The organism is Algoriphagus sp. A40 (genome assembly GCF_002002735.1).
Classification (GTDB): domain Bacteria; phylum Bacteroidota; class Bacteroidia; order Cytophagales; family Cyclobacteriaceae; genus Algoriphagus.
On sequence record NZ_MUNY01000053.1, the window covers coordinates 57672 to 231685 of the forward strand.

Below are 174014 nucleotides of genomic sequence, written 5' to 3' on the forward strand. Positions count from 1 at the left end.
CTCGCTAAGTGAATTACTAAAGTTGGCCATTCCGTTTGGTGATAGGATTCCTTTCAATAGAATATCATTAAAAACCGTATGCTTTGCCAAAGTCAATTTTGCAAGGTCAGGGTGCTGGGAAGCATGAAGATCACCAAACTCTCCATGACAGGTCGTGCAATAGAATTTGTAAAGCGAAGCTCCTTTGGGGATGAGTTCCTCCTTGATTTCCATCACAGGCGGTTCCGGAGTTTCAATCCTCTTTTGCTTTGGAGGCAGTGGAGTTTCTCCTCCACCTAGTTTAAAGGCGATGATCCTGCCTTTATTTTCATATTGAAAGAAAGCCGCATCTGGTAAATAGCCATAGGTTTCTGCCCCGCCATAGCCTGCCATCACTGCTACGTATTGCTCTCCATCGATGCTATACGTGGTTGCAGCAGCCATAATTCCCGTGCCTGTGAATATGGATTTCAATTTCTCGCCCGTTTTGGCATCATGCACATTGAAGTATCCGGTGCGTGTTCCCTGAAATACCAAGTCAGGTGTTGCCATCACTCCACCATCAGGTCCCCCATCTGGGAATTTCCAAACTACTTTTTGTGCCACCGGATCATAAGCCAATAAACTTTCGGATCGAATGGTATCTTCTGCTGACTTTACCTGGTCCAGTACATGCTCGCGGAACTTGTACATGTTGGCATAATCAAGATTGGTGTTGTCCACATCAGGCAGCCAGGTGTAGGTTTCAAAACTTTTAAACACCTGTGGCACGGCTCGCTCAGGGATATACACCAATCCTGTGGTTGGATTGAAGGCCATCGGTTGCCACACATGCCCGCCACCGAGATACGGAATTACGAGTCTGGGTTTGTCTTTGTACCATTGTCCATTTTCTGTCAATACCGGTCGCCCGGTTTCCATATCAATATGACTGGCCCAATTGACTTTGGTATATTTTTCTGCTGAGATGAGTTCACCCGTTGCTCTGTCCATCACATAAAAAAATCCATTCTTAGGCGCCATCATTAAAACCTTTCTGGGCTTGTTTTCGATGTCAACATCCGCTAAAACAATATTTTGCGTGGCAGTGTAATCCCAAATCTCAGCCGGTGTGGTTTGATAGTGCCACACTAATTTTCCATTGTCAGGATTGATCGCGAGAATGGAAGAGAGAAATAAATTGTCACCACCGGCAGGGCTACGAAACCAAATCGGATAAGGCGTTGAGTTTCCGGTTCCTACATACAATAAGTTCAATTCAGGATCGTAAGCCGATTCGCCCCAAGCTGTTCCGCCCATGCCGGATTCCCAATGGGAATTGGGATCCCAAGTTTTAGCGGCCATTTCCATTTCCTCACTTTCATGGCCTTTGGCCGGGTCACCGGGAACAATCCAGAAGCGCCACTTCTCCTCTCCCGTTTTTAAATCGTAGGCTGTGATATATCCCCGCACGCCATATTCGCCACCGGAATTTCCAATCATCACAATGCTTCCGGCCACTTGGGGCGGACTCGTGATCGTATAGGCTTTGCTGCGATCGGTAAACGTATCTTTACTCCAGAGCACCGAACCATTTTCGCCATCAAGGCAAACCAAATAGCCATCGAGGGTTCCTACATAAACTTTTCCCTCCCACACAGCTAAGCCACGGTTCACAACATCGCAACAAGCTCTCCGTCCGTAGGAAGCGTCCACTTCTGGCTTGTATATCCACAATTGCTTTCCTGTTTTTGCATCAATCGCGTAGACAGCTCCCCATGCGCCGGACGTGTACATGATTCCATCTACCACTATTGGAGTTGCTTCCAAACCTCTGGGCACATTGCCAATAATTGTGCTGGCATCATATTCCCAAGAGTAGCCCAGTTCGTCCACATTCTCCTTGTTGATTTGATTGAGTGGAGAATAATGCTGCATCATGTGATCCCCTCCCAGCGTCAACCAGTCTTTTGCTTCGCGGTTAGCTAATCGCTCATAATCAATCCAGCCGACAGGCTTTTTTTCTTCACAGCTGATGATGGAAATGAAAAGTACACCAGCATAAAATTTCTTAAGCATAAAATTTGATTTTAAAGGTTGGGGCTTTAATGCGGGATAAAATGTTCAAAACAATATAAACATAACTAACCAAAAGGCGTGAATCCGTCCTCCCCTTTCCTAGTTGGGCTTTTGGTTCAATTTAATGGTTTTGAATTGACTGTCAGGTACGGATTTTATGCCCATAAGAAGAGTAAAAAGAAATTACCAGATAACAGGGCAAAATCATGAAATAGGCACCTTGTGTTGAATAGTTCTCTGCAAAATAGCCATACAATAAGGGTAAGATGGCCCCACCGCCGATTGCCATAATTAACAAGGAAGATCCTGTTTTTGTAAATCTGCCTAATCCGTCAATTGCCAATGGCCAAATGGAAGGCCAGATTAAAGAATTGGCCAAGCCCAACATTGAGATAAACACGACCGACACCATTCCGGAAGTCATCAGCGCCAAACCTACAAAGAGAATTCCAGCCAGTGCAGATAACTTCAAGGCTGTGTCCTGTTTGATAAAACGCGGAATGCAGACAATGCCTATCACATATCCTATCAGCATATTCAGAATAGTGAAACTCGCAAAAAAGGATGCCTTTGAAGCAGCCACACCTTGTGAAGTAGCGTATCCATAAACAGTATCCACGGCAATGACCTCTACTCCTACATACAGGAACAAAGTAAGTACACCAAGCAACAAATGCGGAAACTGGAAAATGCTTTTCTTATTGACATTGGCTATTCCGGTGGCCTCATCTTCTTCGTCTGTATCAACTTCCGGAAGTGCAGAATAATAAATAACTACAGACAGAATCATTAAAACAGCCATCATCAAGATGTAAGGAATGATTACCCGGCTAGACAGCAAGTCAAGTTCCGCGATTTTGGCCGCAGAAGAAAGGGAGTCTATTTTTTGCTGGATTGAATCGGCATCGCTTAGGATGATAGCACCTAAAATCAACGGAGCAAGCACCCCTGCCACACCATTACAAATACCCATTATACTGATTCTTTTAGCAGCACTTTCTGGTGGGCCTAATTTCGTGATGTAGGGATTTGAAGCTGATTGAAGAATGGTGAGACCAGCGCCCTGGATAAATAGGCCTGTAAGAAACAAGGGATACAAACGTGTGAGCGCTGCCGGCACAAATAGAATTGCCCCGATTCCCATGATCAGAAGTCCCAAGGACATTCCTTTTTTTGAACCTGTTATTCGTAATACCCAAGCTGAAGGAATGGCCATGAAGGTATAGGAAATATAAAATGCAAAGGCTACCAGGTAAGAATCGAAGGTAGAAAGCTGACAAACAATTTTGAAATAGGGTATTAATACAGAACCCAGCCAGGTAACAAAGCCAAAAACGAAAAAAAGCGCACCGATAATTAATATGTTATAATTCAAGTTGCCGATTTTATTACTCTGCATAATTCATTGGTATATAGTATTTTACTTTATTTCTTCCCCATTTCTATTTACCTGCCAGATCAGCTGTGTTCAATCGAAATGATGTTGGCTTTTTCCAGACTCATTTGATTAAGCTCCTAGATCGTCTAGCGTGATTGCTCGATTAGAGCGGCTTCACGATAGGTTTGTATTTGCCTAGGATTTCATTGTTAATCGCATCCCCTTCATCCAGATTGCTCGAGGAAAAGACCTCAGGCAGATGGCCTATTTCAATCATTTGTTCCACTGCAGATATTACCACAGCATGCAAAAGCATCGCGCCAATTGAGGTAGACGTTGCCGCAATACTTCGGTTGATTTCAGGAATTGGTATGGAAGCATCACCGAGGCAGCCTTGGTTGTCAATGACCACATCGGCCAGCTCATACAACTTCTTTCCGGAAATGTGGCGAGACGGCTGGGCTTTGGAATGGGTCAGATTGGTCAAGGCAATTACTTTCATGCCTTTTTTATGGGCTGCATGGACCATTTCAATGTTCACAGCATTCCGCCCGGAATTGGAAGCGATGATCAGGCAATCCTTGTCCGTACATTCAAACCTATCCAGGATAAGTTCAGCATATCCGCCAAGTCTTTCCATTTCGGTGCTTTTGATGGCGCCATTGTGAAGCATAAGGGCATCTTCGAGGATGGGATAAATTCTGGCCAAACCACCTGCCCGATAAAATAATTCTTCGGCCATCATATGCGAATGCCCTGTGCCAAAGGTGTAAACAAATCCCTTGTTCATCACTGTGTCTGCCACTATGGTACCGGCTTGATCCACCTGATCCATTTGTGTATCCAGCGCATTTTGAATCAGCTTCTGAATGTTAGCTATGTATTGGAATGTTTTTCTCATCCTGATTTTCAATTTTATAGTTCAATAAATTATCTATGACTGTTTGGATAACCGGAATTCCTGCCTCGCCAAATGCTGCGATAAGCGCACCAATCTCGGGGTCCAATACGGGAGGCTGAAGTGTAATGCCTTCAGCCTGTAAGTGCGTTTTGAGCTGTGACAGGATTATTTCATTTCGATTTAGCACACTCCCAAAATAGCCAAGGTTTTTCGTGGCACATCGGTCTGCAATAGTTCGGGCCAGTTTAAAAAGCCAAACAGCTTCTTGTTCAAGTATGTCAATCGCAACCGCATCCCCTACTCTAGCGGCTTGCTCCACCTCGGTAGCAAATGCGGCAATGGCACTTTTTTCGATCGGTGGATAGTATATTTTATTTATTATCTCAGGGATTTCTTTCAGGTTAAAAAAGCTCAGTAACCTGTTTGTCAATTGTGTGGGCTTTGACATGCCATCATACGTGTGTAAGGCGGCTTTCATCCCCTCAAGCGCAATGTGATAGCCGCTGCCCTCATCCCCTAATACCTGACCCCAGCCACCGGCCGTATGGTAATTTCCATTGGCATCGATGCCGCAGGCCATGGAGCCTGTACCGGCGATCAGCATCGCTCCCGGTTTGCCAAGTGTATGGCCAAGCAAGGCGATATACACATCAGAATGAAAATGTACAATCGAAGCTCCAAATGCACCTGCAGTAAGATCCTGAATAATTTCTTGGCTCACCTTATGGCTTAAAGCTGAATTGCCTGTAAAGATTGTTTCAGGAAGGCATCCAAAATAAGCGGTCAGGGCTGAGGCAATTCCTTGAAAGTTCTCTCTCACGGTCTCAATTCCTGCCCCATAGTGATTGATGGTACCTGTGAGATACGAATAAACAATTTCTCCCTCACGGTTGCACACCACCACTTTGGTGGTGGTGCCGCCACCATCTATGCCGCAAAGCAAATCTGATGAGCTGTATTTGAGCCTGGCTTTTTCCATTTTCCTATCGATCAGAAATCAAACCTGCTTATAGTTTGATAAATATCTTTCGCCTAAAGAGGATCAATGCCGGGATAAAATTGATGCCGACAAAAAGCAAAGCATACAGCATACTGGCAATTTTAGGCGCTAGGCCAATTGAAGTAAGTGCATTAAAGAAATGCATGTTAAGGGATTCGCCTCCCAAGGAAATGTTATAAAATAGGATAGCGAACACATCTGCCAAAACGTACACGGTGATGGCATTCATACCATAGATTACCCCAAACTGAGCCCACTTTTGATGCTTGTTCATGTCAATTACATAGATGCAGGAGGCTAGGGTTAAACTTGCCATGCCTGAAGTAAACAGGACAAATGAAGGCGTCCAGAGGTTTTCATTTAAACCAAAGCTCCAGTTCCATAGAATTCCAAGCACAAAGGAGACAAATCCCCAGAAGAAAAGCTGGTTCACTTTGGTTTCAATAGGGCTCTTGGTAAGCAAAAGCCTTCCTACCAGCATGCCGCTAATACCGGTAACAAAAGAAGGGAATGTGCTAAGAATGCCTTCCGGATCCCAGGTCCCCTGCCACATTTTTCCGGGAAGCAATTGCTGATCAACCCATGCAGCAAGATTAACACCGGGTTCAAGCATGGCTTGGTCATATCCAGGCGTTGGAATAAGCATCATGGCCAGCCAATACAGTACCAAGGTAACCGCGCCAATAACGGCCTGCATTCTCCAACTTGTATGCAAAAACAGCAGGCCGCAAACGAGAAATACAATGGAAATGCGGTGCAAGGTGCCCGTCCAGCGTAATTCTTCCCAACTGAAATCGCCGATAATCCCCAATAAATTGAGGAACATGCCCACAGCAAATATTTTGACGGCTCGGATAAACAGTTTGCTATACATTTCCTGTGGCTTACTGCCCGCTTCCAATCTCCTGGTATAAGCCAAGGCTATGGAAACACCCACGGTGAAAAGGAAAAATGGAGCAATAAGATCTGTAAATGTGATTCCCCACCATTTGCTATGCTGCAAAGGAGCAAAAACGTGATCCCTTTTTCCGGGAAAGTTTACCAGAATCATTGCGGCAATGGTAAAGCCTCTGAAGGCATCAAGAGATACCAGTCTTTTAATCTCCATTTTTTGTATACTTAACTTTAAGGGGAAAATGCAGGATGTATTGTTTTATTACTTTGTTGATTAAAGCAAGCAGCAGTACCAATGATTTTTTCAATTTAAATTCACCTAGATAATCAGGATTATTTTAAAAGAATCTGGTCAGACTGCTTTACGTCAAGCACTTTACTGCCCTTTCCATTTTGGCTAAATGCTCTGACCTTTACCGTGCCCGTGACCTGAACAGGCCCGGCGTAAACAGGTGATTCAATACTTGGTTCGGTACCATCGGTAGTGTAGCGGATCACCAATCCTGGAAAAGCCACATTGGCTTTCAGTGTGCCTGCTTCAATGATGGCTCCCGGAGGAGCAATTCTATAATTGTACTCCCCAAACCAGGCATCAATTTTTGAGAATTCATTTTGCCCAATGCTGTTGGCCAGCGCACTCCAACCAGACATGATAGATTTGTTGCGTTGCTTGATGTCGGCTTCTTCCTCCCAAGCCGGTGCCTGCGCCCAAGCTTTTTCGGCATAGGCGAACAGTTTGGAGGCCGTGTAGTACTCCATCATTTTGGCACCCTTTATTGTCTCACTCCACAATTGAGCCTGGATACCCACGACATTTTTGCGGTTTGCGACTGGCAGCGTTTGCTTGCCTGGATAGCTTGATTCGGTGGGCAGTAACCTGCTGTAGGTATCGAAATTGGCTGTTTTATAAACATCATAAGGCGCCATCACATACGGGTCGATTGCATCTTGAAAACCTCCCCAGTACAAACCGGTTTCTTTTGGATCCAGATCATAAGCCAAATCGAAATAGAGGTTTGTGACATTACACAAGATCACTGGATACCCTGCATTTGCGATTCGATAACCCAGGTCAATGTTGTCTCCGGTATTATCCCAAACTAGAGGTAGGATGTTTTTCCCAACAAACTTTGGATTGACCGTGGCATTGTTTGCGCTGTCTTTGTTCAATACGATCTCTTCCCAGCCGGTCACCTGCAGGTCATACTTTTCAAAAATCGCCATCGCCTTTTCCAGGAAATACCCCTGTAACTGTCTGGCGTCCTTGATTTCGGGTAAGGATTTCATCAATTCGATGCTCAAGGGCGACTTGGCCCAGGCACCGTTGGGAACTTCGTCACCCCCAGTATTGAAGACAGTCATTTTCAATCCGGCTTCCTTGTACATGGCCATGAAATCTTTGACCACTGTTTCATAAAAATGATAGACCGAGGGAAGCGCCACGTTGACGATGTTGTCCTTGTACATCTGGGCAGAGAGGTATTCTGACTTATCATCGGGATCGATCAGCCGGAATTCATTGGCCTTTTCGGGGTCATTCTTAGCCATGTAGAAATCATACCTTGCTTCCATGGCCATGATGGCAGCTCTCGCATGGCTAGGGAGACAAACTTCCGGAATTACCTGGACATGGCGTTTTTGGGCATATTTGAGTATTTCCTTAAAATCTTCGCGGGTGTAATACCCTTTTCCATAATTGTTTTCAGAGTCGGGATTCGGACCTGAACCAAAAGATGGAGTAAGCCAGTTTTTGGAATCGCGCGTGTGACCCCGTTTGCTCCCGACTTGGGTGAGCTCAGGCAAGCCATTGATTTCAATGCGCCAGCCTTCATCCTCTGTAATTCTGATGTTCAGTTTGTTGATTTTGTAGGCGGAAAGCAAATCGATCAGTCGCAATACATCCTCCTTCTGCTGAAAATTGCGCGATACGTCGAGGAGGAAACCACGATAGGCAAACCGTGGCGCATCTTTAATTTCAACACCCGATGCAAATACACCACTGGAATCTTTGTCAGCCCACAACAGGGAAATAAGGCTTTGTACACCATAAAATACACCGGCAGCATCGGTGCCCGAAATCTGGATCGCATGATTTTGTTTTACTGAAAGCTGATAGGCTTCAGCAGAAACTCCGGCAACTGTCACTGGCGCGAGACTCAGTTCAATGGCGTTAGGTACGGTTGCTTTACCTTCTACTAAATTCAGGCTAAATCCGAAAAGCTTTTTTACAGATTCCTTCAGGATCTGTGCTTCGTTTTCGAGTCCTTTTTGGTAGGCGATAACGGTGGCCTCATTGACTTGTACCTTCCCGGCGGATTGCACCATGTTCGCCGGAGTTGGAATAATTTTCCCTGTTTTCTCCTTCGGAATTACAGTGATTTCCTGATTCTTGAAGTACTGGTTAGCAGCCGTTGGAACAATCGATTGGATATCAGGATTAGGGAAAAGTGCCTGCAGGTTATCCAAAGGGGCGGTCGTAAATGTTCCAGGCAAAACCACCTGCTCGTTTTCCTCTCCAAGATTACTAACAAAGTACGCTCCTACTGGCAAGTCACCATTTTTGATCATAAAGCCCACATAGGAGTAGTTGATATTGATAGAATCACCCGGGCTAAGTTTGAATTCCTTACCAGGTAAAAAACGATACAAATCACCATTGACGTGCTCCACAACCCCATTTAGCGAATCAGGCAATTGTCCTATCCGCAAGGTGGCTTGGTTGAAATACAAGGCCCAATTACCGGAGTTGACATCAGATTGGCCATTATTGATAAAAGTGAATTCAGCCCGGCAGGTATCTTGAAGAGTATTCTCTACAATGCGCCATTTTACGGCAAGATCCGAAAGGGAATCAAAATTGACCTCAGAATTACGGGAACAGGAAAGCAATGAAATTGAGGCAAATAAACAGAGACACAGACGACTGAGGAAGAAGGTATAGTTCATATGTTGATCTTTTTTTCTTTTTGGTCACATTCCGCGAAAATCTTTGTTTTGCAAAAAAACAATAGATTCTTAAGTTGCGTTAACGTTAACGCGAATATATGGAAGCGCCTACCACTTTTCAAACACATTCCTGATGAGTATCAAAAAAATAGCAGAATTGGCAGGTGTATCCATTGGTACAGTCGATAGGGTGTTGCATGGGCGTGGCCGGGTTTCGGAGGAAACCAAAGAGAAAATTGAAAAAATAGCGCTTGAGATCAACTACAAACCCAACCTGATGGCAAGCTCCTTGTCTAAAAAGCGGAAAGCTACCGTCGCTATCCTAATACCTGACCCTGCTGAGGATGAGTATTGGCAACAGGCCTGGACGGGAATAGAGAGTCTATTGACCAAAGCAGAAAAACAGGGCCTGGAAATCAAGAACTACTTTTATTCCCTTGACAACCAGAATCTGTTTAACCACTTTGCAAAACAGATCATACTTGAGAAGCCTGATGGACTGATTCTGGCGCCAAATCATCCAGAAAGCTGTTCCAATCTTCTCAACGAATGCGCAAAAGTGTCCATACCGGCAATTCTGTTTGACAACCAATTGCCGGGCTTCAACCAGTTGGCCTTTATAGGTACTGACCTGCGTCAAAGCGGTATCCTATGCGCACAGCTCCTGGAAATGATTACCCATCGGCCAGGAAGTTTTGCCCTGTTTCACATCGACTCCCCTAGTTCCAAAACACATGACATGATCGAGAAAGAACTTGGGTTTAAAGAGTTTTTGGAATCCAACCAGTCAAATCGATTGGTCCAAAATTTTGCAATTGATACGCAACAGGATTTGGAGATCCAATTGGATGCTGCTTTCCAACATGACATTGCGGCTTGCCTGGTCAGTACCTCCAAGACCTGGCTTGTGGCTGAATACCTTCAGAAAAGGAATCGCAGGGACGTTAAACTTATTGGATTTGACCTGATTTCAAAAAATATCGAATTGTTAAGAGGGGGCTGGATTGATTTTTTGATCAATCAAAATCCCGAGCGGCAGGCCCGAAAAAGCCTGAACCGCTTCATCAATTATTTTGCTTTTGGGGAGACGATCCAGGAAAAGGAATATCTGCCTATAGAAATCATTACGAAAGGCAACCTTATCTCAGTTTAAACCCTGCAACATAGTAATCTGGATCAATTATTACATCCGTTTTTTGCTCAACCTCAAGGACTTTCCATTGGGTAGAGGAATTCAGTCGAATGACCTTTTCACCCAACAACACATCCACCGGCATGGTAAATCCCACGATACAATTGCCCCAGCGGTAATTCAAGGTCTTTTCATCAGAATAATAATACTCCAAAACCGGAAGTCTTTCGTCTCTCAGGTATTGATCGAAAATCGGCTTCAAATCCATTCCAAATGCCTGAGAAATATAGCTTTCCACCTGCTGCGTAGTCACCGTCTGATGGTAAAACTCCTGATTGAGTCCTCTTAAGATTTGTCTCCATTTTTTGTCATCCTGTAGAATCTCCCGAAGCATATTGAGCAGATTGCCGCCTTTGTAGTACATATCTCCCGAACCCCTCTGATTTACCCCATAGGTGCCGATTATCGGAATGTCGTTGGCGATGTTCATCCGGGTGCCCCGAACGTACTCTTGTCCAGCCTCCTTGCCATAATGGTATTCCAAAAACAAGCTTTCCGAGTAATTGGTAAAGCTTTCGTGAATCCACATATCCGCCACATCCTTGTAGGTAATGTTGTTGGCAAACCACTCGTGTCCAGCCTCGTGGATGATGATAAAGTCAAACTTCAGGCCCCAGCCAGTGCCACTGAGATCACGTCCACGATAGCCCATTTGGTATCCGTTGCCATAAGTGACAGAGCTTTGGTGCTCCATTCCTAAATATGGAGCATCGACGAGTTTAAACCCGTCTTCATAAAATGGATAAGGCCCAAACCAATGCTCAAAGGCCTTGATCATGCGTCCAGCGTCCTGAAAATGGACTTTGGCCTTTTCCAGATTTTCTTTCAGGACAAAATAATCCATGTCCAGCGTGCCTTTTTCACCGGCATATTTCTCTCCAAAATGTGCGTAATCTCCGATATTGATATTCACCCCATAATCATTGATCGGATTAAGGACTGACCAGTGAAAAGTGTCTGTGATTTGCCCCATTTCGATGTTGACCAAGCGCCCATTGGAAATATCCATCAGGCCTTTGGGTACGGTGACGCTGATCATCAGGCTGTCCACTTCATCAGCTGGGTGATCTTTGGATGGCCACCAGATGCTGGAACCGATTCCCTGATTGGATGAAGCAATGAAATGATTTCCATTGGAATCTTTGGACCAGGTGATTCCTCCATCCCAAGGCGGGCGAATGGCCTCTTTGGGTTGGCCTTCATAACTCACGATCAGTTCCTCGAAGCTGCCGGGAACCTGCTTTTTCTTCAGGGTCACCCAATGAACTGCCCCTTCCCTTTTGAAATCCAGTAGCTCTCTATCCTGAACTATTGAGGTGATTTTCAAGGGTTCCTGAAGGTCAAGCTGTAAAAGCTGGTATTCAGAAACAACTTTATATCTAATTGTATTCGAGCCTTTTATGGATTTGTTTTCGGGAAAGATTTTTACAGCTAATTGGTAGTGATTCAAATCCCACCATTCCCTTTCCGGCGTGATGCTACCGCGGAGCGAGTCTGCATGGGAATATTTCTTCTGGGAAAAAGTAACAAATGATATCAGCGAGAAGACTAATGTGAAGGGAATCCGAAGAGAAAATTTCATTGATTTTTGCGGTAGTTCTAGTTCTGGGTTGCCAAATTTTCCAAAAAAGTTGAGCAATGCAAACGTTAGAACATCAATGGAACCCAGCGAAGAAAAAAAGCCACCTGATCTAGGTAGCTTCTTTTCGGTTAAATTCGAATCTGATCTGGTTTAAGAGCTCTTATCTCCATCGTGAAAAACTCGGGAGTTACCTTTTTTCATAAGCGTGGGACCTCCTTTTGAATCATCAATTACAATGATAGCTCTCTTGAGATTTTTGACTTTTTCGTCTTCAATTGTGCCAGAATACATCACGCCGAGTACTACAGAGTTTGATCCCACCGTCGTGGTACTTCGCCCATACACTGTAAAATTATTTCCTGATCCTGAAATGACAGCGGATTCGCTTTCATCACGTTCTCCGGAAGCAAGTCCCACAAATCTGATACTGAAATCCTCTTCGTTAAAGTAAGAGAAAGTAACGTTATAAGTAACAAACGCCGTGTTTGAAGGGACGTCACCGGTGATGTTGGAGCGGAGCATCAGATTAGGGATCATGAAGTAAGTGCCTGTCACATCCGGCGGCGTGTTCCCTGGGAAGACGTCCATTCCGAGATCTTTCACCGTTTGGACAAATTCTGGTGGAATTACGTTGTTAATTTTGGCTTGGTTATCAGGCCCTTCTTCTACTTCGGCGCATGAAGCTAATCCGAGAACTAAACAGAGGAATACGAAAACTGGATATTTGGTGTGCATAGCGTGAAAAGGTTTAAGTTTTTTTATTCATCGCTACAAATTCAAATAGTCATCAATCCAATTGACAAAAGTTGAATGACAGGAACTTACAAGTTGGCCATTCTCGGAATTCGGTCGGGATGTTTCCCTGTTTCGCTTTAGCTCCCAGAAATGAGTTCTGCCAAATTCACGTTGACCCCTCCCCGTCTTTTGCTTTCATCTGCCGCTTCCATAAAGGCATAGATTTCCAGAGTTTCTCTCGGATCGATGGGCACTTTTTTTGTCCGGAAAAAGTCGGCGATTTGGATTGCCAAAGGCTCATATCCTTCAAAAGGACCGAAAAACAGATTTCCTTCAGTGCCAAAAGCAGTTCCTCCGTAGTCATGCTTTCCGTTTCTCATTCCCCGGAATGTCCCGATTCTGCCGTCTTTCCAGATTCCCACTACTACTTCCTCATCTGGAGTTGAAAATCGGGTCACCGATTCACAGCCTGTTCCCATGGCTGTAAACAGAATTTCCACTCCGTGAATGCCGTACCAAAACAAATCCGGATGGCTGGGTTCCAAAGTCGCCGGACTGAATGCATCACAGGAAAGGACTTTCCCGATTTTGTTTTCGTGGCGGACAGCATGAACATTCTTTTGATAGCGAAGGGAAGAGGACGAAAACATCGGAACACCTGCAGTTTCCGCCTCCTGATAGATTTTCAATGCATCAGCAAAAGACCCTGCAACCGGCTTGTCAATGAATACAGGCTTTTTGGCTTTGAATACCGCTCTGGCTTGCTCTAAATGGGGTTTCCCGTCATTGGTTTCGAGAAGGACCACATCTACTTTTTGTAGCAAAGCTTCAATCGAATCCACGATTTCTACTCCAAATTCTTTTACCTGATCGATGTAACCGGGTATCCTGTCCATGCTGGATTTGATATCCCTGCTACCGTATGGATAGGCTGCCACTACCCGAAAACCAGCCAATTCAGGCTTTGGATTTTCTGCGTTGAAAAGCTTGGTAAAAGCGGGGGCATGGGAAGTGTCCAGTCCGATGATTCCGATTTTGATTGGATCTGCTTGAGTTGTTGCCAGCAATGAAAATGGCAAAGAACTCAAGCTAGCAGCTGCTCCGATTGCTGTGGTTTTCTTTATAAATGATCGACGGGATGATTTCATAAGTAGTTGATAATAAAATATTTGTTGCTAATTATTGGATCTTTGAATTTAATACGACGATTGTTTTTTCCTCTAAATGCTGTGGACTGCTGACAGTGGACCGTTGACAAAAAAACTACACCTTAAAGAAAATCTTCTTTCGATACAGAAAATACAAGAACAGCCAAACCAAAGCCAAAGCCCCCAAACTTTCCATCACCGGCATCCAATTTTCACCCAAGGGTTTGTAAAGCCCCTCAAACAAAAGCCTGGAGGTATGCCTGAAGTTGACAAAACGGTAGATCATGTAAATCGTCAAACTGTTCATTCCTACCACGACAAAGAAGAAAGCCCATTTCTGGAACTTGAGGATGTCAATGACCAGATAAAACATGGCAAGGGAAAGAAAGGCCAATCCGGAAGTCAGCATAATGAAGGAACTCGTCCACATCCGCTTGAAAATCGGGAAATGCATGTTCCAGACCAGGGCGATGGCGACGCAGACTAGGCCCACTACTACCAGTTGTTTCAGCTTCTGGCTTTCGGATAAAGTGGATTTTTTCAGGATTTCTCCGGCGAAACAGCCCAAAATGGTCAGGCAGATCGCTGGAAATGTGGTCAGAATGCCAAGTTCATCAAATTGGCCCTGAAGGAGCCTCCCTGGCAGGAAAGTCCGGTCAAACCAACCGACCAAATTTCCTTCAAAACTCAAATCACCGGCTCCAAATCCGGGAACAGGAACAAGGAAAACAGCTGCATAATAGAGCAAAAGAATACCTCCGACAATCATCAGCCGCTTAACTGAATCGAAATTGAGGTACAGTACTACCGTGACAAATCCGGCGATTCCAATCCTACCCAACACACTTCCCAGTCGGATCTGCTCCCAGTCGAAGAAAGGAAAAGGTGCATTTTTATCCAGCATACCCAAGCCGATCAAAATCAGCATCCTGACGAATGCCTTTCTGTAGATTTCCTTTTTGGAAGCCTTTCCCTCCATTGCTTTTGCCAGGGAAAATGGAATGGAAACTCCTGCTACAAAAAGGAATAAAGGGAAAATGAAATCGTAGAAAGCAAATCCCACCCATTCAGGATGCTCAAATTGTTGGGCAAGTCCATCAACCCATCCCAGATTAGTTTTTCCCTCCAGGCTTTTGAAAAAAGCATCCGCACCGCAAATCATCAACATATCGAATCCACGAAGGGCATCGATTGAAATTAAACGCTTGGATGTTTTTAACTCTCCAAGGGTTTTGGAATCCGTGGAGAGTTGGATCAGGGGTTCAGATTCCATGGCTATTTAGAGTTTGGGTTCCCAGCCTTTTTGATATTCTCTACCCCAAAGTTTCATGGCATCCTTGTCTTTAAGTATCCTTCCTGAATTTTGGTCAATTTCCAGAGCTCTTCCAGTTCGGTAGGAAATATTGCCTAAATGACATAGCAACACACTCTTTTGAATTTCAGGATAAGGTGAAATCTGGCTTTCTCCCTTGTCTATCGCATTGATGAAATTGGTGAAGTGGGCGATATCCATGTCAAAGCCTGCGCCTTGTTGGTTCACGACGGTACTGCTGGTCGGATCGGCTGACTTGACCAGTTGGTTTTTGTTGTCGTAGATTTTGTAGGAATTGTTGAGGAGTTCCAAAGTGCCGTTTTCCCCATGGAAAGACACACCAGAACCCATGGCGTTGATGTCGCGTGCGTTGCAGCTTCGGCCTTCCCAAAGGATGGATTTGCCATCGGCAAAGTCAAAACTTGCGATTTGAGTGTCGGGAGTTTCCCAGTCATCCTGGTATTGGTATCGTCCCCCGCTGGAATAGGCCTTGATCGGGTAATTTTCCTGCAAGCCCCATCTTGCCAGATCCAGAAAGTGAACGCCGTTGTTGACGATTTCACCTGTGCCCCAATGCCAGAACCAGTGCCAGTTATAGTGAATCAAGTTGTCTTTGAATTCGGCCCGAGGTGCAGGGCCCTGCCAGAGTTCGAAATCCAGCCAATCCGGAATAGCAACCGGCTTCCCTTTGCCGATCGTTTGGCGAGTGTTGGTGTACCAAGCTCTTGCGTAATAGGCGCGGCCGATAGCCCCGGAATGAAGCTCTTTCATCGCCTCTTGTACTCTTGGCCAAGACCTACGTTGATTGCCCATTTGGACGATTTTTCCATATTTCTTGGTTGCTTCTACCAAAAGCTCTGATTCTGCGGGATTATGCGATCCTGGCTTTTCGAGATAGACATGCTTGCCTGCCTGAAGGGCCATGATGGATGCTGGAGTATGCCAGAAATCAGGCATGGCAATCGATACGGCATCAAGAGTTTTGTCATCCAATGCTTTTCTGAAATCTACCAAACCAGTCGGCAAAGTTTGCACACCCGATGTTTTGGCCAGTTCAATTCCTTTTTCCCTCGCTCTTGAATCCACATCACAGATGTATGCGATTTCCACATTTGGAATTTTTGCAAAAGCCTGGATATGCTGTGATCCCCGGCTGTTTACTCCGATTACGGCAACCCGGTATTTGTCTTTAAGCGGATATTGGGAAAGGATATTGAAAGAAAAAGCCGAAGAAACCGCCCCTAGACCCAGAGCTCCGGTAGCGGCTGTTTTGATGAAATTGCGTCGGTTGAGGTTATTTTTCATAGGACTAAGGTTTTTGACTTTGAGTTAATTCGGAGTGATTTCCAATCCGTCTTTAATGACTTTGTGCAGTTCAAGGCTTTGGTTAGGCAGTTGTTTGGCTAAAATCAAATCCGCTTTTTCTCCAATCTGAAATGGGTTAAAAGCGGTATCAAAAAGCCTTTGAGGGCGATTTGAAGCCATTTCCCAAGCTTCCGAAAGGGTTGCCAGGTTATTTTTAAGGAGGAAATTCACCCCCTGCATGATGTTCATCGCTGAACCGGCCAAGGTGTTGGAATTTCCATAGAGATGCAATTTTCTTTCCGGAGTCAGGGTGACTTTTCCGCCCACTGCAGCTTCGTAGTCTCCGGGAGGCATTCCGGCCAAAGCCACCGAATCGCTAACCAGCATTAGATTTGAGCCTTTGACTTTTTTGAAGACTTGGATCACTTCAGAGGGAAGATGAAATCCATCTGCGATGATGGTTGCAGCCAGATTTTCATCCGCAAGTTGAGACCAGAGATAATTCGGATGGCGTGCAATCATGCCGTGCATTCCATTTCCCAAGTGGATAGAAAGCTTTGCTCCAGCCTTGACAGCATCGACTATTTGGGAATGACTGGCATTCGTATGGCCAATGGAAACAAGAATACCTGCTTCCCTGCAATTCTCAATAAAGGAAACGCTTCCTTCCCATTCCGGGGAAAGGGTGATCATTCGGATTAATCCTTCGCTTTGGTCTATCCATTTTTGAAACAAATCCCAATCAGGAGCCTGCACAAATTCCCGGAAATGTGCCCCTCTTGGACCGTCCTCCGGAGAAATAAATGGCCCTTCGATATGGATTCCCGGAATACAGGATTGGGCCAGGCGGTCTTCTTTTCGAAGTCGCACAACCTGTTTGATCAAAGCTGAAACCTGTTCTGGTGAATTGGTAATGATGGTCGGAAAATGCGTGGTTACGCCGACCTCCAGTAGTTTTCGGGAGATTTGACCCAGGGCCAAAACATCTGTTTGGACAAGATTGTAATCTAGTCCGGCGTATCCATTGACCTGAATATCCAAAAAACCGGGTCCGATAAACACATCTTGTGGTAAGTCTTTTTCGGTTGGCAAAACAGAAACTATTCTTCCCTCGGAAATTTGAATTTCAACCTTATTCCCATCCAAATAAGATCGTCCCGATAGCATTAGGCTGCTTTCCATGTTCTGATTTTATGACCATAAACCGCATAGAAAACCAAATACATATAGCATGGGAACAAGATCCAATAAGCCATCCTAACATCGTACAAATCAGCTAGATATCCGTAAATCAAAGGCATAATGGCATTCCCACAAAGGCCCATGATCATCACCGATGCGCCCAGCTTGGTAAACCTCCCCAAACCGTCTAAAGCCAAAGGCCAGATTCCAGCCCAAACCAACGAATTGGCTAATCCCAACAAGACCACAAACCAAATCGAAACATCCGAAGTGATGCCAAGGAGGGTGACTTGACCTGAAGTGAAGATGATCAACAAGGTAAATACCGAACCTAAAAGCGTACAGATTCTTAGAATATTCACTTGCGAGATAACCTTTGGGATCAGAGAAATCCCGATCAGATAGCCCAAAATCGTAGATGCGAGCGTGTATGAAGGAAAAACCTTGGCTTCCATCAATCCAATCCCGAAAGAATTGGCATAGGCAATGACTGTATCGATCGCAATGACTTGGGTTCCTACATGAAGAAAGATTCCCACAGCACCTAAAATCAGGTGCGGAAACTGTAAAATCGAAGTTTTACCGGAATTTGCCTCGGCCAATTCGATGCTTTCGTGCTCTGTATCAATCTCCGGCAAAGGTGAAAACCGAACCAAGATTCCCAACGCTAGTAATACAGTTCCCACGACTGCATAAGGCACAATCACTCTACGGATTAACTCATCCAAGGCAGCATTTTTTTCTGCTTCCGCCATCGTTTCTAGTTGCTGGAAAAGCTCGGTATCCCCTACTCTCAGGATCACTGCTGCAAAGATGATCGGGGCCAATATCCCGGCTCCTTTGTTGAAAATCCCCATGACGGAGATCCTTTGTGCTGCCCGCTCCTTGGGACCCAAGACTGTTACGTAGGGATTGGCGGCAGTTTGAAGGACAGCAAGTCCTGTTCCGAGGGTGAAAAGTCCAAGCAAAAAAACCTCGTATGTTCTACCCATTGCGGCAGGGATAAAAATGAAAGCTCCCAAAGCCATGGCAAAAAATCCGAACATCATCCCCTTTTTGAACCCAACAGCTTTGAGCAGATAAGAGGAAGGAACCGACATCACCAAATAGGAAATGTAAAAGGCAAATGCGACCAGATAGGAATCGAAGTTGCTGAGGGTAAATGCAATTTTGAAATATGGAATCAGGATCGCATTGACCCATGAAACAAAGCCGAAAATAAAGAACAGAGTACCGATGATCCCGATCGAGATCCAGGTATCGCGTTGACTCAGGGATTCAACTTTGACTGCAATGGTTTTTGACATGGGTATTTTGGGTGATAAATCTTAGGCATTCATCCAGCAAATGAATACGAGGTCAAGATTTTGGGCTTTTTCTTCCAGAATTTAATTTCAAAAGGAATCAAAACTTTACCCAAAATCTTGACTAATCAGAATAAGTAAATACCAAATTATTCCCCATCAATCCAAAGAAATTCAGATCAATGGTTTGAAAGAAGGCTGGCAGAGGGTTGATCCAGAAACACCTGACAATTGGGGTGTGTTTGCAGAATTGATGCTGGATGAATGTTGGTGACCTCTCCTTTCATGCAGGCTTTCACAGCCTGAGCTTTTCTCAAATCAGGAACAGAGCAGATGATCGCTTTGGATTTCATGATCTGCCGGATAGACATACTTATGGCTTGAGTCGGTACAGCTTCAAGGTTTGGAAACCAACCTTCACCCAATTGCTGCATTCGGCAGGCATGATCAAGATTGACGACGAGGTAGGGTTTTTCTGTTTCAAAATCAGCAGGAGGATCGTTGAATGCCAGGTGCCCATTTTCCCCGATTCCCACAAAGGCCACATCAATGGGATGGGCTTGGATCTGGCTAGAAAGTCGCTCGCATTCCTTTTCGGGGTCTTTTTCCCCATCGATCAAATGGTAACTTTTGAGCTGCGGCACTTGATTGAAAAAGCGTTCCACCAGGTATTTTCGGAAACTGGCAGGATGGGTGATTGGTAATCCAATGTATTCGTCCAAATGAAATACGGTGACTTTGGACCAATCAATAGTTTTTTCTTCCAGAAGCTGATTCAGTGTTTCAAATTGGCTGGTTCCCGTTGCCAGGATGACATTGGCGGAGCCTTGGGCTTGGACGGCATGTCGGATGAGCTCTATTCCGGCTTTTCCTGCGTGCTGACCCATTTCGGCTGGATTTGGTGAAATATGGATATTCATTAGTTTGGATTAAGATAATTCTTCAATTCTAAAGGAAAAGTCACTTTGTAGGTCTTCATGGAGGGTTGCGATCAGTTTTTGGGCTTTGCCGAGTTGTACCTGAAAAAGGTTCTCAATCACAGGATGCCGATGATTCACATATCCGTACTCTTTCATTTGCTCACAGAAATATAGAATCAATTCGGCCTGATCCGCTTTGTTTTTGCTCAACTTAAGAGATTTGTTCAGTTTTCTCCGGATGGTTTGGGATGCTTTTTTAGCCAAATGATAATTCCTTGTATTGGCCGTTTGAAACGCTTCGTCCAATTCTGCTTTTACTGAATCCACAAACAAAAAAGGTCGATCCTTTTCATTGAGTTTGAAATATAGGAATGCCTTATTGTCCCTGCTGAATTTCGAAAGATCGATGATCAGTCCGATCAACTCTTTCTCGGAAAGGTAGCCAAGGTCTTTTTTGAGTTCGGCGAGTGAGGGGATTTCCATTGGATTCATGTTAGATTTCAAAGATATCGCTTGAGTTCAGAATCCTACAAGAAAAGAAATAGGTCCTTGACCTAAATCAAATTACTTCCAAAAAAGCTTTTAAACTCCTCGCCTGGCAATATTCTATTGAATAGAATCGGGTTAATAGCTAAGTTTAGAATCAGAACGATAAACCCGATGGAAGCTTACGGTCAAATCCTATTAATTGCCATGCCGGCCTTTTTTGGGCTGGTTTTGTTCGAGAAATTTTGGGGTATCTGGAAGGGATTAGATACAGTCCCGCTGAATGACATGATTTCCAGTTTGAGTTCTGGTATTACCAATGCCACCAAGGACGTCTTGGGTCTGAGTATCGCAGTCATTTCCTATAGCTGGCTTCATTCAAAGCTCGGTTTTTTCGAAATCCAGGCGACTTGGTTGGTGTATGTGATTGCTTTTTTCGCGTTGGATTTTGCGGGGTATTGGACACACCGGATTGCACATAAAAACAATTTTTTTTGGAACAACCATATCATTCACCACAGCAGTGAGGAATTCAATCTGGCCTGTGCACTTCGACAAAGCATTTCTCAGATTGTTAAGATTTTCGCGGTATTTCTGATTCCTGCGGCGATTTTTGGAGTTCCTCCAGAAGTAATAGCTATCGTGGCACCACTCCACCTTTTTGCCCAGTTTTGGTATCATACGCAGCATATTGGCAGAATGGGCTTTTTGGAAAAAATCATCGTCACCCCCTCCCACCATCGCGTCCATCACGCCATCAATCCCGAATACCTGGACAAAAACTACGGGCAGATCTTCATCTTTTGGGACAAATGGTTTGGAACCTACCAGGAGGAAATGAAGGAGGTGCCTGCGGTTTATGGCGTGACGCGGCCTGTACAAACCTGGAACCCCATAAAAATCAATTTCATGCATCTCTGGCTACTGATCAAGGACGCCTGGAGAGCTCAAAAGTGGTCAGATAAGTTCAAAATCTGGTTTATGCCCTTGGGCTGGAGACCGGAAGATGTTGCCAAAAAATACCCTGTGAACAAAATTCAGGACGTGTATCATTTTGAAAAATACAATCCACACCTGACCAAAGGAATGTTGATTTGGAGTTTTGGTCAGTTGATAGCGCTTCTTTTGATCTTAAGTTATTTGTTTGGAAATATAGCCACAATAGGTGCTCCGGGGATTTTCTACTATGGAGGCTTTGTCTTTTTGACGGTATTCGCCTACACCGAACTCATGGACCGGAATCCTCAAGCCTGGGCTTGGGAATTGCTCAAGATGTCGTATGGGATGTATTTTGTGGTTACTACAGGTGATTGGTTTGAAATGAATAAGTTTTTGCCTGGCTCGGTTTATATTTTTGTAGGGTATCTGGTGATTTCGGTTTTCTTTTCAGTTTGGTTTTCTTTTCGAAAAGAAAAGCTCCAACTCGCCAGCTAATTCACCCAACCCAATGAAAGAACTTCAGCAAATCATCCAAGCTTACGAAGTCTGTAAATATGAAAATCAAAAAGTGGCCTTGGCCACCGTGGTTAAGGTGGATGGATCGGCCTATCGCCGCCCAGGTGCCAGAATGTTGGTGACCGAAGAGGGAAATCTAACCGGTGCGATTAGCGGTGGATGCCTCGAAGGAGATGCGCTTCGCAAAGCTCAGGCAGTGATTTTTCAGCAAAAATCTATGCTAGTGACCTACGATACCACCGATGAGGATGATCAGAAATTCGGTGTAGGTTTGGGTTGTAATGGAATCATTCACGTACTGATTGAGCCCATTGATTTTTCAGATTCTCAAAATCCCATCGAATTGGCGAAGACTGCCCTATCAGACCGGCAAACTTCTCTCTTGCTCACCCTTTTTTCGATCAAGCATTCCAAATCTGAACAGATCGGGACAGTCCTGTTGGAAAAAGGGGATTTGAAAATGGGAAATTGGGAAATGAAGATCGAAAAGTCTGAACTGCTCGAATTGATCAAGGCAGAAACCGAGCAGTTTGAAGGAGCTTCGAATGAAATACGAACCTATCAGGCTCAGGATGACATTTCTATATTTTTTGAGGTTATCCGGCCAACTCCGCGGATTTTACTTTTTGGAGCAGGAAACGACACTATTCCATTGGCTAAAATCGCCGAAATCCTGGGTTTTGAGTTGGTTTTGATTGACGGAAGAAAAAATTTGGCAACTCCTGCCCGATTCCCTTCGGCAAAGCATATCATCCAAGGTGCCGCAGAGGATGTGGTTGAAAAGCTTGAAACTGACCTGAACACGGTTGCTTTGCTGATGACCCATAATTTTGAATATGAAGCCATTGTTTTGGAAAAATTGTTGAATTGCATGATTCCCTACATCGGTATTTTGGGACCCAAACGCAAAACTGAAAAGCTGATTCAAAGACTGGAAATAAAAGGCCTAAAAGTATGGACCGATAATATCTATGCACCGATAGGAATTGAAATCGGTGCAGAAACATCCGAAGAAATTGCACTTTCGATTTTATCCGAGATCAAGGCGGTTTTGAATAAAAAACAGCCTATTTTCCTTAGGGAAAAAGTAGGCCCCATACATGCAAAAAACTAATGACAACAGGAATAATCATACTTGCAGCAGGTGAATCAAGCAGACTTGGCTACCCAAAGCAAATTGCTAAATACAAGGATAAGACCTTGCTTCAGTTGGCAATAGATGCAGCAAATGGCTGCGAGGCACACAAACGTGTAGTAGTGCTCGGGGCCAACCGGGATGAAATCAAGAAGACTTTCCCGGGAGCCAGCATCCCCAATATTCCCAATCCCCACTATGAAAAAGGGATGTCTTCCAGCCTCAAAATCGGCATGGAATACATGCTCAAATTTGACCAACCGGATCAGGTGATTATCATGCTTTGTGATCAGCCTTTTGTAGATGCCAAGATTTTGAAAAAGTTAATCGCAACTCAAGAGAAAGAAAGAAATGGTATTGTGGCCTGTGCTTATTCTAAGACTATTGGAGTGCCGATTCTCTTTGGAAAAGCCTATTTTAAGGAATTGATGGAGCTGAAAGGTGATGAAGGAGCAAAGAAAATAGCTCAGGCTCACGAGGAGGATTTGGTGACCATCTCTTTTCCTAAAGGCAAGATAGATATTGATACAGAGGAGGATTTGAATGAATTGGTAAAATCTTAAGGCTGAATTCTTATTCTATATCCTTAAAAAACTCCTCCAAATCCAGCTTAAAACCTTCGACGGCAACTGATTCCACCACATCTCCTGAAGTCAGCAATGGAGACGGGACATATTTTCCGTTAGTAAGCGTATAAATTAGTATATCTTGATTTTCGGGATGAATGATCCAATACTCCCTGACACCATTGGACTCGTAGAGCTCATATTTGTGCTTAAGCTCAGTTTTACTATTTCCAGGGGACAAGATTTCTACAATCAGATCCGGGGCACCGATACAACCTCTATCATCCAACTTTTCCGGATCGCAAATCACACAGATATCCGGCTGTACTACATCGTGAATTTTATGATCTTCTTTTGAAACTTTTGGAAATCGAACGTCAAAAGGGGCTACATAAACTTGGCATTTTTGGCCTTCCAGAAACTGATAAAGTTTGGAAGCTAATTTCAAAGCAACCCGTTGATGAATTCGTTTTGGTGCAGCAGCAGCTTTTTTAAAAATTTTTCCTTTAATCAACTCAACCACCTCATCAAATTGCCAGGTCAAATAGTCCGCATACGAATAGTAGCCATATTCGATATCGGGCTCTTTTACAATATGTTGATTTTCAGATTCCATAATTAAATATACTAAATGAAGTAGTATAGGTTTACTTGATTTAAATCATTATGCGTTTTTCCGCAATTCTCCGATCACCTTTTTAACCCACTCAATAGTGAATTCAATATCAGCTTCAGTCGTATTTTTTCCCAAGCTAAACCGGATCGATGCCCTTCCCAAATCCGAGTCCAATCCCATCGAATGAAGCACATGGCTTGGCTTTGGTGAAATGGAAGTGCAGGCCGAGCCCGAACTTACCGCCACTTTTTGATTGACCTTTTTGAGCAGTTCCTCCCCTTCTACTCCACCGAATGCAATGTTGGTGACATGAGACAAGCGGTTTTCCTGACTTCCGTTCAGAAAGGTATCTGGAATTTCCAAAATCGACCCTTCCAGTTTGTTTCGAAGGGTTTCCAGCCGCTTTTCCTCCTGATTCATAACAGTAAGCCGGAGTTCTGCCGCCTTTCCAAAACCCACAATCCCCGGAACATTCAACGTTCCACTTCTCATGCCTTTCTCATGCCCTCCCCCGTGGATTTGTGCCAAAGGTTTGGGAAGATTATTGTTGTGTCGGACATAAAGTGCCCCTACTCCCTTTGGGCCATAAAGTTTATGAGCAGAAATCGCCATCAAGTGAATGCCCCGGGTGATAACCGGAATTTTTCCCGCTGCCTGTACCGCATCTGTGAAGAAGATAATATTCCTTGATCCCGCCAATTCCGCGATTTTTTGAATTGGGTGAATAATCCCTGTTTCATTATTTGCCCACATCAGGCAGATCATTTTGGTGTGGGGAAGAATGGCGTTTTCCAATTCATTAAAACCGATATTTCCTTTAGAATCAACTGGCAAAAAAGTAATCTCAGCTCCTTTTTTTTTAATTTCTGCAAAAGTATCGAGTACCGCCTTATGCTCTGTTTGACAAGTAATGTAATGCTGCTTTTCACCCAAATAGGCTTCAAAAGTTCCTTTGATTCCCAGATTTATAGACTCGGTAGCTCCTGAGGTGAATATGATTTCCTTGGCTTTTGCTCCGATCAACTGGGCAACTTTCTCCCTAGCTTCATCCACGGCATTTTCGGCAACCCAGCCGTAAGGGTGACTTTTGCTTGCCGCATTCCCGAAATGGGTGCCAAAATAAGGAATCATGGCCTCTATGACTTCTGGATCACAGGGAGTGGTGGCGTTGTAGTCAAGATAAATCGAATAGTTCATAGGCTTGAAAATAGTGTTTTCCTATTTCGGTTCACTTATAGAATTCAAGTAACTTGGTCGATTGACCCTTGAAGCTATGCAAGAAACCTGGACTTTTGAATTTCCATCTAACCAGAATTACGAAGAAGATTTAGTTTCTCTTCTGTCCGAAAAGGAATTGGAACTCGGAATTTTCCTTTCCTACTATTACAAAAAAGAAGGTGCTGTCGCCGAAAAAGTCAAACTCAAATCAGGGCCTAAATTCGATTCAAAAACTTCAGGCTCAATGGTTTTGGATTTTGATTTGGTGCACTTCAATGCTTGTCTCGCCATCCATGAGCAAGCCAGGGAAGAGATGAAAATCACGTTTGAAATTGATCCCAAAGATCAAAAAATTAAGCTGATCGGTGCATATTGGCCGAGTCGGGAGATGGATGAAATTTAGATTTTAGACTCAAGAAGCAGGATATAAGATTTGCAATAAAGGGTTAGTAGCTCCTTGCTTTTGGTTGCAAATCCTCTCAATTGAAGTATTTTTGGCCATCTATTTTACCTATGAAAGAATCTGCAGAATCACTGAATTTTATTGAACATATCATCGAAGAAGACTTGGCCAATGGCTTTTCGCAGGATAAGCTCCGTTTTCGTTTTCCTCCCGAGCCTAACGGATATCTGCATATTGGGCATGCTGCTTCCATTTGCCTGAATTTTGGTTTGGGGGAGAGATACAACGCACCTGTCAACCTCCGGTTTGACGATACCAATCCTTCCAAAGAGGAACAAGAATTCGTGGATGCCATTAAGCAGGACATTTCCTGGTTAGGTTTCCGATGGGCTAATGAATGCTATGCTTCCGATTATTTCCAGCAACTCCATGACTGGGCCGTTAAGCTGATTAAGGAAGATAAGGCTTATGTCGATCAGCAGACTTCTGAGCAGATTGCTTCGCAAAAGGGTACACCTACTTCTCCCGGAACTGACAGCCCTTTCAGAAATCGTCCGATAGCTGAAAGTTTGGACCTTTTCGATCGAATGAAAAATGGGGAGTTTCCGGCAGGAAGCTATGTGCTACGTGCCAAAATCGACATGGCTTCGACCAACATGCATATGCGTGACCCGATCTTGTATCGGATCATCAATTCGCACCACCACAGAACAGGGAATAAATGGTGCATCTATCCCATGTATGACTGGGCGCATGGTGAGTCGGATTACCTTGAGCAGGTCTCTCATTCTCTTTGTACGCTGGAATTTAAAGCTCACAGAGAACTCTATGATTGGTACATAGATCAGATTTATAATCCCAAACTTCTCAGACCGAAACAGCGAGAGTTTGCCCGTCGCAATTTGAGTTACACTGTGATGAGCAAGCGAAAGCTTCTCGAATTGGTCCAAAAGAATATAGTAACGGGATGGAATGACCCACGGATGCCGACAATTTCCGGTCTGAGACGGAGAGGCTACACTCCTACTTCCATCCGCAAATTCAGCGATTTGGCGGGTATTGCCAAGCGCGACAACGTGACTGACGTTTCTCTGCTCGAATTCTGTATCCGTGAGGATTTGAACAAATCCGCTACCCGGGTGATGGCCGTTCTTAATCCTGTGAAACTGGTGATCACTAACTATCCGGAAGGGCAAACTGAAACCCTCCATTTGGAAAACAATCCGGAAGAGGCCAACTCAGGGACGCATGAGGTTCCTTTTTCCAGAGAGTTGTACATCGAGCGGGAGGACTTTAAAGAAGACGGTGGCAAAAACTTCTTCCGACTTTCCCTTGGAAATGAAGTCCGTCTGAAAAGTGCCTATATCATCAAAGGTGAATCTGTGGTGAAAGACTACGCAGGGAATATTCTTGAAATTCACTGCACCTATGATCCTGATACGCGTTCAGGAAGTGGAACAGAAGCCAGCGAGCGAAAAGTAAAAGGAACCTTGCATTGGGTTTCGATTGGTCATGCGATCAAGGCTGAAGTCAGAGAGTACGATCGATTGTTTTTGGACGAAGCACCGGATGCACACGAGGAAAAAGGTTTCTTGGAATTCATCAATCCCAATTCTCTAAATGTGATCAAGGAAGCTTATTTGGAGCCTTTCTTGGCAAATGCCACCCTGAACGATAAGTATCAGTTTCAGAGATTGGGATACTTTACCTTAGATCCGGATTCCAAAGACGGTAAGTTGGTATTCAACAAAACTGTCGGATTGAAGGATACTTGGGCGAAGCAAAATACCCAAGCCCCGACTCAGAATCAGCCAAAACCTCAAGTTCAGACTCAATCACAAGGTCAAAAATCGGCTTTGAATGAAATTCAACAGATCGGAAAAAAACTCACCAACCTTTCAGGGGAAAAGCTGGAAACGGCGATGAATTCCATCCGTGAATTTGCGGCAGAAGTGACTTATGAAGAATTGGAACCGCTTTTTGACACGGCTGCCAAAAAAGTCGGAACGCGTATCGCGGCAATGTTGGCTTTGGGAGTATTGTTGAAAAAAGGCCAAACCAAGAATCAAGCGATTTTGGATTTTATTGATTCATGTAAAAATGATGAAAATGAGATTCTCCGGGCGGAAGCTGAGAAATTGGTGTAATTTAACTTACCACTATCTCTTTAGACCTGTCAGGTTTCAAAAACCTGACAGGTCTTTTTTTGAAACATTAAGGAAGTTGAGGAAATTAAGCGATCATCAAGTGAAAATGTTGCTTCCGGAGAAGCAGCATAACTCTTATATCGAATTACTCGCTGTCTAGCGTCTCCAGATGCTGGACTTTTTGTAAATACTATCCATGCTGCTTTCAGAAAAGGAGCATAGCACTAGCATCAAAATGCTCTTAATTTCTAAATGGTAAAAAATAAAAAATGCTGCTTCCGGAGAAGCAGCATAACTCATGACTCGAATTTCAAATATCAAATCTCAAATATCTAGGCTCTTCGAATCTCCAGTTTGATATCTGAAAATTCTTTCTGCTCAATAAATGGCTGACTCCTGAGCCTTCTTCCCGTTGCTGCAAAGATCGCATTGGCAATGGCACCGCCGGTTGGTGGTAGTGCGGGTTCGCCCAATCCAGTCGGATCAAATCCTGAATCCAGAAAATAGGTGTCGATTTCCGGAACTTCCTTCAGCCTGATTAAACGATAGGAATCGAAGTTTTTCTGTTTTGGAACTCCATTTTCAAAAGTCAGATTGGTAAACATCGCATGTCCCATCCCATCCACGATTCCGCCCCGCACTTGGTGATTTGCCCCAATAGGATTGACAACCATACCGCAATCGGTCACCGCTGTGATTTTTTTCAAAACAGGTGTTCCGCCTTGCATTTCGATGTTAGCAACTTGAGCCACGTAGGATCGATGTGAAAAATATACGCTTATTCCCTGCTTGACATCCGGATTTTTACCCCAATTGGACTTTTCAGCCACCTCTTTGGTGACGGCGATCATACGGTTAACATTATAATCTGTATTGCCGATCGGGTTGCTTTTTGCCTTTTCGTACAATTCGAGGCGCATCTGAACAGGATCCTTTCCGGCTTCTAAAGCCACTTCATCAAGAAAGCTTTGCTCAGCGTAGGCCAAGAAGTTCGTCACTGGAGCTCTCCAAGCATTTATGGTGATCGGGCTTGTGTGGACGACGTTCTCAATCAGGACGTTTTCGACAGCTCCGCAGGGGAAGTTATTCGGACGCGTTGAGTTCGCTTCATTCATTCCTACTCCTCTTAGCTTATATCCTATCATGTTTCCTTCGACATCCAAAGCTGCCTCAAAACGATAGCGAACAGCTGGTCGGTAGGCCCCACCGGTAAGTTCGTCTTCTCTGCTCCAACTAACCTTCACCGGACCATTGATTGCTTTTGACACATGAACAGCTTCTTCCACGTAATCAGCTCGCAATCTTCTGCCAAATCCACCTCCCAATCGGGTAAGCTCCACGGTGATGTTTTCCTTGGGAATTCCTGTGATTTCTGCAGCAGCAAGCCTTGCGCGATCCGGAGTCTGGGTTGGGCCGATGAGCTCAACCTTGTCAGCTTGTACATGGGCGAAGAAATTCTCCGGCTCCATTGGTGAATGCGCCAAAAAAGGACATTGATATTCTGCAACCACGACTTTGGCGGCACTTTTAAATGCCTGATTTACATCGCCATCGCTTCGTTTGACTTCAGCTTTTCCATTAGCCATCAGGTCCGTGAAAATCCGATCATGATCCGTAGTGCTTTCAACCGTTCCATCCGGCTCGTATTCTATCCGAAGCAGCTTTTTGGCTTTCATCAAAGGCCAGGTAGAGGTGCCGACTACAGCCACACTGGTACCAAAAGTGACCACATCCGTCACTCCTGCAACTGCTCTGGCGGCTGACTCGTCCACAGTTTTGATCTTCATCCCAAACGGTGCCCGCTGGATCATCGCGTGCTTCATTCCTTCACGATAAAAATCCAATCCAAAAAGTGGCTTTCCGGTGTACATTTCCTTTGTATCCACATTTTTGACCGGAGTTCCGATGATCTTGAAGTCCTTTTTATCCTTCAAAGTAACTTCCTCAGGTGCGGTCATCGCGGATGCTTCAGCCACAAATTCTCCAAAATGCCCGCTTTTTCCGGAGCCTTTGTGAGAAATGATCCCTTTCTCCAGGGTGATTTCTTCAGCAGGGACATTCCAGGTTTTGGCAGCTGCTGCCACCAATACAAATTTGGCTGTGGCCCCTGCTTTTCGGAGTATTTCCCAGCTGTGAGGCATGGCACCAGATCCGCCGGTAAGTTGTCGATCGTACTTTTCGGTATCCAAATTAGCCTGAACGACCCGTACTTTTTCCCAATCTGCCTCAAGTTCCTCAGCAACTACCATAGGGAAAGAGGTCTTGATATTTTGACCCAGTTCGGGGTTAGGCGAATAGATTACCACATCTCCTGAAGGAGAAATGGACAAATAGCTGTTAAATGACTTGGCTTGTGCAAGGATTTCTTCAGTGCTGATCACCTCAACTTTCGGGGAATCACAACTGAACCAATTAAATCCGATGACCAATCCTCCGACTGATGTTCCTGCAATTTTGAGGAAATCTCTTCTGCTTGCTTTCGTTAGAGTTGCCATGATTAGTTGGTTTTAGCAGCTAAAGCGACTGCCTCTCGAATCTTATGATAGGTGCCACAGCGACAGATGTTTCTGTTCATCGCATTGTCGATCTCCTCCATGCTCGGCTTTGGATTTTCTTCCAAAAATGCCGCCGCTGTCATGATTTGGCCCGCTTGGCAATACCCGCATTGGGCCACATCTACCTCTGCCCAGGCCTTTTGTACCGGATGATCACCATCTTCGGAAAGTCCCTCGATGGTGACAACTTCTCCGTTCCCTACGCTGGAAACCGGAGTAACACAGGAAAATGTTGCGTTTCCATTCAAATGAACTGTGCAGGCACCGCACTGCGCGATCCCGCAACTAAATTTGGTGCCAACCAGTCCCAAGTGATCCCGGAGCACCCACAAAAGCGGGGTGTCGTCCTCGACATCGACGGTATGGGACTTGCCGTTGATTTTAAGGTTAAAGTTTGCCATGAGTTTTGAGTTTATTCAGGATAATAATTTAGGGAATAATTCCTGTTTTTATGTCTGCAAATCAGGCTATTTGCCAAAGAATGTTATGAATAGCTGTATTTGTCCACAAGCGAAAATCAGGTATGCCGGTTACCATTTATAGGGAGATTTGTTTTTGATTTTTTTGAGAAAAATCGAATCTATCCCGGGTTTTCCGCATCCGGTGAGGATTAAAATAAGACTAAAAAGAAAGTAATTAAATGGCAATTCGGCATCGGAATAGATTTTTCCAGAGTGAGCAAAAAGCACCGCTATTCCCAAAGCAAAAGCCATCATCCAGGCACCAAATCGGATTCCAAAAAGAATCAAAATTGCAGCTACAAATTCTGCGATTTGGGAGGCATAGGCCAAAACCAGTGGATATGGCCAATTCAAACTTTCGAGAAAAGCTGCCAATTCCGGGACTTTTCCCTGAAAAAGATAGGTTCCGCTATGCTTTAACATTACTGTTCCCAACCAAAGTCTGATCAGCAGTATGGCCGGATTTAAGAGCCTGATTTGGTAGAGTTTAGAAATACTTTTCATAAAAAAGCTGAGTATTTAGAATCAATTTCAAGCTTTTTTAACCAGAAACTCGCTTTTTCAGCCCTGTTTCTTGAAAATTATTTATTTATCTTCGATCCTTCTGTTTTTTAACAAAACCCTAAACCTATGTCCCAAACTATCAGAGCTGCCATCGTGGGTACCGGATTTATCGGACCTGCACATCTCGAGGCACTTCGAAGATTGCCCAATGTCGAAGTTGTTGCCCTTTGCGAAGTCACTCAGGAACTTGCCAATGAAAAGGCAAAAACTTTGGGTATTCCCAGAGCCTATACGTTCGACGAAATGCTCAAGCAGGATGACATCGACGTAGTCCATATCTGTACCCCTAACTTCCTGCATTTTGCTCAGGCAAAAGCTGTGCTTGAGGCCGAAAAACATGTGATCTGCGAAAAACCTCTGGCAGTTAAAATCCATGAAGCAGAGGAACTGGTAAAAATTGCTTCTGCAACTGGCCTCGTCAATGCAGTTCACTTCAACCTCCGCTATTATCCGATGGTTCGTCAGATGAAAACCATGCGTGAAAAGGGCGAATTGGGAGAAGTATTTTCTGTGATGGGTTCCTATTTGCAGGATTGGTTGTATCTGAATACAGATTACAACTGGAGATTGGAGCCGGACAAATCCGGAGATTCCAGAGCGATCGCTGATATCGGTTCACATTTGTTGGATATTACTGAATACGTGACCGGTTTGAAGATCACCGAAGTTATGGCTGATTTCTCTACGGTTCACAAGACTCGATTGAAGCCACTGAAAGCTATCGAAACCTATTCCGGCAAGATGCTTTCGGCATCAGATTACGCAGAGGTTCCAATCAATACCGAAGATCATGCGTCCGTATTGCTTCGATTTGACAACGGTTCTAAAGGCTCTGTGACGGTATCTCAAGTAAGTGCTGGTCGCAAAAACCGTCTGAACATCGAAATCTCAGGTTCCAAGTCCAACTTTGAATTTAATTCAGAACGACCAAATGAACTTTGGATCGGGAAGCGTGAAAAAGCCAACGAGCAATTGATGAAGGATCCTTCTCTATTTCATCCTGAAGCTTCAGCTTTGATCAGTTTCCCTGGCGGTCACAACGAAGGATTTCCTGACACTTCAAAGCAGATGTTTAAGGAAGTTTATGCAGCTGTGGCGGCAGGAAAGCAACCTGAAAATCCGTCTTATCCAACTTTTGCCAGCGGCTTGAGAGAACTGATTATCGGTGAAAGAATTGTGGAAAGTAACCATAAACAAGCCTGGGTTAAAATCTAAAGCGTAATTAAAAAGCCTTTCTGAGTAAATTGGAAAGGCTTTTTAATAGGCTGGTAACCTTTCAATCCCAAAAGCAGTTTTGAGTTTTGAATCCATTCCAATTATAATTATCTAACCTTTAACAAACCCTTAAAAACAATGAACTTTAAAAAATCAATCTTTTCACTTGCGTTGACAGCATTTGTAGTAATGGCTGGATTTGCACAGGAAAAAGCCAGTCCGGCTAAAGTAGCTGAAGGCACTGTAGGTGGATCTAAAATCACCATCAATTATTCTTCTCCTGCTGTCAAAGGTCGCGTAATCTGGGGAGAGCTTGTTCCACTTGGCGAAGTTTGGAGAGCCGGAGCAAATGAAGCTACCACTTTCACTACTTCTAAAGACATCACCGTTCAGGGACAAAAACTGGCAGCCGGTACTTACAGTTTCTTCATCATCCCGGGTGAAGGCCAGTCTACCTTTGTCTTCAACAAAGTAGCCAAGCAGTGGGGAGCTTTCAATTACGATTCTAAGGAAGATGTCTTGAGAGTGAATGTGCCTTCAGGACAATCACAGACTATGGAAGAAAGACTGGTTTATGAAGTGAAACCAGACGGCTTCGAAGTAAGATGGGAATACGGAATGGCAGCTGCTAAAATCGGATCCTAATTAAATTGAAAAATCAAATGATGGCCACCGAGTACAAACTCGGTGGTCTTTTGTTTTCCGGGAATTTGGATAGTCCTACTCCTATTACCGATTTGGTCCTTTAAGCTGCAGATGCTCAAGTGACATTCCCAAAAGATTTTTCTCCCCAACTGACTCAAAGCCCAATTTCAGGTAAAGCCTTTTTGCTTCGGGATTAGTCTTATCGACCAGCAAGCCCAAGGTTCGGCTATTTTCAACTCCTTGTTTTTGGATGACATATTGGAGCAATTTAGATCCGATCCCCTTTCCCTGCTGATTTAGCCTTACACCAATGGAATCAAAGTAATACTCACCGGCCTGAGTTTCGTCCTCTACCACGAGATTTGGATTGAAATGCTCTTGGATGTATTCCAGAACAGGCTTTCTCAATTCTTGCAATTTTGACCCATCATAAGCCAACAAAGCTCCCAGGATTTTGTCCTTGTCCACAGCGACATGGCAATTCTGAAACGAATACTGGTTGTTTTGACTTTTGACAAAATGAAGCAAAAAGTCCACGGCCTTTGGAAAATTTTTCTCCCCGATAAATCGGTAAATCACCTCTCCGGAAGCTAGCATCAAGAGCTCAGTTATTGCTTCTGAATCTTCGACTAACGCTTTTCGGATGATCATGCTTTGAAAATTTTGCAAAAAGTTAAAGAGTAAAACTCTTTGTCCCTAGTCTTTTGTAGACTGGAAAATTGCGTTCCGAAGACTTCCCTTCTCAAGGTTTAATTTGGCGATTTCCGGATCACAATTCCTCACACAATTCCCTTCCTACTTTAGAATACATATTTTTGCAGCCCATGCTTAAAAATTTTGACCCCAATTCTTTTGACCTTCCGGTAGCGGAGATTATCCCTCAGGTCGTCAGCCACCTTTCTAAAGAAAATTCCCTGATCATTCAAGCGCCTCCAGGAGCTGGGAAAAGTACCCTTTTGCCATTGACACTTTTAAATGAACCTTGGCTTAAGGGCAAAAAGATTATCATGCTTGAACCGCGTCGCTTGGCAACCAAAACCATTGCTCAGCGAATGGCAGGTATGCTTGGGGAAGATCTTGGGAAAACGGTTGGTTATCGAATTCGCTTCGAATCAGCTATTTCAGCAGAAACTAGATTGGAAGTAATCACCGAGGGGATTCTCACCCGGATGATGCATTCTGACAATGCACTTGAGGACGTCGGCCTGGTGATTTTTGACGAATTTCACGAGCGAAATCTTCATTCAGAAATTGCCTTAGCCCTTTGTCGCGAAGTCCAGCAAGTTCTCAGACCTGATTTGCGAATTCTTCTGATGTCGGCAACTATTGATGCAAAGCAACTTTCTGGACTTTTGGAAGCCAAGGTCATCCAAAGCGAAGGACGACAATATCCGGTTGAGATTAACTACCTGACTGAAGTCGATGAATTTACAATTGGTGAGGATGCTGCGCGACAAATCATTCCTTTGGCCAAAAAGCATTCCGGAGATTTTCTGGTGTTCCTACCCGGTCAGGGAGAAATCAAAAAGGCGGAAGAAATCCTTCGCAGAGCACTTTCTAATGATCTTGTTGTTCCACTTTATGGTCAACTTTCCCCTTCAGAGCAAAACAGTGCAATCTTACCCCACCCAACCGGAAAGCGGAAAATCGTTCTTTCCACTGACATAGCTGAGACTTCTCTGACTATCGAAGGTGTCAAAGTTGTGGTTGATTCAGGCTTTGCCAAATCCAATCGATTTGATCCCAGGTCCGGACTTTCCCGGTTGGTTTTGCACCGGATCAGCAAAGATTCTGCAGACCAAAGAAGTGGCCGTGCAGGAAGATTGACTGCCGGTCATTCTTATCGGCTTTGGACCAAAGCAACTCAGGCTCAACTTGCTGAATATCGGATTCCTGAGCTTTTGGAAGCAGATTTGACTGCTTTGGTTTTGGATATGAAAGCTTGGGGTAAACAGGAAATCCGATCCATGACCTGGCTTACCCCGCCTCCAGCCGGAACTTTGGCTTTGGCAGAAAAAACTTTGGAAGTCATAGATGCAATCGTAGATGGAAACCTGACTGATCACGGAAAAGAAATCCATCAAGTGCCTTGCCATCCCCGAATAGCGCACATGCTGATTTTTGCAAAGAGGATGAACCAACTCGGATTGGCCACTGATATTGCTGCGGTTTTGGAAGAAAGAGATCCGCTACCGGCAGATTCTGGAGCAGACCTGAACCTGAGAATTGAAGCCTTGCGAAGGTTTAGAAGTAATGGGGTCAACATGGCCAGAATCAAAAAAATAGATAAAGTTGCTGCTCAATACCGCAGAATGTTTTCGATTCAACCGGAAAATGAACCTGTCGATCCTTGGCAGACAGGCCTGCTTTTGGCCTATGCCTACCCAGAGCGAATCGCTGCAGCCCGGCCTGGAAACAATGCCCAATTCCAGCTTTCCAACGGTAAAATCGCCCAAATCGGACACAGGGATGACCTCGCTCATGAATCCTGGCTGGCTGTTGCACATTTGGATGCAAGAGAAGGAATGGGAAAAATCTGGCTGGCAGCACCTTTAAATCCGAAAGAATTGGCTCCAATGCTCAAAACCCGTGAAGTATTGGAATGGGACCGAAAAAAAGGTGGCTTGATTGCTCACTCTGAGATCCGGATTGGAGCTATAATTTTGGGCACCAGACCCTTGCAGAAATTTGATAAAACGCTGGCCAAGGAGGCAATTTTGGAAGCCATTGCAGAAGACGGAGAACTCTTACTTGATTTCAATGAAGAAGTGGAGCAATTGATTTTAAGAATACAATCACTTAGTATCTGGAATCCTGAGCAGGATTGGCCGGAATGGACAGTCGTTTCATTATGCGAAAATGCCAAGGATTGGTTGGATCCCTACCTGAATAACATCTCAAAAAATGAGGATCTCAAAAAGCTGGACTTGATTCAAATTTTGCTTCATAGTCTTTCATTTGAGAAGCAGCAGCTTTTGAATGAATTGGCTCCGAGTAAGATATCCGTTCCGTCAGGCAGTCAGATTCCAATTGAATACAAATCAGAAGGTGAAACTCCCCTACTTTCGGTGCGGTTGCAGGAGCTTTTTGGCTTGCTGGAAACCCCAAAAGTAAACCGGGGAAAAGTGCCAGTTTTGATAGAAATGCTTTCGCCCGGATACAAACCTGTCCAGTTGACCCAGGATCTGAAAAGTTTTTGGGCAAACGGATATTTCGAAGTAAAAAAGGACCTGAAAAGACGCTATCCAAAACATGAATGGCCAGAAGATCCGATCAGTGCTGAAGCAGTAAGAGGAGTGAAAAGGCGATTTTGATCAAACCTCCAAATTATCCAGGTAATTGAGAAGGTGAAGAAATGAGGCTATAGTAAATGGAGTCATTTCACGCTTCTGGATTTGCTCCAGATACATTTTTCTTAAAATCGGATAATCTTCTTGCTTGTAAAGTTTGGCCAGCGTAACTCCTCGAAAAGAGGTGTAAACAAAGTTTTGAGTCCTAAATTCTTTATCTATTCGATTTGCGAACTCATTCTCCAGGTTTAGAGGTTGGATCATCTCATCCAACCATGAAAATCCATGTAGGACAAAAAACTTTTCGGCAGCCATAATTGCTTCCGCCAATTGACTGTCATTTTCTATGTCAAACCTCTGAGGTATCATTTTCCCGATCTTTTCGGGTGATTGGAGTAGAGTAATCGATCGCTCTGAATAATCACTCAGCGTAGGCAAAAACTTGTGAATTATTTCCTCAACAGCATTAATTCGGATTCCAAGCCTGTATTCCAGACTGGTCTTATCTGGATTTTCAGTATAATGAATGAATATGACTTGCTGGCCATGAGGAAAATTTTTATGGTACAGCAAATGAGTTGAGTGAAAATTAAACTCAAAATCGTTAAAAAACTCATGATGAAACTCAATAACTTCCATCTTCCTCATGCTTTTTTAAACTCAGAAAGATGCAAATTGTTGTGTAACCTCAGGAAAATAATTCCCTCATTTCCTGTAACATAGGTTCAACTTCGGATTTTTTCAGATTCAAACTTCCCTCATCTTCAGGATTGTGAAGGTAGTGGTTCCAATGCTTTTCAGCCTTTCTGATGGTTCGCGGAGTTATGTCAAACTCCACCTCATCTAAATAATCCTTTGCAAGAGTGGAGGCCTTAAAGTTTCCAAAAAGATAAATCCGAAAAACGTCCACAAAGCGACTGCTTAGATCGAACTCTTCCAGAATCTGTACAAAAGCTCCCTGAACTGACTTGTTTTTTTTGTCAAAAATGGTTTCAACTATCACATCCAATGCTTCCTCTTGAAATGGTGTTTTTGACAGGGATCTGCAGGCCAGGTAAGCAACTTCCCAATGATCGCCTTTCACCAACTCAAGTAACTTGTCTTTGGCTTCCTCATCTGCTAAACCTCCAAGTTTATCCGCAAAATAAAATGCTTCGGATTCTTTGGGGTCGCACATTCTGTCAAAAAGTTTCTGGATTTCTTCCTGCATGATTTTTTAATTTCTTTGTACAAAGATAGAGAATTGTTTTTCCGTAAAAATGAATATTCCCCAAGCCCAAATCATCAGTAAGACGTCTGCTGAAAAGCTGATAGCAGCAAGTGAAGGGCAAAAAATGTCCATTTTTTACCGAAAAGAAAAACACCAGTTGGTCCTGGAATTGGGTCAAGAGTGGATAGCAAAAATTTACCTTCCCTGGACTTTGGACTGGGTAGAAAACCAAGAGTTAAAGGAAAAATCAGATTCTCATTTTTCCTTGGTTTTGATTCGGGCCGGCCAGGCTGTCACCGGCTATTTTCACCGAGGAGAATTGATCGATCACAGGGTTTTTAGGGCATATATGGTCAGACAAAAACAAGGGGTTTCTCAGATTAAATATTTGAAAACCAAAGGAAAATCAAGAGCAGGCTCACGAATCAGATTAGCTGAATCTGAACATTTTTTTGAAGAAATCAATGAGCGGTTACAAACCTATTCGGGTAAGTTTCCCATTGATTTTTGGGGGATCAGCTGCGCAAAAACGATGTGGCCTTTTTACTTCTCTTCTTCAATTCCTGCCCCTTTTTCTTCCAAGGATGAAAACCTAATCGAGTTGCCTATTCATATTCCACAGGCCTCATTGGAGGTGTTGAAATTAGTTGGCAATCTGATTCAAAAATTCCATTTGATCCTATCAGACAACGGGGAGGAAATTTTTAGAAAGATCCAGGATACCTTGGAGGATTCCGACGAAAATTGGTAAATGGAGGTTTTAATAAAAAAAAAAAAGCCCGGTTTCCCGGGCCAAGATGTGTTAAGCAAATTTAAATCAAACATTGGTGTTTCCCATATTCGGGAAATGATTGGAAATCATGGCAAGCGTTTCGTGAGCCATTCTCACATTATATTCGTAGGCAAGGCTTTTGTAATTTACCAAGTCAACTATCGTACCGATAAAACACAATCCCAGGGTCAAAATATACAGAATACCCAATCCGATTTGTCCCAGGATAAATCGATGCAAACCTGCAAATCCAAAGAACCCAATCAAGGTAAGGATTAATATCATTTGCGCGTCTTTTCTTCTTGCCCGGTAAACTTGGGCAAACAGCGACGCTTGGTCCTCATCCATATTTTTCATTAAACCCTGGATGTAACCCAGTTCCATTCCTTCCAATTCAGGAAGGTGTCTCAATACATTGGCCATAATTGTGTGTTGTTTTTAGGTTTTTAAGTAGAATCCAAATTCGGTGGAAGATCACCGCATAGGCCAGCATAGCGAGCGGATGCAGAGACCAGGATGCCTGGAAATCTCCATGCGCCAGGAGATTCATCGACCGTCCCAATCCGCAACCCGGACACCAGTCGAAACCAAGCTGATTGAGAGGGCAAAGACTCAAGTGGCTTCCGGAGTGGGGATCAAGCATCAGAATAGCAACTAAGCTTCCAATCCAAAAGACCAACTCCAGCGGTATCCGATTCAGGTATGCGGTGAATTGCTTCATGGCACTCAAAGTACGAAAAAGGTGCCAGCTGGCAAATGTGGCTTAAATGGCCGGTTTTCTGCGTTTGTGTAAAAAGCGTGATTGAATAACGAACAAAAATGTGTCCACTATTGGACGTGTATTCATTGACTTCGCATATTAAAAAGCACAAATCTGGATAAGGACATGCCTTAGATTAAGCATTTGCAACCAAAAATATCCTTTGCTGCTTGCAAAAATTAGTGACACTCAGCTTCATTTTGACTAGAACGAAGTCTAAAGAATCTCTGCTTTCCAAGCAAAGAATTGTGGTATAATTGTAATTTCCCCAATTCATTCTAACCTTCATTTTGTACTTTGGTTGGATTAGGACTTAATCCCATGGTAAAATTTCTCTCAATCCTTGCTATTATATTTCTTTTCCAAATTCAAATCGCTCAGGCTCAGGGAAGTTTTGATCTTTGGGTATTGGATACAGAGGGTAAGGGAAAAAAACTGAAAATCCTGCCTGAGACTGCCAAGCCGCTTACCAACAGACCGGAATACGACAATCAGCCCAATTTCATCAACGAATATCAAATGGTTTTTTCGGCTGCGGATGAGAAAGGAAACCATGACATCATTGTCTATAATTTCAATTCAGACAAATTCACTAATCTGAGCAAAACAGCTGACCGAAGCGAGTTTTCCCCTACCCTCACTGATTGTGGACTATATGTTTCAGCGGTGGTAATGGAGCCCGACAGTACTCAGCGGCTTTGGCTTTATCCAACCAATTTTGGGGAACCTGAACTGCTTTACGATGACATTGCTCCTGTCGGATATTACGATTGGTATGACAACAAAGCTGCTATGTTCATCCTTGGTGAACCAAATAAACTTGTCTATGCCAAAGGAAAAGGTGAACTATTGGAGATTGATGATCAAATCGGAAGGTCCATAAAGCGAAGACCAAAAACTTCTCAAATCAGCTATTTATCCATGAAATCTCCGAAAGAAACCTTGGCCGGATTAGAGCTTCCAATCCGCACCTTTGACATCGAAAGCGGTACTCCACAGGTTTTGGGATTTGGACTGGCCGGTTCCTTGGATTTTATTTGGCTGGACACCAATTACTTGTTGATGGCTCAGGGAAATGGCATTTACCGCAAAAAATCAACTGATTCAGAATGGGAATTTCTTGGAAAAATAGAATCCGATACCCATCAAAATATTACCAGAATGGCTTACAGCCCTGATTTGAATAAGCTCGTTGTCGTGATGCAGCGCAAATAACCCCAAATACCTATGAATAAAAATTTTAAAAATGCTCTTGCCTTTTCAGCCCTAATTCTGGCTTCTCTGACTTTGGAAGCACAAATCGATGACAAACGAGGAATTGTAGCCAAAGGCTCAGAACTGGTGAAAGTCCAGGACGGATTCAGCTTCACGGAAGGACCTGCGGTCAACCGGATGGGTGATATCTTTTTTACGGATCAGCCCAATGACAAAATCTACAAATGGTCAGCCGGAAGCAACTTAGTGACACTTTACAAGGAAGGTGCAGGTCGCTCAAACGGCTTGTATTTTCAGCTGGATGGAACATTGATTGCTGCTGCAGATTTGAAAAATGAGCTTTGGGCGATTGATCAGAACTCCGGTAAGGAAAGTGTTATTGTCCCTTCTTTCAGGGGAAAAAAGCTCAATGGCCCAAATGATGTCTGGGTTAGACCAAAAGGTGGTTTGTATTTCACAGATCCGCTATATCCAAGACCTTATTGGGAAGGAATCCGGGGAAAGGAAATGGAACAGGATGGGCAGCATGTTTACTTTCTTTCAGCAGATCGGACGGAACTTTTCCGAGTAGCAGAAGATCTGACCCAACCCAACGGGATTATCGGTACGCCTGATGGAAAATACCTTTATGTGGCCGATATTGGGGCAAAAAAGACCTGGAAGTATGAAATCCTGGAAGATGGATATTTGACCAATAAAACTCTTTTCTGTGAAATGGGATCTGACGGCATGACCATTGATGACCGTGGAAATGTCTATCTCACAGGAAAAGGAGTTACGGTTTTTGATAAAAACGGGGAGCAAATCGCCCATATTCCAGTTCCGGAAAACTGGACAGCCAATGTAACTTTCGGCGCTTTGGACAGAAAAACCCTGTTTATCACTGCTATGGGGGCTGTCTATACTTTGCAGATGAAGGCGAGAGGGGTTTGGTGAAAATATTTTAGCTCACAGATGGCCCAGATCGCCACAGATTGAATAAAAAATCTGTGGAAATCCGTGAAATCTGTGAGCCATTTATTTAAAAGCAATTTTTTTCATCTGCATCACAACTCTCCCCGTCCGCCTTTCCTGCCATATCCAGAACAATGTTGTTTTTGGAAAATTCAGTCCAAGCTTTCTCCAAAGTCTGATCAAAAACTTCATCAGCTTGGGCCCCGGAAATCCCGAATTTTCTATCCAAAACAAAGAAAGGAACTCCCCTAACTCCGATTTGTCTGGATTCATAAATATCCTGATCTACAGCATCTTCAAACTGGTTGGATTCAAGCATTGCTTTGACTTTTTCCTCATCCAGTCCGATTTCTTTTCCAATTGAAATCAAGGTTGGGAAATCATCCACATTTTTTCCTTTAGAGAAATAAGCACTTAATAAGAGTTCCTTCATTGCGCCTCCTTTTCCAGACTCTTTGGCCAAGTGGATTAATCGGTGGGCATTTTTGGTATTGGCTACAACTGCTTTATCAAAGGCAAACTCAAGACCCTGTGCGGCAGCCATATTCACCACGTTTGAAGTGATTTCACGGGTTTGGGCCATGGACCAGCCTTTTGACTCCGAAAGATGCTCCAAAGTGCTGATGTTCGGATTGGTTTTTTGATCAGGATTGAGTTGAAAACTCTTCCATTCGATCTCAACTTTCTCTTTATACGGAAACTTATCCAGTGCTTTTTCGATCTTTCTTTTTCCTATGTAGCAAAAAGGACAAACAACGTCAGACCAAATTTCGATTTTCATTGCAATTTTTATTTACTTAAATGACAAATCAGATTTTGCCCTAAAGAGTTCAAGCCCCAACCGTGAAAACTAAAGAATGCCCATCCTGCGCCATGGAAATCGATGCCAAAGAATCAATTTGCCCCATTTGCAAATTTGAATTCCCCAAACGATCCCCTTGGATTACATGGGTGGCTATTTTTTTGGTCATCGTCTGGCTACTTTCCTACCTGCTTTAACTACCACCTTACATGAACAAACGATCATTTCTGAAATCTCTGGCTGTTGCCGGACTCGGAACGTCCCTCATTCCCCAAGAAGCAAAGGCATTTTCTCTCGACAATCTAGATTTTTCGGCAGAAGATATCTGGGATCAGCTCCGTAAAGTATATCGACTAAACCCGGATTACATCAATTTGGAAAATGGCAATTATTGCTTTTTGCCGGAGGAGACGCTCGAAAAGTACATGGCACATATCAGGGATATCAATTACCAGGCTGCCTACTATATGCGGACGGTTCAGTTTGACAACAAAGCCAAGTCAGCGGCCGCAGTCGCAGCACTTTTGGGAGCTTCGGCAGAGGAAGTAGTACTGACCCGAAATACGACCGAATCTCTGGATCTGATTATTTCAGGCTATCCCTGGAGTCCCGGTGATGAGGCCATCTATGCCAATCAGGACTATGGGACCATGCAGACGATGTTTGAGCTGGCAGCCAAAAGGTGGGGTGTCAAGACCGTGAAGATTGATATCCCAACTCATCCCAAAAACGACGAAGAGGTCATTGAGGTCTATCGAAAAGCCATCACACCGAAGACTAAGCTGATGATGGTGCCGCATATTGTTAATATAACCGGGCATATTCTTCCTGTCCGGAAAATCGCTGATATGGCCCATGAGCATGGCGTAGAAATCATGCTTGATGGGGCTCATGCTGTCGGTCAATTTACTTTTGACCTGCATGAGTTGGACTGTGACTACTATGGAAGCAGCCTGCACAAGTGGCTGAGTGTGCCGCTGGGCTGTGGGATGCTCTTTGTGAAAAAAGAGAAAATCGCCAAGATCGAGCCCCTACTCGCTCCCGGCAATTTGGAATTGAAGACAATCCTGTATCTCAATCAGATCGGCACTCATCCGGTGGCGACAGACCTGACCGTCTTGGATGCCATCGAGTTCCACAACCGGATTGGTGGAAAGAAGAAAGAGGAACGGCTTAGATTTCTTCAAAAATACTGGTCAGATCAAGTGCGGGAGTATCCGGGAATTGCAGTGAACACACCAAAAGAATCCGAACGCTGCTGCGGGATAGGCAATGTCTGGGTGGAGAAAATGACCCCTGCGGACATGGGAAAGGTACTTTTTGAGAAATATAAGATCTACACCGCACCTATTGACGGAGCTGGAATTAAAGGTGTCCGCGTCTGTCCCAACGTCTTTACGTCTACCTCCGAATTGGATCACTTGGTAAAGGCTTTGAAAGAGATGGCAGGTTAACTATTTTACCAAATTAAATTTTGGTTAAAACCTTTTACAGGAATTTAAGCAAGTTTAAAGTCTGGCTACAGGATAAAAACCTGAGAACCTTAAATTTTTGAACAATTTTCTTGCAATTTATTTTTTGAGGTATAACATTTGCACCCTCATTCGCATGATAAAGAATAACACCATAGCGCCAATTTCCTCTGCTTCTTTCGAGAAAGCTCTTCTGAGCGTAGCTATGCCATTTTTTGCTCCCGTGAGGAGGAATAGGTTTACCTATAGGGTTTGACCCTGTAATATTTTCTGTCCGCCTATTGGCGGACGCACCTCGCCTAATCGCTTAATTCAAGAAATCCTGTTCACCTCTTCAGCCAAAACTGAAGTAAACTCATGCAATATTCATGGAAGAAATCTCTTTCAAAATCATTGTAGCCGATCCTTCTCACAAGGTATACTCTTCACAGATTACCGATGAGATGGAAAATTCCGCCAAAGCCCGCGGAACCGGCATTGCAAAGCGAAGCCCTGCCTACATCGAAACCAAGATGGAAGAAGGTAAGGCTGTGATCGCCTTGACCACAAGTGGAGAATGGGCAGGTTTCTGCTACATCGAAGCTTGGGGACACGGTAAGTTTGTTGCCAATTCAGGATTGATCGTTTCACCCCAGTTTCGTAAATACGGTCTGGCAAGAAAAATCAAGCAGGAAGTCTTCAAGCTCAGTCGTAAAAAATATCCGGAATCAAAGATTTTCGGATTGACTACCGGTGCAGCTGTGATGAAAATCAATTCTGAGTTGGGCTATATTCCTGTATCTTATGGAGATCTTACCGATGACGAAGATTTCTGGAAAGGATGCCAAAGCTGTGTGAATTATGAGATTTTGATGTCCAAAAACCGTCAGAACTGTCTATGTACAGCGATGCTTTATGACCCAAATTCCAAAAAGAACCATACGGAAGACTTGGCGTTGAGAGATGATTTCAAAAAAGAACTCAAGTTGTTTGACCGATGGGTTCGGCTGAAAAAATATGTGATGCTCAAATTGACCAAATCCAAGGATTCAATAATGAGCATATTCCTTTAATCAATTTCCCTCGGAAGCAAAACCTTATAGAAAGATGAAAAAAGTTGTTTTAGCCTATAGTGGAGGCTTGGATACCACATTTTGCGCACTTCACTTGACCAAAGACCTTGGCTATGAAGTTCATGCTGTGATTGTGAATACCGGTGGATTTTCCAAAGAAGAATTGGCCACCATTGAATCCCGCGCCAACACCTTGGGTGTGGCATCTTTTACTATCCTGGAAGTTCTCGACACTTATTACCAGGAGGTCATCAAATTTTTGGTTTTTGGAAATGTCCTGAAAAACGCCACTTATCCCCTTTCGGTGTCTGCAGAAAGAATCCTTCAGGCAAAATCCTTGGCTGAGTATGCCAAATCAATCGGTGCCAAAGCTGTTGCCCACGGTTCTACCGGTGCAGGCAATGACCAGGTGAGATTTGACATGATCTTCCAGACCATAGTGCCTGATATCGAAATTATCACCCCTATCCGTGACCTGAAACTTTCCCGGCAGGAAGAAATCGAATACCTCAAAAAGCATGGCGTTTCGATGAATTTTGAGAAGGCGGCTTATTCTATCAACAAAGGCATTTGGGGCACTTCTGTAGGAGGAAAAGAAACTTTGACCTCTTCTGGATACCTTCCAGAAGAAGCCTGGCCTACTCAGGTCACTGAAACTGAGCCTAAGGAAATCAAATTGATTTTTGTTCAAGGAGAACTGAAGGGCGTAAACGGAGAAACTTTTGATAATCCTGTGAACGCAATTCAAAAAGTTCAGGCTTTGGCAGCACCTTATGGAATAGGTCGGGACATTCACGTTGGAGATACAATCATCGGTATAAAAGGCCGGGTTGGTTTCGAAGCAGCAGCGCCTATTATCATCATCAAAGGTCATCAGCTTCTCGAAAAACATACTTTGACCAAATGGCAAATGTTCTGGAAAAATCAGTTGGCCGAATTCTACGGAAATCACCTTCATGAAGGACATTACCTGGATCCTGTGATGAGAAACTTTGAGGCTTTCCTCGCCGACACTCAAAAATATGTTTCAGGAGATGTCCGGGTATTGTTGCAACCATACCGCTTCACCCTCCTTGGAATCGAATCGGAACATGATCTGATGTCTGCCAAGTTTGGTAGCTACGGAGAAATGAACAAAGGCTACACAGGAGAAGATGTGAAAGGATTTACCCGAATTCTGGGCAACCAAACTGCCATTTTCCATAAAGTAAACAGCCATGACTAAGATCCGAACCGCAGTCATTGGTGCCGCTGGATATACCGGAGGAGAATTACTTCGGATTTTGGTCCACCACCCCGCCTGCGAACTCGTCTGTGTGCACTCCAATAGCCAAAAAGGCAAAAAAGTAAGTGATGTTCACCCTGATCTGATCGGAGATTGTGATTTGATTTTTACGGATGAAGTTACTTCAGAAGGTGTGGATGCCGTTTTTCTAGGCTTGCCTCATGGTGAAACCAAAGGTTTTTTGGAAGCTCATCCGTTTCCAACCGAAACCGTGATCATCGACCTTTCAACGGATTTCCGAGACGAATCCAATGGCTTTATTTACGGACTTCCGGAAGTAAATGCGGATAAAATCAAAACAGCAAAGCGAATTGCTAATCCAGGTTGCTTTGCCACAGGAATTCAGTTGGCTTTGGCTCCTGCTATCGCAAAAGGCTGGGTGAAAGACGCTGTTCAAATTTCCGGAATAACAGGAAGTACTGGTGCAGGGAAAAAGCTGGCCGAGACTTCTCACTTCAGCTATCGGACTGGAAATATGTCAGTTTACAAGCTGTTTACCCATCAGCATCTGAAAGAAATCAAACAGACTTTCAAGCAATTGAATCCTGACTTCAGTTCAGATTTGCTCTTTGTTCCTTATCGCGGGAACTTCTCCCGAGGGATTTGGGTAACAGCTCATTTTCCTTTTGAAGGTTCTGAGGAAGATGCTGTAAAAGCCTATCAGGATTTTTATAAAGAAGCAGCTTTTACGCACGTTTCCACTCAGGACATCGATTTGAAGCAGGTTGTAAATACCAACAAATGCATTCTTTTTGTTCAAAAAGAAGCAGGTCAGTTGGTCATCTACTCTGCCATCGACAACCTTCTAAAAGGTGCTTCTGGACAGGCTGTGCAAAACCTCAATTTGGCTTTTGGACTAGACCAGAGGATGGGCTTGAATCTAAAAAGTATAGCATTCTGAGATATTAGAGGCTAGACACAAGAATCAAGACATTAGATTAAAGTTGCAAGACGCTTTTGTCTTTTCACTCAATCCTTCATTATTTCCAAATTTGAAATACCGGCCGAGGTTCAAATTGATCTCGTAAATCGTATTTCGTAAATCGTACTTCAACATGAATTTATTCGACGTATATCCTCTCATTCCAGTCACTTTAGTAAAAGCTGAAGGTTGTAAACTTTGGGATGAAAACGGAACAGAATACCTAGACCTTTACGGAGGCCATGCCGTAATTTCCATCGGCCATACTCATCCTCACTATGTGAAGAGAATCAAAGATCAATTGGATCAGATCGCTTTTTATTCTAATTCAGTTCAGATTCCTATCCAAAAGGAATTTGCAGACAAATTGGGCAAAGCCTCTGGACTCGAAGAATACGACCTTTTCCTTTGCAATTCCGGTGCAGAAGCCAATGAGAATGCCATCAAAATGGCTTCATTCGCCACAGGAAAGCCAGGATTTATCGCCTTTTCAGGAGCCTTTCACGGCAGAACATCTGGCGCGGTAGCATTGACCGACAATCCAAAAATCGTTGCTCCCTGCAATGCCCGAGAGGATTTCCATATTCTTCCCTGGGGAGATTTGGAAGCCGTAGAGGAAGAATTGAAAAGCAATACTATTGCTGGAATCATCATCGAAGGCATTCAGGGTGTAGGCGGAATTCAGGTTCCTTCCTCCGAATTCCTTCAGGGAATTTCTTCCCTGGCAAAAAAGTATGAAGCCAAATTGATTTTGGATGAGGTTCAGTCCGGCTATTGCCGAACAGGTCGATTCTTTGCGTATCAGTGGGTAAAAGGCATTAATCCCGACTTGATCAGCATGGCAAAAGGAATGGGAAATGGTTTCCCAATTGGAGGTCTTTTGATTTCTCCTGAATTCAAGGCAAGCCATGGCTTGCTCGGAACAACATTCGGAGGGAATCACCTGGCCTGTGCTGCTGGATTGGCTGTTTTGGAGGTTTTGGAAGCTGAAAATCTTCAGGCCAAAGCTTTGGAACTGGGAAATGAACTGATTGCTGAACTGAAAAAAATCCCGGGGATTCTTGAAGTTCGTGGGAAAGGTCTGATGATCGGTTTTGACCTTGACCGGGATGCCGGACCAGTCCGTGCAGAACTTGTGAAGAAATACAAGATGTTTTGCGGGTCAGCTGCCAAAAAGCAAACGATCCGGCTTCTTCCACCATTGTCCATCGAGTGGAATCAGTTAAATTCGTTTTTGGTCGCCCTTAAAGAAATCCTAACTAATTGAGCTTTTTGTTCTATTTGAATCCCAATGAAGCATTTTACCCAATTTGAATCCAAGGAACTTGGACAGGAATTAATTGACCTCGCACTAGCTTATAAAGCCAATTCCCGCCTCGATTTAGCCAAAGGTCAGGGAAAGAGGATCGGTTGTATTTTTCTGAATCCATCTCTCAGAACTCGTGTCAGCACTCAAATCGCTGCTCAGAATTTGGGAATGGAAGCCATTGTCCTTAATATGGACAAAGAAGGCTGGGCCTTAGAAATGAATGAAGGTGCAGTCATGAACAAAGGAACGGTAGAGCATATCAAAGATGCGGCTGGCGTTTTGGGTTCCTATTTCGATATTCTTGCCATCCGTGCTTTTCCTTCCCTAACCAATCGGGACGAGGATGTCAATGATTTTGTCTTTGGTCAGTTTGTCAAATATTGCGGTATTCCCGTGGTAAGTCTGGAATCGGCCATCAGGCATCCGCTTCAAAGTCTGGCAGATCAGATTACGATCCAGGAGTTTTCCAAAGAAAAAAAAAGAAAGCCCAAAGTCGTCCTCACCTGGGGACCTCATATCAAGGCTATTCCTCATGCTGTGGCCAATAGTTTTGCCGAGTGGACACTTGGAATGGGCCATGATCTGACGATCACACATCCTGAGGGCTACGAATTGGATGAAGTTTTCACCAAAGGTGCAACCATTGAATTTAATCAAAGTAAAGCCTTGGAAGGCGCTGATTTTGTGTATGTTAAAAACTGGTCTTCTTTCAATGATTATGGGAAAATACTTTCAACGGACTCCAACTGGATGCTGACCGAAAAGCACTTGAAGCATGCCGAAAATGCCAAAGTAATGCATTGCCTTCCGGTGAGGAGAAATCTGGAGCTTTCCGACGAAATTCTCGATGGATCACGCTCCTTGGTACAAAAGCAAGCAGAAAACAGAATATATGCCGCCCAGGCCGTGATTAGCACAATCCTGGGTTAATACCTTTTTAAGCGACCAAACCTATGAAGATTTCAATCATTAAAATCGGCGGTAACGTCATCGACTTTCCGGAGAAGTTGGACGAATTTCTGGCGCTATTTTCCAAATTTCCCGGAAACAAAATCCTGGTGCATGGCGGTGGCGTGATGGCTTCGCGCTTTGGAGAGTCGATGGGAGTCATGCCCGAAATGGTCGATGGCCGGCGTATTACCGATAAGGACACCTTGGATATTGTGACCATGGTATATGCTGGATTGATTAACAAAAACCTCGTTGCCAAGCTCCAAGCCCTAAAAGTCAATGCTATTGGGATGACCGGTGCTGACGGCAATCTCATCCGATCCATCAAGCGCCCAGTGAAAGGAATAGATTATGGTTTTGTGGGTGATATTCAGGAGGTAAATACAACCCTGATCGATGCCTTGCTCAATGCCGGGCTTCAGCCGGTGGTGAATGCTATCACCCATGACAAAAAAGGCCAATTACTGAATACCAATGCCGATTCCATTGCCTCTGCCCTTGCGACCAGCTTGGCAGCCGAGCACCAGGTGAATTTGTATTTCTGCTTCAATAAAAGCGGTGTTTTAGTCGACGAAAAAAATGACAATTCCATCATTCCTCTGATAAACGAGGACATTTATGCGGAACTTAAAAAGGAAAATGTGATCCATTCAGGCATGATACCCAAACTGGACAATGCTTTTTCGGCTTTGGAAAAAGGAGTGAACCACGTGTGGATCGGAAAAGCCGAAAACCTGCTTTTAGCCGCCAAAGGAAAACTATCAGGCACCACTATTGAACGAAATCGTTACGATTTATATTGATGGAAAACCTTGCCCCCCTTTTTGAAGAAGCAGTACACTTGTTAAAGGAATTGATTAAAATCCCTTCTTTTTCAAAGGAAGAAAATATAACTGCCGACCTGATTGGAGATTATTTTAAAGACAAAGGTGTAATTGCTAATCGATCTGGCAATAACGTTTGGGCTTTTGCCGGAGAGTACAATCCTGTTTTACCAACTGTTTGGCTCAATTCCCATCATGATACCGTCAAGCCAAACAACGGTTATACCAAAGATCCATTTTCACCGATTGAAGAAGACGGAAAACTTTTTGGCTTGGGAAGTAACGATGCTGGTGGTCCACTGGTAAGTTTGATCGCTACATTTTGTCATTTTATAGGAAAGCCCCTCCCCTTCAATTTATTGATGATTGCCTCGGCCGAGGAGGAAATTTCCGGTGCAAATGGGATTTCTTCCTTGATTTCCCAGCTCCCGGAAGCAGAATTAGCAATTGTAGGTGAACCTACTCAAATGCGGCTTGCAGTGGCAGAAAAAGGCCTTTTAGTCATAGACGCAAAGGTTCATGGCAAAGCTGGCCATGCTGCAAGAGAGGAAGGAGTTAACGCAATCTACCTGGCCATGGATGATATGGATGAAATCAGGAATTTTGAGTTTTTCAAGACCTCGCCTTTTCTTGGCAGAACCAAAGTAACCTGTACGATTATTAAATCCGGAAATCAACACAATGTTGTTCCGGACCTTTGCGAATACACCCTTGATGTGAGAGTGACCGATGCCTATACTTTGGAGGAAGCTTTTCAGGAATTGAAATCCAACCTAAAAGCCGAACTTACTCCCCGGTCCATGCGGTTGCAGTCGTCTCATTTACCTGATGGACATTTGATGTACCGTGTAGCTTCCAAGCTCGAACTTGAAAAATTCGGCAGTCCTACCCTATCCGATCAGGCATTGATCCCATGGCCTTCGGTCAAAATCGGTCCGGGTGACTCTGCCCGTTCCCATACCGCCGACGAATTCATTTTCCTCCAGGAAATCAAAAAAGGAATTCAAGGATATATTTCAATTATCAACAAATACGCTGAACTCAGCTAAAGAAGTCAACTATGAAACTCTGGCAAAAAGCCACCGGCAGCAAAAAGGAAGTGGAGCAATTCACCATCGGGAGAGATCCGGAATTTGATATTATTCTGGCCCCTTTTGATGTCCTTGGATCCATGGCACATGCTCATATGCTGGCAAAAATTGGCCTTTTGACAGAGAAGGATAATTTGGTTTTGCAAAAAGGCCTGAAGGAAATCTACCTTGAAATTGAGGAGGGAAAATTCAGTATCGCACCAGGTGTGGAAGATGTTCATTCCCAAGTGGAATTTTTGCTCACAGAGCGCTATGGAGAAGTGGGAAAAAAGCTTCACAGCGGCAGAAGCCGGAATGACCAGGTTTTGGTGGACCTCAAATTGTATTATCGCACCGCAATCCGTGAGATTGTCGAAGAAACACAAGAACTTTTTAACTTTCTGATTGAACTTTCGGGAAAGCATAAAAATGACCTGATGCCGGGATATACCCATACCCAGCTTGCAATGCCTTCTTCTTTCGGGCTTTGGTTTGGGTCTTTTGCTGAAGGGTTGACTGAAGATCTGGGATTGTTAAAAGCAGCATTTGATCTGAGCAACAAAAATCCGCTTGGGTCAGCTGCTGGATACGGTTCCAGTTTTCCTTTGGATCGGACTTTGACCACAACACTTTTGGGGTTTGCTGATATGCACCACAACGTCATCAATGCCCAGAACAGCCGGGGTAAAACTGAGCGGACTTTGGCTTTTGCCATGGCGGGAATCGCAGGAACTTTGAATAAACTCGCTACTGATGTCTGTCTGTTTATGAATCAGCATTTTGCATTCATTTCTTTTCCTGATGACCTCACAACAGGCAGCAGCATCATGCCACACAAGAAAAATCCGGATGTCTTTGAGCTTATTCGGGCCAAAACCAACCAGATTCAGGGTGTTCCGACGACTGTAGGCTATCTGTTGACGAACATGAGCACGGGCTATCACCGGGATATGCAATTGCTAAAGGAGGAGATTTTTCCGGGAATAGAAAAGTTGAAGTCTTGTCTAAGCATGAGCACTTTTATGCTTAAATCAATTAAAGTGCGCCAAAATATCCTTCAGGATTCCTTTTTCAAGCATTTATTTTCCGTGGAGGTTGTCAATGATTTGGTGTTGAAAGGTGTTCCCTTCCGCGATGCTTACAAGCAAGTTGGGCTTGAAATTGAAGCAGATCAATTTGCTCCTGATCAAAACCAGCTAAAGCACACACACGAAGGCAGCATTGGAAATTTGGCTTTGCCCGAAATTCAGACAAAAATGAATTCGATTTTGCAATCCTTTGATTTTCAGAAAATTGATTCCGCTTACCAAAAGCTGGTTGGATAATATTTTTTTTGATCCACCCATCCAAAAATTAAAAAACATTCAAAGCAAAAAATTACTTTTAAGAATATTGTTTTATCAAAAAACGCTATCCTTATAAGTAGACTATGAATACTCTTTTTGGAACGAACTTGAAATACGATCTAAAATCAAGTTTGGTGGTTTTTTTAGTAGCCCTTCCCCTTTGTTTAGGGATTGCGATTGCCAGCGGAGCGCCCCCAATGGCAGGGTTGATTGCGGGGATAGTTGGTGGAATCGTTGTGGGATCGTTTTCCGGTTCCAATGTAAGTGTGAGTGGCCCAGCGGCCGGTTTGACGGTTATTGTTTTAGATTCCATTTCCTCTCTGGGCAATTTTGAGTTGTTTCTTGGAGCAGTAGTGGCTGCCGGCTTGATTCAGTTGGGCTTTGGATTGCTAAAAGCAGGCGTATTGGGATATTATTTCCCTCATTCTGTCATCAAAGGAATGCTGAGTGCTATTGGACTGATTTTGATCCTGAAGCAAATTCCCCATGCCCTTGGATATGATAAAGACACCATGGGCGATGAGACCTTTCTTCAGGCTGACCAGCACAACACATTTTCCGAAATTTGGTATGCCTTTCAATATTTCAGCCCGGGAGCAATTCCTATTGTTTTGGTTGCCCTGTTTATTCTGATCACTTTTGAGCGTCCAAAAATCAAGAATAACAAATACTTCGGCATCATCCCAGGAGCACTTTGGGCCGTGATTTCAGGCATTTTGATCAATAAATTATACGGCCTTATTCGCCCGGAATGGAAACTTGAAGGAGAACATTTGGTGAATATTCCGGTATTAAATTCAGTTTCAGAATTTGGCACTTTGATAACGTTTCCCAATTTTGGCCTTGTTACTACTCCTGAATTTTGGGTGGTTGCTTTTACCATTGCCGCTATCGGAAGCATTGAAACCTTGCTGAGTATCGATGCAGCTGACAAAATGGATCCTTTTAAAAGAATCACCCCAGCTAGCAAGGAATTGGTTGCCCAGGGAATTGGAAACACGCTCTCCGGGTTAGTCGGAGGACTTCCGATTACGGCAGTTATTGTGCGTAGCTCCGCAAATATCGCCTCCGGAGCCAGGACCAAGCTTTCCGCTATTTTTCATGGGATCTTGTTAGCTATTCTTGTTTTGGCAATTCCAGGTTTGCTGAATCAAATTCCGCTGAGTTGTTTGGCTGCAGTACTTTTTCTTGTGGGATATAAGCTAGCCAAACCTTCAATTTTCATTTCTACTTATGAAAAGGGTTGGAATCAATTCATTCCTTTCCTGGTGACAATTGCGGCAATATTGCTTACTGACTTGCTGATAGGTATTGGTATCGGAATGGTATTCGGATTATTTTTTGTGATGAAAACCAATTTCCAACGGGCAATTACTGTTACGGAACTCCATGGAAATTATCTTTTGAAACTCCAGAAAGATGTTTCCTTTTTGAATAAAGCGATATTATTGAAGCAATTGGCAGAAATACCGGAAGGAAGTAATGTAATCCTGAATGCCCAAAAAGCCTATTTTATAGACCAGGATATTGAGGAAGTTCTTTTAGATTTCATTTCCACCTCCGCTTCCAAAAGGATTAATGTAACCGTTGAAGGATTTTCCAAAAGTTTAAAAGAAATTGTATGAGCCCCTATGAAAAGCTTTTATTGCAAAACAAAGCCTGGTCTGAGGAAAAAATAAGGACAGACAAGGATTTTTTTAACCGCTTGGCCTACCAACAAAAGCCGAAATTTCTTTGGATCGGTTGTTCGGACAGCCGGGTTCCAGCCAATGAAATTACCGGTACGGACCCTGGGGAAATTTTCGTACACAGAAACATCGCCAATATGGTGGTACATACCGACCTGAATTTGCTAAGTGTTTTGCAATATGCCGTAGATGTATTGAAAGTCGAACACATCATAGTATGCGGACATTATGGCTGCGGAGGTATAGAAGCCGCATTGGGTCATAATCACTATGGCCTGATCAACAAATGGCTTCGGAATATTAAGGAAGTGTACAAAATGTACCAAACAGAAATAGATGCAATCGAAGACCATACCACAAAGGTAAATCGCCTGGTGGAGCTCAATGTGATGGAACAATGCCAGGATTTGATGAAAACTTCCATTATTCAAAAAGCCTGGCTTATCCGCAAAGCTCCCCATATTTATGGCTGGGCCTATGGACTCAACAACGGGTTGGTAAATGAACTAATCAAACTGGAACCCAATCTAGACAATGTCCATCCGATTTTCAGATTGGACCATGACCAGTTATTGGCAGATCCCATTTAAAAATTAATTCCGGAATCGAATTAATGTTTTGATTTCTCAGATTCCGGATATTTCTTTGCACATCCTTTCACTTTTTCAGTGTGGGGATTTATACAGAAGAGGCGAGAGACAGGCTCGATGACCCTCTGGCAACCTTCCGCTTCGGTGGAAAGGTGCCAATTCCTGCCGGTTGAGATGGTCTCAATTGGAACTATAAATTCCTTGCAAAATGCACAAGCGATTTATCCTCTTCTTTTCCTCAGGCCTTCGGCCAAATTTTCAATTGATGCCTATTGCATTTTGTAAATGCATTAGGCTATTTCCAGCCTGATCAAGGCTAATATGTCTTCTTTTCCAGGGAATTTCCCCGTTTTTATCTAACCCTTTAACCTCAATTTTATGTCTGCAAACTATCGCTTCGAAACCCTCCAGCTACACGCCGGACAAACTCCCGATTCATCAACCAATGCTCGGGCAGTTCCCATCTACCAAACCACATCCTATGTTTTCAACAGTGCTGAGCATGGAGCAAATCTCTTTGGATTAAGAGAATTCGGAAACATCTATACGAGGATTATGAATCCAACTACCGATGTTTTTGAAAAGAGGATTGCAGCTCTGGAGGGTGGTGTTGCTGCAGTGGCTACAAGTTCTGGTCAGGCTGCACAATTTTTGGCGTTGAACAACATCATGGAAGCAGGAGACAATTTTGTTTCCACCACTTTCCTTTATGGAGGAACATACAACCAGTTTAAAGTTGCATTTAAACGATTGGGAATTGAGGCCCGCTTCGCAAAAGGTGATTCACCAGAAGCCTTCGAAAAGCTAATTGACACAAAAACAAAAGCGATTTACCTGGAAACAATCGGAAATCCAGAATTCAATATCCCCGACTTTGACGCGATCGCAGCACTGGCCAAAAAACACGACATTCCATTGGTGGTGGACAATACTTTTGGGGCCGGAGGGTATTTATTTCGACCAATTGCCCATGGAGCCAACATTGTAGTGTCATCTGCCACCAAGTGGATCGGTGGTCATGGGACTTCTATCGGCGGGATCATCCTGGATGCTGGCAATTACAATTGGGGAAATGGGAAATTCCCGCAATTTTCGGAGCCATCCGAAGGCTACCACGGACTTAATTTCTGGCAGGTTTTCGGTGAAAATAACCCACTGGGACTTCCTAACATCGCTTTTGCAATCCGTACAAGAGTAGAAGGTCTCAGGGACTTTGGCCCAGCCATCAGCCCATTCAATTCCTTCCTCTTATTGCAGGGAATAGAAACTCTTTCACTCAGAGTCCAAAGAACTGTGGACAATGCGCTGGAAATAGCCAAATGGTTAGAAGCTCATCCCCAGGTTTCCAAGGTGAATTATCCGGGTCTGCCCTCCTCCCCTTACCATGCTTTGGGCAAAAAGTACCTGAAAAACGGTTTTGGCGGGGTATTGAGTTTTGAGATAAAAGGAAGCAAAGAACAGACGTCTGAATTTATCAATCAGCTCCAACTCATCTCCCATTTGGCAAATGTCGGTGATGCCAAAACTTTGATCATCCAGCCATCGGCGACTACTCACCAGCAGCTCTCTGACGCGGAGCAACTTGCCGCTGGTGTCACTCCGACGATGCTTCGGATTTCACTTGGCATTGAACACATCGACGACATCAAAGCTGACTTGCAGCAAGCATTCGAAAAAATCTGATTACCTAATGAATTTGAAAAGCCAATACGCTGATTTGACTATGACCCAAGAAGTTTTCCATTCTACTGAATCCTTAACTCTGGAATCCGGTGAGGTTCTGAAAAATTTCGACCTCGCCTACACCACTTATGGACAGTTGAATCCGGAAAAATCCAACGTAATCTGGGTAATCCATGCACTAACTGGAGACTCCAAAGCCGCAGAATGGTGGAATGGACTGATCGGAGAAGACAAATTCTTCGATCCGGCCAACCACTTCATCATCTGCGCCAACCTCCTGGGAAGCTGCTATGGATCCACCAATCCTTTCAGCGAAAACACGGAAACCGGTGAGCCTTATTTTTACGATTTTCCGCAGGTGACTACCCGTGACTTGGCAACGAGCCTTGAAAGGCTTAGAATTCATCTCGGAATTGACCAAATCCATACTTTGATCGGAGGTTCTTTGGGTGGTCAGGTTGGCTTGGAATGGGCTGTGACTTTGGGTCAAAAGTTAAAGAATGCCGTCATTTTGGCTTCAACTCCGAAAACATCCCCTTGGGTGATAGGCTTCAACGAAACTCAGCGCATGGCTATCGAATCGGATTGTACATGGGGGGAATGTCACGAACTTGCCGGAATCAAAGGACTGGAAACCGCACGGGCAATCGCCATGCTTAGCTACCGACATCCGGACGATTTGAAAATCAAACAAAGTGATCGGGAGGATAAATTGGACGGGTTTCGGTCTGCATCTTATCTGCGGTATCAGGGACAAAAACTAGCCAAACGATTCAACGCCCTCTCCTATTGGACACTTTCCAAAGCCATGGATAGCCATGATCTGGGAAGAAACAGAGGGGGAATTGATGCGGCTCTTAATTCCATTGAAGCAAAAGTATTGGCAATCGGAGTCAATTCAGATCTGCTGTTTTTGCCAAGTGAGGCACAGTATATCAGCCAAAAAGTAAAAAGAGGAACTTACAAGGAAATCCATTCAACTGCTGGGCATGATGCCTTTTTGATCGAATTTGAGCAATTGGCATATTTTCTCAAATCTTACTACTTGGAGCAAAAATGAAAATGGCGGGGTCAACCCGCTTTTTTTATTTTATCCTGGTCCATTCCACTGCTTTCCCTACAAAAGAAAAACCCAAATATCCTTTGACTTCGAGGACTTTTTCGGATTTGAGCTTTAGCTCACAGGAATAGGTTTTTCCGGAATTGGGATCATAGATATCTCCGCCTTTCCATATTCCTCCCACATATTTCAGCCCATCCAAAATCGCCAAACCCATCAAGGGTCGGTTCCTCAATTTGTGATCCGAATTATTTTTATCCGTAGCCGGTTTTCCTTCGGGATTGGGATTGTTGAGCCAAATGATTTTTCCGATAAATTCCGATCCGTTTTTCAGGATTTCAATCTGAGCCGTTTTTTCTGTGTTGTACCACAGACCAATTATTGCATTTTCAGATTGGGCTTTTAAACCCAAAACCAATCCCAGATAGATCAAAATAAATAATGAAGAAAACTGTCTTATTTTCATAAAAATTAAGTTTTGATATCCTTAAATACGGATAGATTTGAATTAAATATGCCTGAAATCGAAAATTTAATCAAGCCTCGAAATGACGTTTCTTCAGAATTTGAAGGAGTTTTATTGAGTTTGTTGAAAGAAAAAGCAGTCTGGATCAAAAGCTTAAACACACTTCTGATTGCAGATTTGCATTTTGGCAAAGCCGCTCATTTCCGAAAATCAGGAATTCCCATCCCGGAACCGGTCCACGATTTTGATTTGCTCCGTCTGCAAAGGCTTCATGAGGAATTCCGTCCGGTTCATACTTACTTTCTTGGAGACCTTTTTCATTCGGATTGGAATGATCAGTGGGAAATTCTAAATCAGTTTTTAGGCCAGTTTATCGGAACTGAGTTTCATTTGGTTAAAGGAAACCACGATGTGCTTTCATTTAGCGCTTACCAGCAGTCCGTGTTGAGAATCCATGAAAAGCCTCTGACGATTGGCCGATTTGTTTTGTCTCATGAACCCATGGAATCTGTTCCTGATGGGATGCTGAATATTTGCGGTCACATTCATCCTGGAGTCAGGCTGGTTGGCAAAGCAAAACAATCGCTTCGCCTCCCATGCTTCTTTCAGTCCAAATCCCAATTGCTTCTTCCGGCTTTTGGGAATTTTACAGGATTGGCCTTGGTCAGACCAAAAGATCAAGACAAAGTCTGGGCAATCACCGAAGAAAAAATCATCCCGGTCCTTTCTGGCACATCGATTGGTTAAATCCGCTTGGCTTTCCTATTTTTGACCTGAATTAACCAACTATGGCTAACCCATCCCGCAAGAAAAAAACACTCGGACATTTCAAATTTGGCAGCGTTCTGTTCAGCACTACCCTTTCACTTTTCATTGTTGGACTTTTTGGAGTGATTTTGATTCAGGCCAGGACCCTGACAAAAATGATCCGGGAAAACATTGAAATCCAGATTTTCCTGGACAAAGGCCTTCCGGAGGAGCAATTGAGTGAGATTCAAAAGAACATTTCCGGTCGACCGTTTATCCTGACCAAATCGGATACAGTCGGATTGCGATTTATTTCGGATGAGGAAGCTGCAGCTACTTTCATCGAAAGCACCGGGGAAGATTTTACGAAGTTTCTGGAAGACAATCCTTTACGTGACAGCTATGTAATTGCAGTCGCTGAGGAATTTCAAACTTCCGAGCAACTTGAAACTATTGCCAAAGATTTGGAGGCTATTCCGGGAGTTTTCGAAGTGTCTTATATGACAGATTTGGTGGATTCGATCAACAAAAACTTGCTGAAAGTGAGTTTGGTCTTGGGTGGTTTTATTTTGATCCTGATCATTACCGTGGTCATGTTGATTAATAATACCATTCGTTTGGCCTTGTTTTCCCAACGGTTTTTGATCCGATCCATGCAATTGGTTGGGGCCACAAGGGGATTTATCAGGAAACCATTTTTGATGCGAGCGCTTCTTTTTGGGATGATTGCCGGAGCAGTCGCTTCAGCCATTCTTTTTGCATTGGTCCAATACACCAAATCAAATATTGAGGGATTTGCTATGCTTCAAAACACGGAGATGCTTTTCATTCTTTTTGGGGCGCTGACTCTGATCGGAGGAATTCTCTCGGTTTTTAGTACACTCCGTGCTGTAAACAAATATTTAAATATGTCCCTGGACGAACTATATTAATCATGAGCAATTCACCCTTTCCATTTTCGAAAAAGAACTACCGCTTGATGCTGATTGGGCTAGGCCTGATTGTCCTTGGATTTGTCCTCATTGGACTGGACGGTGAGCCACACGGCAATGGAGTTCTTGGCCTTACAATTGGTCCGATTGTAACCTTGGCAGGCTTTATTTTTGAGTTTTATGCGATTTTTGCGAAAGCAGAGAAAAGCTGAAATTACTTTCCTTCAGTTCCCTTTCAGGTGAACTGATTACTAAAATACCATGCAGCAAGACCCTTACGGAGAAGTATTTCTGATCGATAAACCACTGGAATGGACTTCATTTGATGTAGTCAAAAAAGTGAGAAATGCCCTTCGTATCAAAAAAGTCGGTCATGCCGGCACGCTTGACCCCTTGGCCACCGGCCTGTTGATCGTCTGTGCAGGAAAGCAGACCAAACAGATCGAAACCTACATGGGCCAGGAAAAGGAATATACCGGGACATTTGTGATCGGAGCCACCACCGAATCTTTTGACCTGGAAAAACCCGTGATACCAGTAGCAGATCCTTCAAACATTATTTTGGATCAAGTCAAAGCGGCTGCTGCCAAACTTACCGGAGATATTCTTCAGGTTCCCCCCATGCATTCCGCGATCAAAGTGGACGGAAAGCGGGTTTATGAATCGGCCAGAAAAGGACTTGAAGTAAAAATGGAAGCCCGACCTGTACAAGTCCGTGAATTTGAAATCACACGCTTTGAAGGAAATGAAGTGGATTTTCGGATTTCCTGTTCCAAAGGAACCTACATCAGGAGTCTTGCCCGGGATCTTGGGGAGATTTTGCAAACCGGAGCTTACCTGAAATCACTCTGCCGAACCAGAATCGGAAATTTCCTGGTTTCGGATGCCCATCATTTGCCAGAATTGATCGAAGAAATCAAAGCCCGGCCCCATGAAAATCTATGAAGGTCTGGCCGGTTTTACTCCGGTAAAGAATGCGGTGGTAACATCCGGAACCTTCGACGGGGTCCATCTTGGGCATCAAAAGATTCTAAACCGGATCCGGGAAATTGCCAGATCTATCCAGGGCGAAACCGTTTTGATTACTTTTTGGCCTCATCCGAGATTGGTGCTTTATCCTGATGAGCACAACCTGAGATTGCTGAGTACTTTCGAAGAAAAGACAAAAATGCTGCGCCAGTTTGGGATTGATCATTTGATCACCATTCCATTTACCCAGGAATTTTCCCAAATGAGTTCTCAGGTATTTATCCAGAAAGTCCTTATTGACGCAATTCAGACCAAAAAGCTGGTAATCGGCTATGACCACCGGTTCGGGAAAAATCGAGAAGGAGGTTTTGAATATTTGAAAGCCAACAGCTCCACTTTTGGATTTGAGCTGGAGGAAATTTCCCGGCAGGATGTGGAAGAAATCGCTGTTTCGAGCACAAAAATCAGGAAAGCACTGGAATCCGGTGACGTCAAAACTGCCGAAAGTTGCCTAGGCAGGCCTTATGAACTGAACGGCTTGGTGATCAAAGGACAACAAATAGGTCGCTCGATCGGATTTCCCACCGCAAATATTCACATTCCAAATGATTACAAACTAATCCCAAAGGACGGCGTTTACGCGGTAGAAGCCTCCGTTGACGGTACTTTGTACAAGGCCATGCTGAATATTGGAAACAGACCGACTGTGGATGGGACGAAGAAAACCGTAGAGGCCAATTTGTTTGATTTCCAGGGGGATCTTTATGATAAGCAGATAACTGTCTATTTTCATGAATTCTTGAGAGAAGAGCGGAAATTTGAAAGTCTAGAGGCGCTGAAAAACCAACTTTTCCAGGATCAAAAGACGGCAAGGTCATTACTTTAAACCCAAATACTTTATGATTAACAAGACTGTGAAAAACGCACAGGAAGCTGTGGCCGACATTCCCAGCAATAGCATGCTGATGATGGGAGGATTCGGGCTGTGTGGAATTCCTGAAAACTGCATCAAAGCCCTATTGGAAAAAGAAATCTCAGGGCTCACCATAGTTTCCAATAACGCCGGTGTGGATGATTTTGGAATCGGACTTCTTCTTCAAAAGCGGATGGTGAAAAAGATGATTTCCAGCTATGTCGGTGAAAACGCAGAATTTGAAAGACAACTACTGAGTGGTGAACTCGAAGTAGATTTGATCCCACAGGGAACCCTTGCCGAGCGTGTCAGAGCAGGTGGAGCCGGAATTCCCGCATTTTTCACTCCAGCAGGCGTGGGAACAGAAGTGGCAGAAGGAAAAGAAGTCCGTGAATTTGAAGGAAAACTTTATCTGATGGAGCAATGGCTAAGAGCTGATTTCTCTATCGTAAAAGCCTGGAAAGGTGATACGGCCGGAAATTTGATTTTCCGTGGTACGGCAAGAAATTTTAACCCAATCATGGCTACTGCAGGGAAGATCTGCATTGCCGAAGTTGAGGAATTGGTGCAGGAAGGCGAACTGGATCCAAACCAAGTTCATACCCCAGGAATCTTTGTGCAGCGGATTTTCCAAGGTGATAATTACGAGAAAAGAATCGAACACCGAACTGTTACCAAATAGACCCATGCTGACCAAAGAACAAATCGCCCAGCGGATCGCTAAAGAAGTAAAAACTGGGCAGTATATCAATCTTGGAATTGGGATCCCTACATTGGTTGCCAACTATATCCCAAAAGATCTGGACGTTGTTTTGCAATCTGAAAACGGCCTTTTGGGAATCGGCCCCTTCCCTACTGAGGATAAGGTTGACCCGGATTTAATCAATGCAGGCAAACAAACTATTTCGATGGTGCCGGGGTCTGCCCTATTCAACTCTGCTGAATCATTTGCCATGATTCGCGGTGGTCATGTCCATCTGACAATTTTGGGTGCTATGGAAGTCTCTGAAAACGGCGATATAGCCAATTGGAAAATTCCAGGTAAAATGGTCAAAGGAATGGGCGGCGCTATGGACCTAGTAGCCTCTGCCGAAAATATCATCGTGGCCATGCAGCACTGCTCGAAAGATGGTCAATCCAAACTTTTGACTGAATGCTCCCTTCCTATCACCGGAATCAAGTGTGTGAAAAAAATAGTCTCAGACTTGGCTGTGGTGGAGATCTCTCCTGAAGGCGGATTCATACTTAAAGAAAGAGCTCCAGGCGTTTCTGTAGAAGAAATCAAATCCAAAACTGAAGGCAAACTCATCATTGAAGGGGAAATTCCCGAAATGACATTCGAATAATCCAAAACCGGGAACTTGAAAACTGAATCGCTGGTTTCCCGATAAATTTCAAAACAATGAAAAAATCAGACATCAAATTCCAGATCGAGCTGGATGAAAATAATCTTCCAAAGAATATCCAATGGGATGCCTCAGACAAGGAATCCGAGGGATTGGAATCTACCAAAAGTATAAGTGTAAATGTCTGGGACAACTTGAACCATGCCACACTACGCATAGACCTTTGGACAGAAGAAATGTCTGTGGTGGAAATGAAAAGATTCTACATCGATATCTTGGGTGGAATGGCCCAGACAGTTTTGAACAGTACAGGAGATGAGTATTTTTCTGAAGAAATGAAGGAATTGTGTGACAGACTGGTCAAGCATGTCAATGAGGAAAACAAGAGAAATTCTTGATCTGGTAATCAAAAACCAAGAAAGGCCTGATTTTCATCAGGCCTTTTTGTTTGGTAAATAACTGATAAACAAAAAACTGTTTTTTGGAATTTTTAATAAAATGAACAATTGGGATATGTATTTCTAATATTATATCCCAAAAATTTTTGATTTTCTCCAAAAGGGCCTCAGTTTCCATTTTTAGGCAATTTTTAAAGTAAGAAAGAGTTAATTTTTTTTAAATCACGAAGGTTGATAATTCGGTTTTTACTATAAATTTCGAGCAAATGAATAAAGAATCACCTCTTTTAGCATTATCCAAAATACCTACACAAAATAGCCTATGAGAAATTTTACAAGAAAAATCTGGGGGGCGGTGTTTTCACTCGCACTGCTGGTTTCCTTGGGAGCCAGTGCAGCTTTTGCACAGACAACCATCTCTGGAATCGTGACCGATGCGGACACGAAAGAGACTTTGGTTGGGGTAAACATCATTGTAAAAGGAAAAGTAATCGGTACGATTACTGACCTTGAAGGTGAGTTTACACTCAACGTAGCACAGCAACCACCTTTTTCATTGGTATTTTCTATGGTAGGGTATACTCCGATAGAAATAGAAATTACCAATGCGAACACCTCTAATTTGAAGGTTGAACTGAGTGAGCAAACCATGCTTGGGCAGGAAGTGGTTGTTTCTGCATCGCGTGTAGAGGAAAGCATTTTGCAGTCGCCTGTCTCGATTGAAAAAATGGATATTCTGGCAATCCGGGATACTCCATCCGATACCTATTACAAGGCCATCGCCAATCTGAAAGGTGTTGACGTAACCTCTTCCTCCATCAATTTCCAAATTATTAATGCCAGAGGATTTAATTCTACAGGAAATACCCGATTCGTTCAGCTCACAGACGGTATGGATACTCAAGCTCCGGCACTGAATTTTCCAATCGGAAACCTTAATGGACCCTCTGAATTGGATGTAGAAAGTGTGGAATTCATTCCCGGATCCGCGTCGGCACTTTATGGACCCAATGCCTTCAATGGAATCCTTCTCGTTAACAGCAAGAGTCCATTTGAATACCAGGGCTTGAGCGGTTTTTATAAGCAGGGATTCAATCATTTTGGGGGAACAGCCGGTGAACCAACTAGCGTACAGCCGATGTTTGAAGGGTCAATCCGCTATGCAAAGGCATTCAACAACAAATGGGCCTTCAAGATCAATGGCTCGTTTATGCAAGCGGAAGATTGGTACGGTACTGACCAAACCGATCTTGCTGCTGCCACACAGGGAGATTTGCCTTTCAATCCCGGAGCAAACAAAGTCCATGTCTTTGGAGACGAAGTTTCTAACAATATCGGTTTGCTTCGAAATGTCGGAGCTGTCCAACAAATCGCTCAATCAATGGGACTTGGTGGTTATCTGACCAGCATTCCAGATCAAATCGTTTCGAGAACCGGGTACGACGAAAAGTATTTGGTGGATTATGGGGCCAAAAACTATAAAGTAAACGGAGCACTCCATTACAGAATTAGTGACCGATCTGAGCTTTCGTATACTTTGAATTATGGAGCTGGAACTTCAGTCTACACTGGTGCTCAGCGGTACTCACTGAAAAACTTCGAAATCACCCAACATAAGGTGGAATTGAGAGGCTCCAATTACTTCCTCCGAGGCTACACCACCAGAGAAAACTCCGGAGAATCCTATATCGCAGATTTGACTGGTGTCAATATCAATTCCATGTGGAAAGACAACTCAACCTGGTTTGTACAATACGCACTAGGCTATATGGGAGCTTTGGCACAGCAGGGAGTTGCACCTGGAGCTCCTGGAACTACGGATCAACAAGCAGGAGCACATAATGCGGCTAGAGGAATTGCTGAGCAGGGTCGCTATGAACCGGGTTCTCCTGAATTTGAAAATGCTTCAAAAGACGTCAGAAGTAAGTTTATCCCTGAAGGTTCACTATTCAATGATAAATCAAGGATGTACATGGGCGAAGGTCAGTATGATTTCCGAGAAGAAATCGACTTTATGGATCTTCAGGTCGGTGGCCAATACCGCGTTTATGAATTGAGATCCAACGGAACAATTTTCGCAGATGTCGAAGGAAATGACATTACTATATCAGAATATGGGGCCTTTGTTCAGGCAGCTAAAACAGTTTGGAATGACAAGTTGAAAATTTCCGGAAGCTTGAGATATGACAAAAATGAAAATTTTGACGGTCAGATCAGTCCAAGAGTTTCAGCGGTTTTGACCCAAAATAACCACAATTTCAGACTTTCTTATCAGACTGGTTTCCGTATGCCAACCACTCAGGGACAGCATATTGACCTCAATGTGGTTTCAGCCCGGCTGATTGGAGGCTTGCCCTATTACCGAGAGAAATATGACATTTTCACCAATGCCTTTACAATGGCTTCAGTGGAACAATATGTTGCCAAAGTTGGATCTGGCACAAGCCCAGTTTCTCCGGAAGCAACTTCCTTATTGCAGCCGGCCACTGAAGCGGATTTTCCGGAATTGGGCCCAGAGCAAGTTAAGTCAATTGAAGTTGGATATAAGAGCTTGTTGAACGATAGCAAAATAATGATCGACTTTGCTTATTACTACAACACCTACAACAATTTCATTACCCAGAATGCGGTTAGGAAAGCTCCAGGGCCAGTATATCCAAATCCTGCAAATGGTGACCAATTGGCTATAAACGCTGTCAATGCTCCTACCCTTTTGACTCCAATCACAACTCCCGGAAGTGAAAACACCTTCCAGACCTATACCAATTTCACCGGTGGATCTGTAAAAGCACATGGAGCGGCTTTTGGAATTACTTTCAACTTGGTGAAGAGTTACACCTTATCAGGAAATTACAATTACAACAAGTTGCTTTCCTCGCCTTCTGAAGGATTTCTCAATGACTTCAACACTCCTGAGCATAAGGGAAACATAGTTTTTGGTAACAGAAGACTTACCAAAAACATGGGCTTCAATGTTACCTGGAGATATCAGTCTGAATTCAGATGGGAGTCTTCATTTGCCAGAGGAGATGTTCCGGCTGTTTCCAATTTTGATGCCCAGCTAAGCTATAAAGTCAGCTCCATCAAGTCAATCCTCAAATTGGGTGGTTCCAATATCCTCAACAACAGATACATCTATAATTTTGGAGGTCCGACTATCGGTGCGATTTATTATATCTCTATCACCTTTGATGAATTGCTAAATTAATTCACCCATGAAAAATATTCTAAAATATATAGTTATACCAGTCTTGGGATTCACTGCCTCTTGTACCTATGATTTTCCGGTAGAAGATATCCAGGAGCCTACCTCCGGTGAGGCTGATTTCACCAAAATGGTCGTAATCGGAGACGGAATTGCTGCCGGGGTTATGGACGGGGCCCTTTATACCAGAGGACAGGGAAATTCATTCGCAGTTCATTTGTCCGAGCAAATGAAACTGGTTAACGGAGGTAATTTTAATCAGCCTTCTATCAATTCGGTAAATGGCTTTTATGCCATGGGGCCAAATAATACCATCCTTGGAAGGTTAATCCTCAAAACTGCAAATGGATCTACCGCTCCAGCACCAATCGGACCCGGTGAATTACCAACAGCCTTTGCAGGAAACAAAGCTGATCTGAACAATTTTTCAGTTCCGAATATGACACTTGGCTTGGCTTTGATTCCACAAACAGGTGGTCCAAATGTTCCGCAAAACCCTGCATTTAATCCCTATTATGCGAGATTTGCTTCAAATCCAGGAGTTTCCTCTCCGATTGGAGATGCGGCACAAGCCTTGGGAACCAGCGGAACTTTCTTCTCATTCTGGTTGGGAAACAGTGATGTCCTTGGATATGCAATCAGTGGTGCATCCAATCCGGCAATCTTGACTTCGGATGCGGATTTTGGACAAAGATTCTCCTTGGCTCTTGGGGCAATGCTTCAGGCAAATCCTAATGCCAAGGGTGCAGTTGCCAATATTCCAAATCTTAATGTGCTTCCATATTTTAACCTCGTTCCCTGGAATGCACTTCCCTTAAATGCTGCAACAGCTTCAGCGGTAAATCAAGGTTTTGCTGCATACAATGGTGGATTGGCACAATTGCAAGCAATGGGAGCAATTACTGAAGCTGAAAAAACTTTGCGTACAATCAATTTCGTTGCGGGCCAAAATGGATTTCTGATGTCTGATGAAAGCCTGACTGATTTGACTCAGTTTGGACTTCCATCAATCCGGCAAAGTAAATCCACCGATAAGGCCACACTGACTTTGTCTCAGGCGCTTGGTCAGCCCGTGGGAGGAAACCCTCAACAAATAAGAGGAGTAAGCTACCCAGTAGAGGATTCTTTTGTCCTCACTTCTGCCGAGCAAACTGCAATTCAGACCAAAATAACTACGTTCAACGGCGTGATTTCAACAGCTGTACAGACAAATGCCCAACGGCTGGTTTTGGTGGATATTAATGCATTTTTGAGCCGTGTCCTTCAAGGTGGCGTTAATTATGGTGGGGCCTTCCTTACAGCTAGCATAGTTCCACCAAATGGAGGATTTTCGGTAGATGGGGTTCATCCCAACGGAAGGGCTCATGGATTCATTACCAATGAATTTATCAATGCCATCAATGCCAAATGGGGAGCCAATATCCCATTGATCAATCCCAATGCAATTCCGGGAAATGATCTCCCTATTCAATAAAAATCTTAAAGCAAGAACCCGAAATAAGCCAAGCCGCCTGGAATTCCAGACGGCTTTTTTGATGGTTTACTTGGAAGGATTTAAGCTCATTACCAGTTCATTGTTCCATCCAATTCAGGAAGCCAAATTGCACTTAGGCTTGAAATCAGAGTCCCTAGATCGCCTTTCCAATTAGGTTAGATGTGTTTTCTTTATTGTGAAGCTCCAGCTGCCGAATGGACTAAAATGAAAAAACCTGCCGGTAAGACAGGTTTTTTCAAAGGTAGAAGAAATACCATTAATGGACTTTTCCCATCAATTTCCTTAGAATGGGTGTCAAAAGTAGAAGTACCAATGCTGATCCGATCACCGTATAAACGATCATCATAAACTGATCCGGCATGGCTGCCAAGCCTTCTTCTGTTCCACCGCTTGCCTCTCCGGCAATAATTCCTGCAAAAAGATTGCCCAGTGCAACTGAAAGGAACCAAATCCCCATCATTTGGCCTGCATAGCCTTGTGGAGCCAGTTTGGTAACCAATGAAAGTCCTACCGGCGACAAACTCAACTCTCCGAAAGTATGCAACATATAAGTAATGATCAGCCAACTCGGCGCTGCCAGTTCACCTGATGCAGCGATTTTAGTAGCGAAATACATCACAAAAAAGCCAAGTCCAAGCAAGAGCAAACCAAAGGTGAATTTCAAAGGAGAACTTGGCTCGAGATGAATTCTCCCCAACCAAATCCACAAAGCCGCAAAAAACGGCGCGAAAATGATGATAAAAAGGGAATTGATAGACTGGAAATATCCTGTTGGAATGTCCCAATCCAAAATAGTCCTGTCAGTAAATCGCTCTGCAAAGAGATTCAAAGTGGATCCTGCCTGTTCGAAGCCCGACCAGAACATGGCGGAGAACACAAAGAGGATGGCAATGGCCCCAACCTTGTTTTTGTCTGATTTTACCAATCCACCAAAAAGGATAACATACCCAAGGTAGCCGAAAGCCACTATTGCGATTACAGTTCCCGATGCACTGGCAATCGCAGAAGCATCAATCGGAATCACTCCTGTAAACAAAATCACGATCAATGAGGCTCCAACCAGGCCAATAATCGAGGTGATTGATCTGAGTTTCTTTTTTGCAGTAATTTCCTTTTCGGTACTTGCTATTGGGGCATCACCATATCCATCCAGAGATCCACCGGTTAATTTGTATTGAATCAGGCCAAAGACCATTCCCAATCCTGCAAGTCCAAAACCCATGTGCATGTCATATTCAGCCACAGTACTGCAGGCAATCGGAGCGATAAATCCGCCGAGGTTGATACCCATGTAGAAGATCGAAAAACCGGCGTCCCTTTTTGAACTTCCGGCCGGATAGAGTTGACCCACAATGGAACTGATATTTGGCTTTAGCAATCCTGTACCCAGTACAATCAAGATCAAACCCAAAAAGAAGGAGGTTGTGTCCAAGGAACTCAGGGAGTCTTTTGGTCCTGAGGCTCCATTTATCCAGGACTCTACGCCTGGAAGCGCCATCATAAAATGGCCCAAGGCTATGATAATTCCACCATACCAAACGGACTTTTTCAGTCCAAAAAGTCGATCCGCCAACCAGCCACCGGGTAAAGCCAACAAATAAACACCCATGGTATAAAGCCCATAAACAGCACCGGCAGTTTTGTCGTCAAACCCCAAACCTCCATCCACAATGGCTTTGGTCATAAATATGATCAGCAACGCCCGCATCCCATAATAGCTGAACCGTTCCCACATTTCAGTGAAAAACAAAGTCATGAGTCCTTTTGGATGTCCAAATGCAGTTGGACCGGCAAATTCAGAAGTAAGTTGTTTTTCCAAGAATCAATTTTTTAGATGGGTAATAGAACTGCAATGATAAACTTTTTTGGTTCTAGTTTCCAAAGTTTTACCTGTTTGGCTAGCACGAGTCCTACTTTTCTGCCAAGGAAAAACAAGAAAGATTATTGCAGTTTTTAAGAAAACTGATTAAAGTCAAATATCCTTCTGATTTTTCTCCGTAATCGATTGAAAAGCGAAATTTTGAGGTTTTTTTGGTTTTGAATTTGAATTTCTTCCCTAATTTTGGGGAGACAATTTTCAGTTTGTAAACCCAAATCTTTATGCAGGACCTAGTTCTGACTCCTTCAATTTCCTCCTATCCACTTCCAGATGTGGACACGAGTGGAAAAGTTTTCTCCAACCTCACTCCAGCCGAATTAGTCGAACATTCACTTAGCCGAAAGGAAGCATTTTTGTCTTCCACAGGTGCCCTGATGGCTGATACCGGAAAGTTTACCGGAAGATCTCCTCAGGATCGGTTTATTGTGTTGGATGAAAAAACAAAAAATGCAGTGTGGTGGGGAGATACCAACATCCCTTTTGATGAGGAAAAATTTGACAGCTTGTTAGCCAAAATGAAACATCATCTGGCTGACAAAGACCTTTTTGTCCGATATGCCTATGCAGGTGCTGATCCAGAATATCAGCTAAAGTTGAAGGTAATCAACACGTTGGCTTGGCATAATCTGTTTTGCTTCAATATGTTTCTCAGGCCAAAAAAAGAGGATCTAAAGACTTTCAAGTCAGATTTTACCATTATCTGTGCTCCTGATTTTCAGGCTGATCCGGAAGTGGATGGAACCAAAAATCCGAATTTTGCGATTCTGGATATTTCTAGAAGAATGATTCTGATCGGAGGAACGGCTTATGCAGGTGAAATCAAAAAAGGGATTTTTTCGGTTTTGAATTTTATACTTCCGCATGAAAAAGGAGTTCTGTCCATGCACTGTTCGGCCAATATGGGAAAGGATGGAGATACAGCGATTTTCTTTGGACTTTCGGGAACAGGGAAAACCACCCTTTCCGCCGACCCTAACAGGCATTTGATCGGAGATGATGAACATGGCTGGACTGAAGACTCTGTATTCAATTTTGAAGGAGGCTGCTATGCCAAAGTGGTTGATCTTACCCGGGAAAAAGAGCCTGAAATTTTTGATGCAATTAAGTTTGGAACAATTGTAGAAAATACCCGATTCAAGACCGGAACCCGAGAAATCGATTATTCCAATAAGTCTGTCACCGAAAATACCCGAACAGCTTATCCGATTCATTACATTCCAAATGCACTTCAACCATCCATTGCAGGAATACCAAAAAATATTTTCTTTCTGACAGCGGATGCGTTTGGGGTAATACCTCCCATCTCAAAATTGAACAAGAGCCAGGCCATGTATCATTTCATTTCGGGATATACGGCAAAAGTTGCTGGTACTGAAATGGGTGTTACCGAACCCAAATTAACTTTCTCAGCCTGCTTTGGAGCAGCATTTCTGCCTTTGCATCCCACCGAATACGCTAAATTATTTGGCGAAAAGATGGAAAAACATGAAGTGAATGTTTGGCTGATCAATACAGGATGGACCGGAGGACCCTATGGAATTGGCTCCAGAATGAAACTTGCCCATACCAGATCCATGATAACCGCGGCCTTGAATGGAAAACTTGAATTTGCTCCTTTCAAAAAGGATCCTGTATTTGGATTTATGGTGCCGGAAATTTGTCCCGATGTACCTTATGAAGTTTTGAATCCAAAAAACACCTGGGAAAACCCCGATGATTATGACAGAACCGCACATAATCTAGCTCAGGCCTTTATCAGCAACTTCGAGAAATTCAAGGATTTTGCCGACGAGGATATTATGAAAGGCGCGCCGGTGATGTAATAAGTTAAGAGAAAGGAGAAAGAGTAATTCTCCTTTCTCTTTTTATAGCCAAAGTACCAAGTCTAACCCCTATTTTTGCGATTCCTAAATCTTTTGGCCGAATGGTCGGATAAATCTGAAATTTTAAACTGATGAAGACAGCAGAAATCATTACTGAAAAAGGAACAATGAAAGTGGACTTTTATGAAAAAGATGCTCCACTCGCAGTTCAAAACTTTGTGGATCTTTCAAAAAAAGGCTTTTACGACGGACTTACTTTCCATCGTGTGATTCCAAATTTTGTGATCCAAGGTGGATGTCCGGTAGGAAATGGATCCGGCGGACCTGGATACAAAATCAAATGTGAATTGGATGGAGAAAACCAATACCACGACCGCGGTGTCCTTTCAATGGCTCATGCCGGAAGAAATACAGGCGGTTCACAGTTTTTTATCTGTCATAGCCGAACTAACACTGCTCACCTGGACAGAAACCATACTTGTTTCGGAAAAGTGGTCGAAGGATTGGACGTGATCGATGCGATCAGAGCAGGTGATAAAATCGAAAAAATCGTCATTCACGAATAATAAACATTAAAATCCCTCAAATGAGGGATTTTTTTTGTGTTCAATTTACACGTTGTATTTAGGGTATTGGCTTGGTAATTGAGTAAGGACAAATCCTTCTTCTCCACTATGTTCAAAGCTACTTCTGCTCTTATTCTGCTCCTACTTTTTCAACTTCCCAATTTGGCGATTGCCCAACGCTATGGTACAGCATTGGGCTTACGGTTTGGAAACTCAGAATTTAATAGAACTGTAGGATTGACTTTGCAACAGCGCTTGGTTGAGCGGGTGACTTTGGAAGGCATTCTGCAATCAGATTTTAGTCGGAACACTACATTTTCACTTTTGGCTAAAAGCCACAGCCCAATCATCTCCAAGCGCTTTAACTATTACTATGGAGCCGGAGTTGCTTTTGGAAATGAAGAAAGCTTTGTCAAAAATCCCGGTACCAAAGAAATTATCCATACTTATGGAAACTCCACTTTTGGAGTGGATATGATTGCAGGAGTTGAGTTGACTGTGGCTAATGCTGTGATTTCCCTGGATTACAAACCAAACATCAATATATCGGGAAGAGAAGAGTTTTACAGAGGTCAAGTCGGAATCTCTGCACGGACTGTATTGGTGAAAAGCAAAGAACAAAAGCAACGGCAAAAGCAGCGTCAAAAGGCCAAAAACTCGAATAAAATCCAACCTAAAAAGCCTTTTTCTGAGCTCTTCAAAAAACAGTAATCATTCTTTATTGGCCAGGTTTTTCCGATAAACCTTTTCATGGATTTCTGAATTCTTGACGACTGATCTGTACCATTTCATCCGGAGTTGATTTTTTTCGGCTTCTGAAAGATGAAAGTTGTCCATTCCTCCGCTTTCTGCCTTTTTTACCAAGTCGTATAGAAAAATAGAGGCTGAGACGGAAATGTTAAAACTGTCGGTAAATCCAAGCATGGGAATATGAACCAAGCCATCTGCTTTGGATTTGACTTCATCCGAGATTCCTTCATGCTCGTTGCCAAATACCAAAGCCAGTTTTTCATTCGGGTCTAAGTCATAAATTGAAATGGAACTTGGGTCAGGACTGGTGCCGTAGATTTTGTAGCCTTTTTCCCGAAGGGTTTCAAAGCAGGCCTCAACTGCACTTCCGTCCTCGCGGAAGTATTTATGCAAATCCACCCACTGAGAAGCTCCTCGGGTGACATAGGGATTGACTTTATATTGGTTGGTCTTTTCGATCACATGGATGTCCTGAAGCCCAAAACAATCACAAGTCCGAATGACTGCGCTGGCATTGTGAGGTTTGAAAATATCCTCCAAAACAACTGTGAAATACCTGGTTCGCTTGGCAAGAACCCGTTCAATCACAGACTTTTTATGGGTTGTGATGAATTGCCCAAGGTATTCGAGTAAGCCTTGGTCAAATGGTATTTCTTCGATTTCTTCACTCATGGCAAATAAGTGGGGCTATCAGAAAAGCCCCAGTTGTTCGTCTTCGTCTTTTTTGGGAGTCAGGTCAATCGTACTTCCGATTTCAAGTTCCTGATCTGTATCAGCTGCTTCAGCTTCCTCTGATTTTTCATCCACAGGTTCGCTTTCTGTTACTTTTTCAGATTGAATCAGAGATACTTCCTTGACAGGATAAGTACTTAACTTATTCCCGATTGCCTTCCAGCCTTTCACATCGATCAGCATGTCCAGGTCATAATCCATCACTTCCTCCTCTTTTCCTTTGATCAAAGTGACTGAAACCTGCGGTTGACTCACAGTCGAAACAATTTTCAGATAGGACTGCTTGTGGTCAGAGATGAAATTGAAGCGCTTATTGACCGTGGTGGTCTCGATTCCAAATCGCTTCACAAAGAAGGTCTTTGTCCCTCCGTCATAATAAATGGCAGAAATGATTTTCTTAAGATCAAACTTTTCGATCAAAACCACATCACCTGGCTCGTATCGGTTGGTCAGTTCAAAAGTGGTCAATTCGTAATCTCCATTTTTATAGCAAACCAAAATTTTGTCGTCTCCGAGAAAGTTACCGATGAGTTTTCCTCTTTGATCCGTATTCAATCTCCCGACTACCACATCGTAGTAAATATTCAGTCCGCCAAGAGTAGACTTTCCTTCCATTTTGAACTGGATTTTCCGTACAGGATACTTGGTGAGAATATTTCCTCCGGCTCCTCTCCCTTTGATTTCAATTTCCGAAAAGTCGAAATCGAATACCTTGACTCTCGCTTTCGCCCCTTGGGTAAGATAAACCGTCACAGTTTCGGCTTCAGCGTTTGGATTGGCTGTCAGATACATGACTTTGGTACCTTTGGTACCTTTGGTCAAGTCGTATTCCTTGTCGCGGGTGATCCCTCCTACCTGAAAGCGCTTTACCATCGATCTTCCTGAGGAACCTTCGAGGTAAATCAGGTTATAAGTCATTCGGTCGTCATTCTTGCGGAAAATGCCCACGTACAAAATATCCTTGCCCATGAAGCCCTTTTCCTGAATTCTGGAAACCATAAACTTCCCATCCCGACGAATGACAATCACATCGTCCAAGTCAGAACAATCACAGATGAATTCGTCCTTTTTCAAGCCCGAGCCTACAAATCCATCCACGCGGTTGACATAGAGTTTGGCATTGTTGGCAGCAACAACTGTCGCTTCGATCGTATCCAAAGCCCGGATTTCAGTCTTTCTCTCCCTGCCTTTTCCAAACTTATCCAGCAGGTTTTGGTAATATTTGATCGAGTATTCGGTCAGATGCTTCAGGTTGTAATTGACTTCCTTCAATTCTTCCTGAAGTCGCTTCATCAATTCATCTGCCTTGAAAGCATCAAACTTCGAAATTCTTTTGATCTTGATTTCAGTTAGACGAAGTAGATCTTCCTGAGTAATTTCTCTATAAAAATCCGGTTTGAATGGATCTAAACCTTTATCTATTGCCTCCAAAACTGCATCCCAAGTGGTACATTCTTCGATGTCCCGGTAAATGCGGTTTTCGATGAATATTTTTTCAAGAGAAGAGAAAAGTAATTTCTCCATCAACTCTGCCTTTCGGATTTCTAATTCCCTGCGAAGGAGGTCTTTGGTTTGCTTGGTATTGTATTCGAGGATTTGGTTTACGGTGAGAAAAACCGGTTTATCCTCAATGATTACACAGGCATTGGGAGAAATGGAAATCTCGCAATCGGTGAAAGCATAAAGTGCATCTATCGTCACATCAGGAGAAACTCCCGGAGCGAGCTGGATTTGGATTTCGACATCTTTTGCTGTGTTATCGACGACTTTTTTGATCTTGATCTTGCCTTTGTCGGTAGCTTTCAGGATTGAATCAATCAAAGAATCTGTGGTCGTTCCGTATGGAATCTCTTTGATTAACAATGTTTTGCTGTCTTCCTCCTCAATCCTTGCACGAACTTTAACTTTTCCTCCCCGGTGACCTTCATTGTATTCACTGAAGTCCGCCAATCCGCCGGTGATAAAGTCAGGAAGGACATTGGATCTATTTCCTTTCAGAATTTCGATAGAGGCTTCGATCAGTTCGATGAAGTTGTGAGGGAGGATTTTGGTGGACAAACCCACAGCGATTCCTTCAACTCCCTGTGCCAAAAGAAGCGGGAATTTGACCGGAAGTGTGACTGGTTCACGCTTACGGCCATCATAGGAAAGTTGCCATTCTGTAGTTTGTGGATTGAAAACCACTTCCAAAGCAAACTTGGACAGGCGAGCTTCGATGTATCGCGCTGCAGCAGCTCCGTCACCAGTCCGGACATCTCCCCAGTTACCTTGGGTTTCGATCAGGAGTTCCTTTTGGCCGAGATTGACGATTGCATCCCCGATGGATTGATCTCCATGAGGGTGATACTGCATGGATTGGCCGATGATGTTAGCGACCTTGTTGAAGCGGCCATCATCCATCTCCTTCATGGCATGCATTATCCTCCGCTGCACAGGTTTGAGGCCATCTTCGATAGCCGGAACTGCCCGCTCCAGAATCACATAAGAGGCATAATCCAAAAACCAATCCTTGTACATGCCAGTCACCGGCACGGAAGTGTGCAGACTTTCGTCTGCTCCATCAGCTAACTTATTTTCGTCACTCATTTACACAATCCAATTTTGATAAATGTAAGTGGTCAATCAGACCAGACTTACTGAAAACCTATTTCCAAGCAGGAAATAATCATTTGAAACTTTGATTTTCAACTATTTAGGAAACTGCGATTTTGCCCCAAAATCAAGCTGCTTCACTTTCTGCCTCTTTTTCGACTTCCTCAGCTTTTCTTGGATCTTCCAAGGCCAGATCTTTTTCGATCTTGAGATTGTCGATGATAAAATTCTGCCGATCCGGTGTATTCTTACCCATGTAGAATGTTAACAGATCAGAAATCTTGGTTTCCTTGTTCAGAATGATCGGTTCGAGGCGGATATCTTCTCCGATGAAGGTTCCGAATTCCTCAGGCGAAATTTCTCCCAAACCCTTAAATCGGGTGATTTCTGGCTTACTTCCAAGTTTATGAATTGCCCGCTGCCGCTCCTCGTCCGTGTAGCAATAGATGGTTTCCTTCTTGTTTCTCACCCGAAAAAGTGGAGTATCCAAAATGAACAAATGCCCATTTTTCACCAAATCAGGGAAAAACTGAAGAAAATACGTCATGATCAACAAGCGGATGTGCATCCCATCCACATCGGCATCCGTGGCGATCACAATTTTGCGATAGCGGAGATTTTCGATTCCGTCTTCAATATTAAGGGCATGCTGAAGCAGGTTGAATTCCTCGTTTTCATACACCACTTTTTTGGTCATCCCAAAGCAGTTGAGCGGCTTACCCCGAAGTGAAAATACTGCCTGAGTCTGCACATCACGCGATTTGGTGATGGAGCCTGACGCTGAATCACCTTCGGTAATGAAGAGCATGGAATTGTTTTTGGCATCTTCATTAGCCTTGGGATCGTCGTAATGTACCCGACAATCTCTCAACTTTTTGTTATGGAGGTTGGCTTTTTTGGCCCGCTCGTTTGCCAGTTTTTTAATGCCGGAGATTTCTTTTCTTTCCCGCTCCGATTGCAAAATCCGCTTCAAAAGCGCATCTGCAACTGCTGGATTTTTGTGCAGGTAATTGTCCAGCTCAGTTTTGATGAAGTCATTGACAAAAGTTCGGAGAGTGGGCCCATCCGGTCCAACACTCTGGGAACCCAACTTGGTCTTGGTTTGGGATTCAAAAACGGGTTCCTGGACACGCACTGCAATTGCTGCTACGACAGATTGCCGCACATCGGATGCGTCAAAGTCTTTCTTATAAAACTCCCGGATGGTCTTGACAATGGCCTCACGGAAAGCCGCCAAGTGAGTTCCGCCCTGAGTAGTATATTGCCCATTTACGAAGGAATAATACTCTTCACCGTACGAACCTGAGTGGGTGATCGCCACTTCGATATCATTGCCCTTGATATGAATGATCGGGTATCGGATGCTTTCCTCGTCGACTTTGTTGGAAAGGAGGTCATATAGACCACGGTCAGAGAAAAATTTCTTTCCGTTGAAATTGATTGTTAGGCCGGCATTCAGGTAGGCATAGTTCCATATCTGATTTTCGAGATATTCCGGAATGAAATGGTAATTTTTGAAAATCGACACATCAGGTGAGAAAATGATCTTGGTGCCATTTCTGTCAGAAGATGTTCCAATTGCAGGATCATTGACCAAAATTCCTTTTTCGAATTCAGCCATTTTGGTTTGTCCATCCCTAAAAGACTGAACCCGGAAAAAATCCGAAAGCGCGTTTACAGCCTTAGTACCGACTCCATTCAGACCAACTGATTTTTGAAAAGCTCCAGAGTCGTATTTGCCTCCGGTATTGATTTTGGATACGCAGTCAATGACTTTGCCCAAAGGAATCCCGCGGCCATAATCACGGACTTCAACTTTATGTTCGGAGATTTTCACATCAATATTTCGTCCATAGCCCATCATGTGCTCATCGATGGAATTGTCCAGAATTTCTTTGACAAGCACATAAATACCGTCATCCTGGGCGCTTCCGTCTCCCAACTTTCCAATATACATCCCGGGTCGGAGACGGATATGCTCTCTCCAATCCAGGGACTTGATGCTGTCTTCTGTATATTTAACTGGTTCTGCCATAATGCACGATTAAACTCCTTTTTGAACTTGTTTGAATTTTCCCACCAACAGGACAAATAACCCAATGACCCACACTGCCAACAAGGCTGGCATCAGGTAAAAGAAAAAGTTGAACTGGCTAGAGGCTATGACCTCCTGGTTGTTGATAGAATGGACAAAAAACACCAATAATGCCAAACTCATATTAATTATCCCTCCGAAAGAATAAAACCAAGTAAGGAAGTAATCCCGGAAAGGATCACCGATTGGGAAAATTCGGTGTAGTTTCTTGTTGGTTTTGGTCTCAAGCGACTTGGGAGGGTAAAGTGTGACAGCATTCAAAATCAGAAATGCAGCTATCATCCCATAAAAAAATGTCCCTTTTTCCCATATCCGGTTGACTGAACCGCTGTCGTCGATACTGAGACCAACTGTCTCAGAGAGTGCAGAATAGAAGTATAATAGAAAGAAAACGAAAAGCAGAATACTCAAAAAGTAGAATGCTTTTCCAAACCTGTAATACATGTGAGTGATTGATTGAACGTGCTAATATAACCGATTTGGATAAACCAAAGGAGATTCCGAAGTGTTCCAAGATGGGATAAATCTGACAGTTTCATTCGGAGATTTTCCAATCTCATGAAATTCAGTATTCTGCCAAAAATCCTGGGTCAGAAAATTTAATCCCTTTCATGATTTTGCAATAGCATCAATTTTTGAGCCCATCTTTGCAGCCTAATTTGAAAGATCATGCGAATATTCAGTTTCCTTTTTTCCTTTTTTGCTTTAGGCTTGATTGTATCCTGCAGCGGTCCAGTTGATGCCGGAAAAGTCAATCTGGAAAACTGGAAATCTGACCGGGATGGCTGCAAAGGCCTAAGAATGCAGGAAATCGAAGAATTCAAAGCCATTAAAAACAACTTTTTGGGAGCGGACAATCAGGCTTTGATCAAGACATTTGGCCGACCTGATCGGGTAGATTTGATTGACAAAAGCCAAAGTTTTTTCTTCTATTTCCTTGAACCCAGTGGGGATTGTCCTGGGGTAGAAAGCGAAAAAGAACCCCTGAGAGTTCTTTTTCGGATGAATGCAGTAAGTAAAGTGTCTGAGGTAACTATTACAACCCTGAACCCATAAAGCACAGCGCGGCTGCGCCTAATGTGCCTGCATTGTTTTCCAAGGTGGCTTTTTTCAAGCGGAGGTCTTTGACATAATACGGACTCAAATACTTTCTGGTATTATGATCAATGGTGGGCATCATAAATTCCAAGCCAGCTGAAATCCCGCCCCCAAAATAGACATCAGTAACATCAAGGATTCGGACTGTAGAAACGATCGCTTCGCTCAAAATCTCTCCAACTTCTTTGAATACCATCAGGGAAACTTCGTTTCCGGTTTTGGCGGTATCGACCAAAAGGTGTGTTCCAAGTTCTTTTCCGATCAATTCCCCTGCTTTTTCAGGATAAGCAGCAATCAGGTTGTCCATGATTTTAAGGATGCCATTTCTGCCGATCAAATTTTCCAAACCCGCATTTCCTCTGGAAAGCATATGACCCATTTCCAGGGCATTTCCGCGGGATCCTTTGAAAACCTGTCCATCCAAAACCAATGCGCTCCCGATTCCGGTGCCCATTGTAATGAAAAGGAAGTTTTCTGCCACCTCACCTTTGCCATAATAAAACTCACCAATGGCGGCTGCAGCAGCATCATTTTCCATGTAAAACTCATGGTTTGGATAATTCTCCAAAAGTCCGGCTTTAAGGGCAAAGCCGTTCAAATCAGGAATAGCAGGGATTTCAAGTGGTGTAGTTCGATCTTTTGTGATCATTCCGGGAAGACCTATTCCTACTTTTCCAACTTCAGGATACTTTTTAAGGTATTTTCCAAGGCCATCGATAAAACACTTTCCGAAACCGTCAGGATGATCTCTGTAGGGTGTAGTGTCTTCTTTTTGGAAGTCCAAAATTTTGCCTTCCTTATCTACCAGTCCAATCTTCAGGTGAGTACCTCCGACATCCACTCCCAGAAATTGAGAATCCTGCTTGCTCATAGTGTTATTTATAGGTTTGATTGTTAAAAAAGCAAAAGAAAGGGATTACTTCCTATATTCTTTGCCGATCTCATAAAAAATTTTGAGAACAGCAGGACAGACCAGGGTATTTTTCAAAGAGAGGTCCAATATCCCAAGCATATTTTTCCGATTGGTGTGAGGATATTCCCGGCAAGCTTTAGGTCGATCCTCGTACACAAGGCACTTATTGTCAGCACCTAAAAATGAGCAGGGAGCGGATTTAAGAACGTAATCCCCATCAGAATCCCGGTACAGGTATTCATCGATAAATTCACTGCTTTTCATCCGAAAAGTTTTGGAGAGGCGATCGATATCGGTTTGAATAAAAATCGGACTTGTCGTTTTACAGCAATTGGCGCAATCCAAGCAGTCAATTTCTAGAAAAGCCTCCTCTTGAAGTTGATGAAAAGTTGAATCCAGATCCCTGGGCTTGGTCTTTTTGAGTTTTTCCTTCAGTTTTTTATTTGCCGGAAAATCTGACTTGCAATCTCTGGAAAATTTTTCTAGGTCGATTTTCAATTTTACAAACGGTTGAATTTCAAATATTTATAATTTTTCCCTATCTTATTATAAACTAAACCCAAATCCCATGAGAGTCCATCCATCTGAACTATATTTCTATCATAGTTCCGCCCAGTCAAATGATAAACAAACCAAGGCTTATGCCAAGTCACTGACAAAATTCGTCAATGAAATAGACGTCATCAATGAGCCCATCACAGCAACAAAGTGGAATGAAATTTTGGGCATGCTTGAGCTGAGGCCGAAAGATTTACTCAACCGATCCCATCCAGACTATCAAAACCAGATAGCAGGGAAAGACTGGGATGATGAAGGTTGGATAAATATCCTGGTGAAATTTCCGCATTTGATTTCGAGTCCTATTGCTATCTATAAAAATAAGGCGGTTTTCTGCAAAACTCCCACTGATATCCTCAAGCTCGATTAATCTCTGCTTACAGAAATTCCGTCAGGACCGATTATTATTTGCCTGGCTTTGAACAACTGTCCAATGCACTGCTTGAAATGCTTCTTGGACATTCCCAAAGTGGCCTGAATTTCAGCCGGGTCTGATTTGTCATGGAGCGGCAAAAATCCCTTTTCTTCCAAAATAGCCAGGATTTTTTCTGAACCTTCGTCGTATTTGACTCTGCCGGCAGGCAAAATCTGAAGGTCAATCTTGCCATCATCACGTCTCTTTTTCACCCAAAGTTTCCGCACAGACCCTATTTCCAGAGGCTGAAAAACCTCATTGGCAAAAATCAAACCCTCGTATCGATCCTCCAGCAAAACCTTGTAGCCAAGGTCAGTTTTCTCAAAAATCAATCCTTCTACTTCAATTCCGGGCTCGTAGTCCATTGGTGCCGGATCGATAAAATCTCGGTATTTAGTAACTCCTATGAGTCGGCTGGATCGAAAATCCACACAAACTTTCACTAGGTATTTCTGACCCTGAGTCATTGGTTTGGCCATTTCTCCATTCGGAACAAAGAGATCCTTGGGCAAGTCCCAATCCATAAAAGCACCAAATTTGGTTACTTCCTTGGCTTCCATTACAGCAAAATCGTCCAACATTGCATTTGGCTTTTGCGTCACTGCAACCGGTCTGTCTTCGCTGTCGGTGTAGACGAATACTTCCACCTCATCCCCTTCTTTTTCTTCTCCTTTGAGGTAGCCTTTAGGCAAAAGCACTTCTCCCCCATCGCTCAAAGCTAGATAAGCTCCAAAATCAGTGAATCGATTTATTGACAGTTTGCTGATCAGACCAAGTTCTTTCATATGATATTATATATTTTCAAAGGCCATATGGAATCTCGGAAAGATGAAATTCATTTTGATGTGTCCCTTGCATGACCCTCGATTTCATAGTTCAAAGGTATGGATTAATCGATAGGCGTCATCGCCTTTTTTCTGACAACCAAAGTCGGGAAAGCAAGGTTTGAATTGGAATTGGATGCACTTAGACTTAGTTTTGACTGAATCAAAAATGGCGGATTCGCCAAACAAAACCCAAATCATAACGCTTTTCACTCGTAATCAAAGATTTATGAAATCAATCTCAGTCATAGGTTCAGGTACAATGGGAAATGGCATCGCCCATGTCTTTTCCCAACATGGCTATGATGTAGCACTTGTCGATATCAAGGGTGAATTTTTGGAGAAAGCTTTGACAACGATTTCTAAAAACATGGACAGACAAGTGTCCAAAGGAACAATTTCCCAAGAGGAAAAAGATGTTTCCATGTCCCGGATTTCCACTTTTACCAGTCTGGAAGAAGGAGTGAAAAAAGCAGATCTGGTAGTGGAGGCTGCTACTGAAAACCTGAATTTGAAACTGGATATTTTTCGTCAGCTGGATCAATTTTCTCCAGAAAAAGCCATCCTCGCTTCCAACACTTCCTCCATTTCCATCACCAAAATCGCCGCAGTTACCAAGCGTCCGACTCAGGTGATCGGGATGCACTTCATGAATCCGGTGCCAGTAATGAAACTGGTCGAAGTCATCCGAGGTTATTCAACCTCAAATGAGGTGACCAGATTGGTCATGGATCTATCCCGGAATCTTTCCAAAGATCCCGTAGAAGTAAATGATTATCCGGGCTTCGTGGCAAACCGAATCCTGATGCCGATGATCAATGAGGCCATTTACAGCCTATATGAAGGTGTGGCTGGGGTTGATGAAATCGATACCGTCATGAAGCTGGGAATGGCTCATCCGATGGGACCTCTTCAACTTGCGGATTTTATTGGCTTGGATGTGTGTTTATCGATTTTGAGAGTGCTTCAGGAAGGCTTCGGAAATCCGAAATACGCCCCTTGCCCGCTTTTGGTCAATGTGGTGGAAGCAGGTTTCAAAGGTGTCAAAACCGGTGAAGGATTCTACAAATACACTCCTGGCAGCAAGGATTTGGTTGTAGCACCAAGGTTCTCAAAATCAATAGGGTAAGCTCATGCATTTAGCAGTATCAGGAAATATCGGGAGCGGGAAAACCACCCTCACCGAAAAACTTGCCAAGCACTATGGCTGGAAAGCGGAATTTGAATCTGTGGATCAAAATCCATATTTGCCCGATTTCTATGAGGACATGAAGCGCTGGGCATTTCATCTGCAGGTTTACTTTTTGAATTCCAGGTACAATCAGATCCGAAAAATCCAGGAAAGTCCAATCTCTACCATCCAGGATCGTACGATCTATGAAGATGCCTACATTTTTGCGGCAAACCTGTACAAAAGCAAACTCATGACTGAGCGGGATTATTGGAATTACAGAAGCCTTTTTGATTCCATGATTACCCATGTTAAGGCTCCTGATTTGCTTATTTATTTAAAAGCTGACATTCCAAAACTGGTCGGTCAAATCGAGAAACGAGGTCGCTCTTACGAAACGGCTATGCGGATCGACTACCTCAAAAACCTGAATTCCCATTACGAAGAATGGATCGGAGGATACCAGGAAGGTAAACTCCTGATTGTGGATGTCAACAATCTGGACTTTGTGGAAAGACCGGAAGATTTCTCTTTTATTGTTGAAAAAATCGAGCGGGAGATGTTTGGGCTATTTGCCTGATTTGAAATTTCAGATTTTGGAAAAATCCAAAATCCGAAATCCCCAATCCGAAATTTTATCCAATCTTTCTCATCAACCAATTATAAAGCACAACTCGCATTTCTTCCTTAGGATTGACCAAAAGCTGATCGAGTCTCTTCAGAGATCCTCCAGTCATCAAAGTTTCATAAGGTGAAAGCCGAATTAATTTGTAACCATGCAGCCGCGTTTGGAGGTCATATTGAGCATCGTTATAGCCTAATAGCTTCCAGCCAATTGCGCCGTTTCCACTGAAATCACCAGATTCTGATGCTTCACCAAAAACGTTTTTTGCCACAGGTGGCCCATTCCAAATCCGCTGTTGCATCCCTGCTTTGAGGCATTCCTTCTCGAAAGTTCGGCAGAGTCTTTTGTGACCCTCCGAAAATGGAAAAGTCCATTCGGAATACATTTCAGAGCGAAAAGTCGCCAACCGATAACGGTTGAAGTGTAACTCCTCATCCCAGATGATCAGGTGTCTTCCGATTTTGAAATCAAACTTGAGTTTTTCAAGCAATGGAAAACTCCCTTTTCCACCCAAATCTTCAAAGATTTCTTTCATCCAAGCTTTGCCTTTTGAATCAAGGAATTTTGGGTTCACTTCAATTTCAATTTGCCAATCGTAATCCGCTCCACCTTCTTTTAAAATCTGGTCGAGTTGGCGAGTCATCAGATGTTCCATGGCTTAATTGGTTTCTCGGAGAATTTCCCAAGTATGATCGGCAAGCAGTTTCACTTCTGCCACGAAAATCGCCCAGTCCTTTTTCCTACCCCATTCTTCCGGAGCAATCATGCTCATGAAATCTGACCCGTTCGATTTCTGATACAAAAAATAAACATGATTGATCAGCGGTTCAAAGGCAATTGAGGCCTGGTAGATTCTCTGGGAAACTTCTACTCTTGACTGAATTTTCTTGGCCTGCTCTGCCAGCAACCGCATTTGCTCATAAATCTGAGCCATTTGCATATCGGTCTGACTGTGCATTGCCGCCACTGCCCGACCTGTGATTTTCCCTTTGTCTTCGGGTTTGATGATGGCACTGCCAGAATGATGGGCATAAGGTAGAATTCCCGGAGTCTCGGTGGTTTTTTCTTTCATCCGCTCCAGGTCAATCCTGTCTACATCTATCTTTTTACCCGTCATTTTTTTTCAGTTTCAGCCTCTGTTGAGATCCTTTCTTTTAAGTTGCCTTTGGATCCGGGAAAAGTCGTCCTCCTCGAGATATCATAGCCAATCCAAAGCATGACCAGCATGAAAATGATAAATAGGGCAAGGAAAATTTTCTTATTCTTACTCATGATTTCATTTTACTCACAAACCGAAGACAAAAATACGGGTAGAGATGTTTTGACCTGCCCAAAATTAAAACACATGGTAAAGAAATAAGTCTTTTTGAAAAATGTTTTTTAAATTAACCTCTTAGCAGTAAAACCGGATTTCCATCAGTTTACACCCTTTTTTTTCCGAATATGTACCAACTCATCAGTGAGCAGTCCATTTATCAGTACTTTGGAGACGATGATCCGGGAATGATCCGGGAAATGATCCAGATAATCCTTGATACAAACATCAAGGATTTGAAAGAGTTGGGCTTATTTTACAAAGGTGGGGATTTTGCAACGATCAAAAGGCGCTGCCACAAAGCCAAGCCAAGTATGAGTTATATCGGAGCCATAAAAACCAGAAAAACCCTCGAAGAAATCGAGGCTAACCTGGAAAATTCAGCTTCGCTCAACGATTCACTTCAGGAGCAAATCCGGCTCATCGAAACCGAATTGACCGAATTCGTCTCGGCAATCAACTGAAAACTTTAAATTATCTACCCTTTCCCATGCAGAGAAAACTACTTCTCCTGCCTGTATTGCTTTTCCTACTTGGCGAGGCTACGGCACAATCCACCCTTACAGTCGATTACATCATGCGGGATCCCAAGTGGTTGGGAACCTTTCCATCAGCTCCTTATTGGAGTGAAGACAGCAAACAGGTTTTTTTCAAATACAATCTGGAAAAAGACCCGGTTGATTCCCTTTACAAAATTCAACTGGACAATCCGGCTCAGGTTTCCAAAGTTCATTGGACTGAAGAAAAATCCTTGTCCAAACCCCAATCTACTTTCAACTCAGACCAAAGTCTAAGAATTTACAGGAAAGACAATGCTGTTATCTTAGAAGAACAAAAGAAGAAAACCACCTCGACACTTTTTGAATGGCATGAACCTGTGACTAATCTTAGGTTTTTAGCCAATGAAAACAGGATAGCATTCAACTCAGGCGGAAACATTTATGTTTTCGACCGCGGTTCGAAAAGTGTTTCCAAGGCTACAAACATTTCCAATGGCTCCAAACCTGCCAATGGAAGTTCTTCCGCCGAGTCAAAAGCCGGGTTTGTGGAAGCAGAAAACCTTGCCTTGCTTGGTGTAGTGCGCGAGCGAAAAGAAGCTCAGGCAAAATCCAAAGCGTATCGTGAGGCGATCCAGGAAAAATCGGAAGAGTTCGTCTATTATACTCAGGGTAAAAACCTGTCGAACCTTCAGCTTTCACCGGATGAAAAATTTGCCACATTTTCAATTTTTACCCCTGCAACAAATAAAAATACCGCTGTACCCAACTATGTGGATGCCTCCGGATACACTGAGGATCTAAACTCCAGACCAAAAGTCGGTTCCAGTCCTTCAAAGGTGGAAATTGGGATTTATGATCTCACTCGGGATACGGTTTATTTCGTGACCACTGCAAATTTGCCTGGAATCAAAGATTTACCGGATTATGTGAAGGATTACCCTGACAAAACCTGGGAAGAAAAAGATCGGGTCGTGACCCTTTCAAGTCCGGTATATTCTCCGGACGGCAAGCGGGCAATCATCCAAGTCCGTGCATTTGACAACAAAGACCGATGGATTACCGAACTAAATCTTCAAACCGGCGAACTCAAAACCCTGGACCGTCAGCGGGATGAAGCTTGGGTAGGTGGACCGGGTGTGGGAGGTGGTTTTGGTGGTGGAGTTTTGGGTTGGTTGCCGGACAATCAGCACATTTATTTCCAATCTGAGGAAACGGGTTATTCCCATTTGTATTTGTTCAATGTGACTTCAGGCGAGAAAAAATCCCTCACTTCAGGCAAATACGAGGTTTTCGATCCTTTTCTCTCCAAAGACAAAAAGTCCTGGTACATGACTACCTCGGAAGTCGATCCTGGAGAAAGACATTTCTACAAGATGCCGGTAATGGGCGGAACCATGGAAAAGTTGACTTCCATGACAGGAAGCAACGAGGTGGTTCTTTCCCCTGACGAGAAAAAACTTGCCATCATTTACTCCTACAGCAATATTCCGGCGGAGCTATATGTTCAGGACAACAAAGTCGGGGCCACAGCCCAAAAACTAACCGCCGGTCAAAGTGAGGAATTTAAAGCCTACAATTGGAGAGATCCACAGATCGTTAGATTCCCTGCCCAAGATGGTGCACAGGTTCCTGCCAGGCTCTACTTGCCGGAAGCATCCAAGAAAAACGGTGCCGCGGTCATTTTCGTCCATGGTGCCGGCTACCTACAAAACGTCCACAAATGGTGGAGCAGCTATTTCCGCGAATACATGTTTCACAACCTGTTGACCGATTTGGGTTACACGGTTTTGGACATTGACTATCGTGCTTCGGCTGGTTATGGACGGGATTGGAGAACGGGAATCTACCGTCACATGGGTGGAAAAGACCTTTCAGACCAAGTGGATGGGGCCAAATTCCTTTTGGCTGAACATGGCATAGAGCCGGGAAAAATCGGTATTTATGGTGGTAGCTATGGAGGATTCATCACTTTGATGGCATTGTTTAACCACGCAGATATCTTCACATCCGGCGCTGCTCTTCGCTCAGTGACCGATTGGGCGCACTACAATCATGGCTACACTGCCAATATTCTGAATACTCCTGAGGAAGATCCAATTGCCTACAAACGCTCCTCCCCGATTTATTTTGCCGAAGGCCTAAAAGGAAATCTTTTGATTGCCCACGGAATGGTGGATGTCAATGTCCATTTCCAGGACGTGGTAAGACTTTCTCAACGCCTGATCGAACTGGGCAAAGACAATTGGGAAATGGCAGTATATCCAGTTGAGGACCATGGTTTTGTCGAACCGAGCTCTTGGGCTGATGAATACAAGCGGATATTGAAACTGTTCAATACAACTCTTGTTGCCAAAAAACCATGAGATTCCTATCTCCTCTGATTCTAGTCATTGTTTTACTTTTTTCCTGCGGAAAAAATGAAACGACCAGTCAGATCAAACGCGGATTAATTGCAGATAAGGCCATGGTGGTTTCCGCCCGGGAAGAAGCTTCCAAAATCGGGATTGAAATCCTCCAAAAAGGCGGAAACGCATTTGATGCGATGATGGCAACCGAAATGGCCTTGGCGGTAACTTTTCCTTTTGCCGGCAATCTGGGAGGTGGAGGATTTATGGTTTACCGCATGGCAGATGGGTCAGTGGGTTCCATAGACTATAGAGAAAAAGCCCCTCTCGCTGCTTCCAAGGACATGTATTTGGATGAAAACGGCGAGTTTCTTTCAGACCTGAGTACCAAAGGAGCTTTGGCTTCCGGTGTCCCTGGGACAATTGCTGGAATCTTTGAAGCTCAGGCCAAATTCGGAAAACTCAATCCAGCTGAAATCCTCCAACCGGTGATCGCTCTGGCCAAAAATGGTTTTGTGGTCACTTCCAGCCAAGCGGAACGATTGCAGCGTGCCCGAGACCAATTTGTAGAAGTGAACGGCTCCGAAACCTTCTTCAACCAGGAATTCAATGCTGGAGATACGCTTAAAATCCCTGTCTTGGCAGCAACTTTGGAACGAATCGCAAAAAATGGCCGGGATGAGTTCTATAAAGGGGAAATTGCCAAAATCCTTGCAAAACACATGCAGGAAAAAGGCGGAATCATCACTGAAGAAGATTTAGCCTCTTATGAAGCGAAATGGAGAGATCCTTTGGTTTTCAACTATCGGGATTTGAAGGTGATTTCCATGGCTCCCCCCAGTTCCGGTGGGATGACCTTGGCCCAGATTTTTGGGATGATCGAACCCTATGATCTTGAGAAAATGGGTCATCATTCTCCTGAATACATTCAGATTTTGGTCGAAGCTGAGCGCAGAGCCTATGCAGACCGCAACTATTACCTGGGCGATCCTGACTTTGTAAAAATACCTGTTGATCAATTACTTGACAGAAACTATCTCAAGTCAAGAATGGAGTCATTTAGTTTAGAAAAGGCCACCAAATCCGAGGATATTGCCCGGGGAACCTTGGCTTTTTCAGAAAGTATGGAAACCACCCACTACTCCATCGTCGATGCAGAAGGAAATGCTGTTTCGGTGACAACAACGCTCAATGGTGGCTATGGCTCGAAGGTTTACATCGATGAACTCGGGTTTTTCATGAACAATGAAATGGACGACTTCAGTGCCAAACCCGGAACTCCAAATATGTTTGGACTGATTGGTGCAGAAGCCAACAGCATTGCTCCTGGAAAGCGAATGCTAAGTTCGATGACTCCAACAATCGTCGAAAAAGGCGGAAAACTATGGATAGTCGTAGGAACTCCCGGAGGATCGACAATCATCACTTCTGTGCTTCAAACAATATTAAATGTTGCGGAATTTGGAATGGGAATGCAGGAAGCGGTAGAATCGCCTAGATTTCATCATCAATGGATGCCTGATCTGGTCAACTTCGAACCAGGTTCCTTTGGAGATTCATTGATTCAAATCCTGAAATCCCGAGGTTACCTGATCAATGAAGGCAACAGTCCAGTAATCGGAAAAGTAGATGCCATTCTGGTGTTACCGGATGGCAAACTGGAAGGCGGCGCTGATCCGCGTGGGGATGATAAGGCGGTTGGATATTGAAAAGCCTTTTGTAATTGTTTTAGTGGTAAATGTTGAGTTAAAGAGCATTTTAAAGGTTGAAAAACAAACAAAATAAGACAATCGAAAATGACGAAATATTCGCTTGGTGACATAAAGAAAATTGTTGACGAATTGGCTTTAAAAATCAACGCACCTACAAATTTATTACCGAGTTACGGACAGCAAACTTGGGACGCTCATCCCTACATTGAAGTTGACAACTTGGGATTTATGTTTTACATAATTTCAGAACGTGGACAAGAACTTGAAAGGAAAATGACGGACAAAATAGACGATTTGCTTTATTGGATTTTTACTAATGTGGCTTTTTCTATGGCTTCTGACTATGAACTGAAAAACAGAATTGAAGACAAGGATTGCAGGCGAATTATGTTTGACAAGCAAGAAGAATTACTTGGACAGCTTAACTACAATTGGAGACAAAAAGAAAATGCCAAGCACCAAAGGATTTTAAAAGATCATCCGTTTGACGACTTAGCAGGACTTAGAGCAACCTACTTCAGACAGCTTAGACAGCAAGGACTTTCAGAAACTGAAATCAGCAAACTGGCTTATGAAAAATATCCTAACAACTGAAAGAAAAACGCCATTTAACAGTCGTTTGGCAAAAAATCGGGATCGGTGCTTAAAAGAAGCCTTGTTTTGTATCAAATTCAGTGCTGGCAAACAGTTTAGTGCTTCGAAATCTGCTGCTTCGCCAAGCTCCAAAACGATGTAAGTGGTTAAAGTATTGAACAACTTACTGCTGACAGCTTACTCTTACAAAAATCACACACCGGTGATCTCCCGAAACTTAGCACTTTGCCGTTGACTTAGATCGATTTTATGACCTGATTTTAAAACAATAAGCAGCGTACTGTTGAAATAAGGCTCGATCTGATCGATAAAATCCAGGTTGAACATATACTGCCGATTGGCTCTGAAAAAGAGATCAGTCGGCAGTTTTTGTTCCAGATAAGTCAGGGATTTATGCAAAAGTGGCTGCTGGTTTTCGTAAAAAACCCGTACATAATTTCCGACACTTTCAAGAAGGTAAATCTTTGAAATTGGCACAAAATGGCACTTTTCTCCATCCTTGATGAAGATCTTTTTATCAGCACTTAGCCTTTCTTCATGAGTAGTTCCACTCGGTTGGGATTTACTTCTTACCCGTTGTATAGCTTCTGCCAATCGCTTTGGATTGAGCGGTTTGAGTAAATAATCCAGTGCATTTACCTCGAAAGCCTTCAGCGCAAACTGGTCATAGGCTGTTACAAAAATCACGTCCCTGACTTCTTCCAAGCTTTCCAAAAACTCAAAACCGTCCTTGCCCGGCATATTGATATCCAAAAAAATCAAGTCTGGTTTCAGCTCATTGCACTCCTGAATCGCATGCTCAACCCTGTCGCAAGCACCAACGATTTCCAAATCATCAAATGGTGAAAGCAGCACTTTCAATTCCTCCAAAGCGAGTAGTTCATCATCCAACAAATACACACGTTTTTTCATAATCAATTGACAGGGTATGAGATTTTTGCAATGACTTTATTTCCTGGCGAAGTATCCAAAATAAATGAGGCTTTGTCAGAAAAGAGGTTTTGAAGCCTTTTTTGAAGGTTATTCAAGCCGATCCCCAAATTGAAAGAATCCTTCAAATACCCGGAATTTCGAACTTCAATCAAAAGCAGGTTGCCTCTGATTTTACTTTCGATCCAGATTCCACCTCCGTCCGGCAGCTGGGTGATTCCGTGTTTGATGGCATTTTCCGCCAAGGTCAAAATCATCGCTGGCGGCACTTTGACATCGAGAGTCTCTTCTTGCAAGGTGATCTGGACATCCAATCGCTTTCCAAAGCGGATCTGTTCAAGTTCGAGGTATTTAGCCACCTCATTGATTTCATCATTGAGTGCGATCAGAGGTGCCTTTTCGTAATTCAGTGTAAATCTGAGCAACTCGGAAAGTTTGATGATCGCATCCCGGGCTTTTTCCTGATCGATCAACACCAGCGCTTTGATACTGTTGAGAGCATTGAACAGAAAGTGCGGATTGAGTTGGGTTTTGAGCAGTTCGAGCTCGGCGGATTTAGCGAGATTTTGAAGGAGCAGCGTTTGCTCGGTGATTTCTGAATTCCGCTTCAGGATGTGATAGAGGTAATAAATAATGATCCAAACTATCACGTATCGGCCCAAATTCATGATTTGACCGAAAAAGCCTATCCAAAATTCCGTATCCCGAAGAATTTCCGGTTCGGTGACCGTATAAGGAAGAAAAAGCAAAATCACCATCAGCAATGCGATCATCAAAACATCAAAAAATGCCCGAAACCAGATTCTGGAAAGCGATTTGGAAAAGACCTCCGGCCGGATAAATATCAATTTGTACGCATGGGATACCAACAAACCAACCAAAGAATACGAGCAAAATTGCTGAAAATGCTCCCAACGAAACTCTCCGGCTATGAAATAGGTGTAATTGATCGTCTCGATAAAGACAATGGAACTCCAACCTACAACCTGCAGGATCCAATAGTATTGGGATTTGCTCAAGGTCCTTTTGATGCTCATTTGCCAGATTCGATGATTATTTATTGATTGGTTCGACCTGATATCCAGCTTTCCGAAGAAGTGAAATCAGTCCGTTTTCTCCTCCCAAATGGCCTCCTCCCACAGCTACAAACAGGACATTGGAATTCATTTCCTCCTCAAGTATCGAAATCCAGGCTTTGTTTCTGTTGTCCAAAACCAGCTCTCTATAATCCGCAACCATACCGTCCGAGTTCATCACATCGTAAAGTCCTTCAATATCTTCGGACAGGTAGGTATCAGTCATTTGCCTAAAATCTGCCTCACCGGAGTCCTCCCTCAGCATCTTCATCAATTCGCTGATCTGGATTTCAAAAGGTATTTGATCAAAAATACTTACCTGAAATTCAGGAGTTTCAAGTCCTTGGATTGGTTTTTTACTTTCAACAGATTTATCGGTGAAAAATCCCTCATAGCTTTCCACTTCTTCACATGGGATGGTTTTCATCAAAGCCATCGTGCTCAATACGAAGGGCTTTAAAACCCCCAACTGGGCCAATCCTGCTCCATAGTTTTGGGTTAGAAATCCGTCTAAAATCTCCACATCAGCCGGATCGAGTTCAGATTGAATATTTTTCATTCCCGGATTCATGGAAATCAGCTGCATTTTGGATTGAAGCTGGGGATCGCTCATGTCCAGTTCCATCACGAGTTTTTCACTTTTATCAAAAGACTCCAAAATCCGCTCATCCATCAGAAAATCTTCTTTGCAGATCAGGTGAATGGTCCCAAAGAGGTAGGATTCTTTTTCCAGGCCATTTCCGCTTACCTTCCAGAGCAAGGAACTTTCTTGAGCCTCCAAATTTCCAATTCCCCAAATCATCAGGAGGATTGGGAGGCTGATTTTTCTAAAAATGCTACTTACCATAATCTCAGAATTTAATTACTTGACCAAAGATTAGTTAAAAACTGAAAGGATTTTCACCCAAATCCATCAATGCAGGAAATTGTCGATAAATGAGGAAAGGTTCTTGCTTAAGTTCCACTTTCTTATTCAAAGCTATATTCTACCAAATAAACCTCCGAAGACCGACTTATTTCAAAATCAGATAGATTCCCGATTAAAAATCATAATTTGAATCGACACTCTTTCAAACCCAATTAACCATGAAAAACAGAAGAGAATTTCTACAAAAATCAGCACTCGGCATAGCAGGACTGGCGATGGCACCATCCTGGCTCCAAGGTGCCCCTGCTTTGATCAAATCCTGGAATAAACCAGATTCTGAAATCAATGGAGTCAAAATCGGCTGCATCACCTACTCCTTCAGATCCATGCCGGATCAGAGTGCAGAAGCAACGCTGAAATATGTGGTGGACAGTGGCTTGAGTTCTATTGAGTTGATGGGAGATCCTGCAGAAAGCTTTGCCGGTATGCCTGCACCGACTTTCAACCGAATAAAAGCTTTCCAACTTGGAGGAAAGCAGCGAAGGGGCGAAACTCTGACTGAAGATGAAAAAAAGGAATTGGCTGATCTTCAGGCACAATCCCAAGCTTATACCAAAGTGGTAGCCGACTGGAGAGCCACTGCAGACATGAAGAAATTCGAGCAAGTCCGAAAAATGTACAAAGACGCAGGCGTTAGTATTTATGCGTTCAAACCCAATGCTTTTGGCCAGAATAATACTGATGCAGACATAGCTTATGGAATGAATGCCGCAAAAGCCTTGGGTGCTTCACATGTCACTTTAGAACATCCCTCTGATGATGCCCATACGCTTAGACTGGGGAAACTCGGAGAAAAATATAAAATGGGCGTTGGCTACCACGGCCACGAACAGGAGACTTTCACCTTCTGGGATACAGCTCTTGCCCAAAGCTCAGCAAACGGATTGAATTTGGATGCCGGACATTACATTGCCGCAGGCCATCCCGATGTACTCCAATTGATCGAAAAGCAGCATGCCCGTATCTTTAGCATGCATACCAAAGACCGTCAAACGCCTGCCAATGGCAAAGGAAATTTGGCTTGGGGAACCGGTGATACTCCGATCGGAGATATTCTGAAACTGATGCAAAAAAACAAATACAAATTCCCTGCTACCATCGAACTTGAATATCAAGTCCCTGAAGGATCTGATGCGGTGAAGGAAGTCCAAAAATGCGTGGAATTCTGTAGAAAGGCACTTGCCTAAAACAAAAGACCGAGTCAGGAATGGCTCGGTCTTTTCTTTACTTCTCTTTTATCTCTGAAGCAAGGGTCGTAATCGGTCTTTCCAAAATCGGAACCATTTCCGCTCTTACCTCAGCAAAGAGCTTCCGGATTCGGCAGGTTTTTTCATCTTCACATTCGGCGCATGCCTCATAAAACCGCTCAGAAATACAGGGGATCAAGGCAATCGGACCATCGACTACGCGCATGATCTGGGCGATACTTATCTCGGCGGGGTCTTTGGCCAAGGTATAGCCTCCCTCCGCTCCCCTTACACTTTTTACAAGTTGATGGGTTTTCAAATCCCGAAGGATATTTTCAAGAAATTTATAGGGAATATGCTCCCGCTCTGAGATTAATTTAGCTGATACAGGCATCAGCTCCGGATGATCTTGAAGGAAAAGTATGGTTTTGATCGCGTATTTGGCTCTTTTGGATAGCATGGGTACTTTTTATAACACAGCCAAAGTACAAAAAAAACTCAATTTGCACTGCTGGAGTCAGCCATCTAAAAAATGAAAGTTCGGTAGTAAAATGAATAAAAACCCTTTTGAACCTAATTCATGAAAACAAGAAATAAGCAATCCCCAAAGTAATCAACACATTAAATCCCTGAGCAATCAGAAAGGCGAAAAGCGGTTTCTGATTGCTTTCCTGGATCAAGTCCTTGAAATTCGTTTCCAAACCAATGGAAGTGAAAGCCAAAGCGAACCACAGGTTTTGGAAACTTTTTAAGCTTCCCTTCACTTCATTGTACACTTCGGTTTCAATAAAAAAAGAAAACAGGATAGATGCCCCCAAAAATCCCAGAACAAATTTTGGAAATCGCTCCCAAATCACGCCTAAAGTTGGCTTTTCATAATGTTGTCCCTCCGGAGTTTGGGTATAAGTCCAATAGACAGAAATCGCAAATGCAGCAACTCCAAGGAGCACATTTTGGGAGAATTTCACAATGGTGCTGATCTGAAGGGCTTTCTCACCAACCAGAGATCCACTTGCTACCACCGCTCCTGAAGTATCAATACTCCCTCCCAGCCATGCACCGGTCACTTCTTCGGACAGTCCCATCCACTCCGCTGCCAAAGGCATCAAAAGCATCATCGGAATGGCCGTGATCAGGACCATCGAAATTACATAGGACAGCTTTTTGGAATCCCCGTGAATTGCTCCTGATGTCGCAATCGCTGCCGAAACTCCGCAAATGGACACCGCAGAGGAAATCATCATCCGAAGCTCCTCGTCGACCTTGAGTTTTTTGCAAACCCAAAAGGCAAAATACCAAACCGAAATTACCACCAATAAAGCCTGAATGAGACCCAATCCACCTGCTTTCAGAATATCTCCAAAAATGACACTTGCCCCAAGCAGCACAAGGCCGATCTTGACAAAAAGTTCGGTCGTAAGATTTTTCTTAAACCACTCCGGTAGCTTGACCAAATTCCCAATCAACAAGCCAAAAGCTAAACTGAAAATCACTGCCTCCAAATTGAACTGCCTGGCTAATCCACTGCCGGCCACCAATAAGGCTACCTGGGTCAATGCAAAAACTCCAAGAAAAGACCCCGCCAAGGGAAGAATCTTTTTCCCAATCAAAACAGCCGCAACTGCAGAAAAAACAAAAACCAAGACCAATTGGGCAAAAAGACTGGAAAGGTTTTCGGCACTGGAAAAAATACCAACCAAATCAGCCCCTGATTTCCAATTGTAAGATGGATTGGAAAATTTGAAAAGGAACAAAACTGTTAAAATCACTCCTGCTCCAGCCAAGACGGAAGCCCAGTCTTCGTTGATACTCCAATTTTTACCGGTTTTTTCGGGTGACGGGATTTCAGGCTTGTTCATAATTCGGTAGGGCAAATAAATTCAGGTGGAAAGAAAGTGGAATTTCAGTTTAGGGCAACAAGATTTTTCATTTAATGCCCTTCAGGCACCTTCTCACCCGCTTCAACTTTGAAATTCAGCCTGTTTTCCTTTGGAGGTATGGGACAAGTGGCAAAAGCGGTAAATGCGCACGGTGGGTTATAAGAGAAATTAAAATCAATCGTGGTATTTCCGCTCCGATCGGGATAATTCACATGGAGGTACCTTCCGGTTGGATAGGTTTCTTTTCCGCTCGTCACATCAGCAAAGATTACAAAAAGCTTTCCTCCATCTTCGAAAGCAATCACTTCCTGCTTTACTCCATCGACTTCAAACTTGAGAATCCCCATTACTTTCCATTCAACGATTTGACCCAAGACATTGGGAATATCAATAGTCTGATTGAACTTAGGTTCGAAAAAGGCGGGAATACTCCAGTTTTGAGCAAAGTCATAAACCGGAATTTCCTTGAAATCTTCCAAAGCTGGATGTTCTAAATCCCTTAATCTAACTGCAAAATTTTCCCCTCGTTTGATCACCGACCATTTCCAGCGGTGGAAGTAAACTCCTCCTTGGCTATAATTTTCGACAGGAAATTGGAGTGTTTTTGGCAGAAGTTCAGGCTTAGACTTTTTGACCACTTTTGGATTGAAATGAAACCAAACTGAATCGCCCACCAAATGAAAACTCCCAATATTCTTTTTCCCGGCTTTATTCGAAATCGAAAGACTGTCTTCAGAAACCTGATTTAAGAAGTTATTCTCTTGATCAATCCAAAGCAATCCTATCAGGTTTACCCATCCGTTTTCTCCAAGCAATTCTGCTTTTCGGTCTGCCTTCCATTGCTCATGGGCCGGATTCTGGCCAAATACCAAAAGGGATTGGCTGGCCAAAACCAAAACCAAGAAGATCTGTATAGTTTGTTTCATCTTTTATATTTCCACGCAAAGTAAAAGAAAGACAAGAGAGTCCGATACGAACTCTCTTGTACCCATTAACATTAAACCCTGTAATTGTTGATTAGCCGCTATTGATTGATTTTTTCAAATAAGTATCCAAACTTTTCCAGTCCCCAGGCTTGTTCATCCTGATCCTTCCATCCTCTGTCCCAGGAAATCAAAAAGTCGGAGGTCAGGTAGCTTTCATTTGTAAAAAATTGTGCTCCAAACAAATTTGTTGGACAGCCTTCTTCCGGAGTTTTACCTACAAAATTGCCCGAGGAATCTTTTTCGAAGATGATGTCACAATACCTGCTTTCCAATGCAACGGGTGACAATTGCTCTATCGGAAAGGGTCTTTCATCGATATCCAAAAAGATATCTTTGTTGAAGAAACTGAAGTTTCTGGAAATGATTTTTCCGTCCTTTTCAAAAACATTCAAAACCAAAGACCGGTGTGGCAAATCTTTTCTGAAGTGTTCTGCCTGTTCCAAAAAGAACCAGTGACCGTCTATCCTATCCTGCCATATCGGTTTGACTGTCAGGATCAGATGGGCAAGGGACGGATCTTCGCTGGCCATTCTTGCGGTAGAAAACTCACCGATGATCCGTTTGTTAAATTCTTCCAGAAGCTGAGGCTGGGTTTGGGCCTTGAGTTTCCCACTTTGAGAAAACAGCAGTAGGAAAAACCCGAATAGGATGAAATTCTTCATAGTCATGATTCAGCAATCAATTGATCCACAATTGCATTAAACTCTTCCTTGAACACTTCATAATGAATGCCGGTGGCAGGTCCAGTGAAACCTGTATGAATTTTTCGCACCTTTCCCTCCCTGTCAATGAAAATGGTGGTGGGAAAAGACAAGACCTCACTCAGGGCCGGTAATTTTTCGGAGGCAGATTTCTTGTTGGCTTTGCCTGCAAAAAGAACGTCATATGTAACCCCAAAACGTTTGGAAAACTTTTCAAAACGTGCTTTGGCAAATTCCAGATCGTCTTCCTGTTCAAAACTCAAGGCGATCACTTCTACCCCACGGTCTTTGTTTTGTTCATACCACGGGCCAAGAAAAGCCGACTCATCCATGCAATTGGGACACCATGTACCCATGATGGTGACGATTTTCACTTTGTCCTGATACTTTTTATCCTTAAGAGTGACGGGTTTTCCATCCAGGTCCGGAAAAGAAAAGTCAAGTGTTTCATATCCTTCTTTGAGGTAAGTCAAAGCATACGCATCCGGAAGCTTTGCATTTTCATTTCTTTTAGCATAAAACTTTCTGGAATTATAGACTCCTCCAAAGGTTCCTACCAAAGAATCCTCAGCCACAAACTGTAAATCCAACAAAGAAGCTGCACCACCTGAAAATGAAGAAAGCTTTAGATTTTCCCCAGAAATCTGACCTTCCAGAAAACGATAATCTCCTGTGGTGGTCAGAATTGTTCCAAAGATTCGATCTGATTCATTATGAAACTCAGCTACTGCCTGAGTCTTTGAACTGTCTGAATTTACCAGAATCACATCCCATTTATCTGAAGGATCATAGCTCCCGGAAGAAATTTGGTCAGGAATCCAAAAACGATAATTCTCATCAGGATGGGCTTCAAACTTGAGTTTTCGCTCAGAATCTGAATTCCGAGACCAGTAGCCAACCAATTTATTGCCGGATTTAATGGTGATCAATCTGGCATCGTAAACATCTACTGGAAAAACCACTGTATCTCCCGAAGACGTAGCCAAGTCAGTGACAAATTGGTCATTGGCATTTCGATAAGTTAAAATGGGAGTTGATCCGGAATAACTAATCGAAAAGTTGAAAGGGATTTCTCTGCCATTCTCAGAAAACACTCCCCTCCAATTCCCTTCAGCCACCTTTGACTGCGGTGCGGAACACGATGCTAAAAGTGCTAAAAGACCAAATAGTATGGCGTGCCAATGCGATTTGAAAACCTGAGTGATCATGTTAAAATTCAGGTTAAATAGCATTACGTTCGAGCTTGACTTAATCAGACTGTTCATCGGAAATTAGAAACTAAGGTTCTTGAAATAGAATTTGGGAAATGAAAAACCGAGAGCCAGTAGATCGAATTCCAGATCGTCATTCAGTTCTGAGATATCATCACTTGGTGGTCTCCTATATTTTCCAGTTGAAAAAGCATTCGCTTCTAAAACATTGGGTTTTCGTTTCTTTTGGATGGTCTGAGGAGCAAACGAGCCTGATTTCCTGGTCGCTTTTAGGTAGTTTTTGACTGCGTTTCTCATGCCGATTTAGAGGTAAACGGTTTGTAGGATTTGCTCTGAAGAAACTCCTTCGCGATAGCGCTGAAATACCAGGGGTTGTCTTTCATACTGAAGTGTCCCGAGAAGCGAATGACTTCCAGATTGAGGTTTGCTTCGGTGAGGTTTGACCAATTGGCAAACTTTTCCTTGGAGAAAAACCGATCAGTTTCACCAACGATCATCAAAAATGGCGTTCGCTTGAGCACTTCTTTTACCTCATTGAGGAAACTCAGCTGGCAAAAAACCTGGTCAAACCAAAATGAAGATTGGTCTATCGAAGCAGGACGTCTTTTTCCGGCGAGTACTTGATGCAATTGCTGAAAAGAGAACCTGTCCTCGATCGCTGAAGGGAGATTGGCTAGAATGAGTTTGGTAACACGTTCAGGGTGGATTGCCGCCAGTCTCAGACCTATCCATGCACTGACCGAATGTGCAAGGATGGAAAATCTGTCAATGGACAATTCCTCCAGAAGGTTTTCCAAATAGAAAATAGGATCCGGGCTTCCGGGCTGCCTATCCAGAATTGCCTTTGAAAAGGAAGGAATAATCACCGTAAAATTGGAGGACAACAATTCAAGTGCATTTTCCCAATCCCCCGAAGAGCCTCCCAAAATCAGAAGATTTGGTCCTTTCCCCATGATTCGAAACCGGTAATGCTTACTGCTGTCTGATTTGGGTCGTATATTCTCAAAATTTGTTTTCATATTATTTATACCATTTTAGTATGAATATATTTTTAAAAATTACCTCTAATGAAAGAGGTGTAATTATCCTAGTTGATGTAAAGTGCAATCTGCTCTTCCACCTGATTAAAAGCCTGCTGGAAATCTGCACGGATATCATCAATGTGCTCGATCCCTACCGAAACTCTCACTAAGCCTGGCTTTACCCCTGCTGCGGTTTGCTCTGCCTCAGAAAGTTGCTGATGAGTAGTGGCAGCCGGCTGGATGATCAAAGTTTTTGAATCCCCGACATTGGCCAGATGGCTGACCAGTTTTAAACTGTCGATAAGTTTGTTTCCTGCCTCTGCGCCACCGACGATCTGAAAACTTAAAACACCTCCAGCACCATTCCTAAGATATTTTTTACCCAATTCGTAATAAGGACTGCTCTTCAAGCCGGGATAGTTGACGGATTCCACCAGCGGGTGATTTTCCAGCCATTTCGCCAGATTAAACGCATTGTCAGAAATTCGCTGCACCCGAAGCGAGAGTGTTTCCAAGCCTTGAAGCAAAAGAAATGAATTGAAAGGGCTCAATGAAGGGCCAAAATCCCGCAAACCTTCTACTCTCGCTCGGATCGCAAATGCGATATTTGGAAGACCCAAAAGATTACCTTCACCAAAAACATCCCAAAATTTCAGTCCGTGATAGCCCTCAGACGGCTCAGTAAACTGTCTGAATTTCCCGTTGCCCCAATTGAAATTTCCTGCATCTACGATCACTCCTCCGATAGAAGTGCCATGACCTCCAATCCATTTGGTGGCAGATTCAACGACGATATTTGCTCCATGATCTATGGGCCTGAAAAGGTATCCGCCGGCACCAAAGGTATTGTCAACCACCAATGGAATATCGTGAAACTTTGCAATGGTGGAGATCTTCTCAAAGTCCGGAATATTAAAACCGGGATTACCAATTGTTTCCAGATAGATCGCTTTGGTCTGTCCATCAATCAAAGATGAGATGGAAGCCGGGTTGTCTCCCTCTGCAAACCTAGCCTCAATTCCCAGTCGCTTAAAGGCCACCTTGAATTGATTGTAAGTTCCACCGTATAGAAAAGAGGTAGTGACAAAATTGTCTCCTGCCTCCAGGATATTATTCAGTGCAATAAATTGTGCAGCTTGTCCTGAGGCTACCGCCAAAGCTGCCACTCCTCCTTCCAAGGCTGCAATCCGCTTTTCAAAAACATCCGTGGTCGGATTCATGATTCGGGTATAGATATTACCGAATTCCTTTAGAGCAAAAAGATTGGCACCATGTTCGGCATTGTTAAAAACATAGCTGGTCGTCTGATAAATAGGAACTGCCCTGGAATTGGTGGCTTTGTCCGGCTCCTGTCCAGCATGCAGCTGGAGGGTTTCAAATCGATAATCTTGAGTTGGCATAGTTTTCAGTGGTTAAAAGATAGAACAAGATTAATAATTGAATTTTACATACACAACAATTCCTATCGATTTTATATGAATTATTTTTTTCCTAAAATTATTTCTCTGTAAACGTCCTTTACCGGCAGTGACAATACGATCAGCAAAGCCAAAATCCCGACAAAAAATATACTCAGATCCACATAGTCCAATTCAATCGCTAGCAATCCAAGTACAAAAAGCCGAAAATGCTCCAAGTAATACACCCATCGTTTTTGTTCCAGGATAGCACAGACATTGATTAAGGAAACAAAAATGATGGTACCCAAGAGCCAAATAATCCCGGCCGATAAACCAGAATAGAATTTGGTAACCGATACAAGCCCTCCCAGAAGAAGAACCAATTGAATCACCACATACACCTTACTTGCCCAAGTATGCGGATCAGAAGACTTGATGATGCCAAAGGTGTTTCTGGATTCTTCTCCAAAATCTGCATCTAAGGTTTCAGGCTTGGAAAACAGAAGCTGCAACTTTTTCAAATAGCTAGGTTCTCTTTTGAGTGCCAACCAAAGATCAATTGAAAAATGAAAATGCCCCCAAAGGAAGGAATAACTGTCTAGAGGTTTGACTAGTCCATAGGTTACTGGAAGGGTCTCTACTTTGAATGTGCCAAACATTTTGTCCCAAAAAACAAAAATGTCACCATAGTTTTTATCCAGGTATTCGGGATTGGAGGCATGATGTACCCGGTGATGAGAGGGAGTAATGAAAATGTATTCAAGCCAACCAAGTTTACCGATCATTTGGGTATGGGTGAAAAAAGAATAGCCCCCATGGATCAACAAAATAGAAACTACCATATCTGGAGAATAGCCCAAAACAGGTAAGGCACACCAAAAGACAGTTCGGACGAGAGATTGTAATAAGGTAATTCTAGCTGCCGCAGTCAGATTGAATTCCTCACTTTGATGGTGAACCACATGCGCGGCCCAAAACAAATTGACCTCATGCCCCAGCCGGTGATACCAGTACCAGACAAAATCTGTTGCCATTAATAGAATTACCCAACTTAGCCAGTGGGATGGAATGGAAAACAAAGCCAAATTTTCATGAGTCCAGACAAAAATCTCATAAAAAAGAGCGGATGAAAACAAATAGCAAAAACGCTCCCAAATCCCCACACTAAGATTTGAGACACTGCTTTCAAATTTGAAAACTCCCTTCTTTTTAAACTTCAGTGCAAAGAGATACTCTACTCCCATAAAGAATAGAATGAGTGGAATCAACAGGTAGGTGTAACTGATCATGAAACAAAAATAATTTTATTTCATATTTATTATACCTATTTAGTATGATTTATTAATTTTAGCGAATCAAATGGCCGAGAGGATAGGCAATGGTCTGCAAAACCATGTACGGGGGTTCGAATCCCCCTTTGATTTTTTTTGAATTAGCCCAAAAGCTTGGAAGTTTTCTTGAGGAAGTCTTTACGGGTCATAACAGTAGTTTTAGTGTGATCCCGATAAGGGCAGCCGCTGCGATAATGAGCGGCTCTTGAAGTTTTTTGAACTTGAACAATATCGCGATGGTGGTCAAGGCAATAAGTATAGTCGGTAAATCGGTTAAAGTTCTTTTACCCAACACCAAAACAGCCCCAGCAATTGCACCGATGGCAGCGGCAGTTACGCCGTCGACAAAAGCTTTGATCGCAGGATTTTTTCCATATTTCTTAAAATAAGGTGCCGGAATGACGGTAAAAAGGTAACAGGGAAGAAAAGTGGCCAAGGCAGCGACACAGGCTCCAGGAACACCTGCCACCAGATAACCGATAAATCCGACCGTAATCACAACCGGGCCTGGTGTAATCATCGCAACTGCCACGGCATCCAAAAACTGCTGTTCATTCAGCCATTCATATTCCTTCACTACCCCACCGTATAGAAATGGAACGATGGCAAGCCCACTACCAAACACAAAGGCTCCGGCTTTTGTAAAAAACCACGCGATCTCCCAAAGTTTGGATTCTGTCGCGATCGGCTGAAGTTGGACAAGCATTATGGGAAACATTACGTTTGCCCCTGAACTCAACCATTTTGGCGGAGCTTTGGCAAACCATACAGCCACTCCTGCCAACAGGATTACCCACAAAATTTCTTCTTCAGTTATAAATGTGGTTACGGCCAATACGATAAATATCACCCACAAAAGTCTGTCATTGCCAATGCTCTTAAGGGTCAGTTTGTAGCTACTGATTGAGATGATACCGATTACCGCAGCACCAACTCCGTAAAACACAGCCTGCATCCAGGGCAATCCTTCATAGCCTACATAGGCATACCCGATGCCCAACACCATGGCGAAGGAAGGAAGCACAAATGCGAGTCCCACAAGTGTTGCGCCCAATAGACGGTAATGAACGAACCCCAGATAAATGGAAAGCTGTGCCGCAAGTGGCCCGGGCGCAAGTTGAGAAAGCGCGAGTCCCTCTTTATAGTCATCTTCACTGATCCACTTTTTTGTTACAACCAAGTCTCGGTGCATGTATCCGACTAAGGCCACTGGCCCACCGAACCCCCACGTGCCCAGTTTTAAAAAGTAAATGATTAAATCTTTTAATGAGTAAGCAGGCATGCGTTTCAGATTTTAGGTGACCAGGTGTGTTTTTCATTGTGAACATATTTTGCCCAACTATAGAGGGCATCGTAGATTTTCATCCCGATGGAAAGTTGTAAATGATCGTCTTTTATGTTGTAGGAAAGACCTGCGGAAATCGCCCAAAGTCCTGCTGCCTGTGGCGAAAGTTCAAAGCGGTCCGTATCAGCACCGCGAACGATCAATGCAATCTGACCGATGGCAGGATCGGTCAGATTATGTCGTTTAATGATGTAATCAAAGGTGCAGAAATCGCCTTCGTGGGAATATTCGGCTCCAAGAATGTCATAGGGAATGGCATTCAGCTCCTCGGCTTTTTCAAAGACCTGATCTTTGGGAACATAGATGAATTCAGCTTCTGTGTCTACAAAATTCTTGATCAGCCAGGGACAAGCGATGCGATCAATTTTGGGGCGTTCTCGAGTTATCCATTTCATAGTCTGCAAGATTTAACCGTACAAGGCTACAAATAGAAATAATGAAGAAATAGAACAGAATTTACCGGCTTGTATCCATTTTACTTTTTGGATAATCTTTTTCTAAATTCCGAAGGATTCATACCTGTATTTTTTTTGAAAATCCGGTTGAAGTGGCTCTGATCTGAGAATCCAGTGAGGTATGCGATTTCTGAAAGTGTATGTTTTGGATCATCCAGCAGGACGATCGCTTTTTCTATCCGAAGTTTGCGGATGTAGTCACCAAAAGATAAATCATCAAAGTACTTGGAAAACTCCCGCGACAAATAACTGGGATGGACATTTAAACTTTCTGAAAGTTCCTTTAAACTCAAGGAGAGATTGGTGTCAATCTGGTCCTGAATAATTTCCTTCAGCTCTTTCGCCCATTCGGGAACTTTGCCGGATTTGTGTTTAAGAAATTTCTTGTACACATCCAGCAATAGATTTTCAATGTGGTTTTGGGTGTGTTTCACATGCTGCAGGTGCTTGGCCCAGCTGTACAGCGCATCATAGATGACCATCCCTTTTTCAAGAAGTGCTTGATCATCTATCACATTGTGTGACAAACCTGCGGAAATGGCCCAAAGTCCCGAAGACTGACTGGCAAGATCATGACGATCGGTATCTGCACCGCGTACAATGACTGCCATCACTTTCAATGCAGGATCGTTCATCTTATGTTTTTTGATAATGTAGTCGAAAGTGCATTCATCGCCATAGTGCGTGTACTCCACTTCAGGCAGGTCAAAAGGAATGGCTTCAAGCTCCTTTGATTTTGGAATCACCTCCTCAAATGGAACATAGATGAATTCTGCTTCCGGGTCTACAAATCGTTTGATCAGCCAAGGGCAAGCTACTCGGTCAATTTTTGGTTTTTCTCGGGTAATCCACTTCATTATCCTTCCTAGAATCTCATTACTTAAGAGTTAATCAACTTCAATCTTAAAATTCTAAAAAAAATAATTCAAAAAATCTTTGTGGTAAATAAAACAAATATATATTTGCCGATAATTCCTATCAGTCTGATAGGGTTTATGGATTTAATACGGTATTCCAATTCAAACCTATTTCTGAACTTATGAAAAAAACATTACTCCTTGTTTTAGCCAGTTTCACCCTGTGGAACTTCGCAGAAGCACAGACTGACATTAAAGGGAAGGTCAATGATGCTACTGGACAACCACTGATCGGTTCAACTGTTGTAATCAAAGGCACCAATACTTTTGCATTAACCGATGAGAATGGCGAATTCTCACTTCAATCTCCTTCTGCCTATCCGGTAAGGCTTCAAGTCAATTTTGTAGGTTTCAAAGAATACCTGATTGATCTCAATTCCAGTCCTTCGGAAGTCCTTATTGTTCAACTGGAAGAAGACCTTGAACTCGCGGAGGTACTAATAACAGCACGCAGAAGAACCGAAGAAGTCCAAAAAGTACCTATTCCCATCTCCGTGGTCGGTGGACCAAAAATCGAAGAATCGGGTTCATTCAACGTCAATCGGGTAAAAGAGCTTGTACCGACCGTCCAGCTATATTCCTCCAACCCTAGAAACACTACGCTAAACATCCGGGGTCTTGGGTCAACTTTTGGTCTGACTAATGATGGGATCGATCCCGGGGTCGGCTTCTATGTGGATGGGGTTTATTTCGCAAGACCAGCAGCAACTGCTTTGGACTTTATCGATATCGAACAGATTGAGGTTTTACGAGGCCCTCAGGGGACGCTATTTGGAAAAAACACAACTGCCGGAGCATTCAACATTTCCACCCGACTTCCAAGCTTTACTCCCGGAGGTTCGGTCGAACTGAGTTATGGCAATTATGGATTTATTCAGGCAAAAACTTCCATTACGGGACCACTTACCAAAAACTTGGCAGCAAGAGTTTCATTTTCGGGTACACAACGCAATGGTTTGATTGAAAACATTGTCACAGGAAAACAAATCAATGATATCAACAACTTGGGATTTCGAGGACAATTGCTCTTCAACCCTTCCAGCAAGGTGGAAATCATTCTTGCCGGGGATGCAAGTTCGCAACGTCCGGATGGATATGCCCAGGTAGTGGCAGGGGTAGTCGAGACCAAACGTGCTCCCTACCGTCGTTTTGAGCAAATCATAGCCGACTTAAACTACGACTTGCCTAGCAGAAACGCCTTTGATAGAATTGTAGACCACGATACACCGTGGAAATCAAACAATGATTTGGGAGGAATTTCATTAAATGCTGATATCCAGCTGGGAGAAGGAACATTGACCGCAACCACAGCTTGGAGATATTGGAACTGGGGCCCTTCTAATGATCGGGATTTCACGGGCTTGCCGGTCCTATCACTTTCTCAGGCAACTTCCAAGCATGAGCAGTTTTCTCAGGAAATCCGATATGCAGGAGATTTTTCCAAGAAACTGAGCGGAGTATTTGGGGTATTTTACCTCAGTCAAAATCTGAATACCGATCCTGTTCATATTGAAGAATCAGGAGCTGCACAGTGGAGATTTTCCCAAAGTACCACTAGCCCGCTATGGGCAACGCCAGGCCTACTTGACGGGTATGGGATCAAAACAACCTCTACTTTGGAATCGGTCGGTGCTGCTGTTTTTGGACAATTGGATTGGGCAATCACGGAAAAACTCCATTTTCTTCCAGGAATCAGATTCAATTACGACAAAAAGGATGTCGATTATGATCGGGTAACTTATGGAGGTCTCCAAACCACTGATCCTGCGCTTTTGGCTATCAAGCGTTCTGTTTATTCTGACCAGAGCTTTGTTGCCAATGTGGAAGATCAAAACTGGTCTGGTCAGGCTACCCTCGCTTATCAGTTTAATGACAAAATCAATGCATTTGGCACTTTTTCGACAAGCTATAAGCCGGTCGGGATCAACCTTGGAGGACTTCCGGCAGTAGCCGGACAGCCCCTTCTGGAATTGGCAGAGGTGAAACCCGAATATGTCAAACATTATGAATTGGGAATCAAGACTTCCCCAACCAAAGGGTCTTCTCTGAACCTAGTTTTCCACAACACCAATATTGAAGATTATCAAACCCTCGTTCAAACGGCAGAAGTCGGAGTTAATCGTGGATACTTGGCCAATGCTGAGGAAGTCCGAGTGATCGGATTGGAAATAGATGGAAATATCCGGATTAGTCCTTCATTCGCCTTGAATGGCGCCTTAGCTTATACCGATGCCATTTATGTTTCCTTCACCAACGCACCGGTACCGTTGGAAGAAACCGGTGGTGAATCAGCTTTCAAGGACATTTCGGGCGGAAGACTTCCGGGTGTATCCAAATGGGCGGGATCTTTTGGCGGAGAATATTCCAAATCGGCTAAGTTTTTTGGAAAGTCCGGCAGCTTCTTCATTGGATCGGATGTTTTCTTTCGTTCAGAATTTTCCTCCAGCCCCTCTCCTTCCCAATTCCTGAATGTGGATGGCTATGCCTTGGTGAATGCCCGGGCAGGATACCGGGTCAGCAAAGGATTTTCAGCCTTCATCTGGGCCAGAAATTTATTGAATAAAGATTATTACGAGCAACTTCTACCAGCGGCAGGAAATGCCGGACATTATGCTGCGGTGTTGGGTGATCCGGCTACCTATGGAGCCACCTTTAAGTATTCGTTCTAAATTCGAGTTTGGGTTTATTGTTAAAGGGAAAGACCGGGCGAATTGTCCGGTTTTTTTTTATAATCCCAGTTTGGAATAAAGATATTTATCAAAAAATGCTTTTCCCTGAAAGGATTGAAGGCCTATAGGAAACCATCAGGTAGCTCCAAATCGGCGTTTCTTGCGTATTTTCAATTTTATTGAGCAACACCATTGACTCAGTTGGAATCAAAATACTTAACCCAAAATTGACTTCCCACTTTGCCGCAGGACGATAATTTAAAGAAAGGTCAAACTCATTGCCAAGGTATTTTTCTACGGTGTTTTTGGAATCATTCAGCATCGGATATTGATTGTAAAAAATATTCCAATCTGCCCTAATTCCCAACTTGGAATTGATTCTATGAAGGACAAAAATGTATGGATTGACCAATCCACTCGAATTTACATCTCCAGGAAATCTGGTAAAGAAATTCATATTTCCCATGAATTTCCACGCCACACCATATAGCGGCACAAAGGATTTGAACGTGTTCTCCGATTTAGCCAAGTCATTTCCACTGAGAATTTCAGATCCAAGCCGTAAAGTGGTGTTTTGGACTTGCACTCTCAACTCAGGTTGCAGATAATAGGCATGGATTGGTTGTCCCGAAACCGTTTTGCCTGCCTGATAAAATCCATTTAGGGTCAGGTAAAATTTTCCTTTCAGGTATTCAATTCTACCCCCGGTAGTGTATCTCCCATTTTGACCCTTTTCAGAGTTCTCAAAAGTATCCAGCGCAAGTACAGTAGTGAGAGTTACCTGATTACTTAATTTGGCTTTCAAATGGTGCAAAACAAGGTTGACATACCGATGTGAGGCCACCGGAGAATACATCGGATCATAGCGACTGGAGTAAGTCCTGGTAAACATCCAGGAAAAATCTGTTACAACATTTTTAGTGGAATAAAACAATCTGATCCCCTCATGTGATCTGCTTTGCTGGGCCCATGGTGCATCCGAAAAGATCCTTCCATTGTCCAAAAGCAATCTTTGCCTTCCTAAGCGTACCGAGAACTTTCCAAACTTAGGTTGGAGGTAAAGTTCAAAAAAATTCACATTGGCTACAGAGGAAGGCTCCCCGGATTTATTCCAAAGATGGATCTCCTGAAAAGCAGCGACCAAATCAAAAACCTTTGAGCGATAGCCTAATGTAAGGCGGTTTCGCTGACTTATAAAAAATTCCGGAGTTATGGAATCAGCGGCTGTAAGTTGGAAATGGTTGCGAAACTCACCTCTGGGCCGGATTTCAAAATCCAGATTAAGCTGGTTTTTCACCGAATCTGCCTGCTGGGAAAATGAGTCTCCAAAAGAAGCCAAAAAAATTGCAACGGCTCCAATTCCCCCTTTAGTTACCTTTCCACATCGAAACATTCCAAGGGGTGAAATTTTTGAAGGTGTTTGGAATTCAGTTAAATCCTAAAATTAGATCGATAAATAAAAAGTCCTTATACTCAGAAAAATGATCAGGACTCCTACTGCCACCATCAGGTATTTGGGTTTAATCAACTTGCAGATGTAAGCTGCAAATGGTGCTGCGACAATACCCCCCAAAATCAAACCCAACACAGGCGCAAGGCTTAATTCCTTGACAAAAAACAAGAAAGTTGATGCACTGGCCAAGGAAACGAAGAATTCTACAAAATTCCCTGTGCCGATGGCATAACGGGCGATTTTCCCTTTGCTAAGCAAGGTGCTGTTTACGATGGGGCCCCAGCCGCCGCCGCCCACAGCATCTGCAAATCCGCCGGAGGTCGCCAATATGGGAAGACTTCTGCTTTCCCGGTTGAATTTTACAGGATGATGGCTCTTTCGTGATTTCCTTAGGATGACAACTCCCATGATAAGCAGGTATAGTGCGATGATTGGTTTGATCATGTTTCCATCCACATTAGACAGGAAAAAGGCACCAATTATGGATCCAAGCACTCCTGGGATCAACAGTTTTTTGGCAAGCTTCCAGTCCACATTTCCAAGTTTCCAGTGGGAAATCCCTGATGCCAAGCTGGTGAACACTTGTGCAAAATGAACCCACGCAGATGCAGATGCAGGCGGGATGCCTATACCCAAAAGAATAGAATTGCTACTCACTCCATAAGCCATTCCCAATGCCCCATCGATACTCTGTGCAATGAATCCCACCAACAAAAACCAAAGAAACATCTCCATGTCCAACTCCCAACTTTTGACGGATTCGGTCAATGTCTGAGTGATCAATAAGGCAAAGATCACAGCGGAAAACGCAAAAAACATGGACCAAAATGGCTCGGTTCTAAGTCGTAGGATAAGTTTTTCCATGAAAAGCTTCAAGGTTTGATAGGTTAAGAATCTCAAAATTAATAACAAAAATTATCATTCCTATCATTTTTATAGGATTTATAGGTTTAAAAATTGAAAATCGGTGGTGGGAGAAAAGTTGAATTGGACAAAAAAAAGCTGCAGAAAATCTACAGCTCTTAAAAAAAATTATCACCCTTTACCTTAATACTTTGAAAACATGGTAAAAATCAAATGCCTAATTTCTAATTCACCAAGAGTATTTCTAAACGGATCTCCATTAAAAAAGGATTTCTCTTTTGTCCTTTTCAACGCAATATTTTGATTGAATTAGCCCCCACTGTCGCAATCATTGAGATTCATTCTGAAGCCTTTTGAGAGATCTGCAAATCGGAAAAATTTCCTTTCAACCCAAAATAATCCGACTCCGCAAAATTCAGCCTGATCAAGTTCACTTTTGGTAAAATTCAATGGTCACTTCTGCCAATTGAACCAGATCCAAGTCCTCCATATCTGGTTTAGACTTCTGCATCTGGCAGGCATGCTCGCCCATTAAGCCTGGGCTTCGATCATTTTTGAAGAATTTATATTGGGAAGTTTCCAATTCCCATACCAGTCAAAAAAATTGAATTTTAAAAATCTATTTATCAAAAAGCTGGGATTCTATTGAACTGAGGGGTGTTTTATATTTTCTAAAAGTTTGTATAGAAATTTGAAATTTCACTTTCGGGAAAAAATGTCCCATTTGGGGAAAAACGTATTCCATTCGAACTTTGACCTTATTTATTAGAGATCATATTGTTTCATTTTGTTAAATAGAGTTTTTCGATCAATACCCAATTCCTGGGCTGCTTTAGTCCGGTTGTATTTGACATCTTCCAACACCTTGCGAAGGATGGTTGCCTCAGCCCCGGCTGCTGCATTTTTCAATTTGGAAAATGATTCTGCTTTGCCGACTTCGTGCTTTTGTCCCTCTTCATCTAATTCCAAAAAATTGAACTTTCTGGAATAGACCAACTCGGGAGGCAATCCGGACAATTTTACGGTAAGTCCATCGGACAAAAGAATTGCCCGCCGAATGACATTGCGCATTTCCCTGAGATTTCCAGGCCAGGAATAAGCAAGTAAAACCTGAAGGACATCCTCATCAAATCCAGTCAAATCCCTGTTCAATTCTTCATTCGAAAGTTTCAAGAAGTACTTGGCAAATTGCTCGATATCCTCTTTTCGGTCCCGCAGCGCAGGTACGGTAATGCTGAATTCGTTAAAGCGAAAATATAAATCTTCCCTGAATTTGCCTTCCTGCACTGATTTGCGAAGATCTTCATTAGAAGCCACAAGTATTCTCACATCAATGGATCGGTCCTTGGCGGCACCAATTCTTCTTAATTTTCTCTCCTGCACCAGCCTGAGCAATCCAACCTGGATTTCATAGGTCAGATTTGAAATTTCATCCAAAAAAATAGTTCCACCATCGGCAAGTTCAAATTGGCCGGGTTTATCGAATTGAGCCCCAGTAAAGGATCCTTTTTCGTGTCCCCAAAGCTCACTTCCAGCCAATTCCCTTGTCAGTGCCCCACAGTCTATCGCTATAAAAGGTTTTCCGGCCCGGTCACTTTGCTCGTGGATGATTTTGGCAATATTTTCCTTTCCGGCTCCGCTTTCTCCATAAATAATCACGCTCAGATTAGTGGGAGCCACCAATTGGATTTCTTTATACAGTTTCTGGGATTCTTTGCTGACACCCTTAATAAAGCCGGAATTGGAACCCGAATTACTTTTGGAAGGTGCCAAATCTGTACCTCGAATAAAATTGACCGAATAGCTTTTGTCCTCTTTTTTGAGTTGTAAAGCACGCTCGATCAACAACAGGATTTCGTCTGGTATCAATGGCTTGGTTAAGTAGTCAAAAGCCCCGTTTTTAATCACTTCAACTGCAATCTTAACATCAGCATAGCCGGTGATGATTACTACCTGGGTACTTGGGGATAATTCCTTCGCTTTTTTAAGCACATCTCTTCCGTCCATTTCCCGCAGCTTGAAATCGCAAAAAATCAGATCAAAGCTGTTTCTTTTGACCATCTCCAGCCCATTTTTTCCAGAAATGGCCGTTTGCACTTCATGCCCTTTTTTGGTCAGGAATCGGTCTAAAAGCTGGCAAATATCCAGACTGTCATCAATTACCAAAATTTTTGCCATTGTCTTTTTTTTGTTTGGTTATACTTGAAAATCGGGATTCTATCACCTGATTCAGCCTGGACAGACTAAATGGCTTACTCAGAAAATCCAAAGCACCGGAACCGAAGGCGTTTTTTCTTTCTTCCAAATCATCAAATGCACTCATTATGATGACCTTGCAGGTTTCAATCAAAGGCTGAAGTCTCCGCAATTCCTTAAGCCCATTTCCATCCGGAAGATTGATATCCAAAAAAATCAAGTCAGGAGTTTCAGTTTCCAATACTTTTCTTTCCTCTCCTATCGACCCCGCCAAATGAACTTTAAATCCTTTTTTTCCTAAGTAGCGAAAGAACATATTTCTAATTTCATCTTCATCATCTACTACCAGGATCACATGCTTTTTCATGGTTGAAATTTCAAGATCTGCTGATCCTGAGATCAACACTTTCTGTGTCTGAATATGCTCCCAGCTTGAGAACATAATTTCTATGAAAAAGGTGTAATCATAGACTACACCTTCTATTATTTGTTAATTCCTAAATTCATTATTTAATATTGAATATTGTAACTAACCAAAAATCTGCCTTCAGTCAACCGCAAAACATTAAAAATGATATTTCTATTTTTTAATTTGAAAAATAACAATCAAAGATTATCGATTTCTTTCAAAATTTCCTCCTTGGCATTTCTAATTTGTGGCTTTTCAGTAGTATCATGATCAGGTTTATTTCCATTTGCCGTGGATTCTTTTTTAATAAATAAACGGGCAATTGATTTCCCTGATTTTAGAACTAATAACCTCAACCAACCACTTTTGTGCTTCTTTTTCATAGTCTTTGGAAGTAAATTATTGATACTGAAATTTCATTTCGAGAAAGTCAAAGGGACCGTCCGCCGATGACTTTAAACAAAACAGCAATAATGGCAATGACAAGAAGGACATGGATAATTCCGGTAGCACTGTAGGCAAATACTCCGATCAGCCATCCAATGACCAATATTACAGCGACAATATACAAGAGTGAGTTCATTTGTTTGGAGTTTAGATGTTAGGGTTTATTTATTATCCAAAGTCCAATGTTTATGCCCTATTTAAATACATTCATTAAAACAGCCCTTTCCACCCAATTGAGCTTGTTTTTAGAATCATTTCGGATATATGAAATCATTATGTTGGAAAAATTGTGGATTATATTCCCCAACCTGGGGAAATTGTAAATCCGGTATATTAAGCCGACCTTACATACCCTCACCTGTTTATATTTTTTGCAGCATCAAAAACTGATCAATTATCGGGGTACTTCAATTTCAATCAAATGCCTAAAAGCAAAGTTTACCAAGAAACAATGTTAGAAAAAGAAACCATACGGATCCTGTATGTTGATGAGGACCAGGAAGAGCAGACCCTGATTGCTTCTATTCTAAAAACCGCAAAAAAGAACAAGTATGTGGTCGAAAGCGCAAAATCGATAGAAGAAGCGCTTGAAAAGTTAAAAGACACCTACACGGTATTCTTGGTTGGCTATAAGCCTGGCAAAGAAGAGCAGCTCAATTTGATCAAGGAAATAAAGGCCCTGAAAAAATACGCTCCATTGATCATGCTCTCAGGGATCAATTCTGATAATATCGATGAGCAAGCCCTCAGTTTAGGAGTTACGGATTATTTGGTCAAAGGGCAATTTGACGGAAGCACTCTTGAAAGGAAACTCCAGTTTGCCATTCGGGATGCCCGATTGATGGAATCCCTGGAGAAAACCGGCAGAAAGTTTCAATCCATATTTGAGCGGGCAGCTGATCCATTTATCCTGATGGATGAAAAAAGTAAAGTCATGGAAGTCAATCCCATGTTTGTTTCAAAGTTCGGATTTAACCCACATGATGCAAAACCGGGGCAAGAGTATCATTTCCACAATATGCTTTTGGAGGCTGGTGCCAAGAATAAACTCATTCAAAACTTGGATACCATGTTGGAATCATTCGATCTGGAGGCCAGTATGATTACAACAGAAGGCAATACGATCAATACTTTGGTGAGTATTGTCAAGCAGGAAGAAAAGCAGTACCAGGTTTTGATCAAAGATCTCAGTTCAATTAAAGCCAGAGAAGAGGAGGAACTGAACCAGAAAAAATTCACTTCCACCGGCAGGATGGCCCGGATTCTGGCACACGAAGTAAAAAATCCTCTTACCACTATCGTGCTCTCCGCGGATCAGATGAGGCTGGAACTTCCCAAAGAGGTTATGCTTGAAAGCGGCGATTTGATCGAAGTGATTCTCAGGAATTGCGACCGGATCAATCACTTGGTTTCCCAACTTCTGGACAGCACCCGATTTATCGAATTGAACATTAAAAAACACTCACTGGCAACTCTTTTGGAAGAGGCTTTAGCCCAGGTGATTGATCGGATAGATTTACAGGGGATTAAGGTCTTGAAACACTTTCAGCCAGAAATGACTGACCTGAATTTGGACGGTGAAAAAATAAAAATCGCTTTGATAAATCTTATTGTCAATGCGATTGAAGCAATGGAAGTGAACAAAGGAGAGCTTGTACTTAAGACTTTTCAGCGTGGCAACCAATTCAGAATCGAGATCTGTGACAATGGCTCGGGCATCCCAAAAGAGAACCTGGAACGGATCTTTGAACCGTTTTTCACAAACAAAACCAAAGGTTCGGGATTGGGTCTTACCAATACCCAAAACATCATCTTTAGCCACGGAGGATCTATTCGTGCAAAATCTGAAGTAGGAAAAGGAACTTGTTTTCTGATCAATTTAAGCGGGCCTGAATCTGAAGTTTAGGTCAAAGAATTTCCGAAAGTTTCTTGATTCGTTCCAATCCTTCCAGGAGTTCCGAGTCATTTTTGGCAAAGCAAAACCGGATAATCTTATCATCCCGCCTGTCGGAATAAAAGACTGAAATGGGGATGCAAGCGACTTTGAGTTTTCGGGTCATCCGCTCGGCAAGTTCCCTGTCTCCGATTTGGGACAAATGTCCATAAGAGGCCAATTGGAAAAAACTTCCATTACTTGGAATGAACTTCAGCGCTGTCTCCGCCAGTCCTTTTGCAAAAAGGTCCCGCTTTTTCTGGTAAAAATTCGGAATGGAAAGGTATCGTTCTGGGACCTCCAGATACTCAGCCAAGGCATATTGAATGGGTGTCACTGTGGTGAACGTGAGGTATTGGTGAATTTTCCTAAACTCAAGTGTTAAATTCGGTGGAGCTAGGCAATAGCCTATTTTCCAGCCAGTAACATGGAATGTTTTTCCAAATGAGCCACAAACGAATGTCTTTTCTCTTAATTCAGAATGTGCACCGATCGAATGATGCTTTTTGCCATCGAAAGTAATATGCTCATACACTTCATCACTGACTACAAAAATATCCCTGTCCCGAATCAACTCAGCAAGTCGATCCACATCGTCTTTTGACCATACATAGCCACTTGGGTTGTGGGGTGAATTGACCATGATCATCCTCGTCTTGAGTGTAATGGCAGCTTTTACCTTTTCCCAATCCACTGAAAAATCTCCGGAATTCAAAGCCACATAGATCGGAACCCCGCCATTTAGGGTGATTGCAGGTTCGTAGCTGTCATAGGCAGGTTCCAGAACTATGACCTCGTCTCCCAATCGGATCACTGCCGAAACAGCAGCATAAATCGCCTCCGTCGCACCGGAAACGATAGTCACTTCTGTCTCATAATCCGGGAAATAACCTTGGGTCAACTGAGTCTTTTCGGCAAGTTTTTGCCTTAGACCGACTATTCCGGCCATTGGCGGATATTGATTGTACCCTTCCTTGATGTATTTGGACGCCATCTCCAATAAGACCGGGTCCGCACCAAATCCCGGAAATCCCTGGGAAAGATTGATGGCACCTTCCTCGGTGGCCATCCGCGACATAACTGTAAAAATGGTCGTTCCGATATGGGGAAGTTTGGATGAAAGCATGGAATGGAAAATGAAAAGAGAATTTCCTGCAAGAAAAGGATTTTTTGAAATCCTGTGAAATGAAAAAGCCGCAGGGGCTACCTGCGGCTTTCAACCTGGATAATTACCCGGTCAATTTACCTGATCCGTAATGGATTTGGTAAGAGCTTTCCCTCGCTCTACTCTTTCTAGTCCTGCCTGCTTGATTTTTTGACCGATTTCCTCACCGGTTTTTTGCAGTTCTGCCAAAAGCTTCGACAATTTTTCTTTTTGTGGTCCGAGTTTTTCTCTGTTTTGATAGATTACAGCTCCTGCTGCTATTCCAGCGGCCAGGCCTCCCAGCCAGATCGCCCATGATTTTTTTGAATTGCTCATAGTGGTTCAGTATGTTTTTTTAGAATATATAAAATTAGTCTCACCGGCTAAGCCGTACCATCAAGGTGAAATTCCTTGAATCTACTTGCATAAAAGAAATTAGTTTGCCAAAATTTAGATTCTTCAATTTAAAAATAAAAATCTGGCTTTTCTCCCTCATTTTCAGCGTTTTTTATAGAAATACTGAATCAAAGTTTTAAAATAAACGCAGAAGTTCCCTTTCCGGTTTTTGGGAGATTTTACCCAACTTGGGGAACTATGGAAACGCTTTGCTTTAAGTCCAAATTGGGAGTTTTTGAATACAATCACTGGAGCTATCACATTCCTTTGACGGAGGATATCGCCTCTCAAATGATGGATAAAAATCACCGAAGAGTCTTGGTTTGGATTAGAGACCAGGGGCCTTTTCATATGGCCCTGATGAAATCGAAAAACTATTGGTACTTGATTCTCAATCAGGAAATGGTCAACAGGCTGGAATTGGATCATCAAAAGACTTTCGATGTTCGGATGGCAAGGGATCACAGTGAGTTTGGGCATGAGGTGCCCGAAGAATTTCAGGTACTCCTGGATCAGGACGAAGAGGGAAATGGTTACTTCCGCAGCCTAACTCTTGGCAAACAGCGTAGCTTGATCTACCTGGTCACCAAGGTTAAAAACTCCGAATCCAGAATGAAAAAATCTCTGGCCATTCTTCATCACCTCAAATCTGCCAAGGGAAAGCTGGACTTCAAGCAACTGAACGAATGGATCAAACATTACAATAACCTGTGATTTTTTGATTAACCGCATTGCTGCCAATTTTTGGCTGTGGAAGATTTTTTAAATCCAAAAGTTTTCCCGAAGATCAAAATCTCATATGTTGTAGATCCTCTTTGAGATCAACCGCCACCCAAAAATTCAAATGAACCCCAATTGCAACCAAACTAATAATCCTGACACCCAATTTGAAACTATGCGGGTAGCATCTAAGTATATAATTTCGTCCCCTAAACAAACCAAAATAACCATGAAAAGAATCTATTCACTTCTAATCCTGATCGGTATGCTTTCATTTGCATTTGCCTGTAATACTGAAGGAGATGAGGATCCACTTGATGTTTTTCGGGAGATCGCTTACAACGCATTGAGTTCAGATGTCAAAGCAACCGTGATCGGGGATTGGAAAGATGCGGAAGTCAGTGCTTGGGTGGATGGGTATTATCTGGTAACCTTCCAAACGAACGATTTGGTATTGGGTCCAGTTCAAGTGGTTGTTGATCCTGTGACAGGAAGATGGGTGGAAATTCTCCCGAGATTCTAAAAAGTAAAGAGGACCAAAATTTGGTCCTCGCTTTATTTTTCAGGCTTTTTCCAGTTTCAACTTCAGTTTTCTTGCCAACTTATTCTGTTTTCTTCTTGGTCGGTTGGCTCCAAAAGTTCCTCTGTGGACTTTGCCTTTTCTTGACTTAATGTCTCCTTTTCCCATTTTTTTTCAGATTTAAATGAACATTACCCGAAAATAAAAAACACCCAAAATCAGGTCAACTCCGAATAGGGAAATTTGAATTGGGCCAGCTATTTTTAACTTCATTTAAAAGTTTTCTTTCTTTTAAAAGTCATCTTTCTCACAAAATGTCCTTACCCTCCTTTACGATCAATTGCGACTTGGGCGAAGGAATGCCAAATGAAGCTCAGATCATTCCATTGATTGACCTGGCAAGTGTGGCCTGTGGAGGACATTTTGGAGACCGGAATACGATCAAAACCACATTGGATTTGGTCAGAAAATCCGGGAAAAAAGCAGGTGCTCACCCCTCCTATCCGGATTTGCAGAACTTCGGAAGGAAATCTTTGGACATCAAACCGAACGAACTCCTCCAAAGTCTCCACGATCAAATCGGACTTTTCTTAGATGTGGCAAAAGCTGAAAACGTTCCGGCCGACCACATCAAGTTTCATGGGGCTTTGTATAATGATGCCGCGGAAAACCCGATGCTTGCAGAAATTCTGATCGATTTCCTCAAAAGAAATTTTGCGGATATTCCACTATTTGTACCACCCCATTCTGAGATTGAAAAAGCTGCCATGGAATCCAATTTACCCATCCGGCTGGAAATTTTTGGAGATCGGGCATATCAGGACAATTATAATCTGGTCAGTCGAAATGCCGAAAACTCACTTTTTACACAGACCCATCAGGTAATTTCTCATCTGGATTCCATCATCACACTGGGCCAAATCCGGACTTCTTCAGGGGGGATGATCCCAGTCAAAGCCGATACTATTTGTTTTCATGGAGACAATCCTGGAATCATGGAATTTTTACCAATTGTTCGAGATCGATTTTGGAAGTAAAACCCCACTATACTGCCATAAGCCCTGTTTTAGGGGAACTCAAATGGATAGAAGCACCATCTGACTCTTTGCTTTCCAAACAATTGGGTTGGATAGACTTCTTGAAAAAGGAGTGGATGGACAAGTTTATTGATATCCGGCAGGGATTCACCGCTGTCAGCATACTTTGGAATACACCGGATGACCAGCAGGCTTTTCAAAATCAGATCAGAAAATTCAAAGTCAGGCCATTTGACTTGCCATCAAGAACCTGGAAAATTCCAGTCTGTTACGATCCTGACTATGGTAAAGATTTGGGAGCCTTGGCAATCAGTCATCGAATGACAGTCAACGTTTTGATCCAGCTTCATTCCTCCGTGACCTATCGCTTGCATTTTTTCGGCTTCCTTCCGGGATTTATGTACCTCAACGGTCTTCCGAATCAACTCCACACTCCCCGAAAATCGGTTCCAGATCGCATGGTGGAAGCGGGATCAGTGGCCATTGGAGGATCTCAGACGGGAATTTACCCCAAGGAAAGTCCGGGAGGCTGGCACATAATCGGCAGAAGTCCGATTACCCTATTTGATCCTGAGCGAAACCCGCCGGTTTGGGGTGTTCCCGGTGATCAGATCAAATTTGAGCCGATTGATATCGAAGAAATGGAAAAACTGCTTGAAAAACCCCCATTTCCCCAATATTGATGAATAGAGAAATAACCACTGCTACTGTATTGAAAACAGGTCCGGGATCCTCTGTTCAGGATTTGGGACGCTGGGGACATGCATCTTTTGGTGTACCGGTATCAGGTATCCTTGACCTGAGGTCTTTTCATTGGATCAACCATTTACTCCAAAATCAAAAAAATGATGCGGTTTTGGAAATCTCCCAACCCGGGTTTACTATCCAATTTGACTCCCCGACTTCCATTGCTTTGGCCGGTGCCACAGCCAGCATCAAATTAAACGGACAGGACACTGAAAACTCAGGATTGATTCCCATTAAAAGGAAAGATATCCTGGAAATCGGAGGCATTTCCGCAGGGGCAAGAATTTATTTGGGGATCCGATTTGGGTTTAAAACCGAAAAAATCCTTGGTTCCAGAAGTTTTTACGAGGGTTTGACCAAAATTTCCCAGCTATCTAAAGGGTCAAAAATCCCCTATTCCATCGATTCTGGAGCGACTCCAATCTATAATGCAAAAGCAAGATGGTCAGTTGATTGGTACCAAAACGAAACGATCTTTGTCTATCCCGGACCGGATTTTTCATTGCTCAAGGAGAACGTGAAAGAAAAGTTACTAAACGAAACTTTCAGAATTTCCCAACTTTCCAACCGAATGGGAATACAGCTGCTCGAACTTCTGGAAAATGAGCTGCCTGAACTTCCAACCAATCCCGTTTATCCAGGGACAATTCAGCTTACTTCCGGTGGAAAATTGCTGATCCTCCTCAAAGATGCGCAGGTAACTGGCGGATATCCACGGATTCTTCAATTGGATGAAGAAAGCCAATGGGTAATAGCCCAAAAAAAGCCAGGAGATCTAATTCAGATCAAACTCAAAAAGCTTTAATCCGGATTGCATTCTTTTTTCTGAAAACAGGTTTTACAATAAAATAGACTGGTATTTCTTCCTTTTTTCTCCAAAAAAAACATCCCGCAATTTGAGCAAAGGACTTAAGCCTGCTATCTTACCATTACAACTTTTACAACCCGAACAACCATGGACTCTGTTTTGACCGAAAAAATCCTCGCCCAGGGAATGAACCCTGAAACCGTCGCCCAACAAATCGAAAACTTTAAAAATGGATTTCCATTTCTGAAAATCACCGCCCCGGCCACCCCGGGAGACGGAATCCAAATTCTTTCTGATTCCGAACTTGCACAATTCACAGACTCATATCCCGGCAAAGCCTCAAGAATTGATGTGGTCAAATTTGTCCCGGCCTCGGGAGCTGCATCGAGAATGTTCAAGGATCTGTTCTCATTTCTGGATGGGGACGGAGACTTGGAGAAAAGCTCTTTTACCAAGAAATTCATTCAGAACCTTTCGAAGTTTGCGTTTTACTCGGATCTCAATTCAGCTTTGGAAGCCCAGGGAAGCAGCATTCAGTCCTGCTTGGATTCCAAAGATTACAAAAAAATCGTTGCCGCTTTGCTTTCAGAAGAGGGTTTGGGATACGGCAACCTGCCAAAAGGGCTCCTGAGATTTCATAAATATCCAAGCGAAAACCGGACTCCTGCACAGGAACATTTGGTGGAAGGAGTTCAATATGGCTTGGGCAAAGGAAACACCGTCAAAATCCATTTTACCGTTTCACCCGAGCATGAAGAAAAATTCAAGGCTGAAATTGGAAAAGTTCTCCCAAGTCTGAAGTCCTCCAGTAGAGTAGAGTTTGAAGTCAGCTATTCCCATCAGAAAAAGTCCACGGACACGATTGCGGTAACTATGGACAACACCCCCTTTGGAGAAGATGACGGCAGCTTACTATTCAGGCCAGCAGGTCACGGGGCATTGTTGGACAATCTGAATGACATCAAAGCCGATCTGATCTTCATCAAAAACATTGACAATGTCGTGCCAGACCGTCTCAAAGAAACCACCAAAAACTACAAGATGGCAATTGCCGGATTGCTTCTGGAAGTTCAGGAAAAGGTGTTTCAAGCCCTCCGAGGAATGGAAAGTGAATACAGGGAAACTTATGCTGAAATGGCCGAAAAGGTGTTTAAAGAGGATTTGAAAGGGAAACTCCCCTCCGATTTTGGTTCCAAGTCCAAAGAGGAAAAGGCAGCTTTCCTGAAGACGAAACTTAACCGTCCTATCCGAGTCTGCGGAATGGTAAAAAACACCGGTGAACCGGGAGGCGGGCCTTTCTGGATCCAGGAATCAGATGGATCCCAATCACTTCAGATTCTTGAAACTGCACAAATTGATTTGAATGACCCGGATTCAAAAAAGCATTTCCAAGCTTCAACTCACTTCAATCCCGTGGATTTGGTTTGCGGAACCAAAGATTACAAGGGGAATTCCTTTGACCTGATGCAATTTAGAGATATGCAGACAGGCTTTATCACAGAGAAATCCAAAAGCGGAAGAGATCTAAAAGCACTGGAACTTCCCGGACTCTGGAATGGAGCCATGGCCGGCTGGAACACGCTGTTTGTCGAAGTGCCGCTGATTACATTCAATCCTGTGAAAACTGTAAATGATCTTCTGAGAGAGGAACATCAGGGATAGAGCCAAGACCTTAGACTCAAGAGCCAAGATGTTTTCTTTGCTCTTGGGTCTTGAATCTTGATACTTATGTCTTGCTACTAAAACAGTCCCCTCGCCACCTGCTCCTTCAAATACGCTTTCATCTCCTCCCCTTCTTCTACTTTTATTTCGCCCGGCAATCCTAAAATAAACCTTGCCAATCCAGGTAGTTGGGAGATTTCGCCCTGAAAGTAATATTGATTTCTGTTCTTAATAGACATAAATGGAAGGGCATTGGGGTGCTCCTCAAGCATCAATTGGTGGGCTTTCTTGCTTAGTTTGAGCTTGACGGAAAATTTCCTTTTTCCAGAAAACCCAAAAAGCGCCTGCTCTGGAAGTTCGTGCTTGGTTTCGAATTTCCAGGATTCAGAACCGACCACCACATCACCAATCCGCTCGATCTTAAAAACTTTCATGCTTTTGCTTTCCAGCTCAAAGGCATAAATACTTTCGTAATCACTAGAAAATCCTACGGGCTCCACCCGTCGATCAGACACGGTATCGCTGCTAAGAGAATAGTAATCTTTGAGCCAAATCTGTTTTTTGCCTGAAATCCCCTGTCCTATCTGATCCACAAATCGGCCCAAATTTGCTTTAAACAGTTGTTCAGTTCCTTGTTTGACTTCTGATCGGAGTTGAAGTTTTTGCAAAAGTGAATCTCTCAGCAAATTGCCTTTGCCTTGACTCTCTATCAGTCCCTTCAGCCAGAGACTTTCTTCCTGCGAGAAAGTGCTGTAGGCCATGGCAGGTTGATTGCCGGGTCTGTCTTTGATTTTGTATTTGCTGAATTCTTTGATGACTTCAAAACCCAAAGCTTCTAACAGCTTGAAATACCGATAAATAGTCCGCTCATCCGTTTCAAGCAATTCTGCCAAGCGATGCACCGGCTTCCCGATATTTCCCTGAAGAAGGTTGATCAATTTGAAAACACGAAGGATTTTTTGCTGTTCGATTTGTCCTGACTGGCTCATGATAATTTGACGATAGGTGTCTAAAAGTAGGGAAAGAACTGATACTTTTCGAAAGGGATGACACATATTGTCGGACCTCAATGGTTCAAGTCTGACTCAATGGTTCAAGTCTGACTCAATGGTTCAAGTCTGACTCAATGGTTCAAGTCTGACTCAATGGTTCAAGTCTTCAGACTTGGACCAAGAGAATGCAGTCTTCAGACTGCAAAAACCTATTCAATCAAAATAACCTCAATTAATTGCTCAGGTAACCCTGCATAGTTTATTGCACTACTGTAAAGGTAATCCTCAGGTGATAGTACAATTCCAGCCACAACCGGATTTTGATGGATGTAATTTAAACAACGGGTAATTTTATCATTTGTATTCAATTCAATTGGGTGGCTGTGTTGTTGCCATACCTGAAAATGAGTGTTGTTTGCATTCGTATTTCCTGCTTTTGAAAAGTGCCAAAGCAAGAAGTTTTTGCGGCTTTCTATAGACAATGTTTTGATTTCTTCAATAATTTTCACCGCAGTAAACTTCTTGATGTCTCTGATTATATCCTCCAGTTTTGAATCAGCATTTCTTCCAATTATCAAATGCACATGGCTGGACATTATACAATAGGCACATAGTTCCAATCCCTTATTTTCCTTACAATATTTAAGGGAGTTCAGAAAAATATCCCGGTACACTTGGCGGGTAAAAAGATCAATCCATTCTACAACTGTGAAAGTGACAAAGTATAATTTCTCTTGATCTCGTATCTTAAATTTTCTACTCATAATCAAAAAGTTATCTTGAAAAAGTTGACTTGTAATTTAGTGATTTTCGGATTAGTCGCAGTCTGAAGACTGCATTATTTAGGTCCAAGTCTAAAGACTTGAACCATTAGAATCTTAAGTCCTGAATCAATTCAGCCTATTTTCTATGCCAATTCCCCTATTTTTGATCCATGTCCCTTTCCGAAATGAAATTTATCCAATCAAAGTCTTTTGCTTTTTGGATTGGAGCACTTTTCCTTTTCGGGTATTGGCTTTTTGGCTTTGACGGGATCACTTTTTCGGACGATGTCTTTTACCTTCTGGCCGGGAAAAGCTTTTGGGAAGGCAGCATGGAATTCAATTCTTACCACTTTTCCACCCGTTGGGGAGCATACGTTCCTTCAGGGCTGATCGGCTTTCTTATTGGCTTTGACCCGCATAAGATATCGCTGATCTCCCTAGTCAGCTACCTAGGGACACTGGCACTCCTACTCAGGATTTTGCCCAAAAGCCAGAATCCCTGGATTTTGCTCGTTTGGTTTTCCAGCCAAATCTACTTCCTCCATTTTCTGACCAAAGTTTATCCGGATTCACTATTGGTTTTTTGGATTGTGCTGGTTCCGTTTTCTGCTATTTATCGCCAAGAGAAGCCCTTTCTTTCCGCTTTGGGAGTCATTTCGGGTTTGTTGTTCGGCTTTCTGACCAAAGAAACCATTGTCTTTTTGGGACTGCTGCCCATTCTTCTTTTCTGGTTTGATTGGAAAAAAGGCAATAAGTATCTGTCGTTCTACTTTTGCTTGATTGGATTGGGAATAGCCTTTGGGACTCTTTATCTGGGCTATTTCTGGATCAAATTCGGAAGTCCGTTTTATCGGTTTGAATCGATCCAGGATGGCCATTACATTTCGGAATTTACCTATGCTGACAAAAGCTTTTGGGTCATGCTGAAGCGCTTGACCATTATGCCCATTGTGACTTTTGTTGAACGTTCTTATTGGCTTTGGTTAGTTTTTGCTATTCCCGGATTGGTTAAAATCCGGAAAAAACCCCAAAGCCCCGGAATTGAATTTGGGCTGGCTTTCTTCAGCTTGCTAGTTTGCTTTTGGCTGATGAGTACAAATTTCAAGTTTTACAATCCCATTTACCTCAATCCCCGGCACCTGATCATTTTTGTGCCGATACTTGCCTTTTTGATCAGTTTGGGATGGGAGTATTGGCAGGCAGACCAGAAACTCAAACGATTGATGGCAATTTTAATCTTGTTTGGAGCTGCTATCAGCCTGCTCCAGCAGGATTGGAAAATGGCCGGATTTCAGGCTTTGGCGATTCTGATCCTTTATGCTTTTCAAGGCCAAAAACTTACATGGGCAATCGGGATTTACCTGCTGGTACCCGGATTGCTAGCCATCAGGTACCAGCAGAATCTAAAGGAATATCCCCTGCTGATTAAAGCATTAATCGAAGAAGTAAAAAGCGCAGAAAATCAATCGCTTATCCTTACAAATAATTTCCTGGATTTCAGCAAAGGAGTTTTGTTTTATGAAGACAGAAATGCCCAAAAACTCCTTTTCCCAATCGAAAAACTGGATTCGATTCGGGCTTTGCGGCCGACAAAAATCCGGGTAATCCTTTACGATTATTACAGGCATGCCTATCCCAAAGAGCAAGAGGATGTGGATATATTGGAACCTTGGTTGCTGGAAAATTATATCCTGAATTCTGAAGAAACCGAAGGCCAGGTTTGGATCAGAACATATTCAAGGAAATAAAATTTCGCAGCTTTCTTTGCTCAGAAAAAATCCGGTTGGGATCAATGAAACAATACCTTAAGGATTCTGCATCTTATCGCGTGATGGTCAACTTATTTCCATTTACCTGTGTGGAATATTGGGTCAATGGCGACATCGCCGGTCCGTTTAGTACTCGGCCGGATGGGTCAAACTGCGAACCATGACAGGCACAGGTAAAGCGATCCACCGAAAAGGTCCAGTTTGTGGCGCAACCCTGGTGGGTACAAACAGAATCCAAAGCTGTATAGGAACCGTTGACATTGACTACCAAGGTCCTTGCATTTTCTATCAACAGCCAGTTTCCGGAAGTTTTTAGCCTTGATTGAATGGACAGGTCAATGCTGATCGTGTTTCCGGAAAAAACGATTCCACTTGAGGAACCTCCGGAAGGATTGGGAATATTGGGATCAGCACCTTCGGTAGGGGAACATGAGGAAAAAAAAGCGGCTCCAATTGTGCCCAAAACAACAGAAACTCCGGCCTTTTCAAGAAATTTTCTCCTGGAATCGGTCAAACTCCCTGATTTTGTGGCAATCAAATTTTCCATAGCTGATAGTTTACATAGGTATTTGAAAACAAATACGAATATTCCGTCCTCCTTGGATGGTAACTATTTCGGGAATTTAACCTGTCAAAAATATTTTGGTTTCAAAATTTCGCTGACCACAATGGCTTGCTTCAGGGTCTTGGGATTTTTGAGCAATTCCGCATAGGGATTCACTTTCTTGGGATTCAGTGAATCGTAGTCAATTTTCAATAGGGGAATTGAAGGAATACTATGGGTGTCTTTGAATTTCAGGTAGGGATTTTTCTTTGAGGCGGCAAATGCTCCTTCATAGTGTCTTGCCTCGTCATCTACTTCTTCTTCCACCACAGGTTTTCTCGAGGCCACTGGTTTGGGTTGTGGAATATGAGAAGGAATCGGATTTGGTCGATAGGGTTCAGGCTTGGGAGGTGCAGGTTTTTCTGCAGTTGGATTTTGGGCCTGTCGGATTTCCTTCAGCAGATCTTCAAAAGTCATCCCTTTCTGGGGTGGTTCTTGCCGGGTATCACCCTCCTCAGGCAATTCCTGTCCTCCTTTTTTCTTTGTGGCCTGATAGATGAAATAGGCCACAATGGCAATGATGTAAATGATATTTCCCAAATCCATGGGTTCAAGGTAATTGAATAATTGGAAAATTGGAAGGTTGTAATGTTGGAAAATTGGTTTCAACATCAACGGTTCAAGTCTTAAGACTTGGACCTACTATGATGCAGTCTTCGGACTGCCTTTATTGTATTTTCAAATTATCAGCAGTCTGAAGACTGCATACTGAAAAGCACAAGACTGAAGTCTTGTGCTAATCGGGGGCACAGTTTTGCGCTAATCGGGCTAATCGGGGCAAATCTGCCTCTTTACATTTGGTGAAAAAAATGGATCACCTATTTCTAAATGATCCATTCTTGGCAACAATTCAATTTACTTCAATTGGAAATACTTTCCTTGAAATATTCCCTGCTTCATCCTCCGCCCAAACAACCAATGACAAATCGCCTTTTCCATCAGGCAATACAATTGGATCTGATTCAAATAATCCATTAAAGGTAAGTTCAATCACATTGTCTGGGTATTCAATCATAGGAGGTAAAACATCCCCCGATTTTTCGAATACTACTGATTCACCCCAGATCCTTTCCTCAAATACAGTCTGATTAGCATTTCCTTTGTAATCCTCAATTACATCCTTATCTACGAGCTTTACCCAAATAAATTTCAAAGGTGAGGAAAGCGGATCGGTAGTTTTTAAAATCCCTCCATCCATGGCGAGCTCCGATCCAGAAATACCTGAAACGGAAGAAGGCAAGCCATAAGGACGGTAAATCAGCGGAGCGTACCATCTATCTATAAATACTGTAGTTTGATAGCTAGTACTATCTTCCAAACTAGTCTTGTTTCCATTGACATCTGTCGCATCAACCACTACTTCATACGGTCCTGCTAAAATCGGCAATTCCGCAACTGAGTAGGTACCGGACCACTCAATTGTATAAGGGTCGAAATTCACATCCTCTCCACCAAATGTCATATTCATCTTTGGGTCAACACGATCTTTATTAAATATTTCATTAGTATTCAATAGCTCAAATTGATCCGCATATTGACTTTGAAGCTGGTTTTCAAATGCTGGCTTGACATTTATCTCGACTTCTTGAACACCTTCCGGGTCACTAACTTTTAAATAAAATGGAATACTATTCCAATCACTCTTAAATATCTGACCATTATAAGGTTCGATTTTGGAATTTGGCGTTAACGCCAAATCGGAAATCACCGGGGTCGATAGGTCCGGCACGACTGGTGACTCATCTGTACAGCCAGCCAGTCCAAATGCTGCAAGGGAAAGGAAATAAAAAGGGTTACTCTTCATTAAAATAGTGGTTTAGGTAAATCGGGATGATCAATTCAGTTTCTCGAATAAGTTGGAAATAAACGAAAACTAAGTTTTCAAACATAGAAAAGGATTGGTTTTAAATAAAGAAAAATTTCAAAAATTTCCATGCCCGGAATTCTGAAAACTACAAACAGTAAGCAAAAGACTGAGGGCCTTAACTATACGGTTCCGACATCCGAAATCTGTCCTGAGCTTGTCGAAGCATCAAATCCCCCCAACCCCCTTTGATTGAATCAGCATTTCATTTCAATATTTCTGATTTAAGGGGGAGTTACCAAAAATCCGAAATCCCAACTCCGAAATCCGAAATCCGAAATCCGAAATCCGAAATCAAATTCTATTGCTTCTTGCTTCTTGTTTCTTCCGTCTTGATACTTAGTACTCGATACTTTTTTCTTGCCATTTCCCCGCTTTGGACTTATTTTGTTCCCTTTACAAGGAGGAAAAAATTGCATGCTGCTCAGTAAACTGGAGATCAAGGGCTTTAAGAGTTTTGGGGATAAAATGGTCATCCACTTCGACAAGGGAATCACCGGAGTCGTGGGTCCGAATGGCTGCGGAAAGTCCAATGTGGTCGATGCCATCCGCTGGGTTTTGGGTGAGCAAAAGTCCCGAATGCTCCGTTCCGACAAAATGGAGAACGTCATCTTCAACGGCACCAAAAACCGCAAACCGACCAATATGGCGGAGGTTTCCCTGACTTTTGAAAACACCAAAAACCTCCTCCCCACCGAATACACGCATGTCACGATTACCCGCCGCTACTACCGCACCGGAGAAAGCGAATACCAAATCAACGGCGTCACCTGCCGACTGAAGGACATCTCCAACCTCTTCATGGACACGGGGATCAACTCCAATTCCTACGCGATCATCGAGCTCAAGATGATCGATGAGTTGCTGAATGACAAAAACAACTCCCGTCGCGAGCTATTCGAGGAAGCCGCGGGAATCTCCAAGTTCAAGAACAGAAAGCGGGAAACGCTCCGCAAACTCGAAGACACAGACGCCGATCTGGCCAGAGTCGAAGACTTGCTTTTTGAGATTGACAAAAACCTGAAGAGCCTGGAAAAGCAGGCCAAACAGGCTGCCAGATATTTTGAAATCAAAGCGGATTATCGGGTTTCCAGCATCAACCTGGCGAAAAAATCCATTGAGAAATACGCTAACAATCTGATTGAAGCAAATTCAAAAATTCAATCTGAATCCGATCGAAAACTTCAAATCCAAACCCAAATCGCAGATCAGGAATCCCATTTGGCACAACTCAAAGCCGATCTGATTCACAAAGAAAAGCTCCTCTCCTCCCGTCAAAAAACACTCAACGAGCACGTCAACAAAATCCGCGCTTTTGAATCGGAGAAGAAAATCAAAAACGAACGGATGCGCTTCCTTGAGGATCGGTCCCAAGCTTTGCGTGAGCAAATCGATACCGACCGCAAGTCAAATGACAGAGCCGGATTCTCCATCCGCTCACTCCAACAGGAAAAGGAATCTGCAGAGAAAATATTGGCGGAAAAGGAATTCATCGTCTCCGAGCTCCGGGAACAATACGATGCTCAAAAGCTGATCGCATCTGACAAACAGCAAAGCCAAAAGGAACAAAGCTTGAAATTTGAAAGCCTGAAAGAACGCGTCTATCAGCTCAGCAAGGAAGTCGAGATCAAGCAGATTCAACTCTCGACACTCAAGCAGGAATTGGAACGGACTTCCTCCGACGATTCCTCTCAAGAGGCTAATCTGGTGGAGTTTGAGGACAAAATGGTAGAGTTGAAGGCCGAACTCGATGAAGCCACAGGCGCTTTTTCCCAACTCAAAGCCAAGCAGGAAGACCAGGATCAAAAGATCGAAGAAACCAACCGGGTGATCGAAATGATCCGTGAGGAACTCACCACTTCATCCCGTAAGCTCGATTCCAAAACCAACGAATACAACCTCACCAAATCACTGGTCGAAAACTTGGAAGGCTTCCCAGAGGCCATCAAATTCCTGAAGAAAAATGATTCCTGGGGAAAGGACATTCCTCTCCTCTCCGACTTGCTCACCACGGACGAAAAATTTCGGGTGACGATCGAAAACTACCTCGAAAGCTACATGAACTATTATGTAGTGGACACCGAGGTACAGGCGATTTCCGCGATCCAATTGTTAAGCGATGCCGCTCGTGGCAAAGCCAATTTCTTCGTCCTGGAGCACTTCGAGCGCTTCAAGCCAGGTCAGAACAAGCTTTTTGCCAATGCAATTGCTGCAACTGAAATCATCGAATTTGACGTTAAGTACAGCCGTCTGATAAATTTCATTCTGGACAATGTGTATATCGTGCAGGGTGAATACAAGGACTTCCCGCAGGATCCGGATTGTGTTTTTCTTTCCGAAGCAGGCAAATACACCAAGCGCAAATTCTCGCTTTCCGGTGGTTCGGTTGGGCTTTTCGAAGGAAAACGGATCGGTCGGGCCAAAAACCTCGAAAAGCTGGACCGGGAAATCAAAGAACTTGGCAAGAAGGTCAGCAACACCCGATCCAATCTGGACCAAAAGCTCAGCGACCTGATGAAGCTGAAGGAAGTCAGCCACAAAAAGACCCTGGAAGAAAGTCAGTTGAAAATCAACGAGCTTAATTCCGGATATGTCTCCATCCGCACCAAAAAGGAACAGCTGGCAGAACTCCTCAACTCCAATGTCCACAAGCGGGAGGATATCCTCGACCGGATCGCATCTTTGGAGGAAAGTCTGGCTGAAATCCTACCTCAACTAACTGATGAAAAATCCCAATTTGAGGGTTTGGCTGAAGCATTGGCTTTGGTCAATGAAGAAGTGGAAGCTGAAAACAAAAAGCTGGCTGAGAAGTCCCAGACTTTCAACCAGGAAAATATCACCTACATCCAGCAGGTAAACCGGGTTAGCAGCCTGGAGCAGGAGATCGAATTCAAGCAAAATGCCTTCGAAGGTTCCAAAGAGCGGATCGAAAAGTCACAAGCCGAACTCGCCACTTTGGATGCCGAGATCAAAAACCTGCTTGACAACAATGAGGTCAAAGACGATGAATTGATCGAGCTCTATTCCGAAAAGGAAAGCATCGAGGCAGGAGTTACCGAGGCTGAAAAAGACTACTACAGTGCCCGTGGATTGATCGACGAGACCGATACCAAAATCCGCAGTTTGCAAAAGTCCAAGGAAAGTTTCGACGTTTTACTCCAAGAACTCCAAAACAGCATCAACGAAATCAAGCTCAAGATGAGCGGGATGAAGGAACGGCTGAGTGTGGAATTTGAGTTGGATCTGGATGCGCTGATGGAGGAAAACCGGGAATTGGATCCGGAATTCCTGGATTTTGCAGAGGATGAACTCCGCGAACTCGTCCGCAAGCAGAAAGAAAGACTGGAGAAAATCGGTCCGATCAACCCGATGGCGATGGAGGCTTACGATGAAATCAAGAGCCGATACGACTTTATCACCTCACAAAGAGACGACCTGATTCGTGCCAAGGAATCCCTTTTGGCAACTATTCAGGAGATCGATCAAGTGGCCAAGGAGACCTTTTTAGACGCATTTGCCAAGATCAAGGAAAACTTTATCAAGGTATTTCGCTCCCTCTTTACCGAGCAGGACGACTGCGATCTGACCTTGGTGGATCCGGAAAACCCATTGGAAAGCCCGATCGAGATCATCGCCAAACCCAAAGGCAAGCGTCCCCTGACTATCAATCAACTCAGTGGTGGTGAAAAAACCCTGACTGCCACTTCCCTTCTCTTTTCCATCTACCTGCTGAAGCCTGCCCCCTTCTGTATTTTCGACGAAGTGGACGCCCCGCTTGACGACGCCAACATCGACAAGTTCAACCAGATCATTCAGAAGTTCAGTGCCGAAAGCCAGTTTATCATTGTCACCCACAACAAGCGAACTATGGCCAGCACGGATATTATCTATGGCATCACGATGATTGAGGCGGGAGTTTCGAGGGTGGTTCCGGTGGATTTGAGGGAACTCGCATGATTTGAGATTGGAAATTTGAAGTTTGAAATTCGGTGTTCTTCATAATTCGGTGTTCGCCATTCGATATTCATTATTTCTAATTTTTGTATTCGGAACTTATTCTAGTGAGGATAAGACCAATTTTTAAAAAAATCAAACAGTATTTTTTATGGCAAAAGGCAAGAAAATATCGGTTCAGGGGACGGAGATTACAATTCTGCATTCAAAACAGGATGACTTTATCTCCCTCACTGACTTGGCAAGGCATAAAGATCCGCTGCATACCGACAGCATTATTCAGAATTGGTTAAGAAATAGAAACACTATCGAATTATTGGGGCTTTGGGAACAGATGTATAACCCCGATTTTAAACCCCTCGAATTCGAGGGGTTTAGAAAACAAGCAGGGTTAAACAGTTTTGTTCTCACCCCAAAAAAGTGGATTGAAACAACGAATGCAATTGGAATAACCTCAAAGCAAGGAAGATATGGAGGAACTTTTGCTCATAAAGATATTGCTTTAGAATTCGCTTCATGGATGAATCGGAATGGTGCTTTACCCATTCCGTTTTATAAATTTTGGGCTGAAGCCCAGAGAGAATATTCAGGAATCTCATAGCCTCCAGCTAAAGCAGGAGGCTATTCAATCTCGTATCCATTTAATAGAAAACCAGTTGAATAGAAATCTACTTGTATAGGAATGTGGCTTTAGCCCATTCCACCTAAATTTTTGGAGGGTTAATGGGCTTTAGCCCAAATTGTTTCGGCTAAAACGGATGGCAATTCAATCAGGATTCAAATGAATAGGAATTTGGCTTTAGCCCATTCCTTTAGCCCAAATTGTTTCAGCCTCGATAACTATCGGGACAGGAGAAAATTTAATCAGGAATCCCTTTCATGGAAACCCAATTGAATCGGAATGTTACTTTGGCCCAATTCCTCCTTATAAAAAGCTTTCCTGTGAGCGCATCCAGACACTAATCGTACAAATCTGGACACTTCCTTTTGGGCTATAGGCCCTTTCAGACCGATCCTACCCCTATTTCATCCTTGGCATGGATTTTAATCCTACAAATAGGAATTAATTATCCGGTAATGAAAAAATTTCAATTGGGAGAATTTGAAGAGGTGGTCATGCTCACGGTAGGGTTGCTCTACAACGAAGCTTACGGGGTGGCCATCAAAAATGAGATCGAACTCCGGCTGGAAAGAAAAGTCAGTGTGGGTGCGCTGCAGACTGCCCTCCACCGTCTGGAGAAAAAAGGATTGTTGAAATCTTGGGAAAGTGAAGGTAACCAGGAAAGAGCCGGGAGACCCAAACGCTTCTTCAACATCACCGCTTTGGGAAAGCAGGCTCTGGAGCATGCCAAGACCACCAGAGAGTCCCTTTGGAAAGCCATTCCCCAAGTTGTTTGGGAAATTAAGACCTCCCACTGATCCCATGAAAGAAAATACCGAGCTCCCACCAGGTTTGTTTCTGAGGATTTTCCGTGCCTTCTGCGACCCATTTATAGTCGATTCCATAGAGGGTGATCTGATCGAAATCTACCGAATCAGCAGATTAAAACGGGGAAAGAGGTTGGCCAACTTTCTGTTTTTCCTGGACGTGGCTTTGCTTTTTCGACCTGGGATCATAAGACCCCTCGGCTTTTCAATAGAACTAAACCATACTGATATGTACCGCAATTATTTCAAGATAGGATTTCGGAATATCCTAAAATACAAGACCTTTTCCTTTATCAATATTTTCGGACTGGCGCTGGCCATGTCTGTCAGCATGCTGATCCTAATGATGCTGGCGGACCAAAACCGCTATGACCAGTTTCACGAAAAGAAAGATCGCATCTATCGAATCCTGTCGGATTACGAAGGTTCAAAAAGTCCATACGCCACCTCTCCCCAACCTCTTGCCGAAACCCTAAAGGAGTATCCGGCAATAGAAACTACCACCCAGTTGATTCCGGGAGTGGGCGTCGATGCTACCCATGAGGAGAAGACCAAAGAGATCCGCGGATACTTTACCGAGCCTTCGTTCTTCTCCGTTTTCAGCTTCGAACTGGAATCAGGAAACCGTGCAACCGCACTTTCTGCACCCTATTCCGCGGTCATCACACGGGAGGTGGCGGATTTCCTTTTTGGGGATCAAGACCCCTTGGGAAAGCGCCTGGAATTTGAAGACAGAAAGCTCCCCTTTCCTCTGGGTGGAGATGCACCGGGCACACCCGCTGTTTCATGGGGTGATTTTATGGTCACCGGAGTGATCGATCCCTCGAAGTATGCGTCTCACCTGAGTTTTGACGTCTTGGTGTCAGGAAGTACAATCTCGTCTCTTATTACTTCGGGAAAGATGGAGGATCGTCGGGAGGACTGGAAGTGGTACTTTCAGACCTACACTTTTGCGATGCTCCATGAGGGCAAAACCGCTGAGGAGCTGACCGCCGCGCTGGACGACATTGTCATGCGCAAGGAAGCGGAAATCAAATCAGAGTACACCAGCGGCTTCAAACTGTTGCCTCAAGCCTTGGCTGATGTGGCACTTGGGCTTTCCAGCAACGATACCAACAATAGACTCCCGCTGATTGGTTACTATTTTCTGGCTGCCCTGGCCTTGGTGATCATGGCCTCAGCCTGCCTCAATTACACCAATCTTTCCATTGCCAGAGCCCTGACCAGAGCCAAAGAAATCGGGATCAGAAAGGTCACCGGAGCCCTGAGGAAAAACCTGGTGGTCCAGTTCCTCAGCGAATCCGTGCTGACTGCCCTGCTTTCCCTCGTAATAGCCTTCGTTCTTCTATTGCTGCTTATCCCTGCTTTCAAAGGGCTGTGGGTAAACCAGTACCTGAACTTTGAGCTGCCCTTTATGCCTGCCCTTTATCTCGGATTCGTTCTCCTTGCCATTCTGGTTGGAGTACTGGCAGGCATTTATCCTGCCCTGTTTCTCTCCGGTTATCAGCCGATCAAGGCGCTGAAAAGCCTTGCCGAAATCAAATCCGGAAAACTGGGCTTACGCAAAGCCTTGGGCATTTCGCAATTTGTCGTGTCCCTGTTTTTTATCACTACTTCCATTCTGATCTACAACCAATTCAAACACTATTTGACGTTTGACTACGGTTTCCAGTCCGAAAGCATCGTCAACATCCCGCTTCAGGGAATGGACTATCAAAAGCTAAGTACTGAATACGAGCGCATCCCGGGAGTGTCGACTATCTCAGCCTGTGACATTATTCCGGCCACAGGAACCAACAACAACAACGAAATCAAAGTCCTGGGAAGTACTGAAGAATATGAGGCTGTCGGCGTGCTGAACATTGACCGCAATTTTCCCGAAAACCTGGGAATAGTCCTGCTCGCAGGGAATGGCTTTGGTACCAATGACCAAACAGCCAGTACCCAAATCCTGGTCAATGAAGCGATGGTCAAAGAACTGGGCTATCCTAGTGCCGAAGCAATTGTAGGGGAACAGTTCGAGACCAAGTGGGGTGATCAGCTTCTGGTAGTCGCAGGGGTAGTCAAAGACTTTCGATACAAGCTTTTGCTGAACGAAGATGCAATTTCGCCGATGATGCTACGCTACAACCCCGCCCAGTTTCAATACATCAATGTGAAAATCGCCTCCCCGGACCCGATGAAGACTCTGGCAGCCTTGGAAGGCCGGTGGAAAGCACTTGATCCGGTGCATCCCTTCCGGTACGAGTTTATGGATGACGAACTGGAATCTACCCACCAGGGGATTTTTGATGTGGTATCGATCTTAGGGTTTATCTCGTTTTTGGCCATCTTTATCGCCTGTCTGGGCTTACTCGGCATGACTACCTATGCTGCTGAGCGCCGTACCAAAGAAGTGGGTATCCGGAAGTTTCTGGGTGCGGGTAGTTTCAGTATCACGCTTTTGCTCAGCAAGGGATTCCTTCAAATGCTCGCGATTTCCATCCTGATTGGCGCACCGTTCAGCTTTTTTGTCAATAAGCTCTGGCTCGAAAACCTCCCCAACCGGGTAGAATTTGGAGTGGGAACTGTGGTTCTTGGATCATCAGTGCTTTTACTTCTGGGAATAGTTACCATCTCTTCTCAGACGCTTCGGGTTTCAAAAGCTAAAGTGGTAGATACTTTAAAGATGGATTGAGGTGTAGCTCCATCCCTTCAACGGATGGAGCTAAACTCTTTTTCCTTTCGCTACATCACTCCTTGGTAAATTTATATTCCTGGCCGCCTGAAAACAGAACCAGACTATTTTGGCTTGGGTTAAAGGTCAGCTTGAGGTTTTCCTTTACGTGTTCAAAGACGTGGTTTCCCCGGTAGCTGAAGGTAAGACTTGGCTGATCCCCTGCCTTGCCAATGAGGCGGCCGTTTTCTGAGGTAAATGTCAACTTAACCGGAGCAGTTTGGCTGGAGTACACCCCCAGGTATTGGTTAATGTCTTCGATGGGAACTACCGGAGGCGGGGTGAATTTCTCCATCGCCAGGATTCCGTCTGTATTGCCCAGATGGGCGATGATTCCCCAGCCATAGAAATCATTGGCCACAGCAAGCGTCAGTTCATTTTTTCCCTGTTTCAGATTGAGCGGAATCCGGGTATTGGCGATGGAGATCCTTCCTTTGGGGTATTTACTCATGTCCTGCTGGAAGAGGTTCTTGTCTACCCAGACCATCTGCCCGTTTAGAAAAACCCATACCTCATCGCTGAATCCCAAGTCAAGGAAATTGGCCTGAGCTGTGGCACTCTCAATCACAGCTTTGAGCCAGACCACCTTTCTTTCCTGATTCATGCCAAATTTCCGGGTGAGATTAATCAGACCATCTCTCTCGGCTGTGATTGATTCTTTGAAAAGCTCCCCATCGGGCTGCTGATCACGGGTAACTTCCCGGCCAGGTTCTAGCAAGCTTGGCTCCGTGATGGCCCATTCCCGCAGGTAATTGGATTGGTGGTCGGTCAAATCCGGAGCCTCTTCTGGAGTCAGGTACCCGGTATCATTTGGTCTGATACTGATATTGGAAATGTAGGAAGCACCCTCAAAGGAAACTCCGCCTTCTGAATAGTTTCCTTCCAGTTTAGGGATATCCAACACTGGCCGGGTGTCATCATTGACAAATACCTGCATCCTTTTCCCGTGGATCACCAGCTTGATGTGGTTCCAGTCATCCTTTTCAATCAAAGCCGGAGCCTGGTAGTTGGGATACATATCCCACATGTTTACCCCATCGAAATATGGGCAATACTGGACAGCTTCATTGGCAAATATATCGCCGATTTTTCCCAGCCTGAGATAGACGATCTCCTGCTCTTTTTCGTCCCGCTTGTGGAAATAGACTGACTGGGCAAAGCCGGGAAGGATCGACTCCACATCAAACTCGATCGTGCCGTCTTTGAAGTTCAGTCCCTTGATGGCCACTTGGCCCGAATTGGCGGCCAGCTTCATACTGGGCCGGTCTTTGAAGGTGAGAAATTCAACCGTTCCCGGCTTGAATTCAAAACTTTCCGGTTTCATCGAAATGAAACCCGTCTGGCTAAATGCAGCCCAAAAAGGCAGCAACATGCCAATCATAATCAATAGCTTTTTCATTGGATTAGGTTTTCATGGATTTGGACACAAAGTGCCCAAAGCATGTCAAATCTGCCTGTTCAAAATCAGTTCAAGTTTGATTCAATCCCAAATGCCCCTTTTCAAGGGGCTATTTCCGGTAGCAATGCCTTATAATGCTTTCGGTAAAATGGATAGATTTGTCAAGGAGACTTGATCCATTATGAAAGCCGCAGAAAAACTGAAAGAGGCCGTTGAGGAACGTTTGGGCAGGGGGCCTTCCGGGGAATGGAATAATTATGATTTTGAAAGACTCAGCGAGGAAATCCTGAGTGTGACTTCGGTAAGCCTGAGCGTATCAACCCTAAAGCGGTTTTTCGGTAAGGTGAAATACGGAAGCAGTCCTTCTCTGACTACACTCAATGCCCTTTCGGAATTTGCGGGTTTTGCCGACTGGCGGCACTTTGAAAGTTCCACGGTAAAGTCAGATTATAAGGAAACTCCCCCGGATAAGAAACCTTCCATCTTGATTCCGATGAAGGCCAGACAACTCAGAGGTTATCTTTACTCCGGAATTTCTTTGCTATTGATCGTGCTGGTCTTTTTCTATTGGAAGTCAATGCCAAGCTATGATTCGGCGGACTTCAGCTTTTCTTCCAAGACAGTTCTTACAAGAGGCTTGCCTAATTCGGTAATTTTTGACTACGAAGCTTCCCGCATTAAGGATTCAGACTCGGCCTTTATCAGCCAAAGCTGGGATATCCGGCGCAAGTTTGCCATAGATAAAAATGCCCGACACCATTCCTCCATTTACTACTATCCCGGCTATTTCCGGGCCAAACTGATGGCTGGCGAACAGGTGCTCAAGGAGCATGACATTCAGATCACGTCCGACGGCTGGCTGGGAGTGGTCACGGCTCCCTGGGGTGAGCGGCCCCTGTATTTTTCCAAAGCTGAAATTACAACAGCAGGATCCATCGAGGTCAGCGAAGATTTACTTCTGCGCTATAAAGTCAGTCTTCATCCCGATTTGCCGGAAATCAGACTGTTCAATCAGGATAATCTGAAAGGCTTTTACACCGATAATTTTGAGTTTGAAACCGAGGTCAAGTCGGGGTTTTCAGCGGGAAAAGCGGCCTGCCAGCGGATGGAAATTCTTTTACAGGCCAAAAATGATATTCTGATTTTGCCGCTTTCCCGTCCCGAATGTGTGGGAGATCTTTTTCTGGCGGCATTTGGAGTGGGTGTTGGCAGCCAGGAAGAAGATCTGAGCGGCTTTGGCAGTGAGCTGAACGAGTGGGTCAAGATCAAAGTCACCTGCCTGGACCGTCAAATCCGCTTTTTTGTAAATGACAAGCTTGCCTACCAAACCCGAATTACCAATCCCGTAACCGAGATCGTGGGCGTGCAATACAGGTTTGAAGGCCCGGGAGGAGTGAGAAATACCCGTTTGATTTCGGGTGAAAAGGTTTGGGCCGCCCATTGATGCAATAGAAAACTATTTGAATTGAAATGTGGTTTTGACCCATTCCAATTAATTTGCAATTAGGAATGTCCGCAATAACAACAGTAGACAAATTAAATTGAAGTGGATAGTGAGATCAAAGTTTGGAAATCTTAGATCCGAAGGATCATAACTCTTCATAACCCCCGGTATAGCCGGGGGTAAAGTCCCCACAAATAAAAAAAGGAGCCCTGAAGGGGCGATAGGTTGAAGTGTCACCCTTTCAGGGCTCAAAGGAAGGGAATTCAATGGACACCCTGCACTTCGTACAGGGTCATGAATGGTTAGGCTCCTTCGGAGCTATGTAAGAAGTCGATTTGATTTTTTTATAGGAATTTCAACTTTCCAAATCTTACTCTGCTTTCATCTTTGTGGGGTGTCATCGCAGATAGTCATTTTTGCAATAATTGTTTAGGGGCTTTAGCCCAAATTGATTCAGCCAAATGCCAGAATTGAAGGATGCACATTTTAGTGCATTCAATTTTCCTTACCGATGTCTGTATTTCGTTATTAAAACTCAGCTCAAATCCACCCCAATTCCTTTACCGTCAGGTCACTTTCCACATTTCCGGTATGCAGGGTTGCCTTTGGTTCAAAGAGTAGGTTAAAGACAATTTCTCCCTTGGTATGGGGTCTGTGTTCGACTCCTTTGGGGACGATTAGAATTTCTCCTTCCTTGACTTCAACGGTCCGTCCATCCCGAAAGTCCATCAGCAAAGTCCCTTTGAACACCATAAAAAGTTCGTCTTCGTTTTCGTGGCTATGCCAGACAAAGTCGTCTTTAAGTTTACAAAGCTTCACATATTGGCCGTTAAGCTCTCCGATAATGTGCGGTGTCCAAAGCTTTTCGAATAAGGAAAACTTTTCCTGAATGTTGATTGAATTGATTTCTTGCATGTTGTTTTGATTTAGTTAATTAGGTTCAGGGTTTTGTTGCTGCTCTACCCGATTCCAAATGTTCATGTTACTCAATCGTTTTTACCCTTTCCAACAAATCGGTAATTATGCTTTGTGCCGAATCAGGTGCTACTTCCCGAAAATAGTGAATTAAATCAGCCGTCGTCGAATAGCGCTGCGGCTTTTGGGGGTTGTTGAAAGTACCCCAATCCTCCAGAAAATTCTGCAAAGCCAGATTCACATTTTCTTCGCCGATATGCTTTTGCAATTCGTACATGGTCAGCGCTCCTCTGTTGTAGTAGAGGTGCAGTTCATTCTCCACCAAGGCCAAGGGCAGTTCTTCCTTCTTTGATTTGAGTTTAGCTTCCTTGTATTCCTCCAATTGGAATGTCAGGAATTGCTGAACTTTCTCTTCGTTGTATCTTTCTTTGAACACCATCATCGCTGAATACTGTGCCAGCGTCTCCAGAATCATTTTTTGACCCTGCACATTCGCGGCTTCGAGCTGATTTCCCCACCACTGATGTGCTACTTCGTGTGCGGTAATGTAAAATGCCATGTCCACGTCTTCTTCATCATCAATGTCCATAATGAAACCGAGCGCCTCCGAAAAGGGAATGATACCCGGCAGCGATTGGGCAAAGCTGCGATACCGGGGAAACTCCACAATACGAAGTTGCCTGTAGAGGTATGGGCCAAAGCGGGTGCAGTAGTAGTTCAGGGACATCTTCATGGATTCCATCATGCGATCCAGATTGTACTCATGCCCATCCTGATAGTAGATTTCCAAATCCACAGGTTCCCCTGTCCTATTTCCTTCCGGAAAAATGCTGTCCTTGACCATCTGATACTCCGCAGATACGATTGGAAAAAAGTGGATAATCGGCTGGTTGCTTTTGTAGTGAAAATAATTGCGCCCGTCCCTATTCCATTCTGCCACCAAGTCGCCAGAGGTCAGGGCTGTTTGCTTAGCTTCGGTACTGATGATCAGATCTAGGACAACACCCTCCGAGTCGCTTCCTCCTCGGGCATTTCGCAACTCCCGTGCATCATCACGGCTGGCTTTCCCCAAAAGTGGCGTCAGACCAAAATCTTCCCGATCATCTTCATCCTGTAACTCATAGTCATCCTGATAGCCGAAGCCGGGCAGGACGTCATTGTCAAAAAACGTCCCGTTATAGACCACCTCCGTATCGGAAGGCTCCACCTCAAATCCTTCTGGACGTAGCGTTTGTTTGAAGGTCATTTTCAGGGTGTCACCTGGCGCCAAGGGCCGGTTCAGCTCGTAGATTGTATAGAAGTACTTTTCATACGTATTGTTGGTCGTCACGCTGCGATCAAAGGCTACTTCGGTGACTTCCACATGAGAGGCTATCAGCTGTTGCAGGTGAATCTCACGGATCGGCTCCTGCGAAGTATTGGTGACCAGATAATAGCCTGCGACGGCATAGGCCCGTTGTGATGGAGACAGATCAATTTGCAGATTGATGTCGATGATCTTGGGTTGGGGAATATATTCCAGGTGTTTCAGCGCTTTTTCATACTCCGCTCTGAACCCGGCCTGTTCATCCTTGGTCCAGAATTCATTCAGCACATTGGTATTGTAAAAAATATAGCTACCGACACCGATAAAGAGGGCCAAGCATCCAAAAGTCAACCTACCTAAGGTTCCTTTGAGCTGTTTTCGGCCGCTTTTCCATCGACTTCTTAACCCTGTTTCGGTACCTCTTACCATCAAAACGCCCGCAAAGATCAGGAGCAGCACACCAAACAAGGCCCAGTAGATCTTCACCCAAAAGTAAGGTCTCAGGAAGTGGCCATAGCCGTTCATATCCGAATACGCGGGCAGTTTATGCCCACCAAAGTTGAGCAATGCATGATCCAGCCCGAATGTGCTGACGCCTACATTGACGACAGCAAATGCGATGGTGGCGAGCATGCCCATGAACTTGTTCCCCGTGAGTGCCTGAAAGAACAAGGCAACGAAGGTGTACAAGGCCAGGAAGGGTAACAAATCCAAAAAGAATCCCATGAAATATACGGGCAATTCGTAGCGGTAATAGCCATGCGCTGTTTGAAACAATACCCCAGCGGCAATCAGTGAAAGCATGACGATGCCATAAATGAGCAGCAATCCTAGAAATCTGCTGGCTACGTTCACAAATCTACTCAGGGGTGTAGCATCATAAATGAGGTCAAACTTGACGTCTTTTTCCTTCCAAATGATCTCGCCGGAATAAAAAACCAGGATAATCATGAAGAAGTAGCCGGACATCTCCATCAACTCCTCTATCATCAGGTAAGTGGTAGGATAGCTGTCGACGCCATAGGAGGTACCCAAACTCACTGAGTTGACGAGCATGACAATAAAGCAACAGACAATGATCGCCCAGAATGAGGGAAGCTTGAGGATGGATAAGCTATGAAACCATGCATTGAGCAACAGCTGGGCGGCTTTTGACCGGAAGCCAAAAGAGGGATTGACAGCCGGTAGATCGGTAGGAAGATGATCCGCTGCCGCAGTGGTTTTTTGTGCTTTCTTTTTGTTAGCGGCCTTTTCCGTGACTACAGTCAACTGAAACCGTACATACCCAATGACCAGCGCGGCAAGCCCCAGAAATATCCAGAACAACTTGTTCATCAGCATAATCCCCGAGAGCGGGATCAGCTGGAGATTCCTGTCGGCAACGGTCCAGCCCTTGCTTGCCTGCGTCAGGGTGGTGAGCGAAAAGGGATCTAACAGCGCCTGAGCCGTTTCGTTGGTAATACCCTTGGTGATCATGAACAAAACAAAGATGACAATGCCCTGCGTGTAGACCACCATGAGCTTTTTGGTAAGCGCCCCCGTCACAAAAAACACCGAGGCACCAAAAAACAAGGTGGGCAGAACTACCCAGAGAAATGGCTGCAGATAGTGGGTAAACTGAAACGGCAAAAATTCCTTTGCCTCATTCCAAGGCATAAATTCTCCCAGCGCCATCCCCCAGAGCAAACTGCTGAAGATAAAGAGCAACACGACGAAAGATCCTAAGAACCGTCCCAATAGGTAATCCCTTTTTGAGATCGGGTTGACATAGATCAGCGACGTGACATCGTATTGAAAATCCCGCAACACAGGCACGCCCATGATCATCGAGGCAATGATCATAGACAATCCCGTTATGGCCCCCATGGTTTTGGCAATCACATAGGGAGAGTTCTTCTTGACTAAGCCGGTATCGACTCCCTGGAAGATGAATTCCACACCCACTACGGAGAACAGGAATAGCAGTAGAAAGAAAAAATACGTTTCTGGCCGCTTCAGGCGGTATTTCAGTTCGAATATGAAAAATTCGTATAGCATGATCAGGATAGCTGAGTGTTAAGGATTTGGGACATGTAGACATCTTCCAGATTCGCATCTATGGGTTTGAAATCCGACCCTGGGTTGGTGTCACTCAATACATGGATAATTTGCTTGCCCAGATACAGCCGGTCGCTGATCACATGGTATTCCATCTTGTAGTGATCCAGTTCGCTTTTGTGTATCACCTTCTCATACAGTTTCCCCTGGAGGTCTTCCATGATTTCAATGGGATTTCCCTGGATAACCACTCTGCCTTTGTTGATGATGGCCATCCGGGTGCACAATTCCTTCACGTCATCCACGATATGGGTGGAAAGAATCACGATCGTTTGCTCCCCCACCTCGCTGAGCAGGTTATAAAAACGGTTCCGCTCGACAGGATCAAGCCCTGCGGTAGGCTCATCCACTATCAACAGTTTCGGGTTGTTGAGCAGTGCCTGTGCAATGCCAAAGCGCTGCTTCATTCCTCCGGAAAATTCCCCCAGTCTTTGCTTTCGCACTTCGTAGAGATTTACCCGGTGAAGGAGTGCCGCTATAATCTCTCTGCGCTCCCTGCTGTCGACAATACCCTTCATCACGGCCAGGTGGTTCAACAGCATCTCCGAAGAGAGCATCGGATATACACCAAATTGCTGCGGTAGATAGCCCAATACTTTTTTCAACTCATTGGGTTGTTCCCGGACATTGAGACTTCCAAGCTGAATGCTGCCTTCCTCTACTTCCTGTAGCGTTGCGATGGTGCGCATGAGCGTTGATTTACCTGCACCATTGGGCCCAAGCAGGCCATACATGCCTTTGGGTATTTGCAAAGAGACATTCTGGAGTGCTTTCACTCCGTTGTGGTAAGTCTTGGAAAGGTTGGTGATGATTAGATCGTCCATGGTCGGTTCATTTGAATGCAATACTATTGAGCAGGAAGTCATCGGAAAAAAATCTGGGACAGACAGCCGTTCACGCGGTATGGACTGCGTATTGGTGATAAAAATCGCTTCATCCCGCATAGGCATCCATTCGTCACCACCTGGGGTGCATCTGCCACAGACGGTATCGGCATTCTGGATTTTGGGTAACTTCGCACAATGGCGTTTCAGAACATCTTCACCAAGCGGCTTCTCCGGAAGGCCGTGCCCTACTTTTTCATAGGCACCACCATTCTCATCCTCGTTTTAAATGATGTTTTTGGAGATGATGACGGCTTTGTAGTTTTCAGTCTGCTGTTTTTTACTGCTTTGACCATCTGGATGATCCGATGGATCATCCTTCAGATCAAGTACATTCTCCGACTGAAAAAAGAAAAGAAACAGGCCGAACTGATGCATCTGAAAAGCCAGGTAAACCCGCACTTCTTTTTCAATACACTGAACAATCTGTATGGATTGGTGGAGAAAGATCCGGCCAAGGCTCAGCAGTTGATCCTCAAACTGTCCGATATGATGCGGTACAGTATCTATGAAGGGCAAAATGATTGGGTAACACTAGCCGATGAAATCACCTATCTGGAGAACTACATGGAATTGCACCGCATGCGATACCACAAGGAGATTGGGATCCGATTTGAGATAGAAGTTGAAGACAGGAGTGTAAAAATCATGCCTTTGCTGTTGATCATTATGGTCGAAAATGCCTTCAAGCATGGCGTAGAAAAACTGCGGAAGGATGCCTACGTGCACATTTGCCTGAAGGCCAGCCTGAAACAACTTGATTTTACCATTGAAAACAATTTTGATGCCGAGCAGCCAAGTGGCAAAGAAGGCATTGGCCTGAATAACCTGAAGAAACGGTTGGATTTGGTGTATCTGAACAGGTATGAGCTTGTACTATCCCCAATCCAAGCCGACATTTATAAGATCCGATTAAGACTTACTTTATGAGTGTAAAATACATCATAGTCGATGACGAGTCCATCGCCCACGACATCATCAACAAGTATTGTGCTATGCTGCCAAACATGAAGCTGATGCAGGATTGCTATGATGCGATTGAAGCCATTGAATACCTGAATCAGCATACCGTAGATTTGATTTTTCTCGATCTGAATATGCCCAAGTTGAGTGGATTTGAGTTTCTCAAAACACTGCCAAACCAGCCCAGAGTAATCGTGACCACCGCCTACAAGGAACATGCGCTTGAAGGTTATGAATTAAACATTACAGATTATTTATTGAAGCCCTTTTCATTCGAGCGCTTTTTGAAAGCGGTCAATAAAGCAAGTACAAGCAATTCCATATCTCCTTCTCCCCCAAAAAGTGAGGTCATTGAGGCCAAGTCAGAAAGAATTTTTCTCCGGACAAATAACAGGCACATTCAAGTTTCCCTGGATGATATATTGTTTGTAGAGGCATCGGGCAACTATGTCAAAGTGGTGCTGAAAGATGAAGTAGTTACCCTGCGTGGGGTATTGTCTTCATTGGCGGAACACATGCCGACAGATGGCTTTATTCAGGTGCATCGCTCATTCATGGTGGCGCAAAAGCACATTAAAAGCATCGAAGGAAACCAGATCCTACTGGATAAATACACCCTGCCCATTGGCAAATCCTTCCGGTCACAGCTTGATCAGCTTTTGAAATAAAGAAGTTGATAAGGAGAAAATTGGATGGCAGGAGGCAATTCAATCGGGATTCAAATGAATTGGAATCATTTCGAATTCTATTCTTTTTGAATAGGAATGTCCGCAATGACAACAGTAGATAAATTAAATTGAAGTGGATAGGAAGGTCAAAGTTTGGAAATCTTAGATCCGAAGGATCAAAACTCTTCATAACCCCCGGTATAGCCGGGGGTAAATTCCCCACAAATAAAAAAAAGGAGCCCTGAAGGGGCGATCCATTGAAGTGTCACCCCTTCAGGGCTCAAAGGAAGGGAATTCAATGGACACCCTGCACTTCGTACAGGGTCATGAATGGTTAGGCTCCTTCGGAGCTATATAAGAAGTCGATTTGATTTTTATATAATATGAATATCCACAATGACACGATTAGCAAATTAAATTGAAGTGGATAGGGAGGTCAAAGTTTGGAAATCTTAGATCCGAAGGATCAAAACTCTTCATAACCCCCGGTATAGCCGGGGGTAAATTCCCCACAAATAAAAAAAAGGAGCCCTGAAGGGGCGATAGGTTGAAGTGTCACCCCTTCAGGGCTCAAAGGAAGAGAATTCAATGGACACCCTGCACTTCGTACAGGGTCATGAATGGTTAGGCTCCTTCGGAGCTTAACCCAAAAACTTCCTAAACACAACCGTAGAATTGTGCCCACCAAAGCCAAAAGCATTGCTCATCGCGACATTCACTGTTTTTTCCATGGCTTGATTCACTACGATCTGTATTCCCTGAGGAATCGCCGGATCCAGATTTTCAATGTTGATGGAGGCAGGAATCACATTGTCTGTGATAGATTTAATTGCCAAAATCGCCTCAACTGCTCCGGCAGCTCCCAAGAGGTGGCCGGTCATGGATTTGGTAGAACTCACCCAAAGGTTCGGCGAAGCACCAAATACCTTGGTCACAGCTTTCAGTTCGGCAATATCCCCAACAGGAGTCGATGTAGCGTGCAGGTTCAGGTAGTCCAAGTCAGCCGGGTTAAGCTGGGCTTCTGCCAAAGCCAGTTGCATGGACTTGGCTGCACCGATTCCCTCCGGATGGGGTGTAGTCATGTGGTAGGCATCGGCAGTCATGGCAGCTCCGACGAGTTCGGCATAGATCCTGGCTCCGCGCTTCTTGGCATGCTCATACTCTTCCAGGATCAAAGCTCCGGCACCTTCTGCCATCACAAACCCATCCCGGTCCCGGTCAAAAGGTCTGCTGGCGGTCTTGGGGTCATCGTTTCGTCCGGACATGGCTTTCATCGCCGCAAATCCTCCAAAAGAAGCCGGAGTGATTGGCGCTTCGGAGCCGCCGGTGACAAAAACTTTGGCTTTGCCCAGTCTGATGTAGTTAAAAGCGTCCATCAGAGCCGTGTTGGAGGTGGCACAGGCAGATACGGGAGCATAGTTGATTCCCTGGAGCCCAAACTTCATAGAAATCATCCCCGATGCCATATTGAGAAGCAGTTTGGGAATAAAGAAAGGACTGAACCGAGGCGTGTAGTCGCCCTTTACATAGCCTTCCACTTCAGTTTCGAAGGTCTCCATGCCCCCCTGTCCTACTCCCCAGATGACGCCGATATCAAAAGGATCGATGGTCTGGAGATCCAAACCCGAATCAGCCAAAGCCTGGGAAGCGCTGTAAAGTGCATACTGTGTAAAAAGGTCGGTCCTTTTGATCTCATTGCGGTCCAGATACTTTTCCGGTTCGAAATGTGAAACTTCACAGGCGATCTGAGAGCGGAATTTCGAAGCGTCAAATTTGCTGACCAGCCCGGTTCTGTTGACACCTTCCAGTGCATTTTTCCAAAAGCTATCCACTGAATCTCCCAGTGGATTGATGGTGCCCATGCCGGTTACGACTACTCTATTCATTGGTTTTCTATTTCTGTTTTGAATCCCTTGGAAATGATTCCAAAAACCAGACAACCCCTTCTACCCTATCCAAAGTTCGATTTCCGATTAAAAAATCATTCGAGATTCGAAATTAGGCGGACGGTATTCAGCATTTGATGTTCTGAATTTGTCTTTCGATAACCTTTTGCGGAGAGATATCTCTGACAAAAAAAACCTCGGAATCATAAATCCCGAGGTTCATTATTTATCAATTGGCCTATAATTCACTTCGCCTATTCAATACCTAAATATCGCCGCAACACCTGTTTCGGACGGCATTTGGTCTGATGAAAGGACTGTGACATGACCGCCCATTCTCAGGGCCAATTCGCTCATGTCGTCCAATAAATCATCGACTTTTGGATTGTCCAGGCTTTTGTTTTGAACATTGCCTGTGACCAGATTGGTGATGCGACTCGCAATGATCCGATCGGCTTCTATGATCAAGGTATAGACTCTTCCTTCCACCAGCGCCTGAGCCACAATCTTGATATCATCACTTCCCAGCCCACTTGCCTTGGCCTGCTGATAGCGCCCGATCAATTCTTCATGCTTTCTCAGGTATTCCGGTTCCATGATTTCCCAAGCCAATGCTGCCAATCTTTCATTGGAAACTGAACTTGGATTGATCTTGATGCCATCCTCCAGCAGCAGGGAGTTTTTACTCACTTTGTGAAAAAGGTGGTGATGCTCCGGCAGTGCAGCGAGGACCAACGGCAGGCCTGATTTTTTTGAATAGCCTTCAAAAACTGCATTCGCTACCTCCCGGAAGTATTGTTCTACCTCCCCAAGAGATTCATCCTTTTTGCTTCCCTGGATAAAATGAAAGCTTCCCGTGGCAGAATTTCGGTTCAAATTGGTTGATGCCTGTTCTCCATCCAGCGCTTCGACAGCCTCCTCCTCTACTTCCGCATGGAGTTCCATCTCAACCAAGGAATGACGGTTGCCTTCAAAAAACTTCACCTCATTCAGGCTCAATGCCAACACATGAAATCTTCCCGTTGATTGCAGGGATTGCTGAAGGGGTTTGGTATGGAAGCTGTCCGCCACAATGGCCATCTCTTCAGGTGCTTCATTCAGGTCAACTGCTCTCAGAAAATCAGCTGCGCTAAAAATCGCCAAACCCAGAGACGTATGATTCCAAAAATCCTCCATACCGGTCAGTTCCAACAAAGGCTGAATGTAGTCCCGAGTCTCATCCTTCGAATACTTGAGCAGCAGTGAAGCTTCTAAATCCTTGATCAGATTTTTGAACCGAACAGGGTTTTGAAGGTTTTCCGGATGACTGCGATGGGTGGGCATGTAGAGCGAAAGGCAGGGAGGCTGGGAATCTGCCAGAAGTTCCATCAGGACTTCCTTATTCAGGGTCGTGGTGTTTTTGTTGGTTTTCATAGAATGTTAAATAGTAGAGGATTAGAAAATGGAATGCAAAAACAGAAAAAGACAGAAGCCCAGCCTCTCAGGACATTCATTCGGCAGAAATCGCCGATCAAAAGGAACTAAAAGCCGGAAATAGAAGCCTGGGGAACAAAACTGAATGTAAAAGTTCAGAGAATTCGGAGGCTGATTTTCAAAGGGTGATTGAGAAATCAGATAATTGAAGGCATGTGACTTAACCTTCTCAAAATAAATCCAAAGGCAAGCGAATGGGCCTTGGAGGGGACTTGATCAACACCCATTCGGATCACTTATCCGAGCTTGAGGATCGACTACTCCTAACCTAACGGCTGTGGGTGGGCAAAGTTGTCGGAGGTGGGCGGGGGATTTCAAATACCACTGCTTACGCTCGAACCACTGCAATAAACTACGCCGAGGTGAGGTAAATCAAGGCTGAAGGCCTGGCTGATTCTAACCCGGAGCGTGAGCTCTGGGAATGATGTATCGTGCAGCTGGCAAAAGGTCTTAAGGACCGATTTGGATTTATTGAATTTGGTAGTCGGCCTTTCAGGCTTACTGGGAGTTGGGTCGCCTGAGATTCCCAGTCCTGACGAGCTAGGTTGAAATAATTCGGCCTTTCAGTCCTGGGGTGGCTTAATTTCCAGCTGTCTCCAAAGACCAAACAACCCCCACTACCCTATTCAAAGTTCGTTTTTCGATTGAAAAATCATTCGATTGACAGATTCTATGGAGAAAAAGAAGGGTTGGGTGTGGATGCTTCGACAGGGCTCAGCACAAGTGTGGGATGAGAGAAGTTGGATGATTATTGGTTTGGATCAAACCTCACCCAAATAAACCGAATCAGAGAATGTTCTATTCTTGGTCCAGGCATTCTCCTGGCTAAACGCCAGAAAGGCATGCCATTTATCGCCCGATTCAGGAAATGGTAAGGCCAACAAATGGCTTTCCTTTTCTCTTGAATTTCCCTTAAACTCCCAGACTGATTTTTCCCGGTGTTCATGAATCAATACCAAAAAAGCCTCGTCCCGGGGATTGGAACCTGCAATCCAGGAGTTGTTCCTCCAGGTAAACAAAACTCCGGTAGCTGTCCTTTCTGCCTTGGGTTCCTCCGGTCCAAGAAGGGATCCGCTACTTAATTTAACCAGGAAAATATCCAGAACCTTTTCCCTGCTGCTACCTACAAAAGAAAAACTGTTTTTGGCCGTAAACGAGACGGCAGCATGGTAGGCTTTCCTTCCACCAATTTCCCATTCCTGAAATCCAAAACGGATTAGGTGGGCAAAAAAACGAAGAAATTTATGGGTCTGTGTATTTACAGACTGGCTGATTTTTTTCGCTTCGGAGGTTCTTGCTTTTGTAGCCTTACTTTGCTTCCCGGGAGCTTTTCGGACATAAGTTTGGCCATCCAACTGGTAAAACACCAAGTTTCCTACCTTACCCCTTATCCCTTCCAGTATACTTCCCTGTACTCTTCCCATAGTTTAAAAATTGATATCCGGAAGATTAAGTTAACACAAGTGTAATAATAATCAAATAGTTATTAATCATTTTTCAATATTTGATCAATATCAAATTGCACTTCTATTGTTTAGTTATTGGTCTTAGAATAGTCTTTCATTGTTATGCTTCTTTGATTTTTCTAACTGGGAAGCAGTAAAAGGGCAGATTGTAAATCCTATAACAGGACCTTGACAATGCATCCCGATTTCGGGAGTTGAGGATTATGCGGATCAGGCTTTTAGGAAGGTTCCCTTTTATGCCATGTTCAGAATGTTTTTTGGTGAAAGATGGCCAAATCTGAATGTGGGGAACTGAAAATCAAACCGAAAGTAGAATCTGTGGAATTTGTGGAATTTGTGGAATCTGTGGAATCTGTGGAATCTGTGGACTTGACATGAATCCCCGGTATATCCAAAACCTAGCCTATATGTAGCTTTGATGCTACTTTGATGCTACTTTGATGCTGCTTTGATGGTGCTTTGGTGGTGCTTTGGTGGTGCTTTGATGCCGGTTAGCGGCTGCTCGTTGTCGGGTTGTCAGCTGCGCGTTGTCGGGTTGTCGGGTTGTCAGCTTCGCGTTGTCGTGTTGTCTGGTTATCCAGTTGTCTGGTTGTCCGCTGCACGTTGTCAGTTTGGGAAGGGCCCTGGAGGGGCCTAATCTTAATAACCGTGGGTGGAGCGCAGCGGAGCCCACGGCATAAAAAGTAAAAGGCCATTGACCTCGGCGCAAGAATAATGTGGGTAACGTAAACTCGATGCCGAGGTACGGAGATGGGGTATTGGGAGTTGGAGGGCATTGGGTTAGGCCTTGGGAACCTCAATAGTTGATTTCTCATTGTTCTTTTTCTCCCGATACGCTGCGATGCTCAGGACAGGCTTTGATGAAAAAGAAAGTTCCCGATAGCGATCGGGACAAGACGCAGCAAACACTAGGCCACAGCGCACCCCGCTGCTGTTGTTTTGCCCACCCTGCAGCCTGGCCCAAACCTAAAACAGCCCACCGGGCTGTTTCCTAACGGTTTGTCCCCCGACCGCGCCCTCCAAACCATAATTTGTCTCTGCCGGAGGCGAGGTGTTGGAAAGATGTCGCATGTATAATTCGTGAGCCCGACCCTGAAGGGGTATCGTGAGGACAGGGATGTTGATGCCGAGGAACGGAGATGGGGTATTGGGAGTTGGAAGGCTTTGGGTAAGGCCTTTAGGAACTTCGGTTGTGATTTTCTTTTACGTCCTTTTGGCTTGACCCAAAAGGACCAAAAGGTCAAGACGCAGCAAAGCTCCCACAGCACTAGGCCACCGCGCACCCCGCTGCTGTTGTTTTGCCCACCCTGCAGCCTGGCCCAAACCTAAAACAGCCCACCGCGGCGGGCTGTTTCCTAACGGTTTGTCCCCCGACCGCGCCCTCCAAACCATAATTTGTCTCTGCCGGAGGCGAGGTGTTGGAAGGATGTCGCATGTATGATTCGTGAGACCGACCCTGAAGGGGTCATTTATAACAGCCGTGGGTAGAGCACAGCGGAACCCACGGTAAAAAAAGATCAAAATCCATTCACCTCGGCGCAGGGGTATCGAAGGGACAGGGATGTTGATGCCGAGGAACGGAGCGGGAGGTTTGAAAGGTTAAAGGTTAAAAATGGGAAGTTGGGAGGTGTCAAAAAAGCAGACTGAAGACTGCATACAAAAAAGCACAAGTCGGAAGACTTGCCCTAATGGGGGTTTGTCTCTGCCGGAGGCGAGGTGTTGGAAGGATGTCGCATGTATGATTCGTGAGCCCGACCCTGAAGGGGTCATTTGTAACAGCCGTGGGTAGAGCACAGCGGAACCCACGGTAAAAAAAAGATCAAAATCCATTGACCTCGGCGCAGGGGTATTGTATGGAAAAGGCTGTCGATGCCGAGGTACGGAGCGGGAAGTTTGAATGGTTAAAGGTTAAAAATGGGAAGTTGGGAGGTGTCAAAAAAGCAGTCTGAAGACTGCATACAAAAAAGCACAAGTCGGAAGACTCATATCTTTAAATTGAATCAAAAAACAGAATAAAGGTGTAGCCTGACTCGAAGACTATGTACGGCAATGCTGATACTGGGCGCAAGGAATCACACCTTTATTCTTTCCTCTTCGAATCTGAATAGTACCTAAACATGAGGGGTTTATTTCTTTCAATGTTCCATATTATGAGTAAAGAATTAGAGGGGATCCTGTTTTTTTAAACCATCATATTCTATGTTAAAATATTCTGTCGGACTGGATATTTCCAGCAAATCCATCAACGGCTGTTTATCCACTATAGATAACGGTCAAAAGGTTACAGTAAAAACCACCCAAACGTTTGCTAATTCCAAAGCTGGTTTCAAATCCATAGATACTTGGATCCGGAAAAACCATAAAGACCAAAGCATTCCTCTGGTCATCTGTATGGAAGCCACTGGCAATTACCATGAGTCTTGTGCCCTATACCTGTTTGAAAAGGGCTATTCTGTTTCAGTGGTCTTACCCAATAAAGCGAAGAATTATCTCAAATCGCTGGGAAACAAGTCTAAAAACGACAGTATAGACGCTAAGGGCCTTGCCCAGATGGGAGCAGAACAATGCCTGTCTATCTGGTCTCCATTTGGAAGGTATTTCTATGAACTGCGATCCCTAACCAGACACCACCAAAGCTTGCAGGAACAAAAGACGAGTTCAAAAAACCAGCTCCACGCCATCAAAAACGGTATGTATTCTTCTAAAGCGGTTGAAAAACAGTTGGAAAATATGATCAAACTTATCGACAAGCAGCTCGAACAACTCGAGACCACCATCAAGAACCTTTTCCAATCCGAAGAAGAAGTCTGGGAAAAGGTCTGCAACATCTGTACGATCAAAGGTGTCGGGTTACTGACCACTGCCATCGTACTGGCCGAAACCAACGGCTTTGAACTGTTTGAAAATAGTAAGCAGCTGGTCAGCTATTCTGGATATGATGTCATCGAAAACCAGTCGGGAAAGCACAACGGAAAAACCAAAATCTCAAAAAAAGGTAATGCAAGAATCAGGCGGGCGATGTTCATGCCCGCATTTCAGGCTGTCACCTACCAAGTCAAACCTTTCTGCAACCTTTTCAATCGGACCTTCGAAAAGCATGGATTGAAAATGAAAAGTTATGTGGCTGTACAAAAGAAAATTCTAACCACCATCTACGCATTATGGAAAAACAACACTCCATTTAACCAGGAGTATCAACCCAAAATATCCAAAGAACAGGAGCTGGAGCTTCCCTCTCCGGTCAGCTTTGCAAAAGCTGAAAAAAGTAGTGCCGATCAAGTCGGCACTACACAAGGTAAACATCCAAGTGAACGATCACTGCATGCTTCCTCTCCGGTATCGTAAAGGTAAAAAATTTCAAAAAAACTCTTGGTTTGAAAGATAGTACCTCATATTCTGAGAGCTTCTTTATCAAATTAAAGAAGTGCTTTAGGCTCCAGAAATTCAGTTCCAGCTCATATGCCAAAAGCATCTTCAAAGCACTTTTTGATCGGCTAGATCTCCTTTTTGATTTTATTAAGTCAAGGACCTCTCTTACAATGAAAAGAGTTATTGCAATTAATGCGGTAATCGGGATAGCTGATTCTAAATTTTTTAAAATACAATCCATCTTAGTTATTTAGATGCGCCTTCTGGAGGTTAGTAAAATTGATTTTTGAGCTCAGTGGAATTTGCCTGCCCTACATTTCGGTAGCTTTCAAAGCTTTTACTTCCCCATTTGATCCTTTACTTACTCTTTCATTTATTCCAGTTTTTGTTTGAAACCATTAATCTCGCCAAAATGGCGAGTTGTTGGCGAGATAGACTTCGATGATCTTTATACTTTATTCTACCTCGCCACTTTGGCGAGTTGCTGGCGAGATAACTACTCATTCATTAAATATTTGGTACTTCGTCCTGATCCGACCTTACGAAGCAACCCATTATCTGTCCAATCTTTCAGGTAACGTTCTGCGGTTCTAGCGGCCAATCCTGTGAAATCAACAAACTCCGACTTTGATACAGGACGTTTACCTCTGAATATTTCAAAGTTTTTCAGTTCAACTTCGCTCAAGTTATCTATGCTGCCTTTACCAATCACTTCCTTTACAGCTTCAGTATTCCTTGGGAAAGTTAAAGTTAGAAAAGGCTCTTTGAACGTGTATTTAGGAATTGGTAATCCGTATTCCTGATTCAATGACTTGAATGTCTTCATTCCAAAACCTTTCTCCTCTACATAATCCATCAGGCTGAATGCATAGGTGATAATCGGATTTCGGCTTAAGGAGGGTGCTTCAAAGGTATTAAGGTCTTCCAAAGTAATTGCCGGGAGCGGCTTACCTGGACTGGTTACGGTGATCTTATTCCCGTCGATCTTGATTTCACACTTTGCCCCCTCTATTTCATAGTCTCGATGAACCAAAGCGTTCACAATCGCTTCACGTAACACTTCAATTGGGAAATCAGGGACATCTATTCGTTTAAATCCACTGGTATCTTTAGAAAGTGGTAAAACTTTTTTTAACCAGTCCTCAATTTGGTCGGGAAGAAGAACTAAAGCATCATCAAAATCTTTGGGTTCTATTTTGGTATTCTCATAGGTTACATGGGCTTTCAATACAGCATTCTTGAATCTTGTCCGTGGACTTTTCCCAAAAAGCAGTACTCCATAACCAGTAGGGACAAACTGCTTTTTAGCCTGATCCCATTCCATTGCTCCAAAGTCAGCCAAGTATTCCAAGAAAGCCTCATCCGATAGCTTAAAATCAAGTTTGGCTTCAGTGATAAACTTTTGTAAGGCTAAATCAGAAAATTTGCTCTTGTCATAACTTGCAATAGGAAGCTCAATTGAAGACCGGAAATTCTCCACCTCTTCTTCAGTTTCTTTTCTCCTTTCTATCGCCTGTTTTATGAAGGCAGAATTTTCAGCTTCTATGATTCGCTGAAATTCCCTGTCGAACATCTTCACCTCTACGCCATGTCGTTCCAAATGGCTAATCCCTTTCCCATCGACTGTTGGATCGGGATCTTCTATTCCAACAAAGACTTTTTTAATGCGAGCATTAGTAGTTCTTCGACAGCAGGGCACCTTGGGAGAATTGCGCTCGACACAAGGTTCAAGCGTTGTGTATAAAGTACAGCCTTCCAAATCCACATTTGCCAATTTTCTTTCGATCAAGGTAAATTCTGCATGATCCCCTTCTCTAAGTTCACCACGAAAGGCTGTTTCTATTCTCCCATCAGGGAAAAGCAACACAGCTCCTACTTTTGGCGGAACCTTGCCATCGGGCCTAGGCTCGTTAACGCTTTTATTCATCACGTCAATCGCCAGCTGCATCAAGTCTCTATGAGAATATTGTTTTTTAGCCATAGTCTATATCTATCTCAAAGCCTGTCTCGGTTGTAGTCAAATTATCGTTCTGACTGAGTGAAGTTTGCAACTTCACTCTAATATCCTTACCAATTTTCAATTGGACTATCATCCTACCCGACATGCTGCCAGCAATAACTACTTCCTGCCGATGCTTTTCGGGAGCACCGGGAACCGGCATTGGTTGTGGCGCTGCTTCCTCTACCTCACCCCTCCCTCTCCTCTAGGAGAGGGCGATCGAGCAGTGGTTGATTGGAGATCCTGGTCACCTGTCTGCGCATAGCGGCAGGTAGAGCGGAGGTATTTTGCTCCGGTCTTGTTGACTAATACCTTACTCTCCGACTGCGCCGAAGCGGAGCCTGAAGCAAAGAGAAGAATGGGAATCAGAAGAAACCGGAATGCAGGGATCATCGGTGGGATAAACGGGTAGCAAATCGGTGGTAGAAAGTTGGTTGATCAAGAAAGGGAAAAATTAAGTGACAAAAAATACCCAGTACAGGGTATTTTTCAATTACCTCACCCCTCCCTCTCCTTTAGGAGAGGGCGATAGAGCAGTTGTAGACTTGAAGATCCTGGTCACCCGTCTGCGCGTAGCTGCAGGTAGAGCGGTGGTATTTGGCTCCGGTCTTGGTTACAAATACCTTACTCTCCGGCTGCGCCGGAGCGGAAACAGAAGCAACCAGAAGAACGAAAATCAGAAGAAACCGGAATGCAGGGATCATCGGATGGGTAAACGGGTTGCAGAGCGGTGGTAGTGAGTTGGCAGGGCTAATAACAGAAAAGATTAAGACTATTATAATACCCAGTATAGGGTATTTTTGAGGGTGAAATAGAAAAAGGTGAGGAGGAAGGGAGTGTTTGAGAGCTTTGTCTAAATCTAATTTGAACCATTCTTTATAGTTTAACTCTATGAAATACCCAAACGATAACCATATTCAAACAAATGTTTGTTAGCAATGACAATATATTTCTCTTGAAATAATTCTTGCTTCCTAGGTGACCATTTGTGAATAGCCTCTAAAATTTCATCTTGGTTAATCCCTGGATTACTTTTCTTAACAAAATCCACCGTAGCTAATACTTCTAAAGACAAGGCTGACTGAAATCCATCAATCAATTTGATTAGGTTGGAGAGTCTTGTTCGCTGGTCTGAGTTTAGTTCCTTTTTTACATAGTCGCTAACTTCCTTTATCTTATCATATTGTAATTCCAAAGGTTCAAAGGCTTTTGCATTCATTTGTTCCAAGCCCTTTAAATATTTTCCATTAACATTATGCAATAAGTGCTCGACTTGAACCGCATATGGCCCATAATGGCTTGCTTCAAACTTGAGTTTATTTAAGCTTTTTTCTCCTAATCGCTGAAGAAAATACGCCAACTTATTTGCCACAAAAAGACTTGCATTTTCTCCAAGGGATTCATAAAAGAACATGGCATAAAGTATCATTGCCCGAGCAGGGGTTAACTTTATTTCTTTATTAGCATTTTGCGCTTTAAGAATATCCTTGACCGCATCATTGGGTTCATATACCTGAATGTCAACATGGCTCAAATGACCTAAAGCTTCTTCAATCATTGGTCTAACTTTTTCCCATTTCAAGCCTCCATTCCCACAGCCTAAGGGCGGAATTGCAATACTTTGAATTTTTTCCTTTTCAATGACTTTGGCTAATTCATTCAACCCTTCTTCTATATATTCATATTTGGATTTCATGAACCACTCCGTTTTGGTCGGGAAATTGACAATCACTTTTTCCCCATTTAAGGTCTGTTCCCTAACCACCAATAAATTACCTGTTTGCAATTCCTTTTTTTTGCAAGCAGCTGAGTAGATTTTAAAATTAGTCGGGAATGCCTCTTTGAATTGCAGTGCAATTCCTTTTCCCATAACCCCAACTGTATTCACTGTATTCACTAATGCTTGGGTATTAGCTTCTAACAAATTTCCTTTTAAATATTGCATCAGTAGTAAAATTGATTATTTGGGTTGACATGGACTGGAATTTTCATACCCAGTCGATTAATGATCTCTTCAACGATAGCTTTTCTTTGTTCATCTAGTACAATGATGCTGCTAATGCAAGTCGTAGGGACATGATTTTTAACTAAAAACTCTGCTTGTTTTCTAACCTGTCTATCTAGGTAACTCTCGGTTGGATTCCAATACCTAAGTCCGACCGTATCCCAATAAACCTGATCTAAATCATTTAAATCATTGTAAAATTGAGATAGTTTATCTTTTGCATGTCCATTTGTGAAACACCATTCTTGACATTGTTCAACTATTGCTTCAACTCTGCAAACAATGTACACAATCTCGTTTTGAGGTCTTTGAGTAATTCCTCTATGTCCAGTTTTAATATTTAATAACATGGGGGACAATGGTCCAAAATAAAACGGCACATAATCCCCTAAAACACCATTTGGTGGATTTATCCCTACCGAATAGGTACTTCGTTGTGCAATCAATCCATTATCCCCGATGTTGATATAATTCGGGTCGGCTAATTCATGATTTCGGGTAAACATGCCATGGCTAAGCAAATACTCCACATTGTTAATGTGAACTATTCTAAAAACTCTTATTATTTCAGGTTTCTGTCCCGGCATTTTAATTCTATAGGATCCTCATTCTTTAGATTCTAAACTTCAGAAGGTAATTTATTTCAACTATAAATGATTTTGCAAGTTGCCTAATTTTGGTTTGCAATTATAGTTTACTTTGTTTTTTTTCATCAACAGGGAGAAATCACAGAACTCGGCACTATCCTTCGCTTCCTTTTCTGTAATCTGATAGATATTAGCGATGTAGGGAATAGGGTCCCCTGCTTTAAAGTGCTCAAAGATGGTTTCTGGATAGATATTCTTTCCCTCGATGATGGGATGGCCGAACTTACGGGCCGGGTCGATCACCACCGCATTTTCCCTGCCCAAGGGCCAAAGTTTGGATACCACATCCCCATCACCAAACTCGAGCTTTTTGAAAAATACCCGCATGATATTCAGGTTAAACTGGTCGGACCCATTGAGTGAGACGATGTCCTCCCCCCTTTTCCAGTACACCCGTTTACTGTCGGTCTGGATTTCTTCCAATACCTGCTTTTGGGCAAAAGGAAAGTGGGTGCCGTAGATCTTGGAAAGCTTCTGATGTGCAAGCAGCACCTCGGCGGTCTTGACGCCTTTCTCTGCCAGCTGGATCATGAAGTAGAGTTCTACAACGGTATGGAAACTTACCGCCCTGGAACCTTCTGTCATCCAGGAGTATTGGGTCTGGAATTGCTTTCCCAGTCTGCCGTCCCAGTTCTCCTTTACCCAGCGATGTACCTTGGGATAGGGAATGCGCAGAATGGAGGCCACTTCCCGGATGGTGAAGATGCCTGAGCCGAGTTGAGGTTTATTTTCGAAAGCGATCATGGTTTGGCTTTTAAAGATATCCAATTAACCGATTGGGAAGTAACTCCAGTCCAAAAAGTGACAGAAGTTGGGGTACTTTGCTCTGCTCAGTCTAAATCCAGGGGAATGGATTTTTCCCGACAGTACAGCTCAATATCCGAATCACTCTCGAAGTACCGGTCACAGTATTCCTCCAGTTCCTTTTCAGTGGATTTAAAATACCGCTCCTGAGCCGTGAGGAGGCGGTCGGTCTGCTCAATAAACTGTTCGAATTCCCGGTTGATCTTGCAAAGCTTATCGATGGTCTTGAAGTCCAGGTCCCGGTATTTGGCAGGAAAGAGGATTTTACTTTTGAAAGGATTGGCATTGAGTTTAATAATCCCGATCCCGAAGGATTGATTGAGTCTTTCCATCTCCTCCGAGAGGCTGTCGCTAAATTCAAAGGCCACCAAGTAACCGTAATTTGCCCAACTGGAATTGGATACAGCCTGGAAGTAGGCCTTCTTCAGTTCGGAGTCCGAGTTGATTTCCTTTTTGACCTCGTAAGAGCTCAGCTTGAAGGTGTCTACCCTATTGATGGACTTCAGGAAGTTCTGGCTGACTTTGGTCTGGAGGTTAAGAAACTTGACTCCGACCATATCTGGATGGCTCCAGATCTGGTTGCTGTCCTTACCGTAGGTAGACTGCTCGTGAAAGATGGTTCGGGAATAGATTTGGGTATTTTTGAGGTAGCTACTGAGCAGGATATGCAGGTCCCGCTCGAGGTAGGATTTGGTCTTAGGTTTGGGTGTTTTATCCGAATCCAACAAAGTCTCGCCTGAAAGGATTTCGATTCCTATTTCGGGCTCATTCTTGGTCAAATAATAGGAATAGGTGCCGCCCTCCTGCTTGATCCTTTTCACTCTGGAATCCCCGTTGCGAATAAACTCTCCCAGTTGAGCTGAAATTGTTGAAGCAGGAGTTTTGGCCGAACCAAAATCATAATAACCTTTAGCTACGATGTGGTTATAGACCTCCAGGTAGTTCGTAACCGCGTTGATATCGTCCAAACTTTTGAGGATGGCTTCTTTGATGGTCATCTGGATTTTTTTTGGGTTGGTTGCTTTAGTTCAAGATAGGATTTTTCATGGAAGTTTTCCCATTGGAAGCCTGACCGGTTTTGTGACAGAACTTTTCCGGGTAATTCTCATTGGCAAACTTATTCCATGACTTCCAGGCCTCGGCGCTCATGGGTTGCTTGGGGTTGAATTTGATTTGGATGCCTGTTCTGATGCAGAAACCATGAGAGTGTTCTGCCACAGTCTGAACTTGTCTGACAGGACGTTCTACCTGGCTTTCATTGGAGTCCAATTCCTCTGGGTAATCAAACATTTTTTGGGGACTTGGCATGTTCTTTTTGATTAATCCATAGAATTTTTCGGTGGAATCGAAGAGCACCTTTGATCCCTTGTAATTTTTGCTGCTGCTCAGCAATCCTTTTTTATTTTCAAAAATGGGTCTGTTGATAAATACCACTTCATTCGTATCTGCTATTTCCATGCAGGTCTCCCAAGCTTCATCATCACTGCTCGGTGACCGGGAGAAGGCTTTGAAAAGGCTTTGCTCGGAAAGGACTCCAAATTCTATGTTATTGTTGAATGAATAATCATAGAGGTTGATGGAGGTAATGATTCCCTTAGATTCATTTCCATAATACTTAGCATGCAAGTTTGGGACATAGACAATACTGATTTTTGGAAATTGTTTGAAATATTCAAAATCATCTTTGTTCATGCTTTTTTGAACTGATTTCTCATTCTTCCCAAAGACAAGAATCAGGTGAAGTTCTTGGTTATTTTTTTGTTGGTCAAAGAGTTTTCTGAAGTGATCATCCAATTTGATATAAGGTGAGACAATCATTAATGTGTCTTTAGCATCCCAAATGATTTCATCAATTGCATCCACTAAAGCGTTGCCAGTCAAAAATTTACTCATATTGTTTATGTGATTTTGGGGTTTAGGGTTTGTTGGAGGGTGTTTTTCAAATCACGGAGCGTAAGAACCTAAAAATTTCTTTAAGAGAAAATACCCTGTACTGGGTATTTTTGGGGGTGAAATGGGGGAGTTTTAATTAAAGTGCATACAAATCCGAAGTGGAAAACAGTCTAAATCCCTCTAACCTCAACTAAAACTCACTGATTTATATTTCCCGGCTGAGGCATCGGCTCGGAAAGAACGAAGGAAATCAATTTTTTTCTCAACATCGTTTTGTCTTTAAAATGTCTTGAAATCTCATACGTCTTATCAGTGAAATCATTTTCAGACTCGCTAGCCTTGTAATAAAAGATTTTAATGGATTTACAGTTCACATGCTCAAAAATCTGATTTAACATTGTTCGGTCAGACAGTCCGCAAGAATGCCCATAGATGTGTACTTGGAAATCATTAGCTTCAATGAATCTGGTTAGCAGATAGAAATTCTTTGTTTGAAGGTATTCAAAAGACTTGATGTGCTTGAAGAGTTCGTTGTTCTGCTCATCCTCAAACTCCAAATATCTCTTGTCTAATTCATCACCAAAGCCAAAAATCGGTTTGCCATTCGTATTAGATAATTCACCATGAATATAGTTCCAATCTGATGGTATTTTCTTGTGACACTCTTCCGCGTAAGCCTGAAATGTATTTGTATAATTGAAATTTAAAAAGTATAAATTATCAGGCTTTTTACTTTTCTCCAATTTGACAGTCACAATTTCATAGAATCTAATATCACTACAAAAACATTCTAGAATAGAGTCTCTATCCCGAGCCCCTCCAAATTCAAGCTGTTGTCTATTCAAATATTCAATGAGTTTTTGTTTAAGAAACTCCAATTGAGAATTCAAACTCTTAACTAGTCCATGTTGATTGACTCCCTTTTCCTTTTTCCTAGAATCTAATAAAATATTGAAGTACTCTATTTCAATATCAACCCACAATAAGTCAGAGCATTTCGAATAGACTCTTTCCAATAAGGGAGAGATAAATTTAAACTCATACCTAGGAGATTTTCTAACTCTCTCAATCACCTCAAAAATCATTGATCTGTTTATAGGATTTTCAAGCGGATTATTGAATTCCCAAAAATCGCGTGAATTGACTTTTATCTGTACCAGTTGATCGGTATAGTCTTTACCTTTAGCTACATCCCTCATCACAGTGCAGAAATAATCTGCTATAAAATCACTAAAACTTGTTTTCAGACCATGAGCAAGATCAAAGCCGTTGCCTATAATGATTAATCGGTTCATTTATCTAGAATAAAAATCCAAAGCTATCTCTGGATTGCATAGGTAGAAAGTTAGAATTATGGGATATCTGAAAGGTTATGGCTATTATTTTCGTTTTTTAAATTCCATTTGCCTATTCTCCTCTTCTAAAATGATCAAAGTTTCCGGAGTTAGTTTGATGACCGAATCCACCTGTACTTCATAATAATCCCCCTTCTCATCCTGAATCGCATAGCCGTTTGCTATCATATATTTTGCGGAAGGACTGTAAGGTCTTTTGTAATAATGCTTTCGGATGATCCTAGAGTTGTCAGTATCGTAGCACCACATCCCTTGATCGGTATTTTCTGGCGTGAACTGTTTGGTATAAACTCCATCTTCTCTAAAGACCGTCAGTGGCCCTTTGGGTATCTCGTAGCCTTTCACTACCTCGTGCCAGATCGTATCAATCTTAGCCCCCGAGGAATCTCTCAAATCCACAAATTCCCAAGTCCCAATGAGCTTGGTCTCTTGAGTACCGCAATTTTCAGATTGTCCTTTTGCTAGATGTAAGTGACTCAAACAAAGAAAGAAAAATAGTACTGCCTTGAAGTTCATTTTATAAATGCTGATTAATTATTTCTCTTAATTTACTAACCCCCATCATATCCATTCCCCTATGCAGCATTCGATGGCAATTGGAGCAAACCAGGGCCAGATCTTCGAGGCGGGTTTGCTGGATGCCCTCATATTGGTTTAAGGGGACTTGGTGGTGACACTCGATGTAGCCCTTGCCAAGATCGCCGTATTTGACCTGAAAGTTGAATTCGCAGGACTCGCAGTCCAGCGCTCCGTATTTCTTGAGGTGCTGGGTTTTCTTCAGCAGTACCAGTTTGGAATCCCGCTCTTTATACTTGTGTAGCTTGTAAAGCACTCTCCCTTCCCTGAATTCCAGAAGTTCCTCCTCAGGTTCTTCTTGGATTTCATAGAGCTTCATCCGAAGCTGAGGATTGGCGACTGTCTGGCGGATGGTGTCGGCAATTCTGGCAAGTTCTTCCCGCTTGTGGTTGAATTCATAGAACACCGCCTGATCGAGTTTGCTAAATGACTCCATCCCTTTGCCATGGTAGTTGGGGTCGATGGCGAGGAAGTTGCTCAGCTTCAGTCCTACCCCGTTGGGGTTTCGGAATTTCTCAGCATCGGGACGAATGTCGAAGATAGGAAGTCGGTTGATCACCTCTGAAAGCTCGATCACTGCGGGATTTCTCCCGTGGATTTGACCGGGCTCCAGCCGAAAGTATAGATCCAAGGCCAGGATGATCTCATCTCTGTGCCATTTGGGGTTTCTTTTGCCGGAGGTGGTTTGGTTCATAAGGAGTAGGGCAAACTAAAGAATTTTCCGATCAATCCAATATGGAATTGTTCTCTGACAAGCCGTGACAGTAGATTTTTTGAATTCCGAAGGCTGCAATTTATTTGTACCATGAAAAACATTCGCCTTAACTACCGCTACCGGGATGCGCATAATTACAAGGAATTTGGAAGTGTGGTGTTTGTCAATCCTACCGGAATGTCCGTGAAAGTGGCCACTGCCCTACTCCGGAAAAAGTTGATATCTGAGGAGTTTTTTGTTCCACAGGACTGGGGGTTGCCCCGGCTTCATGCACGGCCGTATGATCCGGAGGCGGATCATGAATGGCATGAGTTTGAGGAGTTTGAAAATACCGATGAGGCTGCCACAGACCGGCGCGAGATTGTGGAGTTTTTGGAAGGAGTGGTTAAGGGGTATGTGATTTAAACCCAACAAGCCAACCCCCGATCCTGCATATTAATACCCATGCTCTGGGATACCGTTATCCTCTACGGACTCCATCGAAACCACAAACTTCGACCCGCAGTCCTGGTCTGGACAAAGATGGATTTGAGTTTGGCTGGTAGTATGACTGAAGTCTGCCAGGATTTCAGCTCGAAGGCCACAGGAAGGGCAGGTTTGGGGTTGGTCGGTAGCGAAGAGTTGGTGATCGTATAGTGAGGTTTGCATAAGTAACAAAATTAAAGAACAAGGGTAAATTGGTGGTTTTACTCCGCTCTGAATACCTCGACCGTATATTTCTCTATGTTCTTTTTTTCCCGAAAGAATCGGGACAGGCTTTGATAAAAAAGAACGAAAAAATCAAGACGTGGCAAAAACGGAAGTTTTGGAGCCAGGTTGCGGGTAGGAATCTTCAGCCCGAAACCCAGACGCCGGAGTTACTTTGCCCATCCTGCAGCCTGACCCAAACCTAAAACAGCCCACCGGGCTGTTTTCTAACAGGTTGTCACCCGACCGCGCCGGACACAACGGGTACGTATCCACTCTCTCGTACTATCACTATGATTTATTCTAATTAGGTATTTAAAAGTCCTGTTCGGTACATCATAATTTGTTCTTTAACTCTTGACACTTGAGCATCCGTAAGTTCTTTCATCCATGCATCATCAACATAGTTCATATAGTTGTTTATAGGAGCGAATTCGCCAGCGATACAAGCATTATGAGGTATGCCAATTTCAGGCTCTCCATAATTGGCTTCGATATGAGCTGGAGTATCATGTACATGGTCACCAATTCCACTGCAACCACCTTGAAATGTATGATATAGCCCTAGCCAATGACCAACTTCGTGTACTCCGGTCATTCCCAAATTATACGGAGCAGCGCTACCATTTGGAAGTGACTCATCGAGTACAACAACTCCATCCAAAACAGGATCTCCAGCTAAGTCAAATGGGAACGTAGCCCAGCCCAACAATCCTGAAACCAATCCACCAGTATAAAAATTTAGGCATTTTTTCGAATCAGAACCTAACTTCGATTTTGCTTCTCTTTCAGCTGCTGAACCATGTCCCATGTAGTACCATCCATAGTTATCAATATAGTGGACTGTGGACTCACTATATTTGAAAGTTAAATTTGCTCCTGAGAAGGCCAGATTTAGTAACTCTATTTGCTTGACCCTTTGACTTTTTGCGATGAGGCCTCTCCCTCCATAAGTAATATGGTGAAATCGTACTTCAATTGAAATTTTTGAAAATAGTCGTCTCTTTGACTTATTGGCTGCAATTTCTTCATCCACTCTTAGTATTTCAATTGGAGACGGAGTCTTAGTAGCACAACCTCTTCCAAACTTGGAAAACTCTTCTTGACTTTCAAACTCTTTGTTGTTGATGTAAAATGCCATGTTTATATTTTTTTAAGTTGTTTTTAATTGCTTGATAACATTTGTGTCTACTAAACTCCCCGATCATTCAACTTCGTTATAGCAACTATTGCTGAATAAAAACTTTAAAATTAGCCAATTTGGCCGACTTAACTATTTGACAACATCATACACTAAGCGTTTGATGCTGGTTTTACTCCAGAAGCATAGCTGATCACTTTTGTCAAGACGAAACATAGCTATGTGTTTTCGCTTTACCTCACCCATCCGCATCCCTCCCTGCAGGTGGATTTACAATCATTAGACTAGATGTAACTGAAAGAATATAATCACTTATCCATGTATGGAGGCTTCAAGTAAATTAAGGGAGTTAAAAACAAGTTTTACTACTGATTACGAACCAACCGTACGAAATAATTGTCGCGAGATAAGTGAGATCTACTAAGGCTTCAAAGTGAATTAGACTCACTAAATTGGATTTCCATTTTCAGTTAGCGATTCTATTTCTCGTTTCCAATAGCCAGCTCCTTCAAATTCTTGTATGAATATCTCCGAATTCCATTAACAATTTCCCTATTTGACAACCTGGGGAAAACCAAACCATGGGGTCCCGAAACTGTTGCTACATGATTATTGCAATCTTCCGCAGCTTTTTCTGCTGTTTCTCGGTTCTCGCCACATTTACCGTGGACTTCACAATACGCATAGAAATGTGCCATAAATAATTATTTAAAGTGTTGTAAAACTTAAAGGGAATGTTGCCTGAATACCGGCAACACTTCTATTATAAAAACTTCCAGATTCAGCACGATCGAAAATATCATTTATTCCAATAAAGAGCTCTAGATTTAAAAAACTCCCGTGGTCATCTGATTCTGAGTCTGTAAATGGGAAAACTAAGCCAGTTCGTAAAGAGGTAACTGGTTTAAATCCTTGTCCAGCATCTACTGTACCTCTTAAATGAAAACCGATATTATCGCGCGTTCCCACAAACTGATAGTAGTCAGCAAAGAAAAGAATTGATAACTGACTCTTATCAAACTCCCCAACGAAGGCATCTTTTTTTGTGACAACTGTTTGATTAGAATTTACGACATCTGTAGTCGTAAATTCTGCGGCCTCAAGGGCGTCTATATTGTTTCCAGCTTCCCCCTTAAATCCAAATGAATAAAATTTTACATGCCTAGCTTTTCTCTTAGCTCCTATCAATGGGGAATTTAAAAGTCCTGAATACGCAACGACAAAGGAAGGAGTAATATCCGATACATCGCTAAGTCGTTCAGTTTCGGGACGAGTTATATCATATATACTATATGAATTTTGACTAGCCTCACCGCCGATTGTAATCCACTTAAATCTAATATCATCAGGTGTAATCAAATCGAAACCCGCTCCTACCTTCCTTAGTGCAAGTTCTCTTTCATATCGAAGTTTAACAATTTCCATATCCTTATTGAAATAATAAAGGTCATAATTTAATACTTGAAGTTCCCTATTAAGAACTGCCAGTTTTGTCGAATCAAATGCTATTCTAACAGGATCGGAACGAACGGCTAACTCTTCTTGAATCGCCTTAATTTCTTTTTCCTTATCTCTTATTTTCTTATCAAATGCAAATTCAAAAGCTTCAGCTTTTAAAGTTTCATGTCTGAGATTCCCACCGGAGTTATTAGCCAAAATCTCAGCTATAATTTCATCCATTTTCGTCCGAAATTTCACTCTTTCAATTTGTAGGCCCTCAAGTTCATACGTCAGTAAGGCCTCTTGTCTTCGGTAAAAGTCTGTCCACTCAGAATTCCTTCGGATTGACATTACTCTATTGAGATCATCAATTTCTTTCTGTTTAGCTTCGATTTTTAGAATTTGATCGTTCTCAAAACCCAGGGCTTTTACACTATCAGTGTGAAATTTTTTAATTACTCCTTCATTCTGCTCAATTATTTTTTGAATCCCCATGTAATCCACTGAGACTTCTGGATTAGCCAAAAGGAAGTTCCAATTTACTCCAATAGAAACATTCGTGTTTAGATTATTATTTTCAAAAAGCGTTGATACTCCATCGGTTAGTCCGCCCCCTATTTTAATCCCAACTATATTATTTTCCCAAACAATATTTAATGAACCTGCTAGGGTGTTGTCTGAGGTACTAACCGCCGCATAATTCCCAAGGCCAGCAAATGTATTTCCTGCAATTATTTTTGCAAATTGATTGTTAAGAATATATTTCAATTGTTGATCAGGATCTTTCATATCAATTGTATCCCCTCGGGAAGTCACAATTTTACTAATGTTCTGTCCGGTGACCGAGGAAGCACAAAGCAACAAAAAAGCTAAAGCATATATAAATCTGAAGAACAGTCTCTTTATATCAGGTTTAAAATGTTCTGAAATTTTGTAAACGCTCTTTTTAGAACTTAGTAGATCATCACTTGCAAAAAATCCCAAATGTTTTTCAGTCTGCATTCGGAATATTTTTTCGGACCGACAATCTGACCCATATTCATTGACCGTTAATGCAATAGAATGAGTAAGCTCATTTTTTCTTCGAAGATCAGAATTATAGTTTGGTTGCATTTTTAGTATCGTTGAGGTTAAAATTCAGTGGGCTATTTCACTTCTCATCTTTCTCATTAATTACCTTAGTCGCATAGGGCACTATACCCAGCCCCAAGGCGGTAAGGATGGGCCAGAGGTCCTCGAATTCAGGAACCTTCATGCCCTTGATTGCGAAATACATGTAGAAGGAAAAGATGCAGATAGCCAGGATGGAAGCACTCAGGGAGCTCAAAAAGGCGATCAGCCGACTGCTGCTTCGGTTCATCGGAATATTGGGCTGATCTGCCGGAGACAGCGGAGGGATAGTTTGTTTATTAGCGGGATCGGCAGCATTTGCGACCATCATGCTTGTCCGGGCCCTAAGCATATCCATCTGAACCGCCTGTACTTCTTCCAGGCGTTCCTCCGGCACATCATCAGACAGGGCACTGCTGATCTTATATCCTTCCCTCTTTAGCCAGCCGATGAAATACAAGGCAGCGCCGATGGAAAGAATGACCGGCATCAATACGTATAGCCACATCCAACCGAGTTCGGGTTTGCAATCCAAACAGGGGTCCGCTGCCGTTGCGGGGCTTTGCGGTGTGGCTTCTTCCGTTTCCAGCTTCTCAATTTCCTTTTGCTGGGCTATTACTTTCTCCTGCAATTTGGAGATCATGGCAGTGGAGTCTTGGGAAGATGCCTCAACCGAGATAAGGAGCAGTAAGAAAATTAAGGCAGTCTTCATGATTCCGATATTTAATGCAGCCCTATTCAAAACAAACAGAAACTGCGGCTTATCTATCAGAAATCTATCAACTCAACACGCTGAAAACCAGGCAAAACAAGGAGATGGTGAGGCTCAGTCAGAAGGTGGTGGAAATAAGCGGGTTTTCGGGAGTTGATGTAAAAAATGGGATTGATCTAGGGACGAGGGGATCGTGGCAACAAGAGCAATCCGACCACAAAAAATCCGTATTGGATGATATTAATTATATTTCTCGTATACCAGATCCGGTCAATAATCTGAGAATAGAGGAGTGCATCGATGAAAAAGGTTCCGAAGGAGTAAAGAAATATTCCAGCCAATATCCAAAACCATGGATAAGACAGTATATCATCGCGTTGTTCCGCCATACGCAAGAGCGAGAACCCCATAATGAATGAAATCACGATGAGAATAGAAGTTTGGAGGATAGAAGAATAGAGGATGTTCCCTTCAAAAAAATCAAAATAGAATTTGGTTAGAAAGAGAAGTATAAAAACAACTCCTATTCTGTTTCTAATACGGGATCGAATTCCTGGTTCAAAATTGAAACTGGCGATCCAAAGAAAAAAAAATGCCTCGTAAACAAGATAAAGGGCCAACAAGTACCCGTGTATTTTCCAAATCTCATTAGCCTTATAGGCAGCAAAACCGATTCCGTCCACTACCGCTCCAAATAGGAGAAACACAAAAAACAGGCGAAGTTTTAAATCGCCTGTTTTGAGTTTTGTTCCGGCAATAGCCAATGGAACCAGTATCGAAAAAGATGAAAACTCTTGTATACTCACTCTATAACATTAAAAGTAATTAGTCAATCTGTTCGGTATAAGGTGGAGGTGGCGGCGGCCAGGAATTTTGAACAAGTCTGGATGTGACCATGGTTTGGTTGTCAGCTCCTACAATATTTCTTCCGTCTTGGTCCACTCCTACAAATATCACCCGGATTCTATTGGATTTTGTATGACTATAGCTGGTGTCGTATCCGAAATAATACCTTACAGCTTTCAGCGCCCCATTACTAAGAAAGTCATCCATATCTCGATTTACGACTCCCCGGTTTTCAAAAAAGCTACAGGGAAACTTGTTATACGGATCACCAAAATCATCACTCGGAAGTCTATTTATACAATTCATTACGTCGGCTTTATTAATTTCCAAGTCAGCTACCAGAGGAATCTCATCATGCTTCAACATGTCAAGCACTTCGGACATAGTTATCTCCCTTTTGTAGGTAAACGGCCGGCCAGTATAAATCAATTTTTCCGAGGTAGGAGCACGGGGAACTTTGGCTACCTCATAAGATCCATCCTCAAAGGCAAGGAATAGTTCGGGTAGATATCCCGGGCCCACTAAATTGCGGCAGTACCAAGCCATTGATCCGTTATAGATCATCCCAGCCTCTTTTTTTATAGCCGATTTCAACACGGTTCCCCCAATTGCCGCGCTGAATGCCAAATCACCTAATCTGGGCTCTCTCAGAAATGACAAAATAAGATGTGCCGCTTCATCCAAGGAGATCTTGAATGATTTGCTTAGAATAGTTTGAGTTTCATCGTTCATGTTTTATTATTAGTTAAGTTGAAAATCTAAATCCACCAAATTCTTTCCCTGCATCCCCGATTACGCTCGTCAGTAGATACTGGGCCTCGCGGGGGGAGGAGACGCTGATCGAGTAAGCGCTGCCGGGTGTACCTTTGATTACCCAGTGTAGCAGATAGTATTCACCTTCGCTGAGGTCAAGTTCTTTTGCAGAACTTCCGGTGGAGATCAGGGTCTCATCTAAGAAAAGCCATATCTCCCCTTTCAAAGCAAATGTGGATGTCACTAACTTAATCATCGCTCAAAATCATGATCTAAACTCGCCTGAAGCTGTTCGCATTCCTATAGCCACTAAGAATCCGGCGTCCTCCGGTTAGATTTTGGCGGTACCCTACCCTTTTCTAGTGTATAACCCTTAGAAATCCCTCCTTTCTCCTTCTGGAAACATCCAGGAAAGACCCGTCGGTCAACTTCACCTGACCGCCCTCTCCTTTGATGTATTCGGACAGGTAATCCAGATTGATAAAATGCGAATTGTGGATGCGGTAAAACCGATAGCCTTCCAGCATCTCTTCACAATCCTTGAGTGTGCGTGAGACGATGACCTGCCGCTTGTCTTTGAGGAAAAATGTGGTGTAGGTATTGTCGGATTCACAGCGGACGATGTCATGCACATCGACGAAGATGTATCCGGTAAAGCTGGGAAGGGCGACTTTTGCTTTTTCGGGGGGTTTGTTCAGATTTTCCAGCAGGTTTTGGAGATGGACCAGGCCGGTACTTTTCTTTGATTTGAACCGCTCCAAAGCTGCCCCAAACTCCGTTGGATCAATGGGCTTGACCAGGTAATCCACCGCCGCCATCCGAAAGGCCCGCACGGCATATTCTTCATAGGAGGTGGTAAAGATGAGTTCGAAGTCTATCCGGGTTCGGGAGGCAAGCCACTCAAAAGAGGTTCCGCTCTGGAGCATGACATCACAGAGCGCCAAGTCCGGCTTGACGCTGTCGATCAGGAGTTCCGCCTCCTCTGCAGAGGCTGCTATTCCCACGAGTTCGAATTCAGGATATTCATTCAGCAGCCTGATCAGATTTTCCTGTGCATGCTTTTCGTCCTCAATCAAAACAGTCTTGTATCCCATATTATTAATCTTCAAAGGGTATGAGTAACCGAACTTCGCTTCCCCTGTCATTCGCAGGGTTCTTATGGATGGAAAATTCGGCCTTGGTTTTATTCAGTTCATTGTAGAAATCAAACCGCTCTTTCATCAGCTGGATGCCCATGGATGTCTTTTTCACCTTGTGAGCCAGGTCAAAGCTGGATTTCTCGGTCTTTTCCTTGCCGTCGTCTGTAATCAGGCAGCACAGATGATCCGGGTCGTGGATGGCAAATGAGATGGACAGTTGGCCTCCCTCGGCGAGCCCATGCCAGACTGCGTTTTCCAAAAAAGGCTGGATAAACATGGGAGGTATTTGGATCTCCCTTCCCAACAGGCTGTCCTCCAGCGTGAAGTGAAAATCGAATGCGCCGTTCACCCGCATCCGCTCGAGTTCCAGGTAGATCTTGCAATTCTCCATCTCCTCCTGTAGGTCGACCATCTTTCTCGAGGAACTTTCGAGGACGTAGCGGACGAGCTGGGAAAATTTAATCAGGTACGTTCCGGCCAGATAGGAGTCTTGGGTTTGAATGTAGTGGTGGATGGAGTTGAGGCAATTGAAGATAAAGTGCGGATTGATCTGTGCTTTCAGGGCTTTGAGTTCCCCCTGGACGACACTGAGCTTCAACTGGGTTTCCCGCTGCTTGAATGCGGTCTCGCGTTTTGACCGGTATATCACAAAGACGATAAAAGAGAAAGCTAAAATGACGGGCAAAAGCCCGAAAAGTACAGCGGTTCGAATCTGGGTATCCAGGGGTTGTTCCGGAATGGTGACACTGACGGCGTGAGTCTCTACCTGAAGAAGATTTAGAAAGTGAGAAATGTCACCCAAGAGTCAGAAAGATTTGTTTCAATAGCATTTTAAGTTACAACAAATCATTCGAATCACCTACAATCCTCGCAGCAATAAACAAAATAGGTAGTTGCTTGGCGGGTAGTCTGTTAAGGGTTAAGGGTTAAAACGTTAAGGGTTAAGCCGCTGCGCTGTTGTAGCGGTGTCTGCTGTGCTGTTGTAGCGTTGTCACGTTGTCCGCTGAAGCTGTTGGTGGGTAGTCTGTTAAGGTGTTAAGTGTTGTTCGCGGAGCTGTTTTCGGGTGCGGAAGCTTTGTAGGCGGTTATGGAATCCTGCGGGACAGGCTCTCTCCTACCTCACCCTTCACTGCCCACCCTACATGCTGGCCCAAGCCTAAAATCTTCCAACAGGAAGATTTCTTGACGGCTTGTCCCCCATCTCCACATGGAGAGGGAGCTTGTGCAGTGGTCAAATTCAGCTTAGAGTTCCTAATTGGAAAGGAATAACTTCTTACTTCATTTTTGATATTGAATTAAGATTTGACCGGACGTATTGATGG

General features: G+C 43.5%; 156 protein-coding genes, 1 tRNA gene and 1 riboswitch (1 of these 158 only partly in view). Of the genes, 67 read left to right on the forward strand and 90 right to left on the reverse strand.

All coding sequences use genetic code 11. The features are described 5' to 3' along the window. The 6 genes from B0E43_RS12470 to B0E43_RS12495 form a co-directional block, all read right to left on the reverse strand. A protein-coding gene (locus B0E43_RS12470) for a PQQ-dependent dehydrogenase, methanol/ethanol family (protein WP_077350177.1) crosses the window boundary here: on the reverse strand, positions 1-2037 show its 5' portion. Its footprint begins 81 nt before the window's first position; 2037 of the gene's 2118 nt are visible here — the first part of the coding sequence; its start codon is at positions 2035-2037; the stop codon falls past the left edge of the window. A gap of 142 nt (positions 2038-2179) precedes the next feature. Next, positions 2180-3436, reverse strand: coding sequence for a sugar MFS transporter (locus B0E43_RS12475; protein ID WP_077350179.1), 1257 nt, complete (start codon positions 3434-3436; stop codon positions 2180-2182). 142 nt (positions 3437-3578) lie between these two features. Next, entirely contained in the window at positions 3579-4316 is a 738-nt protein-coding gene (locus tag B0E43_RS12480) for a sugar isomerase domain-containing protein (protein WP_077350181.1), read from the reverse strand. After that, positions 4288-5295, reverse strand: coding sequence for an N-acetylglucosamine kinase (locus tag B0E43_RS12485; RefSeq protein ID WP_077350183.1), 1008 nt, complete (start codon positions 5293-5295; stop codon positions 4288-4290). Before B0E43_RS12485 ends, B0E43_RS12480 begins: the two co-directional genes overlap by 29 nt. 28 nt (positions 5296-5323) lie before the next feature. Then, the gene (locus B0E43_RS12490; RefSeq protein ID WP_077350185.1) at positions 5324-6424 is read right to left on the reverse strand and encodes an acyltransferase family protein; all 1101 of its coding nucleotides are present in this window, start codon (positions 6422-6424) and stop codon (positions 5324-5326) included. Between the two features lie 119 nt (positions 6425-6543). Continuing rightward, positions 6544-9156, reverse strand: a complete 2613-nt coding sequence (locus tag B0E43_RS12495; RefSeq protein WP_077350187.1) for a family 20 glycosylhydrolase — start codon at positions 9154-9156, stop codon at positions 6544-6546. A 133-nt stretch (positions 9157-9289) separates the two neighbouring features. Here B0E43_RS12495 and B0E43_RS12500 point away from each other — a divergent pair, with 133 nt between their 5' ends. Then, on the forward strand, positions 9290-10309 hold the full coding sequence (locus tag B0E43_RS12500) for a LacI family DNA-binding transcriptional regulator (RefSeq protein ID WP_077350189.1): 1020 nt from the start codon (positions 9290-9292) through the stop codon (positions 10307-10309). Here B0E43_RS12500 and B0E43_RS12505 read toward each other — a convergent pair. The 9 genes from B0E43_RS12505 to B0E43_RS12545 form a co-directional block, all read right to left on the reverse strand. Then, positions 10296-11930 (reverse strand): M1 family metallopeptidase, encoded by a 1635-nt coding sequence (locus tag B0E43_RS12505; RefSeq protein ID WP_077350497.1) that lies wholly within the window; start codon positions 11928-11930, stop codon positions 10296-10298. The two genes, B0E43_RS12500 and B0E43_RS12505, sit on opposite strands and share 14 nt — an antisense overlap. Positions 11931-12080: 150 nt before the next feature. Next, positions 12081-12533: a hypothetical protein gene (locus B0E43_RS12510; RefSeq protein ID WP_139352753.1), complete on the reverse strand. Its 453-nt coding sequence runs from the start codon at positions 12531-12533 to the stop codon at positions 12081-12083. Positions 12534-12802: 269 nt separating this feature from the next. Beyond that, positions 12803-13813 carry a Gfo/Idh/MocA family protein gene (locus B0E43_RS12515; RefSeq protein ID WP_077350193.1) on the reverse strand — a complete coding sequence of 337 codons (1011 nt, stop codon included), beginning with the start codon at positions 13811-13813 and terminating at the stop codon, positions 12803-12805. A gap of 115 nt (positions 13814-13928) precedes the next feature. Next, a complete protein-coding gene (locus B0E43_RS12520; protein WP_077350195.1) occupies positions 13929-15086 on the reverse strand; it encodes an acyltransferase family protein in 1158 nt (385 codons plus the stop codon). 6 nt (positions 15087-15092) lie between these two features. Beyond that, entirely contained in the window at positions 15093-16430 is a 1338-nt protein-coding gene (locus B0E43_RS12525; RefSeq protein ID WP_077350197.1) for a Gfo/Idh/MocA family protein, read from the reverse strand. 24 nt (positions 16431-16454) lie between these two features. Next, positions 16455-17612: an N-acetylglucosamine-6-phosphate deacetylase gene (locus B0E43_RS12530; RefSeq protein ID WP_077350199.1), complete on the reverse strand. Its 1158-nt coding sequence runs from the start codon at positions 17610-17612 to the stop codon at positions 16455-16457. Then, positions 17597-18919, reverse strand: a complete 1323-nt coding sequence (locus tag B0E43_RS12535) for a sugar MFS transporter (protein WP_077350201.1) — start codon at positions 18917-18919, stop codon at positions 17597-17599. Before B0E43_RS12535 ends, B0E43_RS12530 begins: the two co-directional genes overlap by 16 nt. A gap of 176 nt (positions 18920-19095) precedes the next feature. Then, on the reverse strand, positions 19096-19836 hold the full coding sequence (locus tag B0E43_RS12540) for a glucosamine-6-phosphate deaminase (protein WP_077350203.1): 741 nt from the start codon (positions 19834-19836) through the stop codon (positions 19096-19098). 9 nt (positions 19837-19845) lie between these two features. Beyond that, a complete protein-coding gene (locus tag B0E43_RS12545; protein ID WP_077350499.1) occupies positions 19846-20319 on the reverse strand; it encodes a hypothetical protein in 474 nt (157 codons plus the stop codon). A gap of 177 nt (positions 20320-20496) precedes the next feature. Here B0E43_RS12545 and B0E43_RS12550 point away from each other — a divergent pair, with 177 nt between their 5' ends. The 3 genes from B0E43_RS12550 to B0E43_RS12560 are packed head-to-tail and all read left to right on the forward strand — an operon-like array spanning position 20497 to position 23475. Next, positions 20497-21756 carry a sterol desaturase family protein gene (locus B0E43_RS12550; RefSeq protein WP_077350205.1) on the forward strand — a complete coding sequence of 420 codons (1260 nt, stop codon included), beginning with the start codon at positions 20497-20499 and terminating at the stop codon, positions 21754-21756. 13 nt (positions 21757-21769) lie between these two features. Further along, positions 21770-22891, forward strand: a complete 1122-nt coding sequence (locus tag B0E43_RS12555; RefSeq protein ID WP_077350207.1) for an XdhC family protein — start codon at positions 21770-21772, stop codon at positions 22889-22891. Then, positions 22891-23475, forward strand: a complete 585-nt coding sequence (locus B0E43_RS12560; RefSeq protein WP_077350209.1) for a nucleotidyltransferase family protein — start codon at positions 22891-22893, stop codon at positions 23473-23475. Before B0E43_RS12555 ends, B0E43_RS12560 begins: the two co-directional genes overlap by 1 nt. Before the next feature lie 10 nt (positions 23476-23485). Here the strand turns inward: B0E43_RS12560 and B0E43_RS12565 are convergent, their stop codons facing one another. Both B0E43_RS12565 and B0E43_RS12570 read right to left on the reverse strand, forming a co-directional pair. Then, complete coding sequence (locus B0E43_RS12565) at positions 23486-24094, reverse strand: Uma2 family endonuclease (protein WP_077350211.1); 609 nt, start codon at positions 24092-24094, stop codon at positions 23486-23488. 48 nt (positions 24095-24142) lie between these two features. Further along, positions 24143-25291 (reverse strand): cysteine desulfurase family protein, encoded by a 1149-nt coding sequence (locus B0E43_RS12570; RefSeq protein ID WP_077350213.1) that lies wholly within the window; start codon positions 25289-25291, stop codon positions 24143-24145. A gap of 76 nt (positions 25292-25367) precedes the next feature. Here B0E43_RS12570 and B0E43_RS12575 point away from each other — a divergent pair, with 76 nt between their 5' ends. Beyond that, on the forward strand, positions 25368-25715 hold the full coding sequence (locus tag B0E43_RS12575) for a hypothetical protein (protein WP_077350501.1): 348 nt from the start codon (positions 25368-25370) through the stop codon (positions 25713-25715). A gap of 110 nt (positions 25716-25825) precedes the next feature. Next, positions 25826-27862, forward strand: a complete 2037-nt coding sequence (locus B0E43_RS12580) for a glutamine--tRNA ligase/YqeY domain fusion protein (RefSeq protein WP_077350215.1) — start codon at positions 25826-25828, stop codon at positions 27860-27862. Between the two features lie 332 nt (positions 27863-28194). Here the strand turns inward: B0E43_RS12580 and B0E43_RS12585 are convergent, their stop codons facing one another. From B0E43_RS12585 to B0E43_RS12595, 3 genes are all read right to left on the reverse strand, one after another. Continuing rightward, entirely contained in the window at positions 28195-30357 is a 2163-nt protein-coding gene (locus tag B0E43_RS12585; RefSeq protein ID WP_077350217.1) for a xanthine dehydrogenase family protein molybdopterin-binding subunit, read from the reverse strand. Positions 30358-30359: 2 nt separating this feature from the next. Beyond that, entirely contained in the window at positions 30360-30818 is a 459-nt protein-coding gene (locus tag B0E43_RS12590) for a (2Fe-2S)-binding protein (protein WP_077350219.1), read from the reverse strand. 129 nt (positions 30819-30947) lie between these two features. Continuing rightward, entirely contained in the window at positions 30948-31382 is a 435-nt protein-coding gene (locus B0E43_RS12595) for a DoxX family protein (RefSeq protein ID WP_077350221.1), read from the reverse strand. Positions 31383-31508: 126 nt separating this feature from the next. Here B0E43_RS12595 and B0E43_RS12600 point away from each other — a divergent pair, with 126 nt between their 5' ends. Together B0E43_RS12600 and B0E43_RS12605 are read left to right on the forward strand one after the other, a co-directional pair. Next, entirely contained in the window at positions 31509-32657 is a 1149-nt protein-coding gene (locus tag B0E43_RS12600; protein WP_077350223.1) for a Gfo/Idh/MocA family protein, read from the forward strand. Positions 32658-32795: 138 nt separating this feature from the next. Next, complete coding sequence (locus B0E43_RS12605; RefSeq protein ID WP_254423422.1) at positions 32796-33302, forward strand: DUF2911 domain-containing protein; 507 nt, start codon at positions 32796-32798, stop codon at positions 33300-33302. An 84-nt stretch (positions 33303-33386) separates the two neighbouring features. Here the strand turns inward: B0E43_RS12605 and B0E43_RS12610 are convergent, their stop codons facing one another. After that, complete coding sequence (locus tag B0E43_RS12610; protein ID WP_077350225.1) at positions 33387-33953, reverse strand: GNAT family N-acetyltransferase; 567 nt, start codon at positions 33951-33953, stop codon at positions 33387-33389. A 173-nt stretch (positions 33954-34126) separates the two neighbouring features. Between B0E43_RS12610 and hrpB the strand changes: the two genes are divergently transcribed. Beyond that, positions 34127-36616: an ATP-dependent helicase HrpB gene (hrpB, locus tag B0E43_RS12615; RefSeq protein ID WP_077350227.1), complete on the forward strand. Its 2490-nt coding sequence runs from the start codon at positions 34127-34129 to the stop codon at positions 36614-36616. Here the strand turns inward: hrpB and B0E43_RS12620 are convergent, their stop codons facing one another. Together B0E43_RS12620 and B0E43_RS12625 are read right to left on the reverse strand one after the other, a co-directional pair. Continuing rightward, a complete protein-coding gene (locus B0E43_RS12620; protein WP_139352754.1) occupies positions 36617-37240 on the reverse strand; it encodes a hypothetical protein in 624 nt (207 codons plus the stop codon). Positions 37241-37280: 40 nt separating this feature from the next. Further along, positions 37281-37802: a HEAT repeat domain-containing protein gene (locus B0E43_RS12625; protein ID WP_077350231.1), complete on the reverse strand. Its 522-nt coding sequence runs from the start codon at positions 37800-37802 to the stop codon at positions 37281-37283. Between the two features lie 49 nt (positions 37803-37851). Here B0E43_RS12625 and B0E43_RS12630 point away from each other — a divergent pair, with 49 nt between their 5' ends. Then, positions 37852-38553 (forward strand): hypothetical protein, encoded by a 702-nt coding sequence (locus B0E43_RS12630; RefSeq protein WP_077350233.1) that lies wholly within the window; start codon positions 37852-37854, stop codon positions 38551-38553. 66 nt (positions 38554-38619) lie between these two features. Here the strand turns inward: B0E43_RS12630 and B0E43_RS12635 are convergent, their stop codons facing one another. Both B0E43_RS12635 and B0E43_RS12640 read right to left on the reverse strand, forming a co-directional pair. Further along, complete coding sequence (locus B0E43_RS12635; RefSeq protein WP_077350234.1) at positions 38620-38997, reverse strand: TM2 domain-containing protein; 378 nt, start codon at positions 38995-38997, stop codon at positions 38620-38622. After that, positions 38969-39295, reverse strand: a complete 327-nt coding sequence (locus tag B0E43_RS12640) for a DUF2752 domain-containing protein (RefSeq protein WP_077350236.1) — start codon at positions 39293-39295, stop codon at positions 38969-38971. Before B0E43_RS12640 ends, B0E43_RS12635 begins: the two co-directional genes overlap by 29 nt. A gap of 360 nt (positions 39296-39655) precedes the next feature. Here B0E43_RS12640 and B0E43_RS12645 point away from each other — a divergent pair, with 360 nt between their 5' ends. Together B0E43_RS12645 and B0E43_RS12650 are read left to right on the forward strand one after the other, a co-directional pair. Then, positions 39656-40549, forward strand: a complete 894-nt coding sequence (locus tag B0E43_RS12645; protein WP_077350238.1) for a hypothetical protein — start codon at positions 39656-39658, stop codon at positions 40547-40549. 12 nt (positions 40550-40561) lie between these two features. Further along, positions 40562-41485: an SMP-30/gluconolactonase/LRE family protein gene (locus B0E43_RS12650; RefSeq protein ID WP_077350240.1), complete on the forward strand. Its 924-nt coding sequence runs from the start codon at positions 40562-40564 to the stop codon at positions 41483-41485. 85 nt (positions 41486-41570) lie between these two features. On the opposite strand, the gene B0E43_RS12655 is transcribed toward B0E43_RS12650, so the two are convergent. Then, a complete protein-coding gene (locus tag B0E43_RS12655; RefSeq protein WP_077350242.1) occupies positions 41571-42284 on the reverse strand; it encodes a DsbA family protein in 714 nt (237 codons plus the stop codon). A gap of 230 nt (positions 42285-42514) precedes the next feature. Between B0E43_RS12655 and B0E43_RS12660 the strand changes: the two genes are divergently transcribed. The 13 genes from B0E43_RS12660 (at position 42515) to metX (ending at position 57557) form a co-directional block, all read left to right on the forward strand. After that, complete coding sequence (locus tag B0E43_RS12660) at positions 42515-43759, forward strand: aminotransferase class V-fold PLP-dependent enzyme (RefSeq protein WP_077350244.1); 1245 nt, start codon at positions 42515-42517, stop codon at positions 43757-43759. A 386-nt stretch (positions 43760-44145) separates the two neighbouring features. Then, positions 44146-44829, forward strand: a complete 684-nt coding sequence (locus tag B0E43_RS12665; RefSeq protein ID WP_077350246.1) for a GNAT family N-acetyltransferase — start codon at positions 44146-44148, stop codon at positions 44827-44829. Positions 44830-44863: 34 nt separating this feature from the next. Then, complete coding sequence (locus tag B0E43_RS12670; RefSeq protein ID WP_077350248.1) at positions 44864-46054, forward strand: argininosuccinate synthase; 1191 nt, start codon at positions 44864-44866, stop codon at positions 46052-46054. After that, positions 46047-47015 (forward strand): N-acetyl-gamma-glutamyl-phosphate reductase, encoded by a 969-nt coding sequence (argC, locus tag B0E43_RS12675; protein ID WP_077350250.1) that lies wholly within the window; start codon positions 46047-46049, stop codon positions 47013-47015. The genes B0E43_RS12670 and argC overlap by 8 nt, the downstream gene beginning before the upstream one ends. Before the next feature lie 154 nt (positions 47016-47169). Further along, the gene (locus B0E43_RS12680; RefSeq protein ID WP_077350252.1) at positions 47170-48303 is read left to right on the forward strand and encodes an aspartate aminotransferase family protein; all 1134 of its coding nucleotides are present in this window, start codon (positions 47170-47172) and stop codon (positions 48301-48303) included. Positions 48304-48327: 24 nt separating this feature from the next. Then, entirely contained in the window at positions 48328-49275 is a 948-nt protein-coding gene (locus B0E43_RS12685; protein ID WP_077350254.1) for an acetylornithine carbamoyltransferase, read from the forward strand. Between the two features lie 23 nt (positions 49276-49298). Continuing rightward, the gene (argB, locus tag B0E43_RS12690) at positions 49299-50099 is read left to right on the forward strand and encodes an acetylglutamate kinase (protein ID WP_077350256.1); all 801 of its coding nucleotides are present in this window, start codon (positions 49299-49301) and stop codon (positions 50097-50099) included. After that, on the forward strand, positions 50099-51169 hold the full coding sequence (locus B0E43_RS12695) for a M20 family metallo-hydrolase (protein WP_077350258.1): 1071 nt from the start codon (positions 50099-50101) through the stop codon (positions 51167-51169). Before argB ends, B0E43_RS12695 begins: the two co-directional genes overlap by 1 nt. Positions 51170-51180: 11 nt before the next feature. Then, entirely contained in the window at positions 51181-52515 is a 1335-nt protein-coding gene (argH, locus tag B0E43_RS12700) for an argininosuccinate lyase (protein WP_077350260.1), read from the forward strand. 104 nt (positions 52516-52619) lie between these two features. Continuing rightward, complete coding sequence (locus B0E43_RS12705) at positions 52620-54161, forward strand: SulP family inorganic anion transporter (protein WP_077350262.1); 1542 nt, start codon at positions 52620-52622, stop codon at positions 54159-54161. Continuing rightward, positions 54158-54814 carry a carbonic anhydrase gene (locus tag B0E43_RS12710; protein ID WP_077350264.1) on the forward strand — a complete coding sequence of 219 codons (657 nt, stop codon included), beginning with the start codon at positions 54158-54160 and terminating at the stop codon, positions 54812-54814. The genes B0E43_RS12705 and B0E43_RS12710 overlap by 4 nt, the downstream gene beginning before the upstream one ends. An 85-nt stretch (positions 54815-54899) precedes the next feature. Continuing rightward, a riboswitch (SAM riboswitch) is annotated at positions 54900-55013 on the forward strand. Between the two features lie 179 nt (positions 55014-55192). Then, a complete protein-coding gene (locus tag B0E43_RS12715) occupies positions 55193-56497 on the forward strand; it encodes an O-acetylhomoserine aminocarboxypropyltransferase/cysteine synthase family protein (RefSeq protein ID WP_077350266.1) in 1305 nt (434 codons plus the stop codon). Between the two features lie 7 nt (positions 56498-56504). After that, entirely contained in the window at positions 56505-57557 is a 1053-nt protein-coding gene (metX, locus tag B0E43_RS12720; protein WP_077350268.1) for a homoserine O-acetyltransferase, read from the forward strand. A gap of 25 nt (positions 57558-57582) precedes the next feature. Here the strand turns inward: metX and B0E43_RS12725 are convergent, their stop codons facing one another. Continuing rightward, positions 57583-58023, reverse strand: a complete 441-nt coding sequence (locus tag B0E43_RS12725) for a DUF2147 domain-containing protein (protein ID WP_077350270.1) — start codon at positions 58021-58023, stop codon at positions 57583-57585. Between the two features lie 48 nt (positions 58024-58071). Between B0E43_RS12725 and pdeM the strand changes: the two genes are divergently transcribed. From pdeM to B0E43_RS12780, 10 genes are all read left to right on the forward strand, one after another. Beyond that, a complete protein-coding gene (gene pdeM, locus B0E43_RS12730) occupies positions 58072-58770 on the forward strand; it encodes a ligase-associated DNA damage response endonuclease PdeM (RefSeq protein WP_077350272.1) in 699 nt (232 codons plus the stop codon). A 41-nt stretch (positions 58771-58811) separates the two neighbouring features. Beyond that, positions 58812-59702: an ABC transporter permease gene (locus B0E43_RS12735; RefSeq protein ID WP_077350274.1), complete on the forward strand. Its 891-nt coding sequence runs from the start codon at positions 58812-58814 to the stop codon at positions 59700-59702. A gap of 2 nt (positions 59703-59704) precedes the next feature. Further along, positions 59705-59914: a DUF3098 domain-containing protein gene (locus B0E43_RS12740; RefSeq protein ID WP_077350276.1), complete on the forward strand. Its 210-nt coding sequence runs from the start codon at positions 59705-59707 to the stop codon at positions 59912-59914. Between the two features lie 49 nt (positions 59915-59963). Beyond that, entirely contained in the window at positions 59964-60647 is a 684-nt protein-coding gene (truB, locus tag B0E43_RS12745; RefSeq protein ID WP_077350278.1) for a tRNA pseudouridine(55) synthase TruB, read from the forward strand. After that, the gene (locus B0E43_RS12750) at positions 60634-61557 is read left to right on the forward strand and encodes a bifunctional riboflavin kinase/FAD synthetase (RefSeq protein WP_077350280.1); all 924 of its coding nucleotides are present in this window, start codon (positions 60634-60636) and stop codon (positions 61555-61557) included. The genes truB and B0E43_RS12750 overlap by 14 nt, the downstream gene beginning before the upstream one ends. 13 nt (positions 61558-61570) lie before the next feature. After that, positions 61571-62266, forward strand: coding sequence for a CoA transferase subunit A (locus B0E43_RS12755; protein WP_077350282.1), 696 nt, complete (start codon positions 61571-61573; stop codon positions 62264-62266). Between the two features lie 4 nt (positions 62267-62270). Beyond that, positions 62271-62930, forward strand: a complete 660-nt coding sequence (locus B0E43_RS12760; RefSeq protein WP_077350284.1) for a 3-oxoacid CoA-transferase subunit B — start codon at positions 62271-62273, stop codon at positions 62928-62930. 56 nt (positions 62931-62986) lie between these two features. Further along, positions 62987-63328: a gliding motility protein GldC gene (gene gldC, locus B0E43_RS12765; RefSeq protein ID WP_077350286.1), complete on the forward strand. Its 342-nt coding sequence runs from the start codon at positions 62987-62989 to the stop codon at positions 63326-63328. Positions 63329-63650: 322 nt separating this feature from the next. Next, positions 63651-66536, forward strand: a complete 2886-nt coding sequence (locus tag B0E43_RS12775) for a TonB-dependent receptor (RefSeq protein WP_077350290.1) — start codon at positions 63651-63653, stop codon at positions 66534-66536. Between the two features lie 7 nt (positions 66537-66543). After that, complete coding sequence (locus B0E43_RS12780; RefSeq protein WP_077350292.1) at positions 66544-68007, forward strand: hypothetical protein; 1464 nt, start codon at positions 66544-66546, stop codon at positions 68005-68007. A 277-nt stretch (positions 68008-68284) separates the two neighbouring features. Here B0E43_RS12780 and B0E43_RS12790 read toward each other — a convergent pair whose 3' ends face one another. Continuing rightward, positions 68285-69784, reverse strand: a complete 1500-nt coding sequence (locus B0E43_RS12790; RefSeq protein WP_254423425.1) for an oligopeptide:H+ symporter — start codon at positions 69782-69784, stop codon at positions 68285-68287. Between the two features lie 344 nt (positions 69785-70128). Between B0E43_RS12790 and pckA the strand changes: the two genes are divergently transcribed. From pckA to B0E43_RS12805, 3 genes are all read left to right on the forward strand, one after another. After that, positions 70129-71730, forward strand: coding sequence for a phosphoenolpyruvate carboxykinase (ATP) (gene pckA / locus B0E43_RS12795; protein WP_077350298.1), 1602 nt, complete (start codon positions 70129-70131; stop codon positions 71728-71730). Positions 71731-71861: 131 nt separating this feature from the next. Beyond that, positions 71862-72296, forward strand: coding sequence for a peptidylprolyl isomerase (locus tag B0E43_RS12800; RefSeq protein ID WP_077350300.1), 435 nt, complete (start codon positions 71862-71864; stop codon positions 72294-72296). 108 nt (positions 72297-72404) lie between these two features. Then, complete coding sequence (locus tag B0E43_RS12805) at positions 72405-73007, forward strand: hypothetical protein (protein ID WP_077350302.1); 603 nt, start codon at positions 72405-72407, stop codon at positions 73005-73007. On the opposite strand, the gene B0E43_RS12810 is transcribed toward B0E43_RS12805, so the two are convergent. The 4 genes from B0E43_RS12810 to B0E43_RS12825 form a co-directional block, all read right to left on the reverse strand. Continuing rightward, entirely contained in the window at positions 73008-73718 is a 711-nt protein-coding gene (locus tag B0E43_RS12810; protein ID WP_077350304.1) for an RNA methyltransferase, read from the reverse strand. It abuts the gene before it with no gap. Positions 73719-73736: 18 nt separating this feature from the next. Further along, positions 73737-76364, reverse strand: a complete 2628-nt coding sequence (locus tag B0E43_RS12815) for a DNA gyrase/topoisomerase IV subunit A (protein ID WP_077350306.1) — start codon at positions 76362-76364, stop codon at positions 73737-73739. 133 nt (positions 76365-76497) lie between these two features. Beyond that, positions 76498-78405, reverse strand: coding sequence for a DNA topoisomerase IV subunit B (locus B0E43_RS12820; protein ID WP_077350308.1), 1908 nt, complete (start codon positions 78403-78405; stop codon positions 76498-76500). A 9-nt stretch (positions 78406-78414) separates the two neighbouring features. After that, positions 78415-78909 carry a DNA topoisomerase IV gene (locus B0E43_RS12825; RefSeq protein WP_077350310.1) on the reverse strand — a complete coding sequence of 165 codons (495 nt, stop codon included), beginning with the start codon at positions 78907-78909 and terminating at the stop codon, positions 78415-78417. Positions 78910-79134: 225 nt separating this feature from the next. On the opposite strand from B0E43_RS12825, the gene B0E43_RS12830 reads away from it, so the two are divergent. After that, positions 79135-79521 (forward strand): hypothetical protein, encoded by a 387-nt coding sequence (locus tag B0E43_RS12830; RefSeq protein ID WP_077350312.1) that lies wholly within the window; start codon positions 79135-79137, stop codon positions 79519-79521. On the opposite strand, the gene B0E43_RS12835 is transcribed toward B0E43_RS12830, so the two are convergent. Continuing rightward, positions 79502-80434, reverse strand: coding sequence for an ROK family protein (locus B0E43_RS12835; protein ID WP_077350314.1), 933 nt, complete (start codon positions 80432-80434; stop codon positions 79502-79504). The genes B0E43_RS12830 and B0E43_RS12835 overlap by 20 nt on opposite strands. A 45-nt stretch (positions 80435-80479) precedes the next feature. Next, positions 80480-80974, reverse strand: a complete 495-nt coding sequence (locus tag B0E43_RS12840) for a YkgJ family cysteine cluster protein (RefSeq protein WP_371454689.1) — start codon at positions 80972-80974, stop codon at positions 80480-80482. A 70-nt stretch (positions 80975-81044) separates the two neighbouring features. Between B0E43_RS12840 and B0E43_RS12845 the strand changes: the two genes are divergently transcribed. Then, positions 81045-81404 (forward strand): arsenate reductase family protein, encoded by a 360-nt coding sequence (locus B0E43_RS12845; protein ID WP_077350316.1) that lies wholly within the window; start codon positions 81045-81047, stop codon positions 81402-81404. Here the strand turns inward: B0E43_RS12845 and B0E43_RS12850 are convergent. Then, positions 81401-82234, reverse strand: a complete 834-nt coding sequence (locus tag B0E43_RS12850) for a S1 RNA-binding domain-containing protein (protein ID WP_077350318.1) — start codon at positions 82232-82234, stop codon at positions 81401-81403. The genes B0E43_RS12845 and B0E43_RS12850 overlap by 4 nt on opposite strands. A gap of 268 nt (positions 82235-82502) precedes the next feature. Between B0E43_RS12850 and B0E43_RS12855 the strand changes: the two genes are divergently transcribed. Further along, positions 82503-83402 carry a 3-hydroxybutyryl-CoA dehydrogenase gene (locus B0E43_RS12855; protein WP_077350320.1) on the forward strand — a complete coding sequence of 300 codons (900 nt, stop codon included), beginning with the start codon at positions 82503-82505 and terminating at the stop codon, positions 83400-83402. Between the two features lie 4 nt (positions 83403-83406). Further along, entirely contained in the window at positions 83407-84024 is a 618-nt protein-coding gene (locus tag B0E43_RS12860; protein ID WP_077350322.1) for a deoxynucleoside kinase, read from the forward strand. Positions 84025-84079: 55 nt separating this feature from the next. On the opposite strand, the gene B0E43_RS12865 is transcribed toward B0E43_RS12860, so the two are convergent. From B0E43_RS12865 to B0E43_RS22965, 3 genes are read right to left on the reverse strand one after another with little or no spacing between them, the layout of a single operon-like run. Next, entirely contained in the window at positions 84080-84724 is a 645-nt protein-coding gene (locus B0E43_RS12865; RefSeq protein ID WP_077350324.1) for a hypothetical protein, read from the reverse strand. Between the two features lie 3 nt (positions 84725-84727). Next, entirely contained in the window at positions 84728-85186 is a 459-nt protein-coding gene (locus B0E43_RS12870; RefSeq protein ID WP_077350326.1) for a DUF2452 domain-containing protein, read from the reverse strand. Further along, the gene (locus tag B0E43_RS22965) at positions 85183-85341 is read right to left on the reverse strand and encodes a hypothetical protein (protein ID WP_168171943.1); all 159 of its coding nucleotides are present in this window, start codon (positions 85339-85341) and stop codon (positions 85183-85185) included. Before B0E43_RS22965 ends, B0E43_RS12870 begins: the two co-directional genes overlap by 4 nt. 171 nt (positions 85342-85512) lie before the next feature. Between B0E43_RS22965 and B0E43_RS12875 the strand changes: the two genes are divergently transcribed. The 4 genes from B0E43_RS12875 to B0E43_RS12890 all read left to right on the forward strand — a co-directional run bounded on the left by B0E43_RS12875 (position 85513) and on the right by B0E43_RS12890 (position 90535). Beyond that, positions 85513-85848 carry an Hpt domain-containing protein gene (locus tag B0E43_RS12875; protein WP_077350328.1) on the forward strand — a complete coding sequence of 112 codons (336 nt, stop codon included), beginning with the start codon at positions 85513-85515 and terminating at the stop codon, positions 85846-85848. Positions 85849-85874: 26 nt separating this feature from the next. Then, positions 85875-88247, forward strand: a complete 2373-nt coding sequence (locus B0E43_RS12880; protein ID WP_077350330.1) for a prolyl oligopeptidase family serine peptidase — start codon at positions 85875-85877, stop codon at positions 88245-88247. After that, entirely contained in the window at positions 88244-89938 is a 1695-nt protein-coding gene (gene ggt / locus B0E43_RS12885) for a gamma-glutamyltransferase (RefSeq protein WP_077350332.1), read from the forward strand. The genes B0E43_RS12880 and ggt overlap by 4 nt, the downstream gene beginning before the upstream one ends. 87 nt (positions 89939-90025) lie before the next feature. Next, positions 90026-90535, forward strand: coding sequence for an Imm63 family immunity protein (locus B0E43_RS12890; protein WP_077350334.1), 510 nt, complete (start codon positions 90026-90028; stop codon positions 90533-90535). Positions 90536-90727: 192 nt separating this feature from the next. Here the strand turns inward: B0E43_RS12890 and B0E43_RS12895 are convergent, their stop codons facing one another. From B0E43_RS12895 to B0E43_RS12905, 3 genes are read right to left on the reverse strand one after another with little or no spacing between them, the layout of a single operon-like run. Next, complete coding sequence (locus B0E43_RS12895) at positions 90728-91447, reverse strand: LytTR family DNA-binding domain-containing protein (protein ID WP_077350336.1); 720 nt, start codon at positions 91445-91447, stop codon at positions 90728-90730. Positions 91448-91449: 2 nt separating this feature from the next. Next, entirely contained in the window at positions 91450-92502 is a 1053-nt protein-coding gene (locus B0E43_RS12900) for a sensor histidine kinase (protein ID WP_077350338.1), read from the reverse strand. A 16-nt stretch (positions 92503-92518) separates the two neighbouring features. Next, positions 92519-93388: a TraB/GumN family protein gene (locus B0E43_RS12905; protein WP_077350340.1), complete on the reverse strand. Its 870-nt coding sequence runs from the start codon at positions 93386-93388 to the stop codon at positions 92519-92521. Between the two features lie 239 nt (positions 93389-93627). On the opposite strand from B0E43_RS12905, the gene B0E43_RS12910 reads away from it, so the two are divergent. Further along, the gene (locus tag B0E43_RS12910; RefSeq protein ID WP_077350342.1) at positions 93628-94656 is read left to right on the forward strand and encodes a sugar phosphate isomerase/epimerase; all 1029 of its coding nucleotides are present in this window, start codon (positions 93628-93630) and stop codon (positions 94654-94656) included. Positions 94657-94693: 37 nt separating this feature from the next. On the opposite strand, the gene B0E43_RS12915 is transcribed toward B0E43_RS12910, so the two are convergent. The 8 genes from B0E43_RS12915 to B0E43_RS12955 form a co-directional block, all read right to left on the reverse strand. Then, positions 94694-95116 carry an Rrf2 family transcriptional regulator gene (locus B0E43_RS12915; protein ID WP_077350344.1) on the reverse strand — a complete coding sequence of 141 codons (423 nt, stop codon included), beginning with the start codon at positions 95114-95116 and terminating at the stop codon, positions 94694-94696. A 118-nt stretch (positions 95117-95234) separates the two neighbouring features. After that, positions 95235-96515, reverse strand: coding sequence for a YeiH family protein (locus B0E43_RS12920; protein WP_077350346.1), 1281 nt, complete (start codon positions 96513-96515; stop codon positions 95235-95237). 71 nt (positions 96516-96586) lie between these two features. Continuing rightward, positions 96587-97462 carry a DUF1684 domain-containing protein gene (locus tag B0E43_RS12925; protein WP_077350348.1) on the reverse strand — a complete coding sequence of 292 codons (876 nt, stop codon included), beginning with the start codon at positions 97460-97462 and terminating at the stop codon, positions 96587-96589. Between the two features lie 98 nt (positions 97463-97560). Continuing rightward, positions 97561-98184, reverse strand: a complete 624-nt coding sequence (locus B0E43_RS12930; RefSeq protein ID WP_168171944.1) for a chromophore lyase CpcT/CpeT — start codon at positions 98182-98184, stop codon at positions 97561-97563. A gap of 2 nt (positions 98185-98186) precedes the next feature. Continuing rightward, complete coding sequence (locus tag B0E43_RS12935; protein ID WP_217349165.1) at positions 98187-99455, reverse strand: TlpA disulfide reductase family protein; 1269 nt, start codon at positions 99453-99455, stop codon at positions 98187-98189. A gap of 272 nt (positions 99456-99727) precedes the next feature. Continuing rightward, entirely contained in the window at positions 99728-100453 is a 726-nt protein-coding gene (locus B0E43_RS12945; RefSeq protein WP_077350357.1) for an alpha/beta fold hydrolase, read from the reverse strand. A 68-nt stretch (positions 100454-100521) separates the two neighbouring features. Next, positions 100522-101856 carry an O-acetylhomoserine aminocarboxypropyltransferase/cysteine synthase family protein gene (locus B0E43_RS12950; protein ID WP_077350359.1) on the reverse strand — a complete coding sequence of 445 codons (1335 nt, stop codon included), beginning with the start codon at positions 101854-101856 and terminating at the stop codon, positions 100522-100524. A gap of 80 nt (positions 101857-101936) precedes the next feature. Further along, positions 101937-103145 (reverse strand): sterol desaturase family protein, encoded by a 1209-nt coding sequence (locus B0E43_RS12955; protein WP_077350361.1) that lies wholly within the window; start codon positions 103143-103145, stop codon positions 101937-101939. A 64-nt stretch (positions 103146-103209) separates the two neighbouring features. On the opposite strand from B0E43_RS12955, the gene B0E43_RS12960 reads away from it, so the two are divergent. Continuing rightward, positions 103210-103280, forward strand: a tRNA-Cys gene (locus B0E43_RS12960). Between the two features lie 52 nt (positions 103281-103332). Here B0E43_RS12960 and B0E43_RS12965 read toward each other — a convergent pair. The 3 genes from B0E43_RS12965 to B0E43_RS12975 all read right to left on the reverse strand — a co-directional run bounded on the left by B0E43_RS12965 (position 103333) and on the right by B0E43_RS12975 (position 105844). After that, positions 103333-104469 carry a chromate transporter gene (locus B0E43_RS12965; RefSeq protein WP_077350363.1) on the reverse strand — a complete coding sequence of 379 codons (1137 nt, stop codon included), beginning with the start codon at positions 104467-104469 and terminating at the stop codon, positions 103333-103335. A gap of 5 nt (positions 104470-104474) precedes the next feature. Continuing rightward, positions 104475-104927, reverse strand: coding sequence for a chromate resistance protein ChrB domain-containing protein (locus tag B0E43_RS12970; protein WP_077350365.1), 453 nt, complete (start codon positions 104925-104927; stop codon positions 104475-104477). Positions 104928-105007: 80 nt separating this feature from the next. Continuing rightward, a complete protein-coding gene (locus B0E43_RS12975) occupies positions 105008-105844 on the reverse strand; it encodes a chromate resistance protein ChrB domain-containing protein (RefSeq protein ID WP_077350367.1) in 837 nt (278 codons plus the stop codon). Between the two features lie 182 nt (positions 105845-106026). Between B0E43_RS12975 and B0E43_RS12980 the strand changes: the two genes are divergently transcribed. Beyond that, positions 106027-108573 (forward strand): TonB-dependent receptor, encoded by a 2547-nt coding sequence (locus B0E43_RS12980; RefSeq protein WP_077350369.1) that lies wholly within the window; start codon positions 106027-106029, stop codon positions 108571-108573. A gap of 88 nt (positions 108574-108661) precedes the next feature. Here the strand turns inward: B0E43_RS12980 and B0E43_RS12985 are convergent, their stop codons facing one another. From B0E43_RS12985 to B0E43_RS22810, 6 genes are all read right to left on the reverse strand, one after another. After that, complete coding sequence (locus B0E43_RS12985) at positions 108662-109966, reverse strand: alginate export family protein (RefSeq protein WP_139352755.1); 1305 nt, start codon at positions 109964-109966, stop codon at positions 108662-108664. Between the two features lie 51 nt (positions 109967-110017). Then, the gene (locus B0E43_RS12990; protein ID WP_077350371.1) at positions 110018-110890 is read right to left on the reverse strand and encodes a sulfite exporter TauE/SafE family protein; all 873 of its coding nucleotides are present in this window, start codon (positions 110888-110890) and stop codon (positions 110018-110020) included. Positions 110891-111655: 765 nt separating this feature from the next. Then, positions 111656-113068: a sigma-54 dependent transcriptional regulator gene (locus B0E43_RS12995; protein ID WP_077350373.1), complete on the reverse strand. Its 1413-nt coding sequence runs from the start codon at positions 113066-113068 to the stop codon at positions 111656-111658. Continuing rightward, positions 113046-113528, reverse strand: coding sequence for a response regulator (locus B0E43_RS13000; RefSeq protein WP_077350375.1), 483 nt, complete (start codon positions 113526-113528; stop codon positions 113046-113048). Before B0E43_RS13000 ends, B0E43_RS12995 begins: the two co-directional genes overlap by 23 nt. 164 nt (positions 113529-113692) lie before the next feature. After that, complete coding sequence (locus B0E43_RS13005; protein ID WP_077350377.1) at positions 113693-113878, reverse strand: hypothetical protein; 186 nt, start codon at positions 113876-113878, stop codon at positions 113693-113695. A gap of 47 nt (positions 113879-113925) precedes the next feature. Beyond that, positions 113926-114078 (reverse strand): lmo0937 family membrane protein, encoded by a 153-nt coding sequence (locus tag B0E43_RS22810; RefSeq protein ID WP_139352756.1) that lies wholly within the window; start codon positions 114076-114078, stop codon positions 113926-113928. 285 nt (positions 114079-114363) lie between these two features. Here B0E43_RS22810 and B0E43_RS13010 point away from each other — a divergent pair, with 285 nt between their 5' ends. After that, positions 114364-115848 carry a hybrid sensor histidine kinase/response regulator gene (locus tag B0E43_RS13010; protein WP_254423423.1) on the forward strand — a complete coding sequence of 495 codons (1485 nt, stop codon included), beginning with the start codon at positions 114364-114366 and terminating at the stop codon, positions 115846-115848. Position 115849: 1 nt separating this feature from the next. Here B0E43_RS13010 and B0E43_RS13015 read toward each other — a convergent pair whose 3' ends face one another. Beyond that, complete coding sequence (locus tag B0E43_RS13015) at positions 115850-117001, reverse strand: methionine aminotransferase (RefSeq protein ID WP_077350379.1); 1152 nt, start codon at positions 116999-117001, stop codon at positions 115850-115852. 111 nt (positions 117002-117112) lie between these two features. Then, the gene (locus tag B0E43_RS13020) at positions 117113-117355 is read right to left on the reverse strand and encodes a hypothetical protein (protein ID WP_077350381.1); all 243 of its coding nucleotides are present in this window, start codon (positions 117353-117355) and stop codon (positions 117113-117115) included. A gap of 258 nt (positions 117356-117613) precedes the next feature. On the opposite strand from B0E43_RS13020, the gene B0E43_RS13025 reads away from it, so the two are divergent. Further along, positions 117614-118129, forward strand: a complete 516-nt coding sequence (locus tag B0E43_RS13025) for a YdeI/OmpD-associated family protein (protein WP_077350383.1) — start codon at positions 117614-117616, stop codon at positions 118127-118129. Positions 118130-118364: 235 nt separating this feature from the next. Beyond that, positions 118365-118658: a hypothetical protein gene (locus B0E43_RS13030; RefSeq protein WP_077350385.1), complete on the forward strand. Its 294-nt coding sequence runs from the start codon at positions 118365-118367 to the stop codon at positions 118656-118658. Between the two features lie 39 nt (positions 118659-118697). On the opposite strand, the gene B0E43_RS13035 is transcribed toward B0E43_RS13030, so the two are convergent. Continuing rightward, complete coding sequence (locus B0E43_RS13035) at positions 118698-118823, reverse strand: 30S ribosomal protein THX (RefSeq protein WP_077350386.1); 126 nt, start codon at positions 118821-118823, stop codon at positions 118698-118700. Positions 118824-118969: 146 nt separating this feature from the next. Here B0E43_RS13035 and B0E43_RS13040 point away from each other — a divergent pair, with 146 nt between their 5' ends. From B0E43_RS13040 to B0E43_RS13055, 4 genes are all read left to right on the forward strand, one after another. After that, positions 118970-119692, forward strand: coding sequence for a LamB/YcsF family protein (locus tag B0E43_RS13040; protein ID WP_077350388.1), 723 nt, complete (start codon positions 118970-118972; stop codon positions 119690-119692). Next, positions 119683-120375, forward strand: a complete 693-nt coding sequence (pxpB, locus tag B0E43_RS13045) for a 5-oxoprolinase subunit PxpB (RefSeq protein WP_168171945.1) — start codon at positions 119683-119685, stop codon at positions 120373-120375. The genes B0E43_RS13040 and pxpB overlap by 10 nt, the downstream gene beginning before the upstream one ends. Next, complete coding sequence (locus B0E43_RS13050) at positions 120375-121244, forward strand: biotin-dependent carboxyltransferase family protein (RefSeq protein ID WP_077350392.1); 870 nt, start codon at positions 120375-120377, stop codon at positions 121242-121244. The genes pxpB and B0E43_RS13050 overlap by 1 nt, the downstream gene beginning before the upstream one ends. Positions 121245-121394: 150 nt before the next feature. Then, on the forward strand, positions 121395-122909 hold the full coding sequence (locus B0E43_RS13055; protein WP_077350394.1) for a DUF4301 family protein: 1515 nt from the start codon (positions 121395-121397) through the stop codon (positions 122907-122909). A 77-nt stretch (positions 122910-122986) separates the two neighbouring features. Here the strand turns inward: B0E43_RS13055 and B0E43_RS13060 are convergent, their stop codons facing one another. Further along, a complete protein-coding gene (locus B0E43_RS13060) occupies positions 122987-123898 on the reverse strand; it encodes a YafY family protein (RefSeq protein WP_077350397.1) in 912 nt (303 codons plus the stop codon). A 212-nt stretch (positions 123899-124110) separates the two neighbouring features. Then, positions 124111-124665 carry a transposase gene (locus tag B0E43_RS13065; RefSeq protein WP_077350399.1) on the reverse strand — a complete coding sequence of 185 codons (555 nt, stop codon included), beginning with the start codon at positions 124663-124665 and terminating at the stop codon, positions 124111-124113. A 185-nt stretch (positions 124666-124850) separates the two neighbouring features. On the opposite strand from B0E43_RS13065, the gene B0E43_RS13070 reads away from it, so the two are divergent. Next, the gene (locus B0E43_RS13070; RefSeq protein ID WP_139352757.1) at positions 124851-126413 is read left to right on the forward strand and encodes a hypothetical protein; all 1563 of its coding nucleotides are present in this window, start codon (positions 124851-124853) and stop codon (positions 126411-126413) included. A 73-nt stretch (positions 126414-126486) separates the two neighbouring features. Here B0E43_RS13070 and B0E43_RS13075 read toward each other — a convergent pair whose 3' ends face one another. The 3 genes from B0E43_RS13075 to B0E43_RS13085 all read right to left on the reverse strand — a co-directional run bounded on the left by B0E43_RS13075 (position 126487) and on the right by B0E43_RS13085 (position 128842). After that, a complete protein-coding gene (locus B0E43_RS13075) occupies positions 126487-126981 on the reverse strand; it encodes a ubiquinol-cytochrome c reductase iron-sulfur subunit (RefSeq protein WP_077350403.1) in 495 nt (164 codons plus the stop codon). A gap of 84 nt (positions 126982-127065) precedes the next feature. After that, entirely contained in the window at positions 127066-127650 is a 585-nt protein-coding gene (locus B0E43_RS13080; RefSeq protein ID WP_077350405.1) for a hypothetical protein, read from the reverse strand. Positions 127651-127888: 238 nt separating this feature from the next. Then, complete coding sequence (locus B0E43_RS13085) at positions 127889-128842, reverse strand: hypothetical protein (protein WP_077350407.1); 954 nt, start codon at positions 128840-128842, stop codon at positions 127889-127891. Between the two features lie 477 nt (positions 128843-129319). On the opposite strand from B0E43_RS13085, the gene smc reads away from it, so the two are divergent. From smc to B0E43_RS13110, 4 genes are all read left to right on the forward strand, one after another. Further along, a complete protein-coding gene (gene smc / locus B0E43_RS13095; protein ID WP_077350411.1) occupies positions 129320-132859 on the forward strand; it encodes a chromosome segregation protein SMC in 3540 nt (1179 codons plus the stop codon). 148 nt (positions 132860-133007) lie between these two features. Beyond that, positions 133008-133457 (forward strand): KilA-N domain-containing protein, encoded by a 450-nt coding sequence (locus tag B0E43_RS13100; RefSeq protein WP_077350413.1) that lies wholly within the window; start codon positions 133008-133010, stop codon positions 133455-133457. 476 nt (positions 133458-133933) lie between these two features. Further along, positions 133934-134275, forward strand: a complete 342-nt coding sequence (locus tag B0E43_RS13105) for a PadR family transcriptional regulator (protein ID WP_077350415.1) — start codon at positions 133934-133936, stop codon at positions 134273-134275. A gap of 4 nt (positions 134276-134279) precedes the next feature. After that, complete coding sequence (locus tag B0E43_RS13110) at positions 134280-136961, forward strand: ABC transporter permease (RefSeq protein ID WP_168171946.1); 2682 nt, start codon at positions 134280-134282, stop codon at positions 136959-136961. Between the two features lie 55 nt (positions 136962-137016). On the opposite strand, the gene B0E43_RS13115 is transcribed toward B0E43_RS13110, so the two are convergent. Then, positions 137017-138399, reverse strand: a complete 1383-nt coding sequence (locus tag B0E43_RS13115) for a hypothetical protein (protein WP_139352758.1) — start codon at positions 138397-138399, stop codon at positions 137017-137019. Positions 138400-138580: 181 nt separating this feature from the next. On the opposite strand from B0E43_RS13115, the gene B0E43_RS13125 reads away from it, so the two are divergent. After that, positions 138581-139843 (forward strand): hypothetical protein, encoded by a 1263-nt coding sequence (locus tag B0E43_RS13125; RefSeq protein WP_077350423.1) that lies wholly within the window; start codon positions 138581-138583, stop codon positions 139841-139843. Between the two features lie 540 nt (positions 139844-140383). Here the strand turns inward: B0E43_RS13125 and B0E43_RS13130 are convergent. The 3 genes from B0E43_RS13130 to B0E43_RS13140 form a co-directional block, all read right to left on the reverse strand. Next, positions 140384-140758, reverse strand: coding sequence for a cupin domain-containing protein (locus B0E43_RS13130; protein WP_077350425.1), 375 nt, complete (start codon positions 140756-140758; stop codon positions 140384-140386). Positions 140759-140825: 67 nt separating this feature from the next. After that, positions 140826-144101, reverse strand: a complete 3276-nt coding sequence (locus B0E43_RS13135; protein ID WP_077350427.1) for a M1 family aminopeptidase — start codon at positions 144099-144101, stop codon at positions 140826-140828. A 2-nt stretch (positions 144102-144103) separates the two neighbouring features. After that, positions 144104-144985, reverse strand: a complete 882-nt coding sequence (locus tag B0E43_RS13140) for an ABC transporter ATP-binding protein (protein ID WP_077350511.1) — start codon at positions 144983-144985, stop codon at positions 144104-144106. Between the two features lie 198 nt (positions 144986-145183). Between B0E43_RS13140 and B0E43_RS13145 the strand changes: the two genes are divergently transcribed. Continuing rightward, entirely contained in the window at positions 145184-145975 is a 792-nt protein-coding gene (locus B0E43_RS13145) for a sensor histidine kinase (protein WP_077350429.1), read from the forward strand. Then, positions 145972-146676, forward strand: coding sequence for a LytTR family DNA-binding domain-containing protein (locus B0E43_RS13150; protein WP_077350431.1), 705 nt, complete (start codon positions 145972-145974; stop codon positions 146674-146676). Before B0E43_RS13145 ends, B0E43_RS13150 begins: the two co-directional genes overlap by 4 nt. Before the next feature lie 641 nt (positions 146677-147317). Here the strand turns inward: B0E43_RS13150 and fabF are convergent. The 3 genes from fabF to B0E43_RS13165 all read right to left on the reverse strand — a co-directional run bounded on the left by fabF (position 147318) and on the right by B0E43_RS13165 (position 151459). Further along, the gene (fabF, locus tag B0E43_RS13155; RefSeq protein ID WP_077350513.1) at positions 147318-148562 is read right to left on the reverse strand and encodes a beta-ketoacyl-ACP synthase II; all 1245 of its coding nucleotides are present in this window, start codon (positions 148560-148562) and stop codon (positions 147318-147320) included. Positions 148563-148820: 258 nt separating this feature from the next. Next, on the reverse strand, positions 148821-149975 hold the full coding sequence (locus B0E43_RS13160; protein ID WP_077350433.1) for a hypothetical protein: 1155 nt from the start codon (positions 149973-149975) through the stop codon (positions 148821-148823). Positions 149976-150796: 821 nt separating this feature from the next. Further along, on the reverse strand, positions 150797-151459 hold the full coding sequence (locus B0E43_RS13165) for a DUF6266 family protein (RefSeq protein WP_077350435.1): 663 nt from the start codon (positions 151457-151459) through the stop codon (positions 150797-150799). Between the two features lie 2241 nt (positions 151460-153700). Here B0E43_RS13165 and B0E43_RS13175 point away from each other — a divergent pair. Next, positions 153701-154846 carry an IS110 family transposase gene (locus B0E43_RS13175; RefSeq protein ID WP_077350439.1) on the forward strand — a complete coding sequence of 382 codons (1146 nt, stop codon included), beginning with the start codon at positions 153701-153703 and terminating at the stop codon, positions 154844-154846. A gap of 520 nt (positions 154847-155366) precedes the next feature. On the opposite strand, the gene B0E43_RS13185 is transcribed toward B0E43_RS13175, so the two are convergent. From B0E43_RS13185 to B0E43_RS13235, 9 genes are all read right to left on the reverse strand, one after another. Then, positions 155367-156851, reverse strand: a complete 1485-nt coding sequence (locus tag B0E43_RS13185) for an ATP-binding protein (protein WP_077350443.1) — start codon at positions 156849-156851, stop codon at positions 155367-155369. A gap of 907 nt (positions 156852-157758) precedes the next feature. After that, on the reverse strand, positions 157759-158814 hold the full coding sequence (locus B0E43_RS13200) for a macro domain-containing protein (protein WP_077350449.1): 1056 nt from the start codon (positions 158812-158814) through the stop codon (positions 157759-157761). Continuing rightward, positions 158814-159461, reverse strand: a complete 648-nt coding sequence (locus tag B0E43_RS13205) for a DUF4433 domain-containing protein (RefSeq protein WP_077350451.1) — start codon at positions 159459-159461, stop codon at positions 158814-158816. The genes B0E43_RS13200 and B0E43_RS13205 overlap by 1 nt, the downstream gene beginning before the upstream one ends. 60 nt (positions 159462-159521) lie before the next feature. Then, positions 159522-160265, reverse strand: a complete 744-nt coding sequence (locus B0E43_RS13210) for a DUF433 domain-containing protein (protein WP_077350515.1) — start codon at positions 160263-160265, stop codon at positions 159522-159524. Positions 160266-160351: 86 nt separating this feature from the next. Next, positions 160352-161323, reverse strand: coding sequence for a hypothetical protein (locus tag B0E43_RS13215; RefSeq protein ID WP_077350453.1), 972 nt, complete (start codon positions 161321-161323; stop codon positions 160352-160354). 25 nt (positions 161324-161348) lie between these two features. Further along, entirely contained in the window at positions 161349-162218 is an 870-nt protein-coding gene (locus tag B0E43_RS13220) for a phospholipase D family protein (RefSeq protein WP_077350455.1), read from the reverse strand. A 197-nt stretch (positions 162219-162415) separates the two neighbouring features. Next, the gene (locus B0E43_RS13225; RefSeq protein ID WP_077350457.1) at positions 162416-163513 is read right to left on the reverse strand and encodes an AbiH family protein; all 1098 of its coding nucleotides are present in this window, start codon (positions 163511-163513) and stop codon (positions 162416-162418) included. Positions 163514-163597: 84 nt separating this feature from the next. After that, positions 163598-164089 carry a hypothetical protein gene (locus B0E43_RS13230; RefSeq protein ID WP_077350459.1) on the reverse strand — a complete coding sequence of 164 codons (492 nt, stop codon included), beginning with the start codon at positions 164087-164089 and terminating at the stop codon, positions 163598-163600. 1 nt (position 164090) lies between these two features. Further along, a complete protein-coding gene (locus tag B0E43_RS13235; protein ID WP_077350461.1) occupies positions 164091-164843 on the reverse strand; it encodes an HNH endonuclease in 753 nt (250 codons plus the stop codon). Positions 164844-164954: 111 nt separating this feature from the next. On the opposite strand from B0E43_RS13235, the gene B0E43_RS13240 reads away from it, so the two are divergent. Further along, positions 164955-165269 carry a hypothetical protein gene (locus B0E43_RS13240; RefSeq protein ID WP_077350463.1) on the forward strand — a complete coding sequence of 105 codons (315 nt, stop codon included), beginning with the start codon at positions 164955-164957 and terminating at the stop codon, positions 165267-165269. A gap of 30 nt (positions 165270-165299) precedes the next feature. On the opposite strand, the gene B0E43_RS22815 is transcribed toward B0E43_RS13240, so the two are convergent. From B0E43_RS22815 to B0E43_RS13265, 4 genes are all read right to left on the reverse strand, one after another. Continuing rightward, positions 165300-165512, reverse strand: coding sequence for a hypothetical protein (locus tag B0E43_RS22815; RefSeq protein ID WP_139352760.1), 213 nt, complete (start codon positions 165510-165512; stop codon positions 165300-165302). Between the two features lie 346 nt (positions 165513-165858). Then, positions 165859-166692: a zinc metalloprotease gene (locus B0E43_RS13250; RefSeq protein ID WP_077350467.1), complete on the reverse strand. Its 834-nt coding sequence runs from the start codon at positions 166690-166692 to the stop codon at positions 165859-165861. A gap of 708 nt (positions 166693-167400) precedes the next feature. Beyond that, on the reverse strand, positions 167401-169134 hold the full coding sequence (locus B0E43_RS13260; protein WP_139352761.1) for a hypothetical protein: 1734 nt from the start codon (positions 169132-169134) through the stop codon (positions 167401-167403). Between the two features lie 148 nt (positions 169135-169282). After that, positions 169283-169954 carry a hypothetical protein gene (locus tag B0E43_RS13265; protein ID WP_139352762.1) on the reverse strand — a complete coding sequence of 224 codons (672 nt, stop codon included), beginning with the start codon at positions 169952-169954 and terminating at the stop codon, positions 169283-169285. A 14-nt stretch (positions 169955-169968) separates the two neighbouring features. On the opposite strand from B0E43_RS13265, the gene B0E43_RS22820 reads away from it, so the two are divergent. Then, the gene (locus B0E43_RS22820; RefSeq protein WP_139352763.1) at positions 169969-170373 is read left to right on the forward strand and encodes a hypothetical protein; all 405 of its coding nucleotides are present in this window, start codon (positions 169969-169971) and stop codon (positions 170371-170373) included. A 406-nt stretch (positions 170374-170779) separates the two neighbouring features. On the opposite strand, the gene B0E43_RS13280 is transcribed toward B0E43_RS22820, so the two are convergent. The 4 genes from B0E43_RS13280 to B0E43_RS13295 all read right to left on the reverse strand — a co-directional run bounded on the left by B0E43_RS13280 (position 170780) and on the right by B0E43_RS13295 (position 173494). Beyond that, a complete protein-coding gene (locus B0E43_RS13280; RefSeq protein ID WP_077350479.1) occupies positions 170780-171532 on the reverse strand; it encodes a hypothetical protein in 753 nt (250 codons plus the stop codon). A 13-nt stretch (positions 171533-171545) separates the two neighbouring features. Then, entirely contained in the window at positions 171546-171809 is a 264-nt protein-coding gene (locus B0E43_RS13285; RefSeq protein WP_077350481.1) for a hypothetical protein, read from the reverse strand. 103 nt (positions 171810-171912) lie between these two features. After that, complete coding sequence (locus tag B0E43_RS13290; RefSeq protein WP_168171947.1) at positions 171913-172647, reverse strand: LytTR family DNA-binding domain-containing protein; 735 nt, start codon at positions 172645-172647, stop codon at positions 171913-171915. A 4-nt stretch (positions 172648-172651) separates the two neighbouring features. Beyond that, positions 172652-173494 (reverse strand): sensor histidine kinase, encoded by an 843-nt coding sequence (locus B0E43_RS13295; RefSeq protein ID WP_077350485.1) that lies wholly within the window; start codon positions 173492-173494, stop codon positions 172652-172654. Positions 173495-174014: the final 520 nt, after the last annotated feature.

What these genes read in the sequence shown, in the direction of transcription:
- B0E43_RS12475 (WP_077350179.1), bottom strand. Translation starts at nt 3,436, where the DNA reads ATGCAGAGTAATAAAATCGGCAACTTGAATTATAACATATTAATTATC.
- B0E43_RS12480 (WP_077350181.1), bottom strand. Translation starts at nt 4,316, where the DNA reads ATGAGAAAAACATTCCAATACATAGCTAACATTCAGAAGCTGATTCAA.
- B0E43_RS12485 (WP_077350183.1), bottom strand. Translation starts at nt 5,295, where the DNA reads ATGGAAAAAGCCAGGCTCAAATACAGCTCATCAGATTTGCTTTGCGGC.
- B0E43_RS12490 (WP_077350185.1), bottom strand. Translation starts at nt 6,424, where the DNA reads ATGGAGATTAAAAGACTGGTATCTCTTGATGCCTTCAGAGGCTTTACC.
- B0E43_RS12495 (WP_077350187.1), bottom strand. Translation starts at nt 9,156, where the DNA reads ATGAACTATACCTTCTTCCTCAGTCGTCTGTGTCTCTGTTTATTTGCC.
- B0E43_RS12500 (WP_077350189.1), top strand. Translation starts at nt 9,290, where the DNA reads ATGAGTATCAAAAAAATAGCAGAATTGGCAGGTGTATCCATTGGTACA.
- B0E43_RS12505 (WP_077350497.1), bottom strand. Translation starts at nt 11,930, where the DNA reads ATGAAATTTTCTCTTCGGATTCCCTTCACATTAGTCTTCTCGCTGATA.
- B0E43_RS12515 (WP_077350193.1), bottom strand. Translation starts at nt 13,813, where the DNA reads ATGAAATCATCCCGTCGATCATTTATAAAGAAAACCACAGCAATCGGA.
- B0E43_RS12520 (WP_077350195.1), bottom strand. Translation starts at nt 15,086, where the DNA reads ATGGAATCTGAACCCCTGATCCAACTCTCCACGGATTCCAAAACCCTT.
- B0E43_RS12525 (WP_077350197.1), bottom strand. Translation starts at nt 16,430, where the DNA reads ATGAAAAATAACCTCAACCGACGCAATTTCATCAAAACAGCCGCTACC.
- B0E43_RS12530 (WP_077350199.1), bottom strand. Translation starts at nt 17,612, where the DNA reads ATGGAAAGCAGCCTAATGCTATCGGGACGATCTTATTTGGATGGGAAT.
- B0E43_RS12535 (WP_077350201.1), bottom strand. Translation starts at nt 18,919, where the DNA reads ATGTCAAAAACCATTGCAGTCAAAGTTGAATCCCTGAGTCAACGCGAT.
- B0E43_RS12540 (WP_077350203.1), bottom strand. Translation starts at nt 19,836, where the DNA reads ATGAATATCCATATTTCACCAAATCCAGCCGAAATGGGTCAGCACGCA.
- B0E43_RS12545 (WP_077350499.1), bottom strand. Translation starts at nt 20,319, where the DNA reads ATGGAAATCCCCTCACTCGCCGAACTCAAAAAAGACCTTGGCTACCTT.
- B0E43_RS12550 (WP_077350205.1), top strand. Translation starts at nt 20,497, where the DNA reads ATGGAAGCTTACGGTCAAATCCTATTAATTGCCATGCCGGCCTTTTTT.
- B0E43_RS12555 (WP_077350207.1), top strand. Translation starts at nt 21,770, where the DNA reads ATGAAAGAACTTCAGCAAATCATCCAAGCTTACGAAGTCTGTAAATAT.
- B0E43_RS12560 (WP_077350209.1), top strand. Translation starts at nt 22,891, where the DNA reads ATGACAACAGGAATAATCATACTTGCAGCAGGTGAATCAAGCAGACTT.
- B0E43_RS12565 (WP_077350211.1), bottom strand. Translation starts at nt 24,094, where the DNA reads ATGGAATCTGAAAATCAACATATTGTAAAAGAGCCCGATATCGAATAT.
- B0E43_RS12570 (WP_077350213.1), bottom strand. Translation starts at nt 25,291, where the DNA reads ATGAACTATTCGATTTATCTTGACTACAACGCCACCACTCCCTGTGAT.
- B0E43_RS12575 (WP_077350501.1), top strand. Translation starts at nt 25,368, where the DNA reads ATGCAAGAAACCTGGACTTTTGAATTTCCATCTAACCAGAATTACGAA.
- B0E43_RS12580 (WP_077350215.1), top strand. Translation starts at nt 25,826, where the DNA reads ATGAAAGAATCTGCAGAATCACTGAATTTTATTGAACATATCATCGAA.
- B0E43_RS12585 (WP_077350217.1), bottom strand. Translation starts at nt 30,357, where the DNA reads ATGGCAACTCTAACGAAAGCAAGCAGAAGAGATTTCCTCAAAATTGCA.
- B0E43_RS12590 (WP_077350219.1), bottom strand. Translation starts at nt 30,818, where the DNA reads ATGGCAAACTTTAACCTTAAAATCAACGGCAAGTCCCATACCGTCGAT.
- B0E43_RS12595 (WP_077350221.1), bottom strand. Translation starts at nt 31,382, where the DNA reads ATGAAAAGTATTTCTAAACTCTACCAAATCAGGCTCTTAAATCCGGCC.
- B0E43_RS12600 (WP_077350223.1), top strand. Translation starts at nt 31,509, where the DNA reads ATGTCCCAAACTATCAGAGCTGCCATCGTGGGTACCGGATTTATCGGA.
- B0E43_RS12605 (WP_254423422.1), top strand. Translation starts at nt 32,796, where the DNA reads ATGAACTTTAAAAAATCAATCTTTTCACTTGCGTTGACAGCATTTGTA.
- B0E43_RS12610 (WP_077350225.1), bottom strand. Translation starts at nt 33,953, where the DNA reads ATGATCATCCGAAAAGCGTTAGTCGAAGATTCAGAAGCAATAACTGAG.
- hrpB (WP_077350227.1), top strand. Translation starts at nt 34,127, where the DNA reads ATGCTTAAAAATTTTGACCCCAATTCTTTTGACCTTCCGGTAGCGGAG.
- B0E43_RS12620 (WP_139352754.1), bottom strand. Translation starts at nt 37,240, where the DNA reads ATGAGGAAGATGGAAGTTATTGAGTTTCATCATGAGTTTTTTAACGAT.
- B0E43_RS12625 (WP_077350231.1), bottom strand. Translation starts at nt 37,802, where the DNA reads ATGCAGGAAGAAATCCAGAAACTTTTTGACAGAATGTGCGACCCCAAA.
- B0E43_RS12630 (WP_077350233.1), top strand. Translation starts at nt 37,852, where the DNA reads ATGAATATTCCCCAAGCCCAAATCATCAGTAAGACGTCTGCTGAAAAG.
- B0E43_RS12635 (WP_077350234.1), bottom strand. Translation starts at nt 38,997, where the DNA reads ATGGCCAATGTATTGAGACACCTTCCTGAATTGGAAGGAATGGAACTG.
- B0E43_RS12640 (WP_077350236.1), bottom strand. Translation starts at nt 39,295, where the DNA reads ATGAAGCAATTCACCGCATACCTGAATCGGATACCGCTGGAGTTGGTC.
- B0E43_RS12645 (WP_077350238.1), top strand. Translation starts at nt 39,656, where the DNA reads ATGGTAAAATTTCTCTCAATCCTTGCTATTATATTTCTTTTCCAAATT.
- B0E43_RS12650 (WP_077350240.1), top strand. Translation starts at nt 40,562, where the DNA reads ATGAATAAAAATTTTAAAAATGCTCTTGCCTTTTCAGCCCTAATTCTG.
- B0E43_RS12655 (WP_077350242.1), bottom strand. Translation starts at nt 42,284, where the DNA reads ATGAAAATCGAAATTTGGTCTGACGTTGTTTGTCCTTTTTGCTACATA.
- B0E43_RS12660 (WP_077350244.1), top strand. Translation starts at nt 42,515, where the DNA reads ATGAACAAACGATCATTTCTGAAATCTCTGGCTGTTGCCGGACTCGGA.
- B0E43_RS12665 (WP_077350246.1), top strand. Translation starts at nt 44,146, where the DNA reads ATGGAAGAAATCTCTTTCAAAATCATTGTAGCCGATCCTTCTCACAAG.
- B0E43_RS12670 (WP_077350248.1), top strand. Translation starts at nt 44,864, where the DNA reads ATGAAAAAAGTTGTTTTAGCCTATAGTGGAGGCTTGGATACCACATTT.
- argC (WP_077350250.1), top strand. Translation starts at nt 46,047, where the DNA reads ATGACTAAGATCCGAACCGCAGTCATTGGTGCCGCTGGATATACCGGA.
- B0E43_RS12680 (WP_077350252.1), top strand. Translation starts at nt 47,170, where the DNA reads ATGAATTTATTCGACGTATATCCTCTCATTCCAGTCACTTTAGTAAAA.
- B0E43_RS12685 (WP_077350254.1), top strand. Translation starts at nt 48,328, where the DNA reads ATGAAGCATTTTACCCAATTTGAATCCAAGGAACTTGGACAGGAATTA.
- argB (WP_077350256.1), top strand. Translation starts at nt 49,299, where the DNA reads ATGAAGATTTCAATCATTAAAATCGGCGGTAACGTCATCGACTTTCCG.
- B0E43_RS12695 (WP_077350258.1), top strand. Translation starts at nt 50,099, where the DNA reads ATGGAAAACCTTGCCCCCCTTTTTGAAGAAGCAGTACACTTGTTAAAG.
- argH (WP_077350260.1), top strand. Translation starts at nt 51,181, where the DNA reads ATGAAACTCTGGCAAAAAGCCACCGGCAGCAAAAAGGAAGTGGAGCAA.
- B0E43_RS12705 (WP_077350262.1), top strand. Translation starts at nt 52,620, where the DNA reads ATGAATACTCTTTTTGGAACGAACTTGAAATACGATCTAAAATCAAGT.
- B0E43_RS12710 (WP_077350264.1), top strand. Translation starts at nt 54,158, where the DNA reads ATGAGCCCCTATGAAAAGCTTTTATTGCAAAACAAAGCCTGGTCTGAG.
- B0E43_RS12715 (WP_077350266.1), top strand. Translation starts at nt 55,193, where the DNA reads ATGTCTGCAAACTATCGCTTCGAAACCCTCCAGCTACACGCCGGACAA.
- metX (WP_077350268.1), top strand. Translation starts at nt 56,505, where the DNA reads ATGAATTTGAAAAGCCAATACGCTGATTTGACTATGACCCAAGAAGTT.
- B0E43_RS12725 (WP_077350270.1), bottom strand. Translation starts at nt 58,023, where the DNA reads ATGAAAATAAGACAGTTTTCTTCATTATTTATTTTGATCTATCTGGGA.
- pdeM (WP_077350272.1), top strand. Translation starts at nt 58,072, where the DNA reads ATGCCTGAAATCGAAAATTTAATCAAGCCTCGAAATGACGTTTCTTCA.
- B0E43_RS12735 (WP_077350274.1), top strand. Translation starts at nt 58,812, where the DNA reads ATGGCTAACCCATCCCGCAAGAAAAAAACACTCGGACATTTCAAATTT.
- B0E43_RS12740 (WP_077350276.1), top strand. Translation starts at nt 59,705, where the DNA reads ATGAGCAATTCACCCTTTCCATTTTCGAAAAAGAACTACCGCTTGATG.
- truB (WP_077350278.1), top strand. Translation starts at nt 59,964, where the DNA reads ATGCAGCAAGACCCTTACGGAGAAGTATTTCTGATCGATAAACCACTG.
- B0E43_RS12750 (WP_077350280.1), top strand. Translation starts at nt 60,634, where the DNA reads ATGAAAATCTATGAAGGTCTGGCCGGTTTTACTCCGGTAAAGAATGCG.
- B0E43_RS12755 (WP_077350282.1), top strand. Translation starts at nt 61,571, where the DNA reads ATGATTAACAAGACTGTGAAAAACGCACAGGAAGCTGTGGCCGACATT.
- B0E43_RS12760 (WP_077350284.1), top strand. Translation starts at nt 62,271, where the DNA reads ATGCTGACCAAAGAACAAATCGCCCAGCGGATCGCTAAAGAAGTAAAA.
- gldC (WP_077350286.1), top strand. Translation starts at nt 62,987, where the DNA reads ATGAAAAAATCAGACATCAAATTCCAGATCGAGCTGGATGAAAATAAT.
- B0E43_RS12775 (WP_077350290.1), top strand. Translation starts at nt 63,651, where the DNA reads ATGAGAAATTTTACAAGAAAAATCTGGGGGGCGGTGTTTTCACTCGCA.
- B0E43_RS12780 (WP_077350292.1), top strand. Translation starts at nt 66,544, where the DNA reads ATGAAAAATATTCTAAAATATATAGTTATACCAGTCTTGGGATTCACT.
- B0E43_RS12790 (WP_254423425.1), bottom strand. Translation starts at nt 69,784, where the DNA reads ATGACTTTGTTTTTCACTGAAATGTGGGAACGGTTCAGCTATTATGGG.
- pckA (WP_077350298.1), top strand. Translation starts at nt 70,129, where the DNA reads ATGCAGGACCTAGTTCTGACTCCTTCAATTTCCTCCTATCCACTTCCA.
- B0E43_RS12800 (WP_077350300.1), top strand. Translation starts at nt 71,862, where the DNA reads ATGAAGACAGCAGAAATCATTACTGAAAAAGGAACAATGAAAGTGGAC.
- B0E43_RS12805 (WP_077350302.1), top strand. Translation starts at nt 72,405, where the DNA reads ATGTTCAAAGCTACTTCTGCTCTTATTCTGCTCCTACTTTTTCAACTT.
- B0E43_RS12810 (WP_077350304.1), bottom strand. Translation starts at nt 73,718, where the DNA reads ATGAGTGAAGAAATCGAAGAAATACCATTTGACCAAGGCTTACTCGAA.
- B0E43_RS12815 (WP_077350306.1), bottom strand. Translation starts at nt 76,364, where the DNA reads ATGAGTGACGAAAATAAGTTAGCTGATGGAGCAGACGAAAGTCTGCAC.
- B0E43_RS12820 (WP_077350308.1), bottom strand. Translation starts at nt 78,405, where the DNA reads ATGGCAGAACCAGTTAAATATACAGAAGACAGCATCAAGTCCCTGGAT.
- B0E43_RS12825 (WP_077350310.1), bottom strand. Translation starts at nt 78,909, where the DNA reads ATGTATTACAGGTTTGGAAAAGCATTCTACTTTTTGAGTATTCTGCTT.
- B0E43_RS12830 (WP_077350312.1), top strand. Translation starts at nt 79,135, where the DNA reads ATGCGAATATTCAGTTTCCTTTTTTCCTTTTTTGCTTTAGGCTTGATT.
- B0E43_RS12835 (WP_077350314.1), bottom strand. Translation starts at nt 80,434, where the DNA reads ATGAGCAAGCAGGATTCTCAATTTCTGGGAGTGGATGTCGGAGGTACT.
- B0E43_RS12845 (WP_077350316.1), top strand. Translation starts at nt 81,045, where the DNA reads ATGAGAGTCCATCCATCTGAACTATATTTCTATCATAGTTCCGCCCAG.
- B0E43_RS12850 (WP_077350318.1), bottom strand. Translation starts at nt 82,234, where the DNA reads ATGAAAGAACTTGGTCTGATCAGCAAACTGTCAATAAATCGATTCACT.
- B0E43_RS12855 (WP_077350320.1), top strand. Translation starts at nt 82,503, where the DNA reads ATGAAATCAATCTCAGTCATAGGTTCAGGTACAATGGGAAATGGCATC.
- B0E43_RS12860 (WP_077350322.1), top strand. Translation starts at nt 83,407, where the DNA reads ATGCATTTAGCAGTATCAGGAAATATCGGGAGCGGGAAAACCACCCTC.
- B0E43_RS12865 (WP_077350324.1), bottom strand. Translation starts at nt 84,724, where the DNA reads ATGGAACATCTGATGACTCGCCAACTCGACCAGATTTTAAAAGAAGGT.
- B0E43_RS12870 (WP_077350326.1), bottom strand. Translation starts at nt 85,186, where the DNA reads ATGACGGGTAAAAAGATAGATGTAGACAGGATTGACCTGGAGCGGATG.
- B0E43_RS22965 (WP_168171943.1), bottom strand. Translation starts at nt 85,341, where the DNA reads ATGAGTAAGAATAAGAAAATTTTCCTTGCCCTATTTATCATTTTCATG.
- B0E43_RS12875 (WP_077350328.1), top strand. Translation starts at nt 85,513, where the DNA reads ATGTACCAACTCATCAGTGAGCAGTCCATTTATCAGTACTTTGGAGAC.
- B0E43_RS12880 (WP_077350330.1), top strand. Translation starts at nt 85,875, where the DNA reads ATGCAGAGAAAACTACTTCTCCTGCCTGTATTGCTTTTCCTACTTGGC.
- ggt (WP_077350332.1), top strand. Translation starts at nt 88,244, where the DNA reads ATGAGATTCCTATCTCCTCTGATTCTAGTCATTGTTTTACTTTTTTCC.
- B0E43_RS12890 (WP_077350334.1), top strand. Translation starts at nt 90,026, where the DNA reads ATGACGAAATATTCGCTTGGTGACATAAAGAAAATTGTTGACGAATTG.
- B0E43_RS12895 (WP_077350336.1), bottom strand. Translation starts at nt 91,447, where the DNA reads ATGAAAAAACGTGTGTATTTGTTGGATGATGAACTACTCGCTTTGGAG.
- B0E43_RS12900 (WP_077350338.1), bottom strand. Translation starts at nt 92,502, where the DNA reads ATGAGCATCAAAAGGACCTTGAGCAAATCCCAATACTATTGGATCCTG.
- B0E43_RS12905 (WP_077350340.1), bottom strand. Translation starts at nt 93,388, where the DNA reads ATGGTAAGTAGCATTTTTAGAAAAATCAGCCTCCCAATCCTCCTGATG.
- B0E43_RS12910 (WP_077350342.1), top strand. Translation starts at nt 93,628, where the DNA reads ATGAAAAACAGAAGAGAATTTCTACAAAAATCAGCACTCGGCATAGCA.
- B0E43_RS12915 (WP_077350344.1), bottom strand. Translation starts at nt 95,116, where the DNA reads ATGCTATCCAAAAGAGCCAAATACGCGATCAAAACCATACTTTTCCTT.
- B0E43_RS12920 (WP_077350346.1), bottom strand. Translation starts at nt 96,515, where the DNA reads ATGAACAAGCCTGAAATCCCGTCACCCGAAAAAACCGGTAAAAATTGG.
- B0E43_RS12925 (WP_077350348.1), bottom strand. Translation starts at nt 97,462, where the DNA reads ATGAAACAAACTATACAGATCTTCTTGGTTTTGGTTTTGGCCAGCCAA.
- B0E43_RS12930 (WP_168171944.1), bottom strand. Translation starts at nt 98,184, where the DNA reads ATGAAGAATTTCATCCTATTCGGGTTTTTCCTACTGCTGTTTTCTCAA.
- B0E43_RS12935 (WP_217349165.1), bottom strand. Translation starts at nt 99,455, where the DNA reads ATGCTATTTAACCTGAATTTTAACATGATCACTCAGGTTTTCAAATCG.
- B0E43_RS12945 (WP_077350357.1), bottom strand. Translation starts at nt 100,453, where the DNA reads ATGAAAACAAATTTTGAGAATATACGACCCAAATCAGACAGCAGTAAG.
- B0E43_RS12950 (WP_077350359.1), bottom strand. Translation starts at nt 101,856, where the DNA reads ATGCCAACTCAAGATTATCGATTTGAAACCCTCCAGCTGCATGCTGGA.
- B0E43_RS12955 (WP_077350361.1), bottom strand. Translation starts at nt 103,145, where the DNA reads ATGATCAGTTACACCTACCTGTTGATTCCACTCATTCTATTCTTTATG.
- B0E43_RS12965 (WP_077350363.1), bottom strand. Translation starts at nt 104,469, where the DNA reads ATGCCTGCTTACTCATTAAAAGATTTAATCATTTACTTTTTAAAACTG.
- B0E43_RS12970 (WP_077350365.1), bottom strand. Translation starts at nt 104,927, where the DNA reads ATGAAATGGATAACTCGAGAACGCCCCAAAATTGATCGCATCGCTTGT.
- B0E43_RS12975 (WP_077350367.1), bottom strand. Translation starts at nt 105,844, where the DNA reads ATGAAGTGGATTACCCGAGAAAAACCAAAAATTGACCGAGTAGCTTGC.
- B0E43_RS12980 (WP_077350369.1), top strand. Translation starts at nt 106,027, where the DNA reads ATGAAAAAAACATTACTCCTTGTTTTAGCCAGTTTCACCCTGTGGAAC.
- B0E43_RS12985 (WP_139352755.1), bottom strand. Translation starts at nt 109,966, where the DNA reads ATGTTTCGATGTGGAAAGGTAACTAAAGGGGGAATTGGAGCCGTTGCA.
- B0E43_RS12990 (WP_077350371.1), bottom strand. Translation starts at nt 110,890, where the DNA reads ATGGAAAAACTTATCCTACGACTTAGAACCGAGCCATTTTGGTCCATG.
- B0E43_RS12995 (WP_077350373.1), bottom strand. Translation starts at nt 113,068, where the DNA reads ATGGCAAAAATTTTGGTAATTGATGACAGTCTGGATATTTGCCAGCTT.
- B0E43_RS13000 (WP_077350375.1), bottom strand. Translation starts at nt 113,528, where the DNA reads ATGTTCTCAAGCTGGGAGCATATTCAGACACAGAAAGTGTTGATCTCA.
- B0E43_RS13005 (WP_077350377.1), bottom strand. Translation starts at nt 113,878, where the DNA reads ATGAAAAAGAAGCACAAAAGTGGTTGGTTGAGGTTATTAGTTCTAAAA.
- B0E43_RS22810 (WP_139352756.1), bottom strand. Translation starts at nt 114,078, where the DNA reads ATGAACTCACTCTTGTATATTGTCGCTGTAATATTGGTCATTGGATGG.
- B0E43_RS13010 (WP_254423423.1), top strand. Translation starts at nt 114,364, where the DNA reads ATGCCTAAAAGCAAAGTTTACCAAGAAACAATGTTAGAAAAAGAAACC.
- B0E43_RS13015 (WP_077350379.1), bottom strand. Translation starts at nt 117,001, where the DNA reads ATGCTTTCATCCAAACTTCCCCATATCGGAACGACCATTTTTACAGTT.
- B0E43_RS13020 (WP_077350381.1), bottom strand. Translation starts at nt 117,355, where the DNA reads ATGAGCAATTCAAAAAAATCATGGGCGATCTGGCTGGGAGGCCTGGCC.
- B0E43_RS13025 (WP_077350383.1), top strand. Translation starts at nt 117,614, where the DNA reads ATGGAAACGCTTTGCTTTAAGTCCAAATTGGGAGTTTTTGAATACAAT.
- B0E43_RS13030 (WP_077350385.1), top strand. Translation starts at nt 118,365, where the DNA reads ATGAAAAGAATCTATTCACTTCTAATCCTGATCGGTATGCTTTCATTT.
- B0E43_RS13035 (WP_077350386.1), bottom strand. Translation starts at nt 118,823, where the DNA reads ATGGGAAAAGGAGACATTAAGTCAAGAAAAGGCAAAGTCCACAGAGGA.
- B0E43_RS13040 (WP_077350388.1), top strand. Translation starts at nt 118,970, where the DNA reads ATGTCCTTACCCTCCTTTACGATCAATTGCGACTTGGGCGAAGGAATG.
- B0E43_RS13050 (WP_077350392.1), top strand. Translation starts at nt 120,375, where the DNA reads ATGAATAGAGAAATAACCACTGCTACTGTATTGAAAACAGGTCCGGGA.
- B0E43_RS13055 (WP_077350394.1), top strand. Translation starts at nt 121,395, where the DNA reads ATGGACTCTGTTTTGACCGAAAAAATCCTCGCCCAGGGAATGAACCCT.
- B0E43_RS13060 (WP_077350397.1), bottom strand. Translation starts at nt 123,898, where the DNA reads ATGAGCCAGTCAGGACAAATCGAACAGCAAAAAATCCTTCGTGTTTTC.
- B0E43_RS13065 (WP_077350399.1), bottom strand. Translation starts at nt 124,665, where the DNA reads ATGAGTAGAAAATTTAAGATACGAGATCAAGAGAAATTATACTTTGTC.
- B0E43_RS13070 (WP_139352757.1), top strand. Translation starts at nt 124,851, where the DNA reads ATGAAATTTATCCAATCAAAGTCTTTTGCTTTTTGGATTGGAGCACTT.
- B0E43_RS13075 (WP_077350403.1), bottom strand. Translation starts at nt 126,981, where the DNA reads ATGGAAAATTTGATTGCCACAAAATCAGGGAGTTTGACCGATTCCAGG.
- B0E43_RS13080 (WP_077350405.1), bottom strand. Translation starts at nt 127,650, where the DNA reads ATGTTGAAACCAATTTTCCAACATTACAACCTTCCAATTTTCCAATTA.
- B0E43_RS13085 (WP_077350407.1), bottom strand. Translation starts at nt 128,842, where the DNA reads ATGAAGAGTAACCCTTTTTATTTCCTTTCCCTTGCAGCATTTGGACTG.
- smc (WP_077350411.1), top strand. Translation starts at nt 129,320, where the DNA reads ATGCTGCTCAGTAAACTGGAGATCAAGGGCTTTAAGAGTTTTGGGGAT.
- B0E43_RS13100 (WP_077350413.1), top strand. Translation starts at nt 133,008, where the DNA reads ATGGCAAAAGGCAAGAAAATATCGGTTCAGGGGACGGAGATTACAATT.
- B0E43_RS13105 (WP_077350415.1), top strand. Translation starts at nt 133,934, where the DNA reads ATGAAAAAATTTCAATTGGGAGAATTTGAAGAGGTGGTCATGCTCACG.
- B0E43_RS13110 (WP_168171946.1), top strand. Translation starts at nt 134,280, where the DNA reads ATGAAAGAAAATACCGAGCTCCCACCAGGTTTGTTTCTGAGGATTTTC.
- B0E43_RS13115 (WP_139352758.1), bottom strand. Translation starts at nt 138,399, where the DNA reads ATGAAAAAGCTATTGATTATGATTGGCATGTTGCTGCCTTTTTGGGCT.
- B0E43_RS13125 (WP_077350423.1), top strand. Translation starts at nt 138,581, where the DNA reads ATGAAAGCCGCAGAAAAACTGAAAGAGGCCGTTGAGGAACGTTTGGGC.
- B0E43_RS13130 (WP_077350425.1), bottom strand. Translation starts at nt 140,758, where the DNA reads ATGCAAGAAATCAATTCAATCAACATTCAGGAAAAGTTTTCCTTATTC.
- B0E43_RS13135 (WP_077350427.1), bottom strand. Translation starts at nt 144,101, where the DNA reads ATGCTATACGAATTTTTCATATTCGAACTGAAATACCGCCTGAAGCGG.
- B0E43_RS13140 (WP_077350511.1), bottom strand. Translation starts at nt 144,985, where the DNA reads ATGGACGATCTAATCATCACCAACCTTTCCAAGACTTACCACAACGGA.
- B0E43_RS13145 (WP_077350429.1), top strand. Translation starts at nt 145,184, where the DNA reads ATGGCGTTTCAGAACATCTTCACCAAGCGGCTTCTCCGGAAGGCCGTG.
- B0E43_RS13150 (WP_077350431.1), top strand. Translation starts at nt 145,972, where the DNA reads ATGAGTGTAAAATACATCATAGTCGATGACGAGTCCATCGCCCACGAC.
- fabF (WP_077350513.1), bottom strand. Translation starts at nt 148,562, where the DNA reads ATGAATAGAGTAGTCGTAACCGGCATGGGCACCATCAATCCACTGGGA.
- B0E43_RS13160 (WP_077350433.1), bottom strand. Translation starts at nt 149,975, where the DNA reads ATGAAAACCAACAAAAACACCACGACCCTGAATAAGGAAGTCCTGATG.
- B0E43_RS13165 (WP_077350435.1), bottom strand. Translation starts at nt 151,459, where the DNA reads ATGGGAAGAGTACAGGGAAGTATACTGGAAGGGATAAGGGGTAAGGTA.
- B0E43_RS13175 (WP_077350439.1), top strand. Translation starts at nt 153,701, where the DNA reads ATGTTAAAATATTCTGTCGGACTGGATATTTCCAGCAAATCCATCAAC.
- B0E43_RS13185 (WP_077350443.1), bottom strand. Translation starts at nt 156,851, where the DNA reads ATGGCTAAAAAACAATATTCTCATAGAGACTTGATGCAGCTGGCGATT.
- B0E43_RS13200 (WP_077350449.1), bottom strand. Translation starts at nt 158,814, where the DNA reads ATGCAATATTTAAAAGGAAATTTGTTAGAAGCTAATACCCAAGCATTA.
- B0E43_RS13205 (WP_077350451.1), bottom strand. Translation starts at nt 159,461, where the DNA reads ATGCCGGGACAGAAACCTGAAATAATAAGAGTTTTTAGAATAGTTCAC.
- B0E43_RS13210 (WP_077350515.1), bottom strand. Translation starts at nt 160,265, where the DNA reads ATGATCGCTTTCGAAAATAAACCTCAACTCGGCTCAGGCATCTTCACC.
- B0E43_RS13215 (WP_077350453.1), bottom strand. Translation starts at nt 161,323, where the DNA reads ATGACCATCAAAGAAGCCATCCTCAAAAGTTTGGACGATATCAACGCG.
- B0E43_RS13220 (WP_077350455.1), bottom strand. Translation starts at nt 162,218, where the DNA reads ATGAGTAAATTTTTGACTGGCAACGCTTTAGTGGATGCAATTGATGAA.
- B0E43_RS13225 (WP_077350457.1), bottom strand. Translation starts at nt 163,513, where the DNA reads ATGAACCGATTAATCATTATAGGCAACGGCTTTGATCTTGCTCATGGT.
- B0E43_RS13230 (WP_077350459.1), bottom strand. Translation starts at nt 164,089, where the DNA reads ATGAACTTCAAGGCAGTACTATTTTTCTTTCTTTGTTTGAGTCACTTA.
- B0E43_RS13235 (WP_077350461.1), bottom strand. Translation starts at nt 164,843, where the DNA reads ATGAACCAAACCACCTCCGGCAAAAGAAACCCCAAATGGCACAGAGAT.
- B0E43_RS13240 (WP_077350463.1), top strand. Translation starts at nt 164,955, where the DNA reads ATGAAAAACATTCGCCTTAACTACCGCTACCGGGATGCGCATAATTAC.
- B0E43_RS22815 (WP_139352760.1), bottom strand. Translation starts at nt 165,512, where the DNA reads ATGCAAACCTCACTATACGATCACCAACTCTTCGCTACCGACCAACCC.
- B0E43_RS13250 (WP_077350467.1), bottom strand. Translation starts at nt 166,692, where the DNA reads ATGGCATTTTACATCAACAACAAAGAGTTTGAAAGTCAAGAAGAGTTT.
- B0E43_RS13260 (WP_139352761.1), bottom strand. Translation starts at nt 169,134, where the DNA reads ATGCAGACTGAAAAACATTTGGGATTTTTTGCAAGTGATGATCTACTA.
- B0E43_RS13265 (WP_139352762.1), bottom strand. Translation starts at nt 169,954, where the DNA reads ATGAAGACTGCCTTAATTTTCTTACTGCTCCTTATCTCGGTTGAGGCA.
- B0E43_RS22820 (WP_139352763.1), top strand. Translation starts at nt 169,969, where the DNA reads ATGCAGCCCTATTCAAAACAAACAGAAACTGCGGCTTATCTATCAGAA.
- B0E43_RS13280 (WP_077350479.1), bottom strand. Translation starts at nt 171,532, where the DNA reads ATGAACGATGAAACTCAAACTATTCTAAGCAAATCATTCAAGATCTCC.
- B0E43_RS13285 (WP_077350481.1), bottom strand. Translation starts at nt 171,809, where the DNA reads ATGATTAAGTTAGTGACATCCACATTTGCTTTGAAAGGGGAGATATGG.
- B0E43_RS13290 (WP_168171947.1), bottom strand. Translation starts at nt 172,647, where the DNA reads ATGGGATACAAGACTGTTTTGATTGAGGACGAAAAGCATGCACAGGAA.